Raw genomic sequence first — 230,686 nt, forward strand, 5'->3', positions numbered from 1 at the left:
GCCTGATACATTTGTAAGCTCAGTACATTTACCAGAAGTGAACGCTGACGATCTGGCCATAGATATGGGCGGTTGTACGATGGCTAACATTATCGAGGTTGTGCCTGGTACAGTTGTTTCCAACCATCTGGTTGAAGAGGTCGAACAGCAGAACGGAAAATTTTCAATCAGCACAGAGAAGGATCATTTAAAGATTGCGGTTATTGAGCGGCATAACAATCTGGGTAACATCGCCAGGGGGATAGTTAAAGGATTGCAGCTAAACGACGGTGCAATTGCGACAACTATCGCTCATGATTCTCATAATTTAATCGTCGTCGGCACAAACGATGCTGATATGATTGCTGCTATATCCGAAATGCGAAAAATGCAGGGCGGAATCGTCGTTGTTCGTGCAGGTAAGGTTATATCATCGCTTAAACTTGAAATAGCCGGTCTCATTACTGCACGGCAGGCTGGCGATGTAATGAACGATTTAGAGCAGTTGCAGCAGGCTGTAACGGAAATGGCTCCAAACTGTTTATTCAATCCATTCCTGGCACTCTCGTTTATGTCGCTGGTAGTAATACCGCATCTGAAAATTTGTGATTCAGGTCTTTTTGATGTGTCGTCCTTTAGCTTTATAGATGTTCCGGTGAGTGATGTTAATGATTAATTTCCTTTGATATCATTACAGAGTATGTGGTCTGATTGCCCGGGTATCCTTAACCGGGTGATTTGGCTTGAACCGTTGCGGTAAACTTCTCATGGGCGTGATCATAGCCCTTTCTAGCAGCAGGTGACCATCGTATTTTTTGAAGAGAATAGCTATTTGACATTGCCTGTAATTGATGGATAATCAGATATGTAACTCCCCAAAAGTTCTTTCTCTCTATATTTAAATAGCGAGTGATGACTTTTATTACTGTTATAGAATCATGACTATCCCGAATGATTATCTCCAGCCGCGATTCAGTGCATTTTTATTCAGGCCAATGCAGATATAGGGAGCAGGCTTTCACCCTCCTTGAGCTGATGATTGTCATTGCAATTATTGGTGTACTTGCTGCCATCGCTTTTCCACAATATACGAAATATCAGGAAAGAACAGACTATCAAGTGGCTATTGAAAACCTGAGACATATTGAAAGGGAAATTAGTGTCTTCAGTCTTGATAATAATGCGTTGCCCTCAAGTCTCACAGATATGGGTATTGGGGGGATTGAAGACCCGTGGGGAAACCCATATCAGTTTCTGAATTTTGAAGGTTTAAAAGGTAAGAGTAAGGTGAGAAAAGACCATAGTCTTGTTCCTGTTAATACCGACTATGACCTGTACAGCATGGGGCCTGATGGGAAATCTCAAGGGCCGTTTACAGCAAAAGAAAGTCGTGATGACGTTGTACGGGCAAATGATGGGGCCTTTATTGGCCGAGTATCCGATTACTAGGGAAAACAGATGAGACCCGGATTTTCATTTCTGAAAAGTAAAATAGCCAGGCGTTTTTGTACGCTTTTTATTCTATGTGCTTTCGTTCCTACAATTGCGTTGGTTGTTGTTTCTTACACACGAGTAGTGTCCCAGATTGAGGAGCAGAGTTATGTACGACTCAAACGGGAGGCTAAGGCGTATGGGTTAGGGCTGTTTGATCGACTTCTTCGATTGGAGAATGAACTGTATACCCGGGGCAAACAGATTCAATTTGCCGGAACTCAGGAAACTGTACCTGAGGATGCTACCAAGGATCTGCATGGTGAACTTTTTAGTGGCATAACTATGTATTCAACGGGAGGTGCCTCACCTGTTTCAGGTAACTTCTTTAAAGATGAACTTCAGCGGGTAGTAGGTATTGAACATCTACACTCTGATCGTCCTTTTCTTCTAACACTTTTTCAAGAAAATGCGATTGCCCGGGTTTTTATGGGAGTGAACTTTCATAACGAAGGGAAACTGTCCTTTTCTCTTATTGGAGAGATAAGTACATCCTATTTATGGGGTGTAGGTGTAAATCCTCTCTTGCCGCCGATGATTGAACTTTCTGTGTTTGACAGTGAGGGACGGAATATAATGGCTACCGCTGATGCACCGAAAGGGGATTATAGGGATCTGGAAAAAAAATACCTTACCAAGGATCTACGCATTTTTGAGTATCGACATGAGGGTGAAGAGTATTTTGCCAGTTTTTCCAATCTGTTTATTGAATCCCGATTTCAACGTACTGGCTGGATCATTATGGTGAGTCAGGCGAGAAGTGATATCATGTCTGCACTTGATGGCTTTAAGGCATCTTTCCCACTGATTATTCTCCTGTTTCTTTTGCTTATTCTTTACCTTTCATTTTCATTTATCAGAAAAGGACTGGAACCACTGGAAGAGCTTAAACGTGGAACTCGAAGAATTGCTGAGAAAGACTTTTCTGTAGAAGTAGATATTACCAGTAAGGATGAGTTTGAAGAACTAGGTAATGCATTTAATGACATGAGCTCTAAGCTGTCTAAGCAGTTTACAACTCTAGAAGTGCTAGGTGAGATTGAAAGAGCAATCCTCTCTTCCTTTGACCGGGTTGAAATACTTAAGACAACATTGCATCGTTTAAAACAATTTTTTGCATGTGATGCGTGCCTATATCTTAAAAAATCGAAGGTGTCTGAAGCGCATCTGAAATTTTATAAGATGACTGGGCAACGCATAAGTGATCCACAGGTTGAATATTGTGGAATGAGTGAAGAGATAAAATCTACATTTTTTCCTGAAAATACAAAGATTTCTACAATTGATATAAAAGGTAAGGGACCATTATTGCATGAGTTGACTGGAGACAGCTATGCCCAGTGTGTATGTCTACCGATTAGCATTGATGGACAGGTTAACAGAGCACTATTACTCGTATGGAAAGAAGAGAGAGTCCTGGGACAGGATCAACTGGACCAGGCGCGTCAGATCGCCAACCAGCTTGCAGTAGCTCTTAAGAATTCAATGCTATTGGAAGATATGGAAAGCCTGGCAACGGGCACGATCGAGGCATTGGCTCGAACTGTTGATGCAAAATCACGGTGGACCGCTGGCCATTCTGAGAGGGTAGCAGGTCTGAGTGCATTGATAGCGCGGGCGATGGGATATGATGATGCAGGAATTGAAACAATTACACGAGCAGGTCTATTGCATGATATTGGCAAGATAGGTATTCCGCTTGCGATTCTGGATAAGCCCGAACGGTTGAGTGAGTCGGAATACGAAGAGGTGAAGAAACACTCTGAAATTGGAGCTAAAATACTTGAACCAATAGAGGCATATAAGAATATTCTTCCACTGGTTGCTCAACATCATGAAAAATATGACGGTACTGGTTATCCCGACGGTCTCAAGGGGGAGGATATTGATCTGGGGGCACGTATACTTTCTGTAGCAGATGTGTGGGATGCTGTAGCGTCTGATAGACCTTATCGAGCAGGTTGGGTACATGAACGGGCTGAAAAACTGATAGTTGAGGGGGCAGGAACCCACTTTGACCCTGATGTTGTCGATGCTTTTCTGGTTGTAATATCAAAAGATTAAGTGTGTTAAATTGCCCTAGGAGTAAGGGGGCGTGTTTTTTCCTATAATACCATAATCTCTGGTTGTCTTCTGATATTCAATCTCATCCATTGCCGGTAGGGGCAAGGTGATCATTTCTCCAACAACTGTTAGTAATATAGATAGTGTGCTCTTAATATTGTCACTGGGTAATAATGCATATTGAGAGGGAGGAACTGCAGTGAAGCATTGCCTTGCTATGCTCTTTTCACTGCGCATGGTTCATCTTCTTTCTTCCTGCTGGATTAACAATTGTATGTGCGGAAGGAGCATTTACCAGTGGATTTTATCCGCAGTCCAGGCAGTCCATTTATGGCAAGTGGTTGTGTAATCATGCTTTGCGGAAAAATATTGAATAAACGTTCCGGCTATGTTAACTGGTGTTAACATGACTACTACTAAAGACACAATTCTCTCAGCCGCCTGCGATATTTATTTGCTTGAAGGATATAAAGGTATGAGCATGCGTAAGGTTGCTGCCAGGGTAAATCTTTCGCCAACGGCGATATATCGACATTTTGAGAATAAGGAGTCTTTGCATCACCAGGTTCTGCGCGAAGGTTTTAAAACCTTTGATTCCTATCTGCAAAAATCCCTGAAGGGTGCAACTCCGATAGAGCGTCTGCACCTGGCTGCTAAACAGTTCTTTGCTTTTGCAACAGAGCAAAACAAATATTACGAAATACTATTTCTTACCCTGGACCATACAGTCGAACACTCGGTGAAAGGTGCACTGGTAAAGGATGCTACGGTGAGTCAGCAGTTTATGGAGGATAGAGTAAGAGAGTGTATGCAGGACGGTTCTTTACACGATGATGATCCGGAAGAGGTCGCAATGTTATTACTTGCTACCTGTAATGGCTTTTTTGGTCTTTACGTCTCTAAGAAAAAGAAAGATTCCCTTGAGGAAATGCGTGCAAAGTATGCAAGAACATTCAGCCGCATCCTTAATGGGTTGAAGCGTTGATAGATTGTGAGTTGCATTTTTTTTGCCCTGCAAGTTAACACACGTTAACGTGTGTTGTTGGTTTACTTCCAATGAATGAAGAACAGAGGAATATAACGTATATCTTGATTCAACAACGATACAGGAGGATGTTATTATGATGTTTCTAAACCGCGACGACAAGGCCGTTGACACTCCAATGTCTCAGGAGCAGGTCATTAAAGCAACCAGGAATCTACTGCTTAATCCCAAAACTGAAACGTATCAACATCTCGATGCCGGTTCACGTGAACTGGTTAAAAAAACAATCGGTTTTTTTGAGAATAAAGGTAAAGAGCGGTTGCTGGAAGATGATCATGATCGTGTCTGGTATGCTGATTTTCTGGAATTCTCAAAAGAAGAAAAACTCTTTGCCACATTTTTAACTCCGGCCCAATATGGTACTGGCAATGATCGATGGGACACGAGCAGGAATTGTGCAATAAATGAAGTTCTTGGTTTTTACGGTCTGAGCTACTGGTACACTTGGCAGGTGACGATTTTAGGGCTCGGCCCGATCTGGATGAGTACGAATGAAGAGATAAAGATAAAGACGGCAAAGCTGCTCAAAGACGGTGAAATATTTGCTTTTGGATTATCAGAAAAAGAGCACGGAGCAGATATTTACGCAAGCGATATGGATCTGACACCGCAGGAGGATGGCAGCTATACAGCAAGCGGCAGCAAGTATTACATCGGAAATGCCAATGAAGCGGCGCTGGTCTCAACGTTTGGTAAATTCTCAGATTCTGGTGAATATGTATTTTTTGCGGTGAATTCCCAGCATGAAAATTACGAGCTGGTGAAAAACGTCATCAACTCCCAAAACTATGTAGCGGAATATACGCTCAACGAATATCCGATTACTAAAAAGGATATTCTTGCCGAAGGTCGTGATGCCTGGGACATGGCTCTCAATACGGTCAATGTAGGAAAATTTAATCTCGGTTGGGCTTCAATTGGAATCAGTACGCATGCTTACTACGAAGCACTTAATCATGCTGCAAACCGCCGGCTATTTGATCACTATGTTACTGATTTTATACATGTGCAGCAGCTCTTTGTTGATGCTTATGCCCGCCTTGCGGCAATGAAGCTTTTTGCGCTACGGGCCATTGATTATGTGCGCTCGGCTGGACCTGATGATAGACGCTATCTGCTATTTACCCCGATGGTGAAAATGAAGGTTACCACTCAGGGGGAAGATGTAATTAATGCACTCTGGGACGTGATAGCAGCCAAAGGATTTGAAAAAGATATGTATTTTGAGATGGCAGCACGTGATATCCGTGCGCTTCCAAAACTGGAAGGGACTGTGCATGTGAATATGGCGCTGATCATCAAGTTTATGGCAAATTACTTTTTTAAGCCTGGAAAGTACGAAGAGACTGGCAGAAGAATCGCAGCTGAAAACGATGATTTTCTCTTTAATCAGGGCGCTACCAAAGGGCTTGGGAAAACGCGATTTCATGATTATCAGAAAATATACAACTCCGTCAATCTGCCTAATGTCAATATCTTCAAGAAGCAGATACGATTGCTGAAAATATTTCTGGTGGCCGGCAAACCGAATAAAGAGCAGATCAAGGATTTTGATTTTCTTTTAAATCTCGGTGAGCTTTTTACGCTGGTTGTCTATGGTCAGCTTATTCTGGAGAATGCAAAATTACTTGGTATTGATGATTGCGTAATTGACCAGATTTTTGATGTTATGATTCGGGATTTTTCAAAATATGCGCTGCAACTTTATACAAAAGGCAGTGCTACATTTATTCAACAAAAAATCTGTAATAGGATGGTCAAACGTCCGGTAGTTGACAAATCTCGCTTTAATGCTGTTTGGGAAACATATGTCTACTCGATGAATGGCCAGTATGAAATGAATTCATAGCCTGCACATAATCTGCAAGACCGGACTACCAGCTCACGTACAATATTGTGTGAGCTGGTAGTCCAGATTGTATAGCTGGTTTAGCAGGAAATTGCCTGTACTGAATTTACTGATCGCAGACATGGCTGTTCGAGTAATCTTCCTGTCCTGCTATCTGTGGCATGTTCGGTAGAGCGTCTTTTGCCATCTCGCCACACTTACGCATTTGTTTCATTGCTGGATTTTTGCTCATTTTCTTACTGAAAGAAAGTGCCTTTTTCTGGGCTTCAGACCGGTCTCCCTGAGCACAGAGATCGTCAATTTCTGCCTTAAACTCTTCTGATTGATTCTGTAAGCTTTGTAATTGCTGCTGATCTATACTTTCCATACATTGCTGAACCTTCTGCATCTGTTGCATCATTTCCTGCATGTCTGCTGAGTTCATATTCTGATAATCAAGACCAAATGAGAGAGAAGGTAAGAATAGGAGCATAGAGATGATAACGAGTCGCATAAGGTACTCCTTGTTGAGGGGTAGTTGTGTGTTTTGCAGCATATACAATCAAACGGTGTTTACCATCTAACTCTCAGAATCTTCGCTGACCTCGTTGTTCTCATAATTGTATCCTCTCTGGTAAACGTATATTCCGAGGTCCTATTTCTGGTTCTGGTAAAGTTTAAAGAGCGTCTCTATTTAGGTTAAAATCCCGCTTTGCGATTTGACAAACCCATTTGCCTTAAAAGGAGGCTGTCATGTTGAGGACGTTATTGTACTTGCCCGGTTCTTATGCATACGTATACTTAAATATAAGCATAAATATACTTCCCTTCGCAAGTTGATCTCAGTAGCTGGCCTTGGCCGGTTTTTTCACACACTGTGATTGAGCTAGCCGGCGTTGATGTGAGAGTATTGTGAACGCAACCTGAATCGTAATTGTATTCCCTGAGTGAAAAAAGAGATATTACATGGGATTGTTTTTGAATTTGTCCACGATATTTGTACTTATCCTGATCGGTACTGGTGCAATCCTGATGATTGTAAGTTTGGCAATGTACAGGCGGATTATCAAGGATCAGGATTTTAGCGGTTCCCATGCTTCAGGCAATTTAAACATTTTGAACATTTCTCATCTTTTTTTGATGGGTTTTTTTATTGTCGGCTATGTGGTTGTTTTTACAACGCTGATTGCGGGTGTGAAAATTGTCAGTGAACTCTTTGTCGGTTTAATCTTCTTTTTCGGGGCTGTTTTTGTGCTGTTTGGCGTTGTGATCCAGCAGAAGATGTTGTCGTGTCTGCAGTCTACCTATACAGATTCTGTCAAAATGTTGGTCAGTGCAGTAGAGATCCGCGACCCGTATACAATAGGACACTCTGAGCATGTAGCTAATCTTCTGATTCTTTTATGGAATTATCTGCCAGTGGACATTCGTGAAAAGATTCCGAAGGGTATACTGGAGCACGCTGGTCTGCTTCATGACATCGGAAAAATCGGTGTCCCGGAGGATGTGTTGAATAAAGTAGGGCGGTTGAGTGAAGAAGAATGGGCACTTATTCGTCAACACCCGATGATTGGCAGTACGCTGATTGCAAAGCGTGATGATCTGAAGGGGATCATCGATTGGATAAAATACCATCATGAACGGATCGATGGAAATGGATATCAAGGCCTTCCGGGGGAAGCCATTCCATTTGTTTCAAAAATGATCGCGGTGGCAGATACCTATTCTGCTCTTGTTACAGACCGACCATATCGAAAAGGCAAGTCGCATCAGGATGCTTTGGCAATAATGTATGACATCAGTAATACTCAGCTGGATGAGGAGCTTACCAGTAGATTTGCCTCGATCCCGGACCACTATATAGAAGCATGCCGACCAGACACTTTAGTACGCAATTACATCGAGGAGTTACAAAAAATAGAGACATTTTTTGAAGTACCTAAGCAGGCGGAGAAAATTGATATTGTATTCTCCTCTCAACCGGGTGTCCTTGTTTTACAAAAATTACTCGATTACGCTGTGCAAGGTAGGCTCCACCTGAGCGTGGCGATATTAGAACTCGATAACATCGCAGCAGTTGACAGAGATCATGGCTATCATGCGGTGGATGAGTTGACAGCGTCTTTCGGAGAAGTACTTTTGCAAAACGTAAGGGGGACGGATCTGGTTATCAACAGGGGCCATAATAGTTTTTTCCTTGCTTTCAGTGAATGTCAGTTAAGTATCGCCATGGGCCTGGTTCAGCGGATTCAGATGGAAATCGAAGCGGCTGAGTTTTATAACCAGTATGCGGATGTTCTTTCCATAAGTAAAACTTTCAGTGAGTACGATCCTAACGAGAGTGAGACGATTCACGAAGTACGAGATTTCATACTTGGAAGTGATACAGATTCAGTAAATTAACATTTCGGAAATACCTTACAACACGTGTCTCTGTCTTTTGTTTTGGCCATTTCTTTTGCAGAAGAGTCTTTTAAATCCCTATGATTGGACCTGTTATGCCTGTCTCTATTGTGATCATTGATGACCATCCTGTTATTTGTCATGGCTTAAATAGAATTCTTGATAAGGAACATTCATTTGTAATTTCAGGAGAAGCAAATGAATGGAAATCAGCATTGAAACTCGTTGAGAAAACTCAGCCGGATGTCGCGATTCTGGATATAACTCTGCAGGGTTATGATGGTATCAGTCTCATCAGTCGTATGCGTGAAGTGTCTAAAAAGACACGGGTAATCATGTACACAATGCATAACAGCAGAGAGTATATAGTTCGTTCATTTCATGCAGGTGCTCTTGGGTATGTTCTTAAAAACGATAAAACAGAAGAGCTTGTCGCAGCAGTTAAGGATGTGATGAATAGACGAATTTTTCTGAGCAGCAGTATTCCCGATACTATTATGGTGGAACTGATACATGGAAAAGGAACAGAGCGTGATGCGGCATCAACGCTTAGTCCTCGAGAGTATGAGGTGGCGTCGCTGATTGCCCAGGGGCTGAACCCGGACCAGATTGCACAGACACTTTTTATAAGTACTAAAACTGTTAGGGTTCATCGGACCAAAATCATGCATAAGCTATCATGTACAGGTGTTCATGAAATGCTGTTGGAGTTACGCCAGCATTTTCCTCAACAATAAAATAACTGTAATGTAGTATTTCTCACTAACCCGCATTTCTCAACAATAACGTTTATTACAGATCCAGGCACAAGCCACGCCGCTGTAGTTATCTTTAACTATAGATATATTACGCGGGACATTTACGTACCCGGTTCGCCTGAAGGGTGAAAGCACTGGAGCAATCTGCAGGTTACTTCCTGTTCTCGGACAGTCTAACTATGCCGTGAGTACGTGTCGCCAGAAGCATGTCGGAGGTAGTGACTGTAATTAATCGTTGTGGTAAAATCTGTGGAAGCGTGTTTTTTGAGTTCCGCTTGGTTCTGGCTGAAGGACATATATGTCGTTACCTTCTCCCTTCCAGGCTACAACCCAATGGTATCGTGTGTAAATCATTCCGATTCGGTGGCTGTCTGCTGCGAGTATATCAATACCTCTGTAGTCTACTTTGACATATTCAATGTCATCAAATTCACCGTCTATCCTCCGGAATTCAGAGATCCACTCCTGAAGTTGCTTATTGCTCTCAATCTCGTGCCAGAACTGTGATTTGAGTATATATTTTCGATCTAATGCTAACAGGGCTCTTGGTACACTTTCCGGGCCATTGAAGTAGTATTTGAATTGAGGTAACATTTCGCCAGTCCGAAACATCCGCTCAACCTCAAGGTTGCTTTTTAATCCCGCATACTGTCTGCCAGGTGTAGGCGTACAACTGGTTATCATAATAGTAACTATGCCAATAAGAAGTATTGATATACGTTTGTTCATGTCAGCCCTCTGTACGATTTATTGTCATTCTATTAGATTACAACGTCTCTGCTATTTAACCGTTGGCAGTCAGGTTCTAACAATCCGGTTATAGGCGGGAAGTTTTCCTGACATGTAAATATTGTACGTGTTTTATGATGCGTTGAGAACCGCAATTTATCCTGTGAAATTATTTACGGATAATCAGTGCACGTGATATGCGCTTAAGGCCTGTCCTGTTACAGTCAGCCGTTGTCATACGTATGAATAAAAAACACAAGCTGGTGGGATTGCACTCCGGAGTGAAACGAAATTACGGGAGTAGGCAGGATGTGGCTGGGAAATAAACAGATTCTATAGGAAATTTGCCAGGATATTTAGAAATTTAGCAGGTTGCTGGCTATGCAGCCAATGGCCTGCATTATCTATCCCTATGACTCTTGAATCAGGGAAAAAATGTTGTCTATCCGATTCATGTTCTTCCGTATAGTAGGTAGAGTCGTTGCCTTTAACAAAAAGTGTCTGGACGGAGCAGGGAGCATAGAGGTCAAGATCTTCAAGACCAGTATGCAGGTGTTGAATGAATTTATACAATACCGGTAGATTGCATTTCCATTTGAAAGTGTTTTTCTGGTTATCTCTGGTGATGTTTTTTGTAAGAAACATAGCCAGGTCGTTGTCACCTGTCTGCACTTCAAGTGCTTTTCTGATCTCTGAACGCCTGGTGTAGGCACTGAGGTCCATTTGCAGCAGGGTGCTGATAAGTCTGGCGTGGAAAGTGTTTTCAGGTTTGCGATAATCAGAAGGAGCTATATCGACAACAACGAGCTTTTCTACTCTTTCGGGATGCAGCAAGCTCATTATCATAGCAAGTTTACCTCCCATGGAGTGACCGATGATCCGTGATGACTCTAACTGTTCATTGTTGAGATAATATATTAAATCTTCACACATGTCCGGATATCTGTGAGTGTCGGCATGGGGCGAATTCCCGTGGTTGCGAAGATCAGGAAGATGCACACAAAAACCACGCTCAGCAATACTTTTTGCTGCACTGATCCAGTTGTCCGACATCCCCAAAAGGCCATGGAGAATGATAACAGGTGGGCCAGAGCCGTATTTTCGGGAGTGGAGTTGCATGCGCTTGTGAGTATGGCTGTTTATACTAATAAATGGGTTACGTTGATTGGCTTTGAACACATATATTCACAACTATTAGGGTGAATAGCAAGTGTGAACGATCAGATAACTTGAGTGTGTAATATTTGCACTGTTGTTGAAGATGGTGAGATCTTGATTACGGAGACATCTGCTTCGAGGAGATTGCTTGAGTTGGTTTCAGGGAGGATCAATCGCCACCTCATATTACGAGGAGGCGATTATTGAAAAACAATTATGAAACACCTTTATGGGCAAAGAATGCTTTATATTGCATATCTTCATTAAGGATATGACCTACGAGCCAGGATTTCAGATATTCGAGCAGGGCTTTTGAAAGTATATTGGGCCCAATTTCTGTTGATGACATGAAATCCATTGTTCTGGCGATGAACTCTTCATGAGATTTAACCTGACGGGCTTGGTTCTCGTATCCGTATTCAGACATGAGATACTCTTCGGCACGAAAATGTTCCAGGGCATAGTCTGTCATGCCTGTAAGGAGTTCAGCAATAGTTTCAGGCTCGGTAAGGGTATGCTGCTCTTCAATTAATCGGTTGATCATAGCGATTAGTTTCTTATGCTGATCATCCATTTCCTTAACGCCAACACTAAACGATTTTGTCCACGTAATTATTTCCATACCTATCACTTGATTAAGTTATCGATTTACTCTGAAGTTTACCTGCACATTGATCGCCAAAACTATACCACATATGAGCGGAGTGGCAAGCCGTATTTGGTTGATATGTCGTCTAAAAGTATAGGAAATATTGATGATTCAGAATCATGTTAATGAATATGTACTCGATCTGGAGGTCATGTCGCTGAGTCAAAGATGATATGAAAACTCTATATGATGTGAAAAAATACCTATTAACTCCCTCTAAAAGGACAAACTAAAACGGGCCTTGTTAAATTGCATAACCAGGCCCGCTTGTAAATATCGATTGAGAATATCTATCATGTAGTAATTTTATCTACTCACTAAAAAATGTACATTAGCGTTGCCATGAAAAGACTGTAATTATTGTCGGAACCAGCTACATCACCACCAATGACATAGGACGAGCCGTCTGTGAGATCTGTGATTGTGGTAGAGCCTTTAACTTCCTCATAATTTACATAATTAAAGCTGCCCATGAGGTGAAGCCTGTCGGAGAAACTGTAAGCCACAGCGAGATCAATCCCGAACATTGTTCCTGTTTCGAAATCGTCCTCAAATTCGAGATTCCTGAGATGATGTATGTCGGTTGCCTCAAAATTGACAAGGACGGAGCCAATGACACTTCCTGAGAATGTGAAAGGTGCATAATTGGCATTGAAGCCAAGCCCGATGTACGGTGTTGTCATAATCTGTTCATAGGATATACCAAGTACTCCACTGGCGAAGCTGCCGGTAAGGTCCCGTACACCTGATTGAGATGAGTATATATAATCTCCACCACTGGCAGTGAGTTCCAGATTATCTCTTTTCACACCCAGGATGCCGTAAAATGTGGATGTAGGTTGTTTATAAAATGGCATTTCCGCATTAATGTCAAACAACCAGTAGCTATCAACTTCAGTATCCTCATGATGTGACCAGTCTGTCCAGTCGCCACCAGAACTATTCCAGTCGTAATCATCCATTGAACCGCTTCCGTCCGAAACGTTGAACCACAGGTCCATATTGAGTGTAATCCAGGGCGCCGGCGTTACCGTAAGCCCTGCACCTACCATCATAACATTCTCAAGTTCCCATGTAAGATGACTGATTGTGTTTCCTGTATTCTGGTCAAAAACAAGTTCGTTGGACTCTCCATTAAGTATACCCAGTGACAATCTACCGGAAATTATACCAACAGAATCATTAATGGTTATTGACGTGTTGTTTTCTACAGATTCCATTCCTGGGATTGCTGCTGTAGGTGCAGCCTGAAGGCAGGTGCATGAAATGATTAACAGGGTAGCGACACCTGCTGCAAACGTTGATTTTTTAAGATCGTGTGAGAACATTCTACCTCCTCAAGCAGAGTTAATTATGTGAACCATAGGTTGTGAGATATCTGTTTTTGAGGTGTTGGCTGTAACAATTCAGAAAGATGACCCGGAAAGCTAAAGGATCTATTTACAATAAGAATCATGATGGAGCATTGACGCTGGTAGTTAAGTTGTGTGTGAAATGCTGCCTATTCTAATAATTACACCGCCTAGGTTGAATGTCGCAAGTAATTAATTTTCAAAAATGAACCTTTAAAAGTGTTAGGATTGATTTGCAATTATTGTATAGCATGCATTGAAATGAATAACTGAATGATTTCATGCCGTAATAAAATTCCGCTTGAATATAGAAAAAAGAGGAGTACACTAGCGGAATAGTCAGTGATTATTTGGTAGAGAACATATCTGCATATAGTCACAGTAAATACGTGGTTCTGAATCAGCTTGCTGAGGACGTGAAAAGGGAATCCGGTGTAAAACCGGAACTGTCGCGCAGCGGTAAACAGGAACGAAAATCGCCATAGAGCACTGGGAAAAACCCGGGAAGCGGTGATGAGTAGGTATACGAATCTGCCTGTAAGTCCGAAGACCTGCCACACATTAATGAAGTGTTTCATAATCAACTCGTCACCTCGCGAAAAGGAGAGAGTCATGCCAAATTATTTTTACTTACCATCAATCTGTAAATGTAGTCTTCAAACCATCCGTATTATCAGCTTATCCAGCCGTATACTGTTTTAAAATTGAACCACAAGCCTATCCTGTAGATGTACCATGTTGGCTTTGGGGTGTGATCCAGATCAACATGACGTATTCATACGCTCTATGGTGCAATTGTTACGTCTGTTTTGCTGGTTAGGCAGTGTGGCGGGAGAGAAGCAGTGTTTTTAAACATTGTTGAGCACGCAGGTTTGTAATGTGTGGACCTGCATAATTATTTTTCATGTATTCATTGTTGGAGGAATTCTAATGGCAAAAAGTGAGATAGCATTTATTAAGCAGAGTTTAGTAACAACAAAAGATTGGGATACATTTCAGGCAATATTAATTAAATACAAGCGGATAGCTGAGGAAGCCAGACGTGGATGATAAACCGAACTATTTCAGTATGAAATGTTACAGGTTTTACTGAGAATCTGAAAATCCGTGCCATTTACAATCTGGTGTCAATAGCAAAAAGGAGGCCAGATAGTTTTTGAACACCCTTTTTTTTGATTGAAAATTGAATCGTTGATGAAGCCATTTTCAGTCAAAAAAATATGTAAATTTATATTGAAAAAAAATGGCCGGACTGGTTGTCTTGTGAGTTGGGTCCTTTGCTTTAACGGAGGGCCCAATCTTACTATTGTTATCATGATTTCACATTTCCCCTGGTCTTTTACGAAATTGTTTTCCTACCACATGTTGTAGTTTGTTGTTGAGCATACCATAAATGTAGAGTATAAGCTGGGTTGTGCCTGGGCGGAGACCAGGCGCTGGATGTAATCGAAAAAACGTTCCGACACAGTGGGGGAAAGATGTATTTCTGTGCAAAAGCGGGGACGTTGTTGCGCCTCACCATCACCATTATATTTGCAAAGAGAAGAGAGGAAGTTTATGGCACCTGATTTGACTAAACAGGTATTGACGAGTACCGCTGAAACCGTTCTTGCCCGACGTTATTACATGAAGGATGAGAGTGGCACTCCTGTTGAAACATGGGAGACCCTGTGTCGCAGGGTTGCAAATGCAGTAGCTGATGTTGATAAAGATCTTCCTATATATGAGAAACTGCGGGAAGACTTTTTTACCATGATCTACCATATGGATTTTCTGCCGAATTCACCTTGTCTGATGAATGCAGGAACCGATATCGGTCAGCTGTCTGCCTGTTTTGTATTACCTGTTGAGGATTCAATGGATGGCATATTCACTGCCATTCGAAACGGTGCGCTGGTACACAAGACCGGCGGTGGTACCGGCTATTCCTTCTCACGTCTTCGCTCTAAAAATGCATCTGTTCGCTCCACTCAGGGAGTTGCCTCAGGCCCGCTCTCTTTTGCGGCAGTCTTTGATGCAGCAACTGAGACCATCAAGCAGGGCGGTAAACGCAGGGGCGCAAATATGGGAGTTCTTCGTGTTGATCACCCTGATATTATGGATTTTATCACCGCCAAAGAAGATCAGGAGCGGTTTAATAACTTCAACTTCAGTGTCGGTATTACCGATGTCTTTATGAAAGCTGTTGAAGAGGGAACTGAGTATGATCTTGTAGAACCTTCAAGCGGTATCGTTATAAAGAGCCTTGATGCCCGTGAGGTGTTCGAAAAGATTATTGATCTTGCATGGCATAATGGCGAGCCTGGTGTGCTCTTTATAGATACAGCCAATAAGGCAAATATGACTCCGCAGCTTGGTGACTTCGAAGCTACCAATCCATGCGGTGAGCAGTGGCTGCTTCCGTATGAGAGTTGTAACCTGGGTTCTATTAATCTTGCCAATTTCGTCAAAAATGACGGGGTTGATTATGATCGGTTAAAGAGAACAGTCGAGAATGCGACTGCTTTTCTTGATAATGTTATAGATTGCAATCGATTCCCGATTCCTGAAATTGAGGAAATGACGCTGAAAACGCGTAAGATCGGCATGGGTATCATGGGGCTCCATGACCTGTTGATTCAGCTTGCTATACCATACGGCAGTGAGAAAGGCCGCGAGCTTGCCGGCGAGATAATGAGTTTTATCAGGAATACTGCCGCTGCAAAGTCTGAAGAGCTTGCAGAGCAGAAAGGTGCTTTCCCTGCGTACGACGCTAAGTATAATAATTATCCTCCACGTAGGAATGCTGCACTTACTTCGATCCAGCCTACAGGTACTGTTTCCATGATTGCTGATTGTGGTTCTGGTTGTGAGCCATACTTCTCAATTGTTATGGTTAAACACGTCATGGACGGCGACAGACTTATCATGGTCAACAAGCACTTTGAGCAGATTGCCCGTGAAGAGGGGTTCTACTCTGAAGAATTGATGAGCAAGGTCGCTGATAGCGGCACAGTCATAGGGCATAATGAAATTCCGGTAGAGTGGCAGGAGGTGTTTCGCACCGCTCAGGATATCAAACCTGAAGACCATATCGCTATGCAGGGTGTTTTACAGAATAGCGGTGTTGACAGTTCCATCTCCAAGACTATCAATCTGCCGAATAACGCCACAAGAGATGAAGTGAAACTCTCGTATATTACAGGCTATCATCTCGGTTGTAAGGGCTTGACTGTATATCGCGATGGATCCCGGGATTCTCAGGTGCTCAACACCAAGAGTGCATCAGCTGCTGAAGACATGGCGATGGTCTCTGAAAATGGACCTATAAAGAACAATCTGCCGGATACCCTTGATGCTAAGCGCTATCGTGTAAAAGATCAGGACTCGAAGTCGGTGTACATCATTGTATGTTTTGACGAAAACGAGAAGCCGATGGAGGTTTTTGCAAAATTTCCGTTTGATAACAGGGTTGACCTGAAGGATAAGTCCACCATGTGGACAACTACCTGTCGTCTGGTATCTCTTCTTCTTCGTTTCAATGTTCCGATGGACGAAATTATCAAGCAGCTTGATCGTTCAAGTGGACATATGCTTGACCTTCCTGCTCAGTTGAGTAAATTGTTCAAATCTTTTCTGGCGGGAACACAGCGTGGGTTTGCCTCGACTTGTCCTGAATGTTCAGGAACCCTGATTTTCGAAGAGGGGTGTGAAACCTGCCATGATTGTGGCTACAGTAAATGCTCCTGATATAGATACTGTTTAGCCGTGAGGGCCTGCTACTATGCACGGTCGCTCATGGTTGTATTCTTTCAGGTATTATGGGATGGCGACCAGCGATCCGGTTTCTTGTGAGGTGGAAGTAAATGGCTAAGATCGGCAGAAATGAAAAATGCCCGTGTCGGAGCGGGAAGAAATATAAGCATTGTTGCGCAAATACGGCGGCTGCTGTACGCCCAAAGCCAATGACACCTGAACAGGTGGCTCAAGTCACATTAATGAGTGGTGTTGAGACCATTCAGGAACTTGCAGAAAAACGTGAAAAAGCATCCCGTGAAATCGGTGTATTCTTTTTCTACGCCAATGCTGCCGGTGACGCATGGTTGCTTGAAATGACCGACTGTGATTGTATTCAGGTGGCAAAAGGCGGAGAGCGCATAGCTGCTGAGATTGATGAAACACCTGAAACAATTGAAGTGAACTGGAGCCATACGTTTGAAGTTAAAAACAAAAAGCTTGTGCTTACCGCGTATGCTGATCGTACAGTTACTGTACAGGAAGATGCGCCGGCTCACGAGATAAGCGCAATGTTGCGTCGAATCAGGAAGAAATTCAGTCCTGAGCAGTTACGTCAGGTGCATGTTGAGAATGTCCCGGACAGTGCGGCTTAGCAGGGAACGACTCCTCGGTTATACGATAATAGAATGAGAAGTACGTTTGAGCAGTATAGAATGGTCCCCATGATTGTTGTCATGGGGACCATCTTTTTTCTTTCACACCAGACCGGTGATTCCATTGATCTGCCTAGTTTTCCGGGTATGGATAAGCTGGCACATCTCACCATATATGCAATTCTCGCACTCAGTATCATTGTTGCACACTGTAGGGAATCCAGAGGTAATTCACCCGTCCGCGTAATAGTTACAACCATCACTATTTGTCTTATATTCGGCATTTCAGACGAATATCATCAGTCATTTATTCCTGGTCGTTTTGTAAGCCTGGGGGATCTCATAGCTGATGTTTCCGGGGCTCTTTTGATTTGCTTCGCATGGCTGATGTACAAACGTATTCGCAGTCGGTCATAATCAGTAACCTGTCGCATCTTAATTGAATAACGGTGACAATTCCGATTGCAAAAATTGTCTCGTTGATTTGCAGAAGACGGCTTTGTTGACCTGTTTTATCTATCTGGCCGCAATAATAATCTTAGCGGAAATATGTACTGCACTTCACTCGAAGCGGGCAATGTTAAATGACTTTAGACTTGCCTGACGAACATTCTGGCCTTATACTGTGAAAGTGAGAGAAATTCTCAACAATCTTTAGCCGATTGAGGTATGAGATGATAGAAGAAACAGGCGGGCTCAGTTCGTCAATATTGACTGAACAGCTCTTAAGACAGAGTGGTACAAATCAGACGAGTGAGCGGCAGAGTGAAAGGCCGCAGGAAACAAGTCAGGAGCAGACTCCTCCACCCAGCGATACGGTAACAATTTCTGCTGAAGCCGCAACGTTGGCTACTGCTGCCCAAGCGGTATCTGAGACAAGTGAAGTAAATGAAAACCCGGCAGAAGAGCAGCAGGAACTGCAGCCAAGCGCCGACGAGCAGTCATCAGATAGGCAACGTCCCGGTACTATTGACATTCGTGTATGATACTACTCACTGATAGTGTATATGATAAACAGCCAAGGGAGTGATTCACTCCCTTGGCTGTTTCGTTTGCATGAAATATTACTTGTAACTATTCAGCAGCACCCCACCTGCCCCCGATCGGGACGCTTCGCATAGGCATACTATAGCCAATCGTCCCGCTTGAGGCCATCTGGAGCACTGCTAAACAGTTACGGCCTACAGAAAAGGGTACGTATGAGGTCTTGGCTGAACAGTTACTATTACTTTTGTAATAATCTGGCCATATCCTTGGCAAAATAGGTGATGATTATATCTGCACCTGCACGTTTTATTGAGAGCAGGGTTTCTTCCATCACTTTATCACCATCAATCCATCCTTTTTCAGCTGCAGCTTTTATCATCGCATATTCACCACTTACGTGGTACGCGGCGATGGGCAAGTCAAACTCATCACGCAGTTTGGAGATGATGTCCAGATAGGCAACAGCAGGTTTTACCATCAGAATGTCGGCACCTTCGTCAACATCGAGTGTAGCTTCACGAAGAGCCTCCCTGCTGTTGGCAGGATCCATCTGGTAGCTGCGGCGATCTCCAAACGTTGGGGCGCAGTCGGCTGCATCTCTGAATGGTCCGTAAAATGCAGAAGCATATTTAACAGCATAGGACATGATGGGAATGTTATCGAAATTATTCTCGTCAAGTGTCGCACGAATCTCAGCAACCCTACCGTCCATCATATCAGAAGGCGCTACCATGTCGGCACCGGCATTGGCATGCGAGAGAGCAGTTTTTGCCAGGATCTCAAGTGTTGCGTCATTGTCTACGCTGTTGTTTATCAGGCAACCGCAGTGGCCATGATCTGTATATTCACAGAGGCAGACATCTGTAATCACCATTAATTCTGGTGCTTTATTTTTGAGCTCTCTGATTGCTCTTTGAATAATGCCGTCTTTAATGTGAGCTCCGGTTCCCATTGCATCTTTTTTCTCTGGGAGTCCAAAGAGAATTACTCCATTGATACCGAGCTTAAGGCACTCTTTTGCCTCAGCTGCAAGTTGGTCAACAGATAACCTGAAAACTCCGGGCATGGATGGAATTTCTTCCCGTACCTTTTTCCCTGGCATAACAAAAATGGGATAGATAAACTGGGCAGGGGAAAGATGCGTTTCCCTGATAAGTGATCTGAAAGCACTGTTTTGTCGCATACGGCGTGGACGATATTCTGGAAAAACCATATCAGCTCCTGTAGTAGTCTATTTTTAGCCAGAATTGATCATAAACTGATGTCTGATTCTGGAGTTATTTCTGAACTCAGCCGGGTAATGTTAATCACATTTTTTGCGGCTGATATTTATTGTGCACGTTTTACAAAGAACATGTGAAAAACACGAGTAAAAAGTACGTGTCGGGTTGTTAGTGCGTGAGTGATCTGTGAAATGTCAGATCTATTGTATGATGTCGAGACTCTTCAGCTTTTTATGGAGATGACTGCGCTCAAGTCCGACCTGTTCTGCAGTTTTAGAGATGTTGTGTTCGTTCTGGTCAAGTTTATGTTGCAGGTACGCTCGCTCAAACAATCGCTTGGCCTCTTTAAAGTCTGAGGAGAGAAACGGGGTAATAGACGATCCGCTACTCACCTTCTGTGCCTGTTCTGTCGGGTTGAGAAATAGACGTACCTGATCCCCTGAAATTGTGTCGTCCGGGCACATGATTGCCAGTCGTTCGACAAAATTTCTGAGTTCACGAACATTTCCTGGCCAGCTATGTTCTTTCAAGGCGGTAAAAGCGTTTTCGGAAAAATGCTTCACACCGACACCTTTGCCTGAAATGGTTTTCATGAGGCTCTCAACAAGCTGGGGTACATCTCCAATACGCTCCTGCAATTTCGGAACGTGAATCGGTACAACATTAAGGCGCCAGAACAGGTCAGCACGAAAGTTGCCGTTTTCGATTTCTTCTTCAAGGTTTTTGTTGGTTGCGGCAAGAACTCTGACGTTTACCTTGATGGTCTTCGAACCACCTACCCGCTCAAATTTCTGTTCTTGAAGAATGCGCAATATTTTTGCTTGTGTTTTAAGACTCATATCACCGATTTCATCTAAGAAAAGAATACCGCCATCAGCCTGATCAAATTTACCTTTTTTGCTGGTGTGGGCACCGGTAAAAGAACCTTTTTCATGACCAAAAAGCTCAGATTCTATGAGTTCTTCAGGGATTGCAGCACAGTTAACTTCGATCATCGGTTTATTGCATGACGAAGAAAGCCGATGGATTGACTGAGCAACGAGTTCTTTGCCTGTGCCATGATCTCCACGGATAAGCACCCAGGCATCGGTCGGGGCAACCATTTCGATTTGTTTTTTTATGGCGCTGATCGCCTCGGATGTACCGGTTATCTGGGTGGTTCGCTGAGTGGTCTCGCGCAACAACAGGTTTTCCTGCTCAAGCTGTGCGAAACGCAGCCCATTAGTAATAGCGAGTATGATTTTGTCGTAGGAGAGTGGTTTTTCGATAAAGTCAAAAGCACCATTTCGTGTAGCCTGGACAGCAGTTTCGATTGTACCGTGTCCTGATATCATGATTACCGGCAGATCAAATCGCTCTTTAATTTTGGGAAGAGCTGCCATACCGTCCATGTTTTCCCCAAGCCAGATATCAAGTAGTACCAGATCTATATGCTCTTCATCGAGTATCTCAAGCCCTTCTTCAGCAGATGAGGCGGTGACAGCATCAAATCCTTCATCTTCTAAAATACCTGAAAGGGACTGCTGAATACTTGTTTCATCATCAATAATGAGTATGCGTTTGCTCATAGTATATTACGTGTTTTATTCAGGCTGTTCAGCTTCCTGAGAATCGGTTAGAGAGGGGAATCTCTTCTTTCGGTCATTGGTAACTCAATGGTAAAAACAGATCCAGCAGGTTCGTTGTTGTGAACCCTGATATAGCCGTTGTGGTCTGAAACAATTGTGGAGACAATGGCAAGTCCGAGGCCTGTTCCCGTCTTTTTGGTGGAGAAGTATGGTTCGAAAAGCTTGAGTTTGTTTTCTTTTGAAATTCCCGGCCCGGTATCGCTGACCTTGATAAAAATCGAGTCTGAACCATTATCCGGTGCAAGCTCAACTACTATTTTACCGCCAGCAGGTAAAACTGCAACTGCATTATCCAGCAGGTTTATTATGCACCGCTTGATCTGTTCCGCATCAAAGTTGAAAATCGGTACTGGCGAAGTTTCCTTGAGTGTGAATTCTATATGTTTATGAGCTTCTCTGTAAAGAACGAGTGTATCCTTGGAGAGACTGCTCAGATCAGCCGGCCCTTTTTGTACTTTTGGCATCCTGGCGAATTGACTGAACTCACTCACCAGGCGTTTTAACTCATCAACCTGGCCTATGATGGTGTTGGTACACTGGTCGAAGACGCTATCTTCTTCTGCAAGTATCTCCGGATAACGGCGTCGTAACCTTTGAGCAGAAAGTTGGATGGGTGTAAGAGGGTTTTTGATTTCGTGAGCGATACGTTTAGCTACTTCACGCCATGCAGCCATACGCTGCATCTTCTCAAGTTTGGTCAGGTTATCGAAGACTAGAACATAGCCGAGAGGTGTCTGTTTCTCATCTTCCAGCCTGGTGAAGTGAATCAGCAGTGAGAAGTTCTTCCCCATGATGTTTATTTTGAGATGCTGTTCAATCGAAGTTTTACCTGTGATGGCGAGCTCGTCAATAAACCCCTGAATGATCATCCCCTGACTTTCGTGAAGAACTTCGTTGAATGTCTTGCCTATAAAAAAACTTTTATTGATACTCAGCAGTTTTTCAGCAAATCGGTTGATGGTAGTGATACGATTTCCTTCATCAAGAGAGATAACACCGGCAGAAACGTTTTGCAGAATAATTTCGGTGTAACGACGCCGTTGCTCAGATTCCTGAGAGCTGAGAGTTAAGGCCGTATGTGTTTCTGCAAGCTGTTTGGTGCTGGTATTCAGGTTCATTGTCATCTGGTTAAATGAATTGACGAGATAGCCGATTTCATCATTGGATTCACTTTGCATCTCAAATTCGAGATCGCCATCAGCGACACGACGGGTAGCAATAACAAGTTCACCAAGAGGGCTGGTGATTCCACGGGAAATATACATTCCGAACCAGATGGCAGCAAAGATGATCAGCAGGGTGACAATGAGCAGGATTATAAATATCCAGAATTTGAATGGATCCTTGAAGTGTTTAAGCTGACGATATCCTTCGATTCCCTGGGATATGAGTGTCATGCGCTCAAGTCTTTCGTTTGTAACCAGAACTGAAGTGACAAGTATTGCTCTGTCTTCAGGGTTACCTCCCATCTGAATAGAGGCGATACTTCGTATAAGATCTCCCTGATTGGTTTCCTGGATGATTGTATCTCTGCCTTCCAGGGTCTTAACTTTTACAATCAGATCAATGGGGATTTTAGGGAGGATGAGGTTATGGGTGTTAGGGCCGAGGATCGATACCTGAAGGTTTGTTGCGCCGGTAATGTAGGTGATTGAAGAGGGCCCGTATATGGCGTTATCTATAAGCAGATCACGTAGTACCTGGTTGATTTTTTCAGGTGGAGCTCCGTCGAGATTATGCTTTGCAAGTTTTTCAGAGAGCCCTGAGTTCATCATGTCTGCTTTATCGGAAGCATCATGAAGAATGGATTGTGCAAGTTCGAGTGATTCCTGCAGGGACTCTTCGATATTTGAGTTAAACCAGTATTCCATACTGGTTGAAACGAATTGTAGAGAAACAAAAAACAGCAGTACGGTCGGGATAAGGGTGAGGCAGAGAAAAGACGAAATGAGTTTTGTTTTTAATCTGCTTCCGGGTTTGTTTATCCTCCGTTCAAAGAACAGCTCTGCGAGTGAGCGCAGTACAAGAAAGAGAACAAACAGTACCAACAGTACGTTGATGTTTATCAGGCCGAAAATAAGAATGTTGCTGCTGATCGGGAGCTTTGCTTCCTGCTGGTAGAGCGTGGTCTGCAGGTAGATGAAAACAGGGATCAGGGCCAGGCAGATAACAATGACCAATCGTACCAGTTTCCGTTTTTGCAGGAGCTGTTCACGGCTGTACTGACGTTCTGAGTAATCTTTACCAGATCGTTCCGGGGCAGGTGAGAGCCCGGTTGTGGGTGGAGTGTGGTGTGTCACTGCTAATTAATAGTTAAATTCGAGGGAATGCCACTTTGTTTCCCTGTCCCACCAAGTGAAAGGCAGGATGCGATGCAGGCTCAGTGGCAGAGTTTTTTCGAAGAGGCTCGCCTTAATTTTAAGTAGGTACGTTTTATCGGGAACGAGATTGGTGAGTTCAATAACTTTGACACCGTTGACCTCACTCATAGTTTTCTGTGTATCCTTGAGGTCCTGAAGCAGAACGATCTTGTTGTTGATTTCGCCAAGTTCAACCTTATAACTATCTTTAAGTGTGTCATATGTCATGGTGTGACGAAATTCCATCTCCGTCAGCAGTTGTTCAACATTGTTTTCTTTTTGAAATAGTTCGATAAAAAACGAAAAGTGTACAGGCACACCGCTTTTTACACCAGAGATCATTTCTTCAGTAAAACTGTTGTTGATTACGCCAAACAGAATCAGGTGAGTTTCCGATGTTGTTGCGATGAGATCAGTAAAGGTAACCTTTTTTGAATCATCCTGACCGGAAAAGCATAGCGGGGTGATGATCGCCATTGATACAGCCAGTAAGATGGTTATAAGTATCTTTTTTTGCATAAATTATAAAGCAGTAACCACTCTTGGGGTGTGGCAGCAGATTTAAAAGAACAATCGTGTTCTTAATTTCCAGGCTGCACGTTCTTTAAAGTGACTTGACTGGTGTGGATAGTATATAATGACGTGTTGTTACACGGCATGTTTGTCCCATGTTTTAGTGAATAGTAATCTACTTGATATTACGCTTGATGTCCATTAATGGCTTGTGCAGATAAGGATAGCAGTGTAATGGCTAGAAGGTTGTCCGAAATGCACTTTTACCCCGAATCTTCGTTGTTTCTAAAGAATAATGCTCGTAATATCATTTGTATGACTGCACGTATTTTTTAGAAATGTCTCGATTCGAGATGAAATTCCTATTCTCGGACAGCCTCCTGCATAAGACTGTGTTGCCGTGTAATAATTGCTTGACCATCAGATTGAATGAATGTATTATGTGCATATGAACAATTGCGCTTGACTAATGTACGTATATTTAAACAGTATTGGAGAATAAAGGAAATGAGAATAGCAATTCCAACAGATAATCCCGGTGGACTTGAAGCAAATGTCTCCGGTCATTTTGGCCATTGTGAGGTGTTCACTATAATCAACCTCAGTAGTGATAAAACGGTTGAAGCTGTAGAAGTTATTGCCAATGGCGGCCACGAAGCCGGTGGCTGTATGACTCCTGTAAAGCTTCTCAATGATGCTGATGTGAAGGCAATCGTTGTTGGTGGCATGGGTGCACGACCTATGCAGGGTTTCGCACAGGCTGGAATTGATGTATATTTTTCAGTACAGGGCACAGTACAGAATGTCCAGTCAGTAGTCGATAAATTCACTAATAATCAATTGCCGCTGATGCATGCAGATCAGGTTTGTAAAGGTTCCGGCAACTGTCAGCATTGAGAATTTGCATTTTTGGTCTATCGGCTGTATAAAAGACGGAGTACCACAAATGACCGGTTGATGAATGTATTAGTCAGCCATCCTCTTAGTATTCAAGATTATTATGTCGCCAAGACCCAAAAAAACAAGAAAATGTGAGGCGAGTTTCTGTGGGCATGCTTACAAGCCAACAGGAACTCCATTATCGGAACTTAAGCAAATCGAACTTCATCGTGATGAACTCGAAGCGCTTCGCCTGTGTGATTCCGAAGGACTAACGCAGGAGGAGGCTGGATTGCGTATGGGGGTTTCCAGAGGTACGATACAACGTATCCTGACAGTCGCCAGAAAGAAAACATCAACCTCGCTCGCTAGAGGTTACGCAATTATCTTTGTCGATGACGAAGAATAGCGTGATGAGTTCTCAGCAATAACCAAAGTCATTCCAGTCATCGCAACAGCATTTTTGATGTTGACCTCGGCGATGACTCTCCACCTACGATAACTTCGGGAATAAAAGCTTAATTTGCAGGGGGAATTGCAAGTAAAGCCTGGTGAGTAGCTGCTTGAAGGTTGGTGTCTGCTTTGCAGATCGCAGGGAGTTTGATACCGGGTGGTATCTATTTCCTGCGATCTGAAATCATTGACGCCGGTAGGCGGTGTTTTCCGTCCGGATGAAGAGAAAGTCTTAAACGTTTTCACGTGTTTTCATGAATTCGATCTCCGGCCATTTTTCTTTATGGAAATTGAGCATCCACTCGCTCTGGGCCAGAAAGGTGAGGAAACCTTCAGAATCCCGGGCAAGTGCCTCCTGATTTTTTCGTTCGAATTCCTGCAATTTTTTCTTGTCGTCGCAATGTATCCAGCGTGCTGCTTGGTAGTCAACTGGTTCATAGATTGCATCGACACCATATTCATTCTTCAATCTTGCCATAGTGACTTCGAACTGGAGTACACCGACAGCACCCATCACATAATCAGAACCGATCATTGGCCTGAACACCTGAATGGCGCCTTCTTCAGCAAGCTGCACCAACCCTTTTTGGAGTTGTTTCATTTTTAAGGGGTTCTTGAGCAGTACGCGTCTGAAGTGTTCAGGAGCAAAGTTGGGGATGCCTGTGAATTTTAGTTCTTCTTTGGTGGTAAAGGTGTCGCCTATCTTGATCGTTCCATGGTTGTGCAGACCTATAATGTCACCCGGAAATGCTTCTTCAACATTAGCGCGTTCCTGAGCCATAAATATTGTCGCATTGGAGAGTGAAATATCCTTACCTAGTCGGTGATGCTTTACCTTCATTCCCCTGATGAATTTTCCTGAACAGATTCTGAAAAAAGCGATTCGGTCGCGATGGGCAGGATTCATATTTGCCTGAATCTTGAAAACGAAGCCGGAAAATGCATCTTCTTCAGGGGCTACCGTACGGGTTTGCGCTTCCCGTGGACTTGGCTGGGGTGCCATTTCAACGAAGGCATCAAGTAACTCTTTGACTCCGAAATTATTAATTGCACTACCAAAAAATACAGGAGTCTGGCTTGCTTCGAGATAGTGATCCAATTCAAAAGGGTTAGCCGCCCCTTCGAGCAGTTCAATGTCTTCTCTGAGTTCGTCAGCCTGGATGCCGAGCAACTCATCAAGTTTTGGATCATCAAGGTCCTTAATGGTGACGGTCTTGATATCTCGTGTTTCCTGTCCTGCAGTAAAAAGGTGAAGGCATTTCTGGTAGATGTTGTAGACACCTTTAAAGTTTTTCCCCATTCCGATTGGCCATGAAAGAGGAGTACATTCTACCTGCAACTTTTCTTCTATCTCGGCCATAAGATCAAGCGGATGAAGTCCTTCACGATCAAGCTTATTGATGAAGGTGATGATGGGTGTATTGCGCATTCGGCAGACTTCCATCAGTTTCTGTGTCTGGGCTTCGACGCCTTTTGCACTATCAATGACCATAATAGCTGAGTCAACTGCAGTGAGAACGCGATACGTATCTTCAGAGAAATCCTGATGACCTGGAGTATCCAGGAGGTTTACCTCGTAATCACGATAGGTGAACTTCATGACAGATGTAGTGACGGAGATACCACGTTCCTGCTCAATAGCCATCCAGTCACTGGTCGCATGACGTTCAGTTTTTCGTGACTTAACGGCACCTGCCATGTTGATGGCGCCACCGAAAAGCAGGAGTTTTTCTGTTAAGGTCGTCTTACCTGCATCCGGATGGCTAATGATGCCAAAGGTGCGGCGTCTCTCAATTTCATTCTGGAGTTGTTTACTCATATCTATATAAACCGGAGATTATACTTTCATTTACTGTTCAGTCTTATTATAAGAACAAGCTGAAAAAATGCAGAAGAATAGGCTCTTTTTCCCATATTGCAACTAGAAAATTACTCAATCATGAAAAATAAACGCACCGTTCTTGTAACAGGAGGCTGTGGTTTTATCGGTTCAAACTTTGTCCGGTTACTGCTTGACGATTACCCGGAGTGGCGGGTGATTAATCTCGATAAACTTACCTATGCCGGTAACCTGCGGAACCTTAAAGGGATTACTGAAGGTGAGAATTACCGGATGGTAAAAGCCGATATCTGTGATGCTGAGGCTATTGAAAACCTCTTTATCGAGGAAGAAATAGATACAGTTGTTCATTTTGCAGCTGAATCCCATGTGGATAGATCAATTTCAGGGCCGGCAGAGTTCATCCAGACAAACATTATCGGAACCTTTACATTGCTTGAAGCTGCCAGAAAGAACTGGTTGGCTGAGGGCGTGGACGATAGTCGGGAAAAATGTTTTCTCCACGTCAGCACTGATGAGGTGTACGGCTCTCTGGGGGAAACAGGGTTCTTCACAGAAAGCACAGCCTTTGACCCGCGTTCGCCATACTCGGCCTCTAAAGCATCATCTGATCATCTGGTGAGTGCATATTTCCATACCTACGGTCTGCCTGTCAGAATAACTAACTGCTCAAACAATTACGGCCCGTATCAATTTCCTGAAAAGTTGATCCCACTGGTCTTTAATAACAGTATGCTTGGAAAAGAGCTGCCGGTATATGGCGACGGGAAAAATATTCGTGACTGGCTGTATGTCGAAGACCATTGCGAGGCGATAGTAGAAGTGCTCAAAAAAGGTGAAAACGGTAAGAGCTACAATATCGGCGGCAATAATGAGAAACAGAATATCGAGGTAGTCACACTTATTTGCGATATCCTTGATAGAAAGATCGGGCTGCTGGAGAGCGGTGAGCCGAGAAGTTCACTGATCACCTTTGTTAAAGACCGACTGGGTCATGACAGGCGCTACGCCATAGACCCAACCCGTATACGAGATGAACTGGGTTGGGAGCCGAAGGTTACTTTTGAGTCCGGTATAGAAAAAACGCTGGACTGGTACCTTGAAAATCAGGACTGGGTTAAGGCCATTGTCGATGGCAGCTATCAGAACTATTACCAGGAAATGTACGGGAAATAACCCCTGTAAGATACGCATATGAATATAGTACAGACCAGTATACCGGATGTGTTGATCGTCGAACCTAAGGTCTTCGGTGATGATCGAGGTTTTTTTCTCGAAAGTTTTAACCAACATCTCTGGGAGGAGAAAACCGGCCTGAAAAAAAACTTTGTTCAGGATAATCACTCCCGCTCAAGTAAAGGCGTACTCAGAGGTATTCATTACCAGCTTGGAAAACCTCAGGGCAAATTGGTACGTGTTGTTTCCGGGGCCGTGTTCGATGTGGCTGTAGATTTACGTAGGTCTTCACCTACCTTCGGTAAATGGGTCGGGGAAATTTTAAGCGCTGAGAATAAACGTCAACTCTGGGTGCCTGAAGGATTTGGTCACGGTTTTGTGGTAATCTCAGACAGTGCGGATTTTCTCTATAAAACGACCGATTACTACGCACCGGAATTCGAGCAGTGTATAATCTGGAACGATAAAGATATTAATATAACCTGGCCTTCTGATATTGAGCCGCGACTTTCAGCTAAAGATGAGGCTGGCGTTTCATTTGTTGAGGCGAAGGTGTTTGACTAAACACAGTGAGTGTTTTCACAATCTACCCGCACAATAATTGTGTGGGTAGATAGAGTTATTTATTCATTCTGTTCGATTATTTCGGGTTCCTTCCATCTGCCGGCACCCGGACCCGACAGGGTGCTGAGTCCGCCAGCGCCACGTGTAACTTTTATTTGCGTGGCAATCCTTTCCTGCAATCCTTTCACATGGGATATTACGCCTATCAGCTTACCTTCCTGATGGAGACCGCCTAAGGTATCAAGCGCTGTCTGCAAAGATTCATCATCAAGTGTTCCAAAGCCTTCATCAAGAAATAGCGAGTCTACCTGAACATTGTGGCTTGCCATGTTTGAAAGACCCAGTGCAAGGGCCATGCTAACTATAAAGCTTTCACCACCCGAAAGATTTTTTGTTGATCGCATTTCACCCGCCTGATAGTTGTCAATTACCTGCAACTCCAGCGGCTGTGCCGGGTCTCTGATCAGCAGGTAACGGTCTGTCATCTTTTGCAGACTCATATTTGCGTGGCCGATCATTATCTCGAAAGTGAGTCCCTGAGCAAAATTGCGGAATTTTTTCCCATCATTAGAACCAATAAGTTCATGGAGTCGAGACCAGCGATCCACCTCCTGCTGTTGAGACTTCATCTGCTCAATTTTCTGTTTATGGATCTCTTGCTGCCGTTGGTTATCCAGTAGTTGCTGATTTAAGGCACCTGTTTCCTGCTGCAGGGCGGAGAGCTTTTGCAGATAGTCATTCATCTGGCTGATGAGTTCTTCTTTTCCTACCTCTGTGAGTTTCTGATCATGTATCTCATTGAGCAAGGTCTTGTCTGATTTAAGGATTGCGTTTACTTCCTCCATCCGTTTCTGCTGCTCATTCAAATATTGAACGAGTTGATTCAGAGAATCCTCTTCCATAATTGAAGAAAGAAATTGTTCGCTATTGGCGAAACCAGCTTCAACTAACTTCGTATTGAAATCGTTTAGGGCTTTATGCAAATTCGCTGTACGATCATCAGTTCTTTCTTGAAGTGACGATGCCCGATCTGAACGGATAGCGTGCTGCTGCTGTAGTTCATTAGCTGTAAGACGCAGTTTGGTAACAGTGTGTTCGGTTGCTGAAATTTCTTTTGCGATATTCTGTTCAATAACATCCGGGTCATCGCTACCCATGAGTTGAAAACGTTCTTTCTGAAGTGTTTCAAAGACTGTTTTTATCTTGAGCACGTTGCTGTTGCATGTGGCGGCACGCTCCTCAAGCTGTTTGATGAGGAGTTGTTGACTTGAAAGCGCACTTTTATGTTTGAGAATGTTTTGAGAGACAGATTGCAGTTTTTCTACTGATCGTAACCAGAGGTCTCGTTTTTTGCGGAGAGTATGTAGTATCTCCTGGAGATTGTCGAGTGAGAGAGACAGGTCTGTGAAACCGTTCAGTACTGTTGAGAGGTTTTCAGAAAGCAGGCTCAACTGTCCGATTTCTTTTATACTGCTTTCTTTGAGTTTGTCTTTTTGCTCTGTGCACTTATCGCCTGCATTCACCAATCCCTGCATTTTAAGTTCGGCATCATTTGAGAGGCGGGTTACTTCCTGAAGTTGTCTTACTGTTTCTGCAAGAATTCCATTGTGTTTCTCGGCCTTTGTCCGGATAGCCTGCAATTCTGTTATTGCACGTTGTGCATTCTGCATCCTGGCGGTGATTCTGTTGACCAGATGAGAGTCTACATCTATACCCAGCAGTCTGCACTTTTCACTCAACGCCTGTCTGCATTCATCAGACATACGTTTCTGATTCTGAAGTTCCGTTGCTATATGATGAGATCTCGCATTAAATGCCGCTATTTCAGCCTGGATTGTGCTGAATTCTTCCCTGGCTGCATGAAGTTTTGCTTTATCTTTTTGTAATTGCACTTTTTCATCAGATTCTTGTGGTATCTCTGATAATCTGTAAGGATGTTCGGGTGAACCGCATAAGGGGCAGGGAGTTCCAGGCTTGAGGGCGTTACGTTCTGTTTCCAGACTAGTGATTTTTGCGGCGAGCAAAACTATCTTTTCCTGCTTTTCGACCTGCTCTTCACGAGTAAGAACAGTTTTGTGACTGAGGTCTTTCTTATTCAGAGCAGTTGCTGTTTCAGCCTCGACTTTTTCAACGTCTTTTTGAAGAGCAGCTATTTGAGCTATATGCTGCTGAAGTTGGTTTGCGAGGTTTGATGCCTGTTCAAGAGAATGGAACTGTTTCTGCTCCTCACTCTCTTTGTGAAAGAGTTGGTCAAGAGATATGCCCTGAAGCATTTCTTGCACATTGCTCCTACACTCCTGCTCTTTTTTCAAGAGGCTGTCGTGTCTAACTCGGAGTTCTTGAGTATGTGTTTTTTGCGCATGTATTTTTAGCAAACATTGCTTTTCTGCATTTTGCGCATCGAGTATCTGCTGTGCAGTAGCCTTGTGTTTGTGTGATTGCTCAACGTACAGGTTGATTTGTTGCTGTATGCCGCTGAATTCTTCTACAAGTTTACTGTTACAGGCCGAAGCTTTTTGATACCCTTCTATTTTTTTAAGCGTTAATTCCTCTTCCTGAATCGCTTTTTCACTATTTGTCTGATCAATTTTTAGTTGATTGGTTTTTTTAGCTGTCTGCTCTAGTTCGTTTTCAAGCGTTGTACGTTGCTGTAGTAAATCATTGAGCTGCTGGTCAAGTGTTCGTACTTTTTTTAATATAATGTTACTTGAAATTTGTGATTCTTTGAGGGTCGTTAACTGGTGTTCTGTCGTATTGAGTTGAGTAGTGTTTTTAATAATTTTAGGATCCAGATCCTTTATGAAGAGCCTGCATGCTGTAAGCTCTTTAAGCTCAGAATTCTGGAGTGCCTGCTGTTCCTGTAATCGGGAATATACAGGAACGAGTGGTCTGGACTTTTCGGCGGCATGACGTTGCTCCCGTTTTAGAGATAATTCCAGCCATTGCTGTTCGAGTTGCTGTACATGCTGTAACCCCGTGTTGATTTTATTCTGGAGTTGCTCCTGCCGCTCATACCAGTCCAGAAGTTTGCGATGACCATTTACCTGTTGATCAGCCCCTGCTGACAAGGTTTGCAATTCTTTCAACCGGGTATGTATTGTATCCAGCGCCTCAATCCCCAGCGGGAGGAATCCATCACATTCCAGGCTTAGCAGAGCGAGCTTTGTCTGTTCTTCAGCTCGTCGTTCATGAACTTTTTTTGAAATACGACTGTAAATCTCAGTGCCTGTGATCTGCTCAAGGATGGGTGCCCGGTCATCCGGATTGGCTTTCAGGAAGGTATTGAAGTCGCCCTGCGCAAGAAGAATAGAACGGGTGAACTGGTCATAGTCCATGCCTGTTACTTCAACCACTTTCTTTTCAACCATCTTCAGTTTGGTTTCCAGTGGCGTATTACTGGCACAGTCGACAATTTCGTGCTTCTGGGGTTGCAGATCTCCCGCAGGTGATTTTCTGGCCCTGTGCTGGCTCCAGTGGCAGCGAAAGCGTCCCTTTGCTGTGCTGAACTCAACTTCCGCCCAACATAAACCGGTTTGCCTTGTCATTACCTCGTTGGATGATTTTGTGACCTTCTCTAGTCGCGGGGTACGCCCGTATAATGCGAGGCACATTGCGTCAAGTATCGTTGTCTTACCAGCACCGGTGGTTCCAGTGATAGCGAAAATTCCATCAAGGAGATATTCAGGCGAAGTGAGATCGATAAACCAGGTGCCGGCAAGGGAATTCAGGTTACAGAATCGAATGTTAAGAATTTTCATTTTTCAATAGTGTGTTAAACAAAAGCGGAGGTGCTTTTTATTCTGCCCTGAGGTCTTCATCTTCAATTGCCTGAATGGTTTCTCGAAACAGATGCAGGAGCTCTGGCTGCTGGCTTTCTGCTATATTATGTAATTCAAGGCACTTTTCAAAAACTGTCTCCTGAGTCATTGTTTCCAGAGTATGGTCAGGGGTATTCTGCTGCATGACCGAGCGCATGAGCCGATTATTCAGGATGCGGAGTATCTCGATCAATGAACCGGATATTGCGTCTGCAAGGGTCGCCTGCAGATTGGCTATGATCTCTTCTCCGTCATAAATTACTTCGAGCCATACAGGTGTTTCAGTTGTAATCAGCGTATCAATCTCTTCCAAAATATACTTCAGATCACCACGAATACTCTTGAGTTCCTGAAAACACGGTACTTGTATTTCGGTTACACTGGTTTGTCCGTGTTCAATATCAACTTGTAGGATACATTTTGATTTTTTGGCCTCACTGAAACTCATTGGCAACGGTGATCCGCTATAGCGATGTACTGGGTTTTTGCCGACAAGCTGACTGCTGTGTAGATGACCAAGTGCGAGATAATCGAAGCAGGTTGGAAAAGATGATGAATTTACATAGACGAGCGATCCTACATATAGATCCCGTACACCGTCACCCTCTACTTTGGTGCCACCTGCTGCAAACAGATGACCGGTTGCAACTATAGGGAGCGATGATGATCGTGATTGCTGCTGAATTGCTTCTGCAATGTCTGCCACCTGTTTGTAATGATCTGCTATGCCATTCAGAAGATTTCTGTTTTTATCATCAAGGTCTTCACCAGCGTTTGACGTACGGATATCTCTGTCACGCAGGTATGGAACTGCACAGACAATGAGTTCGTCTTCACCTGTGTTGTTTTTAAGCACAATCACTTCGTCTTCGATATTTTCCTGTGTGCTGCCGATTACATGAACGTCAAAAAAGCGGAGAAGCTCCCGGGGAGCTTCAAGCAGTGTCGGTGAATCGTGATTACCGCCTATAATGATTATGTGCCTGCAACAGGTGGAAGAGACTTCTTTCAAAAACTGATAATACAGACGCTGGGCCTTATTGCTTGGTGTACCGGTATCGAATACGTCACCTGCAACGAGTAGAACTTCAATCTCATTGAGTGAGATTGTCCTGACCAGCCATGTGAGAAATGAGGCGAACTCATCATAGCGTTTTCTTCCATAAAGGTTTCTGCCAATATGCCAGTCGGAAGTGTGGAGTATTTTCATAAAGTTTATCCAGAATCAGTAAGGTGAAAATAACAAGCGAGTAGTATACAGTTTTGTGTTTTGCAATGGAATTAAATTATAAATCTGCTGTCATGTTGACATGATGTAGCCACTGGAATAAAACACGACCATGGCTATTCGGCAGAACCAAATCCTGTGGATGAACATCATAGGAACATAAACACTACGATTAGCAATCTTTTCTAAGACATGTATTGACATACTATTTATGAGGAAGCGGGGCTATGAGTCTGGAGAGCAGTATTACATTTTTTGCGGCACTATTTATTTTTGCGATTACACCCGGTCCGGGAGTGTTTGCAATCCTGGCAAGAGCATTGGTGTCTGGATCCAGATCCTGCTTGAGTTTGTGTTTTGGTATGGCAGTGAGCGATGTGGTCTATCTTATACTGGCCTGTTTCGGGCTCTCGACAATTGCTGAGAATTATGGAACTGTTTTCACCATCATTAGATTTGCAGGTGCAGGCTATCTTATATATCTTGGCTGGAAAATGTGGGTTACTGAGGTAAACGTTACTTTACAACAAGAACATTCACATAGTGGTCTTCTGGCCGGGTTTTGTCAGGGGTTTCTTATCTCGGCATCAAATCCGAAAGTTATTTTGTTTTATATTGCGTTTTTACCGACGTTTATGGATTTAACTGTTTTATCATCAGGTGATATTGTCCTGGCAGCCTGTCTGGCCATCACCGCATTAATGTTGGGATTGATGCTGGTTGCCGTTTCTGCTGCGTCTGCAAAAAAGGTCTTTCGTTCTGAATCTGCTATGAAAGGCCTGAATCGATCTGCAGGAGGGATTATGGCAGGTGCAGGTATCTACCTTGCTTCAAATAGCTGATTGGTTATCAGTCGGATTCCAGGATTCTATTCTAGAATAGACTCTTGAGAATGACCATTATCTGGCGATACAATACGAAAAGATACCTGAGATATTCGGGGTTACCTGTAAAGGATTACGAGTTATGCGCGCAAGTATTGGACCTATTTTACTTATTGTTGTTGGTGTTCTGTTGCTGTTGTCAAATCTGGGCTTTGTTCAGATCGGTCAACTCAAGGTGATTTTTAAAGAGTGGTGGCCGGCATTACTGATAGTTATCGGCCTGTTACAATTACGAAGACGCGGGTAAATGGTGGACGAACTTATCTGGCAATCTGATTACGATGTTGGCATTCCCGACATAGACGATCAGCACCGTATGTTTCTGAGATTAGTAGGGAAAATACGGGCTGAAAAAGGCAGTGGCGCTGATAACGAAAAGATGAGTCTCCTGCTGAGCGAACTGCTTAAGTATGCGGAATATCACTTCTGCAGCGAAGAGAATTTAATGTATGGATGTAACTATCCAGAACGTGCTGAGCACAGTCGAATTCACGAAGAAATCATTGCAGAATTACGTAACCGTGTGTTTGCCGTAAAGTTCGATTTAGACGATTATGATTCTCTTGAGGCGTTTTTGTTCAACTGGATTGTTAACCATATTTTGAAAGATGACAAAGCGTTTGCAGCATATTTTCGAAATGTGTAAATCAATTATTATCAAATCCCGATTGCGCCTGTGAAAGTGACTGAAAAACGTCCAGGGGACTGCGATAACACAGCCCCCTGATAAATGAATATTGAGTGATCTCTTAATCTTTTTTCAGGTTCGTAAGTCATCTTAAACACTACAACGAATGAATTAGCCATAAACGAGTTCGCCACCGGAAAAGCCAAGTCCGCCAGCACACGCCATGCATAAGAGATAAATTATAAGGAGTTTTTTGGAGTCTGCACCCTGGCGTTTGAATATCACTGATACCGCCAAGAGTATGGTGAGCAGTATTCCAAGTATAATTTTTATAATAATGAGGGCTTCCCAGTCACCCCCGAGTTTACCTTGCCAATCCAGTACGCCGGTAATGAGAGTTGGGATAATAAATATCAAGGCAAGTACAGAACAGTGATAGGCAGTCTGGTCAAGGTTCTGATATTTCCATTTTAAGTCAATAAGCGAAAAAATTACTGCTCCTATCACCATTCCCATGGGGATATGCACCATAATTGGGTGTAACGGATGTGTGAAACCTACGGTTTCCAGTAATGCGTATAGTCCTTCAATCATGGAAATCTCCTTTCTTGTGGGAAAATACCTTAAGCTAAAATAGCTGTTTCAGCGTCAATTGTATCTGTAACCTTTTGTCACTTAAAGGAATTGTAATCACTCTTTAAGGCATGGCTTAATAAAATATGTTGGTTCTGAGAAAAAAATCTTCAAATATGGTTTGAATTTTCTTTCATTCTGGCAGGCTTTTGAGCCATGCGTAAATGTCAGCCGCATCATTTTTGGAAAGTTTGCTTTCTGGGAAAGCAGGCATACTCGGTGAATCCGGGTCACGAAGAAACCTTACAAATGATCCAAATCCCATATCGGTTCCGGCAATTGCTGCAGCTCTCCCATCATTGCCAGCCTTGCCGTGACATGCCGAACAGTTGTGCATTGAAAACCACCGTTCACCATTTGCTGCATTGCCGCCTGAACCGTTGCAGGCCGAAAGCAGGAGCAGACTAAATAGTGACAACAGTATCAACAGGCATCTGATTTTCCATTTCCCGATCATTACCACTTCTCCTGGAAAGTTTTCATCCCGAAACGAGGGATTTTCATCTAAATCACGGCACCCGATAAATTTTACCGCAGTCGTACACATGATATCGGTGTCTACGCTTACCTGCGGGATAAAATTTTGAGAGTAACGAAGAGTTAGGTGGAAAGCACCGTTTTCGGATGGAAACTAGAAAGAACGTTGCTGTTAGACCATGTAAAACATCTTGCAAAACTCATCGATTATCTGATGGATTTTGCGAAATTCGTTAAAAAAATGGTATAGAAACGGGGAGGAAAAAGCAAGGGCTATTTTATTCTTAACTAACCGGAACCAAATAACTTACGCATTATGAATGATGGAGCTGTGAATCAGCATATGATGGAGAAATACTGTTGTTCGCGTCACAGATAAAACCAAGATCAATTAAGTATGAATGGGATTTGAGAATGATTGAGTTTATGTAAATTTCAGCTCCCACATTTTCAAGAGTTGTTAATGGTATGAACTTATGAAGAATGCGTAAAGGGTCACTGGTAGAGCTTTCGCAGGAAATTATTTTAACTGCAGGTGTGAGGTGGTACGACTGAAAGCTCTCGACGATAGAAAGATAACTTCCCTCAAGCGTAGCCTTATTGGTTGCAATGAGGTGTTCCAGGGTATCTTGATTAACAAAGTGGAATTTGCCCATTATATATGTCGTCGAAGGTGAAATTTAACGGTTGAGGTTTAGCCGAAGATATAATGTAACTTCAAAGGAATAGCCAGTGATTTTGGGATGCTGTCAAGTTTGACCTAGCAATATGTTATATACGTGTTCACAGCGGCGATATACGCTATTCCAGTTGAAATGATTGATCCCGGCGGTAAGCGGGGCAAGGTCAAGATCAGGCTTGGTCGGCACTCTTAGTAGGCTTGCTCTAATAGACTCTTCAAGCGATCTGATAAAACCTGGTTGTTCAGCGGGTGGAATTCTATCTACCTCCAGGCCTCTGGGCAGCGGGATTAAGGTGATATCTGCTTCCGGTAGGTATGAGTGTATCTCCCGCGTTCCAACAAGATCTGTTGCAATTACTCTACAGCCGCTAGCAACCGCTTCCAGTACTGTAAGCGGTAGACCTTCATACAGAGAGGGGAGAATCATGATGTGATTCTCTCTCATGAGCTGAGCTAGTTGAGTTTGAGGGACTGAACCGTGCAAAGAAATTTTACCAGCTAATTTCCCGGCGAGTAGCATGCACTCTTCATATTCAGGTCCTGTCCCACTACCAACCAGATCGAGGTGGAAGTCCATATCTTCTAATGTGGTCAATGCTTTTAGTAGGTATGGTACTCCCTTGGCATAACTGAGTTTACCTGCATAAATGAGGCGGACAGGAGAGGGCGATGGTTTCTTTTTTTGAAAAAACAGTTCACTGCTATAGCCACCGCCGATTACTGTTATTTTTTCAGGTGCTACGTGGTAAAGGGACTGGATTTCAGATTTTTGAGGTTCACTGAGTGCAAGAATTGCAGGAATATTCCTGCAGCCACTGAGGACTCGTGCACGCAGGTGAGAGCAGGTTCTGAACTGACGAATATCGGATCCATGGCACGTTGTGACCATTGGAATTTGTGGATAAAGCCTCGACGCCAGTGAGCTTAAAAGCCAGAGATGATGGCTGTGGATAATATGCGGCCTAAATTTTCGAATAACTGCCACAAGAGCCCGTGCAAACTCGAATTCATACGTTGCAATATCTGTGTGATCCAAATCCCTGAACCGAATACTGGGGTAGGGCATTTCATCACTCATTCCAACAATATTTGCTGGAAGTTGTCTTTGTCCAAACTCAACACAGGATATATACGCACTATTGATCATTGCCAGATGAGGGATGTCCCCTTTGGCTACACCGCAAACCAGGCGGTTACTATGGCCTGCCATTGCAGATTTCTCAATGAGTTGCTGAATGTAGATTCCGCTTCCGGTGGAGTCAGGCCGCTGACTTATGAGATGAAGGATACGCATGAAAAGTACATCATAGTAATGGATATCAGTTGATGCTCATTTTTCTTCTGATGGTTCTAATGAGCTGGTTTCGGTTATTGGTCGGTTGATTGAGCAAAAGGGAAAATGTTACAAGGCCTCCTGGTGTGTCGAGATAACCTGCATAACAGTATACATCTTCAAGAGTTCCTGATTTGAGATGATAACCATGCTTTATGGGGAGCAGGTCCCGGTGCGGCGTGAACGCATCAACTATGCTCATCATAGCCTTTGGAGTTATATAGGTAGCTCGTGATAATCCAGAGCCTTCCTTAACCAATAATTCATTATCCGGTATACCAATTTGTTGAGTGGCAAAATAGGAGAGTGCTTTTCTGGCTTTTTCCCAGGTTGCCGGATACCCATACTTTTTCCCCCCGGCAGCGAGGGCTAATTGATTTGCTAGAAAGTTATTTGAATAGTGCATACAGAGGCGCACAATATCCTTAACTGTTTTGTCAGAAGTGTATTCAACTATCTTTCTGGCAGTCTTCGGAATCTTACCCTGGCGAAACTCCAGTGTAGATTTTATCCCGGTATTATTGAATATAGAATGCATCAGTTCAGCGGAGTATCTGAGGGAAGTCGAGATATTTCCCTGAATATCATAGGCACCGATATTAATGCGATGTTTGCCGTTTGGGAGTTTGCTGCCTATTTCTTTTGCAAGCACGGTAGTCGGAGTTTGGCTTTCACCTGAGCCTATGGTCCCGTTCTTTTTTTTGACTATAGATACAGAGTTGAAGTTGACTGCAAGTGCTCCATTTGGTGCATCATATGGATTCTCAGAGTTGAGGGATCCTTCCGGCTGAGAGGTTTCAAGCTGAAACAACGAATCATCAAGTATATATGAGCGGATAGTCTCGACACCGCGTTTTTTTAGTTCCACAGCAATCCTGGCTATGCTCTCGGAGGTCAGCAATGGATCTCCCGAACCCTGAACATAGAGGTTCTGATAGTCATCAGTATAAAAGGAGGTCGTGAACCTGTAATCTTCTCCAAGAAACTCAAAAGCGGTCAACGCTGTAAGTAGTTTAATAGTTGATGCAGGGGTGAAACGGTCGTTTGCACGATAACTCTCTATTACTTTTCCGTTTCTGGAGATGATGTATCCGCCATTTTGTACTGTATCGACCGGCAGGATTGCAGCGGTGGAAAACGCAGGCATTAAAGTAACGGTAACAGCGCAAAGGCATAGAACGATCAACATGCTTTTGCGCTGTAAAAACTCGCTAACCCTCTGCCCTAATCTGAGAACAGCGAGATTCGAATCTCTATATTTTTGGCAGATTTGCCATTGATCTGGCAATTTCTTCCTCCGGATAATCGTAATCGTGTAATTCTCCTGCGAAATATTTATCGTAAGAGGCCATATCAATGAGACCGTGTCCGGAAAAATTAAAGAGTATTGTCCTTGGTTCATCCGGATTACGTGTTGCTTCAAGTATTGCCGCGCGGATCGCGTGGCAGGTTTCAGGGGCTGGGATAATCCCTTCAGTTTTGGCAAAGAGAACTCCGGCTTCAAAGCACTCGAGTTGATGAACTTTGAGTGGCTCAATAATATTTTCCCGTACCAAGGCTGAGATTATCGGAGACATTCCGTGATACCGAAGTCCTCCCGCGTGAATACCCGGCGGGATAAAATCATGGCCAAGGGTGTACATATACAATAGAGGAGTTGTCTGGGCGACATCACCAAAATCATATGCCAGCTTACCCATGGTCAGGGTCGGGCAGGATGATGGTTCCACTCCAAGGAATTTTATCTTTTTTCCTTCAAGGTAGTCGGGAATATAGGGTGCAGCAATTCCGGCAAAATTGGATCCACCACCACAGCATCCTATGATGACATCTGGATATTCACCTGCAATTTCCATCTGTTTTTTAGCCTCCAGTCCAATAATTGACTGGTGAATACAGACGTGATTCAATACTGAGCCAAGCGCGTATTTGGTGTCTTCCCTGGAGGAGGCATCCTCAAGTGCTTCAGAAATTGCAATACCCAAAGAACCGGGAGTGTCAGGGAATTCGGCAAGAATTTTTCTGCCGGTTCGCGTGTCTTCACTCGGGCTGGCAACTATCTCGGCTCCAAAGGTCTGCATCATCGATTTACGGTATGGTTTCTGTTTAAAAGAAACCCGTACCATATAGACTTTACAATCAAGACCAAATTTGCTGGTGGCAAAAGAGAGTGCACTTCCCCATTGGCCGGCTCCGGTTTCGGTGGCAAGCCTGCGCACACCTTCTTTCATGTTGTAGTAGGCTTGGGGAACTGCGCTGTTCGCTTTATGAGAACCTACAGGAGAAATACCTTCATTTTTGAAGAATATTTTAGCCTTGGTTCCGAGTGCTTTTTCGAGATTGAATGCTCTTACCAGTGGGGCAGGGCGCCAGATCTTATAGATATCAAGCACTTCTTCGGGGATGTCAATGAAGCTCTCTTGTGACATCTCCTGCTCAAGCAATCCCATGGGGAAAACAGCGCTAAGCTTTTCCGGCCCCATGGGTTCTTTTGTTTCTGGATCAAGTGGAGGCTGGAGACCATTTGGAATATCCGGGACAAGGTTATACCACTGTCTCGGCATCTCGTCGTCACGAAGTATGATTTTCTTCTGCATGTCTTCTCCCCTAAAGTAAATAGCATTTGAGTTATAGCAGCGAACCGCCGTAAATCCGATGTATTAGCCTTAGGTCCTACCATACAAGAGCAGTTAAAGGCAAGAGCGATCAGTTTTCTTTAAGAGGCTCCCATCCTGTTTTAGTAATAAGTGCAGCAAGTGCAGCTTCCTCTGAGATCCCGAGAATATGCTGAAGGGCGTCACTTGGTTTGATGCCTGGCGAACCGCTTCTGTTAATGACTTCCATGCTAATGGTCTCACTATTAATCAGTTCAAGAGTGGTGATGAGAGGTCGGATATTGAATTGCCGTTTTTTCCCCTTACGCACCCTGCTGATAATTAATTCGTCACTATCAACGAACCGTGCGATGAGTTGAACTTCTTCTTCAGTGATAGCCCTGTCCAATTGCACGGTGTATGAGTTGGTAATCACCTGGGGCAGTTTGCCTGAATGCAGTTTGATACTGTCAACCTCAAGCCCTGGTGGTAATTTGGAACTCAGCGTTTTGGCAACGCTGTCCGGACTTTTGAGCACTTCAGGAAGATCCATAATAAAGAATTCAGCCATACTGCGGGTACCAACCGGCAGGGCAGGCCCAAATGAGATCTTCGGGGAAGGATTAAAACCTTTCGAAAAGTTGGTCGTAATGTGTGCTCTGCGAAGTGCGCGGAATACCAATTGCAGGATTTCCAGATGACCTAAATAGCAGATGTTGCCAGTACGACTGTAGTTAACGATATATTTGAAATGCGGCTCATTATCGGAGGCGGGCGGATAGTGCTTACCCTCATGCTCTACAGGTATGACTGTGCCGGGTTCAGTGGACCCAGGTTCAATATCGCTATGGACTATGGGCTGGATCAGCTCAAAATCACACAGCCCACATTGCTGACACCCATGGTAGCGGCAATCTGGGGTATATACTTCTTCGAGTGCATTCTGCCATTCCTGTTTAAGAAAATCGAGATCGACACCTGTTTCCAGATGTTGCCAGGGCAGAACTTCATTCATATCTCTTTCCCGCAGATAATCCTCGAGGTCGAGTTCACATGTGTCTGCAGCCATTCTCCAGCGTACCAGATTGAAATGGTCAGACCAACCATCAAGACGAGCTCCTTCGCTCCATGCCTGATAAATAAGTTTTGCCAGCCTACGATCACCTCTGGAGAAAACACCTTCCAGAAAGCTCTGCTCAGGGCTGTGCCATTTCATGTTGCAGCCCTTACGCGGAAGGTTCTGCTTCAGGTAATTGATGCGCTCGCGACTTTCCTCAATGGTAAGCTGCTTGTTCCATTGAAAAGGAGTATGAGGTTTGGGGACAAAGGTTCCAATACTCACATTGATTTTCTTTTTGCCTTTGGCAACGCTGTCAATCTCGTGGCCTGACTTTATAACAAGCTCGATAATCTCATCGATGTCATCCATCGATTCGGTTGGCAGGCCGATCATGAAATAAAATTTCATTACTTTCCAGCCAAGTGAGAAGGCTGTGCGGCAGGAAGTCAGGAGATCTTCTTCTGTGATACCTTTATTAATAACGCGTCGTAATCGCTCACTGCCTGCTTCCGGAGCCAGGGTGAATCCTGTTTTACGTACTCGTTTGATTTGCTCCATAATCTCAGGGGTGAGCGTGCCGACACGCATTGAAGGCATGGCAACGGAAACATAATTGCCTGCGAACTCGTCCATGAGTTTGGGAAGAACATCACCAAGACAGGAGTAATCTCCGGTTGAAAGCGATAATAATGCTAATTCCTCAAAGCCCGAATTTTCAATACCGTTTTTGGCAAGAGACATTACCTGTTCAGGTGTTCGTTCGCGAACTGGGCGGTATGTTATACCCGCCTGGCAGAAACGACACCCACGGGTGCATCCACGGGCAATTTCAACTCCGAGCCTGTCGTGAACAATCTTAGCATTGGGAACAATTGGATTAAGCAGGTGGTCGGTTTGGGCAAGATCCGGGACAACTCGTCTCATAACTGAATGTTGGAGCGGGTTGCTGTTGTGTATTACGGTTACATGTCCGGCATCATCATATTCGGGAGTAAAGAATGATGGTATATATACGCCGTTGATGAGAGCGAGTTTTTCCAGGAGCTCATTTTTGGGCATATTTGAGGCTTTAGCAAGAGCCACTGCCTCAGCTATTTCGAGAATTGCCTCTTCGCCATCACCTAGTAGAACCGCATCAAAAAAGTCGGCGACAGGTTCAGGGTTCATTGAACAGGCACCACCACCCAGGATGAACGGATAGGTTGCTGTCCGGTCTTTTGCAAGAAGTGGAATTCCTGCAAGATCCAGAACGGTTAGAATGTTGGTGTAACAGAGTTCATATGGCAGGGTAAGCGCAATCAGATCAAAATCACCAAGGGAACGACCAGATTCAAGGGAGGTGAGAGGCTCTTTTCTGCTGCGGAGGAGTCTTTCAACATCTTTATCAGGGCAATAACTCCTTTCGGCAAGGAAATTCTCATTATTGTTTAAAATGTGATAAAGTATCTGTAGTCCCTGATGAGACATTCCTATCTCATAGAGATCAGGGAAAATAAGGGCACAGCGAACATCCGCATCTTCCCAGTTCTTTTGTACAGAGTTATATTCACTTCCCAGGTAGCGACCGGGTTTGGTTACCTGAGAGAAGATTGTAGTATCGGTCATGCGTATCTCTTGATGTAGTGGAAAATTTAACAGAGAGGGAACGGCCAACTGAAAATCTGAAGATTTAGCGACATAAGTTGAAGAAATCTGCGAATTTTTTAATATGGTCGTGTATTATCCTGATTGTTCTCTAATGAACACTCCATTTACTGAAATTTGATTGACATTTCAAGCGGGGATAAGTTATTCAAAAAAGAGAGTACACGATCCCCCGCGAACGTAGTGTCATTTTTATTATATTGAAACAAAAGGTTACTCTCTATGAGGTTAGTGATTGCTATCCTGGTATGCATCGGTACATTTCTGGTAGTGCCTCTGTCTGGTTACAGTCAGCAACAGGGAACTGTTAACACAATCTCATTTGAGTCAATTGATAAAAATTCTGATGTCATCAAGCTTACCTTGAGCAACGAAAATTTGCCTAAAATATTCAAGTTAAGCGGCGAAAAACCACGACTTGTACTTGATTTTCTAGATACGGAATATAAAGGAAGTTCACGAATTGATATCGAAAAAAGTGAACTTGTCCTCGGTATCCGGGTTGGTGTACATAAGAAACCTGAATTGAAAACCAGAGTTGTTGTCGATCTTGTTGAAGATAGAGAAATATTCTGGAGCCAGGATTTCAAGTCAGACGAAAAACTCCTTGTCATATCAATAAAAGGTGGTGGAAGTACCATCGCAAAACCTCTGCCTGTAGTACTGCCGCCATCAACATTAAAAATTAAACCTATTCCGGAACCTCAGCAAATTGACCAAAACGTATTAAGCAAAACGAATGCTGAGCCTGATTTTGCCGAGGCTGTAATTACTCCCTCAGAGCAGATTCAGGAAGTCAAAAGCGGTCCGGTTTTGCTCGATATCTCTTTTGATAATGTCTACGCCAAAAATGGCGAAATGGTACTTTTTAGGCTCAATGATTTTCATCCACCGACAATATCTGCAATAGAGAAAGGCCTCCCACGCATTATCTGTGACTTTATTGATGCAAGCATTCACGAGAATGTACCAAAAGAAATTGAGGCAAACGGAAAACTTGTCGAAAAAATACGGGTTGCTGAACATAAAGAACCCGCAAAGATACGTGTTGTTCTCGATTTAACTCCAGGTAATGACTATGATTTACAACAGGTATTCTTTAAGGAGGATAACCTGTTTGTCCTGATTGTGAATACTCTGGATGCAAAAGATGATACGCCTGAAGCAAAAGATCAATAGAGATTCTCCCATACTGGGATGTGCTGATAGCCTGTAGGTCTTCGTAATTGAAAATCAGCAGTTCTACAGTATTCCAGATCGCTTACATCCGTAAAGTCCAACACCATTTTACTACCGTAGTCGAGTCCTTCTATGGTTATTTTTCCAGGTTGCCATCTGTTTTCAGGACTCCAGTCACTGTAGGTCACTTCCGCCTCAATATCTCCGCTTTCAGTTGTGAATATTCTGCTTAACAGCCGACTGTTATCACTATCTATCAAGAGGTGCTCAGTTGCAGTTTTTTGATGGTTGTCTGTATTCATCTTATTCTGGTCGATAATTGTTACCCAACTGCCACGTTCTTCTGAATCGGAGCGAATTTCGGTGATTAGCTCAGATTCAGGTAACCGTGCTGTGAGCCATTTACCCCAGGAACGATTGTATACAAATGCAGGGGTATCATAAATGCGGGCAAATGCTTGTAGCTCTCCGTCCAGGAATTGCTGTCGTGATGTATCTAGCTGATTAAATTGTGAACCGTCAGTTGTGAAAGCAAACAATGGTTGACCTAAGGGGTTTGATACAATGAATTTCAAATAGGACGGTTGCATAATCTGAACATAGCCACTGACTGCGCGGTTTTTTAGGTGGCTGGTGAAAAAAATATTCAGATCAGCATCAACGCAATTGCTTCGTGAAGTTTCACCTTCGCGAATGTCATTAAGAGCCTTGGTCACAGCGAGCCTTTCGGAATCTTGAAGGGATTCGCGCCAGGGCTTGCGGGCACAACTAGTTAATGAGACTACAATTACCAGTGAGAAAATAACTAAGGGTATAGATGTTTTGGTATACGAATTGTTGGGACAATTACTGGGTAGATAGTTCATTAATCTTTTTTTCCAGAGGGCCTTTTTCGTTTTCATCATCAAACATTTCAAGCCCTCTGCGATACGCATCGCGGGCATCGTCAACTCTGTTGAGCGCCCGGTAAACATCTCCGAGATGGACATAGATATGCGGGTCTTTAGGTTCAAGTTCAAGTGCATGGAGCAAAGCTTCTAAAGCATTATCGAAATTACCGAGTCTGTAATGAACCCATCCCAGGCTGTCTTTAATAAACCCATTATCAGGCTCAAGTTCCGCAGCTCTTAATATATACTGATATGCCAGGTTGAGATTTATGTTCTGATCTGCCCAACTGTAGCCGACAAAATTCAATGCCTCAGGATGGTCCGGACGGAGTTCAAGGACGCGTAACATAGCTGAGAGAGCCTTTTTATGGAGACCTGATCTTTCCAGCAGTAGAGCATGTTCGAAATGCAGTTGGTCATTTTTAGGGAAAGCACGGGTACCTGCAGTGATACTGGCCATTGCTTCTTCTACCCGTTCCTGCTCCTGATAAATGGACGAGAGTAACGCATAGAACACAGGGGTTTGACTCTTAGGATTCTCAGTTGCTTTCTTGAGTAGTTCGACTGCCTCATGATGCATATCCAAGCTTCGCATTATCCGAATTTGTAGATAGACGCCATCGACATATTCTTCTGCTGAAGGATCAATTGCCTGCAGGTAGGCAAGTGCAGTTTCACCTAGCTTTGATTGAAATGCTATAAGGCCAAGCAGATAATTGGCTTCTGATGCAGTGTCGCCTGACCGTATCCCTTCAAGTACTTCAGCAGCTTCAGGGATTTTACCAAGTCGCAGTAATATCTTGGATATAGCCATATCCAATCTGGCTGTATTAGAATTAATACGCTTGAGTCTGCGTAATTCAGCGAGTGCTTCTTCATCTTTTTCAAGAGCCAGAAGGGTTTGGATTTTACCAAGAATTGCTTGTTCATTTTCCGCATCGTTATCAAGGACCGTCTGGTATAGGCGAAGCATGTCTTGATATCTTTCATGGGATTGATAGAACTCTACCATTTCAAATACAAGTTCTGGAGACCAGTTGAGGTCCAATGCTTTTTCGTAGGCTTGCTCTGCGTGTTCGATCTTGCCTTTCATGAGGAATAAACGGGCCAGGTAAATTCGACCAAAATACATCTCGGGATTTTGCTTTATAAGTCGTTTAAACACCTTTTCGGCCTTATCGAGTTCTCCCTGTTGAACTGAAAGAATCCCGAGTCTCAGTAGAACGCCTTCATTTGTCGGGTCACGCTCAAGAACTTCAGAATACAACATGATTGCATCGTTGCGTTTATTCTGCTGAATGCTCAGATGTGCGAGAAGCAGGTATTGTGAAATATCGTCAGGATCTTTTTTAATACCTGCACGAAGAAGTTCAGCTGCTTTTTCTGTTTCACCTAATCTAAAAAGTAGAACTGGTAGTTTTTTCTCAATGTGGTTAGCGGCGGGGTCACAGATCAACGATTTTTGATACGCTTCCAGGGCTTCGTCAAACCGTTGATCATACTCGGCGTGTGCTCCCCATAAATAATAGAAATATGAGCAGGATAAATCCGCCTGGTAGACCTCTTTGCTGTCTCTGTCAGTTGCTCTGCTGCCGCTGGCACAGCCGGCAATAAGTGGAAGTAAAAGAACGAATGCGAGGAGGTGGCGGAGATTTGTCATAGTTGTTCCAGCGGATCGGCTAAGGGGTGAGCGATTACCGTGTCGATGACTGAAAGTAGATTGGCGTGAATCTCATCTATGTTACGTTCAGCATTGATGCGATAAATGAATGGAAGGTCGAGTTCTGAAAAAATCTTTTTCACTTTTTTAAGAGATTCCGCCTGCTCGAAATCGTTTAACAGATCCCCTCGACCCTTGGTGATTCTGTGCAGACTGGTTTCAACAGATACTTCAAATATAAAAGCTATATCGGGTTCTGGAGCGAAATCGTTTAATCGTAATATTTCTATAGGGTCAAAACCATTTGCGCCCTGATACGCAGCGGTAGAGAGGTAATAGCGATCACATAGTACAATTTTTCCAGCTTGAAGAGCGGGCAAAAGTAACGTGTTAACATGCTCACGGCGATCAGCAAGAAATAGTTCAAGTTCTTCGGTTTTACTTGCCAGATCCCTGTTCATGTAAAGTTGTCTGATTTTTTGTCCGTAAGGACCGTCAGTTGGTTCTCTGGTGACAACCACCTCATGGCCGTTCTCCAACAGGTATTCACCTAATAGCTCAATCTGTGTTGATTTTCCGGTCCCGTCAATCCCTTCAAAAACGATGAGTGTGCCTGGCAATGCTTTGGTCATGATTAATTCTATTTAGAGTTATGTGTTATTCTGTTTTTACAGATGTCAGATGCCATGGCCACAGCGCAAGACAGACTGGTCTCATCGGCCAGTCCTTTACCTGCAATATCGTAGGCGGTGCCATGGTCAACTGATGTACGCACGATTGGAAGGCCCAGGGTGACATTTACTCCATCCTTGAAGTGCAGCAACTTAAAAGGGATTAACCCTTGATCATGGTACATACAGACCACTGCATCGTATAATCCAGATGAGGCTTTAAAAAACACGGTGTCTGGCGGATAAGGACCACTAGCATTAACCCCATCGTGTATAGCGCGATGTATTGCAGGTGTGATGACGTTTTCTTCTTCTGTACCGAAGAGGCCATCTTCACTGCTATGCGGGTTAAGCCCGGCAACTGCGATGTTGGGCGAGTTTATACCAAAATCAGTCTTTAGAGCGTTATTAGTAATGTGGATAAGATTATAGATAGCTGATTCAGTGAGCTTAGCTGGTACCTGGCTGAGAGCGCAATGAATGGTGGTCAGGGTGACTTTTAATGAGTCTCCTGCCATCATCATTGTATAGTTTTGAGCTCCGGTGAGTTCTACCAGCATTTCAGTATGCCCAGGGAATTTGTGACCTGCAAGCTGTAACGCGCTTTTAGATATTGGGCAGGTAGTGATGCCGTCGATAATGTTGTTTTTGGCTAACTTTACAGCGGTAAGAATGTAGTCAGCCATACATTTTGATGACTTTTGGGTAAAATGTCCCCATGAATGGTCTGCCAGGTCCAGAGATGAAACGCTGAGAACAGGTATGCCAGATTCCGGGTAAGACTGTCCTGGCTGCCAGGGGATACAGGGCGCAGGAAGTCCGAGGTCTCTACCGCATTTTTCAAGGATACCTATATCCCCGATTACGACAGACCTGACTTCAGGAGGTCGGGAGATGTTTGAAAAATATTTCAATATAATTTCAGGGCCGATGCCTCCTGGGCATCCCATTGTAATTCCGATCATCGTCATAATTAAAGTGTAACGCGTATGTGAAATTAGTCAAAGCCGTAACGTAGTATCTAAGACAAACAGTATGTAAAGCGAAAACGGGGTAAATAAACTCTTATCAGTGATAGCTAAGGTCAAAGGCGTTTTTAATGATTTCTATGGTAGGAGAACTGTTATAATCAATCATCACCGAAACTACATCGAAGCGGGCAGAAGAATCCATGAGGTTTTGTCGACATAAATACTCAAGAGCGACACGTGAAATCTGAGTTTGTTTCCGGGGAGTTACTGCAGCGGCTGGAGAACCGAAAACAGAAGATGATCTGGTCTTGACTTCGATAAAAACAGTGGTTGTGTTTTCTTGGGCAATAATATCAATTTCTCCGGTCTTCAAACGATAGTTCCTGTGAAGAATTGAATATCCATTTCGTTGAAGATAAATCGCTGCCAGATCCTCACCTTTTTGTCCAAGAATTGATCGTTTATTTGACAAATTCCTTTACCCCTTTAAATGTTTTTCGATGGATGGGGCACGGACCATGTTCCGCGATTACCTTGCGGTGAGCCTTTGTAGGATAACCTTTATGCTGAGCAAAGTTATATACTGGATATTTTTCGTGGAGATCCACCATGAGTCTATCCCGTGTAACTTTGGCGATTATCGAAGCTGCCGCAATAGAGGCACTTTTTGTTTCACCTTTTATTAGGGCACGCTGGGGTGTGGAGTGGGGTATCTCGAATTTTCCGTCGACCAGGATATAGTCAGGAGCATGCCCATGAGCGGTTAATTCATCAACCGACAAACGCATGGCATAAAGAGAAGCCTGCAGGATATTTATTTGGTCAATTTTTTTTTCTGAAACAATTCCAATTCCGATAGTAGCGTCCAGTTCATGAAGAACAGAAAAGAGTTCTTTCAGCTTTTTATGGGATAATTTTTTTGAATCGAGAAAAATTCGAGGATCACAGTGAGCGGGGAGGATTACACTGGCAGCTACAACCGGGCCGGCAAGAGGTCCTCGACCAACTTCATCTGATCCTGCAATAGCGGAAAAACCTTGGGAAGCAAGATAGTTTTCGTAGTGGAAGTTATCGCCTGCGTTTACGCTGGAATCAAACAATGAAGTTTTCATCTCTTTAAAAGAGTACTGGTGAATACTTTAAACACGAACACCCGAGCCCCTTAGAAGGGTTGCTCGGGTGACAATGCGACACATGTTTCCTAAAGGAAACGTGGTCTTAGCGCTGGTAACCGCGTTCGCGAATACGTGCAGCCTTACCGCGAAGGTTACGCAGGTAGTAGAGACGGGATCTACGAACGCGACCACGGCTTACCACCTCGATTTTCTCAATACGTGGGTTGTGGAGAGAAAAGGTTTTCTCAACACCAACACCATGAGAAATCTTGCGCACGGTGTAGGTTGCACCCATTGTTCCACGCTTACGCTTGATAACTACACCCTGAAAAATCTGGACACGCTCTTTGGTACCCTCGATAATTCGGATATGAACTTTTACAGAGTCACCAGGACGAAAATCCGGGTGATCCTGACGCATCTGTTCTTCATTGATTCTTTCGATGATTGTGCTCATAACGTCTTGTATAGGTTGAAGTATAGGAATATTTCCCGTATTACTTGCATCTGTTAATATTTATCAGCTTCCCAGCAGTCTATCGAGAATAATCGATACTGCAGAGCGAACTGATAGATGATTGTAATCTGTGCAGCCTTTTATTGGAGGCAACACAGCGTCAGCTACATCCATAACCTCTTTCGCCAATCCGTGTGCCGTACCAAAAAGGAGCAGAACTGGCGTGCCGGAGGCAATTTTTTCTTTAACGACCGTGTAGGGCAGAGTGTGGTCATAGGTTTTTGCACTGGTTACAATGATAAGAGGTCTTTTTCCGTATCGTTCAGTAAGTTCTTCAATAGCTTCATCGACTGATGTAGCCAGTTGAACTATAGAAAGAGCTTCTTTTCTTGCCGGGTTGTACCCAGCACCGTAACCATCCTGCCAGTGACCAACTATTTCTCTGACCAGTTGCTGCTGGTCTTCATATGGAGTAGTGACGTAATACTGGTCTACTCCAAAAGTTTTTGCAGCCCTTGCTATATCATGCAGATCAAGATTTGTCACGGCTGAGCCGATTATTTCACCGTTTTTATTTACAACCGGGTGGTGAACCAGGGCTAAACTAACTGCTTTCATTTTTTACCCCGACTTACCTTATCCAAATCTGTCTGTATGTCGAGTATTGTGTCATACAGCTTGTGTTGCTTCAAAAGCTTTTTCTCACTCTTTGAAAAAGTTTCAGTCCTGATCATCTCAGGTCGCCGTTCAAGTGTTCGTTGAACGGATGCGAGAAATCGTATTTTTTCAATCTGTTCGTGGTTACCTGATAGTAATTCTGCAGGAACCTCCAGATCATTCCATACCCTGGGCCGGGTATATTGCGGATGCTTAAGCATATTTCTGCTGAAAGTATCTTTGTCAGCAGAATCTGAGCATCCCAGAACGCCTGGTAACAGCCTGGTCACTGAATCAATGATGACCATTGCTGCAAGCTCACCACCGGTAAGGATGTAATCACCGATAGAGATTTCTTCATCTACATATGTTGCACGAAAGCGTTCATCAACACCTTCGTAGCGACCGCAGACAAGAATGAGATGATTCTCATTTGCGAATTCTTGAGCAATATCCTGTGAAAATTTTCTCCCTTGCGGGCTCATCAGGATGACCTTTCCTGCTCCGTTTACTTCCCTGGCTTTATCGACAGCTGCAGCTAACGGCTCTGCTTTCATAACCATTCCCTCACCGCCCCCAAAGGGTCGATCGTCAGTCATGGAGTGCTTGTCAGTAGCAAAATCTCTAATATTCGTGGTGTGAATATCTATGAAATTACTCTGCCTGGCTCTGCGAAGTATTCCCTCATTTAAAGGGGAGGCCAAAAGGTCTGGAAAAATTGTTAATACATCAAAAATCATTTATTACTGCCAAAGAGATCTTCATCTTCATCGGTGTTTATATCGAGAAGACCGGGAGGTGGATCTATTACCACTGTTGTTTCATCATACGTGTTGAGAATGCCGTCAGTCATTGGCACAAGGTATTCGTCATTATCACCTTGAATAACCATAACATCCTGAGCACCATTTGAAAAAATGGAACTCAGAGTACCGAGGTCGCGCCCATCGACTGTATGCACCTGTAAACCAACAAGTTGATGCCAGTAGAATTCGTCCTTACCTAACTCGGGAAGATCAGATTTGGCAACAAGTACACCCATACCGGTTAATCTCTCGGCATGGGTGCGATCGGAAACCCGATCAAACAATACGACAGCTTTGCCTTTTTGGACTCTAAATCGTTTTATGACAAGTTTGGGAGATATCTCTCCCTTACTGTCAACAAGGTAAAGCGTGTCGTATTCTTTAAAGTTTTCAGGCTGACCGGAAAAGGCATGGATATTCACCTCACCGTGCAATCCTTGCGGTTTTGCAACGGTTCCGATCAGAATGTAACTGTTTTCAGGAAATCTATATTTATGCTGCATAATCCTGAACGACAGTTACTCCACTATTTCAAGCCTCGACCGCTTGTTCTCTCTGGCCGCAGCTGCTGAGAGAACAGAACGCATAGCCCTGGCTGTTCTTCCCTGTTTACCAATTACCTTTCCTAAGTCATCCGGTGCGACTGTAAGTTCAACCGTGAGACAATCTTCTTCTTCGCTCATGGTTACCTTTACTTCATCCGGTTGATCGACCAGGGAACGGGCAATGAAGGCTATAAGTTCTTCCATGCCGTATTATTCGGTGATCGCTGCTTTTTTGAGCAAGCTCTTAACTGTGGTTGTAGGCAATGCGCCCTTACCAACCCAGTTCTGAAGCTTCTCGTTGTCAATGGTAATTGTTGCCGGATCCTGAAGAGGATCGTAGGTGCCAACGATATCGAGGAATTTTCCATCACGTGGACACTGACTGTCTGCAACAACTATACGATAGAAAGGTTTTTTCTTTCTGCCAAGTCTGGTTAAACGAATACGAACTGCCATTTCGGGTTTATCCTCCGATTAGGTTTATATGGGTAAGTAGCACCCGACAGTAAACCGGATTCGTAGATCCGGTATTAAATTTATCTTCTTTTAAGACCTTTGGGTAACTTCCTGCGCTTCTGCCCTGTCATAGCACCGGGCTTGCCGCTCATCTTCTTCATCATTTTCAACATAGCAGAGTAACTTTTGAGTACCCTGTTAACGTCTGTAACTGTTGTACCTGAACCGGTAGCAATTCGCTGACGCCTGCTGTTATTAATGATTTTGTGGTTTTTTCGTTCCTTACGGGTCATGGAACGAATAATCGCCTCTGTCTTTACGAGCTCTCGCTCATCAGGCTTTGGCGCATCTTTTAACTGCTTCAGCTTGTTGATTCCGGGAACCATGCCAAGAATTTGTTCGAGGGAACCCATTTTCTTGATCTGCTGAATCTGATCGAGAAAATCTTCGAGTGTGAATTGGTTCTTCTGAAGTTTTTTGGCAAGCTTATCAGCTTCTTTTCTGTCTACGACAGCTTCAGCTTTTTCGATCAGGGTAAGTACATCACCCATGCCGAGAATTCTGGATGCAACACGATCTGGATGGAATATTTCCAGCGCATCGAGTGCCTCACCGACACCAACAAATTTGATTGGTTTTCCAGTGACATTTTTAATGGAGAGAGCAGCACCACCACGGGCATCACCTTCCATTTTTGTAAGCACTACACCAGAAATTTCAAGCGTCTGATTAAATTTGTCAGCAACTGTTACCGCGTCCTGTCCTGTCATGGAGTCAGCGACGAAGAGAATCTCAGACAGGTGAACCGCTTGCTGAATATCTCTTAGTTCCTGCATGAGGGCGTCATCAACATGGAGACGACCCGCGGTATCTATAATCAGTGTGTCGTAATTTTCTTTACTGGCAATATCTACAGCCTGCAGACAGATATCAACCGGCTTTGTCTCTAGTGTAGATGGATGGACAGGGACATCGATCCTGCTTCCAAGTACCTGGAGTTGCTCAATAGCAGCCGGACGATAAACATCGGCAGGAACAAGATATGGCTTTCTGCCCTTTTCTTTCAACATCCTTGCAAGCTTACCGGATGTTGTTGTTTTACCAGAGCCCTGTAAACCAGCCATCATTATGATAACAGGCTGCTTGCCGTCAAGTCTCAGCTGTTCTGTACCACCGCCAAGCAGAGCAACAAGTTCATCATGTACTATTTTGATGACCTGTTGTCCAGGAGAGAGACTTTTTGAGACTTCCCGCCCTATGGCTTTTTCAGTCACGGTGGCTACAAATTCTTTGGCCACTTTGAAGTTAACATCAGCATCAAGAAGTGCCATTCGCACTTCCCGCATTGCTTCCTGAATGTTCTCTTCAGTAAGTATGCCGTGACCACGGAGTTTCTTGAATACTCCTTCTAGCCGGTCTGTCAGGTTTTCAAACATAGTATATTGTTACTGTTATACATAGGCCCGTAATTACCTGAAAGAGGTGGCGGGCAAAAATAGTTAGTTGTTGCTGAAACACATATGTAAATGTTGTTCGCCTGCCTGAATTTAGTATACACATTTCAGGCTGCTGCTGGTCAGCTCAAAAGAGAGCAAATTACTGTGTATGAGATGATATGTCAAGCAGGTAACGAAAAGCGAGAGAAAAAGTCATACCATCACTATCAGCAAAGGAATGCGAATTATGTTGTGAGATGTTTTTCAGGATCGCTTTCGAAAACCATGGAGCGGAATATATACAAGGATCGCTGGCCAGAAAATTAGTAGGCCTACAGTCCAAAATGTCTTGGCTCCTTTACTCAAAGCGGGACGATAAAAAATATCCCGAAAGATAATGAACATTAAAATGACATTCACAAATAGTCCGACTCCACTTGCAGTAAGAAGGAGGTGCATTTGCCTCATTTCAGGAACTAAAACGAGGAGTGAAATAAGGGCAAAGGCGAAAATAATTGCAAAAATCGAATATGCTTTTTCAATAGTGCTCATGGATATACGAATAAAATAGCTTAAATTTTCAGGGTTAGAAGACAGAATTCTGTGAGGAACCGAAAATACCTTATTTGTTGAAACCGGTCAATACGTCCTCGCTTATCCTCTATCAAAAATAGGCCATTTAGATTGCATTGGTTGCCCATCAACCAGGAATGCCTATTATTCTTATAAAATTGAATATCACTATAGAGGGTGAACATTTGGATACTAAAGAAAAAGGGCTTGAAGAATATTTCATTCGTGATGAACCGTATTACGAATCACAATCTAATGAAATTCTCCTGGCAACTACCGCATATTTAAACAAATTACCATTATTATTAAAGGGGCCAACGGGATGTGGTAAAACGCGATTTATGCAGTGGCTTGCCTGGAAACTGAAGAGACCTCTTATTACTGTCTCATGCCATGATGATTTGTCGACTTCTGATCTGGTTGGTCGCTACCTTATTAAAGGCAACGAAGCCGTATGGGTGGATGGACCCTTAACAATGGCTGTGAAAGCTGGTGCAATCTGCTATCTGGATGAGGTGGTTGAAGCGCGAAAAGATACAACAGTAGTTATTCATCCATTAGCTGATGACAGGCGTGAGCTACCTATAGAAAAGCTTGGCAGGCTTTTTGTCGCTGCTGATAGTTTTATGCTCGCTGTTTCGTATAATCCCGGATACCAGAGTGTACTTAAAGATCTTAAACCTTCAACTCGACAGCGATTTGTTTCTATATCTTTTGATTATCCGTCTCCTGAACTTGAACGGACAATAGTTCAACAAGAAGCGGGTGTTGATGAAATACTTGCAGGTCAGCTGGTGAAACTGGCTACTATGACAAGAGGTCTAAAGGAATCGGGTCTTCCTGAAGGAGCATCGACCCGACTACTTATTCATGCTGCAATACTATTTAATAGCGGAATAGATATTACAATGGCTTGCAGAGCCGGTATTCTTGAAAGCCTAACGGATGATGAGGATATGCTTGCAGCAATGGGTGAAATGGTTGCCTCTGTATTTTGAGTTCAATTATGTCAACTCAACTTAAAAAACATTTCTATCAACAGGTTTCCCCTTCATTACCAAACGACTGGGAGGTTGAAGAAGGTCTTGAGCCGTTGATAGAGCTCGAGAAGTGGCAGCAGGATGCCGTACTTGCACTAGTTCATGTTGTCTGGCCGGTTAGTAATAGCCTCTGTTTCTCATATATTCAGTACGCGGCGACAAATATTGGAAAACTTGGTGCCACGAATCTCAATGAGTGGGTTCGCCAGTTACTTGATCATTATGAGCGTGAAGGGCTTGGTGGAGCCAGAGCCTTCATGTCTGATGTCGATGAAAATTTCTTCAGACGTATTGCCGGTGAAGCTGGAACAGATCTTAGCGAGGTACGCGGAAGATTGTTACCCTTTATCAGAGGAGTATCCTCGCTTTCTCTGGATATCTCTGTTTCAGAAACTGCCTGGACGGACAGTGCTGTAATATACCTTCCTAAGAATATAAACTATTTTTTAAGTCCTTCGCAAAACCAATCATATTATACGTTTCTTGCTTGTTGTCAGTGGGGATACCTTTTGCTCGGGACGTTGACCACTGATGTTGATTCATCGCATTTCCCTGCAGATTCAAAGCAGGCTATTGGGGGGAGTGGTCGCTATCCTGTCGAAGAGTTTTTTGCATTGTTCCCTGATCCTCAATTGGCGATCAATATCTTTCATCTTTATGAATTTTCACGTGTTGTTCGTATGCTCAATCGCGAACTGCCTGGGTTGATGAGAAGAATTACGCCGTTATTGTCTGATCTTCTTGATCGCTTAGCAGGGCAGGGGATGAGTATAAGCGCATTTTACTCACACATGAGTAACCTGGTTAGTGAAACTGAAAGTCTTCATAGTAGACCAGAGGAAGGTGAGGAGGAGAGTCGGGAAGGAGATCGTCATGCTAATCTGGCGCGAGTCGTTGAGATCTATGAGAGCTTTAGTACCAATAGTTCTTCAGAAGACTGGTGCCAGTTCAACCATTTAACCGGAATAGTACAATTCAACAAAGTGAGAGAACAGGCTGAAAGGAGGAGGGCCGAAGAGAAGACCTCCATTATCCAGCAAATTGCCAATTTTCTCGAACACCAACTCGATGCCACAGAGAATACCAAGGAAGAGAACGATGTAGATGTTTCAGCTGAGGCTGCTGATGGGAGTAGGATAGTTATTTCTTTACTCAAGAACACAGAGGAAAACAGGGGTCAAATCAGTCATAAAATACGACTTAATAACGAAGAATTTGAGTTACCCCCTGAAATTTCAGATCTTGTAAATAGAATCACTACCGACCTGGGCAAGGTGCCTGAAGGGTATCTTCAGGCAGCAGCGGGAATAGCGGGCAGAGCGAAACAGACAGGTGGTGGAGGTGGTACAGAAGTATCCACACTCAAGACGCTGAGTGAAGCAACATTATATGATGAATGGGATTATCGGCGACAGGGATATAGAAAAAACTGGTGTGCCCTGATCGAAAAGGAGATCACTCCGGTCAGATCGCAATTTGTAAACAAAACATTGATTCGTTATCGTGGCATGATTCTCAGGCTTCGCCGACAATTTGAAATGCTGAGAACACGGCACAGGTTTATCAGGAGACGACGATATGGTGATGATATTGATTTTGATGCTCTGGTCGAAGCTGTTGGTGACAGGCTGGCAGGGCTTACACCCTCCGATAGGCTCTTTATTAGATTGCAAAGGGATGAGCGTGATATTGCAGTGATGTTTCTTGTTGATATGTCAAATTCAACAGAAGGGTGGGTAGGCAAAGCCATAAAGGAATCCCTTGTTCTGCTTTGCGATGTCTTAGAAGTAGTTGGCGATAAATATGGAATCTATGGGTTTTCTGGTATGCGACGCTCCAGATGTGAGTTGTTTAAGATTAAGGAGATGGAGGAGCGCTATGGCGAGCTAGTGCAGCAGCGAATATGTGCAATTTCTCCGCGAGAGTATACCCGTATGGCCCCGCCGATTCGTCATCTGACTAATATGTTAGTAAAAACAGAAGCGAAGGTGAAGTTGTTGATAACGATATCTGACGGAAAACCTGAAGATTATGATGACTATCGCGGCGAATATGCCATTGAGGATACACGGCAGGCGCTTATTGAGACCAGGGGGAAAGGTGTTATTCCTTTTTGTATAACTGTCGACCAGGAAGCACATTCCTATTTGTCACATATGTTTGGTAAGGGCAATTATATATATGTAGATGGGGTGGATAAGCTTCCTGCACGGATGCCTGAGATATACAGACTACTAACGCATTAACTCACGGAAGAGGATGGGATGAGAAGGAATTCTCGGGAGTGTTCAGAATCTTCTGTATCTACTTATTTTAAGTAGGTGGTTGTGTACGTCGTTCTGCTAAAACGGTAGTTCTGATATACCGTTTTAGCAGACGGAAGTGACTCGTAAGCATCTACTTTGCAGCAAGTTCGCGTGCAAGTTCTTCTTTGCTCATGGTCCAGAACGGCGTACCATCCTTAGTGAGGCGGACTTTAAATTCAAAATGTTCCCCCTGTTTCACTTTTGAAGCCATGAAAATGTCTTTATCATCAATGACAGCCCAGCTACCTTTGATCTTTGTTTTTAGACCTTTGCGTAGCCCGGTATTTTTGATACTGGCATAAGCGCTTGGGCAAAGATGGACAAGAATTTTTTCTCCATCACCTTCATCGAAATAAAACGCGGTTCCTTCAGCCATTCCGGGTAATGGTTTGACTGTAGTAAACTTTGTGATAGTTCCTTTGAGTTTATCCAATTCTTTTGAGTTGTATAGATCATTGTACTCTGAACCAACTTCCCATCCGGAAATTTTAGTAGATTCTGCTGCAGTAACATCGGCTGGTCCGGCAAATATCAGCATGTAGCAGAGAGTAAACAGTGATATTGACATCATGGATAGCGCTTTCATGTTGACTCCTTTCAAACTGGTAATGTGTTACATTCCTCACGGAATTTCTAAATGTCGCTTGATCTCTGATAATAATTCTTTTTACAGTTTATGCAATGAGATCAGCTCGGAAGATGACTGGTATTTTTCTTAGAAAATAAAAAACAGGAAAGTTGGATAAAGTTGAGGCAATAGAAGATCATACGGGTAGATAGCAGCGTGTACTATCTGGGTCCCGCCGAAAACTGTTTATTCGCATGCCTCGATATCGACTGAAAAGCAGATTTTTCGAATTGAAACTACCTGTTGTGATGAAAGAATTCCTCGAGAAAGCTTTTGCGCCATCCTGTTGTCTGCCTGAGTTGTTTGAGTGGCGTAGCTTTGCTGTTGCTGAGAAGTTTTGCAAGTGATTTTAATTCACTCATGTTTCCGACAAGAATGGGGTCTATTCCAAGAAGATCAGATTTGAGCTCTATCAGGTTTTGCAAACGTTCCAGAGTTTCTTTGTCGCGGTTTGACAGTCTGGTGGAGCGCTCTAATGGTGGGTAACTGTCTTCCTCAGATTCTAAAGTACCAAGAGTCAATGACACTATTTTAGAGCCATACCTTTTCTGGGCCTTGGGTGATAAACCTGTCTTGGCTGAGAGCTCTTCGGCATTAAGGGTTTTCTTTTTAGCAATGGCTATGAGGATGTTGTCTTTAATGATGTGTCCTCGTGGCTTATCCTGCTTTTTTGCTTCGGCTTCACGCCATTGGGCGAGTTCGCTCAGAATTGCCAGGGATTGCCTGCTAAGAGATCCTGCTCCCCGTATTTTTCTAAATCTTTCCCCATTACCATTGTCGATATATGTTTGAGGATTATTAAGAAGATTAAGTTCTTCCTGAAGCCAGGATTTAATTTTGGGCCCGATAATTCTACTTAGCAGCAGGACGCGCACAGCGCGAAGATAGCGCACATCGTCTAGTGCATATTCAACCTGCTTGTCATTGAGGGGTCGTCTCAGCCAATTAGTCCTGGTTTCAGTTTTTGGTAATTCTATCTCAAGTAACTCTTTAATAAGGTTACAAAGGGAGAGGGTGGCCGGGAGGTCGCTGAAGCCTGCTGCAAGACGTGTATCAAAAATGTTCTGTGGAGCCGCACCAGTAGCCTGATAGAGGATGGCTAGATCCTGAGGGGCATCATGAAGTATTTTTACAACGCCTCTGTCAGACAGGAGTTCCCCCAAGGGGCTCAGGTCTTCTATAGCAATTGGATCTATCAGCTCACAATCTTCGTCTGATAATGCGATTTGGATAAGTCCGAGTTGGGGGTAATATGTTCGTTCCCAGACAAATTCTGTATCGAGTGCAACTGCGTCGGTTTTCCGTGCTCTGGACACAAGTGCTTTAAGGTCTTCTGTGGTTGTAATCATCGTCTATATGGGTATTTTCTGGATAGGGTTAGGTAGGTCGTTCCTCTTTCTTTAGTCAATCCTCATGACGGCGTCAAACAATTTTGTGCTACAGAAGATGTTTACTGGCAATTATGATAAAAAAAAGCAAGAAACTATTAAACAGTGGTGTCTAGGGATAATTGGCGTATTATTACTGGAGGACTACTTTAGCTGTTTGATTCATTCCCGGACTGCAGATGCTTCTATATATAATTAAAAGAATATTACTCATGATTCCGACACTCGTCGGTGTGATGCTCATCACCTTTGTCGTGACACAGTTTGTTCCAGGTGGTCCGGTAGAGAAACTTGTGGCTGAGATGGAAGGGTTTGGCGCAGCCGGGGGAGAGATCTCATCAGGTGGTAGTTCCATTTATCGCGGCAATGCAGGGCTGGATGCTGAGCGAGTCGAAGCGTTGCGTAAACTCTATGGTTTTGACAAGCCGCCTGTTGAAAGGTTTTTTTCAATGATGGGGGATTATCTCGTTTTTGATTTTGGTGAGTCTTATTATTATAAACAGAGCGTAGTTGAGTTAGTCGTTTCGAGGTTACCAGTGTCGATGTCTCTAGGTCTCTGGAGCTTCTGTATTGTTTATGGGGTCTGCATTCCTCTGGGGATTGCCAAGGCCGTGCGGGATGGGAGTAAATTTGATGTACTGAGTTCCACGGCTATCCTCATTGGTTATGCTATTCCGGGTTTTGTTCTGGGTATTGCACTTATTGTTCTGTTTGGTGGAGGGAGTTTTTGGAATATTTTCCCCCTTCGTGGGCTCGTATCAGATGACTGGGAAAGTATGAGTCTCGGAATGAAGGTTTTGGATTACTTATGGCATATGGTACTTCCGATAATTGCCAGTGCAGTTGGCAGTCTTGCTGTAATGACCTTGCTTACAAAGAACTCATTTCTTGAGGAGATTAGAAAACAATATGTCCTGACAGCCAGAGCAAAAGGTTTAAGTGAGCAGCAGGTATTGTATAAGCATGTGTTCAGGAATGCAATAATACCGATAGTTACTGGGTTTCCCGGGTATTTTATCGCTTCTTTTTTTACTGGCAGCCTGCTTATCGAAACAATTTTCTCCTTACACGGAATGGGATTGCTTGCATATGAGTCGGTTCTGAACCGGGATTATCCTGTTGTTCTGGGTACATTGTATTTTTTCACGTTAATCGGGCTTTTTTCACGTCTTCTATCTGACCTCAGTTATGTGGTGATTGATCCGAGAATCAGTTTTGAGAGTTTCGATGAATAGCGGAACTGCATTATCCAGAAAAGTCATGAAAGCCCAGAGTCCTGGAAGGCGGCGATGGCGACAGTTTAAAAGGAGCAGGAGAGGGTACTATAGTCTGCTTATTTTTCTTACTGTTTTTACCATCAGTCTTTTTGCGGAAGTGTTGAGTAATGACAAACCATTTCTGGTGATGTTTGAAGGTAAGCCATATTTCCCGATACTGGTGAGCTATCCTGAAACGGTATTTGGTGGGGATTTTGAAACAGAAACTGATTACCAGGATCCGTTCTTTCAGGAACTTCTGGACGAGGTTGATGGCAAAGCGTATTTCCCTCCCAATATGCACTATTATGATTCTATAAACCTTTCAATTGACGGTCCTGTTCCTTCTCCTCCGACATGGCAAAATCTTCTTGGCACGGACGATCGCGGCCGGGATGTGCTGGCGAGACTTCTATATGGATTCAGGCTAAGTGTTGTCTTTGGTTTGGTTTTAACGGCAATCGGGACGGTAATCGGGATCCTTGCAGGTGCATTGCAAGGATATTTCGGTGGGAAAACAGATCTGTTTTTTCAACGATTTATCGAAATATGGGGAGCAATGCCGGAGTTATACCTCCTTATTATTTTCTCCTCCATTTTTCAACCGGGAATCTTACTTCTGCTTGTGCTTCTCTCACTTTTTAGCTGGATGGGGCTCTCTGATTACGTGAGGGCTGAGTTTTTGAAAGGTAGGAATATGGAGTATGTGAAAGCTGCAAAAGCTTTGGGTGTAAATGATGTAACTATCATGTACAGGCATCTTCTTCCCAATGGCATGACTCCGGTTATAACTTTTTTACCCTTCAGGGTTTCTGCATCAATTCTTGCTCTTACCAGTCTCGATTTTCTTGGACTTGGTGTTCCTCCGACAACACCAAGTCTTGGTGAGTTGCTGGCACAGGGAAAAGCGAATATTGACGCATGGTGGTTGTCTTTTTCAACATTTTTTGTTCTGGTCGGAACACTTGTTCTTCTGATTTTCATAGGTGAAGCACTGCGACAGGCATTTGATCCCAGGAAAGGGTGATGTGTATCCGCAATTACAGATAAGCAGTATTTTTTTATAATCTTATAGTGACTGTAAGAAGAAAGTCAGCTTGTATCCATATGGTATTCAGGCTGTTGACAGATAGGTATTATATCTTTATTGTACGCAGCAATCCTAAAATTATAGTCGTAAATACAAATATCTGTTAATTGCGATTAAGACAGGGTGCGATTCAAGAGCATAAAAGACGCTTGACCCGTTTACTCCTGAAGTTTCTCTACATATATTATTATGTTAAAAGGCCCAATTCAAAATCTGGGTGACTCCGGAATATATATACTGCAGGATCTTGGCCGGATGGCCATTTATCTTTGCCAGGCTCTGATTGGAAGTGTGAAGCGTCCATTCAGATTTAGAGAATTCCTGCGTCAGATTCATTTCATCGGCACAGGGTCTATTGTTGTCATTTTTTTTACTGCAGCTTCTACAGGCATGGTGCTTGGTCTTCAGGGATACTATTCGTTAAATAAATTTGGCGCTGAAGGGCTTTTGGGATCAGCAGTATCTCTGACGTTGATAATGGAATTGGGGCCTGTGTTGACTGCTTTGATGGTTGCGGGTCGCGCCGGTTCTGCCATGTGTGCAGAGATTGGTATTATGCAGATCTCAGATCAGATTGACGCCCTGGAGTGTATGGCGATTGATCCTTTCCGCTACCTGCTGACTCCTAAATTTCTGGCTGCCCTGGTTTCTGTGCCATTACTAACAGCCATTTTCGATGTTGTTGGTATCGCTGGTGGATACGTTGCCGGTGTCAGCCTTATGGGGGTGAACCCGGGCAGTTATCTGGACGGCATGATTTCAAGCGTTACCAATCATGACATCTGGCTGGGGTTTGTAAAATCGGTTGTTTTTGGACTTCTTGTTGTGTGGATCTGCACAGGCAGGGGGTATTTTGTCAGAGAGATTCGTGGTGCGGGATTTGGTGCAGAGAGTGTCAGTCGCGTAACGACTCAGGCTGTTGTACTTTCTTCTATTTCTGTGCTTGTGTTTGACTACCTTCTTACGGCGGTGTTGCTTTGATACTCCCAGCAATAGAATTTATAGGTGTCGATAAAGTATTCCCCAAGCGTGATGGAGGAGAGCAGAAAGTACTCGACAATGTCAGCTTCACTATACCCAAAGGCAAAACTACAGTTATTGCCGGCAGGTCGGGGCAGGGAAAAAGCGTCACTTTAAAGTTAATACTTGGCTTGATGCGCGCTGATAAAGGGAGCATACGTGTCGACGGTCAGGATGTGACGCATTTACGGGGTGGGCCTCTCGAAAAATACCGTTCTAAGTTCGGAGTTCTTTTTCAGGGAGCGGCATTGTTTGATTCGCTTTCGGTTTTTGAAAATGTTGCCCTTCCTTTGCGTGAAAGAACAAGAAAGCATGAAGATGAAATAGAACAGCTCGTCTCATCGACTCTCGATCAGCTTGAGTTGCTGGGGCACGAGAATAAGTATCCGGCACAGTTAAGTGGCGGGATGCGTAAGCGCGTTGGTTTGGCCAGGGCGCTTCAGCTCAACCCTGAAATCATGTTATTTGATGAACCTACAACAGGGTTGGACCCTGTGATGACTCAGGAAATTTATCAGCTGTTTGACAGAACACAGGAACGTGTCGGATTTACGTCTGTTATTGTTAGTCACGATATTCCAAAGGTGTTTAACCTTGCTGATCAGGTCGTTATTCTGAATCAGGGACAGATGGATGTGTTCTCCAGTCCTGAAGAGATTCAATGGTCTGAGAAGCAACATATACGTGATATTGTAACGACAACAATGGGTGAAATATATCAGAGCCAACTGGTGGAGCAATGAAAAGAGGAACTCTGGAAATATTTGTGGGCTTGTTCATGATAGCAGGATTCAGTGCGCTGGCTTATCTTGCGTTAAATCTTGGAGAGGTCTCAATATTTAGTAGTAGTCGTACATATCTGCTTAATGCAGAATTTGATAACGTCTCAGGAATAAAAAAAGGTGCAGCGGTCCAGGTCGCAGGTGTCGTGGTTGGAAGTATTGAAGGAATACGGTTGGGGGAAGATAGGTATGCCGTACTAACAATGCGACTGGACAAAGAGCTTAAAGTTCCGACTGATTCAATGGCTTCAGTGAAATCTCAGGGGATAATCGGGGATAAGTACATCCAGATTAGCCTTGGTGGAGATGAGGAGTTTTATGCAACCGGAGATGTTCTAACAGATACTGAATCTGCCATAGATATCGAATCACTTATAAGCAAATTTGCCTTTGGCAGTGCAAAATAGGAGTTGATTTTGAACGTATTACGAATGGTGTGTCTATCAGGTATATTTATTATCCTATCTGGTTTTCCGATGGAGACACTCGCAGCGGATAAATATGGTATTGGAGGCGATGACTATATTGTTGAGAATGGTCAGCCAGACTTACTTGGTGATGATTGGGATGACGGTGAGAGCAATCTGGAGATCAGTGATCCGCTTGAGCCTCTAAATCGGTTAGCCTTCGAGTTCAACGATAAACTGTATTTCTGGGTACTGCAGCCTGTTAAAAAAGGATATGTAGCTGTACTTCCAGACGACATACGGCTCTCTATCGGGAATTTCTTCTATAATCTCGCAACACCTGTGAATCTTGTAAATACTCTTTTGCAGGGCCGATTTGAAGATTCCGGCGTGATACTCGGGAGATTTGTGATTAATAGCACCATTGGTGCCTTTGGTTTTGGAGATGTTGCCGCCGTAGAGTTTGATTTATTGCCAGAGCGTGGGGATTTTGGGGAAACACTTGGAGTTTACGGCATTGGTGAGGGCGTTTATATCTGCTGGCCTGTTTTCGGTCCATCAAATGTCCGCGATAGCATAGGAATTTTGGGCGATATGCAACTGCATCCATATTCTTTTGCCGGATTTGATGCTCAGGCTGAAACAGCTGCAAGAGGTGCCGAATTTATCAATAGACTGTCAATTACCCCTGATGTATATGAGGAGATTATAAAGATATCCCTCGATCCCTATGTTGCCACAAGAGAAGCATATGTGGACTATAGGCGAAACCTGATATTATCTCGCGATCAGTAGACATCTGATGATGTATTCTACTGTTTGCTGCATTATAACATTGCGTGTATCCAAATGAAAAAGAATAGCAGTATTCTAGTTTTGGCAGTATGGCTTCTGGTTTGGCTTTCGCCGGTTTATTGTCTTGCTGAGCAGGGGCCAATGGAGCAACTACGGCCAACGTTGTCTAAATTGACGAGTCTGTTGGCTGACCCACAACTTCGAGGTGATGAACATAAGGTCAAACGCCGTGCGCAAATTATGGACTCCATCAGGAGCGGATTTGATTTCGAGGAGATGTGTCAGCGTATTCTGGGGCAAACCTGGAATAAAATTTCCCCCGATGAGCGAGTACTGTTTACAGAATTGATGACAAAGCTGTTGGAAAATGTCTATATCGGCAAGCTTGAGAATTATTCCGGGCAGACTATCGGTTACGTAAATGAGAGAGTTAAAGGTGACCGGGCGCAGGTTTCAACACTCATCGAAGATGACAAATTGCAGATCCCTGTCCATTATATAATGTCTCTTGATAATGGGAAGTGGATGGTCTATGACATCAACATAGAAGGTGTTAGTCTTGTTCGTAATTACATGCAGCAATTCAAATCGATCATCAGGAAGGATGACTTCGAGGGATTGATTAAAGTGTTGCAGGAAAAAAACAGATCTTTTGAAATCGAATCATAGCGAGCTGAAAATGAGTGATTCCCTTCATCCTGTTCTAGGTCAGTTTTTTTCAAACGATTCCGAGGGCCATGTCGATGTGTTGTTACAGAATTTGGCCACTCGGCAACTTTCAGCAGGAAAGGTGCTTTTTAATGCAGGCGACTCTGCTGATTGTGTTTATCTTCTCCTCGAAGGGCGTGTTGCGGTTCAGAGAACAATAGGCATTGGGGACAGGACTCAGGTTATTGCGTTGCTTGATGCGGGAACGGTAGTCGGAGAGGCCGGGATTGTAGCGGGACGTTTCAGAACAACTACAGTGTCAGCTGTTATGGATAGTAAACTTGCAGTTCTTTCTCAACAGGGGCTCGCCGAGTTAGAGCAGAAACTCCCATCCGTCTATATTTCAATGCTCAAGAGAATAGTATCTATCACTTCACTTAGACTTCAAAAAAGTTCAGAACGTCTCGCGCTCGTTTTATAATCCCTTTTTTTATGTCATGGTACTATTATAGTCAGAATAACGACGGTATCACATTGTCAAACTGTCGTTGTTGGGAAGAGATTTAGCTCTTCCCTGTTTTTTTTGTGGCCTTTATTTGTTAAATTGATTATTTTTGCTTCCTTTGTGTGCCCTTCATATAATTAGAAGGGGCTGTGAGGAATTTATGAAAATTGCATTTGGTGAGATTGGTCGGAAAATAACTCGGCTCAGCATCCAGGATACCAGCTGGCTTCCGTCGGAGATTGCTCCTCTGAGTTCGTCAGTGACCGCGGAAATTTCGTGTCGGCAATCGTCTGAAAATATGGTTGTTCTGGAAGGATTGCTTGCCGGTCGTTTTAGATTGGATTGTGCCCGTTGTGGGGATCAGGTAGATGTTAAACTTGAAGAAAATTTTCAATACCTGGTTACAACACAAAAAGAAGAAATTTCTGATCTGCAGGAAAAAGAATGCAGTGATGAAGAATGTGATACACTTTACCTGAAAGAACCGGTCATTGATGTTGTCGATATCCTGCAGGAGCAGTTATATCTCGCCATTCCTGGCAAGGTTCTCTGCGATGAACAGTGTAAAGGGTTGTGTCTGAATTGTGGTAAATCAAAGAACAGGAATGAATGTACCTGTGATGGGGTTTTACCTGATTCGCCTTTTGCTGCTCTAAAGAAGTTGAAGAAGGATTAAGTAACATTTAATTGATTGGAATTTATATACCAATTGGAGGATATTATGGCTCTGCCGAAAAGAAGACATTCCTATTCAAGAACTCGTAAACGCCGTTCACATGATGCACTTAAAGCTCCTGGGATCTCCCTGTGTGCTGATTGCGGTGAACCAAAAGAACCACATCGTCTCTGCGCAAGCTGTGGTAAATACAAAGGAAGAACCGTATTCAGTCTTGACGCTGAAGTAGAGTAGGAGAATAGCCGTGCATATTGCCCTGGACGCCATGGGCGGAGACCATGGGCCGGAAGTATTGATTGCCGGGGCATTACTAGCCGCTAATCAGGCTGATGTTGAAGTCAGCCTGGTAGGCGACAAGGCACTCCTGCAATCATTCGTTGACAAAGCAGCTCCTGACTCGCGTACCGCATCAAAAATCCATATTGTTCATTCATCTCAGGTGGTTGAGATGAAGGATAATCCAGTAGATGCTATCCGAAAGAAAAAAGATTCCTCCGTTATGGTGGCCTTTGACCTAGTCGGTCAGGGGGTTGCAGACGCCGTGGTCAGTGCCGGTAATTCCGGTGCTACTCTGGCTGCGGCTGTACGTAAACTCGGTCGAATTAAGGGAGTATCCCGGCCCGGCATCGCCTCACTTTTCCCCACCCTGAAAAAGCCGGTTGTATTGATGGATATCGGCGCAAATGTCGAATGCCGTCCTCAACATCTTGTTCAGTTTGCCATTATGGCCTCAGCTTTCTCCCGAATTCATGATACAGAAAATCCGCGCGTTGGAATTCTCACTATCGGGGAGGAATCAGGTAAAGGCAATGCTCTCGTTAAAGAAACATATGATTTACTCAACAATACTTCACTCAACTTTATAGGTAACGTCGAAGGACGTGATGTCTATAAAGGTGATGTGGATGTGATTGTCTGTGATGGCTTTGTAGGTAATATCTGTTTGAAAATCAGTGAAGGTCTGGTCGAAGCTACTATGCGCATGTTGCGTGATGAAATAGCTAAGTCGACCCTTGCAAAAATTGGATATTTACTTGCTAAACCGGCTTTCCGTGCTTTTAAGAAGCGGGTGGATTACTCAGAATACGGAGGAGCTCCACTTCTCGGTGTCGACGGGGTCGGAATCGTCTGTCACGGTAAGTCCAATGCTGTTACTATTAAAAATGCTATTTTTGAAGCTGCAAAAATGGTCAAAAACAATGTGAATCAGGAAATTCTCAGTGGGATTACTGCTGAGGCTACTGTTTCGCAATCGGAGGTATAATGGGAACTGTTATTCTTGGCACTGGATCTTGTCTGCCACGAAATGTTGTTACCAACAGTGACCTGGAGAAAATTGTTGATACTACCGATGAGTGGATCACTTCCCGAACTGGTATTCAATCCCGGCATATTGCCAGCGGAGATGAATATACCTACAAGCTTTCTGCCAGAGCTGCTGAAAAAGCGCTGGAGATGGCTGGAGTAGGTGCAGAAGAACTTGATTTAATCGTTGTTGCAACAATAAGCTCACATATGCTCATGCCCTCTAGTGCCTGTTTTGTGCAAAATGAAATCGGTGCAACGAATGCATTTGCGTGGGATCTCAATGCTGCATGTTCCGGATTTCTTTATGGCATTGATCTTGCTGATAAATATGTACGAGCAGATAAAAAATCTAAAATTCTGGTTATAGGTGCTGAGACTCTGTCGACGCGCATTAACTGGGAGGACCGAAACACCTGTATCATCTTTGGTGATGGTGCGGGTGCGGCTGTAGTTGGGTATTCTGAAAGTGAGAGTGGTTATATCGGATCAAATCTTTCTTCAGATGGTTCACTCTGGAAGCTGTTGCATATGCACGCACCAGAAAGTACGAATCCCAATCTCAAAGTTCCGGACAACACAGGCGCGCATATTGTCATGGAAGGCCGTGAGGTTTTCAAGCATGCAGTAAAGGCCATGGAAGATGCTGTTCGGGGACTTCTTGAGAGAGAGCAGCTGACTCTTGATGATATAAACCTTGTTATCCCACATCAGGCAAACATACGAATTCTTAATAAATTGAAAGAACGTCTGCAATTGCCAGAAGATAAGGTGTTTATAAACGTTTCTGACTATGGTAATACGTCTGCTGCGTCTATTCCAATTGCATTGGATGAGGCGAAGCGGTCGAATAGAATATCTAGCGGAGATACAGTGTTATTTTGTTCTTTTGGTGGTGGCTTTACCTGGGGAGCAAGTCTGATTAAGTGGTAGGGAGGAGTTTGAGATGGATTATTTTTTAAATGAAGAGCAGCAGATGATCGTCGACATTGCTCGGCAGATCACTGATGAGCGAATTATACCGAACCGTGCTGAGCTTGATGAGAAGCATGAATTTCCTCGTGCTATCTTAAATGATATGGCACAGGCTGATCTCTTTGGTTTGCTGATACCCGAGGAGTTCGGCGGTTTTGGTGGTGATTGTTTTGATAGCGTTTTAGCACTTGAACAACTCGGACGTGGTTGTATTGGCGTTGGTACTGCTTTTGCCGCGAGTTCACTTGGAATTTATCCAATTCTTATTTCCGGTTCCCAAGAGATTAAAGAGAAATACCTGCCTGCTGTAGCGTCAGGTGAGAAATTTGCTGCGTTCGGTCTAACCGAAGCAAATGCAGGATCTGATGCTTCGGGCATTCAGACGACAGCGGTTCTTGATGGTGATGAGTGGGTTATTAATGGTACAAAGCAGTGGATCACCAATGGCGGTGAAGCACAGATTTATACTGTAATAGCCATTACCGACAGAAGTAAAGGGCCTCGTGGCGCTTCAATGTTCGTCGTCGAAGAGGGTGATCCTGGCTTTACCTGTGGTCCAAAAGAAAAGAAGATGGGTATTCGTGCCTCTTCAACCACAGAGCTTATTTTTAAAGATTGCCGTATCCCGAAAGATCGTCTGATTGGTCGTCAGGGAACAGGTTTTATTACTGTCATGAAGACGCTTGATTCTTCCCGTCCTGGTATTGCCGCACTTGGTGTGGGACTTGCTCAGGGTGCACTTGACGAAGCTGCAAGTTACGCAAAACAGCGTGTTCAGTTCGGTAAACCGATCATTGCATTCCAGGCTGTTCAGCACATGCTCGCCGATATGGCTATTGGTGTAGAATCTGCGCGTGCACTGGTTTATCAAGCAGCTAAGCATATTGTTGCGCATCCGAAGGATATGTCTAAAGTATCTTCTATGTGTAAAATATATGCTACTGATGTTGCAATGAAAGTTGCTACTGATGCCGTTCAGGTTCTCGGTGGTTACGGATTTATGTCTGAGTATCCGGTAGAAAAAATGATGCGTGATGCAAAAATCCTGCAAATTTATGAGGGCACAAACCAGATTCAGCGTAATGTCGTTGGTCAGGAACTGAACAAGGAATACTCTAAATAAACGTATGTTTAGACATTTTGTCAGGTTCGACGGTTTTTAGTTGGTTGTTTGAGGATACCCAAAAAAAGATTCAGGTTGTGTCATGAAAATTATAGTATGTGTTAAGCAGGTGCCGGACGCCAAGGAAGTACGTCTAGACCCCGTAACGAACACTTTGGCCCGTGAAGGTGTTGAGTCGATCATGAATCCTTATGATCAGCATGCACTTGAAGAGGCAGTTCGTTTAAAAGAAGCCCATGGTGGTGAAGTCATAGTAATCACAATGGGCCCCCCCCAGGCCGAAGAAATTCTAAAGTTAGCTATTTCCTGTGGTGCCGACCACGGTGTACTTGTCTCAGACAGAGCGTTTGCAGGAGCTGATACCTGGGCGACAGCCTACACCCTGGAAAAGGCAATTGTTGCGCTTGGTGGTGCAGATCTTGTTCTTTGTGGCAAGCAGGCTATTGATGGTGATACAGCACAAGTCGGCCCTGGCCTGGCCATGCGTATGAATATTCCATTTGTAACATGTGTGCAGAAAGTTCGTGAAGCATCCGATTCTGCAATTATTTTAGAACGAATGATGGATGATGGTTACGATGTCATCGAAGCACCTTTACCTGCGTTATTGACTGTCGTTAAAGATATCAATAATCCTCGTGTACCTTCTCTTAAAGGTAAAATGAAGGCAAAAAAAGCCAAGATTCAGGTTCTCACAGCAGCGGATATTCAGGCTGATGCAACCTGTATCGGTTTACCTGGTTCTCCAACTCAGGTTGCTAAAGTATTTCCTCCCGAGGCTAGGGGTGAAAGATCCATTCTCACCGGTACACTTGATGAGCAGATTGACCAGCTTGTCGAGAAACTGACCCCGTATCTATAAGCCCGTATCAGGAGGATCAGGTAATGCTGAAAATTAATGAAGAAGTGTGTATCGGTTGCGGTATCTGTGAGTCGAGTTGTCCATTCGGTTCAATCGAAATGACAGATGGCTTACCTCTAGTTGGTGATAGTTGTACTCTGTGCGGTGCGTGTGTAGAGAGCTGCGATGTTGAGGCCCTTTCTATCGAGACTGGCGAGAAAGGCGGTAAGGCTGATCTCAATGCGTGGAAAGGTGTTTTTGTATACTGTGAATACAGGCGCGGAGTTCTGGCACCTGTATCTCTTGAGTTGCTTGGTATCGGCAGACGACTTGCTGAAATTCGTGGTGTGCAGTTGTCAGCGGTGCTTATTGGTAACGAAACCGGAGATACTGCGACGCAACTGATCGGCTATGGAGCAGATACGGTCTATCGAGTTGATAAACCTGAACTCGCAAGTTTCTCAGAAGACAGTTATACAGCAGTGCTCACTTCACTTATTCAGGAACATAAGCCTGAAATTGTACTTGCAGGGGCAACAGCAATCGGTAGATCATTTATTCCTGCCGTTGCGACGACTCTCAATGCAGGGCTAACCGCAGATTGTACGAAGCTTGAAATCAGAGAGGATGATGGCGCACTTCTGCAAACCCGTCCGGCTTTCGGTGGTAATATCATGGCAACTATTGTTTGTCCTGATCACCGTCCACAAATGTCAACGGTCAGGCCGAAAGTAATGAAAGCCATGGAATTCGATGGAGATAGACAGGGGGATATTGTAGAGGTTTCCCCTCCATCTTCTGAGCTTAACAGTCGCATCAAAGTTCTTGAATCCGTTGTTTCAACAGAGACAAACGTTAATATCCAGGAATCTGAGATTCTTGTATCTGGCGGACGTGGTCTTGAGAGCGATAAAGGCTTTGAACTGATTAAGCAACTAGCAGACTCTATGGATGCTAATGTTTCTGCATCACGAGCAGTTGTTGATGCAGGATGGATCCCTTATCCGCATCAGGTGGGTCAGACAGGTAAAACAGTGGCACCGAAACTCTATATTGCATGTGGTATTTCAGGTGCGGTACAGCACGTTGCCGGAATGCAGTCTTCAGAGACCATCGTCGCTATCAACCGTGATGAAAATGCACCGATCTTTGATGTGGCTGATTTCGGTCTTGTCGGTGATGTTTTTGAAATCATACCTAAACTGATAAGAAAGATAGAAGATAAACGAGGTTCATGATGCTCGATGGAAAAATAGCTGTGGTAACCGGTGGCAGCCGTGGTATCGGCAGGGCGATTAGTCTGCGTCTTGCTTCACTTGGCGCCTTAGTGTATATCAACTATGTGAGTAGACCTGATACTGCCGAGGAGACTCAGAAATTAATTGAGGATGCCGGTGGTAAAGCTGCAATCATTCAGTTCAATGTTGCTGATGCTGAACAGGTGCAAAGTGCCTTCAAGCAGATTGTGACTGATGCAGGTTCTATCGATATTCTTGTTAATAACGCTGGTATAACCAGAGATGGTTTGATGGCGAGGATGAAGGAAGGTGACTGGGACGATGTTCTGGACACTAATCTGAAAGGAGCTTTTCTGTGTGCGAAAGCTGCTTCTAAACCGATGATGAAAAAGAAATGGGGCCGTATTGTTAATATATCCTCAGTCGTCGGTTCATCCGGAAATGCCGGTCAGGTTAACTATTCTTCGGCTAAAGCAGGATTAAGTGGTTTGACAAAATCTGTCGCGAGAGAGTTTGCATCCAGGAACATCACAGTAAACGCTGTCGCTCCAGGGTATATTGTCACCGAGATGACTGATGCAATGACAGAAGATGCTCAGGCCAAAATAAAGAGCGAAATTCCTATGGCGTCTCTTGGGTCGCCTGAGGATGTGGCTGGTGCGGTTGCATACCTTGTCTCTGAAGACGGGCGATATGTAACTGGTCAGACCTTGCATGTCAATGGTGGTATGTATATGTAGTTATCAAAATCAATTTGTGGTAAAAGTTCTTCGTTGAACTGGGTACCACTTCAAGTTGCACCCACCAATGTTATTGAGAATTTTTGTAAAAAATAAATATTTAGGGAGATAAGTAATGGCTATAGAACAAGAAATGATCGACATCATCGTAGAGCAGCTCAGCGTAGAGAAAGATAAAGTAGTTGCCAACGCATCTTTTGTTGATGATCTCGGTGCAGATTCTTTGGATCTCGTTGAACTGATTATGGCGATGGAAGAAGGTTTCGATATCGAAATTCCTGATGAAGATGCAGAGAAGATCGCTACTGTTCAGGATGCTATCGATTACGTGCAGAAGCTTAAGTAAATAGAGCTTACGTACAGAATTGCTGGACGAATCATCCACATAGCTGGGTAAGAACACAGAGGAGTTTTCACCGTGAGTCGCAGAGTTGTCGTAACCGGCACAGGCCTTGTTACACCATTAGGAACCGGAGTTGATAAAACCTGGAGTAATATTACCTCAGGGGTCAGTGGTATTGATACCATTACCCGCTTTGATGTAAGTGACTCCATTGTTAAAATAGCCGCCGAGGTAAGGGATTTCGATTCTAACGATTTCTTTGAACCAAAGAGAGCAAAACATCTGGATCTTTTTGTTCAGTATGGTTTGGCTGCGGCAATAATGGCTGTCAAAGACAGTGGTTTTGAAGTCTCTGACGAGAACTGTGAACGAATTGGTGTTATTACCGGTTGTGGTATGGGTGGTTTACCGACAATCGAGAAATACCATTCTGTAATGCTTGAACGGGGTGCTAAACGTATCACTCCGTTCTTCATTCCTATGGTAATTCCCAATATGCCGTCCGGACATATTTCAATGGAGATTGGTTCAAAAGGACCAAACCTCACATTGACCACAGCCTGTGCAGCTGGAACCCATGCTGTTGGTGAGGCGTATCGCCACATCAAGTATGGAATGAGTGATGTTATTGTTACTGGTGGAACTGAAGCGGTTATCTGCCCTATTGGAATAGGTGGTTTTTCATCAATGAAAGCACTTTCCACACGTAACGATGATCCTGCAGCATCCTCCAGACCTTTTGATAAAGATCGTGATGGTTTTGTTATGTCTGAAGGTGCAGGTATGCTTGTTCTCGAGGAATATGAGCACGCAGTTGCACGTGGCGCAAAAATCTACGCTGAAGTTATTGGCTATGGTTTAAGCAGTGATGCATATCATATTGCAGCTCCACCAGAAAATGGTGAGGGTGGGCAACGTGCTATGAGAATGGCTCTTAAGGATGCTGGCATAAATCCTGAGGACGTTGATTATATCAATGCCCATGGTACTTCAACACCACTTAACGATAGATGTGAAACGCAGGCCATAAAGTCAGTATTTGGTGAGCATGCATATAAGCTTGCAATCAGTTCCACCAAATCAATGACTGGGCATATGCTTGGTGCAGCGGGCGGAATTGAATCTGTTTTTACCGCACTGGCTATCCATAACCAGGTAGCTCCGCCAACCATTAACCATCTTGAGCCAAGTGAAGAATGTGATCTTGATTACGTTCCTAATACTGCCAGAGATATGGAAATTCGCACCGCTATTTCGAATTCATTTGGTTTTGGCGGTACGAATGCCGTTGTGGCAATGAAGCGGTTTACCAGCTGATACTACTTCAAGGAAAGTAAAAATGAAGATTGCCATAGGGTCAGATCACGGCGGATATGAGTTGAAAGAACTGGTGAAAGAGTTGCTTACGTCTCTCGGATACCAGTTTGAAGATGTTGGGTGTCATTCACTTGATTCCGTAGATTATCCTGATATCGCTAAAAGCTTATCATCGTCTATCACTGAAGGTGATTGTGAGGCCGGAATCCTGATCTGCGGTACCGGAATCGGGATGTCTATCGCTGTGAACAGAGATCAACGAATACGTGCTGCCTTGTGTCATGATGAATATACAGCACGAATGAGTCGCGAACATAATAATGCTAATGTTCTCTGCCTTGGTGCACGAGTCACCGGTCCCGGTGTTGCTGATGCAATTGTGAGGGCGTGGCTGGCAACTGACTTTGCCGGTGGGCGACATCAGATCCGAGTAGACAAATACAGTCGATGACCTGAGCATGTCTGAATCATAATGGTTTGTATTGAAATGACCGCCTGTACATCCTGTACAGGCGGTTTTTTTATTTACCGGGTGGTTTGGGATTGTTCAGAATAGCTGGATTTAGTAAGACGAAGCTAACCATGTTGGTTGTATCAATTACGATGATTAATTGAAGTAGATAGGAGTGACTCACCATGAAATGCCCGTATTGCGGTCACCTTGATAATAAGGTAATTGATTCCCGCCTTAATAAGGATAGTACGATTACCAGGCGGCGGAGGTCGTGCCTTGCATGTGATCAACGGTTTACTACCTATGAACGGCTTGAGGTAATGATGCCGATGCTGGTTAAAAAAGACGGGCGTCGCGAAGGCTGGGACAGACAGAAAATGACATCTGGATTACAAAAAGCCTGCGAAAAGCGACCCATAAGCAGGGATCGTATTGATCAATTTGTTGACGATATCGAACATAGACTACAGGATATGGGCTCTAAAGAGGTTGCCTCGCAGGTTATCGGTGAATGGGTAATGGAGGATTTGTCTCAGCTGGATGAGGTCGCCTATGTTCGTTTTGCTTCAGTCTACAGGCAGTTTAAAGACGTAAATGAATTTATGGACGAACTGAAAACGCTACTTGATTCACGACATGACAATGGTATCTAAAAAAGATGAAGAGTATATGGCTCTTGCGCTAAGCGAGGCCAGGAAAGGATTAGGCAGAACATCTCCCAACCCGTGTGTCGGTGCTGTCATTGTCAAAGATGGTCGGGTTATCGCTAAAGGCTATCACAAAAAAGCCGGCACACCCCATGCCGAAATACATGCTTTACGTGCGGCGGGTGAAGGAGCTGTAGGTGCGACGATGTATGTCACTCTTGAGCCCTGTAATCATACTGGCAAAACTCCACCATGCAGTCACGCTGTTGCAAAAGCTGGTATATCACGAGTTGTTGTCGGAATGGAAGATCCTAATCCCCTCGTTGATGGTACAGGCATTACCTATCTGAGGCAGAAAAATATCGATGTTATTAGCGGTGTTCTTGAAAAACAATGTATTGATATAAACAAACCGTTTATAAAATACATTTCAACAGGTATGCCGTGGATGGTTATGAAAGCTGGTATTTCTCTTGATGGTAAACTCAATTATCAGAAAGGAAAAAGTGGCTGGATTACAGGAAAAGAATCTGGCCATATGGTCCATCGTTTGCGGGATACTCATGATGCCATAATGATTGGAAGTAATACTGCAAAAATCGATAATCCTTCCTTAACGACACGCTTACCAAACAAAGAAGGTAAAGATCCTGTAAGAGTTATTCTTGACCGTACTCTTTCGCTTAATCTTGACTTGAAAGTCTATCATCTTGAGTCTCTTGCGCCGACTTGGGTATTTTGTTCAGACGATGTTGAGTTTGAGAAAATTGCAGCACTGCAAGCGCTTGGGGTACGTGTATTTCAGGTTTCATGTAGTGGCGACAAACTCGACTTGCGAGAGGTATTGAAGACTCTTGGGGATAGTGGTGTATGCTCTGTGTTGGTTGAAGGAGGAGCCGCCATTCATGGTGAGTTGCTGAATAACCGCCTTTATGACTATTGTAATCTATTCGTTGCCCCAGTTTTTGCAGGTGAAGATGGTATTTCATTACTGACAGGATATGCAGCAGACTGCAAGGAGAACGCTGTTAAACTAACTGATGTACAGTATGATCGGCAGGGTGAGGATATTATGATATCGGGAGATGTTATTTATCGGTGACGGAATAACTTATGCGCGGATAATGGGTATTTATATATCCGCGTTCTTTTGAATATTCTTTGTTTGCTAATGGCGTAACGTGTTTATCTGTACCTTTCCCTTTTCTTCGAAAACCTGCTTTGTATTTCCCCTACCTAAACTTTGACGGCTATAATCTTTGGGCCAAGCGCAGCCCAGAATGTTTCAAACTCGGCTTTGTTCTTGAATCTAATATCCATTGTTACAGAGTCATTTTCAAAAGATTGACTATGGTTCAGGCTGCAACTATCAGGGATTTCAATCTGTGATTTCCAGGATTGAAATTGCGCTTCAGCTGCATTCAGGGAGGGAGAATGTTTACCTTGCAGCAACTGTAACAATGACTGTGCTTTTTGAGGTATATTCATCTCCTGATGGTCAAGAATCTGCTGTATATCTTCTGTTTTAAGAAAATCTTTAATAGCCACTCCCTGCCTGCCTGCGATATCCCTGATTAGCATCAGCATGCGCTTTTGTTTGCCAGTACCAACGTTAAGTGATGAAAATAATTGGAATATAGAGTCGCGGTCATCAGTCGGAAACTTTAATAGTTCACGAGCCATATTTTCTGAAAGCAAACCATCTTTTATTGCCAATTGTTGCGCCGGGTTCAATTTCAATAACGCTAATATCCGATTAATAAAGTGGGGTTTTGAATTAAGGTTTAAATTATCGAGTAACTGTTGTTGCTCAATTTCATTAAGGAGTTTTGCACATAACTTATAGAAATATGCCAAAGCTATAGGAGACAAAGGACAGATGGCTGTGTATTCATGAAAAAGAACAGTCAGAATTTCTGAGTTATGTAAATCTTTAGAGAGTATTCGGCATTCAATGCTATCCTGAGAACGTATTGTTTGAAAGACAGATAAACACCTACTACCTGTTATGACTTCATATCTATCTGTTTCGATTTTTTTAACAAGTGGCGGGTGAAGTATGCCTATTGTCTTTATCGAAGAAACCGATTGAAGAATTGGCTGATTTAGTGGCTGAAATGCATGAATATCCCATGGATTGTTGCTAATCAAACAATGGAATGGAACAGTCTCATTATGAAAATATCGAGTCATTATAATAAACAGTAGAAGAGTAGAATATTCGTGTACGCATCAGCTAGGGAAACTCGGGAGGCATAAATGCAATTAACCTGTCAGGTCTACTTGGGATATAGACGACAGGTTAATTGATTTCAGTGCAGTATACAGTGATGAGTAACTGTTCTGATTAGTAATGATTAATTGCTAGAATTAATCTTATCACGCAATATACCTGATGGTTTAAACGTAACTACTCTTCTGGCATCAAGTGTGAGTTCATCACCGGTTTGCGGATTCCGGCCACGGCGTGAATTTTTATCTTTAACATTGAACTTGCCAAACCCGCTGAGCAGGAGATCTGCTCCGTCGATCAGTGCGCTTTTAGAGATCTTTAAAAACGCTTCGACAGAATCGGTTGCCTGCGCCTTGGTTAATCCTTCATGGTTTTTATAAACCTGCTGTACTATGTCTGCTTTGGTGAGAGTCATTTCTTCCTCCTTAGAGATACGGGGATATTGGTACAACCTGTAATAATGATATACTTTCGGTTAATAATGTCAACAATGTCAGGGAAATAATTTCAAAATAAAAGACAAATAATTGCACATTTACGATGAAATATGACAGTTGTTGTCAAACTCTACTATTAATTACAGGCAGCACATCGTGTTGCTGTTGGAAAATGGTTTAATTGTAAATTCTGAGAATGTTGTCTCAGGCTAGTGAGTGTATCCTGAATCCAGTAAATTAATACTGTTAGCCCTGGTGAGTGAGGATATGGGCTAAGGCTATTAGTATATATCCTGATACTATTCAATACAAAAGAGGAGAGTACCCCACCAAAGTCTGTCGGATTAGAAAATAATCAATTGTTGATTGTTAACTAAATTGTATTCTCCTTCGCGAATATTGTGTCGAATTAAACCACACTGGCAATCTTGAAAATGGGAAGGTACATAGCTACAACGAGCCCACCAATCATGCCCCCCAAAAAAACCATCATAAAAGGTTCTATCATTGCTGTTAAGTTTTCAACAGCTTGATCAACTTCTTCATCATAGAAATCAGCAATTTTTTCAAGCATCGCATCAAGAGCACCAACGGATTCACCAACATTGATCATCTGCACAACCATGTTAGGAAAAACGCCGCTCTCATCAAGGGGTTCCGAGATTGGACGACCTTCTGCAATAGCATCACCAACCCTGAATACAGCCAATTCTATCACCTTGTTACCAGCAGTCCTGGCAACAACCTGAAGAGCTTCCAGTATTGGTACGCCACTTTGAAGCATTGTGCTCAAGGTACGAGTAAACTTCGCAACAGCAACTTTACGCAATAACGGACCAACAACAGGCGTGCGAAGGAAAGCTCTGTCAAAAAAGATTTGACCTTTTTCTGTTGCGTAAACCTTTTTAAAGATCATCCAGGCCAAAACTGCTCCAATAACCATGTAGAGTGAGTTTGATTTAAAAAAGTCACTCATATCGACGACTACCTGAGTAGGTCCCGGAAGGGTTGATCCAAAATCTTCGAACATAGATTTAAAAACAGGAACAACAAAAACCAGAATTACACCAAGAATAAGAATAGAGATTGCAAGGCATATGGTTGGATATGTCATTGCGCCTTTAATTTTCTTTTTCAAAGCCATGGATTTTTCCATGAATACTGCAAGCCTTGAAAGGATAGTGTCCAGGATACCACCGGTTTCACCGGCATCAATCATGTTTGTAAACAGCTTATCAAAGACTTTTGGATGTTTCCTCATTGAATCTGCCAGCGTAGAACCAGATTCTACATCTAGTCGGATATCACCAAGGACCTTTTTAAAGGTAGCATTGCTTTGTTGTTTCTCAAGTATCTGAAGACCCTGTACCAGCGGCAGACCTGCATCGATCATTGTAGAGAGCTGCCTGGTGAAAATAACAATGTCCTTACCGGTTACTTTGGGTTGGAAAAAGGCAACATCTGCGAAAAGATCTTTAGGCTTTTCTTTGATAACAGGGTTGGTTATGCGCAGTCTTTTAACCTGTGCAAGCGCGGCTGCCTGATCTGGAGCTTCGATTTCTCCTTTTCGTTTCTCCCCGTAGGAATTTTTCCCTTTCCATATATAGACAGGCATCCGTTTCTCCTGGTGCTGATGAAGTTCTCATTCAATGCGTTTTTGCGCTTCTAACCTAATAAAATCGAAGTGATACAAACTACGTGGTATTATATATCAAGTGATTAGAGAATACAAGCAAAGTAGTGTGAACAGAATTCTAATTCAAACCTTATGGTTACAACGAACCTCGAGTGCTAATTTAAAAGAGGGCTTGGACGAAATCGTCAACAGGTATTATACGTTTCTTAGAATGAGTCCTAAAGAAGAAAATTGGATATGGATCGGATTTGTGTTGTTAGAAAATTCAAACTTTGATAATATACCATGTTCAAAACTTTAGTTGACTAAATTTGCCAGGGCTGGCGGATACGCCTGCCTGTATTGCCTCTGCTTTACGTAGCAGGTAGGTGTTGGTTTGTATATCGAATTGGAGGATTATTACCATGCAGAAGGAAGCTGCAGTGAGCTATAAAGAGAGAAATTTCAAGCCTGTTGTCGAAAAATGTGACGGCTGTGAAAGAATTGTTGAAGAAGCAGAAAATAAATTTTGCCAGAGCTACTTGAATCCTGGTGCTAAATGGCGTCTCGGTATATGTAACTTTGCAACACATGCTAAGCCTGAGATCACAATTACCAAGATCAGGGTTAACCCTCTGAAGGCTGCAAAAAGAGCTTCAAAGGGCAAGTAATTCTTATTTGAATTGCTTTGTGCTTTACGTTGTATAAGAAAAAGGCTGTACCGAATATTCGGTACAGCCTTTTTTTTTACCTTTTTAAAGGTGATTACTTGAGCATGTAGTTCAGCTGCCTGCTAACTGTTGACTTCTATAGTAAGCAATCGAGTTAGCATGTGCCCACGTTTGCAATATTACGTATTTACTGAGGTAGCAATTGATGTAGACTCTCCTGGAGTCTTCGAGTTGGAGTCTTCGAGTAATTGTCTTGTGGGTGAGATTGAAAATACCCCTTCGGATCAATAAAACTTTCCGCAGTTGCAGTCCTGCAAGCTCTGCGAAAAGCTTTATTGAAGGGAAAACCGAGCTAGCAGGTTCCGACTCCAGTGTAGTCAAAACCGGCTTCCTGCATCTCTTTTGGTGTGTAGACATTTCGCAAATCAATAAAGACGTTGCCTTTCATTATTTCTTTCAATCTGTCGAAATCCAGGGCTCTGTACTGATTCCATTCAGTCATAAGGATGACGGCATCTGCATCTCTGCAGGCTTCGTAAGCATCTTCAACATAGGAAATGGTTTGCGGCAGGACATGCTTTGCTTCGCTGACGCCCTGTGGGTCGTGAGCGGTGATGTTTGCACCCTTTTCAAGAAGTGCTGGCAGGATGGTTATAGCTGGCGCATCACGCATATCATCTGTTTCCGGTTTGAACGTCAAGCCTAAAACAGCGAGTTTTTTACCTGCTTCATCGCCACCAAGAGCATCGCGGATTTTTTTGACCATCATCGCTTTTTGCGCTGCGTTGACTTCAACAGTGGCTTCGATAATCCTGAGGCTCTGACCATGTTCCTGGGCGATTCGTAAGAGAGCAAGGGTGTCTTTAGGGAAACAGGAACCACCATAACCTGGTCCGGGATGAAGAAATTTACTGCCGATTCGACCATCCATACCGATACCTTTCGCAAGATCGGTAACATTTGCACCAATTGAATCACAGAGTAGGGCAATTTCGTTGATAAAGCTGATTTTTGTGGCCAGAAAGGCATTGGCGGCGTATTTGGTGAGTTCTGCGGTTTTTACATCTGTACGTACAATTGGGGTTTCACGAAGGAAGAGTGGTTTGTAAATATCTCGAAGAACGTTTTCTGCTCTGTCAGATTCAACCCCGATAACAACACGATCGGGTCTCATGAAGTCATTAATGGCTGCGCCTTCCCGCAAAAACTCAGGATTTGAGGCAACATCAAATTCTGCATCAGGATTGGTTTCACGTATTATTCTAGCAACTTGGTCAGCTGTGCCAACAGGTACGGTGCTTTTGTCAACGATAACCGTGTACCCTTTGAGTTCGGCAGCGATTTCCTTGGTAGCTTCGTAAATATACGTTAAGTCGGCGTAACCATCACCACGCCTGCTGCTGGGAGTTCCAACCGCAAGAAAGACTGCTTCAGCACTGGATACAGCTTCAGCCAGCGTCGTTGTGAAGCTTAAACGTCCTTCTTTGCAATTTTTTTCAACGAGTAAATCAAGGCCGGGCTCATAGATCGGCATTATACCTTCGAGCAAATTGCTGATTTTATTCTGATCTTTGTCAACGCAGGTGACATGGTGACCGAATTCAGCAAAGCACGTTCCTGTGACAAGGCCGACGTAACCTGTGCCTATAATAGTAATTTTCATTTCTTAGATCCCAAATGCAGTTAGTAGTTGATTTGGTAATTATAACCTGTGACCAAATATTGCGGTTCCAACACGGATAATAGTAGCCCCCTCCTGAATCGCAATGTGATAATCGTTTGACATGCCCATCGACAGCTCAACCTTATTGGTTTGAGGAAAGAGATCTTTTTGATTGAGTTGATCTGCCAGAAGGCGTAATTCCCTGAAGTGTGGTCTTGCCAATTCAGGGTCGTCCGTAAACGGTGGCATGGTCATAAGGCCAATAACCCTGATGTTGGAAAGCAAATTGAGTTCTCGAAGAATTTCTTCTGCTGCTTCAGGATTTACACCTGACTTGGCATCATCGTGCCCGATATTTACCTGCAGGAGGATATCTATTGTACGATTTAACGGCTCTAGATGCCGGTTAAGTGCCTTAGCCAGCTTGAGGCTGTCAACCGTTTCAATTACGTCGAAAATCCGCGCAGCAATTTTTGCTTTGTTACTTTGCAGGTGTCCGATAAAGTGGAGGTGGCATTTCCCTCCGACTGTCTTATACTTTTCCTCAGCTTCCTGAATATAATTCTCTCCAAAGACCTTGTGACCACAGGTTATTGCTTCTTCTATTGCTGAGACGGGAAAGCGTTTTGAAACCGCAACAAGCTGAATATCTTCTGGATCACGTCCACATTCTTTTGCTGCTGTGATGATGTTACTTTTAATAGTTTCAATATTTTCTGCAATACTCATTATTATATCCTGATCAGTTGGAGGGTAGCTGAAAGAGTTTTTTTGCATTTCTGGTGGTTTGGATGGCGAGTTCATCCAAACTAATTCCACGAAGTTGTGCTATGTATTCTGCAGTATACAGGACGTTTGTCGGCTCATTGCGTTTGCCACGAAGTGGATCTGGGCTTAAAAATGGTCCGTCAGTTTCGATAAGCATTGCATCAAGAGGAATGGTACGGGCAACCTCCTGCAGATCTGAGGCGTTTTTGAAAGTCACAACGCCTGGAATGGAGACGTAGAAGCCGAGGTCGATCACCTGTTTTGCAAGCAGGCTATCGCCTGAGAAGCAGTGCATCACGCCGCCAATATCTTTGGCACCTGAAGATTTAAGTATGCTGAGAGTATCTTCATGTGCATCCCTGTCGTGAATAATTACCGGAAGTTGGAGGTCTTTGGCAAGTGAAAGTTGATTCTTAAAATGTTGGCGTTGATTATCTGCTGCTGAATATTCTTTAAAGTAATCCAGGCCGATTTCTCCGTAGCCTACAATATGCTTACGAAAAGTGTCTGCCAGTTCACCAAGTGTGTCATAAGTGCTGGTGGTAATGTTGTCGACATCGTGCGGATGTATACCGATAGTTGCAGAAATATAACTGTACTGCTTTGCCAGGTTAATCGCATTTTTTGAGCTTGCTATATCTATGCCTATGGAGATGATATGCTCAATGCGAGAATCGCAGGCTCTTTGGAGTACAGCTTCCAGATCTTCACTGTAGGCATCCATATCAAGATGACAATGTGTGTCTATCAGTGATGCTTCTTGTGACAATATTGGTAATTTTTTCTTTTTCTTCGACACTGCCTTTATACCTCTTTATTTAATCAAATCCTATTGATTGAGTGGTCGGGTTGAATGTGAAATTATGGGCGCAACTATATGACGTACTGTTAAGAAAAGAAAGGCAAGAGGCATAATAAATCTCGACATAAACCCAAATGGTTTTCACCTGAAAAATACATTGAGGATGTATCTCACTATTACAGATTAAATATTTATCCTTGCTATATCGATTATATGTGAACGGTAAGGCATGATGCGCATTCAGGTATAAAAACTGACCTTTCAGATTTGGACTACATTGTTACGTTGGCGAAAATCTAATCGAGGAAAGTCTGGTTGCGTATTGTCTATATAGTTCTAAAAAAAGATGTTCATGATCGCAGGTATATATCCATTCATTTCTGTGGTATTATTGATGGAGTTAAACGTAAAAATAAAGTTCTCTTACAGAATCTTTAGGCAAGTTGTCAATATTAACAAAACTATGCTTGGTACAGTTTCTTATGAAAAAAGCCTAACAAAGGTCGTAGATTACTGTAATGATTTTAAAAGAAAAGTAAAAAAAATCTTCATATACAGATCAAACTATCGTATAGTGATTACAGCGTATTTCAGTCAGCATAGAGATGTTGACATGCTGATTCATCGGATGAATTAACTACAATGTGATTTTTGTTCGGAATTAACTCATGTGCCCGCAAAAGCACATGTTTTTTTTAACGCCTAATATGTCGAGAGCAACAGTCCTGTTTCCGAGATTGTCGTAGCTGGAGTGTAGCTAAATGATACTTTCGATGACAAGGATTACAGTACCCCGGTACCATATGCCCAATACTATGAAGAGGACAGCAGCATGAATTATGGGATTGTCAGTCAGGAACAATTAGAACAGATTGATGCACTTTTGACAGATAAGCTGATCAGCCTTGGCGTTGATTGTGTCATTATCATCGATATGGCGGGGAACATTATCACAGCCAAAGATGCTGGCGAGAGTAAATATGATGTCTACTCCTTTGCTGCGTTAGCGGCAGGCAACTTTGCTACCGTGGATGCGATGGCGAAGCTAGTCGGCGAACAGGAGTTTTCACTGCTTTTTCATAAAGGACAGGATTCAAATATCCATTTCAGCAAAATAGATGATGAACTCCTGTTGATATCAATGTTTGGCAAAGAGATATCCCTCGGATTTTTGAGGTTAAACGTTGTTGATGTCATAGAGAAAATTCGTAAGATTTGGGAAAAACAATAGAACTCATCCCCTGATGGATGCGCAGATAGTTGCTGATATCTATTTCTGGTGCGCATAATACAACGGAGAATGTGGAGGGCGGATCGTTGAGTTTTATAAATTTGAAGGAAAAAGTCGTACAGGTCAAAATTGTATATTATGGCCCGGGACGCTGCGGTAAAACAACTAATCTTGAATATATAAACAAGACCTACCGAAAACAAATTGTATCCGAAATGGTTAGTCTGAAAACACACGGTGACCGGACGCTGTTTTTTGACTTTCTGCCTTTTGATATGGGGCAGATTAAAGGATACGATATCAAAATTCAGTTATATACTGTTCCCGGACAGGTAAAGTATAACGCTACAAGAAAACTCGTTTTACGCGGAGTTGATGGTATCGTATTTGTTGCTGATGCTATGGAAAAACAGCGCGAAAAAAATATACGATCACTCAATCAACTGCACGAAAATCTACAATCATATAAAGAGTCTATTTTCAATTTACCCCTTGTTATGCAATACAATAAGGTAGATTTGCAAGAGCACGGTATTCCTATTTTGCCGACAGAAGTTTTGCAGAATGACCTTAATAGCAGGCTGAAGGTTCCTTATTATGAAGCTAGTGCCATTACGGGGTATAATGTTGCGGAGACCTTGAAGAAAATTATCTCTTCAACTGTTGTATCGATTCAGAAAAAACTACTCTAGAGAGAAAGTGCAGTGGACCAGTACACAGAAAACGGCAAGTATGATGACGATCTGACAATAGGTTCAGAAGAAGAGTTTGATGACTCTTTTCAGACGGGTAATATAGATTTATTCGAATTCGGTGGCGAGGAGGAATCCCCCATTGATCGTTTGAAGACACTCGTTTTATCTATTGATTGGGAGATCACTGACGAAGTGCTATCGCAATTCAATGACGAACTTATTGACCTCAAGGACATCTGGGCTGATGATAAGGTCAATATGGTCTATTTGCAGGCACTCGAGAAGATAGGGAAATACATCTCCCGTGAAAAGGCAGATTCTCATCCTAACTCAATTAAGCTGCTTCTGAGTATGTATTATAATCTGGAACGGATTGTTCAATCGGACGGATTGTCACAGGCTGAAAAAAAGCAGATTCTTCTCGATGACGTTCGTCGTTTTGAAAAGCTTAAGAAGCTAATAAGCCGGGGAGGAAGATCTTCCTCCTTGTCTGCTCCAGCGCCTGTTGAGGTTCCTGCAGAATCCTTTGAGACGACAGCCCAGGATAGCGAACTTATTCAACTGAAAGCCATTGTCCTTGGTATTGACTGGGAAATTACTGAAAAAGACCTTCTGGAACTCAGAGAAGAAGTGAAACGGCTTGAGGGTGTATATTCAGGAAGTCGACCTAAGCTGGTTTTCCTGCAAGGAATAGGTACACTTGGTGCATATATTCGCAAAAAACAGAGTAACTCTCATGCTGATGCATTCAATCTGCTGCATTCTTTCTATGAAGGGCTCGAAAGACTTGTTCTGACACCACATTTGACTCTCGATCAGGAAAAGGCAATTCTGTTGCCTGAGGTTGAAAAGTTTAATGCGTTTAAGGCTCTTATTGCGAAGACTTTGGTTGAGCATGAGGATGAGGCCGAGGCTAAAATTGCACCTCCAGAGCCTGAAGTCAGGTCTACTCCTGCAATGGCTGGAGGTATAGCTCCAGCTTTTGCTGATCTGCCTGAAGAAGGTACACGTGGCTTCCAGGAAGATGTTGAGGCTGCGGCTCTTGGTATTGGTACACCTGATAATGTTGACGATCATATTAGTCGTTTTTTCGGTGGAGAAGATGAAACTCCTGTACCTGAAGATAAGGCGAAGATTGATTTTGCATCGGATGATAATGCTGAGAAAGAGGCTGAAGCATTAAGCGCTGCATTTTTTGGTACTGATGATACACAGGGAGCTCCAGATCTTTCAGCAGTTGATCGTGACCTTGCATTGCAGGGTGTTGATGTTGAAACTGAGGCTGATGATGATTCCGACGAAGAAGCATTGCCAATGCTTGGTGAAGGAAAAGTGGCACCGGCTCTCGCCGACAATAGTCATGGTGTAAGTGCTTTCAGTGAAGTCTCGCTTGGCGATGTCAGTCAGGATCAACCAAGTGATGACGAGATTGACGGACGTCTCGACGACTTTTTTGGGACGCAGGAATCTCCGGCCGTGCCACTGAAAGAGACCGCCTTTGATGTTTCACCTGATATAGCATTGCAGGGTGTTGATGTTGAAGCTGAAGGGGATGAAGATGAACTTCAGGAAGTAGAAGATACACTTGATTTTGAAGAATTGGCTCCTGCATTTGCAGATCTTGATGATGATTTGGCTGTACCTGATGATGTTCTGAGTGATTCTGAGCTTCCTATGGAACCTGCCGAAATGGCGGAACCCGATTATTTGAAATTTGATGACGACTCTGTAAAAGCAGACCTGGATTCTGATTTGTCTGATCTTGAGTCTGAAGTTGAAGCTGCAGCAGAACCTGCTGAAGATACGATCGATCAAATTGCAGTTAAACCAGATCAGGAGATAATCGAAGAATTAGAGGCAGCATTTCTTGAAGAAGATCTCTCACAGTTTGAGGCAACAGCAGATGAGGCTGAGTCTGATACGGAGCAGGATCTTACCGAGATAGAGCAGGAAATTGTAGCTACAGCCGTAAATGAAGAACTCAAAGATTCTGCAGGAGTTCTGGAGGATTCAGAGGTTGAAGATCAGATAGAAGATTTCTTTGCCTTGGAAGAGTCCGATATTGAAGAGCCTGAAAAAAGTATATTTGAGGCACAGGTTGAAGAACCCGAAGAGCTGGTTTTTGAGGAATCGATTGAAGAGCCCGAAGAAACTGTAATTGAAGAACCTGTCCTTGAGGCCGAAGAACTGGTAATTGAAGAACAGGCTGAAGAGGCTGATGAGTTAGCTTTTGAAGAACCGCCTGAAGACATTGGCGAACAGGTTGTGGAGGCTGAGGAAGATGTTGTATTTGAGCTTGCTGAGGAAGAACCTGATTCAATATCTGTCGTAGAGCCTGAGGTAGAGGATTCTTCCACCGTCGCAGGTCTAGGTGCTGGTCTAGCGGCTGCCGCCGCAGTATCAGTTACTGTAGCGGATGATGAAGACGCTCGCCAGGATGATCTGTTCTCTCTCGAAGCGGAAGGAGAAGCGGTTGATGTAGCTGACGACTCTGCTGATATATTCTTTGATACCGGTGACACTGAAGATACAGATATTACGGACGCATTTGACGAAGAAAGTGAAATCGCAGAAAATGTTATCGAGCAAGAGCTTGCTGTGGAAATGGAAGCAAGTGATGACATCTACCTGGAAGAAGCAGAAGAGTTAGATGACACTGTGGGTGTATTGGTCGATGCTGGCTCGGAATACTCTGAATTACGAGGAGCTGTTCAGTCGCTCAGTCTTGATCTTGAGGATGCTATTATTCAGGGGCTGTTTGTTGAAATAAACAACTTGAGGCAAAAATTCGTTGCCCAACCTACTGAAAAAACATATCTGCAACTCTTGTCAACGGTTGCACAACATATTGATCAGTATAGATTCAATTCTGATGATCAGGCTATTGAACTGCTCGCATACATTCTGGAAAACCTCGAAAATATTTCTGCAAAAGATGACGCAAAGGTGCAGGAAGCACTTCTATCATGTACGTGTAAAGTTTTGCAATGGCAACAGAATATGCTCAACAGTGTGGCTGTCAGGGATAATAATGGCTTCCTTGCATTATCTGAAGCTGAGGCTCTTGAGGATGAGTTCTCTTCAGATGGTTCTGAAGAGACCGAAGAACTCTATGAGTCTGCGACAGATGCTGTTTCTGTCGCAGATGATAGTCAATTTACCAATGTCGTTCGAAGTGAAATCAATGCTCTTCGCGACACCTTGAAAAAGGAAATTGAGGAATTGAAACAAGCAATAAAGAAGTAAGCATATATTTATTTCGTTTTCATCCTGAAATTCATCATTCTGTTCAAGATCGAGGCGGGGGGCAGATTTTTACCGCAAGCATATAGCTGATATTCTGAGGATAAAAATTCGGGCCGTAACGCTGATATTGAGCAGAAGGGTCGTTTCAGGACGGAAACTAGTTCGTTTTTCTACCTGTATTTATATCGATTGCATGTAGATTGTATATAAAAAGGGCCGCTCATTAAGTATGAGTGGCCCTTTTTATTTTATGATTACAACTAATCTTCAGCTTTCAAGGGTGAGGGGAGAGGCGTGAGATGTAAAAAAGCTACCCCGTGATTTTCGTTTGAATTAAAAATAACCCTAAGGGTTAATAGCTTTTTGCGTATTGACAGTCTTGCAAGTCAGTTGCGATAGGTATTCTGCTACACGAGCTTAGCTTAGCCTCGACATGCAAAAAATGACTTACCTAAGCCATGCAATGGTTGTGAGTATGAGGTATAGAGCAAGCCAAGTATAGATAAAATACAGTATTATATGAAAGTATTTCTCACCTTTTCTCATGCGCACTAAGGCAAAGACAAATGCTATTGGTACGATCACACCTGCAAAAAGCGGGTGAAAATATCTGAGTAATTCCTGCAAACCAAGAAAGAACCATGGTCCTGAGATGTATGTTACGCCAAGTTTTTCTGGATCAATTGGAGCTGGAATAATAAGACAAAAACCGAATGTAAGACATATAAGAGGAATATGGTTGGAGACTTTTATCCTGTACCTTCGCAGATGATCCCAGACAAGAATAAGCCAGAGAACGTCAAGGGTGATAACATGGTGCACATAAACGCGTTGCATGCCTCTGTCTGATATCGCGAAGAAGAGATGGTTTAAACTATCTCCTACCAGAGGTATGTTTTCTAATATTGCTTCCGCAATCATCCCGGCAGAGAATCCTGTACTGTCTCCACGCAGTACGTATCCAGTGAACAATAAAAAAATTGCTGTAGGTAGGGAAATGATGAGAATCGCCCAGTTATAAAACGTATATTCGTCCGTTTTCTCAAATATAGCTATGAGATGTATGCAGGAAAATAGAAAGAAGAACTGGCTTGAGTAGAAATGTACAGATCTGGCAAATTCGCCATACGGTACAAGAAGATCAAGTGCTGTGCTTGAATAAAATGGCGAAGATAAGTCATATTGCAGGGCAACGACTATACCTGAACCAATTGAAATATATAGACTGACAAGACTCCAGGCTCCCCACTGATATTTCGAAAGTGATTTGGCTGCAGATGCAAGGCCTTGGAGTGACATTGTGTTAAAGGAAATCATCAGGTCGAGATGGTGTAAAAAGGTTCACTGTCTTTCTTCTCTACCGGGTAAACAGTCAAACTGTCTTTAGCAGGGCCTTTGATTACATTCCCTTCAACAGTGAAACGACTCTGATGGCACGGACATTCCAGGTAATCTTCCTGCTCATGGAAATTGATTTTGCATCCAAGGTGGGTGCATCTTCTGGAAAGAGCCCAACTGCTGTTGCCGCGGTCAAACAGTATGTAATCGTTGTTAACCAGAACACCGTTTAAGGGCAACGGTTTATTTACGTAGAGCTTTTTAGGCTTGCGTGGAACAGTGTAGCCAATAAACGTAAAAAACGGATATAGAAGGGCAAGGAGCCCGGCAAACAGTAGTGAACGTCGACTGAATTTCCTGGATTTACAGGGAGCGGAATTTTGCATCTTTACTTTGGGTATTTCAGTTTTTGAACTTGTCTTTAAGCATTTTTGCTACATGCGGCGCAACCATATCGTCAACATTTCCGCCATGTCTGGCAGCATCCCTGATTATTGAAGAGCTGATAAAAATCCATCGTAGACCCGGCATCAGAAAAATGGAATCCACTTCCCTCTCAAGTTTTCTGTTCATGAGAGCTAGCTGAAATTCATAGTCGAAGTCAGATACGGCCCGCAAGCCTCTGATGATTGCAGTTGCGTTACGTTGTACGGCGTATTCAACTAAAAGGCCGGATGCAGAATCTACCTCTACCCTGTCTCCTTCGCAAACAAATGATTGCCTGATCATCTCCATTCGTTCTTCGAGAGAGAAAAGCGGGCTTTTGGAAGGATTGATAGCGACCGTCACGATAACTTTGTCAAAAAGACTAAGCCCACGCTGAATGATATCAATATGGCCATACGTGATTGGATCGAATGTGCCGGGATAAATAGCAATTGTTGGTCGTTTTGGTGCTGGAGTTGTCATGAGTAGTCCTCAACTGAAAATATTTAAAGCTGTATTGGTGAATACAACCAGAAACCTGTGTCACCATAGGTTCTTTGGTCAGTTAGGGTGAGTTGCCCGCATTGGTCAGGCAATGATTCAGAAGAACGTTCTTCTACTACGATAAGCGTGTGGTCACTATATAATTTGCTATTGCTGATTGATTCCAGAATCTTAACAGATAACCCTTTGGAATAGGGCGGGTCAAGGAAAATCAGGTCAAATTTCTTTATTACTGAACCATTGGTCAAAGAAGGTGGCAGCCCTTTTCGGAGATCATGGCGAATAATATGTACCGCAGCACCTTCCGGGTGGGGTTTGCATGCTTCGATATTTCTTTTAGCGAGATCAAGAGCCTGGCGATGGAAGTCAACTAATACCACTTCGTTGGCTCCACGACTTAACGCTTCGAGACCAAGAGCACCTGTGCCTGTAAAAAGATCGAGAACAGTGCTGTTTTCGCAACGTGATCCAAGAATGTTGAAAAGTGCTTCACGGGCACGGTCAGAAGTTGGCCTGATTGTCTGGGTGCGGCCAGGTGGTGTAAAAAGACGTCGGCCTTTGGCCCATCCGCTGATTATTCTCACGTTTAGATTAGTGTGTTTAAGTATTAACGTTATGGTAACAGGCGTGCAGTTAGTCTGTTAACTTTGACGAAGTGAGAATCTGATTACAGAAAGATACGATAGCTCATACTTCGATATGTTCTTTTTTGCTATTAAAGTATTTGAAATATGATTACCACCGAAACTCAGCTTAAAAAAGTGAGGTGTTAGGAGTGAGGTGTAAGGCGTTAAAAGCACCACTCACTGGATACTCCATAAACATCCGTATATACGTCATAATTGAATGGCTGAATTTTGAAAGATTCTATACTCCTCACTGCTTACACCTAACGCCTTACAAGGATAGTTGAGGATTAGTAGTAATCAGAATTTGAAATCTTCGGCTAGGAGGCTGTCAAAAGACAAAAGCTCAGTGAAAATACTCACTGAGCTTTATGTATTGCCTCTACCGAATAATCAACAAAAAGCGTACCTATTCAGTCAAGACCTCATACGTACCCTTTTCTGATGGCAGTAACTGTTTAGCAGTGCTCCAGATGGCCTCAAGCGGGACGATTGGCTATGGTATGCCTATGCAAAGCGTCCTGATTGGGGCAGGTGGGGTACATCTGAATAGTACCAAAAAGTAATCGTTATTATTCTGGCGTCGTAATCCTACTTAAGGTTTGCGATAACGGTTTCACCAGCGCGAACCTTCTGACCAACCTGTACAAGAATTTCGGTATCCAGTGGAAGATACAGGTCAACACGCGAACCAAACCTGATAAGGCCGAATCTGCGTCCTTTGAGTATCGAATCTCCTGGCTCAAGCCAGCAGATGATCCTGCGTGCAATAAGTCCGGCAATTTGTACAAAGGCGATCTTTTTTCCTGAAGCAGTTTGCAGCACAGTACCGCAATACTCATTTTGCAGAGCGCCACGGGCACTGTCAGCTGCGTAAAATTTACCAGGTCGGTACACTATCTTTTCAACTGTGCCAGCCATTGGAGCACGGTTTACATGAACATTGAAGACGTTCATAAAGATAGATACTTTAAAAGCTTCACCTTCAGTGAAGGTGTCGTCTTGAACTTTTTCAGCAATAATTACTTTGCCGTCAGCAGGAGATACCATGGCATCTTCTTCTGGTGGCACAAACCGTTCAGGGTCTCTGAAAAAACATAACACAAATACAGTAAGAACAAGGCATGGCCATACAAGCAAGTCGTACGAAAGAATCGCGAAGACCAGAGTGATAAAGACCATGAAGCCAATAAATGGAAACCCTTCTTTGGCGACAGGGATTTGTGGTTTCAACATTACACATCCTTCAAATACAGTGACACCCGTAAGAGCCTCTGGTAATGAAAAGCTTATTTTCGTTTATCGGCCCTGGCCATGGCGATTGTCCCTGTTCGGATAATCTCTTTAATGCCAATTGGTCGCAGGATGTCAACGACTGCCTGAATTTTTGATGCAGATCCAGTTACCTCTACTGCGTAGCTTTTGGCACTGACATCAACCACCTTCCCGCGAAAAATATCGATAACCCTCAGCACTTCGGCCCGGGTATGGGCCTCAGCTTTAACTCTGATGAGTACCATTTCGCGTTCAACATACTCTTTTTCACTGATATCAGTAACCTTTATAACATCAATGAGTTTGTGGAGCTGTTTGGTTATCTGTTCTATAATCTGGTCGTCACCTTTTGAGACGAGAGTGAGGCAGGATATGCCTGCGTCAAGTGTCTCTGCAACACAAAGGCTTTCAATATTATAGCCACGTCCGCTGAATAGACCTGTGACACGCGAAAGTACACCAGGCTTATTTTGCAGGAGGACTGAAATTGTATGGTTTCTCATCAGGGTATCCTGTGCAATTCAAATGTTAGCAAACAAAATTTCTACAACCAACTCATCTGCGACCTCAGGCAGCAAATTATACCAGCAGCATTTCAGTATTGGACTTGCCTGCAGGGACCATTGGGTAAACACCTTCTTCCCGATTGATATTAAAGTCCATCACAACGATGTTGTCAGTTGCAAGTGCTTCTTCAATAACCGGCACTACTTCGTCTTTAGTCTTAGCTCTCAGGCCAACTGCGCCATATGCTTTAGCGAGCTCGACAAAATCAGGCGCTACTTCCATTACTGTTGAGGCGTAACGTTTATTGTAGAAAAGTTCCTGCCACTGACGTACCATTCCAAGATAATTATTATTGAGAATCGCAATTTTAATGGGAAGGCCCTGTTGCTTGGCCGTTGCCAGTTCCTGGATATTCATCTGAATGGAACCATCACCTGCAATATCGATTACAGTCTTATTCGGAAAAGCCATCTGCGCACCGATTGCAGCTGGAAGACCAAAACCCATAGTACCAAGGCCACCGGAGGTTACAAAATGACGCGGTTTGTTAAATCTATAGAACTGAGCAGCCCACATCTGGTTCTGGCCAACCTCAGTGGTGATTATTGCATCACCTTTTGTTAATTTGTCAAGCATTTCGACAACATATTGCGGTTTGATGATTGTGTCATCATCGTTGTAACACATTGGGTGTTGGGTGTTCCATTCCTGAATAGTATCAAACCACGGTTTATGCCGTGCAGCTTCTTCTTCAAGATTGAGATTCGCTTCGGAGTTAAACCATTTGTTCATTGCCCGCAGTGCATATTTGCAATCGGCAACAATGGGTACGTCAACGCGAACATTTTTACTAATTGAGGTTGGGTCAATATCTATATGGATGATCTTGGCGTTGGAAGCAAATTCATCAAGCTTACCTGTAACACGGTCATCGAATCGGGCACCTACAGCAATTAATAAATCTGATTGGGCAACCGCCATATTTGCACTGTAAGAGCCGTGCATACCCAGCATGCCAAGGGAGAGTTCGTGTGTCCCCGGGAAAGCACCAAGCCCCATAAGGGTCATGGTAACTGGAATATTCAGCTTCTTGGCGAGTTCAGTTAATTCAGGGCTTGCATCGGATAAAATAACACCGCCACCAACATACATAACTGGTTTACGCGCCTGCATGATAAGTTTGCATGCTTTAGCAACCTGGCCTATATGCGGTTCATAGGTTGGCTGATAATTCTGCATGCGGATAGGTCGCTTCTCCGGATAGTTTATGAGGCTTGCCACGAGATCTTTAGGCAAATCAACGAGAACAGGTCCGGGTCTGCCGGTGCGGGCAATATAAAATGCCTCGCGAATAACAGAAACGATGTCGTCTTTATCACCTACCAGGTAGTTGTGCTTGGTACATGGCCGGGTAATACCGACAATATCAACTTCCTGAAAGGCGTCATTTCCAATAAGATGTCTGGGTACCTGGCCTGTCAGTACCACAAGTGGTATTGAATCCATATAGGCGGTAGCAATTCCTGTAACACCGTTTGTAGCACCCGGGCCTGATGTTAACAGGGCAACTCCAACTTCGCCGGTAGTTCTACTGAATGCATCTGCGGCGTGTACAGCACCTTGCTCGTGACGTACAAGAACGTTAGTGATATCTGCGTCCATAAGCGCGTCATATAAATCGATAACAGCGCCACCTGGATAACCGAATATAGTTTTAACTCCTTCTTCCTGGAGACATTTGACAATTGCTTGAGCGCCGGTAATTTTTCCCATTAATTCTTCCTTTTGTATAGATTCGTTAGACAGACCGATTGAGAAAAGCTGGAAAACCGGTGGAATACCGTCGAGAGTGCGAAATATATATGTCTAAAACTCGTATGTCAACCATCAACGTAAATGTAGGGATACCAATTTAGTACGATTATTGTTGAATATAAGCTGTACTGAATGGTAATGGCAGGCCTTTCATACGGTGCTACCCGGTGGTGAAATGTATCGTAAAAATTGCAAGTCCCAATGTTTTCGTAAAAATCCAACTTGACAAGAAGGTGAGTAGGCGTTTAGTTTAACAGGATAGTCGTTTTAAAACTTAAGAACTTTTTATTTTTTCAATTATATCTAGCGAAATGAAAAATCTACTCCTGGCTCTACTACTAGAACTATTTGTGAGCACCGCGGTCAAAGCGGGGGAGTTGTAGTACGACTACTAAACTAAATACCCCAAAAGGCCGCGGTTCTCAGAACCGCGGCCTTTTTTTTTGCCTGAAATGTCAACACTTGCGTTTAAACTAGGAGAACTCGAATGAATCCGGAAGCAGTGAAAAAATATCGTCCATTTCCAAAGATAGATTTGCCACAGCGAACATGGCCAAGCAAAGCCATTACCACAGCTCCAACCTGGTGTAGTGTAGATTTGCGTGATGGTAATCAGGCGCTTATTCAGCCAATGAGCCTGCAGAAAAAACTGGAAATGTTCAAGTTACTCACTGATATCGGTTTTAAAGAAATTGAGGTGGGGTTTCCTTCTGCCTCTCAGGTGGAGTTTGAGTTTACACGTACACTCATCGAAAATGATCTTATTCCTGAAGGTGTAGTTATTCAGGTGCTCACCCAAGCAAGAGAGCATCTTATCCGCCGCACTTACGAATCTGTAAAGGGTGCTAAAGAAGCTATTGTCCATATCTACAATTCAACTTCAACATTGCAGCGTCGGACTGTCTTTAACATGAACAGGCAGGAGATAATCTCACTTGCGGTCGAAGGTGCAAAACTCTTGAAGGAAGAAGAACAAAAATATCCTGAGACAAAATTCAGGTATGAGTATTCTCCAGAGAGTTTCACAGGCACCGAACTTGAGTTTGCTCTTGAGATCTGCGAAGCGGTTATGGGTGTGCTGAAACCTACCAAAGAGAATAGACTCATTATCAACCTTCCTGCGACCGTTGAGTTGTCGGGTCCTAATGTTTACGCTGATCAGATTGAGTGGTTTTGCAATAATATGTCTAACCGCGAGGCTGCAATAATAAGCTTACATGCACACAATGATCGTGGTTGTGCAGTAGCGGCAACTGAGCTTGCAATGATGGCTGGCGGTGACAGGGTTGAGGGAACACTCTTTGGTAATGGAGAGAGAACCGGTAATGTCGATATAGTAACTCTTGCACTCAACATGTTCACACATGGCGTTGATCCTGAACTTGATTTCAGTGATATGAATAGACTTGTTGATGTCTATGAGCGGGTTTGTAGGTTGCCTATTCATCCACGACATCCATATGCAGGTGAACTGGTTTATACTGCCTTTTCAGGTTCTCATCAGGATGCGATTAATAAAGGGATGACCGCCTACGACCTTACAGATTCTGTACTTTGGGAAGTTCCATACCTGCCGATTGATCCATCAGATGTCGGTCGCACCTACGAGTCGATAATCCGGATTAACAGTCAGTCCGGTAAAGGTGGTGTCGCATATATTATGGACAAAGAGTACGGCTATAAGATGCCAAAAGCAATGCATCCAGAGTTTGGGAATATTGTTCAGAGTGTCACAGACCGGGAAGGACGGGAGTTACAGCATAAAGAAATTATGGCGGCCTTTGAAGAAGCGTACCTTGCAGCTACTGCACCATATTCCTTAAAGAGTTTCAATGTTGTTAAACGCCATTTCGATGATGCCGAAAAACTCTCATCTGCAGAAATTCAAGCCATAGTACGTGTTAATGGTGAAGAAAAGTCTATAGAGGCTACCGGTAACGGCCCGCTTGATGCTTTCTGCTCTGCCCTTAAAGCACATATTACCGGCGACTTTACTCTTTGCAGTTATCATGAGCATGCTCTTAATGGCGGTTCAAGCGCAAGCGCTGCAGCCTATATCGAGATTGAAAAACCTGAAGGTACCAAAACCTGGGGTGTTGGTGTTGATACCGATATTATTGTTGCTTCTATTAAAGCCGTGTTGAGTTGTTTAAATCGTAAAATGACGAAATAGGCCTAAGGGGTAAGGGCTGAGGACTAAGGGGTTAGGACTGAGGACTAAGAGTGTTATTGGGTTACTTAGTCCTATCCTCTGAGTCCTTAGTCCTTCAAAAAAACTATGGAACAGCAAAAAACTCATAGCATTCAAGAGGTATCCGCGAAACTGCTGCCTCTCTTTAATGGATCAGCGGATGTGGTGTTTACGTTTCTTTTTGGCTCTCTAGCTAGTGGTCATTATTCACACCTCAGTGATGTCGATATTGCTGTCTATGTAAAGGATCCCCATAACTTTTCATTTAACGATAAGTTAACTCTTCAGGCAGATTGCTGTCGTGCTTTAAAACGGAACGATGTTGACCTAGTGGTTGTTAACCAAATGAATAACCTCATTTTGTTAGAAAATATTATACGAGAAGGTGAGGTTATTTATGTTCAAGATCAGATGATACTGGATGAATTTGTGGTAACTAAATTGCACCAGGTAATTGATTTCAAATGTCAGAGAGAAAGGGCTATGGGGGATGAGAGAACGAATCAACCAAAAGATATTTAGGGCTAAAGAGTATTTAGCTAATATTGAACAGTTGGCACCTGCATGCTCAGAGAAATTTCATACAGACTTTGTCTATCGTGGAGCGTTGCTTCATTATCTGTACCTGATGGCAGATTCGTGCATCAGTCTGGCTGAAATGGTGATAAAACAACACGGATTGCGGCCACCTCAATCATATACTGAGGCATTCGATATTTTGGGTGAAGCAAATGTTTTAGATCCGGAATTTGCCAGATCATTTTCAAAGATTGCTGGATTTCGAAATTTCCTTGCCCATGACTATGAAACGGTTGATGCGGAAGTGATATGTGGAAACATTTTGACAGATCTCTCAGATGTTTATGTATTTATCCAAAAGATTGAAAGTTTATAGCATAAAGTGGTTTGCTTTTCACATCCAGACTTGCCACCTCAAGCCATCCCCTGTTTTTTTGTTGAGCATCTTTGTGTTAGGTAGTAGGCTTGCAGTCTGGAAGAGTTTTTGTGGTTATAACAGATTGAGATCTTAATAAATATCAGGGAAACCAGGACTGTATTTCATGACAAAAATAGCTTTGATAACAGGCGTTACAGGTCAGGATGGGGCATATCTCGCAGAGTTTTTACTAAAAAAAGGGTATGAAGTTCACGGCATAAAACGAAGAACTTCCCTATTTAATACAGACAGGATAGATCACCTCTATCAAGATCCTCACGTTGAGAATAGAAAATTCATTCTCCATCACGGCGATTTGACCGACTCCTCAAGCCTGATTCGGATAATGGAAAAAGTACGTCCGGATGAGGTGTATAACCTTGCAGCCCAATCGCACGTAGCGGTTTCTTTTGAAGAACCTGAATACACCGCCAACTCTGATGCTCTAGGTACTCTACGACTTTTAGAAGCCATTCGCATGCTCGGCCTTACAGATAAAACCAAATTTTATCAGGCTTCGACCTCAGAGTTGTACGGGTTAGTACAAGAAACACCTCAAACCGAAACAACACCATTTTATCCACGCTCACCATATGCTGTTGCGAAGCTCTATGCTTACTGGATAGTTGTAAACTATCGCGAAGCGTATGGAATTTACGCCTGTAATGGAATTCTTTTCAATCATGAATCCCCGCAACGTGGTGAGACCTTTGTAACCAGAAAAATTACCCGTGCGATCAGCCGTATTCTTCTCGGATTGCAGGATTGTCTGTACCTCGGCAACATGGATGCAAAACGTGACTGGGGACATGCAAAAGATTATATCGAAATGCAATGGCTTATGCTCCAGCAGGAAACACCTGATGATTTTGTTATCGCCACCGGTCAACAACAGTCAGTACGTGATTTCGTAAATATTGCTGCACGTGAGCTTGGCATACACCTCCGTTGGGAAGGTGAGGGCCTAGAAGAAATAGGTATTGTAGAATCAGTAGATAAGACTGATGATTCAATAAAAGTTCAGCCAGGACAAACTGTCGTCCGCGTAGATCCTCGTTACTTCCGTCCCACCGAAGTTGAAACCCTCCTTGGTAATCCAGCAAAAGCTAAAGAAAAACTCGGCTGGACACCACGCATCACCTTCGAACAACTCGTAGAAGAGATGGTCCGCTACGATCTCGAAGAAGCGAAAAAAGACGCTCTTTGCCAGAGTCAGGGATTTCAGACGTTTAATTATAACGAATAAAACGTGAGGGGTTAGGCGTTAGGTGTGAGGTGTAAAAGAAACTTTGGGGGAGCATGGCGGTATTAGGAGAATCTGTAATGGATGGTAAGTCAGATAGTTCGGTCAGGCGGCATCATAATTTGTTGGTTTGGCAGGAAGGTATTAATCTGGTCACCACTATTTACCGTCTTACATCTGCATTTCCTCCTGAGGAAAAGTATGGTCTCGTGAGCCAAATGCGTCGGGCTGCTGTTTCAATTCCAAGCAATATTGCTGAGGGCGCAGCCCGCACGACCCAAAAAGAATTTTCACACTTCCTCTCTATCGCAAGAGGTTCTCTGAGTGAATTGGAAACTCAGCTAATCATTTGCAGAAAACTTGAATATGTTTCGGATGTTGACGAGACCTTCAAACTCATGAATAAAATTTTCGCTCTGTTGGGTGGTTTGATTAAATCACTAAATGGCAACAACACCAAATGAACCTGAGCCTTTTGATTAAACCCACTATTCAATTGTTCTCGTAGAAATAACCAAAACCCTTCCCTCAAAATAACTAAAAGACCCAAGCGGCATTATAAACATGGATATTGGCAACAACACCCCTCACTCCTCACCCCTCACTCCTCACTCATCGATTTTCGTGGCCGGACATCGCGGCATGGTAGGTGCAGCAATAGTCCGAAAATTGCAATCTGAAGGTTACAACGACATTATTACCCGAACTCACTCAGAGCTCGATTTAACAGATCAGGCTGCGGTACGGGATTTTTTCAAAACACACAAAATCGATTACGTCGTTCTCGCCGCAGCAAAAGTAGGTGGAATCCACGCCAACAACACCTACCCGGCTGAATTCATCTACCAAAACCTCATGATTCAATCCAACGTGATCCATGAGGCCTATAAAGCTGGTGTACAACACCTTCTATTCTTAGGCAGTTCGTGCATCTACCCAAAGATGTGCCCACAACCAATGAAAGAAGAATACCTCCTTTCAGGTTACCTCGAACCTACCAACGAACCATACGCCATTGCAAAGATAGCCGGCATTAAAATGTGCGAGTCTTACAACCGCCAATACGGAACCAAATACCGCTCCGTAATGCCAACTAACCTTTATGGCCCGGGCGACAACTACCATCTCGAAAACAGCCACGTAATCCCAGCCATCATCCGCAAATACCACCTCGCCAAATTGGCTATGGAAGGCAACCTTGAGGCAATCCAGAAAGACGAACAAACCTACGGCCCAATCCCCCAAGACATAAAACAAGCCATTGGCCTAGCTGAAGATTCTTCAGCCTTAAACAGCTTTGGCAGTTGCAGTCCTAATCCCTCAGTCCTTGGCCCTGGCAGTTCCCTCAGTCCTAAAGTAGTATTATGGGGTTCCGGCAAAGCAAAAAGAGAATTTCTCCACGTAGACGATATGGCAGCCGCCTGCTACGATGTAATGCAGCTACTTCCCCAGTCTCTTAACACCTGCAGTTGTAGTAAAAGTCCTAAGTCCTCTAACCTAAGTCCTAGTAGTTCCAGTCCTAGTTTCTATAACGTTGGTACAGGTAAAGACATAACAATCAAAGAAGTTGCACAGGTAATCTGTGAAATTGTGGGTTTCAAAGGTGAAACAATCTACGACTCTGATAAACCTGACGGTACCCCGCAAAAGCTACTTGACACCACCATGATAAACAATATTGGTTGGGAACCAGCTTTCAGTTTAAAAGTAGGTCTTCGGGATGCATATAACTGGTACTTGAAGAGTGGCCTGGTCAAGTAAAAAAGAGACATTTTTATTAGGCTGCTTTTTTCTATTCAATCCCTTTTCTACATTCAGCTGAGATGCCCCAACTAAGAATGACTTCTTTTGCTGTTGTAAAACATTTTGATATAGTTAATGACAGTCCGCTTGGCATCTTATCTGGTGAGTTGAGTCAAATGCCCCCCCCCCAGAAGTCTCTTTCGCGACTCATGTTGCTTTTAATCTGTTTCTTTTTGAGCAAGCCGTGGAAGTCGTCTCTGCATTATTATGCACTGCATGGATATTAGGGAGGTCTTCTTCTTAACATCAATAAATTGATACCTCACTCCTGTCCCTTGGCGAAGAAGGCCATTGTCCTTTTTAATATTTCCGGCTACATCTTCAGCTGTGTACTCACTTTACGAAGACGCTTGAGCTCAGCTTGTATTGCCGTCAAATCATCAGGTTATAAAGATTCGTTTGCTGGTCTCTCCGATTCTTGCTTCTATCGGTAGAGCAGGTTTGCATTTAACCTGAGATTCCTGCCTGCTTCATTAATAGTATAACCCTATTCCGAAATCAGTCTGACAGTCTCTTTTTTGAATCCTTCTGTGTATTTTCGTTTGATTCGTTTACTTATGGATAACTTCCCTTGAAAATTGATATTTCATTCGAAAGAAAGTGTTAGGTAAATTCTTACCATATCATTGAAGTTCAGGTTTGCGTAGGAAGACATCAACAGCATGAATATCATGATTTCTGATGCTTAGAATCCATTTGACTACTTTTCTTAGCTGAATAAATTCCACGGTAGAGTTAAAACCGTCCAAATCTTCGATGAGCCTAATGATAGAATCTTTCATTGGGGCAATACGATGATAGTGACTGTGAAGAATGCTATCTATGGAACATACTATTCTGCACGATTAAAGTACTTAATACAATACTTGTCAGTATTGTATTATTTTAGGTTAAATAATAGCCAATAGTTAAAAATTTGCTGCATTTACCCAACCTCGACCCGAGCAAATTTTGTGCTTAGTTGAGGAAGAGACGCTAAGAATACAAGATGAACTTGGTCGTCTGAAGAGAAACTATGTGTAAACGATGTAATGACATAGTTGTAAACGATGAAGTGAACAGTACATTGAATATACTCGGATCGGTCGTGTAATATGTTAGGTCGATTTGTACTAGAAATACTTACTTTTTATTTGTGCGTTTTTGTGTTACTAATTAGAAATGTTGCAATTTAAAGTAATTACTATTATTAAAAAAAACTTGTTGCTACTAGAACTTGAAGTGTAATAGATTGGATAGGTATTTGCTTTGATTTGATTTTGAAATAATTAAAGACAATCGATAGCAGTTAATATTTAATTAGGGGGGGAATTATGAATAAGAAATGGAAAAAACCTGAACTGATTGTGATAACACGAACATCACCTGATGAATCAGTATTAAAAGCATGCTCAGGTGTGAGGGTAAACGCAGCAAATATTAAGGATAGTGGTTGCAATATTGGTGTCTGTGATCCGTGTGAAAGCGTAGGGGTTTGTTGAAAATGTTAGGGAGCGCAAATGGCTTGATGTATTTTTTGGGGGGGATGTTGATATGTCAAAGTCTATAATTATACTCCTGAGAATGGCATAATGCTTGGCAGTTTGAAAGATGCATCCTGTTAACTGTAGTTGAAACTAAACTGATTTTTCATTCTACCTTTTTTTTGTCATCTCGCATAAAATAACCTGATTACCACTGATCTTCAGCTACTGTTGTTAGCTGTTAGCTGTTAGCTGTTAGGTGTATAGAATCTTACATAACACAGTCATCCAAAGATGACCTAGATATGAGTGGTTATGGAGTGTTCTTTGAGTAGTGTAGTTAACGTCTCACCTCTGACACCTCACTTTTTCAAGCTGAGTTTCGGTGGTAATTAGATAAAATAAGAGCTTTGTAAGCCCTTCATAATTTGCACCTTTAGTAAGAAAGGCTTCTCAATATTTAAATTGCGGCTTCATATGGTCTTCTTGTTATCCTAAACGTCCCTATCATACAGTGGTTATTTCGATAATCACCTTTTACCTAAACATATAGATAATTGTTATTGAGATGGAGAAAAAGCTTTGATTAAAATTGATTTTACCGATTTGTTCATTCCTTCAAAAGATATTGTCGCACGAGAAATAGGAGGGGAACTCCTCATTGTTCCAATTGTAGCAGGGATTGGCGATCTTGAAGATGATTTATATACTCTTGAGGACACTGGTAAAGATATTTGGTCCAGATTGACAGGAAAGGATGATCTGCACCAAATTATTAATGACCTCGTGGACGAGTATGATGCGAGTTATGAGGAAATTTCTGCAGACGTTTTAGGTCTTATTGGTGAACTTTTGAGAAGAAAAATCATTACAAAATTAAATTAATCCAAGTGTTCTTTTCATAATGAATCGATGTCAAATTTCTTATCAAGTCGATCCGGTTTTAGACAATTTATGTCTATAATGCTATGTGACAATTTGTCGGTTAGGTTCAAAGCTCAAGGCAAAAGCATGTCACCATTTATTAAATGTGATGACATCGTTACCGTAAGCCCACTCGAAAATGGTGTGCCCTCTATAGGCGAAGTAATAGTGTTTTTGTCTCAAAACTCAGATTCAATCGTAATTCATCGTTTTGTGAAAAGTAGTGGCCGGTTCTATGTGACTAAGGGGGATAATCTTTTAACATTTGATAGAAGTGTTCCTTTGTCGCGAATTTTAGGGAAAATTGTCGCAATTGAAAGAGAAGGAAAGTTAATCACCTTTGGTCTTGGATGTGAAAGGATAATTATTGCATATTGTTCACGATTAAAGATCCTTAGGTTCTGTATTTCTGCTTACCTTTTCATCATCCGACTATTTATTGGTAACAAACATAATGATAGAACAAGTATCTAAAGCTATAGAGATTCAGGATATCGCATTTTGGAACGATGTCATTCAAGCTAATCCGTTATTATCTTTTTCTCTTGAGCTAACAGCACGATGTAATAACAACTGTAGACATTGTTATGTAAATTTACCTACGAATGATATTTCTTCGATAAACAGCGAACTTTCACTGGTCGAGATTAAGAGAATAGTTGATCAAGTTGTACAGCGTGGTGCATTATGGGTGCTATTGACTGGTGGGGAGCCGTTATTGAGAGATGATTTTCAAGAAATATATCTATATTTAAAAAGGAAGGGGCTTTTAGTTTCTGTCTTCACAAACGGGACGCTGTTGAATGAAGAGTATGTGAAATTGTTTCGGGATTATCCTCCTCGAGATTTGGAGTTAACTGTTTATGGTGTTAGTCCGGAAATCTATGGAAATGTTACAGGTAAGAAGAATCACTTTGATTTATTTATAAATGGCCTTGACCTTCTGGATAAATACAATGTTAGTTACAGGCTCAAAGCTATTGCTATGAAATCGACTTTGGACGAATTTGACAAGATCAAATCATTTTGTCAGGGGAGGACAAAAGATTATTTCTATTTTGATTACAAGTTACACCTCAGAACTGATCGCAACCAATTACGAAATCAACTTATCATAGAAGAGCGGCTCAGCACCAAAGAAATACTTAAGTTGGAAGCTGACGATCCAGCAAGGTCTAAAGCACTCGCTAAAAATTGTGACAACTTGATTGGTAATAAAACATATAAAAAGGAAGATGGACAGTCTCTTTTCCGATGTGCTATTGGCAATGGGAGTATGTACATCTCGTCCGATGGAAGCTTGCGGTTATGCCAATCATTGACTCATGATAAATTTGTGTATGATCTAAAGCAAGGCACACTAGAGAGTGCTTTAAAAACGTTGGTTCCTAAAATAACAGAAAGCAGATCTGATTCTCCAGAGTATTCTCAGCGTTGTGGTACATGTAATTACCTGAATCTTTGCATGTGGTGCCCTGCTCATGCATATCTGGAATGTGGAAGGCTGGATGAAATGGTTGATTATTTTTGTGAACTGGCACATGAACACGCAGGTCAGTTGCTGGAAAATACCAGAGATAGAAATTCTTTAATTGAATGAAAAATATTTCGTGCTGTCGGGAAGGGGATATTTGCTGGTGATCCTGTAGTTGATTGGAGCAACGTGGTTTAGTTGTTTAAATCAAATATGGTAAACTAAAACAATTAGATGGGTTATTTTAGCTTTTTAAAAAATATATTATGACGAATTATGTCAAAAAACAAGTGCGTGATTATGCTTCACACTTGATCCCCAGAGGAAGTCTCGATCTTACATACAGATGCAATAATAATTGCTTACATTGTTGGCTCCGGTTGCCTGTAGATGCTGTTGAAAAGTATGATGAGCTATCTACAGAAGAAATAATTGCAGTTATTGATAAAGGCAGGATGGAAGGATGTAGGCATTGGGCCCTATCTGGGGGTGAACCAATGCTACGAAATGATTTTGCGGATATCCTCCAATATATTCTTGATTATAATTACACATACTCTGTTAATACCAATGGCACCCTAATTACGAGCCAGATTGCTGATCTTCTTAAAGCGAAAGGGGCCAAAATGGTTTCAATGTATGGTCCTGATGCACATATCCACGATCAAATCACTCAGAATCCGGGATCATTTGATCAATTTATCCGTGGGTGTCGATACCTGAAAGAGGCTGGTGCAAATTTCATAGTTCAGTTAGTTCCTATGCAATCAAATAAGCATGTGTTCAAGGAAATGAACGACCTCGCTTATAAACTGAGCAATAGGGTTAGAATAGGGGCGACATGGCTTAATCTGACTGCAGATGGTGATATAGCTAAAAATAAGATAATCTGTGCACAGAGATTAGATGCAGAAGAAATCGTGGGTTACGTCAAGCCTGATGTTGCAGGAAAGAGAAGTGCTGGTATTGACAAAATCTCAGATTGTGTGAGAGATCAAGAAACGCTGTTTGGCCATTGTATCGAGAAAAGGAATAAATTCCATATTGATGCTTATGGCAAAGTATCGTTCTGTGGTTTCATTAAAGATCCTTCTTTACGATACGATATTAAAAATGGAACTTTCAACGAGTATTGGAACTCATTTTTACCTCTCGTGGGCCACTCATTACCTGTGATCGAGGAATACCTTAATGGGTGCGGTAAATGTACCAAGAGAGAACTTTGTCGTTGGTGTCCTGCATATGCATATTTGGAACATCGAAATGTACATCGCAAAATTGATTACCTATGTGAATTAACGGAAAAATTTGAAAGTGTCAGATTGAATTTGCAGGTGGGGAAGGAAAAAACGTTTCAGGTTGCTGGCATTGGAGTTTTGGTCAAATCCGATTCGCCCTTCCACGATATGATATTCTCTCCCAAATTGGAAAATTTTCTGTCTGAAGATGCCGGGGTAGATACCGTCCTGCTAGCCCATCATGTAATAAACAGTCATTGCGACAATGATATTATTCTTCAATCTGGTAAAAAACTTTATTCCCACCCTGGACTGGAAGTGCGCAAGGTTAGGGATAAAATAGTTTATGTTAAGAAAAATTCAGAGGATGGTGAGTCTAACCTGGATGAATATGCTGTCTTTAATGAAGACTACAGCAAAGGGGATGTCTACCACAACAGCGATAAGATTCGTAGTACAGAAATTTTGGAATCATTGACAGGGATACTCAAAGATGAAATCCTTTTTGGCCAGTTGCTGGCTGCCCGTAATGGGTGTGTATTTCATTCTAGTGGCTTGAATTGTAATGGAAAAGGATACTTGTTTATAGGTCACTCTGGAGCCGGAAAAAGTACGATTTTAAAATTATTTAAAAATCGTTATACAGATATTCTTTCTGAAGACAGGGTAATCGTAAAAAAATCTTATGGCGGCTATCGTCTTTATGGTACTTGGTTTCATGAATTCACTCAAAATCCTTTTCCTGGCCCTGTGGAGTTGAGCGGGGTGTTTTTCCTTAATCAGGCAGACAGCAATTATCTTTCCCGCATTCAGAAAAACTCTCTTATTATAAGGAGTCTACTTCCATGTGTCATTCGTCCGTTGGAGAGTGCTGTGTGGTGGGAGAACATCCTTTTGTTGTTATCTGATATTGCGCAAACTGTCCCCTGCTACGATCTCTATTTTGATAAGAGCGGTAGTATCGTTTCTCATGTTGAAGGTCTGAAAAACCCTTAATTCACTTACAATAAATTGAATATAGTTGCTATTTATGTGAATGAGTTGGACGAATAAAATCCTCTTTGATATGTTTCTATTCATAATTATTTTAAGGTGTAGGGCACGAAAATGAGTATAGACAAATATTATTCTCAGACAAGTATGGGGGAAATTTATTCCTCACGAATGAAAAATGTAGATTTGCCCAGCCTTAAAATTGAACTAACTCAACGGTGCAACAACCGATGTATTCATTGCTACAATAATTTAGCTGCTGAAAATAAGGAGCTTGAGAATAAAGAGTTACCTACTTCTGAATTTCGAAATATTATTTTTGAGGCCGTTGAGTTGGGTTGCATGTCGATACTCTTTACCGGGGGGGAGCCTTTACTCAGATCAGATTTCCTGGACCTCTATATTTTTTCGAGACGATTAGGATTGTCGGTTACGATTTTCACAAATGCTACTCTTATAACTCAAGATCACATATCACTTTTCTCTAAAGTACCTCCCCTAAATCCAATCGAGGTTACCTTGTATGGAATGACAAAGGGTACATATGAAGAGGTCAGCCGGATACCAGGATCTTACGATGCTGCAATAAAAGGTATTAAGTTGCTGGCAGAGGCATGTATTCCATTCATAATCAAAGGTGCTTTTGTTGGGAATAATAGAAATGAAATTCCTGAATTTGATTCTTGGGTATCCTCATTGGGACATATGAACGGTGCTCTACCTACTTTTTCCATATTTTTCGACTTGCGAGTTAGAAGAGATAGTGAGTCCAAAAATAGTCGAATAGAAAGCTTAAGACCTGCCGCTAAGCAGGCTTTAGAATTCCTTACGCGCAATGAAGATGAATTTTTAGCGGAAATAAAAAGCTTTTGTTCGCAATTTGCCACACCTCCAGGGCTGAAGCTTTTAGGTTGTGAGGCTGGTTCAAAGAGCATTTCAGTCGATCCTTATGGGATGGGTTATCCCTGTCTTCTTCTGCGTCATCCCGATTTTTCATATGATCTTTTGAAGGGGTCGCTAAAATGTGCACTTGACCAGTTTAAATTTAAGGCTGCTGAAATGAGTGCTCAACCAGGGAGTGAATATGATCAGCGATGTGCAAAGTGTTTTCTTAAAAGTCTCTGTCAGCAGTGCCCTGCACGTTCGTGGATAGAGCATGGCACACTGGACAGTCCGGTTGAATATCATTGCCAGATAACTCATGCTCAAGCTGTATACCTGGGGTTAATAACTGAGGGAGAAAAATTATGGGAGGTACCTGACTGGAAGACAAGGTTATCTACCTTTATTGAGAAGAGTTAGTCAACAGGGGTTAAAAAGTAAATCGAGGGTTCTTCTCATCGTCAATATAACTTAGGGTTGTCTCTAAGAGGGAGTCCGGGAATGGACCTTTCACCTCCAACAAATCATGACCTGGTCAAGTAAAAATGGACACTTTTCTTAGGCTGCCATCTTCAACTCCATCATCTTCTCAAAATCATTTGGGCTGAGATAGCCAAGATGCGAATGGTGTCTCCTGCAGTTGTAAAACATCTCAATGTAATAAACGTTATCCATTCTGGCTGTTTCCCTGGTGTGATAGAGTGAATCAAGTACTCTTTCTGTTCTCAAACTCCTAAAGAAACTTTCGGCATAACTATTATCCCAACAATGGCCCTCTCGGAGTTTTCGCTTACCGGGCCCATGCTGCTTGTCAGTCGGTTGTAGGAAGTCTTTACTTTGCAGTACTGGCTGCCACGATCTGAATGAAAAATAAGGCCTGCTGAAGGCCTACGACGCCATATTGCCATTTGCAATGCATTAATAACAATGTCTTTTGTCATGCGACTTTTCAGGGGCCAACCCACAACCTGACGGGAATATAAGTCTATAACGACTGCAAGATACAGCCAGTCCTCTGTAGCCCAAATATATGTGATATCAGAAGTGGTCCCGCTTTTAGGGCCACCACTTGACTTTTTCAAGCCGCTTTCCTTAGTTGCTCGTAGTAAATCTCATTAGGCGTCGCATATGATAAACTCTCATGTGGTCTCACTGCATTATATTTTTGAATCTAACCGGAAATCCCTTTGCCTAATACTCTTGGGTTCTCATATGATTTCAAATAGATGTCTTCGTACTTGATAGTTCTCCAGAAGCGCTCGATCATTACATTATCAATCCATCTGCCCTTTCCATCCATACTGATGGTTACCCCATACTCTTTGAGCTGCGAAATCCATTTTTTAGAGGTGAACTGGCCCCCTTGATCTGTGTTGAATATCTCAGGTTTATCATGTCTACTTACAGCACGATTCAGGCAGTGTAGGCAGAATTCCGTATCAAGCGTTGTGGATATTTCCCAGTCTACGATTTTTATTGAATACCAATCAATAATGGCAAAGAGATAGACAAAGCCCTTTCTCATCGGAACATAAGTGATATCAGCTGCCCATACCTGGTTTGGTCTAACAATTGGTAAATTTCGCAACAGATATGGATATATTTGTGACGAGATCCCTCGAATCGTTGTCTGTTTTGGTGGATAAATTGCCTTAATACTCATGAGGCGCATAAGACGCTGTACTCGTTTTCGGCCAATCCTCATCCCCGTTGCTCGGCAAAGATACTTACTCATTCGACAAGTGCCAGCTGACGGGTCTTTCAAGTGGTACTTGTCGATTAAGCCCATGAGATGAAGATTATTGGTAGACTCTGATTTGGGATAGTAATAGAGCCTTGATCAATGTATATGGAGCAACTCACATAGCCGTCTAATGCTCAGTTGGGAATTCCAATCTACTTGTTTAGCCCTTTCAGCGGAATCCCCAACTGCTTGCACATTTTTTCGAGAAAATCCATCTCCATTGTAAGCTGACCTACTTTGCGTTCCAATTGATCTTTTTCTTTATCACTGTAATGATCAGCATTATCGGACTTGCTGGCAAAAAGATCAGGCATACGCTCAAGTAGTTCAGTCTTCCATTTGCCGACCATTATAAGGTGAGTTTCAAATTCCTTTACTATTTCACTCTGGCCATAAACTCTGCAGTATGTTTGCGTCTTTTCCTTTTCATAGTTTCTCAATTTAGCATGATTAAGGAACTGCTGGAAACTAAACTTAAGGGATGGTCCGAAATATTGGGACCGTCTCTGTATGACATGGGTCGGTACTCATCTAGTGACTACCACCCTAAGAAAAATTGCCAAGCGGAGCTTTAGTGGTAATCAGAAAAAGAATTGATTGATAAGTTTTGATATGGCATTTTCACAAGCTTATGTAGAAGTAATTACTATTTCAAAAAAGCATCAATAAAATTAGAGTAATATTTTACCTAAAAAACAAATAAAAAAACATGTGGGTTGTAAATGTTAGGTGTTCTTGGAGCGGGTTTGAGATTCTTTAAAACCCTCAAGTACTTATATTAGGAAGGAGGGCATTGTTGCTAGAATTTATAAAAATATATCAAGGTTAATCTTGAGCGAAAATTGGTAGATATACCTATTTACTTTCAAGTGTCTTTGCTGTCTAGTGTTGACAAATCGTGGTATTTAAAAGGTGTGTAAGCATGGCATTTGGTGGGGTCCTCTAGGCGTTATCCTGTCGTTTTCACCTACAAAATATTTAAAAAAAAGAAGCCATTTACTTTTCTTTTCGGCTAATATCTTTTGGTGCCTCGATCTGATGGCCTATGATTTGTAGCAGCATTCACCTGAACGTATACCTGAAAACTCTTGGGTAGTGTAGGACAATGACAACAACATACGATCATATAAAAAAGCATCTTTCCAATACTCCCGGAACATGGCTTGTCACCGGAGTTGCTGGTTTTATTGGTTCAAATCTGCTTGAGACGTTGTTAAAGCTCGATCAAAAGGTTGTTGGTCTCGATAATTTTTCTACCGGTCATCAACACAATCTTGATGAAGTTGAATCGTTGGTGAATGAAGAGCAGTGGAAGCAGTTTGCATTTATCAACGGTGATATACGTAATATTGATACATGCAGACAAGCTTGTCAGGATGTCGATTACGTTCTCCATCAGGCTGCTTTGGGGTCGGTACCCCGGTCTATTGAAGATCCTATAACTACCAATGAAAATAATATATCCGGCTTTTTGAATATGCTGGTGGCCGCAAAAGATGCCGAAGTGAAGAGGTTTGTCTATGCTGCCTCAAGCTCAACCTATGGCGATCATCCGGATCTTCCTAAGATAGAAGGGAATATAGGCAACCCGCTCTCACCATATGCTGTAACCAAGCTGGTAAATGAACTCTATACCGAAGTTTTCTCTAAGACATATGGTTTTCGGGCTATCGGCCTCAGATATTTCAATATCTTCGGACAACGGCAAGACCCGAATGGCGCTTATGCCGCGGTAATTCCTAAATGGTTTGCAGGTCTGATCAAAAACGAACCTGTTTTTATCAACGGTGATGGCGAAACAAGCAGAGATTTTTGTTTCATCGAAAACTGCGTCCAGGCAAATATTATGGCCGCAACAGTCACAGATGAGGCCGCAACAAACCAGGTCTATAATGTTGCCTTCGGTGAAAGAACAAGTTTGAACGAACTTTATACCTTGATTCAGGAGCGCGTCGTAGGCACAAACCCTGCTGCCAAAGACGCGGCACCACAGTACCGTGATTTCAGAGCAGGTGATGTCCGCCATTCACTCGCAGATATTTCCAAAGCCACAAACCTCATCGGATATAAACCAGAGTACTCAGTAAAAAGTGGTTTAGACAAAGCCGCTGAATGGTATCTGGCGAATTTGAAGTAATATTGATTTGTTAAGTAGACAGTTAGTGTGATGAATTGAATAATAGGTTTGGTAGGCAGATTATTACTACCTGAAAATATAAATAACATAAATTGCCCGAGAGATTATAGAGCCTCCAAGTAGAGTAAAGTTGAAGTCGAGTTAGAGCAGTTGTAGTTTACCTCTCCCCCTAACGCCTCACTCCTCACTCTGTTGCTCCCGTTTTATTCAAATATACGAGTTAGTCTTCAATACTAAATGACCCAATGGCAATGAACACAAACAATCCTCAAGGGAGCAACATCTTCCCCCACCATATAAAAATCGACCATCTCGGCGGAGCCGATTGTGTCACAGGTTCCTGCCATCTGGTACGATTTTGCCCTGAGACGGATAAAACTGTCAACATCCTGGTGGATTGTGGTTCTACCTATGGTGATGATCCTGAGTTGCCTTTCGATCAATTCCCCGTTTCACCAGATCAAATAGACTATCTCTTTTTAACCCACGCCCATATAGACCATATAGGCAGAGTACCTGATCTGATTGACGCTGGATTTAGTGGTGAGATTATCTGCACCCATGCAACCAAGGCGCTACTTTCTCCTATGCTGCATGATGCTTTATCTTTCTCGAACAGAACAGATAAAGATATTAACCGCATTGAAAAACGTATAGACGATCTGTCTTGGGGGTTTGAACTGTATGAGACCTTTACCCTGAAAAATGGAATCACCTTCAAATTGAAAAATGCCGGGCATATTCTCGGCTCCTGTTTCATTCTATTTACGTTCCCTGATACCGAGGCCAATGTAAGTATCAGAGTGATTTTCTCAGGGGACCTTGGCTCTACAGATACACCAATACTTCCGGACCCGGACATACCAGATTCCTGCGATCTCCTCATTATGGAATCGACCTATGGTGACAGACTCCATCCAGACAGAAAAAGCCGAGTTGAAAATTTACGAAGATTGCTGGATAAAGCTCTTGCCGACAACGGTATTGTTTATATCCCTGCTTTTGCTTTGGGAAGAACACAGGAATTGCTTTACGAGTTAGACCGAATCGGTGTAAAGGTTCCGGTCTTTGTAGATTCTCCTCTCGGACTAAAAATCACCAAAATTTATTCAGAGCTTGATGCTTTCTGGGATAAAGAAGCAAAAGGGCTTAAAGATAGAGGCGACCACCCCTTGGATTTTAGAGGGTTGTATGGGGTAAATAGCTACCGCGATCATAAGCAACTGCTCGATATTAAAGGGCCGGCTATCATTATTGCAGGTAGTGGAATGTGCACCGGTGGCCGAATTGTTGACCATTTAAAACATGGTCTTGAAGCCCCTTTGAACGACATCTTCTTCGTTGGCTACCAAGCCAAAGGGACACCCGGTAGAAAAATGATTGAGAAGAAGGTTCCTGTTAAGGCTGGCATCCATATGCTTACAGCGTATTCAGCTCATGCTGATCAGCAAATGCTGGTTGATTGGTTTAAGTCAATGCCGGTACCACCAAAAGAGTTTCGATTGATCCATGGAGAGGATAAAGCACGAAAAGAGCTGTATATGCTGCTCGAATCACTGAGTCCTAAGTCCTGTAACCTCAGTCCTGGTAGTTAAGCATGGTGATGATAGGGCACGAAAGGCTCTTGATGAGGCCTTGAATCAATAAACTCTCAACGTATCTTCCCCTCTTTCTAATATTTTGTATATAAACAAAACAATAAAATTTTAATATGAAAATTCTACTCACCGGTGGCGCCGGATTCATAGGATCAGCTGTTATACGTTTTATCATACAAAGTACATCTGATTCTGTTCTTAATATCGATAAATTAACATACGCAGGCAACCTGGAGTCTCTTGCAGATGTATCAGGTAGCAGTCGTTACGAATTTACACATATTGATATCTGTGATCGTCATGAACTTGAAAATGCTTTTGCAGAGTATCAGCCAGATGCCGTGATGCATCTGGCCGCAGAGAGTCATGTAGATCGCTCTATAGATGGCCCCGCAGAATTTATTGCTACCAATATTGTAGGCACTTACACCTTACTTGAAGTGGCACGCAATTATTGGAATGGCTTGAGTACAGATAAAAAAGAGACGTTTCGGTTTCATCATATTTCAACAGATGAAGTGTATGGCGACCTTGAGGGGCCTGATGATCTGTTTACTGAAGAAACATCATACGCCCCAAGCTCACCATACTCAGCCAGTAAAGCCAGCTCTGACCATTTGGTTCGAGCGTGGCAACGAACATATGGTTTTCCAACGTTAATTACCAATTGTTCCAATAATTACGGGCCGCATCATTTTCCAGAGAAATTAATTCCACTTATGATTCTCAATGCTCTCGAAGGTAAACCTTTACCTGTGTACGGCAAAGGGGAGCAAGTACGTGATTGGCTCTATGTAGATGATCATGCCAGAGCCCTATATAAGGTTGTCACTGAAGGGATGGTGGGGCAAACCTATAATATAGGTGGAAATAACGAAAAGCAGAATATCGAGGTAGTTCATACCATCTGCGAACTACTTGAAGAACTTGCTGATCACAATTCGCATTCCAGGTCTTCAGAGAATCCAGAAGGTTTTAAAAAACTCATTACCTATGTGCAGGATCGCCCTGGCCACGACCTGCGTTATGCAATAGATGCTGGTAAGATCCACAAAGAACTCGGCTGGCAACCTGCAGAAACCTTCGAGTCTGGCATCCGCAAGACTGTTCAATGGTATCTGAACAATCTGGACTGGTGTAATCGAGTCCAGGATGGCAGCTACCAGCGAGAACGGCTCGGAGACAAGAGTTGAAAATTCTACTGTTTGGTAAAAACGGACAGTTAGGCTGGGAGTTACAACGCTCACTTGCACCATTGGGAGAATTGATTGCACTCGACCGCAAAGGTACTGTTGGCTTAACCGGTGATCTTAGCGATGCAGATGGGTTGCGAGTAACGATACAAACTGTCAAGCCGGATATGATTGTTAATGCAGCAGCGTATACTGCTGTGGATAAGGCAGAAGAAGACACCGGTCTTGCTGACTCAATTAACAGGTTCGCTACTGAAGTTATTGCTCAAGAAGCCGAAACTTTAGGCTGTTGCTTTGTGCATTATTCCACCGATTATGTATTCGATGGCACAGGTGAAACACCTTGGTGTGAAACTGATGTGATAAACCCGATCAATCAATATGGGTTGTCAAAGGCAAAGGGAGAGCAGGCAATACTGGAAAGTGGCTGTCGGCATTTAATCTTCAGAGCCAGCTGGGTTTACGGTGCCCATGGTAATAATTTTATTAAAACCATGCTTCATTTGATGTCCAACCGTGAAGAACTCAGTGTCGTAGGTGATCAGGTAGGGGCACCAATCGGTGCTGAACTTTTGGCAGATGTATCAGCACATGCCATTCGACAAGTTACTCATGCCCCAGAACTCTCTGGCGTGTACCACGTTGCACCAGACGGAGAAACGAATTGGTATCAATACGCTGTTTTTATAGCAGCCCAGGCGAGAAAATGTGGAATGTCATTAAAGGTGAAGGATATTCATTCAATTCTGACCAGTGAGTATCCGACACCAGCGAAGAGACCTTTGAACTCTCGACTGAACACCCATAAACTGCGTCGTGTATTTGGCCTCTATTTGCCAGATTGGCAACAGGGCGTGTCACGTGCAATTCATCAAATAATGGCTGATCTACGATGAAACAATGTAAAGGTATTATTTTAGCTGGCGGGACAGGAAGCCGCTTGCATCCCATCACTATGGGTGTTTCGAAACAACTTTTGCCTGTTTACGATAAACCCATGATTTATTATCCGCTATCTGTATTAATGCTGGCGGGTATTAGGGAAGTTTTGATTATTACTACCCCGGAAGATCAACAAGGTTTTCTGCGTTTACTTGGGGATGGCAGTCAGTTCGGTATACAGATCAGCTATGCTGAGCAACCTAGTCCAGACGGTTTAGCTCAGGCATTCATTATAGGCGAGCACTTTATTGGTGAAGATAATGTCTGTTTGGTTTTAGGTGACAATATTTTTTATGGCCAGGGGTTTAGCAAGTTGGTGCAAGCGTCCAGTGTTCGTGAAAGTGGTGCGACTGTATTTGGTTATCAGGTGACTGATCCCGAGCGCTTTGGTGTTGTTGAATTTGATGATCACAAGCGAGCCATTTCTATTGAGGAAAAACCTGCAAAACCTAAATCCAACTACGCAGTGACTGGCCTGTATTTCTACGATAATGATGTCATCGATATTGCTAAAACGATACAACCCTCTTCCCGAGGTGAGCTGGAAATTACTTCGGTAAATCAGGTTTACCTGGAGAGGGGGGATCTTAATGTCGAGCTGCTCAGTCGGGGCTTCGCCTGGCTTGATACCGGCACATATGATTCCCTTCATGAGGCATCCGGGTTTATTGAGACGTTAGAAAAACGCCAGGGCCTAAAGGTGGGTTGTCTCGAAGAGATTGCATATCGCATGGACTTTATAGGTCGAGAGCAACTGCTGGGTAGAGCAGAAGAGTTTAAAAAGAACAGCTACGGAAGGTATCTGGTGCGACTTGCAGGAGAGGATATTTGAAATGAACGTAATTACAACTGCTATACCGGATGTTAAAATCATAGAGCCAAAGGTGTTTGGCGATGAACGCGGCTTCTTCATGGAGAGCTGGAACGCCAAAACGTATAAGGAAGCAGGCATCGATAAGGAATTTGTCCAGGACAACCATAGCCGCTCTGTAAAGAACACTCTGAGGGGGTTGCACTACCAGTTACAGCAGCCCCAGGGGAAACTGGTCCGGGCCGTGAGTGGTGAGGTGTTTGATGTGGCCGTTGATCTTCGCAAAGATTCGAAAACATTTGGCAACTGGGTGGGTGAAATTCTCTCAGCTGAGAATAAACGGCAGCTTTGGGTGCCTGAAGGCTTTGCTCATGGATTCTTGGTGCTAAGCGATACAGCGGATTTTCTCTATAAGACGACGAGTTATTATGCACCAGAGCATGAACGTTGCATCCTCTGGAATGATTCTGATCTTGATATTGCTTGGCCGCTGAGAGGTGAACCTCTGATGTCTGGAAAAGATCAAGTTGGATTATTCTTTAATGCTGCAGAGGTTTTCTGATTGTGACAGTTTTAAGCTCTCATTTTGCTCAACCATGGATGCCTCAGCTGAGGGTAACGGAGAGAAGAGTTGGGGGCTGTTTCCAATTAATGCTGAATTTTAGATTTTCAACTTAGAGAGGGGGCGAAAGTCTATATTGCTGATTCTGGATGGAAAAACTACGATATAGGGGTATGTAATACCTGCTCCTTTGTGTGAAAGGACGATAGTACGGCATGTTAGTGTGGTGCGACCCCAAAGGTCATAGCTGCGTGAAAGCAAAATAAGTATTTTAAGGGAAGTTATTTTACTATGAAAAATACAATCTTCGTCACCGAGCCCAGTCTGCCGCCACTTGCTGAGTTCATTCCCTATTTGGAGGAGATCTGGGAGAATAAGTGGCTGACCAATAATGGCCAATTTCATCAACAGTTTGAGCAAGCCTTGGCCGAGTATCTCGGGGTGCGCTATGTCAGTCTTTTCACTAATGGCATGATCGCACTGCAGATCGGGTTGCAGGCCTTGCGCATCACCGGCGAGGTGATCACTACGCCTTTTACCTTCGTGGCCACTACTCACGCCATTCATTGGAATAGCTGTACTCCTGTTTTTTGCGATATTGATCCGGTCACCTATAACCTCGACGCCGATAAGCTTGAATCGCTGATCACTCCCAAAACCACCGCCATCATGCCCGTGCATGTCTATGGCAATCCCTGTAATGTTGAGAAATTGCAGCGCATCGCCGATACCTACGGGCTTAAGCTTTTCTACGACGCAGCTCATGCCTTCGGGGTGCGCACGCATGGTGAATCCGTACTGAACTTCGGCGATCTCTCCATGCTCAGTTTTCACGCTACCAAGGTCTTCAATACTTTTGAGGGCGGGGCGCTGATTACAAACGAGCCCAAGCTCAAGCAACGCATCGACTTTCTCAAAAATTTCGGCTTTGCAGGTGAGACGACCGTGGTCGCACCCGGTGCCAACGGCAAGATGGACGAATTCCGTGCCGCCTTCGGGTTACTGCAACTCAAGCATATCGACGAAGAAATTGCCAAAACTCGGCGCGTCGCCGAACGCTATCGTGCGGCCCTGGCAGAGGTGCCCGGCATTACCCTGATGGAGGACCTGCCCAACGTCGTGCACAATTACGGATATTTCCCGATCCTGGTGGACGAAGTGCGGTACGGCTTAAGTCGCGATGCTCTCTACGACAAACTCAAAGCCAATGGTTATTACGGTCGGCGTTACTTCTATCCTCTGTCCAGCCAGTTTCCCAGCTATCGTCATTTGCCCTCTGCAGAGCCTGGCCGGATGCCCGTGGCCGAAGCTATTACTGAGCGGGTCATTTGCCTGCCCATTTTTGCGAACCTTGCCGATGAGTGCGTCGACCGCATCGCTATGTTAATCAAAGACGTGGAAGGTGAAATATCGGAAGGAAACTGCGCTTAGTTGGAGTGATGCCAAAGGATCAGGACGACTTACAGGTGTTATTTTTTCAGCGGCCTGGATAATGTCCGCTATATCGGAACTAATGGGAAGATGACTGAAATTTGCGCGGCAATGGGCTTGATTAATATGAATCACCTCGATGAAATTCTGGTCGTAAATGAACGGAGCTATACGGCAAATAAGGACGGTTTGGCCGGGGTTGGGGGCTTACGCTTATTGAGTTTGATGATTCCGAAAAATGTAATCGTCAATATGTGGTTGTAGGGGGTGGGACTGCCTATCCGTTAAGCCGCGATGAACTGATTGAGAAATTGCATGGTTCGAATGTATTTACACGAAAGTATTTCTGGTCGGGGTGTCATGAAATGGAGCCTTACACGTCATTGTAGCCCAATCCAGGCATGATGCTACCCGTAAATAAAGAGCTTGTGGAGCCGATTGTTGTGTTGCCGACAGGTACCGCGGTTGATGAATTTTCAATTAAGCATTTTGTGCAATTGATGAGCTATGAAGAGGGTATTTAAATGAGCACTTCGTATTATTCGAAAGATGAGTTGCAGGAGTTAGGGCTAGGATCATTTGGCGAAAATGTTTTGATTAGTCGTTTTGCGCGGATTTATAAGCCTGAGTCTATCGATATCGGAAACAATGTGCGGATAGACGATTTTTGTATTATTTCCGGTGGTAGTGGAATCAGAATTGGAAGTTACATTCATATTGCTCCACATGTTTCTTTATATGGTGAAGCAGGAATTATCTTAGAGGATTTCTCAGGAATCTCCTCAAGAAGTGTTTTATATACAGCAACTGATGATTATTCGGGGAGATCTTTGACAAACCCGATGGTGCCAATTGAATTTAAACCACGGTATGTGGCTAACCCTATTGTGTTACGTAAACATTCTATAGTTGGGACCAACTCGACTATTTTACCCGGGGTTGAGTTGGGCGAGGGAGCTGCCGTAGGAGCACATTCCTTAATTACTAAAAGCTGTGAGCCTTGGAGTATCTTTTTTGGTGCTCCAGCAAAACGAATTAAAGCACGTAGTAAAAATTTACTTGAACTTGAGGCACAGTTTAAAGCGACTCTGAATGAGCAATAATTTAAAAAATAAAACAATCAGAGCCGCGTTCTGGCGCATGGCAGAGATGTTGTGTCAGCGTGCGGGAAGCCTGATCGTTAGCATTATTTTGGCGCGTCTGTTGATGCCCGAAGAGTTCGGGACGGTTGCGCTATTAACGATTTTTGTGTCGTTGGCGAATGTCGTGATCAATGCTGGATTTGGGCAGGCATTGGTTCAGCGCCAACATACAACCCCCTTGGAGGAATCGTCGGTCTATTTCTGTAATATTGGAATGGCCATCTTATTATATGGCGTATTGTACCTGACCGCGCCATTTGTTCCGTTGTTTTATAATAAACCGGAGCTGACCGTGCTGTGCCCTCTATTACGGTTATCTGCACTTTCATTAATCATTGGATCTTTTGGGCAGGTACAAACTACTCTGCTGACGAAACAGCTACATTTTAAACCCCTATTTGTGGTGAGTTTAATTGTATTGCTAGCACATGCCATTGTTGGAATTGCGTTGGCCTATCGGGGTGCAGGCGTCTGGGCGCTCGCATGGTCTATGCTTATTGCCGGGATGGTTCGTGTGGGATTGATTAGTTGGTTATCCAATTGGCGCCCCACTTTTCAGTTCAGCTTTTCGGCATTGGCTCCTTTGTTTGGCTTTGGTTGGAAATTATTAGTATCGGGTTTGTTGGATACTTTTTTTGTTCAAATATACGGGTTGCTGATCGGTCGATTTTATGCGCCAGCTGATTTGGGTTTTTTCAACCGGGGCAAACAGATTCCAGATGTCGTATCAATGAGTTTAACTGCCACAATTTCATCGGTGCTGTTCCCGGCGATGGCGCAAGTTCAATCTGACGAGCAACGTATGCAACGCATGCTTGAGAAGTGTTTGCAGATTGTTGCCTTTTTGTTGTGGCCTTGTTTGGTGGGGTTGGCATTCACCGCTGATCCGCTGATCCGAGTGCTTTTGACTGATAAATGGCTGCCGGCAGTGCCCTATATGCAAGTGGTTTCAGTCACGATGTGCCTTTATCCGGTGCATGCCATCAATTTACAGGTATTGACTGCAACAGGGCGCTCTGATCTTTTTTTAAAGCTGGAAATAATCAAGAAGATGCTTTTGGTTCTCATGTTAATCATCACGGTTCCATTTGGTGTGATGGCAATGCTGTATGGGGAATTGTTGTTAAGCTTTGTGGCCATAGTGATTAATACATATTTTACTCAGCGCTTGATTGGCTATCCCCTCTACAGACAGATCGTAGCCGTGCGAGGGACCATTGGAGCCGTTTTAATGATGGGAATTGTGGTTGGGTTGATGCGCCGACTAACGTGGCAAGATGATTTGGTTCAGCTGGGAGCGCAGGCATTTGCTGGAGCGACGGTTTATCTAGCGGTGGTGCATTTGAGTCGGAATCCAGCGTATCTGGAGTTGCAGAATCTTGTCATCGAGCGTTGGAATAAACTTAAAGGGAACAGAATCGTATATGAGTAACTACTTTAAATTCTTACCCTCACCTGAGAGGGATTGGGATAGTCGAACAGATGCCCCCCTGGTTAGTGTCTGTGTCATTACGTATAATCAGCAGGATTATATTCGGCAATGTCTAGATGGAATCTTGATGCAGCAAACAGATTTCCTATTTGAAATTTGTTTGGGTGAGGATGAATCAACCGATGAAACCCGTGTGATTTGTCAAGAATATGCGGATAAATATCCAGGGCAAATCAATTTAATATTACGTTCCCAATCAGATCCCGCTCGTGCTGAATATACATCTCCGGCGCTGTTTAATTGGAATGAAACGCTTAAGGCCTGTAAGGGGAAATATATCGCCATTTGCGAAGGGGATGATTATTGGACCGATCCAAAGAAGCTGCAAAAACAGGTCGATTTTTTGGAGGAGAATGACGCGTATTCATTGGTTTTTCATAGTGTAGATGTGCAGTTTGAGGGGGATACTGTCGAAGAAAATTGTTTTTTACATTTGCGCAATGGGGATTATTCAGTCCGTGACATCTTGTTGCGGTGGAGTGTCCCTACTTGTTCGACCTTATTTCGGTCAGCTGTTCTGGGGCAGATGCCTTACTCTAAAGAGTTTGTGATGGGAGATATAGTTTTATTCCTTATCTGTGCCGAGCGTGGCAAGCTATTTTGCATGAACTATAATATGGCTACTTATCGGCGTCATGTTAGAGGGATGGCCAGTTCTTTGCCAATAAATCTGTTGATTCAGCATAGTCGGGAAATGAGACGTTATTTCCCTCAAGTGTCTTGTGCGATATTTGATGAATTGGAGTCAGGGATTCTTATCGCAAGACTAAGTAATTTGTTTCACAAGTCTGTTTTTGAATTCATTAAGTATTTTTGTTTTTTGCTGAGACGCTATAAGTGGGTTTTTTTTAAAGTGTTTGCGTTTTGGTTTTTTAAGAGTGTTTGGCGAAAAATCGAAAGGATGGTTCGATGAGAGTTCTATGGTTTTCGCCTACCAAGTCTTTATTTGAAAGTCGGATCAGTGGCCATAATGGAGGGGGATGGATTTCGTCGTTGGAGGAGCAGATCCGTGCTCAATCCTCTGTTGAGTTGGGCGTTGTCTTCGAATATGACTCTTCTGTTGATTCAAGTGTGGTTGAGGGGGTGACTTATTATCCTCTTCATATTACTCAGAAAAATCGGAAGAAACGGTTGGCGGTTGCGATAGATCAATCGCTCAAGATCATTGATGATTTCCAACCGGATTTGATTCAGTTTTTCGGTTCAGAATGGTGGTACGGTTTGCTGGCCGGACATACCGATATCCCTTGTTTAGTGCATATGCAGGGGAGTCTGCCTTCTTGCTATAATGCGCGCTATCCTGCGGGCTTTTCTGTGTGGAATAAATTGTTATCCCGGCATACAAGCTTCAGGCAGAAATTGATGGCTTTCCGGGTTGATTCTACATTCTGGAAAAATGCAGAGCAGGAAGTGCGTATTTTGAAAGTGAATCGATATTTTATGGGGCGTACACATTGGGATCAGTCCATTGTGCGTTTCTATAATCCCGAGGCGACCTATTTTACCTGTCAGGAGATGTTGCGGAGTTCGTTTATAAAGTCGGAGCAAAGTTGGACCTATCAAGCCGGGGCGTTGAAGGTAATCTCTACCATATCAGGACCCTTGTATAAGGGAATGGATCTGATATTGAAGACGGCGCGTTTGCTGAAGGAGCATACGGATCTTGTGTTTGAGTGGTCGGTGTGTGGGGTGCATGAGGCCCGGTTGATGGAGTCGTTGTATGGTATCGAGGCGAATTCAGTAGGGGTAAATCTGTTGGGTGTCGTATCGCAAGAGGAACTGGTTGATCGTTTGCTCGATAGTACGATTTATGTCCATCCATCTTATATCGATAACAGTCCGAACAGTATTTGTGAGGCGCAGGTTTTAGGCGTGCCTGTGATCACCACTGATGTGGGCGGGACATCCTCTTTGGTAGAAGATGGACACTCGGGATATTTAGTTCCTGCGAACGATCCACTTAAGTTAGCTGACCTGGTTATGCAGCTTCAGGCAGATTCTGAAAAATTAAGTGAGCTTAGTGTAAACTGCAGAGCAACCGCCTTACAACGGCATAACCCGCAAGAAATTATTGAAACATTGCTAGAGATTTATCAGCAGGTCAGACGCTCTTTCTTAGAAAGATCAAATTTCGGAGGTCTTGATGAGTGATGATTTGTCGGTATACGAAGAGGCTCAGAATATGTATGCACCAATTATAATCATCACTTTGTGCCGTTATGAGCACTTTAAAGAATGTGTCGAGTCTCTTGTTTTGAATCAGGGAGCTTGTGAGAGTGAGCTATATATCGCAATCGACTATCCGTCCAAAGACGAACATTGGGATGGATACGAGAAGATTTGCCGGTATTGTTCTAGTATTCAGGGTTTTAAATCTGTCCATGTTATTAAGAGGCAATGTAATTTTGGGGCCGCTAAAAACTTCTTAGCCCTAAGGCGATATATATGGAGGAAGTATGACAGGTTTATATTTACTGAGGATGATAATGTTTTTTCTCCAAATTTTTTGCTCTACATGAATAAGGGATTTGAAAAATTCAAGCAGGATGATTCTGTTTTTGCGGTTTCCGGGTATTCTTATTCTGATCAGATTAAATATTCGAGCAATACATTTTGGAGACAATCGATGGGAATGCCCGCGTGGGGATATGGAGAGTGGCGAAGTAAATCTACGGCATACGAAAACACGATGACGCGCTCATACTGTTTAAAAAAAGTGTTAAATCCGGTGATGTTTTTAAAGGCTGCGACGCATTCTTGGAGTACTTTGTTGTTTTTGGTGATGAAAGTTATTAAACCAAGCTTGTACACCGATAATACGATGTCGGTTTACCTTTTTTTTGAAAAAAAAGAGGTGATTTTGCCTGTTGTTTCTAAGGTTCGGAATATGGGGCACGATGGTAGTGGAGAGCATTGCGGAGTTGACCCTAGCTATGGAACCAGAAAGATTGATCAAGATCTTGAGTTTGAATATGTGGGTAGTGGATTAGAGTTTCATGCAGAAAACTCTTCCCTTTTATTGAAGGGAAAACGAGAGTATATGACTTTTTTAGCAATGCTTAAGCATATATGGTCTATGACCGTTTTGTTTTTCGGAAGGAAGTAGTGTGGGGGGGGGGGATATTGGTTTCTGATTGTCTGGTTGTTGTGCGTTTCTTTGGTAGGGTCGCTGGGCTCCTTTGGGGACCTAAGTTTAATTATTTGTGGGCTCGATGTTGTCGTGAATGGATCACCGCGGTGCGACGAAGTGAATTTAAAAGCTTCGGTGTTAATTCCCTGCTCGGACGTCATAACCTTATTCTAAACGCGCAGTATATATCCATCGGGCATCGTTCAAGTTTGGGCAATGGTGTAACGTTGACTTGTTATGAAGCTCTTCTCAACCAAGCGCCTAATATTTCCATCGGCGATGGCGTGTCTATTGGCGAAGATGCGCATATTACGGCGATAAATGAAATTGTGATCGGGAATGACGTTTTGACCGGAAAAAAGGTGTTGATCACAGATAATGCGCACGGGCGATCGAATCGTGATGATTTGGAGATTCCTCCGATGCAACGCGCACTGGTCTCAAAAGGAAAAGTGATCATCAGCGACAATGTTTGGATTGGTGAAAAGGCGAGTATTATGCCTGGGGTTACCATTGGTGAAGGGGCGATTGTCGCGGCCAATGCGGTCGTAACCAAAGACGTCCCTGCTTATAGCGTTGTGGCGGGCATTCCTGCCAAAGTATTGAGGCAGGTATGAGTTTATGTGTGGTTGTGATTGTTGTTTCGAGGTGAACGGTGAGAATTAAGTATTTGGATGGTGTTCGGGGAGTAGCGATTTTATTGGTGATCGGATACCACAGTTTTGCTCGCTACACGGAGTTGTCAGCGTATGACGAATGCTTGGGTACATTCCCAGTTTTTGAATAGGTTGGTTGGGCGTGAACTTATTCTTTTTGCTCTCCGGGTTTGTGATTTATATGTCGCTTGAGAACAGCCGTTCATTCAGGCAGTTTTTCTACAAGCGGTGGTTACGACTTTTCCCTGCGATGCTTATCGCAACTGTTTTAATATATAGCACGACGGCACTGTTTCCGGATAGGCCCATAGGGGATCCTACTTTGTTGAGTCTTTTGCCAGGACTTTCTTTTATAGAACCACGGTGGTGGGAAATACTTTTGCAATCACCTGTGGTTCCACTGGAAGGAGCATTCTGGTCACTTTTTGTCGAGATGAAGTTTTATTTAATTGCAGGGCTTGCGTTCTTCAAATTAGGACGAAGGAGAGTCATCCCTTTTTTGATTTTACTGTTTAGTGGATCGGTAGTGATCTCATATCTTGCGACGTCAACGGATATTCCCTTATTTGATTTTGCAAATAGTGTAAGTCATCATTTGAGCTTGAAATATTTCGGGTGGTTTGCCGCCGGCGCACTTTTGTATCGTTATCATGCGACAGGTCAGGACTACACGTTTTTCGCAGGTCTGACCGTGAGTATTTTTAGCTCAATTTTTGTAAAAAGCGGATTTGAAATTACTCCTATTGTTGGTGCGTTAGTAATTTTATTATTCTTTGCGGGGGCTATTAGGTGGGAGTGCTTGCAGCGAGTATTCGATAACAAAATTTTTATCTTTTTTGGATTTATAAGTTATCCGCTATATCTCATTCACGAAAATGCAATGATCTCTATGATTACGGGGGTACATGGGTCGTTCCCGAGTGTGCCTCGTTTATGCTTACCCCTTTTACCTTTCATTCTGGTTGCTGCTGTATCGTATGGAATCGTTAAGATGTTACAGCCTAAATGTAGAGGATTTATAAATAGGACGATCCAGTTCATTTGGTTGGCTATTGGCCGTTATGGCTGCACCTCTGCAGCGAAAAACGTTTCAAGATGACAAGAGGACCTGGGCTGCCGCCCGAAAGATAGTTATGAAAATTATACCATTGTATTTACCGCAGTTTCATCAGATTCCAGAGAACGATGAATGGTGGGGCGAGGGGTTCACGGAGTGGACTAATGTTAAGGGCGCGAAGCCGTTATTTGAAGGGCATTATCAGCCGCGTGTGCCACTGAATAAAAATTATTATGATCTGACCAATATAGAGGTAATACGCTGGCAGGCGGACTTAGCCAAAGAGTATGGGATCTATGGGTTTTGTTTCTATCATTACAGCTTCAATAATAAGCGGCTGTTGGAAGAGCCCATGGAGTTGCTGTTGGCGAATCCGGATATCGATTTGAAATACTGCATCTCTTGGGCCAATCATAACTGGGAAGATACCTGGCGAGCCTCGGCAGGGCAGGAAACGACTTTAATTGCGCACGATTTTGACAACGAGGCCGATTGGGTCGAGCATTTTAATTATCTGCTCCCGTTCTTTCAGGACGAACGGTATATGAAAGAGGAGAATAAACCCCTGCTGACCATCTATATTCCCAACATCATCAGGAAATTAAACAAAATGCTGGATCTGTGGAATCAGATGGCGATTGAGGCGGGGTTTTCCGGCATTAAGTTTATGTATCAGAGCGCGATGTCGTATCACTCGAAGGGTTGGGATCGTTCCAGTTTCGACTATGGTATTGAGTTTCATCCGGGCTTTGTGAATGCACATCAGGGTCTATGGACCAAGTTGAATTTGATGAAGTATACAAGTCGCATTAAAAAGATTTTGGGGATTAAGCGTCGTATGGCATTAAGGCCAAAGGGAGTTCAGCGGTCTGATTATGATGAGACGTGGGAAAAAATTTTGGCGCTAAAACCGTCGGCTTCTAATGCAATTCCATCAGCTTTTGTTGATTGGGATAATACGCCGCGCAAGAAGGAAAATGGCAGCGTTTATACCGAGGCGACTCCGGAAAAATTCAGGGGTTATTTAACTCGCTTAATCCGGAAAGCGAAGAACGAGTATAAAACCGACAAGATCTTTGTTTTTGCATGGAATGAGTGGGCTGAGGGTGGGTATTTGGAACCGGATGAAAAGTTCGGGTATGGATATCTTGAGGCCATCCAGCAGGTACTGAATGAAAATCGGGAGCATAACGATTGAAGTTGAAATTAAGATTTAATCGCCAAACTTTAGCGATTCTTTATTTGGTGGTGCTCTGTGTGCAGTATGTGCCGGTGGAAGGATGGGGCGTCAGCCCGATAAAAGCAGGTTTTATGATGATCGCACCGGTTGTGAGCTTAGCTTATTTTCGAAAGGTGCCCTTAGCGCTGTTCGCGGGGTTGCTTTATCTGGTGATGGCGTTTTATACGGCTTATTTTGTCAATGGATACTCCTTTCGCAGTTCTACTTTTTTGTACCATCTGCTTTTCGTCTCCAATTTTGCGGTGTTTGTTGGTTTGCTTGAATCACGTGCTTTTTCACTGGGGCGTTATATTCAGGTGTTGGAGAGGCTTGTATTTGCTTTTGCTATCTGTTTGGTGGCTCAGCAACTTCTGATTGTTGCAGGAATCAGAACGTTTCCTCCCTTAAATCTAATGCAGTTTTTAGACCGAGGCCTGGGAGCACAGTCGTTAGCGTTGGAACCTTCGCATTGTGCGCGTTTGATTACGGTGTTGTTTCTCTCATTGTTACGCCTCTATACCTTAGCGAGTAATTCTAAAGTGATGAAACTTCGGTTTCTTTGGCAAGAGAAGCGGTGGGTGTTCGTGGCCTTTTTATGGAGTATGACCACGATGGGCAGTGGCACCGCATTTATTGGGTTGGGGATTGTTGGGCTCTACTTCTTGAAGCGCCAATATCTGCTGATAGCGATCCCTGTGGTGGTTGCACTGTTTTATGTAATACCTCATATTGAAAATGAATCCTTCCAACGAGCGCATAAAGCGATTATCGCGACGAGTACGGTGGATACCGAACTGATTATTCAAGAGGATGGAAGTGCGGCCACGCGCATTGTTCCGATATTGAATACCTTGCATCTGGATCTGTCGGATCCAGAGGTTTGGTTTGGATCTGGTATTGATGCTGGAATTAAGTCCGGTTTATTCGGCGAAAAACAAACACTGGGTTGTATTGGCGATTATGGTTTGCTGGCGTATATCTGTTTTTTAGGGTTGATGGGTGTGACTGTTTTTGCGCGTGCAGGGCTGCTTGAGTGGCTGGTTTTTATCTTCTTGTTGGGCGGCGGCGCTGGAAATATTGCGTACGTTTGGGGGGCACTGATGGTAATGGCCGGAGTGAACTACTTTAGGCGACAGGCGGCACGCCGGCGTTTGCATCGCTCTTCCAGAATCTATCTCAGGGTGCCGCATAGGCTGGCCGAGCGAGGTGGGGCATGAGTCAAGCAGTAGAGGTAACAGTTGTCATTTGTGTCTATAACGCCGAGGGATATATTGAAGAGACGTTGCAGTCGCTCGCTGACCAGACCTTTCAGTCATTTAAGATTTTGCTGATTGATGATTGTTCGACGGATTCTTCATTTGAGGTGGCGGAATCGTTTCTAAACGCTAAGGGAAGATTATTCAAGAGTGTGCGGTTAAATGAGAATCGGGGTACGGCCTATGTTCGGAATTTAGCGCTGCACGAGGTCGATACGCCACTTATGATGTTTTTCGATGCGGATGACGTGGCATTGCCAACGTTGGTTCAACGTTTATATGAACGGATTCAAGAAGATGCTGATTTAATTGCTGTTGGATCTCACTGCTCCTATATGGATGAATATTCTAAGCCTCTATCAGGTGGAATATTTCTAGGTCCTAAAACTCGGACTGAGTTTGAGGAACGATCTAAAAATGGAAAAATGCTGTTCATGTTACCTCCTTCCTTATTTCGAAGAGAATATGCAATAGCTGCAGGCGGGTATGTACAAGAGGGCTTTCCTGAAGGAGGGCGTCGGTATCAGGATCTGTCCGAGGATGTGGATCTTTGGACTCGGATGACTGATTGCTACCAAGAGAATCTGTATATGGTTGTAGTTCCAGAGCCTCTCTTTAGATATCGGAAGAATTGTTCTAGTCTTTCGGGGTCTAAAGAGAGCCTTTTTGCGATGCAGTACAAGCTGAAGTATATAAAAAATAACTTATTACGCAGAAGGTCTGGGCGTGCTCAGTTGACGTTCATTGAGTTTATAAACTCATTGAGGCGGGGGGAGCGGATAAAAATGTGGTTTAAAAATTATTCCGCATATTTTTATCGGATGGCGGGATTTGCGTATGTTCGTAAGAATTATGTTCTGTTTTTTTGGGGGCTATTTCTTTCGGTGCTTTTGAACCCCTTTTATCTGATTGATAAGTTTAAACATAATATTTTGCGGAAATGAGTATGAGTCACAGCTTGCAGCAACTGGTTAAATCTTTTTTTATCATTTTAAACGAGGGTTTTACTTATGCGGTTTTAAGGGGCTATGAAGAATTGCCCAATCAATTTAGTAGTCACGATATTGATATTTTAATGACGCGAGAAGAATTCGAGAGGTTTAAGGAGCCATTGCTCGCGTTGATTCGCGAGGCCGGTTTTAAAATATTAATGCTGAATTCAGACGAGGAGGATAAGGTCATGGTCCTACTTGCTCGAGCAGAAAAGTCCTCCCTGGAACATGTTTGTTTGGATATTTTCTTTGATTTTAGTTTGTTTGGAAACCGTTACCTGGATGCAAGCGGGGTATTGGGACGGAGAACGTTCAATGGACAGGTTTTTCATGTTGTATTGGAAGATGAGTTTCTGGCGAAATATCTTTATATGAGGCTGCTTGGATGTGAGTACCCTCAGAAATACTGTACTGTACTGCAGCGGGTGCAGGCACAGTGTGCGGATTCTGTAGACGTTCATCTTAGCTATATTTTTGGAGAAAACTTAACCATTGATATTGTTGATGCCCGCTCCGGTTTGGAACTGCGCAGGTTGTTATCTCGCTGCAATGCAAAGAGGCATCTCCTGCGACACTTGATTTGTAGAATTAAGTTTATGTTCTCTGCAGTGGTCGGGCTTATTAATCATAAAGGGTTCTCGATTGGTTTTTCAGGGCCTGATGGAGTTGGAAAAACAACTGTTCTTGAGAGGCTTATTTCTCAACTAAAAGAGCCGGTTGGGCGTGTGGAGTTATTTCACTTCCGACCTACCCTTGTGCCTCGCTTAGCCGAGGTCGGAAGAAAGTGCGGCGTCAAGAAAGAGGTGGATTGCGATTATGACAATCCGCACCGCGGTGCGAAAACGGGGGTGGTCAGTTCTCTGGTACGGCTGGCCTACTATATTTTTGATTATAATCTGGGCTATTTGAAGCTCGTGAAACCGACACTTTTTAGACGCGGTGTAGTTATCTTTGATCGTTATTACACTGATGTGGCTACGGACAGTAAGCGTTCAAGAATTCATCTTAACTATAAATGGGTGTTCTTCCTGCGCCGCTTGGTTCCGCGACTGGACTATAACTTTTTAGTGGTGGCAGACTCTGGGGCTATACGGAAACGTAAGCAGGAGTTAACGATCGCTCAGATCGAGGAGATCCTGGGAAAGATCCAGTATCTTTCCTTTGCCAAGGAATATTGCTTGATTGAAAACAACGGAACGGCGGAAGAGGCTGTATCTAAAATTTTAAATCATATTTTAGAACGGCAGCATGAAAAGAATATACGCTTTTTCGATAACCTAAATAGTGCAGAGGTATGATGACCGATAGTAGGCAAAAGGTCTTTATATCCGCCTATGCATGTGACCCGGTTTGGGATCAGAAATCGGCGTGGGCTGGCACTGGGTGCTGGAAATGTCGAAGTATTTCGACCTGTGGGTGCTCACCCGAAAGAGTAATCAGCAGAACATTCAAAATTGGCTGAAAGAAAATCCGTTGGAGAATCCTCCGACGTTCCTTTACTTTGATTTGCCTCCTGCGCTGCGCTTCTGGAAGAAGGGGCTGCGCGGAGTTCGGACCTATTATGTGCTGTGGCAGCATTTGACGAATTGGATGGTTAAACGCTGTATGCAGCAGAATCAGATTAAGGTGTTTCACCTGCTGACCTATGGCAATGCTCCAGAGCAGAATGCCATTTGACTCAACACTTTTAGCGATCTTTTATTAAAGCGGGAATAGCTGCTACTGAGGTAAACTATGGCTCAAGAACAGAATTTCAACAAGAGTTTCAACGCATTGCGTTTTTTTGCAATGATGCTTGTCTTCTTTGCACATTGTCAATCGTTTTTTGGACAAACTTCCATTGCCGGAAATTTTATTTGGAAATCACTGGGAAATGCGGGTGTTGGTGTTAGTTTTTTCGTCTTGCTCTCCGGCTTTATGATTGCCATGAAGTACATTGATTTTTTTCAGAATTTTTCACGAGAGGAATATTTCGGATATATAAAGAAAAGGCTTAAATCTTTTTATATTGTTTATCTTATATCAATTTTGATAAATGTTCCATTTATGTGGCAATACATCCTTGAACAGCCGCTGATCAATTTAACCAAATTGATTCTCCAGCTTTCCCTTGTGCAAGCGGTCTTACCAATGTCGGTTGCCTGGGCATACAACAGTTGTGCTTGGACTCTTTCTTCGTTATTTTTGATTTATCTTGTTTCACCATGGGTAATCCAATTAGTTGCAACAATTGAAGAAAAATGGCAAGTCCGTGGGATTCTGATTTCGCTGGCAATGTTATGGGGAGTATTTTCTGCATTTTCGTTTCTGCCGGTTTATGGCAACCTTGCACAATATTTATTTTATTATTCTCCCTTCTACCGCATCCTGGAATTTTCCTCAGGAGCACTTTTATATCTTTTTCTCATGAAAACTCAAATGTCATCTCGATTGCTAGGAAAAATGGAAATTCCTATTTGCATTGCCGTGCTAATATTCATAAGCTATGGCCCTTCCTTTTTACCGACACACTTGAAAATGGGATGGGGATATGTTCCGATTCTACTTTGTCTTATTGCGGTTTTTTACAACCAGCAGGGAATAATTTCCAAATTTTTGTCCAACCCATTCCTGCAAAAAATGGGTTCCCTCAGTCTTGGATTTTACCTCATGCATTATGCCTTTACTAAATGTTGCTACGAAATTCTGGAGAATTTTGACCTGAAGGGAAATACTTGGATTGCTTTAACGGCATTGGTAATTGTCTGGGTTCTTTCTGTTGCATCAGCAGCAATCGTCCAGAAAATAAATCGGATGTTTTTTCAATTGAAAAGGGAGAATCCCCGAGAGGAACTATGCGATTCATGACCACAGATGGCAATGTCACTGCTACTGTTTTTATAGAGTTTTTGAAACGCTTGCTTTATAAAGCGAACCAGCCTGTATCTTTGATTTTGGACAACCATTCAGTTCGCAGATCCACTGAAGTACGAGAGTTTGTTAAGAGTACAGGAGGAAGGCTTCTTCTGTTCTTTTTGCCGCCTTACTCCTGATGAACATGTTTTGAACTACCTCAAAAATCACAAAATTAGTCGACAATGCACAAAGAACGGTTTTTTTTGTTCAGATGAGTTGAGAGTATCATGCGATCTCTACCAAGACTCCCTGAAAAGGTTAAATCATTCTTTAGGAACCTATGGGCAAAGTACATTTTAATTTCGGGTAATCAACGACCGGCTTAATAACATTAATCAGTGTTTAGGTACAATGAATTACAGTAGACAAAAGATTTTTATATCCGCCTATGCCTGCGAGCCCAACCTCGGTTCTGAGATCGGCGTGGGTTGGCACTGGGTGCTGGAGCTGTCGAAGTATTTCGAGCTGTGGGTGCTCACCCGGAAGAGTAATCAGCAGAACATTGAACATTGGCTGAAAGAAAATCCGTTGGAGAATCCTCCGACGTTTCTCTATTTTGATCTGCCTCCTGCGCTGCGCTTCTGGAAGAAAGGGCTGCGCGGAGTTCGGACTTATTATGTGCTGTGGCAGCATTTGACGAATGGGATGGTTAAACGCTGCATGCAGCAGAATCAGATTAAGGTGTTTCACCTGCTGACCTATGGCAATGCATTGTGGCCGGTGAGTCGATATGGGCGCAGTCAGTTTTTTGTCTGGGGACCGACGAGCGTGGGGGACACGATTCCGCTGGAATATTCGAGGTTTTATGATCGGCGAAGCCGTGTGATTGAGGCGGTGCGGCGCCTGGCAAAATATGCGTTGCCTTTCAATGTAGGATTTCGGCAACGGTGCCGTCAGGCCGATCTGATTTTGTGCAAAACGGAGCGCACGTTGCGGAGTTTGCCGGTTCGGGATCAGGCGAAGGCAACGGTCTGCACGGATGTGGCGGTGGAACGACTGGATGTTGCCCAGCATGCTCAAAAGGGGCAGGGTGATTCGCGCAAGGTCCGTTATCTGGCGGTGGGCCGCTTGGATGCGTGGCGCGGGTTTGATCTGCTTATTGATGCGCTTGCAAAGGCGCTGAAACACCAACCTGATTTGCAGGTGGATCTTTTGGGCAAAGGGCCTGACCAGGCGCGTTTGGAGCGATTGATCGCGGAGCATGGTCTGCAGGAAAAGTTTTTTCTGCGCGGGCAGGTGAGTATGCAGGAATATTATGAATATATGCATGCGTGCGATGTCGTGGTGAACCCGGCTCTCAAAGAGGGGGCGGTGACGACTGCTTTTGATAGCTTGAGTTTCGCGAAACCGTTGATCTGCATCGATACGGGTGGATATACCCGCTATTTCTCCAATGAGTATGGTGTTGTCATTCCACTGGGGCGGCGTGATGCCGTGGTTCAGCAATTGTCGGAATCGATGTTGGCGTTAACGGATAAGGCGTTGCGTGATAAAAAGGGTGCATTGGCCGCTGAGCGCGGCGGGCAGTTTACCTGGGAAGAAAAGGGCCGGCAGATTACTGAACTGATTCATCAGGCCTTGGCGGAGCGCGGGCAGTCGTGACAAAACAATTTTTTATGCTCCACGGCCGCAATGGGGCAACCTATGTCTTTAATGCGGGAAGTCTGAGTGGTATCCGGGAGTCGCTGAAGTTTTATAAGGCGCTTACCCTTAAAGGCAAGGTGATGAAGTCGGCGCTCTTTGTGGTGCTGTTGCTTTTGGGGAAGCTGCGGCTGACCCCTTTGTGGACGGGCAAAGATGTTTCGAACTATTTAGGGGCGTTGCCGGACGAACAGATTGCGTTTGAGCTGGATGGGCATTGTTCGGTTCATGTTGCGCCGACGCGCGATAAGGTCATTATTCATCGGCACGGTCGCTGCTTCGAAAAGGTGGCTTTTGGTGGAAGTTATGCCGGCGTTAGCAACGAGGCTCTTGTTTATCGCGGATTCGCCGGGCAACCGCGCCTGTTTTCCATTTCGAGGCTGGAGAGCTTTGAGGATCATGGATCCTATTGTCATTTTGCGATGAGTCATGATTCGCTGCCACCTGCCCCGGTCGGCGATTCCATTGATTGGTCTGCTGTTCTGGCTGAGTTTTTTGTCAGCCAGGGAGGGAGCAAGGATGTCCTGTTCGGTGCGTATGTGTCAGCATTGCGCGAGGCTTGTGAACGGGGTGGGTGGGCATCACATGCCGTGTTGGACGCTTTATTTGATCATTTTTCCTCTACGTATGGGGATGAGCGTCTGCCGCTCGGTTTGGTCCATCGGGATTTTAAACCATGGAATGTGTTACCGTTTTCGAAACCGTTGATTTTTGATTTTGAGGAAACCATCAATGATGGTCTGCCGTGTGAGGACCTGTTGAATTATTTCATTGATCCGATCATTAATTATCAATCGACTGAAGCGGTGCAGGCCATTTTGTTTGGCGAGCCTGTTCAGCAGGCATTGGTGCGGTATTCCAAAGCCCTTGGCCTGTCGGTGCCGGTTGAATTTTTTATCTTTGCTTATCTGATCAATCGCGTGCTGTTTTGGCGGGCACGGGGCGATGATCAGACGGCTGATAGGTATGCTGCCCTTTTTGATGCCTGTTGTTCGTCTCGGACTTGGCCCTAAGCTATTTGATTTATCTTTAGGGGCATAGACGGGCGGGTTCGCTTGGGATGGTTTTATGGAGATGATGGATGGATAGGCCAATTTCTATTTTTGTAGATGCTCATGTGTTTGATGAATTGCCACAGGGAACCGTTACTTATTTAGTTGGTCTGTATCGGGAAATAGCTAAAGATGACCGTTTTGAAATTATGCTCGCTGCAGCAAGTCGTACGCGGACTGAGGAGCTTATGGGAGATGTCCCGTTTTCTTTTTATAAATATGAAAAGAAAAATAAGTTTTTGCGGTTGTTATATGAAATTCCACGTGTTGTTAAAGATAATGCCATAGATTATGTTCATTTTCAGTATATCTGCTCGCCATTTGTTTCCTGTAAAGTGATCAATACGATTCATGATTTGCTGTTTGTTGATCATCCCAAACTGTTTCCTTGGAAGTATCGGGTGAAAAACAGGATTTTGTTTTATTTGTCAGCTCTCCGGTCTGACATCATTTGCACTGTCTCTGGATATTCTGCTGATGCGATAGAAAAGCATTTTAGGATCCCCCGAAAGGATATTGTGATCACCCCTAATGCTGTGAATATGGTGAGAAATGCTGATGGGAATTGTGTGAGCGAGCTTAAGTCTAAAAAATTCATTTTATTAGTAAGCAGAATTGAGCCTCGAAAAAGACAGTTGGATTTATTGCGAACTTGGCGGGAGCTAGGCTTGGCAGATCAGGGGTATTACCTGGTTATCGTTGGTAAGCTTTATGTGGAATATCCGGAGTTCGTTGATGAGGTCGAGTCTTTGTCGGCGGATGAGCGTCGCTATTTTAAAATGTATGATAGGGTTGCGAGCAATGAGACTGTCGCTTGGTTGTATTCAAATTGCTCATTATTCGTGTACCCTTCTGAGGCGGAAGGGTTTGGGATTCCTCCGCTGGAGGCGGCTGTGTGCGGTGCAAAAGTGATCTGTTCAAATCAAACAGCAATGTCCGATTTTTCTTTTTTCTCAGACTATTTATTTGATCCTACTGTCCAGGGGGAGATGAAACGTTTAATCCTCCTCACGTTGGAGTGTGATTATCCTCATCGTGAGATTGAGCGTCAGATAACGAGCCGGTTCTCATGGCATCGTTCCGCTGAATTGTTAATAAACAGACTGCTGACCAATGATGAAAAATAATGTGGCAATTATCGGCACGGCTGGAGTGCCGGCGAATTACGGTGGCTTTGAAACACTGACTGAATATGTCACCAAGCATCTTGGCGAATCTTTAGATCTGACTGTGTTTTGTAGTTCTAAAAACTATAATAGCAAAATATGGTGTTATTGAGGGAGCTATGAAACAATGATTAATAGGATATTTGGATTGCTGAAAATGCTGGTCATATTCTATGAGATTATTGATGTGGTAGGTAAGAAGCATATGAGGAACTTGAGTTTAGCATGAAAGAAGACAAAAAAATTGCGATTATCGGTACCGTAGGTATCCCTGCAAAATATGGTGGGTTTGAAACACTGACCGAATACCTGACAAAACATTTAGGAAGTTCTTTGGATCTGACTGTATTCTGCAGTTCAAAAAGCTATAATGAAAAACATCATAACCATAATAATGCCAAATTAATCTATATAGACTTCGATGCCAATGGAGTTCAAAGCATAGTTTACGACATTGTTTCAATGTTTAAAGCCCTACGGTTTGCTGATACACTTTTGATTTTAGGTGTATCAGGCTGTATCGCTTTGCCAGTAATCAGGTGCATCAGTAAAAAAAAAATCGTCGTCAATATTGATGGCTTGGAATGGAAACGAGCAAAGTGGAACAGGCTGGCTAAATGGTTTCTCAAGTTTTCAGAAAAGTTAGCTGTTCAATATTCTGACCAAGTAATCATAGATAACAAGGCAATTCAAGATTATGTGAACCAGGAATATGGTGTAGAGAGTACTTTGATAGAGTACGGTGGAGACCATGTTGGAAAGTTGCCTCTAGGTCAGGAGATGAAGGAAGCCTATCCCTTATCTCAGCAGCCTTACGCCTTCACTGTCTGTAGGATAGAGCCGGAAAACAATATTCATACTATTCTTGAGGCATTTTCCCAAGTGTCGTTTCCTCTGCTCATGGTTGGGAACTTTGGTAACAGTGTATATGGTAAATCCTTAGTTAAGAAATTTTCGGGGATTCAGAATATCCAGCTTTGTGATCCGATTTATGATCAAGGCAAACTCGATCAGCTTCGCGGAAACGCAGCTCTTTATGTCCATGGGCACAGCGCTGGAGGTACAAATCCATCTCTGGTTGAGGCTATGTGTCTTGGTCTCCCTATTGCAGCTTTTGATGTAGGTTACAATCGAGAAACCACTGTAAATCAGGCAGTATATTTTACTACACCAGGTGATTTGATCGATATTGTAAATAATGGGCAGGAACAATTTGATGAAATACGAGTGGCAATGAAAAAAATAGCAATGTCCAGATATAGCTGGCGAAAAATCACACAACAATATGCAGATATTCTGACAGGTTCTTAATGACTCAAGATGAAGTAAGTATCGAAGCGAAGTTGCTACTGCATATTCTTCGTCAACCGATTAGTGGTTTTGAAGATTCCCCATCAAAGCATAATTTTTTACAGTTAAAAGAGGTCGATTATGAAAAATTTGTCGACCTGGTAGACAGGAATGGGCTTGCAGGTTTGGTCTACCTGCGGATTCATAAATCTACTTTTTTACCTGCTGAGACAGCAGAAATCCTAAGGAGCAGATATCGGCAGACTGCATTGAGTAACTTAGCTCAACTTGCAGAATTGCTTGAGGTGCTAGATGCTTTTAATGCGCACGAAATTGATGTAATCCCATTAAAAGGTGTAGTAGATGCAGAAAAGTTGTTTGGTGACTTAGGTTCATACCCTTCCAGTGATATCGATTTACTCGTTCCAGAAGAACAGTTATCTACCATATGTTCGATGCTTAATGGATATGGATATAATGCTATTGAAGAGATTGAAGAAGCCGATCTTCTCTTTTCACACTACCATTTGATCTACCGAAAAAAAGCGGCTTGTCTTGAGCTGCATTGGACTTTGGTGAAGAGATATTTTAATTCCCCTAAAGACTTTTGGTGGGAAGGAGTGACTAAGAGGACGTATGAGGGGCGAGAGATAATAGAGCTTGCTCCAGAGAAGTATCTTCTCTATCTCATTTTTCGACTTTTTGATCATCAATTTTCACCCCTAAAATTCTGGATGCATCTATCTGCGTTTATAACGCAATCGACGCATCTGGATTGGGATAAATTGTTCTGGTATGCAGACTTGTTTGGTATGAAACGATTGGTTGTGTTTTCGCTTCAATTTGCACATGAACAGTTTGGTACACCGGTGCCAGCCCAGCTTGGTAATACAAAAGTGTGGGGATACTCGATTCTGCGTAACTTGATATTAGAACAAAACTTTTCTGAGAGCAGTAAGCCGCACTTTGCTATGCTATGTTTCACTTGTTTGTCATTACCTCCCAAAATTCTCATCAGATGCATTCTTCCTAGGGTATTTGCATCAAAGTCTGAAATTCGACTCCGATATGGCTTGAATTCGAAATCAAAAACTGTGTACATCTATATGATATTCAATCCATTATTGATGTTACTTAGGCGTAAGTAGGTAGGGCTTTACTTTGAGTGTCTTGGGGCAAACCCGACAATACATCGTGATATTAAAAAGGATTACCCGAAAATATCTGCGCATTTTTATTCGTAAGCGCCTAAAAAACCTCATCTTTTCATCCATCAGTTAACATGTTTTAGCACAGCAACGTCCAATTGATTTTTTGTGAACTTACCAGCCTTGTTATATTAAACCTTCTAACGAATAAATCAAAAATAGAATATAGAAAATTAATTTTTCAATGGAGTGAGAGAGGTAGGAGGATCGGTGTGCTGGAGATTGAAGTACAAGGATTAGAATTTATTAAATATGTTGATGTGTCATAATGACAATAAAAAATAGAAATTGCTTGTATGGTGATGGTTAGGTTTCCGGAATTTAAAAGTTTTTTTTGGTTGTTTTAGGTATAAATACCCATATTAAAATTTGTACTTCTGTGGTAATTAATCCCTGCAAATAAATGTTAATGTTCATAGTCAGGGGCTATCAGAATGATTTCTTTTGAATTACGTATAATCCTAGTATTTCTTGTAGCATTTTTCAGCGCTATATTTTTGTTACCAAAGCTGTCACGTATTGCTGAGCGAGTTGGGTTGCTCGATCATCCAAATCACCGCAAAGTGCATAGTCTGCCGAGACCTCTTGTTGGTGGGATTGGGATGGTGACTGCTACTATTTTTACCAGTCTATTGTTTATTCCTATCATGGGATTACGTGGGTATTTCCTTGGTCTGGCTGTTTTGCTTCTTGTTGGCTTTCTTGATGATTTTAAAGAGATTGGGCATCGGCAAAAGTTCCTGGCACAAGTTGTTGCTGTGATAGTTCTGATTCATTTCAGTCAAATTTCCTTAAACTCTTTTGGTGATATTTTTGGTTTTGGTGTAATCAACATTCCCGGTGGTGATATTGTAATCTGGCTCGTTACTGTCTTCTGCGTAGTTGGAGTTATTAATGCTGTCAATTTGATTGACGGACTTGACGGGTTAGCTGGCGGAATTTCTTTTATTGCGTTTATTTTCTTCGCCATTCACGCATCGTTTGCTGGAGAGAGCAACCTCATGTTGCTTAATTTGGCTCTTGCTGGTTCTATTTTAGGGTTTCTGTGGTTTAATTGGTATCCATCAGTGCTGTTTATGGGTGATGCCGGCAGTCTTTGTCTGGGGTTTTCGTTGTCATTTATGGCGCTCAGTCTCACTCAGGGAGAATCAAGCGCGGTGAGTCCTATTACAGTCCTGTTAGTACTGGCCCTTCCAATTACTGATACTATCATTGTGATGCTGAAACGCATTCTTCATGGAAAGAGCCCTTTTGTAGCTGACAAATATCATGTTCATCATATTTTCCTACGTTATGGGATGGGTAGGGATGGTGCAGTTAGGGTTATTTTGGGGCTCAGTGTGCTGATGGGTTGTCTTAGCTTACTTGGCCCTGTACTCAATGTCTCAGACGCCTGGTTGTTCAGCGCGTTTTGCGTGTGTTTTCTTGTCTACCTGGCTTCTTCATTCTATATAATGGGCGTTTTTAGATATAGCTTGAAAGTCAGGAAAAAACGACGAGACAAGATCTCTACAAGTTTTGTGTTGCGATTGATTTTTGGTTCATTTGATATTTTTGGCATATTCAGGAAGGCACGACGACATAACGTGAATTTGAAAATGGCTTACCAAACCGATTATCTTGAAACGGCAGTAAATGGCCAGGTGTTAAATATCTCATTAACCGGATGTATGGCAAGGATTGACGCAATTGACTGCCTGGGAGCGGATGATGCCAACTTGTTCATTACACTTCCTGCGGATGAAACTGCCAGGCAACTGCCGGTTGATGTAGAGCATCTCTGGTGTTCCGAACATGAAGGATCATACTATCATGGATTTCGGTTCAGAACGTTAGGACCAGAATCTGAGGCCATACTGTACGAATTTCTCAAAAAATACGGAGAGAGAGGTGGTGTGAGGGTTCAGGAAGCGCATGCCTGAAGATGTAAAAAAACAGTAAGTCTCGTTTTATGTCTTGCGAATTGTGATTGTTAGAGGATATAGAGTGTGTTTGTGTTCTAGTAGTGTGTTGCTGTTTAATAAGGACGACAGATTGACTATATGAAGTCTTTTTCTCTAAATCAGATCGAATTAAACGAAGATATATTATTTGAAATATGGCGTTTGTTTATACGTTACCATTAGAGTTGTTGTGAATAACATAAGGGGGATTTAATGAAACGGATTGTTACTTTATTAGTTGTTATAGGGCTTACAGCTGGCGTAGCTTTTGCTGCGACCCTTGAAAAATTTGAAGAAGATGTAAAGGCAAAAGGTATAGAGGCCACTGTTGATGAGGCAGTAAAGGCAGAGATACCGACTGCAGAAATTATGGATACTGGTTTAAACCTGGAAGGGCTCAATCCTCAAAACCTCATCAAAGCTTTATATTGTGCGGGGATCAAAGGCGAAGAAGTACGGTCTGTTGCAGCTGAATATAATGTGTCTGAAATGATTGTAGAAGCTGGATATGAAAAGAGTGTTGCTGAGTGTTTAGATAAGTTGGAAGATCCTCAACCGTATACTGAAGCGCAACAAAAGGGACCATCCTTTTCTAAAAGAAGAAGAAACGGGAACCCCAATGCCAGCCCATACACTCCGGGTTCATAAGACGGCGTAAGAGAGCTGGAAATCATTTTCCTAAGGCTGATAATAACTGGATAAACATTATTTTAAAGCTGCAATATTACTTTTTTAGATGAGATAAAGATGAACTATACAATATTAAGTGCCGGGATGGTTTTGCTTGTGAGTTTTCCCGCTCAGGTTTTTGCGCAAAAAACAACAACTATACGAATGGATGAAATGATAGTGGTCGCTTCAAACAGTGCCGGAAGCACCACTGCGCAAAAAGATGTACCAATGGGACAAAGTGGAAACGGAAATGTCTCTTTGCTGCCTGAAGAATCCGGTACTACTGATGCTGACCAGCTTTTTGGAACGCAAGGCGGCTATGCTCATCCCTATTTGTCAGTCGAGGGTGCATATACCGACAACCTTTTCAATGTTAATAGCAATGAGATCAGCAGTTCTCTTTATCGAATATCTACTGGTGTATGGGCTTCACTTCCTCGTAAAAAGGATATCCCTGTAACTATCAGCCCCAATAATTCATCTTCCGGTGGCCTGGCTCAGCAGATAGAAGACTACGGCGGCACAGATCGTTACCAGGTCGTTGCACATGCTGGACTCGATATTAATCGTTACTCAGAAGACTCTGATCTTGATTCTGAGGACTATTTCTTCGAAGGGTTAGCTCGTTATAATATGGCGAGTGGATTGTCTTTGCAGATACTTGATCGTTATGAGACCGGTCACGATGGATTTGGAGCTGGCGGTGCCACGGAAGACGACCTGAGGGAGTACAATACTAACCTCTTTATGGCGACAGCCGATTGGGACTTGACCGAAAAGATCACCTTCAAGGCCGACTATTCAAACTTCCTGCTGAATTATGACCAGGATCTGAATAGTTTTCTTGAACGTACTGACAACGCATTCGATATTTACGGGTATTATAATTTGACCAGTAAAACATCCCTGTTTCTGCAGTACAGTCATATCGACGTAGAATATGATTCTGCAAGTGCTAATGATAATAGCCAGGATTACGTTTATGGTGGTGTTACCTGGAATACAACCGAAAAACTGTCATTCATGCTGAAAGCCGGTCTGCAGAGTAAGGAATTTGACGTTACAGGTGGTGGATACTCAGATTCTGAGGCATTTGCCCTTGATTTGCAGACAATATATCGAATAACAGAAAAAACAGATCTCAGTCTTGACGTATACCGAAAGATAGAAGAATCAGACAGTATTGACGCATCAGAGAAAGTTGTGCTTGGTGCACAGCTCGGCTACAGCCAGGAGATCAATGAAAAGATTGGTTTTACCTGTGACTTTGTATATGAAAATGCTGATTATACCCAGTTAGCTGGTTTAGCGAGAGACGAGGACATGTATTTTGTTAGACCAGCCGTTCAGTATCTTTTCAAAGAGTGGCTTATGGCAGAATTGGCATACTCGTTTGATAAGCGTGATTCTTCGGATGACGATTACGATTTTCAGACAAACACATTCTACCTGAGCCTTAATATGGCAATGTAGTATGTAACTATTACAATGTTTTATTGCGGTATCCTCTCCGTGTTTTTTTGGCATGGAGAGGTTTTTTTTTGCGGATATATGTTCCAGGGGGGGACCAAGTGAAAACAATTATTACTCATTTATGCATAGTGCTTTTTGGTCTCTGTGCTTCAGTTTCCTACGCTAACGATTATCATGTTGGTGCCGGAGATGTTTTGTCTATTACTGTCTATGATAATAGTGATCTCGGAACAAAAGTACGTGTTTCGACAGCCGGTACAGTAGTTATGCCACTTCTCGGGCAAGTGAAAGTTGATGGATTAACAGTAAATAAAATCACTGATAAAATAACAGGCCTGTTGGCGGATGGATATCTGGTTAATCCCCAGGTTAATGTGTTTGTTGAAGAGTTTAGGAGCAAAAAAGCGGTTGTACTAGGAAATGTTCGTTCACCGGGATTGATTGAGCTAAGTGGACCAACAAACTTTTTAGAACTCGTTTCCAAGGCCGGTGGGTTGGAGAAAGATGCCGGTGATACAGCAACAATCCAGCGACAAGCTGAGCAGGGCAAAAAGAACATTGTTGTGGTCGATCTGGTTGCACTCATCGAACAGGGTGATTTGTCACAGAATGTTCAGGTGATGGACGGTGACACTGTTTTTATCTCAAAAGCTGGAATGTGTTTTATAACCGGTGAGGTTGAACAACCCGGTACCTATGCCTGCGGTGATGATTTGACAGTACTGAAACTGGTAGCCTTAGCTGGTGGTTTTACAGGGAAAGCTTCTAAATCAGGTCTTTCTATTGTTCGAATCATTGAGAACGAAAAAAAGGTTTTTAAGAATATAGATCTGTATACACGACTGCTTGACAATGATGTTGTTGTGGTGCCTGAAAGCTTCTTTTAACAGGCTGAGTTGTCGCTATGTCACTATGTATATGTGAATTATGAGATGCTCGACTGCAACTCAGTTTCGCCTCTGCTGGTAGCTGTTACTAATCCCTGAACTAATATACTCTCAAAATCAGTTATGTATAAAGACTACGATCCTCAAGAATTCGAAGAGCAGGAAATAGACCTGCGTGCTTATCTCCGCATTGTTACAAAACGAAAATATATCGTACTTACGATCATGTGTATTGTTTTCATAGCTGTAGTTTTGAAGACATACACGACTGTGCCGATTTATACCGCATCGTCTCAGGTGTTAGTTGAAAAAAATTATGGGAGTAAAGGGCTGGAAAATCAATTCAGCAGATGGGATCCCGGCTTTATTGATACGCAAATTGAGATCATCAAAAGCGCAAATGTTGCTTTAAAAGTAGTAGAAAATTTGCAGCTTGCCACGCATTATCGCCATTATTTTTTCAGTGAAAGAACTGAAACATCATTCTTTGCAGGCTTCAAATCTTCCGTAAAAGCAACTTTAAAACCAGTACTTGAAAAATTTTCAAGTGAACCGGAAAATGAGTCGAGTATATCTGTTGATTCCAAAGTTCCTGAATTAGCCCCTAAAAATGATAAAGAGATCATTGCTGGCATTATTCAGGGGGGACTGAGTGTTGCCACGAAAAAGAATACTACAATTGTCGTTATTTCTTATAGTAACAAAGATCCGGCCATTGCCAGATTGATTGCGGATGCTGTTGTTAAAGCATATATGGATGAGATACTTGAGATAAAACTTAGCACAAGTAGCTACTCTGTAAAGTGGATGACTGAGAAAGCTAATGAAGAGCGTGCAAAGTTAGAACACGCTGAGAAGAATCTTCAGCAGTTCATGCGTGAAAATGATCTTGTAACAGTTGAGGATAGACTCACTGTTCTTCCTCAAAGACTTTCAGAGTTTGGTGGGCAGATATCTAAAGCCGAAGCACAGAAGAAGGAATTGCAGGAACTGCTGAGTCAGATTACTGCTGCCGGAGGTAATCTCGAACGTCTTGAAAATATACCGACGCTTGCGACCAATGAAGTCTTAAAATCAATTCGTGAGAGAATTTATAAAGCCGAACAAACGATACAGGAACTCTCAAAAAAATATGGTCATAAGCATCCACGGATGATAAAGGCCAAAGATGAAATACGCATCCTTAATAAAGAGAAAAAATATGAGATAGAACGTGTTATCTCATCAATCACCAATTCTTACGAGCTTGCAGTTTCCAAGGAAAGTAACCTGAATGAATTGTTGTCTTCAACCAAGTCTGAGATGCTGGACTCAAATGAAAAGTTCATGCAGTATCAGATAATGAAGCGTGAGGTTGATAGTAACAGGGTTATGTATGACACCCTGCAAAACAACATCAATAAAGAGAGTGTCACAAAAGATTCATCGAGTGTTAAAATATGGGTAATCAAAAAGGCTGAGATGCCTGGATCTCCGTCTAAGCCAAATAAGCGGAGAAGTTTGCTCATGGGCGCAATATTGGGGATTTTTAGCGGTATTGGTTTTGCGTTCTTTATCGAATATCTGGATAACACCGTCAAAGATGCACGTTATCTTGAAGATAAGTATGGTGTTTCCGTTCTAGGTACAATTCAGGAAATTTCAGGCAAGATTGATAAGATAGAATCGTATATCACACAACATCCTCTGTCACCTCTAGCTGAGAGTTATCGTCTTATACGATCCGGCCTTCTTCTCTCTTCCGCTGAGCACCCGCCGAAGACGATGCTGATAACCAGTATGGGTGCAAAAGAAGGTAAGACTTCAACCTCCGCTAATATTGGTCGTATGTTGGTACAGGGTGGCAATAGTGTTCTTATCATTGATTGCGATCTCAGGCGTCCACGACTGAATAAAGTCTTTGGTATTACGAGTGAGATAGGTCTGAGTTCATTTCTCTCAGGTACTACTGAGGACAATATTACCCTAAGAATTCCAGGGGAGGAGATGTCAATTATTCCTTCCGGCCCGATTCCGCCAGCTCCAGCTGAACTTCTTAGTTCGAGAAGAATGAAGATGCTTATTGAGCAAATGTCTGAGAAGTTTGATTTTGTTTTGCTTGACTCCCCGCCTGTTGAAAGTGTTACAGACAGCCTCGCTCTTAGCCAATTCGTTGATGGCACGATAGTGGTGGTTCGTGCGGGAAGAACCACCAACGAAGTTCTTGAGAGCGGCATGAAAAAATTACACGATGTTAAAGCCAATTTTCTCGGGTTCGTCTTGAACGGTATGAAGAGTCATGATGCAAGTAATTATTATTATGGGTATTCCACTTATTATTCTAAAGAGGATTAAAGGCTAGGACTAAGGTTTTAGGGCTGAGGACTGAGGACTGAGGTTTTAGGGCTGAGGGTTGAGGACTGAGGGGTGAGGGGGGGAGGGCTTTGGGCTTGGGTTTTAGGACTGAGGTATTGGGTTCGGAGTGATGGATAGGCGATAGTATCTGCATGATATAGTATGGTACACTTTGGAAAGTAACTATAATCCTTGCAACTTACCTTCTATGCTGGGGTTTGATATTAAGCATAGAATAGTATTTAGATAATATGAATGTTTGGGCCGACTACTATTAAATCGCTATAGTGGTCGGCCCTTTTTTGTTGGGGACATAATTTGGTATGAAAACCTGCTCGTATTGGCTTTATCTTTTTGTTCTGCTTTTTGCTCCCTTAGCCTTTGGGACAACAGAGTTATGGTCTATCTCGATAGTTGAGGTGGCTACTGCTGTTTGTGGCGTGTTCTTTTTTCTCTCTATGTGGTTTTTCAAGGAGAATATACGTCAGATGCCGGGGATTTTACCTCTTGTACTACTCATATTGTACATGATGTTTCAACTCATCCCGCTGCCGCAGGAGATTGTTAAGTTCCTCTCACCTGAGATGTATACGGCATATTTGCCGGGAATTACCTCTCCCGACCAATGGATTCCTCTAACAGTCTATCAGAAAGCGACTGTGCAGGAGCTGTTGCGTATTTCATGCTATGCTCTTTTTTATGTTGTTACCGTTCAGCTATTAAGCAGTCCCCGGCAATTGAGAAAAGTTGTAAATTTTGTGATTTTTCTCGCGACTGCTATTGCTGTGCTGGCAATCATTCAACGAGTTGGTTCGCCTGATCTAATATATTGGTTTAGATCAGTTCCCTTAAATGCATCGCCGTTTGGGCCATGGGTTAATCCCAATCAGTATGCCGGCTTTATGGAATTGGTGATACCTTTAGCTTTAGCCGTTTTTATTTATTACAAGCCTAGAGTAAAGCGCGATGCAACTGTCAGAACGAAAATTTTAGACTTTTTCACCATGCCTGGGGCTAATCTGCATCTCTTGGTGGGACTTGCCGCTGTCACAATGTCACTTTCAGTGTTTATAAGCCTCTGCCGTGGTGGAATATTAACACTGATATGTTCCATATTTGTCTTTATTGTGTTGCACCATAGTCGTCGTTCTCATCCTGGGAAAATTGGCGTCTGGGTGGTAATTGGCTGTGTAGTGGTTGCTGTTTCGTGGTTTGGCTGGGATACTGTGTTTGCTGAATTTAACAAAACAGTTAATACAACCGGGCAACTTTCGGATACCAGATTGGATATCTGGGCAGATTCCTACACGGTTATTAAGGCATATTTGCCATTTGGAAGTGGGTTCGGAACCTTTGTAGACGTTTTTCCTTCATTCAAATCATTCTATAGTAATTTCCTCTTTGATCACGCCCATAATGACTATATAGAGTTGCTGACAGACGGCGGTATTGTCGGCTTTAGTCTGGCTGCCTGGTTTGTCCTGGCAGTGTTCAAGCATGGGTTCATGATGATTAGAGCTAGAAGGAACCTGTATGCAGTATTACTTGGAATTGGTGCTTTAACAGGTTTAATCGCTGTCCTTATGCATAGTGTGACGGATTTCAACATGCATAATGGTGCTATTGGTCTCTATTTCTTTTTTGTTTGTGGCTTTTTAGTCTCAGTTGTTAACCTGAAAATTGATTATAGCGGTGAAGGAACGCTGCTTAAGAAGAAGCCTCTGTCGCTTAATAAGTATGCCTTCGTTGCTGTTTTTATCTTCGGCTGCATAGCGACAATAAACCAGTTTGGAGTAATGAAAGCTGGTACAATATATTCCACGATGAGTCGGCTAAGTAGTAATGATGAACGTAATGAGGATGAGACTAAGGCTCTTCGGGAATCAATTGTAACTGCTCAAAAATTCGATCCCCTTGAGGTTCTCTATGCTCATGAGTTAGGAACTCTCGCGTGGGATAACGGAAATCTCAATGAGGCAAGAGACCATTTTACAGAAGCGATACGGAAAAACCCAATGGAAGGAACCTCACTTCAGTGGCTTGGGTTTCTTACGTATAATGAAGAATCAGATTGGCTTATCGAAGAAGGATATAAGCGAGCTCTCAATAAAGATGATCTTGCACTCCGGTACATAAAACACTTGTTTTGGAAAGGAGAACGCCAAAAAGCACTGAAGGTAATAAACGAGAGATTACAGTTATCGTCGGGACTGCTTATGGAGTGGTCTTCCCTGTTCGAGAAACATCCTCTCACTCAACAGGAAATTGCTTCAGTCTTGCCTGAGACGGTTTCTGCTTGGATAAATTACGGTGCTTATCTTGAGAAGTCAGGTGATGTTGATGGTTCTGAGTACTATCGCAAAACAGCTCTTGAGTTTATTCCTAACGAAACGACAATTAATCCCGGTTGGTTCAGTCAGTTAATCCAGTATTACGATAAAAGAGGCCAGTCTGCCAAAGCCCTTGTCATTTTACGTCAGGGAATAGAAGCACTACCTGACTATGCACCATTTCATTTACTCCTCGGCGATTATTACCAAAAAGAGGGCATCAGCTACCGTGCAAAAGAAGAGTATCAACAAGCTCTGATTCTTGATCCACGTTATAAGGCTGCCAGGAATCGGTTGCGTAGGATGGGGGAACTTGATTCGTATTAAAAGATAGGACTAAGTGAAAAACAGGACTAACGACTAGGACTGAGGACTGAGGTTAGAGGACTAAGTTAGAACGACACTTAGTCCTAAGTCCTATTACCTTAGTCCTAGTCTGTAATATGCTTTTCGGTAAACTGGGCCATAAGTTCGTGGATATTATATGGTGGTCGCACCTTAAAGTAATGATCAACTATTGCATGGCCGATTTCATGGGCTATGACCCGAAGTTTGGTATCAGCAACAGAAATGTAGATGGTGTCTTCAGTGAGTGAGTAATAGGCGATGTGGTCTGCCTTCTTTCCATATCTTTGGGTATAGACTGTTGACACATCTTTGCGTGACTCCAACAGCACCACTGTTATATGGAGGTTGGAAGGGAACATGTCGAGGACGACCTCTGCTTTTTCAATCAGAATGTCGAGTTTGGCCAGAACCTCATCTTCTATAGTAGTAATTTCTTTTTTCTTGAGGTAGTAGCGAAGGTTACGAGATAATATAAGTTGACTGTTAAATTGACGTAAGACACTTTTGTCGCTGTATTTAAGCGTTACATATCTGCTCTTTCCCTGCGCCAGTAAGTCAATCGGAAAAGTGAAAAGCAGCGATAACAGCAGTGTTATGGTTATGCACCATTTATTCATTAATCAGTTGGAAGCTGCTGCAAACTCTGCGCACCTTCCTGTTTTGCTCCTGCATCGACCAGCAAAGGCTGGCGAGCTGTTCCTGTTCTTTCTTTGATAGATTAAGCGTAGAGGTTTGTTCTATAAGTGCTTCAAGTGCTTCAGAACTTCTGTCTATAATCCGTAAATTTTGCGATAATTGCAGGTTGAAATGGTTGATCTTGGTGGCCAGTTCTTTCCCCTCATCTTTACCGCGTAATCGTATTGTATCATCAAGCAGCCCTGCATTCATACTGTCTAATGCTTTTTCAAATCGAAATAATGGCCCTGCGATCCGATGTGATAGCATCATTGACGCGATAACCAGGAAGGTGCCGCCGATGACAATCAGAATCCAGTTTGCCGTCAGGATCTGTTTGAGCAACATTATAGGGGTCTGCCCGAATTCAAGGCCGTTCTTTGAATATGAGATAGTCAATGTGTCAGCGGAAAAATAACTGAGCAGCACAATAAACAGAAAACATCCGCCGGATACAAAAAGAAAGGTGCTGAGAATAAGCTTGCCCTGAAAATCTTTTTTAATCAGAAAATTGCGTTTTCTACGTGTATATCCCTTTCCCATAAGTAGAATTACTCGCTATGAATAGTTATTGATGCGTTGTCTCTTAGTTCATTCAGCCAAGCTGTTATCTGTTGTTGACGTTTGTATTCTTCCAGAATTTTCTGTATATGATCGCGTTGCGGAACCTGGTTGGTAGTAACGTCTGTAATACCGGTAATATCCTTGATCTCGTCAAGCCTGATGGCATATCTCTCGCTGCCTGTATCAAACTTTATGGTGTGTGAGCCTGGTGTCAATCCGGCAAGAATCGGCTGTAGTGATTCTGCTAAATCGTCAAATACTACTTCATTCTGCAATCCCTCTTCCGAGGTGAGGCTATACGGTGGCTCGGAAGAGACGGTAAGGCGGGTAAACGTAACTTTTTTGCCAAATAATGATAGGTAATGGTCAATCTCTGCTTCATTGATGGACAGGCCGATTTCGTTGTATTTACGATCCATCAACGTCTTAATAAGAGATTGTTCATAAAAATCTTTCAGTGAGGTTCTAAAACTTTGCTCCTGATCGATTTTTAATCGCTGTGCCTCCTGAATAAGGAGCTCCCGTGTTATCACCGAGTTGAGCTTCGCTGATAGGTCTTCGCTATGGTAGCCGTGCTTTTCTCCCTCTTCATCGATGGATTTTTTGCTTAATGCATGTCCATTGACTGTAACTGCAATTGTAGAGGCTGGTTGTTGTTTTTCAGGCCAAAGAAAATAGACGGTGATAATAGTCAGAGCACAGGCTATTGCGGCTATAGTGAGTAAGTACTTCATTTACTCATGTGGCTGGCTTGAAGTTTAATCATTGGCTGAGATTGCCTGTTCTGAGCCGATTGTTCAAATACGTTTACCATATTACACTCTTAGAATATCGCGAAACACTGTAGTAATGCAAGGGAGATGGGTTTTGCGTCCCTCAGCCTGCAACAAAAGATCAATGCGTTAATAGGTATGTGGCTACACCCGCTGCGGCAAGCCAGATATTAGTAATGTTTGAGACGGTGATATTTAAAATCGCTGCCAGATGTTTCCTTCGGGAAAGCAGTGCGATACACGATTTAAATTCAGGCCAGCTGGTGAGGGTTGCAAGCACAAGGAATCCGATAACACCTTTGGGAGCCTGTGAGTGGACCGCAGCAAAGCTTACTACGCTATCAAGAAAATATCCGGTCACGGTGAGTATGACCACAGCAGGTAACAACCAGATTCTCGGATTAATCGTGTGTTCTTCCAGCGAATAGCCATCCGCTTCGTGAGGGCGTTTAACGAACATGAGCAGGCTGAATCCCATGGCACCTAAAATCCAGTAAAAGTAGTGACTGGAGTCCAATGTAAAAAAGCTTGCGGCAAGTATTGCGGTACCGGTGACAGTGGTGATTGTATAGCGTGGATTTGTACGAATTGTTTGAGCCACCTGTCTGCAGTAGAGGGTAGCTGCAAAGAGAAGAATAGGGTTCATGAAGTTTGATCCAAGCGGCGTTGATGCGGCAAAGATAATATCGCCCACCAGAAGCCCGACAATAAGGCAGAGTGCTTCTGGGCCATTGGTGATAAACCCGGTGATTGTGCCTATGCCTTTGGTGTTTTTCAAACATTCTATGATTAGCTCAATGGCCATACCGATCAGAAGCATTTCGATAATTACACCGGCAGCACCGATAAACGAATACTGCAGATTGCCGCCAAATATCAGGCTGCTTCCGCAGAAGAAGAGAATTACAAGAATCCAGACCAGCAGGTCGAGAAGTCCGATAGAGTCGATGAGTATCTGTTTCACAATTAGTATTTTAGTCGTAGAGTATGGGGTAAAGTGCTCGTTAGTTCAAAATCGTGTGTTTTGATTATAGACAAATGTTTACAATATACACGATTGCTGAATGTCTTAACCGCGAGCGGCATCTTCAAGGAAGATGGCAATGTCATTTTTATTAAGATACACACCGCTCAGCTTCTTATCGCCAGCTTTAATGGCTGGAATAAGTTTAACACCGTCACGCAGGGTGCGTGCGGGAGATGTCAGGATGTCAACTACTTCCAACTCGATATCATCTCTGTCGGCTAGAAGTTCATTAAGCGATTTACGGGCAAAATGACAGCGGGGGCAGAGAGCGGATTTATAAAGTGTGATTTTCATACAGCACATTGGTCTTTTCGGGTTATTGATAGTGGCAGGTAGAGTTTGAAAGAAAATGTTTTTTGCTTACCCTTAAATCTCAGCTTCGAAATGTGAGGCGTGAGGTGTAAGGTGTGAGGCGGAAACGACACTAATAATCGATTCCATCTCAATTCGGGGTAAATCGTCATTATAACTAAATATTACACTCATATTATCACATGATATCAGATCAGGATAGTATCAAGTCCATCCTCACTGTCTACCTCTAGACTGGACTTACTGAGTTTCAGAAAATATCAGAAAATTATTAATGCAGGGTAAACCATTCAACCTGCTACTTCAACTGTAGACTGGCTTCTTTGCTATAGGTGGTGTTTACCGATGATTTTGAATAATAATTAGGAGTACGATAATTCAATAATGGTTGAAAAAGTGTAACTATTCAGTCAAGACTTCATACGTGTCCTTTTTTTGTAGGCCGTAACTGTTTAGCAGTGCTCAAGATGGCCTCAAGCGGGACGATTGGCTATAGTATGCCTATGCGAAGCGTCCTTGATCGGGGGCAGGTGGGGGCCTGCTGAATAGTTACGAAAAGGTTACTATAACTATATTTGAAACAGGCAACAGCAGAAATAATAAACATAGGCTCAAGGAAAAAAATGTATACATGTAGAAACTGGATGAAAAAGGTTTGCCAAGTAGGAGCAGTATTTGCCATTTGTGGATTGTTACTCCCTGTATTTGCAGTACATGCTGAAGAAATAGGAGAAGTACGGACGAAATTCAAAATGCTCGGAGCTAATGATAAGATTGTTATAGAAGCATTTGATGACCCGGATATCGATGGTGCAACATGCTATCTCAGTCGTGCAAAAACAGGTGGGATTAGTGGAACAATAGGTCTTGCTGAAGATAAATCAGATGCATCCCTGGCATGTAGACAAACGGGAAAGATAGTACTGCCTGAAAGTGTACGCTCAGGAAAGGACGATGGTACGCAGGTTTTCAGGAAATCTACATCCATCCTGTTTAAGACGATGCAAGTGGTAAGGTTTTATGATAAGAAGCGCAATTGCCTCGTCTATCTCACTTATTCGAATAAAATTATCGAAGGATCGCCTAAAAACAGTATCTCGGCAATTCCGATTTTGGATTGGAAATAAGGGGTAGGGGCGTGAGGTATGAGGGGCAGATAGCTCGAACTGTCTGCCCATTAATCTGTTTGAAGTACTGCATAAAGTAATAAAGAATTCATAGCGGTTTGATGGTGCTGGGAGCCTGTCAGGCCGAATCTTTTCCTCTCAACTTGGCGGTATTGTCAAGAAATTACTGTTTGCGAATACGCGAAGATTCCGATGTTAGCTGTATAGCTATCTTTATTTTTCAAGCAATAGTTCGATTTGCTTGATTTGAGCTGAAAATACTCAGTCCGACTGGCTCCTGCCCCGGATTTCTCATTAATAGTTTTTTGATTTCAAATGAAAAACACTCTGTTATTTGAGATTTTCATTTTTTCAATATGAAATCAAATGGTTGAGTTTGTGACCAGCAATGCCGGCTAGAGGTTGTAATGCCTGCGAAATGAGGAATCGATGAGTGTTAAACAAGATAGCTGCAGGCGTTGTGGTAAATGTTGTAACGAAGGTGGTCCTGCCCTGCATGGTCCTGATTTGGAATTGATCACTTCAGGACGGATTCCTTTAAGTGCATTAATCACTCTCCGTAAAGGTGAGCTGGCCCATAATCCGGTTTTCGGGAAAGTTTCTGCAATAGATAATGAACTGGTAAAGCTGAAGGGCACAGGTCGGGAATGGAACTGCTGCTATTATGATTCCCAGGAAAACAGTTGCACTATTTACGATTTTCGACCACAGGCATGCGGTGTTTTGAAATGCTGGGATCCTGAAGACCTCCTCGATATGATCGGAAAAGATAACCTGGCTCGATTAGATATACTCACAGAAGAAGACCCGCTACGATCAATTATTAGTGAGCATGATCGCTTATATCCATGTCCAGAGCTGGAAGAGATTTCATCTCTTGCAGCTGATATGTCAGATAAAATGAAGCGCAATTTGCAAAAGCTTGCAAACGAGGATCTTCGCTTTAGAACACGCGTGGTGAAGGAGTTTGATCTCAAACTGAGCCATGAACTGTTCTACTTCGGCCGCCCGGTTTTTCAGCTTTTACAGCCGTTGGGGGCTAAGGTTCGTGAGTCTGCTTTAGGGATAGAATTACTTTGGGTTAAAAGCAAGGACTGAAAAAAACAGGACTGAGGGGAAAGGACTTGGGACTGAAGAAAAGGCAGGACTTAGGGGATAGGACTGAGGACTAAGATTAAAAGTGAGGTGTAAGGCGTGAGGAGAGAGGTGTCAACTGCACTGATCTCAATGCTCTTGGAAACTTAATCTCCCTGGTATAAACTAAAGGACTAAGAACGACACTCAGTCCTTAGTCCTTTAACCCTAGTCCTTGCAGTTAACTACCAAGATTTGCGAGCAACTTCCTCACCCTTTACAGAGAGGGTGATCTGCTCAACTGCGATGCTGACGCCTGATTTGTCGATCGCCCTTTTAACGATGACATTCATGGCGGAACAGCATGGTACTTCCATAATGAGTACGGTGATTGATTGCAGGTTACAGTTCTTCAGGATATCTGCAAATCTGTCTACGTACATCTCTGCATCGTCAAATTTCGGGCAACCCATCATTACCGCTTTACCATCAAGATATTTTTCCTGAAAATTACGGGCTGCTACTGCGGAACAGTCAGCTGCAATTAACAGGTCTGCATTCTGCAGGAATGGTGCAGTCGGTGGAACGAGACGAATCTGTACAGGCCAGTGGCTGAGACCTGTTCCTGCAGCGCCGGCTGAAGGCAGTCCCTGTGGCATATTGGCAGACTGGCATGGGCTTACCGGTTTGAACGACTGGATATGGGTTGAAGCACAACCGCAGTCCATGGTCTTTGGAGCACGTGCAGATTCTGCTTTTTTCTTTTCTTCTGCAAGATATTCTTCTACCGCTTCTTCATCAAACTCATCAGCTTCGCGCTCAATTACCTGTAAAGCACCCTGAGGGCAGGCACCAAGGCAGGCTCCGAGACCATCACAGAGGTTATCTGCAACAAGCTTTGCTTTGCCATCGATGATTTTCAATGAGCCTTCGGCACAATCTGGTACGCACTGTCCACAACCGTCACAAAGTTCTTCGTCAATTTTTATTATTTTACGTACACTTTTCATATCAAACCTCCCAGGTCAAAATGCTATATGAGATACTATTTCATTGTATCAATTGTTTCTTAAGTTGGACCGACTAAATTGTTCTGTTCAGTCCTTTATGATCATGATTCAATACTAACAGATACTAGCAATAAAACTTTGATCTGGGTCAAGTCCTGATACTATTTATCACTTTTCATCTATTTTTTTTGAAAAGGCTCTGAAAGAACTGCCTTTTTAAACCTATCCACACCAAATGATTCTAAAAAACGGGCAGAGCGAACTTTAGCTCCTGCGTTATCCTGATAGACGATAAGGCACCTGTGGATCAGTTCAACAACCTGGTCATCAGTTAAACCTTCAGCAATGACATCGCCGATCCTGGCTCTGCCACCCGCATTGCCACCAAAGATAAGTTTCCAGCCTTTACGTTCGGCGAGAATCCCAAGATCTCGTACATAGGGTTCAGTGCAGCACATCTGGCAGCCCGCAATACCGATTTTCATTTTTGCGCGTAATGGGCCGGAGAGTTCAATCTTTTCTATCTGTGCTGCGAGTGCCTCGCCATCTCGTACGCCGAATTTGCATGAGTCCATCCCTGGGCACGCCTGGATATAGGTAAACCATTCTTTGTGTGTTTTCTTTTTCGGAAAGAGGGGAATGAGTTCAGCGGCGAGCTGAGTACATGTCTCTTTTGATAAACCCAATACACTAAGGCGACCCGTGGAGGTAAACTTCATTTCCTCTACATCATATGCTTTTAGCACAATGAGTAACTGCTCAAGCTGCTGAGGGGTAAAAGAGGTGGTCTGGAAACCTGGAACAGTAGAAAACGATCGAGTGGGCATGGTGAATTCTGGTAACGAGTAGAAAGAGAACCGTAATTATATAGACAAAAAAAGGCAGGAGCCGTAACGGCTCCTGCCTTAAAACAGCGAGATGTACTATAGCGGATTATCCGAGAATTGTCTTCAGGTCTTCTGCAGCAGTAGCTGCGATCGGCTTGATTTCAAAATTCTGTACAAGGACGTCCAGTACATTCGGGGTGATGAATGCAGGGAGGGAGGGTCCGAGGCGGATATCTTTAATTCCAAGACTCAGCAAGGTAAGGAGAATAACGCATGCTTTCTGCTCGTACCAGGAAAGAATCATGGAGAGTGGGAGATCATTTACATCGCACTCAAATGCTCCTGCAAGAGCAACAGCGATCTGGATTGCAGAGTAAGCATCGTTGCACTGACCAACATCAAGAAGACGAGGAATGCCACCGATGTCACCGAGCTTTTTATCGAAGAAACGGAATTTGCCACATGCAAGGGTGAGAATCATGCAATCTTCAGGTACTTGCTCAACAAATTCTGTGTAGTAGTTACGACCAGGCTTTGCGCCATCACAGCCACCAACAAGGAAGAAGTGGCGAATCGCTTTTGCTTTTACTGCGTCAATTACTTTGTCAGCAACTCCAAGAACGGTGTTTCTACCAAAACCGACAAGAACAGAGTCTTTATCAGTATCTTCAGTGTAACCTTCGAGAGCAAGAGCACGCTCAATTACCGGGGTGAAATCTTTGTCGTCACCGATGTGTGCGACATCAGGCCAGCCAACAAGGCCGGTGGTGAACACATTAGCCTTATAGCTGTCAGCAGGTTTCTGAATGCAGTTTGTGGTAAAGAGAATCGCACCCGGGAATTGAGGGAACTCTTTAGCCTGGTTCTGCCATGCGGTTCCATAGTGTCCATAGAAATGCTCATACTTCTTCAACTCAGGATAACCGTGGCATGGAAGCATCTCACCGTGGGTGTAGATGTTAATGCCTTTTCCTTCAGTCTGCTTGAGCAGCAGTTCGAGGTCGCGAAGATCATGGCCGGTTACGAGAATGGCTTTACCGGTTTTCTGGCCAAGAGGAACCTTAGTAGGAACAGGGTGCCCGTAGGTTCCGGTGTTACCTGCATCAAGAAGTTCCATTGCTTTCAGGTTTACTTCGCCACACTTAAGTGCGAGTGCAACGTGAGCCTCAAGGCTTTGTCCCTGTCGGGAGAGTTCTGCCATTGCTTCGTGGATGTACGTAAATACGGACTCATCTTCCTGACCGAGAATCGCTGCGTGGTCGGCATATGCAGCAAGACCGCGAATACCGTAGACCGCGATCTGCTTTAAAGAACGAAGGTCTTCGTTGCTGTCGAGGTTATTGATGAAGTCAAGTTTTAAGCCCTGCTCTTCAAGCCCTTCAAGAGTAGCAGCAGGTGCGTAGGTTGCAGGTGCTTCTGCAATATCAACATTGCCGCCAGCAGCTTTGACTTTTGTTTTCAATTCATCACGGAGTTTTACCGTGGTATTGATCCAGTCTTGAAATCGTGCAGGATCAAAATCAACATTAGTCAGGCAGGCAAAAATTGCTTCGGCTGCAAAGCGATCAACAGCATTATCTACTACACCAACTTTTCGACCTTCAACGGCAACAAGGGAGAGGCCCTGAACTGCGTAGGTGAGTAAATCCTGAAGGCTGGCAACGTCTTCCGATTTTCCGCAAACACCGATTTTGGTACAACCAGTTCCCTTTGCAGTTTGTTCGCATTGATTACAAAACATATTGTCCTCCTGAAACGATTATGGATCCGAATATGGATCGTTGAATTCTACTTCTTTGAAGATAACGTTTAACCGATGTGGGAAATGGAAAAGTGTAAATCCGCATCAGTTAAGAAGAGAGTACTTAAAAAGTGTCTCAGAATCCTTGATCTAGGTCAAGAGATTGGAATTTTATTAATGTTTTGTGATTATCATTCATTCTCAGCTATGAGGGTAAGGGGCTAAGGACTAAGGACTAAGGACTAAGGACTGAGGACTAAGGGCTGAGGACTAAGGACTTAGTAAAAACGTGAGGGGTGAGGAGTGAGGAGTGAGGAGTGGGGGCAGGGGTGCAATAGAGGTGGATAGCGAGAAGAATTTTGATGCCATTATACTCTGTTGTCACGTGATGATAAGTTGCCAAGTATCCGTCATTAAATGGTTTGTGTCAAATCGCAATGGGGCAGTTGTTGGTGTCGTTTCCGCCTAACGCCTAACGCCTCACACCTCACACCTGACACCTCACATTTAGAAGCAGAGATTTAGGAGTGATCAGAAAATGTTTTGTGAAATTTTCCTTAGCTAGAAGGCTGTGCTTTAATCAGTAGGAGGCCGGTGTCTGAAGCAATTGAATTATCAAGGTTAAAGCTTGAGTAACAGTTTTCGACGGTAAATTTACAGGATTCAATTATATGTAGCCAACGCTCTTTATCGCTGCCATTAAGGTAAAGCGTATGGCTATAGTTAACATTGGGATCAGTGCCGTTCATGGGCCGGACTTTATAGCGTTCTGTCATTTCCAGGCGGTTGGTTGTGTAGTTCATGGTGCGTAAAATCTCTTTGACAATCCTGCCGCCTTGAGGACGATCGAACATTTGAAATTGAAATGACTTTGTCGTCTTTTCGGTCTGATCGTTTGCCGGTGGAATATAGAGCTGAAGTAGTAAGGCTCCACCGGGCTTGAGGTACTTCCTGCAACCACTAAGACAACTGATGATGTCATCAGTATCTGATAACAGGTTCAGTGTATTATATGGGATGACCACAGCGTCGAATAGACAATTGAATGCCAGCTGACGCATATCCATTTGTATATAGTGTTCGTTACCTGTGGATTTGGTGCGGGCGATATGTATCATCTCGCGGGACAGGTCTATACCGGTTAGTGAGTGGCCCAGATTTGAGAGTAGTCGTGTCAATCTGCCGCTTCCGCAGCCAACTTCAAGCACTGTGGATTGATGTGAAAGTGCTGATGAATAGAAGAACAGGTCCTTATCAAAACTCCCCATCTCCAGTTCGTACATTTCCGAATACATCAATTGCGGTAGAGGCAGGTAGATGTCTTCCGGTTCTTCGTCGTAGCTTGAATATATTTGCACGGATGGCCTGGATGAGAATGAGAATAGTAGAGCAGTATCTGTATCTGAATCGCCAAAATTTTCCGAGCGTTTCATTTAAGATACTGTAGTAGCGAGAAAGTTTACTGCTCGCCATGATAGTGGTGCCGCTAGCAAAAACACCTCGTAAAGTTATATTGCAATTCTATATACAAAGAGAAAAAAGATGTTGCAAAGTTAATTCGAACTCTGTATGTTGTTTAGCAATTGAGCAGTAATGATTATCAATATTACTTAATAAATATTCAGGAGGATTTCCAATGCAAAAATATGTATGTACAGTTTGTGGTTATGTTAATGATGGTGCAGCACCAGACCAGTGTCCACAGTGTGGAGCAAGTGCAGCTAAGTTCAAACTTCAGGCTGAAGGTGATATGGCTTGGGCTGATGAGCATGTAATTGGTGTTGCAGAAGGTGTAGACGCTGAAATCGTTGAAGGTCTGCAGATGAACTTCACTGGAGAATGTACCGAAGTTGGTATGTATCTTGCCATGGCACGTCAGGCTGACCGCGAAGGTTATCCTGAGGTTGCAGAAGCATACAAGCGCATCGCCTGGGAAGAGGCTGAGCATGCTGCAAAATTTGCAGAGCTTCTCGGTGAGTGTGTTGTTGCTGACACCAAAGCAAATCTTGAAGCACGCGTTGCTGCAGAGCACGGTGCCTGTGCTGGTAAGAAAGCACTTGCTACCCGTGCCAAAGAACTCAACCTTGATGCAATCCACGACACCGTACACGAGATGTGTAAAGATGAGGCTCGTCACGGACAGGCCTTCGCAGGTCTCCTCAACAGATATTTCAAGTAATCTCTATGCTTACATAGGGGTAGAGGGGGGGATTGTTATACACGAACGGGGGGGACTGTATTTTTCAGTTCGCCCCCTCTTTGTTGTTGTACTTCAGACCTACTGAGTGCTAACTTCCCTCACACCTCACACCTCACACCTCACGTTTTTACTTAGTCCTCAGTCCTTTCCCCTCAGCCCTGTCTTTTATCCTTTTTCCGCAGCATACGCCGAAGCAGCACATTCATTCTTACCTAAATCCAGTTCATCCGCCTTATCATCGTCAACCTGTTCAAGGTTTGCATTGATTTTTCGTATCGTCGCATATTCCTTTGGTTGTTCGCGCATATTAGATTTGATGAAGGTGAGGAAGTCTGCTTCATTATCGATGTCGTGAATGGCTTTGTTGTAATCGATGGCTTCGCCGAGGGAGGTGATGATTGCAAGATTTTCATTGGCTTCACTCCAGTCTATATAATGACCTGGGAGGAGCTGAATGCTATGGTCCATTTTTCTGATAGCTTGCAGGGTGGTGAAGAGAATATCAGACCATGCATCTACTTGACCACCGAGATCAGGCCTGCCAACGGATTTGATAAAGATTGTATCGCCGGTGATGAGGTATCGGTTATCAATAAGATACGAGGTTGATCCAGGAGTATGTCCGGGGGTGAACAGAACCTTGACTTCAGGTCCATCATAAGAAAACTTTAATAACTGTTTATCTTCGAGGGGTGTGTATGTGAAATTTGCTCCGCTAAAGTCGTGGCTGTTGGCTACTACTTCTATTCCGGTTGCTTCCATGAGTGAGCGGCTACCGGCGATATAGTCAGCCTGGAGGTGAGTTTCGCAGGTTCGAATAAGTGTACAGCCTTTTTCTTTGGCAAATTCCTGATAGAAAGCAATATTGCGGGATGGGTCGAAGAGCATCATTTCTCCGCCACTGGCAACACCATAACTGCAGGACGCTTTTCCTGGACGGTTAAACTGGTATAGCTCAAAATCTTCACCCGGGTTGAGCAGGCTAGGAACCAAGAGGTTTCCCCATGATTTTATACCACCTTCAAGATACCCTATATCGTCAAAACCATTTTTCTCGAGAATTTCGGCAACAAATTTTGCAGAACCCTCACTGGCACAAACAACCCTTACCGGTTTATCTCTGGGTATCTGTTTTACACACTCATCCTCTATTTCCATGAAATCGAAATAGCTGATGTTGAGTATGTCAAAATCATAGGGTGATTCGACCTGGAATCGTTTGAAGTCCTCAGAATTACGAACATCGAGCAGCAGCATATCCTGTTTACTTGTCAGCCAGGTGTACAGATCTTGAGCAGTATACAAAAAGATGCTCATAATTATCTCCTTATCGTGGAAGGTAGTGAGCTACATATATACAATATATAGTTATTTTTATATAGTGAAACAAGTGCACTAAAACGTCAGGCTGTGTCTATGCTAAACGCTTACTCAGTTCTTTGCCAAGGCGTTCCAGATGGTTTTTCTCTTCCTGAGCCATGTTCAGATAAAAGCTCTTTAACGCTGAATCGTCAGCTTTATGAGCCAGCCGGGAGTATAAATCGTAGGCCTGTGATTCGAACATCATTCCGACCTGGATCACTGAACTGATATTTGTAAGATGTCCCTCAAATGTTTTGAGAAAATCATCGACAGTAACGCCTCCTTCAGCTATAGCATCAGAGCTCTTTTCTTTTTCTAATGCTACTTCAGAATATTGACCGCTGAGTTTTGCCATGTGGCCATCTTCAAGCTTTGCCATATAATTAAGAAGTTCTTTGTTTTCAGGAGAGTCTGTTTTTTCAGCCAGCAGGAGATAGAATTTCTTTAATCCTTTTTCCATTGCGTAGGCCATAGATACAGCAGATGTGAAATTGCCTTCGATAAAATACTCAAGGCCGACTGTTTCAAGCCCTGTTGCTTTTCCACCTTCCCATCCGATTATACCACCGCTCATGTTCAGTACCTTACTGAACTTGGCATTTGAAAGAACCTGGCAGCCGGCCCGGCTGCGCACTCCGCTACGTCAGTAAACTATGGTTTCTTTCGTGCTGTCGAGCTCATCGAGTCTGTCTGGTAATTCGCTGATAGGGATAAGTATAGCGCCGGGGATATGAGATTGTTCATATTCCTTTGGTTGGCGAACATCAAGTATTTGAAAAGTGCCGGGTGGGCGAGAGTCGATTAACTCCCGGGTCTTCTCAGCACTGATATTTTCATTTTTTTTGAATAAAGATAACCAGTTCATGACTCTTCATCCTTTGTAATAGTAGATTATGACAGTTTTTCCAAAAACGAATTGAGGTTGTGGTCGGCAAGCGATGGCCAGCCTATTTAAAATTATGCGTGCAGCAAACCCGCCTCTGCAGGGCTGGCTGAGAAGCAGTCTATGTGGATGAGCCAGTAATTCGCAGGGTTTTCCTGTATTGACTTGCTATCTTCTTCACTTAGCCAGTGGCTATCTGCACCTAAATTATAAAAGTATGAATCTATTCCGATGAAACCATCAAGCATATGACTGAGCACATGCAGTATTTTGCTGGGATAACCGTGCTCAAGGTGTTTGAGGTCGAGTATCGTCTCTGCTCCGGTTTGCCGGAGTTCTTCGACGAGTGAGTTAACCGTTTCATGATTCTTTTTCACAGCCAGTGTTAGTTCGTTTAGAAAAACAGCGTCACTGCCTGATAAACATTGTTCTTCATTGACCTGAACGCAGTCGTAGATAACCAGAGAAGTGAGGTCGAAAAACTTGCTTACCTGATCGCAGGAATGCTCGAAGGAATCCCCGGTGACAAGGATTTTATGTTGGGCTATCCTTTCCATTAATTACCCTGAATGTTCCAACGTGTTTTGGTTTCCATCCCAAACCAGCTTTCCCGAACATGCGTTATCGGAATGCAAAATTAAGGATGGAAACACGTGAGCTAAAGCGCTTTAGTCGATGCAGCTTTAATGGTCTCACCAATACGGTGTCCCATGGTATTGCATTCCTGCAGCACCTCGGCGTTCGGTACATACTTATGTTTCATACCTTCTTCGACGAGTTCGATTTTCATTTCTTCGAGTGCGGTATTTAACAGTTTAACAGATTCGCCGCTCCAGCCAAAGGAACCAAATGAAGCACCTATCTTATTGAGTGGTTTTAATCCACGCATATACATGAGAAAACCGGCCATCTCGGGAAGCAGACCATTGTTGAGGGTTGGGCTGCCGACAATAACTGCCTTTGCATTCAACACTTTGGTCAATATATCACTACGATGATGAAATTTCAGATTAATCAACTCAGTCGATATACCTTCTTCTTCAAGTCCGGCAGCGATGGCTTTTGCCATCTTCGCGGTTGATTGCCACATGGTTTCGTAGATTACCAGTGCCTTGTCGGATGATTCACCTGCACTCCATTTCTCATACGCCTCGAAAATTTCCTTGTGGTGTGTTCTCCAGATAACACCATGATCAGGTGCGATCATCTTAATATCCAGATTCATCTCGCTGACTGATTTAAGCAGCTTTTTTACAAGTGGTGAGAAGAGATAGAGGATATTTGCGTAGTATTTTGCGCTCTCCTGCATAACCTCAGGCAATGGCACTTCGTCATCAAATCGTTCACTTGTGGCGTAGTGTTGTCCGAAAGCATCACTGGAGAAGAGAATGCCGTCTTCTTTTATGTAAGAGAACATGGAGTCCGGCCAGTGCAGCATCCGTGTCTCAAGGAACTGGATGGTGCGTTTACCAAGGCTTATTTCAGTCCCTGATTTGACAATCTCAAATGGCCAGTCTTCACGATGGAAATGGTCAAGAATTGCTTTATGGCCCATCGGGGAGCAGATAAGTTTCTCAGGTTGGATAAGTTCCATGATTTCAGGTAACGATCCTGAATGATCCATCTCTACGTGGTTTACAACGAGATAATCAATTTTTTTAGGATCAATAATGGCACTCACATGGCGGATCAGGTCGTCAAGATGACTACGTTTTACTGTGTCAAACAGGGTGACTTTTTCATCAACAATGAGAAATGCATTATATGTCGTACCCCTGAGAGTTGAATAGCCATGAAAATCTCGTACATCCCAATCTACAGCTCCAACCCAGTGGATACCTTTTGCCAGTTCAGTATTGTTCATGATAACTCCATAATATATTTATAAATATGTATATAATAAGGCGAGCACATATATGAAACAGTAATCCGTCCACCCGGGAAAATAGACCCAATTCAATGGTGGCGAGCGAACTCGGTGGTATGTGACTAGCCTATATTCTTACAAATTCTCTTTATAGTAATTGAGACAATGAACGATTACAAGAAGAGATGATTTGTAAGTGGTTCGTGTTGACAAGGTTTATTAAGTAGTAATAATTATCAAATAAGTCAATACTATTGTTGCAGTCTAGCTGTTGTATGTATTCGAAAATAGACTGTCAGTAAAAGGTGTTACGTTGATGCTGCCAAGATTATGGGCAGATTGATAAAAATACAAGATAATTCACGTTTTTTCGTTAGGAATAGTTTTACAATGAAACGTATACTCATCATTGATATTGGTCGTTGCAGCGACTGCTATGGCTGCATTGAAATTGCCCCGAATGTTTTTAGGGTAAACGAGGCCACTGGGCGCATGGAAGTTGTTGATATGAATACGTATCCTGAAGATATTATTCAGGAAGCGATCAAGAATTGCCCAAAAGATTGTATTTATTGGGAAGAAAGTGATTAGTTCATGTCTCTTATATGCAATCGCGATGAAAAGTATAATTCAGCGATTCAAGAGGGAGTTGAAAAGATTGTACAAAGCTCAGCTGAGTGAAGTGAGGGGTGAGGAGAGAAGGGTTAGGAGTAACAGCTCAAAGCGATTGATTTCTTCTCAACTAAATGAAATTGCTGGAATCTAAAAAAGACTCAACTTGGCAATCTGCGACGCCTCACACCTCACGCCTCTCTCCTCACCTTTGCAAGCTGAAGATTAGTGGTAATCATAATTTTATTTTTAAGGAAAAACGCGTGGGAAAAAATATAGCACAAAAAATATCAATAGCTCTGATTGCGACACTCATCGGTGTAGCGTTTATGTATTTCGATATTGGAAGATTTCTGACGCTTGATTATATAAAATCGTCACAGCTCCAGTTTCAGGAATTATATCAGGCTAACCGGTTGGCTGTTATCGGGGGATTTACAGCATTATACATTACAGTAACTGCTTTATCCCTGCCTGGTGCTGCTGTGTTGACACTTGCCAGTGGTGCATTTTTCGGTCTGACAATAGGAACATTGGTCGCTTCTGTCGCCTCAACAATAGGGGCAACTCTTGCCTGTTTTGTGGCGCGGACTCTGCTGCGTGACTGGGTGCAGGGCAAATTTGGAGAAAAACTGAAGACGATAAATGAGGGTGTAGACAGAGAGGGTGGATTTTACCTGTTTACTGTAAGGCTGATTCCAGTTTTCCCATTTTTCGTTATTAATCTGGTTATGGGACTCACCTCAATGCGTCTCTCTACATTTTTCTGGGTTTCTCAAATTGGAATGCTTCCAGCCACATTTGTCTTTGTAAACGCAGGCAAAGAGCTTGCAAAGATTGATTCTCTCTCAGGAATTCTCTCTCCGACACTCATTATTTCATTCGTTATATTAGGTATATTCCCTATCACTGTGAAAAAGATTATGCAGTATGTTCGGCCACGGTTTGCTCCTGAAAAAGCAGGTGAAAAATGATCGGTCTAATATGGCAAAAAAGAGAAGAATATCATGTTGAAACGGATACTAATTAGCCAACTGTGCAGTATTATATTGATGACATCTATTGCTCTTGCAGGAACAGAGCAACTGCATAATGAGTGGTCCGGTTTGCTGGCTACCTATGTTAAAGAGGGCAAGGTTGATTACCAGGGTTTTAAGCAGGATGAAGCACAACTGGATAGCTATCTTGCGCGTCTTAACGCGACAGATCCTGAGGCTCTCAACGAACAGGATCGTCTCGCGTTGTATATAAATGCGTACAATGCCTACACTATAAAACTGATCCTGAAGAACTTCAGTAAGGGGCAGCCTGTAAAATCCATTAAAAAAATTGGTGGATTGTTTTCATCTCCCTGGTCAATCCGTTTTGCAGATATCGGTGGGAAAACCCTTACGCTCGATGAAATTGAGCATGATATTATTCGTCCCTTATTCAACGATCCACGTGTTCATTTTGCTGTAAATTGTGCTTCAAAAAGTTGCCCGCCGCTGATAAGTGAGGCGTATACCGGTGCCATGCTTAATGAGCAGCTTGAGGCAAATACTATCGATTTTTTACATAACCGTGAGTTTAACAATATCTCAGGGGATACACTTTACGTTTCAAAAATATTCAAATGGTTTGGTGAAGATTTTTCTGGAGATATTACAGGATTTGTAAAAAAATATGCACAGGGCGAGTTACGTGCAGGGATAGATGCTGCAGGGGATAAGCTGAAGGTGAGCTATCTTGATTATGACTGGTCAATTAACAGTCAGTAATCCGATTTTGCTGGTGTTTTTTTCTGTCAACTTTGCCTGTCAGGTAACTCAATCATTCAACATTTTCATCTGCAGCAATCTCCCGGGCAACCCTATTATCTGTTTTAACTTGGTCTGGAATAGGGTAGGTAATAGCAGTTGGCGTAGAATGAGCGGAATCGATGATTGAGTACACAATCTTTTTGGCTCAGTTCACGATAATTGAGAAGAAGCGTGTTGGAAAAGATTGAGAATGTCAGAATTACTCCCCGAAATTACCATTTACACAGATGGTTCCTGTAGCCCGAATCCCGGAGAGGGTGGGTGGGCTGTTGCCTTTATTGCGCCTGATAATACAAGCGAGACACTTCATGGCGGCGAGAAGCAGACAACCAATAATCGTATGGAACTCACTGCTGCGCTTAAAGCACTGCAGCATCTCACCACTTCCCATGATATCACCCTGCATACAGATTCCCGTTACCTCAAAGATGGTATAACTGAGTGGCTGGAAAACTGGCGAAAACGCGATTGGACCACCATTACAGGTGAAGATGTAGCTAACCGCGATCTGTGGCAGCAACTCTCTGAAGAGATCAAGCGACACAAGATTTCATGGCAATGGGTAAAGGGGCACGCTGATAACGAGTGGAATATTCTGGTCGATAAACTTGCAGGTTCTGTACGACAACGTCCGAATCTGCCCTTGAACGACAGGGAAGCTGTTCATATATTTCTCTCTATTACCTGGCGTCAGAAATTTCTAGCAGGTGCCTGGGCCGGAGTCATGCAGTACCGCGATACCTATAAGGTGGTCGGGGGATTCAGGGCGGAAGGAAGCGGGAATAGTTTGCATATTTTTTCTGCAATTGAGGCACTCCGGAATTTGAAACGACCTCTGGCAATTCATCTCTACACGACTTCCGGCTACTTAAAAGATGGCGCCACTAACTGGATGCCGCAATGGCGTCGGCGTGACTGGCTTACCCGTGAGGGGCTTGAAGTCAGCAATCGTCAGGACTGGCAGGATCTGGCCGATCTGCTCCACTATATTCCGGTAAAATTTCACCAGATTGATAAGGAAAACCCGCCATGCCATATTCTGGAAGCTAAAGAAATTGCCAAAGACCTTTTTGAAAGTGAGCATGAAAAAGAAAATGCATGAATGTGATAATCTGTGTGAAGTGCAGGCGGCCGGAATAGTATGAGTTACTCCCTCCCCCCAAAAAAGAAAAAAGAAAAGCAAAAATATGGATATTCCTTTCGAGCTTGTCTCTCCTTTTGAACCTTCGGGCGATCAGCCCCATGCTATAGAAGTCCTTACAAAGGGTGTAGAAGAGGGCGCGAAAAATCAGGTGCTTCTTGGTGTTACAGGATCAGGCAAGACCTTTACTATGGCAAGTATTGTGGCCAGGGTTCAACGTCCTACCCTGGTAATTGCACCGAATAAAACCCTCGCAGCACAGCTGTTTGCCGAGTTTAAAGAACTGTTTCCCAATAATGCGGTTGAATATTTCGTCTCATATTATGACTACTACCAGCCGGAAGCGTATATCCCCCAGTCGGATACCTATATTGAGAAAGATTCTGCAATTAATGATGCCATAGATAAGTTGCGCCACTCTGCAACCCGATCCCTGCTCACCAGACGTGATGTGCTGATTGTTGCTTCTGTGAGCTGTATTTACGGTCTGGGTTCACCCGAAGAATATCGCAATATGCATCTGTTTTTGCAGCGTGATAAAGAACACCCCATGGATGAGGTGACACGACGTCTGGTATATATGCTCTTTGAGCGAAATGATATATCCTTTCATCGTGGAACCTTCAGAGTTCGTGGCGATGTTATCGATATTTTTCCGGTCCATGAAGAAGAACGTGCAATACGACTCGAATTTTTTGGAGACACAATAGAATCCATCACTGTCATCGATCCGCTTCGTGGTGTGGTGCTCGAAGAACTGGACGAATATACTGTGTTTCCGGGAAGCCACTTTGTAACGTCAAAAGATCGGTTGCAGATTGCCCAGCGAACAATCAAAGAAGAACTGGTAGAGACGCTCGATCAGTTTTACAAAGAAAACCGACTGGTTGAAGCGCAACGTCTCGATCAGCGCACTATGTTTGATCTCGAGATGATACAGGAACTCGGCTATTGTAACGGTATTGAAAATTACAGTCGCCATCTTACAGGTAAACAGGTTGGATCGCCGCCACCAACCTTGTTGGACTATTTTCCTGAAGATTTTCTCCTCTTTATCGATGAGAGCCATATTGGTATCGGTCAGCTCAACGGAATGTACAATGGTGACCGGTCGCGCAAGAAGACACTGGTAAACTTCGGTTTTCGTCTGCCTTCAGCCCTGGATAATCGTCCGTTGCGTTTTGATGAATTCAAGGATCGCATCCATCAGGCAATATATGTTTCGGCAACTCCCGGAAATTATGAAATGGATAATGCGGAAGGGCGGATTGTTGAACAGGTTATCCGGCCTACAGGGTTGCTTGATCCTGTTATTGAAATACGGCCTGCAAAGGATCAGGTTGATGATCTGCTGGAGGAGATACGTATACGCAGTGATCGAAATGAAGCTGTTCTTGTCACCACGCTGACCAAGCGGATGGCTGAAGATTTGACGGATTATTATGAAAAGCTGGGTATTCGCGTTCGGTATCTCCACTCGGATATTAAAACCCTGGAACGTGTCGAGTTGATACGTGATCTGCGAAATGGCGAATATAATGTTCTGGTCGGCATCAACCTTTTACGGGAGGGGCTTGATATCCCGGAAGTTTCTTTGGTGGCGATACTCGATGCGGATAAAGAAGGATTTTTGCGTTCTGAGCGATCACTCGTACAGACCTGCGGACGTGCTGCCAGAAACTCTGAGGGACTTGTTATTATGTATGCTGATGATATCACCGGTTCAATGCAGTATACCATCGACGAGACTGAGCGCAGAAGAAAGTTGCAGCAGGAATTTAACGAAGAGCATAATATCATCCCGACAACAATTATCTCTAATGTTAAAAATTCCATGCAGCAACATTTGCAGAATTCCGGGTATGTTATTGACGATCACCAGCAGGCTTTGCTGGAGGCAGCGGAAGAACTGCCAATCTACAGTTCGATCAGTGAATTGGAAAAAGAGATTAAAAAACTTGAAAAACAGATGCATGAGGCAGCCCAGGATTTAGCATTTGAAGAGGCGGCACGATTGCGGGATAGAATTAAAACCATAAGAAAATTGGAAATTGAGCTCGGATGAAAGACGGTCTCTTGATGAAAATATCGCTACGTGTTGTTCCTTTCCTTGTTGGTTGGCTGAGCCGTTTATGGTTTGCCACGTGCAAGGTGCGGGTGCATGGAAGTGAGCATCGGTTAAACACGTTAGATAATAACAAACAGGTTATCGTAACCTTCTGGCACTACTCCCTGCTGGGAGCATTTCAGTTGCTCAAGAACTATAATGGCGTGACTTTGGTAAGCTCAAGCAAAGATGGTGATTATATTGCCAGGCTTGTCGAAAATTTTGGTTTTTCCACCATACGTGGTTCTAGAAATAATAACGGTGTCCAGGCCCTAAAGGATTTGATACGGGTGGCCCGCAGAGGTGAAAATACTGCCTTAGTTGCTGATGGTTCTCAGGGGCCGGCCAGAGTGTTGCAACCGGGTTCGATTTTGCTCTCTTCCCGTACAGGGGTTCCTATATTACCTGTAGCCTGGGGAGCATCAAAATATGTGACAATTCCTTCCTGGGACAGGACCGCATTCCCAAAACCATTTTCGACAGTGGATTTTGTCTATGGTGAACCGTTGCTGGTGCCGTCCGGGATCAAAGGGGAAGCACTGGAAGAATATCGGTTACTCCTTGAAACTCGACTCAACACGCTCTATGAAGAGATGTGGGGAAAGCACAATATACACGAGCATTGATAGCTGCGAGGCTGCTCTTGATATCTTTCAAATGATATACGAATACACTAATATATTTACAATCTATAAACGTTAATTAGATAGTTACCAGATATGCAGACTAAAGGACTAGTTGTTGCGGGGCTTGCAGGCGGCTCCGGTAAAAGTGTTGTGTCAGTAGGCCTCACCGCCGCCCTTGCAGCCAGAGGGAATACTGTTGTGCCGTTTAAAAAGGGGCCGGACTATATTGATGCCGGCTGGCTACAGCTGGCGGCCAATCGAAAATGCTATAATCTCGATCCTTATCTGGTTGAGCAGGAGGAGCTGAAAAGATCTTTCTATACGCATTCAGTCGGGGCGGACATTGCTTTACTCGAGGGAAACCGTGGTCTCTATGACGGTGTTAATCCCGAGGGTGGGTATTCTACAGCAGAGCTTGCTATCACTTTAAAGATGCCGGTCCTGTTGGTTGTAAACTGCACGAAGACTACCCGCACTGTAGCGGCAATGGTACTGGGGTGCATGCATCTTGATGAGCGCATTGATATACGTGGAGTTGTACTTAATCAGATTGCCACTGAACGGCAGCGACGACTCGTTACTGAAGCGGTTGAGCGGTATACAGGTGTTCCTGTGCTTGGTGTAATTCCACGGATGGGGCGGGATATTTTCCCAATGCGTCACCTCGGCATGGTCCCTTATCAGGAATATACGGATAGCGGCGATGCCTTATCATTTCTTATCGAAACGGTTACCGCTAATGTTGATATCGACCGTGTAGAGTCGATAATGGCACCACTGGAAGATGTTGAGTACTCTTCGAATGTAGTTCACGATCTGCACTCTGTAAAAACTGATATACGCATAGGGGTACTTCAGGATGCAGCATTTCAGTTTTACTATTCTGAGAATTTAGAAGCTCTTGAGCAGGGCGGGGCTGAACTGGTTCCGCTTAATGCCCTTTCAGATAAAAAACTCCCTGAGCTTGATGGCTTGTATATCGGTGGCGGTTTTCCTGAGACCAGTGCTAGCTCACTTGCAGCAAATGAGAGTTTTCGTCAGTCTATAAAAGCTGCGGCAGATAGCGGATTACCTATTTATGCCGAGTGTGGCGGGCTCATCTATCTTGGACAGTCGATTTTGATTGATGATGAAGAATATCCGCTTGCTGGAGTATTTCCGGCCCGTTTCGGCATGTCTGAAAAGCCTCAGGCCCATGGGTATTCAACATTTACCGTTAAAAAAGAAAACCCATTTTATCCTCTGGGGACTACAGCCAAAGGGCATGAGTTCCGCTACTCAACAGTTTTGGAATGGGGCGGTAGTGAGCAGGATATGACCGTTGTGATGCAACGTGGTAAAGGGTTTGTCGACAAACAGGATGGGTTGATCTATAAAAATGTCCTGGCCATGTATACCCATGTTCATGCTGATGGTACTCCCGAATGGGCACCCGGTTTTCTCAAACGCTGCAGGGAATTTAAAGCAGGAAGCTGAGACGATCTTCAGGTCGAAGAAAAAGGCGGGATAAAAAAACAAAAGACATTATCCCGCCCATAAGTGAAGTAAGATCAGTTTACAGGGGCAGAACCGAGAACTTTTACACTGATATCTCGTTGTTGTTCTGCTGATGGAGCCGGTTCTACCCAGTGGATAAATGATTCGGTAACACGCATAAATGCTCCGTTATCCTCTTTGCATTGGGCGCAGATCGACTCAGCTTCATCTCTGTACATAATGATTTTTGATGCTGGCTCACCGTCTTTATCCAGAGACGCCATTTTTCGACAGCCACAGTTAAGGCGGACGACGACTACCCCTATTCCATCAGGGCTGCCTTCCAGGATTCCTTCAATCATTGCCAGTTCACGTTTTTCAGGAGTAGTTCGCTGTTTTATAGTGTTTTCAGATTCTTTCTTTGCCATGATAGCTCTTTTCGGTGGAAAATTATTGAGTTAAAGTGCCAGGACTCATAGGGAAAAGCCAATCGAACGAAATATCTGCATGCAGGAAAGTTCACCATGATCGAACGTATCTGAAATTTCGGTGGTAAGCCTCAGCCATGATGCAGAAGTCAGGTCTATTGACGGGTTTTTCCGGTAGTCTTTAGTGGTATTATCATCCTTTGTGAGGATATGATTCATGATTATGTAAAGCCGGGATGAACCCGAAGTCTGAGCAACATAATTTGAAATCCGTTACATGGTCAATATATATTAATCTGATTCCCCCTAAATCTCAGCTTCGAAATGTGAGGCGTAAGGTGTGAGGCGTAAGGCGGAAATGACACTTGCAAATGATTTTCTTACGATTTTGTATAAGTGAATTGATAAAGATATCTGATAGATATGTCATCGCGTTATAACGGGTTATAACAGCATGAAATGCTTCTCGCAGTCCTTCTCTATACGAGGCGTGCTGAGTTTCATGAGTAATTGGATATATTAATACGACCCTAATCCTCAGCTTGTATTGTGAGGCGTTGGAGGTTAGGAGTGAGCAGTATAAACCCTTTCGATATGCAGATACAGTACGTTGCCAAATCTTTCTGGACTAATGTAGTTGTCACCTTACGCCTCACCCCTCTCTCCTCACCTTTGCAAGCGCATTGGTGATGTGTTTGTTTGAATGTCATGTACAAGGTATCTATTTTTCTACACTGAAAATTTGAGCTCACCGAAATACTCGGGTCCTCTCAGTTCCTTACATTACTATGGTGCATAACTATGAGGATATCGGCTAACCTGCTGTTGTTATGTGTGTGTGCTGGTTTGGTTGAGCGAAGTGTGCAAAATGACGCATCTCGCTGCATGTTACGAAAGGAGTAAAATGTCATATTATCGGGGTGATACTGTGTGAGAACTCTCAGTAGTGTTCCGCGAAAAGTGCTATTTAATATATTGAAAAAACGTCATTTTTTACACTTCTGTGAGGGTTTTTATTTTTTCTTGACAAAAAACTGGCCGTACATTAATTGGAGTAGTACACGAAATAACTCATTCGTGAAGGTATTTGGATTACATAAAAAATGTTTGAAGAATACTTCTCTAAATTATCCAAATAATGGAGGTGTATTATGTTTGAAGTAGTTGTAGATAAAGATAAATGTACTGGCGATGAAGAGTGTGTATCCGCATGTCCTGCGCAGGTTTTCGAGATGGCAGACGGTAAAGCAGAAGTAGTAGAGCCAGATGAGTGCCTTGGTTGTGAGACTTGTGTTGAAGTTTGTCCTGAAGGTGCTATCACTGTTACAGAAATGTAATAGCCCGTACATTCAGTGTCACAAGGCAAGCCCATCTCCTATCAGGGGATGGGCTTGTCTTATTTGTAAGGAAAGAAGTATCAGATGTCATTTGATTTGTCACAGTATAAGCCGGGTGTTCAACGTAAAACCCACCTCTTGCTAGCAGCCAGTCTCTGGACTGTTATCGGTTGCTTCCTTATGGGGCGCGGTTTCAATTGGGTTTACTCTGCAGATCTAGCTTTTTTGGTGCTGCCGGCGATCCTGCTGGGGTTTCTGAAATCTCATTTTATCCTTGATAGAACCGCTGTGAAAAGCATACATCGAATCCTGCTATTGAAAGACGGGACCTGTATGGGGGCAGTCTATTCGAAAAAAACCTGGTTGCTGGTGCTGGCAATGATGGCAACGGGTTACTATTTGAGACAGTCTTCAGTTCCAAAGCCTTTGTTGGGAGTTCTCTATATTACTGTTGGTTGGGCGTTGTTTTGGTCCAGTCGAAATGGCTGGAAAGCATGGCGCAATAAATAAGACTATTTTCTTTTCACTTTGAAATACCGATGACCGAAATTCCAAATTCCTCAAATATCATTACTATCGATTGTGCTGCTCTTACCCATAATTACCGAACACTTCGTTCCCGGATTCCTGATGGTGTTGAACTGTTAGCTATGGTCAAAGGGGATGGATATGGTCACGGCATGGTTGAGGCGGCAAGAGCCTTTGCGGCAGGTGGTTGCCATATCTTTGGTGTGGCTGAGTTATGTGAGGGAGTTAAACTGAGAAATTCAGGTATTACAGGTGAAATATTCATAATGGTCGGTTTTTTAGAAAATCAGGCCGACTATTTTTTTACTCACAGTTTAACGCCTGTCGTCTTTACAAAAAATTCCATTGCTCTTTTGTCTGAACGTGCGGTCAAACGTAATTGTACAATAGATCTGCACCTGAAGATAGACAGCGGTATGAGCCGACTTGGAGTTATGCCGGATCAAATTGAAGAGTATGCAGAATATATAGATGAATTGCCAGGTGTGACGCTTGCCGGAGTGGTGAGTCACTTTTATGAAGCTGATAATCCTAAATCTTCAGGCACAAATTCGGCATTTACTGTATATTCGGATGCCTGTCATCGAATTGAAAATACGTTTTCCGGGATCAGGCATATTGCTAATTCCGGCGCAGTGCTTAACTTTCCCGAAACTTTGTGTGAGATGGGCAGGGCTGGTATTGCCCTGTACGGCTATTCCCCGGATGGCAATAGAGATAATGCCCGAGTGGGAGAAGAGCGTCTCAGGCCTGCAATGAAGTTCTCAACGCGTATTGCGATGGTCAAGGAAGTACCTGCAGGTACAGGCGTCAGTTACGGGCATACATATACCACTACCAGAGCCACCAGGCTTGCTGTTATGCCGGTAGGGTATGAGGATGGATACCCGCGCTGTTTGTCAAATCAAGCGGAAGTGTTAATACAGGGTACAAAAGTGCCTGTCTTGGGCAGGATATGTATGAATCTCTGTATGGCAGATATTACAGAAATCGATGGAGTGCAGATCGGCGACGAAGCTGTTTTCCTGGGAGAGCAAGGCTCAGAAGTGATTACCGCAGATGATATTGCCCAAAAGGCCGGTACCATCAGTTATGAAATCCTCTGCATGCTGGGCAACAACAATCAACGAGTTCATATAGAGTAGGTTCATGATCCGAGCACGATTAAAAGATGTTCTTGATAATATTTTCGAGCAGGGCGTAGCTGATGAAAGCTGGTCTGCACAAGGCGCTGGCAAATACACGGTAGAGTTGCCTAAGCATGAAGGGCAGGGAGATTTTGCAACGAATTTCGCTCTTGTTCTGGCTGGTGTTGAGAAACGTAATCCGCGTGAGATAGCAGCCATTATTGCCGAGAAACTTTCTGCAGTAACTGAGCTGGTGCAAAAAGTTGAGATTGCCGGTCCCGGCTTTGTTAATGTCTTCATCCAGCCGGATGTCTGGCGTCAGGTTATTGCGGTTATCGATAGTGCCGGTAAAGACTTTGGCCTGAGTTCTGTTGGTGGCGGTCGTAAAGTAATGGTAGAGTTCGTCAGTGCAAATCCTACCGGACCTTTGAGCATCGGACATGGTCGTCAGGCTATTCTCGGTGATTCTATTGCGCGTCTTTTAGAAGCTACCGGGCATGATGTTTATCGAGAGTACTACTATAACGATGCCGGAAGGCAGATGCGTGTGCTTGGTGAGTCTACACGGTCAAGATATCTTGAGAAGCTCGGTTTGCCCTTTGAATTCCCTGAAGACGGATATCAGGGTGAGTACATCATGGATATCAGCCAGCAGCTGATTGATGAAAAAGGTGACAGCTTAAAAGATGAGCCTGATGTTACACCCTTCAAGGAAAAGGCAGAGCAGCATATTTTCAAGGATATTTCATCCACACTGTCCCTTCTCGATATAAAATTCGACAACTTTTTCAATGAGCGTTCGCTCTATGACGATGGCCACATAGATGATGTAGTGAAGCAACTGCGTGATATGGGCTATGTGTACGAAAAAGAGGGTGCGACCTGGTTTAAAACCAGTGAGTTAGGGCAGGAGCAGGATCGGGTAATCATTAAAAGCACTGGTGAGCCAACATACCGTTTGCCGGATATTGCCTATCATCGTGAGAAATATCGTCGTAATTTCGATTGGATGATTGATATATTCGGCTCTGATCATATTGCTACAGTTCCGGATGTTCTTTCTGGAGTAAAGGCTCTGGGATACGACGAATCCAAGGTGACTGTTGTATTGCATCAGTTTGTGACCCTGACCAGGGACGGCAAACAGGTGAAGATGTCGACCCGTAAGGCGAATTTTGTTACTGTCGATGAGCTTGTTGAAATGGTTGGTGTAGATGTCGTGCGCTTCTTTTTCATGATGAGAAAAGCGGACAGTCAACTGGAATTTGATCTCGATCTTGCGACAAAAGAGAGCCAGGAGAATCCAGTCTATTATGTTCAGTATGGACATGCACGGATGTGTTCTATCATCGATCAGGCACCTGAAAAAGGTGTTAAGCAGATTCCTTTTAGCGAAGTAAACAGCGAACTGCTCAAAGAACCAGAGGAACTGCAGTTATTGAAAACAATGTCAACGTTCCCGGCAATGCTTGAGGGTGCTGCTCTCGATCTGGCACCGCACAAGGTGATTTTCTATTTGCTTGAGTTGGCGAGCCAGTTCCATAGCTACTACAACAAGCATAAAGTCATCACCGATGATGTTGCTCTGAGCCAGGCGCGTCTTTGCCTTATCATCGCACTGCGTCAGGTTTTCAGAAATTGCCTCGCTATTGTGGGTTTGACAGCACCTGAGAAAATGTAGCGGAGAAGTATTATGGCGGTAAGGCGCAAGCCCCAGGTAAAAAAGATCAAATTTGAGTTAACCCGCAGCAGTATTGCCGGGATCGGTGTGGTCTGTTTTTGTATTTTTATCTGGATGTTTCTGCTCGGGGTCTGGACCGGGCAGTCACTTCTGCTGCCAAAAGCTGAAGTTGAAAACAGGGTAGCTCAAAGTAACGGTGTTGTGGCTTCGCCAGAGCAGGAAAAATTATTTATCGGGATAGGAAGCAGGAAAAAAATCATAAAAGATTAATAGTTGTGGTGAGGCAGGATAGCAGCATTACTCCATCTATTAGCCATCATTGTTAGATTGTGGTTTCCTTGTAGCTTTTCTTTGATATTTACGACGTTATATGTAATTGTACATAACTTTTATGTCCGGTTCTGACAGCGCAAGCCGACTATGAAAATTGCGGCGTTGTGCTCTTTTTGTTACTTTTCGTTGCCTGGAAAAATCAGGGTAATCAGTGAGCGGCCGGCTAATGAGACAGCCCACTTCAAAGACTATCTATCATCCAAAGAGTGACCATAGATTATGATTGGAACAATACTTACCAAGGTCTTCGGCAGTAAAAATGACAGGGTTCTTAAGCAGATAAAGCCTCTGGTCAACAGAATCAACGAGCTTGAACCTTCGGTGCAACCACTGGATGATGCTGCTCTTGCCGCAAAGACTATCGAGTTTAAGGAGCGTGTGGCTAAAGGGGAATCTCTTGATGACCTTTTGCCGGAGGCGTTTGCTGTTGTTCGGGAAGGTGCACGCAGAGTTCTTGGTGAACGTCACTATGATGTTCAGTTGATCGGTGGTGTGATTCTGCATCAGGGAAAGATTGCTGAGATGAAGACTGGTGAGGGGAAGACACTTACCTCTACACTGGCCGTTTATCTGAACGCTCTCAACGGTAAAGGTACGCACGTTGTAACTGTGAACGATTATCTTGCTGCACGTGATGCCGAATGGATGGGTAAGGTATACAACTTTCTCGGCATGTCTACTGGCAGGATTGTTCATGGCATGGATGACGCTGAGCGAAAAGCGGCATACGCTGCTGATGTTACGTATGCAACCAACAATGAGCTCGGTTTTGATTATCTCCGTGACAATATGAAGTTTGAGCTGGCTGATTTCTGTCAGCGAGGCTTTAATTTTGCCATCGTCGATGAGGTTGACTCCATTCTTATTGATGAAGCACGTACTCCGCTTATCATTTCCGGTCCGGCAGATATCTCCACAGAGCTGTATTTCAAAGTAAACGGAATTATATCTAAATTTCAGCCTGACGAACACTACCTCATTGACGAGAAAGCACGTCAGGTGACACTCACCGACGAGGGGATAGGGCTTGGTGAAGAATTACTCAAGATTGAGAATCTCTACGACCCGAACAATATCGAGCAGCTTCATCATCTGAATCAGGCGCTCAAGGCACATACTCTCTTTAAGCGTGACGTCGATTATATCGTCAATAACGAGCAGGTTGTAATTGTTGATGAGTTTACGGGTCGTACCATGGAAGGCCGTCGCTACAGCGATGGACTGCATCAGGCGCTGGAAGCAAAAGAAGGGGTGAAAATCGAGCGTGAGAATCAGACGCTTGCCTCTATTACCTTCCAGAACTATTTCAGAATGTATGACAAGCTCGCTGGTATGACCGGTACAGCTGATACTGAAGCTCCGGAATTCAAGAAAATCTATGATCTCGATGTTGTTGTTATGCCAACCAATATGCCAATGGTTCGTGACGATTATGCTGATGTCATCTACAAGAACGAGGATGCGAAGTACCGTGCTGTAGTTAATGAGATTAAAGATATGCATGAAGCCGGCAGGCCGGTTCTGGTCGGCACAATCTCAATTGATGTCTCAGAGAAAATTGCCAGAATGCTCAAGAAAGAGAAAATTGAGCATGAAGTCTTAAACGCGAAACACCATGAGCGTGAAGCCGAAATCATCGCAGAAGCCGGCCAGAAAGGTAAGGTAACCATCGCCACCAATATGGCAGGTCGTGGTACTGATATCAAACTGGGTGAAGGTGTCGTTGAAGTCGGTGGATTGCACATTCTCGGTACTTCCCGTCATGAATCCCGACGTATTGATAATCAGCTTCGTGGTCGAGCAGGCCGTCAGGGTGATCCAGGTTCATCACGTTTCTTTCTCTCTTTAGAAGATGATCTCCTGCGCATATTTGGATCTGACCGTATTACCGGAATCATGGATAAGCTTGGCATGGAAGAAGATGAGCCTATTGAGCACCGTATGATCAGCAAGGCTATCGAAAATGCTCAGCGCAAAGTAGAGGGGCATAACTTTGATATTCGTAAGCATCTTCTGGAATACGATGATGTAATGAATAAGCAGCGTGAGATCATTTACCAGCAGCGTCGTGAAGTGCTGGAGGGTGATGACATTGCAAATATTATTCAGGATATGATAGCGGATGTCGCTGATGGAGTTATCACAGAGTTTTATCAGGACCGGGTCGATTCACATGAATGGGACTGGGATGCGTATCATGACCGTATGCTTGAACTGTTCAATATCGGATATAAATGGCCTGAAGAAGATCGGGTTGATCTCACTGAAGAAACTTTCCGTGAAAAGACGATGGAGCTTATCGGTAAGGCATATGCAGCACAGGAAGAGGCCAACACTCCTGAGAATATGCGACAGCTCGAAAAAATCCTTCTCCTGCAGATAGTCGATGCAAGCTGGAAAGACCACCTGCTTTCAATGGATCATCTGAAAGAAGGTATTGGACTTCGGGGATATGGTCAGAAAAACCCGCTTAACGAGTATAAGCGTGAAGGTTTCGAGCTCTTTAATAACGTTATGGATGCTGTGCGGACCCAGATTGTATCAAGTTTGATGCGTGTGCGGGTCATGCAGCAGGACGATGTTGAACGCCTTGAGGAAGAACGTCGCCGTAAGCAGGAAATTGAAATGAAGATGAGTAAAATTGCATCCGGTGGCAGTGATGCTGAAGGTTCTGACGCGACATTCAAGCGTGATGGAGATAAGCCCGGCAGAAACTCTCCATGTTCGTGCGGCTCAGGCAAGAAATATAAAAAATGTTGTGGCAAAACGAATTAACAGTCAGGAATAAAGACTAAGGACTAAAGACAAAGGACAAAGGACTAAGGACTAAGTAAACAACATTACTCAGTCCTCAGTCCTTTAACCTCAGTCCATAGTCTTTAAGCGTGATGGAGATAAGCCCGGCAGAAACTCACCATGTTCTTGTGGCTCCGGCAAGAAAAATAAAAAATGTTGTGGCAAAACGAATTAACAATCAGGAATAAAGACAAAGGACTGAGTATACAACATTACTCAGTCCTCAGTCCTTTAACCTCAGTCCTATTTTTCACCCATGCAGTTTATTCGGTGTCATCAGCATCTCTTCCATATGTCGTAGTTCATCAATACCCGATACTACAACGTCAGGGTTTGCAATAAGTTCTTCATCAGGAAGTTTGTCCTCATAGTTCATTGATGAAAGGATGTGTTTCATGCAATGTATACGGGCATTTTTCTTGTTATCAGAGCGGATGATTGTCCACGGTGCGATGGTGCGGTTCGTTTCTGTGAGCATCTGGAATTTTCGTACAGAATACTGATCCCAGTATTTCTGGGCGAGATTGTCGACTGGTGAGAGTTTATAATGCTTCAATGGATCAGTTTTACGGGAATCAAAACGTTCTTTCTGAACAACCTTTGACACAGAAAAATAGAATTTAAACAGTTTAATGCCGTCTTTAACAAGCATTTCTTCAAGCATGGGGACATCTTTTAAGAACCGCTTGTTTTGCTCGTCAGTACAAAATCCCATGACTGGTTCAACCATTGCGCGATTGTACCAGCTTCTATCAAATATCACAAATTCACCGGCATAAGGCAGGTGTGATATATATCGTTGAAAATACCACTGGGTGACTTCAGTTTCGTTAGGTTGGGTGAGGGCAACAACCCGGGTATTTCTTGGGTTGAGATGAGCGATAATACGCTTAATCGTACCACCCTTGCCGGCAGCATCCCTGCCTTCAAAAATGGCCAGAACCCGTTCTCCCTTCTTTTTCATGGAAATCTGCAGCTTCATGAGTTCTATCTGCAGTTTTTTCAGTTCCAGCTCATATTCAAGGTGTTTGTTTTTTATCCAGATTGCCGTCCTGTTGTTTCCTTCACGTGTTGTAAGATTTTTAGACGCGGTACCCTCCAGCAGCCTGGGAGTTTCAGGTTTTTCTTTGACTTTCGACTTTTTTGCCATGATGAGTACCCTTTTCTGAAATGGAAATGAATCTGAATCACATCAGCGAAGCGCCGAACCAAACTGTTTTTTCTCCTGAGCCATTCGTTTAAGCTCAACATTTCCTGGAATTACTGTTTCAGGATCCAGTTTGAAATTCAGGGTTCTGCTTCTGCCTCTGTACTTTATAGAGTTAAGAATAAGTTTCATGGTCTCACGTCTGGCAAGATGTTTATTGTCCGAACGGATAACCCACCATTTCGAACTGCTGGTATGTGTCTTCTGTAGCAGAACCCGTTTTTTTTCAGTGAACTCATCCCACAGGTCCTGTGCCTGAAGGTCAACTTCGCTCAGTTTCCACTGGCGAAGCGGGTCATTTCTGCGGCGTTCAAACCGTTTAGCCTGCTCGTCCTTTGATACCGAAAAATAGAGCTTAAGCAGGACTGTTTTTCCTGCATCAAGAATGAAATTTTCTTCGTAACTGTTAACTTTCTTCAAGAACCGTTTGTATTGATCAGAGCTGCAAAAGCCCATAACAGGTTCAACCATGGCCCTGTTGTACCAACTTCGATCAAACAGTACGATCTCACCGGCATGCGGGAACTGTTCGATGTACCGCTTGATATGCAATTCAGTACGTTGAATCTCGTTAGGCTTTCCCAAAGCTACAACACGATAACGCTTTTCATTCATATAGCGGGTGACACGCCGGATTGTCCCCCCTTTACCAGAAGCATCACGCCCATCGAAAAGTATAATCATCTTTTTCCCGGTACTTTCAAGATGCATCTGCATTTTAATGAGTTCTGCCTGATACGGTTTAAGCTCCTCTGCGTAATAATATTTCAGCAGGGCTGCCTCAACGATTTCCTCTTTATGACGATCCGAGAGAACACTGGTGATTGCACGGCTGATATCAGAAGGCCGCCTGGTACTGGGAGTGCGGTCGAGGTCCTTGACGAGGTCACGGATTATTGCGGTCGTTCCACGGGAAGGATCGAATAGATTACCCGATTGATTACTGCTCTTTTTGGGCATGGAAAAAACTCCAGTGTTAGAAAACATTGGGGGGAATGTTACGGTTTGATTAAGGCTATTATCTGAATATTATAGCAAAATATGTGCGATCTATGCAAACGTCAATTAAGTTTTTTTCCAAGACTGTACATCATTTGGTAGATAGGCGGTAAGTGGTGATGGTTCAGTGCCTCAATAACTGCGTTGACGTTGTACTCAATTCTGTAATGCGTAACATTGATTGTATTTCTGTTAAAAGACAATACTGCACAGCTTACTCGTGGGTCTCCGTCAAACATTCGCCCTGCAGAACCCGGGTTAATAAAATGGCTGGATAGCGCTTGAAAATGATATGGAGTGTGGGAGTGGCCTGTCACTACTATTCTGTAGGGGAACTCAGAAGCCAGTTCCTTGAAACGATTCTCAGGGCTTATGTCAAAGAGGAACTCATGAGGTGCTGCGGGGCTTCCGTGAAAAACACCTAGAAGGTCACTTTTACCTGCAGGTGGTGCTGTGGTTGTGAACAGGGGTACTTCACGAGAAATCGGCAGGTTCATCAGGTAGTGACTGCAATCCTTGTCAAGAATGTCTGCAGTGTGTGAATACATGATACGTTTATCTGGTTTTGACGGCTTCTTGAATGTCTTCCCTTTAAGCAGCTTGATAACCTTTTTGTCAGTATTCCCAAGGATTGACAGTGCTTTTTTATCCATTAACCAATGTATAACTTCATTTGGAAATGGCGCATAGACAACAGAGTCACCGCAATTGATGATGTAATCAAAGTGAGTTCCTTTAAAGGTGTGCTCAATTGCTTCAAGTGCTGGAAAGTTCCCATGTATGTCTGCAAGTAGAAGTATTTTCATTGTATTTATATAACTGATTCGCGATCAATTTGTCGATCAATGTATTGTAGTGTACTGCAATTTGCGTGGTAGCTATAAATACTTTTGCCGGTATCGAAGATTTACATGCTATTAGTGATAGGTTGATGATGAAGGTGAACATGCGTAATGTGAACCTGGTGGTTCTCTTTTAGTCCGTATTTTTCATTATATTATCCGATTACCACTAAAGCTCAGCTGCATCACGTGAGGGGTGAGGAGAGAGGGGTGAGGAGTAACTGCACAAAGCGCAGATGCATAAATCAACTATTTGAAAACACTATTTATACAGAAAATCAATTGTCGACTATCTACTCCTCACGCCTAGCGCCCCATCTTAGTAAACTGAGGATTAGTGGAAATCATATTATATTATTTCCAGATATTTTTTAATGGTTCGATATTATAGCTTTAATATGATGATCTCCAATGTCAGAGTGTAATTATGTTTGAAATCGAAATACTATTGATGAGTATTTCTGGTTAAGGACTGAGTTGATGAAATGTTGTATCAATTCGTTCAGATTGAGCTATTTTAGAGTAGCAAATACAGACGAGTAAATGATAGGTTGATAGAGATAGACATTAGAATAGCAGGGCAATGGCACGGTTGGATGGTGTTAAATCCTAAGAGGATGACGGACAGGAATCGAGCCTTAAAGGATATACAGTGAACCCGGTGTCGGCCCAATGGCAGCATGAACAACGATATTAAACAGATTTAATAGGACATAAGAAATATTATGAGTGTTAAGGGATTTATGACATCAGCCGTGGCTGCTGGAGTTAAATATCAGGACAGACTTGATCTTGGCCTTATTTATAGTGAGACACCAGCAGTAACAGCAGGGGTTTTCACTACGAGCCAGGTGAAAGCTGCTCCGGTAATTATAGATATTGAGCGACTCAAGCAGGAAGGACGGTCGCAGGCGATTCTGGTTAATAGTGGTTGCGCCAATGCCTGTACCGGAAAGCAGGGTATGGAATCTGCTCTGCGTATTAGTGAAATGTTGTCAACCGCTCTAAAGATCCCTGATAACATGGTGCAACTCTCGTCCACCGGGGTTATTGGTGACCAGTTGAAAATGAGTGCATTCGAAAACAGCATGCAAACATTGGTTGATGGACTTAGTGCTGATAATTTCGACGCAGTTGCCAAGGCGATCATGACCACTGACACTGTACCCAAAACTGCCAGCAGAACAGTAATGATTGGTGGAAAAGAGGTCACGCTCATGGGGATGGCGAAAGGTGCCGGCATGATTATGCCGAATATGGCGACGATGCTGGCCTTTGTAATTACTGATGCCCAGATCGGTTTCCCGCAACTTCATTCAGCATTGTCAGGGAGCGTTGAACGTACTTTTAACCGCATAACTGTTGATGGTGATACCAGTACCAATGATATGGTTCTGGTAATGGCTAACGGTAAGGCTGATAATCCATGGATTGATGAAGAATCTACAGAGAATCTTGAATTGTTTCAGGATAGTCTTGAATCCCTTTTGAAAGACCTGGCGCTGATGATTGTTACTGACGGCGAAGGGGCAAGTAAATGCATTACTATCAGGGTTTGTGGTGCCAGAGAAGATAGTGACGCTGAAAAGGTGGCACGAACAGTTGCTAACTCAAATCTGGTTAAAACTGCTTTTTTTGGGGAGGATGCAAACTGGGGTAGGATTATCGCAGCCATGGGGCGATCCGGAGTTAAATTTAACCCCGATCGGGTAGATATTGCCTTTAATGATGTTGTGATAGTGCGGGATGGACTGGCAGTAGGAAAAGATGCTGAGGAGCAGGCATCAAAAGTACTTAAAGAGAAGAAATTTAACGTTTGCATTGACCTTAAAGAAGGTAACGGATGTGAAGAGGTTTACACCTGTGACTTTTCAATAGATTATGTGAAAATCAACGCAGATTACCGCTCGTAAAGGGAGAGCTTTAATGAGTGAACCGCTGATATTCGTATTACCTGAAACGTTCGACTTTGATAGCCTGCTTCATAGGTTTGAAGATTCCTACAGTATTGATGATCTCGGCAGTAAACGAGATGAAAAGCTCTATCTCGATACGTGGGAATGGCACCTTTTTCGTAACGGGATGGTAATGAATCGGCAGGGTATCAATTACACTCTGCAGAGTAATAAAGCGGATTCGATTTTCTGTAAACATGGTTCACGTAAGAAATACCCGTTCTGGTGGGATTTTAGTAACGAAGAATTCCGCCAGATACTTAAGCCGGTAACTGACATCCGGGCATTAATCCCTCTATTTACTGTTTCGAGCAATGCCAGAACTTTTGCTCTTAGAAACAGAGATGAAAAAGTAGTTCTGAGATTACGTAAGGTTGATAGCTCTGTAAGCTGGATGGAAGAGGAAACACAGGTACTGGCAACAGTGCTTATTGTCGAGCCGATGCGGGGCTACAAGAAACCGTTTAAACATGTCCGCAAGCGTCTGGCTGATCTTAGTGTTGAGGAGTCTCCGGGCGATTATGACCTGCTGACTCAGGCTCATGAGGCCTTTGGAATAAATCCGAATGCAAGTGATGCAAAATTTTCAGTGCAGCTTGATGCCAACGAAACGATCGGCCAGGCGATATGTGATATCTCTATGGTGCTTCATGCGGCTATGCTTCGTAATTTACCAGGTACGCTCAATGATATCGATTCCGAGTTTCTCCATGATTTCCGAGTAAGTGTGAGAAGGACTCGTTCCTTGCTTTCACTGATGAAAAAGTATCTTCCCGAAGAGGAACGAGCTCATTTTCAACGAGAGTTTAAATGGTTGGGGACGGTAACCGGTCCGGTGAGAGATCTCGATGTGTATTTGCTCAGAACCGATGAATTCCGAGCCATGTTACCAGAAGAATTGCACCCAGGTCTTGAATGTTTTTTCCAGGCACTTGAACGACAGAGGAAAAGACAATTACAGAAGCTTCGCGAAAATCTTAAATCTGACCAGTTTCAGAACGTGGTCAATAGCTGGCAACACTTTCTGTTAGAGCTTCCTGAAAGGGAAGATTCCTCCAGAGGGCAGCGTGTTTGTCGGAAAGTTGTCGGGAACATAATTAAGAAACGCTTTAAACGATTATTGAAACATGGTTGTGGCATTACACAGGAGTCTCCCGACGAGAGTCTGCATAATCTACGAATTGAAGGGAAAAAGTTCAGATACCTTCTGGAGTTTTACAGATCGCTCTTTAATGGGGAAGCTGTTGATGCGTACCTGAAGCAGATGAAAAAGCTGCAGAATAATCTTGGTGACTTCAATGATTTGTCGGTCCAGAAAGATATGCTCGTCCAGCGACTGAGTACTATACAACCTGGAAGTAAAAACGCTATTGAGATTGCTGCTGCACTCGGCGGCTTGATCGTCCTTCTTGGCGATAGCCAGAAACAGGTCAGGATGAAGTTTGAACAAACGTTTCAGGCTTTTGCTACTGTTGAAAATATCGCCCTGATGGAAAACATCTTTGAACTACCACCAAACAGCAGGAATGCTGGAGGTATTGAATGAAAATCTTTGCTGTCTACAGCAGTAAAGGTGGTGTCGGGAAAACCGCGGCAGCTGTGAACCTTGCCTATAGCGCATCAACCAGCGGCCAGAGAGTGTTGCTGTGTGACCTTGATGCGCAGGGAGCTGCGTCCTTCTATTTTCGTGTACGGCCTGGGAAAAACTTTAATGGAAAAAAACTGTTGAGCGGCAATTTTAGTAAATTTATCCGGGCTTCCGACTATATTAACCTGGATCTGCTGCCGGCACATTTTTCCTTTCGAAACCTCGATCTTGCCTTAGCTAAACTTGAGCGAGACACACGACGGCAGGCTCTGAGGAAATTGTTTACGAGATTAGAGGGCGAATACGACGTTCTGGTTATGGATTGCCCGCCCAATATGACACTGCTTTCAGAAAATATTATCCTTGCTGCGGATTCAGTGATAACTCCTGTGATTCCGACAACTCTGTCATTGGTATCCCTCAAACAGTTACTTAAAATGTTTAAAAAGGTTGGGGCTGACGATAATAGAATAAACGGCTTCTTTTCTATGGTTGAACAACGAAAGTCCATGCACAAGAAAGTTATTGGAAAGTATTCAAAGTATGCAATATTCAGAAAAACGCAGATCCCGTATCTGGCAGAAGTCGAAAAAATGGGTTTGACCAGACAGCCGGTTGGTGCTACTTCAAGCGGTTCTGTTGCTGCACAGCAGTACAGTAAACTCTGGTTGGAACTCTGGGAGAGGAGTGAAAGGAGATGAAAAGGTTATTTCTGATACGACATGCAAAGTCAAGTTGGGATCACCCTGGGCTTGATGATATCGAGCGCCCTTTGAATAAGCGCGGCAAGCGCGATGCACCGTTTATGGGATCACGTTTAAAGAAGTTCAATATCAATCCTGATATGATATATACAAGCCCTGCAAAACGTGCCAGAAAAACAGCTAAACAGATTGCCTTAAATATCGGTTACCCTGTCGAGAAAATAGAACAACATGCTGGAATATATACCTCAGATATGAATCGCCTGTTGTTATTGGTGCAGGAAACTGAGAATAGTATAGATACACTTTTTTTGGTGGGGCATAACTACGTACTCACTGATTTTGCGGAATATCTCACGGGTGAGGTGTTTGGGAATATCCCGACATGTGGAATTGTCGGAGTTGCCTTTCCCATCGAGTCATGGAGGGAAGTGCATCAGGAGAAGGGGGAAATGCTCTTTTTCGATTATCCGAAGAAGCATCGACATGAAGGAGATGTATGACATCCACGTCTGAGCAGTCTGAGGACGTGATACCCTCGTCTTTTCGGGCGGCATTACCCGCCTTGTTTTTTCTGTCATTTTTATTTCTACTCAATTTCACATCACGGGTAATCTTTGCGCCGCTGTTGCCGTTAATCAGTGGTGAACTTGGTTTAACACATGCAGATTCGGGATCATTTTTTCTCTGTATCTCATCAGGATATTTTGTTTCAATTCTTCTTTCAGGTCATGTTTCTGCCCGTATAGATCATAAACACACAATTGCTTTTTCTTCAGTTGCTTCAGGAGTGATGCTGTTTGTCATTTCAACCTGTTCATCACTGTTATCATTACGCTTCGGATTGTTCGGACTTGGCGCTGCTGCGGGGCTTTATTTGCCTTCCGGCCTGGCAACAATTATTCATTTGGTACCTCCTGCATATATGGCTAGGGGTATGGCTGTGCATGAACTGGCTCCCAATGCCGCTTTTGTCCTTACACCACTTTTGTGTGCTGTAAGCCTTTCTTTTGTAAGTTGGCGGACCGGGCTTGAAATATTTGCCGTCATGCTCGTCTGCATGGGTGTGCTGTTTCATATTTACGGCAGGGCCAGTACCGGAAAAGGTACAATTCCGAAGTTTACGACCCTAAAGCAGGTATTGAAATTACCACGTTTTTGGTTAGTAACGATTATGTTCTCGATGGCGATCTGTTCAACGCTTGGAATATATGCGATGCTGCCGCTCTTTCTTGTGAGTGAGCATGGGATGGATGTTGAACACGCCAACACGCTTGTCGCATTTTCCCGCATTGGTTCAGTGGGCATGCCACTTCTGGGGGGCTGGATTGGCGACAAATTGGGCAATCAGCGGGTAATGGGGGTTGTATTGCTCAGCACCGGAGTGTTAACAATACCTATTGGTTTGAGTGATGGCTGGTTGATGATCGGCCTGGTGGTGGTTCAACCAATGGTGGCAGTCTGCTTTTTCCCATCTGCCTTTGCGGTATTATCAAAAATTGGTGCGACAAAGGATAAAAATGTGGCTGTTTCCTTATGCATTCCACTAGCGTTTTTATGTGGTGGTGGTATTCTGCCTACCATAATTGGTACAGTTGGTGATTATTCCAGTCTTGGCGCGGGTATAACAACAGCTGGCGGGTTGATGGTACTTGCTTCGATCTGTTCTCCAGTGTTGCTCAAAAGTAAAAACTGCTAACTTGTCCGGTGTACGGGAATGTCGACAAATCTTCCTAACTGCTACAAATGTACGCATTACTTTATAACCTATGAACCTGCAAAACCTTATGGTTGCAGGGCTATGCGCTTTAAGAGCAATCGTAACCCCGCACGGGTGGTCTACGAATCTTCCGGGATTATCTGCCAGCTTTTTACTCCCAAAAAGAAAATCAAACCTGATGGAAGCGGGGGCGGAGGATTCTCAAGGACAGCCTGAGTTTGGCATCCAGATACGTTGAATATGCAGAAATTGACATTGCAAAATATACGGAATTCATTGCCGGTTCTTGGCAAAGAGACGTGGCTCACAAGTTGGGAGCTGATCCGGATTACTGTTCCGGTGATCATTGTTACCAAGATTCTGGAAGAGATGGGGCTTATTACCACACTTAGCATGATGCTGGAGCCGGTAATGAACCTGATCGGTCTTCCGGGGGAACTTGGTTTAGTCTGGGCAACGTCAATATTTACGACCCTGTATGGTGGAATGGCTGTTTTTGCAGCGCTGGCACCGGGGTTGGATTTAACTGTTGCGCAAATAACTGTTCTCTGCTCAGCAATGCTTATTGCCCACTCATTACCTATTGAGTTGAGCATAAGTAAAAGGGCCGGTGCTCCGCTTGTACCCATTGCTCTGCTCAGAGTCTTCGGGGCTATCATTTATTGTTTCACACTCGATTCATTGTGTAAGAGTTTGAATATCTGGCAGCAGAAAGCGGAACTGCTTTTTTCAGCTGTAGCCGGAAACCCGACACTTGTTCAATGGGGTGTGCAGCAGTGCCGGAATATACTGCTTATAATTGCAGTTATTTTTGCGATTCTACTCATAATGCGATTGCTTCGTTCAGCAGGAGTGCTTGGATTTATTGAGCGATTACTGGCGCCGGTGCTTCCTCATTTTGGTATGGGGAGCGAGGCGGCACCCATTACTGTGGTCGGCATGATTATGGGGATTGGCTACGGTGGCGCGCTTATTATCAGGGAAACCGCTAACGGCAAAATGGCTAAAAATGAAATTTTCAATTCAATGGCCATGATGGGACTTTGTCACGGTCTTGTAGAAGATACGCTTTTAATGGTGGCACTTGGCGGTAAACTGGGTGGTATTCTCTGGGGCAGAATTCTTTTTTCTCTTATAGTGATATTTATTCTGGTCCGCTTAATTAAGGCGCTGCCTCGCAAGATTAGTTATTCGTCCTAATAACGTTTAACATTTGATGGACTCGTGAAAAGCCCGATCTACTTCGTTGCAGGTTTTCCACAGCAATTCGCCGTACTATATGTACTGCCGAATTGCTGTGGAAGACTCTACGCCTCGTATATCGAATTTTTCCCAAGGCCATCCGTACGACAAGACTAATATTTTTACAAAATCATCTACTTTTAAAACATAACATTTTTTTTAATATATGAAATTTTCACTATTTGGCGACCAGCTGACCTGTAATGCAGGGATTCTTTCGTTGATGGATGATCTTGGCAGTGCCAAGGCGGCCGGTGGCGAGAACATGATAATGATGGGGGGAGGAAATCCCGGAGTTGTGCCTGAGTTTCAGGATATAATGCGGGATCGCTTGCGCAATATCTGTGATGACAGATCCGAGTTTCACAGGTTAATTGGGGCATATGATCCACCTCAGGGAGAGGCTGGCTTTGTCAGTAGCCTGGCAAAGCTGTTGAAAAACGAGTTTGGCTGGCAGATTGGTCCTGAAAATATCTGTCTGACAAATGGCAGCCAGACAGCATTCTTTATGCTTTTCAACCTTTTTGGTGGCAGGTTTGAGGATGGAACAGTCAAAAAAATCTGCTTACCACTGGCCCCTGAATATATCGGCTATGCTGATCTTGGTTTAGAAAATGACTTTTTTGTGTCTACCCGGCCACGGATAGAATATCTTGAGGATAACCAGTTCAAGTACCATATCGATTTTGATGAGTTGGAGATTGGTCCGGATATCGGGGCAATTTGTGTCTCAAGGCCGACAAATCCTACAGGTAATGTGGTTACCGATGATGAGCTGGAACAATTGAACTGTCTGGCAAAAAAGCATAATATCCCGTTAATTGTAGATAACGCCTATGGGGTACCGTTTCCCGCGATGGTGTATGAAGATGCAAACCCTTCCTGGAATGAGAATATGGTTGTCTGTTTCTCTCTCTCCAAACTGGGGTTACCTGCTGTCCGGACGGGTATCATTGTTGCCAGGCCTGAAATTACACGGGCTCTTGCCTCGATCAATGCCATTGTTTCATTGTCTCCAGGGAGTTTTGGTGCCGTTCTCAGCCAGGAGATGGTTGAGAGTGGAGAAATTATCGAAATCAGTAAAAAGGTGATAAAACCGTTTTATAAAGAAAAAATGGAACGGGCATGTGAGATTGTAAAGAGGGAATTTGCTGGGGTTCCGTGCAGAATTCATAAACCGGAAGGTGCAATGTTCTTATGGTTTTGGTTTGAGGGGATGCCGATCAGCAGTCTTGAATTATACCAGCGACTGAAGAAACGCGGGGTGCTTGTTGTTTCAGGGCATTATTTCTTTCCTGGACTCCCGGCAGGATGGCGTCATCAGGATGAGTGTATCAGGGTAACCTATTCCCAAAACGATGATGATGTTGCCCGGGGGCTGGCTATTATAGCTGAGGAAGTGAAAAAGGCTTATCAGGATATTGATGTTGAGGCCTGATCGAATATTCCTATTATCAGACAAGCTCCTGGGAGACTATTGGACTGGACCTTTTTCCCTCAACTCGGCGTTATTGTCGAAAAATTAATGATCGCAGGTAAGTGACGACTACGATTATAACTCTATGGTGTTCCTTGATTCTTTGACAATGTTTTGATTTAAAGTGAAAAATAATCAATCCGACAGACTTATGGTTAAGCAAATAGATTTTGCAGGGAGAATGAGAGTGAGCGTGAGACGTGCAGTGCAAATTGGGGTAACCGGCGTGATCCTGTTTGGATGGTCGTGGACTGTTTCAGCGGGGTGCATAGAAGGCAATTGCATTAGCGGAGTCGGTGTGCTGGAACATTCCGATGGCAGAAAGTATCAGGGTGATTTTAAAAATGGAATGAGTAACGGAAGTGGTACTCTCCAATATCCTGATGGAACTGTCTATAAGGGGAATTTTCGAAATGGAAGATTTCATGGCAATGGTCTGCTGACAGGAAAAGATGGCAAGCGCTATGAGGGTGAATTTCGTGAAAATGTTATCGACGGCAAAGGCGATTTGGTGACCCCTGATGGTTTGCACTACGTTGGTGAATTCAGTCTTGGAAAGTATCATGGCGAAGGAACGCTCAATTTCCCTGATGGTCGCAGTTATGTAGGCGAATTCAGAAATAATATCATCCATGGAAAAGGTCGGTTGCAATATCCGGACTCAACCTGGTATGAAGGGAAATTTGCCCACGGAAAACCTCATGGAAAAGGGACACGACTGTATCCGGACGGTGGCAAATATACCGGTTTCTTTAAGAATGGTAATTGGCATGGGCTCGGGTTGTTGACTTTGCCGGATGGCAGCAGTTATGAGGGAATGTTCTATTCTGGTCTTTATGATGGTCGCGGTGAACTGAAGAATGCTGATGGCAGCAGTTATGCAGGTGAGTTTTCCGGCAATAAGCGTCATGGAACAGGTGTCTTGAAGGGTACTGACGGTAACATCTATAAAGGTGAATTTGTCAATGATGTGCCGACTGGCGAGGGTGTTATTGAATACGCTGACGGTGGTCGTTATGTTGGGCCGGTTGTAGCCGGGGTAAGTATTGGAGAAGGAAAATACATCTACCCGGATGGCAGCGTATATACAGGAGAGTTTGTTAACGGAGAGATGGAAGGAGTGGGGACGCTCACCCGGGCGGACGGCACAGTTTTTACAGGAGCATTTCTGGCCGGAAAGCCAGTCTTGGACACATTTGGAACTGAAAACACCTCCATACTGTCGACCGATACAGTTGAACCCGTCCGCGAGGATGTGCCAGTCAAAAAAGCAGAGGTAAAGGCTGCAGCCGCAAGCAATGTACCGACACCGGGCAAATATTCAAACTACATTCTGCATGATGGAAAGATCTGTTTTGACAACAGTAGAAAGGATAAGGTCACGGGGCAGGTGCAGATGTTACTTCCTGATGGCAGTATCTATTCGGGCAATGTATATGAAGGTTTGATGCAGGGACAGGGGACGCTAAAATTCACTAACGGCGACAGTTACACAGGTAACTTTGAAAATGGTACTATTCATGGCAAGGGGCATTATGTCTATGCTGATCAGCGTGAGTATACAGGGACTTTTCTTAAAGGGATAAAAGAAGGTGAAGGCCTCCTTACCTATCCTGATGATACGAGCTATTCAGGCGGGTTTGAACAGGATGAGTTTTCTGGTATAGGTACATATCATTTTGCCGACGGTAGTGTATATACAGGCGAGTTTGCGAAAGGACGTTTTAATGGAAACGGTACACTGACCTATAGCGATACGTCAGTATATGAAGGTGACTTTGTCAATGATCTCCCGCATGGTAAAGGCTTACTTGTATCGTCTGACGGCACCAGGTTTAAAGGTGAGTTCAAGGACGGTCAGCGCAATGGTAAGGGGACATTACACTTAAGTGACGGCAGAGTTTTTTCAGGCAGGTTTAAAGATGATCGGCTTATTGAAAAAGAATAGGCTATGACTGGCTAAGAGATAATCTGACAAAACGTAGGTGGTGAGGTACCCTTTGTGGTACAGGATGTTTAATTGTAGAAGAGGGTCATCGTGCGTTGGAGTTATAAAACTGTTCATTATGAGTTTAGGAAAGAGGGGCTGCTTGGTAACGCATTTCTCGATGAGTCAGAAATTGAGGAGTCGTTAAATCAGTTTGGCCGGGCGGGCTGGGAATTAATTTCCCTGATGAATATGCGAGACGGCGTCATTGCTGTTTTTAAACAGCCGCTCAGTGGATCTGTTTCTAAGGATTATGAGGAAACTTCGGAAGATTTTGAAGAAGTAATCGCTGAACCTGAACACCGTTCGTTGAGTTATTTGCCTGCGCGCGAAATAGGCCGGCAAAATGAACCTGAACCTGAACCTGAAGAGATGTTTGCAGCGGAAGTACACGAAACAGAAAAAGTTGAAGAGGCGTATAAGGAGGAGGACGACACCGAGGAGTCTGAATCTGAAATTGGCGCTATACGAATTGAGTAAGAATACGGAACTACCTTGAAAATATTAGCACTACCCAAAGGGGCGGAGTCTACTGTATCCGAAGAACTGTTTGACTGGATGTTAACGATTCGACGCTACCTTCATCGGCATCCTGAAGTCAGTTTTAAAGAAGATAAATCGGCACGATACATTCAGGACCGGTTGTCCGAGCTTGGAATACCATTCAGGGCGGGCATTGCAGGTACCGGAATTGTTGCCACCCTTGGTGAAAAAACGGCTGCCACCCGACATGTCGCGCTTCGGGCTGATATGGATGCTCTGCCGATAACTGAAAAGACAGGTTTACCATTTTCTTCAGTTTATAAGGGGCGCATGCATGCCTGCGGGCATGACGGTCATTCCGCCATGCTGCTTGGTGCTGCCTCACTGTTACAGAAAATGAAGTTTGATGGTCGCATCGATTTTCTTTTCCAACCAGCCGAAGAATCCGGCTGCGGTGCTGCGGCAATGATAGATGCGGGTGTCCTGGATGGGGTTGATGCTGTATTTGGCGGTCATATTGACACCCACTTTCCAACGGGGATTATAACTGTCGATCAGGGAGTTATCTGTGCCTGGGCCGAACCATTTACTATATCTATTCAGGGGCGCAGTGGACATGCTGCACGACCCCATGAAGCTGCTGATGCGGTGGTTGCATCGGCGAGTCTCATTTCAGCTTTACAGACTCTTGTCTCCCGTGAAACAAACCCAAATCACTCAGCAGTTGTCTCAATAGGCCGGGTTCAGGCCGGAGTTGCCCACAACGTTATTGCAGATGAAGCTGTGCTTGAGGGGACGCTCAGAGCGACAGACTCGGAGAGCCGTGCCCGGACGATTACGGGTATTCAGCGAATTGTCGCTGGCATTGCAGCTCTGCATGATGTTGAGGTGAACGTGGTCTTTACTCACAGTCTTCCAGCGGTTGTGAATACCGGTGTTGCTACAGTAACTGCAAAAGAGGCGGCGTTATCTGTTGTTGGTGAACATGGCCTTGGTTCCCAGGGGCACCCGAGCCTGGGGGGAGAAGACTTTGCATTTTATCAGCAGGTGACCGAAGGGTGCCTGGTTCGATTCGGTGCACAACATCCTGATGGTGCCGGACCGGCACATAGTGCAACATATGATTTCGACGAGAATGTATTGCCTGTTGGTGCATCATGGCTTGCAGCTGTGGCGTTACGCTGGCTGGGGGATGTATAAGAGCCTGTCCGAGAATGCACTTTTCCCCAAATTCTTCGGAATTGCCATAAAATAATGCTCGCAGATAAGCGAACGAAGTGAGACTTCGATATCGATTATATGGCTGTGCTTATTTTCTGGAAATTTCTCGATTTTGACCAAAATTCCTATTCTCGGCCAGGCTCCTGGAGGAGATTGATATGCAGCCAGAGGTGAACCGGGAGCAAAGAGAAAAACTGGAATTCAACTCCAGCGCCCGGTACACACTCGGGGTAGAAATTGAATTTCAAACACTTGATCAGTCTTCTTTAAATCTCGCTCCACATGCTCCGCAGTTACTTGCAAATGCCCCGCCACTTCTCCGTCCCCGATTGGCGGAAGAGTTTATTCAGTCGATTCTCGAAATCAAAACCGGTATTTGTTTTTCTCTTGCCGATGTTGAGTACGATCTTCAACAAACCTGCTCACTTGCAGAAGAGTTGGCTGCAGATAACAGCGCGATGCTTTACTGCGCAAGTTTACATCCCTTTGCTTCCATATCAGACCAGCGGTTAGCTGACAATCCGAGATACCTGAAAATAATTAATGAACTTCAACTGGTAGGGCGGCAGTTTATTTCTCAGGGTTTTCATCTGCATGTCGGTATACCTGACCGTACCACGGCAATCAAGGTACTCAACGGACTTCAACCATATTTACCACTTCTGCTTGCCGCATCAGCATCCTCACCATTCTATCAAGGCCTGGATACCGGCTTCATGTCATATCGGACAAAGTTGTTTGAACTTCTGCCTCTGTCTGGAAGCTACTCGTATTTCAAAGGTTGGCAACAGTACGAAGAAACTGTCAACAGCTTAATATCTTACGGTGTTATTGAGTCTGTCTATGATCTCTGGTGGGACGCCCGGATAAATCCTGAATATGGGACTGTGGAAATTCGGATTTGTGATCTGCCCGGACGTTTCAACGCTATTCTGGGGTTGGTCGCTTTGATGCAATGTCTTGTAGCAACTCTTGCAGAAACGGCCGGCGATTTTGGTCCATGCGATGTCTATTTTATGAGGGCAAACAAATGGCAGGCTGCGAGGCATGGTCTGCAGGGCAGGTTCATTGATCCGTTAGAACTGTTACCTGAAAAGGTAACGGATATGAAAACCGCGATACTGCACCTTATTCATCGTGTTCAGCCAATGAGCATTCGTCTGGGCTGTGAAAACTATCTGGAAAAAATACGAAGAATTCTCGTTGATGACACAACGGCGGTACATCAGCGGCAACTGTATCAGCAGAGCCGCGATTTTCAGGAGATGATTCGAAAACTCAACAGGGAGTTCTGGCTGTGAGTAGTAGAAAATATACAAAATCTATCGTTGCTGCCGGACATCCCGAGGTGTGCAGGGCTGCATCCATACTTCTTGAGGCTGGCGGAAATGCCTTTGATGCGGTTGTGGCGGCAGGTTTTGCTTCAACAGTTGTTGAACCAGCCCTCACAAGTCTTGGTGGTGGAGGCTTTATGCTTGGGTTTAATGCCCGGAGCAATCAGGATATATGTGTTGATTTCTTTGTTGATACTCCCGGGAAAGGGCATCTGGATGATGAGCTTGAGCCGCATTTTTTTCCTGTAACGGTCAATTTTTCAGGTGCTGCGCAGGTGTTCAATATCGGTATGGGATCCGTTGCAGTTCCGGGTACATTGCGGGGACTCCTGCATATCCATAAAAAACACGGTGTAGTTGGGCTTAGGGATGTTGTTGAGCCTGCCCGCAGATTGGCAATGGGTCATGAACTAAACGGTCATCAGGGTCACTTTTTAGATTTGTTGCGACCAATAATGACGTTTCACAAAGTAGGGCGTACACTTTATATGCCAGAGGGCAATTACATTTGTGCAGGAGACAGTCTGGTGAATGAAAAACTTGCAGACTATCTTGAGCAGGTCGTCCTTGAAGGAGATGCAAATTTTTATAGGGGAGATATTGCAGAGGCGATTGCCCGGGAGATGAGGCAGAACGACGGTCTGCTCACGCTTCACGATCTTGCCGGATATACTGTGCATGAACGAAAACCATTAGGGGTGAAATATCGTAATTCAGTCCTGCTTACAGCACCTGAACCATCAATGGGTGGGACGCTTATAGGTTTATCGCTGGCCCTGGCAGATAGCGTGGACCCCACAGAATATGAATGGGGTTCATCTGCTTATCTGCTTCAGACGGTACACAGGATGAAAACTGTTGAAAAACTCCGCTGCCAGGGGATAACAAACCCCAGGGCGCTGGAAGCATATCTTGCTACAAGGCAGGTTAGCGATAGCGATGACTCAGGCCGACTATTCTCACGGGGAACAACCCATATTAGCATTGCCGACAGTGATGGTAACTGTGCCTCAATGACCTGCTCAAATGGTGAAGGTTCAGGATATTATGCTCCTTCAACCGGAATTATGCTCAACAACATGATGGGGGAAGACGACCTGCATCCTGAAGGGTTTCATTCAAGCCCTCCTGGAGAGCGGGTACATTCGATGATGTCACCTTCGTTGTTAAAAAAAGGTGACGAGATTGAACTGGTGATAGGCAGCGGTGGCTCTAAGCGTATACGAACAGCAATAAGCCAGGTTCTGGGGCAGGTTGTTGACTATGGTCGCGGGATTGATGAAGCGGTTGAAGCACCGCGTCTCTATTGGGATGAAAACTGTGTGCAGATAGAACCTGGTTTTTCTACTGAGGCAGTTAAGGCGATTGAGGCTGGTGAGCAGGTTCATGTGTGGCAGGGGAAAGATGTCTATTTCGGTGGCGTTCATTGTGTTGTGCCAGGGCAGATAGGCGCTGCGGATTCACGCAGGGGAGGAGCTGTTTCCGAAATTCAGGCAGATTGAGAATAGAATGGAATAGTTTTTACCCCTTCAGGCTCTTAAAACTAGAAACCGTGTGCGTCTGAAGACAATTACAGCGATATGAAGTGGGAAGTGCTGTTAGATAGTGAAGTTTTTTGGTAACTATTCAGCAGCACCCAGTCTGCTCCCGATCAGGACGCTTCGCATAGGCATACTATAGCCAATCGTCCCGCTTGAGGCCATCTGGAGCACTGCTAAACAGTTACGGCCTACAGAAAAGGGTACGTATGAGGTCTTGACTGAATAGTTACGTTATTTGTTTGAAAGGTGGGAGATCCGGATGGGATTTTTACAGCGAGTTGATCGTAAGAAATTTAAAGAGCTTACATATCCACACCTGGAATTTATGTACAACATGGCTCTCAAGTATACAGGCAAAAAATATGATGCCGAGGATCTGGTGCAGGAAACAATGTACACAGCGTATCGCAAGTTTCATCAATTGCGGGATCGCAGCAAATGCAGGGCCTGGTTGTTTTCAATACTTCGCAGTCATTTTCTGCGTGAGCGCCGACAGTTCCTTCGCCGGCCGTTGTTAGATGATGGTTCGGGGTATCTCCGGAACATTGTCGATACCGGTGCTGATGACTTTGCCGGAGTCCTGGAAAAAAAACTCGATAAGGTCAAAGTGAATAAGGCACTGGAAACCCTGTCCGAGAAGTTTAAGACGGTTGTAATGCTCTATTATATGGAAGATATGACGTATCAGGAAATCTCAGAATTTCTTGATGTACCGATTGGAACGGTAATGTCCAGACTTGCCAGAGGAAAAAAGCAGTTGAAAAGCACTCTGTTGAAATCGGCAAATGCAAGTAGAAAAGGTGGCAAGATTGTTCATCTGGCCAGTATGCTGCTATAAGGAGGACCAACCATGAAATGTGAAAGTTTTGCCGCATGGCTGGAAAACAGAGATATGCACGATGTCTCTGAAGCCGACAAGGCATACAGGCATGCTGAAGAATGTGCACCATGCTGTGACATGTTAAAAAAAGATGAGATGCTTGACCGTTTGATAGTTGACTCTCTGTGTTGTGAGCCTATACCAGCCAGTTTGAAAAACAGTGTTGATCTGAGTATTGAACGATCAGATCCGAGGACTTCCCGTAAAGGACTGATTGCTGCTGTTTCTGCGATGTGTCTAGCTGTTGTGATCATTTTTGGGTTCACAACAGGAGAGAATACCGGGTTCTCATCAATGGATGAGTTCGGGGATTTCCTTCAGGCGGATTACCGGGATCATGGTCAGGCATCAGCGATTTTTGATCCGGTGAATGATCCTGCTCTCTGGTTTGCAGCTAATGCAGAAGGTGTTGCTTTACCGCCTGAACAACTTGTAGGCGGATATACAGTCAAAGGTGCAAGGTTTTGTCACCTGGGTCATTGCAAGGCTGTCCATATGTTATATGAGAAGGGTGGTGTTCTGGTGTCAGTCTTTGTGGTGGAAGAAAATGAAATCGATTTTCGCCTGGAAGAAGGAAGAGTCTATTCCTTCAATATCGATGGGGACAGTATCAAATTGTATAAGAGTAATGATCAGGTGTACGCGCTTGTTACCTGATCGGTTGTCAATAGTGTGCAAAAGTGTGCAAAATTTGCCCATTATTGATTTGAAGTGGGAAAAAAATGGTTATTTCCGCTTTGGGTTGTAAATCACTTATGACGCATACAATAAGTAACGTGCTGTTGTTCTGAGGTTTAGTCTTTTGGGATCAAACTGGCATTAGTCTTGTAATAAAGGAAAGTGAGAGAATTAATTTTCTCCTTTCCCCCCCTATGAAAGCGCCAGACTCATTGTGAGTCAGGCGCTTTTCATTTTTGTATCTGCCAATATCCTGTCATTTCTGAAAAAAACAACATTCAACTCGTCATAATGATTTGTAAAAACAGAGTATTAGCTTTGTCCTGTTTGGGGCAGTCATGTTGTCCTAATCCAGCATAGAGATGTGATACAATTGCTATCCTAGATGTAACATTGTTCCCACCTGAAAGACGATAACTGCCATGGTAAAAGCAAAGACAGTGTTAAAGACCATTGAAAAAGTGGCCCATTTCCATGACGATTCTTTGGCAATACATACAACAGTGACAAAGCACGGCGCATAAAACATGATAAACACGAGGGCAGCAACGGCGACCACTTTGTTCCAGCCTGAGTCACGCTGTAACCTCTCTCCTAATGATGTAGACTCTTCAACATCCACTTCGCCCATAGAGTAGGCAGTACCAAGGGTCGATACGATAACTTCCTTTGCTGCAAACCCGCCTACGAGTGCAATATTTGTTCTCCAGTCGAAACCGGCTATCGATGAAACAGACTCAAGAGAGGTGCCTATTCTGCCAGCAAATGAATTTTTCAGTGTCGCTTCAGCTTCAAGATTGTCAATTTCGAGAAGTTTATTCTGAAGTTTCTGGGCTGCTTCAGATAGTTCTGTTTCACTCTGCTCTAGTTCGGCTGCAACTTCTGCAGGGTATGCAGCCACTATGTTTTCTCTTGTGTTTTCAAAGGAGGCAAGATCGTGTTGATCCATTCCTGGAAAGGTCATTAATGCCCAGAGCAGGATGGATATACCAAGAATCACAGTTCCCGCTTTTTTGATATATTGCCAGGTTCGTTCCCAGGTATGAATAAGCAGACCGCGCAAAGTCGGGAAACGATACGGTGGTAACTCCATGACAAACGGAGTCGGAGCACCACGCAGAACTGTAGATCTGAGCAATTTCGCAGCAAGTAAAGCGACAACCCAGGCAAGCATCGTAAAAAGAAACATGTATTGCGCTTGATTATCACTGAAAAAAGCACCGATTAATAATGCAAGAACCGGCAGTTTTGCTCCGCAGTTCATGAAGGGAACGGTAAGGAGTGTCGCCATACGCTCTTTAGGAGAACGTAAGGTTCTGGTAGCCATAACACCTGGAACAGCACAACCTCCTGCGATGCCGCCTGAAACGATAAAAGGCATGACAGAAGAGCCGTGAAGACCAAAAATACGGAAGATACGATCCATCATAAAAGCTACTCGTGCCAGGTAGCCTGAATCTTCAAGAATGGCTATTCCAAAAAACATAAACATAATGAGCGGCACAAAACCAAGCACGCCACCGACGCCATCAATGACACCGGAAATAATCATCGACTTGAGTAACCCTTCCGGTAATGTTGATTCAACAACACCGCCAAGCCATCCAAACCCTTCTTCAAGCCATGAAACAGGGAGTTCACTCCAGGAAAATGTGAACTGATATAGCCCGAAAATCACTGCGAACATAAAGAGCGGTCCCAGTAACCGGTTAGTGAGGACCTTATCAATTTTATCAGATGTGTATAGACGGTCACTATCAAATTTGTGGGTTACTACACCTTGGCGGACAATGGATTTAATATAACCATAGCGATGATCTGCTATAATTGCTTCAGGATAGACATCCAGGGTCTTCTGGGTGTGTTCACTTACCCGCTCGACAAGTTGCTCGATATCCATAGCGACAGTGCGGCTTGCTTCTCTGCCTATTTGTATAAATTGCTCATCATTTTCGAGGTACTTGATGGCAGTGTATCGCGCCGGATAGGTATGGGTGAGGAATTGTGCTTCTTCGATCTTCTGGATAATTGCAGTAATTGTCTCGTCGATGTCATCTCCGTAAGGGATGTCGCGGGAGCTGAAAACACGCCTTTCGTCGGCAACTTGCAGAGCGGCACTCATAAGCTCGTCTACACCTTTGCCGGAACGGGCGACGATAGGGACGACAGGAATATCCAGAAGCTGTGCGAGCTTTTCTGCTTTTATCTCCATGCCCCTGTCATTAGCCACATCCATCATGTTCAGTGCGATAACAATAGGTACACCAAGCTCAAGAAACTGGCAGGTAAGATATAAATTACGTTCAAGGTTTGAAGCGTCTACAATATTAACAACAACCTGTGGCTTTTCATTTACAAGATAATCGCGGGCTACAAGTTCTTCGGCAGAGTAGGCGGTCATCGAGTAGGTTCCGGGCAGGTCTGTGATAGCTATTTTTCTTCCCTTATGCTCGAGCCGTCCTTCTTTATGATCTACGGTGATTCCGGGATAGTTGCCGACATGCTGTCTGGCTCCTGTGAGCTGGTTGAATAAGGTTGTCTTGCCCGCATTAGGATTTCCTGCAAGGGCCATTGTAATTTGGCTAGTCATGGTATTCTAGTAAGGTGAAATTGGAATTAAAATACATTAAAATTCGGTCGATACTCCTGGGAGGCTGTCCGACAATAGGGATTTTGGTCAAAATCGAGAAATGTTCAAAAAATAAGCACAGACATATATTCAATATTTCGAGCATTATTTTTTGAACATTCCAAAGAGTTTGGGCAAAAGGCCATTGTCGGACACCCTCCCGGCATCCGGTGAACGAACGGATCATGTCAGTTCGGCGCAGGTAACTGGTTCAATTTCTCAAACTTCGATTATGAATAACCAGTTGTTGGCAGCTAAATTATGCTTCTTTCGGTTGGGAGTACGTCTGATTTTTCAATTTTACGGAGGGATCTGTCAGTTGATTTCCACCTGAATGAAATCCGCTTCGTTATTTCTTAACGTCAATGTGGTATTGAGGACACGAATGGCTACCGGGTCCTGGAGAGGCGCTTTTCCGCAAATAGTGACTTTTGCCCCAGGGATAAGGCCCATCTCACGAATTCGTCTACCAAGTTCACCGTTTGCTTTTACAGCGGTAATTGAGCCGCTTTCACCTTTCTTCATTTGGCGTAATGCGATTGTCTGCATTCTCTTCTCCTGTTAGTGGATAAAGTGATACTTCTAAAATTATTTCCTGTCATTACAGTTGGATGTTCCGCAACCGGAACAACTGCAATCACAGGTAGCATTTGCTTTGGGATCTAAGGCAGTCCGCATTTGTCGAAAGAATCTTCGACCTACGAAAAATGCGCAACAACCTAATATTGACCAGAGGATGATGTTTTCCCACATAGTTTTACCTGTCTCGTAATGTATTAGCGTGCCCTAACTCGAAGGGCAAAATAATAGTCCGACATTGTCGGACTTAATTCGGGCGGATTAGCGTCCTGCTACAAGAATGTTCTCAGAAATTGTACGATCAAGACAAACTTTCCCGCCATGTATCTTCAGGATGCACTGGCTACCATTTTCCGGGCAAATGAGTTCAGCTTCAGTTCCAGGGTAAAGCCCCATCGCTGCCATTCTGGCACAGAGTTGACGATCTCCATTAACTTTGCATATTCGTACTTTTCCTGCTCTGTCGAGTTGCGACAATGGTCGAACCATGTTGCCACATTGATTCCGACAGAAACAGTCTTTAAGTTTTTCAGCAATGCAATTGTATGTCTGTACCATTTTAGTCAAAGTGTATGTGCCTCCAAATAATTTCCTCTTTTAGGTACTACAAACAATCACTGGCGTCAATATAAATATACAAGACATGAAAGATATTTAGGAATGACTAAAAGTGTGGCTGTGAAGCAGAACTTACATGTAAAAGTGGATAGTAGTTGTCTGGCTGAAGATACTATTTAATCAGCATAAAACTATCAAAAGATTACATGAAAACTGATAGCTTAAAAGCAGCAATGATATGTGGTTTGGCAGTGCTTCAGATGTAATAGGGGATGTCAGATTACGACTATATTTCGACCAGTATATGGTCAGCCTCGTTGTTGCGAAGAGTAAGGGTGGAACCCATTACGCGCAGGGCAACCGGATCATTTAAGGGGGCACGACCCTGTATGATTATATCTGTACCGGGGACCAGACCCATTTCACGAATTCTACGTCCCAGTTCCCCTCCAACCTTAACGGCTTTAATGGTTCCTGCCTGTTGTTTTTTCATCTGACGCATATTGATTACAGACATTTTAGATGCTCCTTAATGCTTTAGAGGGATGGTACATGTTTTGCTATGAGTAATCTGTATACCTTCGAAGATGAATAGTGTCAATCAACAAAAAAAAGCCCCCTGAGTAAATAGTAACTCAGGGGGCTTTGGGAATAATGCCAACAGGCTGACAGATGTACAGATCGGCTTATTTCTGCTGTTTAGCCCAGGAATCACGCAAGGTGACAATACGATTAAATGCAGGTCTTCCTGGTTTTGAATCAATTGGATCTATGCAGAAATATCCTGTTCTTTCGAACTGAACACGACTACCGGGCTCAAATTCTCCAAGGGCAGGTTCTGCTACAGCATTGGTGATAACCACTTTCGACTCGGGATTAAGGTATTCTTTGAAATCTACCTCTTTGTCCGCATCAGGGTTTTCGTGGTTAAACAGGCGGTCATAGAGTCGAACATCACACTCAATACCTTTGTCGGCGGATACCCAGTGAATGGTTCCTTTGACTTTACGTCCATCAGGAGCAGAACCACCTTTAGTTTCGGGATCATACGTACAATGGATAGCAGTGACTTCTCCGGTTTCTTCATCTTTATCGTATGAGACACAGGTGACGAGGTATCCATAACGGAGTCTCACTTCACGCCCCGGTCCGAGCCGATGAAATTTTCCTGGAGGATTCTCCATGAAATCATGCTTCTCGATATAGAGTTCTTTGGTGAAAGGGATTTCCCGTGTACCCATTTCAGGATCTTTAGGATGATTTTTACCGCTAACCATTTCCGTCAAATCTTCGGGGTAGTTATCAATAATCACTTTAAGCGGATCCAGAACACACATAACGCGTGGAGCTTTAGGATCAAGATCATCTCGAATAGATTTCTCGAGAACACCCATGTCTATCCAGCTTGATTTTTTCCCGACACCGATGGTATTGCAAAAATTACGGATTGATTCAGGAGTGTACCCTCTGCGACGAAGCCCGGATATGGTGAGCATTCGTGGATCGTCCCAGCCATCTACATGATGCTCATTTACCAGTTGCAGGATTTTACGCTTGCTCATGACTGTGTAGGTGAGGTTGAGACGGGCAAACTCAATCTGACGTGGATGACACGGTGTTTCAAGTGTATCGAGGACCCAGTCGTAGAGTGGACGATGGTCTTCAAACTCAAGAGTACAGAGCGAATGTGTGATCTCTTCAAGCATATCAGAGAGGCAGTGAGTGAAATCGTACATCGGATAGATGCACCAGGTGTCACCTGTTCTGTGATGATGGGCCTTGAGGATTCTATAAATTACAGGATCACGCATTTTCAGGTTTGGTGAACCCATGTCAATTTTTGCACGGAGCACATGCGAACCCTCATCAAATTCACCCGCTTTCATCTTCTCAAAAAGCTGGAGGTTTTCTTCTGGTGAGCGGTCGCGATACGGACTGTTTTTACCCGGCTCAGTAAGCGTTCCACGATACTGGCGCATTTCATCAGCGTTAAGGTCGCAGATATATGCATTGCCGCCTTTAATAAGTTGGACGGCAAAGTCGTAAAGATTATCAAAATAGTCAGAGGCAAAATGAAGATTTTCTCCCCAATCGTACCCAAGCCAATGTACGTCAGTTTTGATAGACTCTACGTATTTGGTTTCTTCTTTACTCGGATTTGTATCATCAAATCGAAGATGACACTTGGTGTTGTTCTCAAGAGCAATACCAAAGTTCAGGCAGATTGATTTGGCATGGCCAATATGTAAAAAGCCATTAGGCTCAGGTGGAAAGCGGGTTACCGTAGTTTTGTGCTTTCCTGTAGCCAGGTCGTCAGCAATGATCTGTCGGATAAAATCCAGAGGCTTTTTTTCAAGGGTTTCTTTAGATTCCATTTTTTCAATTCAGATTATGGTTGCCTGTATATGTGGCTGGGTAGAAAATGTACTATTCAACGCAGCGGCACATTAGTATTATTCGGCCGGGTAGAGTTTCTCTATGTTGCGAAGTCGTTGGACAACTTTTTCCTTACCGATTGCCATGAGTATATCAAACATTGAAGGGCCTGCCAGCTGTCCGGTAACAACCGTTCGCATACCGTTAATGATAATTCCAGGCTTGATATCAAGTTCTGTTGCAAGTTCACGGGCTACACGCTCAGCCTCTTCGAGGCTAAAATCGCTGAGTTGCTCATAGCGATCGGCAAGAATTGGGAACCACTCTTTCAGGCCTTCATGTTTAAGAATGTTTTTCTTTAACGGCTTTTCTTCAACCGAAAAGTCATCACCAAAATAGGCCCGGCCAAGGCTGGTAAAATCCTTGAGAGTATGAAAACGATCACGAATCATATCAAGAGTGTTATGGTACCAGTCGGCTTTGTCACCTTCATATGCATCGTCCCAGAGACCTTCAGCCTGCAACTCGGATTTCACGAGAGTGCCTAATTCACGAATATCCATTGAGCGAAGATAATGCTCGTTTATGGAGATGGCTTTGGGGTCAGTAAAGAACTTTGGATCGTCTTTCTTAAAATTAAAAATAGAGCTGGATTTATTGATACGTTCAAGGGTGAACGCTTCAATAAGTTCTTCTTTTGAGTAGATCTCCCGGTCATTGCCTTCAGACCAGCCCAAGAGAACAAGAAAGTTGTTAAAAGCCCAGGGCAGAAAGCCGTGATCGCGATAGAATTGTACTGCGACTATCTCACCGTGACTTCGCTTGGAAATTTTTGCTTTCTTGGTGTCGAGTGTAAGCGGCATATGAGCAAAAACAGGTACCGGTGCTCCAAGTGCTTCGTAAAGGAGTATTTGCCGAATGGTATTTGTCATATGGTCCTGCCCACGGATTATATGACTGATGCGATCCCGGATATCATCGACAACGTTGCAGAGCAGATAGAGTGGTAAACCGTTTGATCTAACAATGACAAAGTCGTCTATTTCCTTAATATTGCACTGGATACGACCGAGAATTTTGTCGTCATATCCAATCATACGATCCCCGTCAGGAACCTTGAAACGAATAACGTAAGGGATACCTTCAGCTTCTTTTTGCGCAACTTCTTCAGTGCTTAGGTTGGTACATGTACGATCGTAGCCTAAAGCCTGTTTGGCAGCGAGAGCAGCTTCCCGTTTCGCGTCGAGTGTCTCTTTGGTACAAAAACATTTGTACGCTTTGCCTTCTTTCAGGAGTTTCTCGGCTGCAGCTTTATGGTCACTGCTGAAATCAGTTTGAAAGTATGGTCCTTCATCAAAGTCTATACCAAGCCATTCAAGCCCATCAACGATTCCCTGAATGGATTCCTTGGTTGAACGTTCAGTATCAGTATCTTCTATTCGCAGGATAAGCTTTCCACCATTCTTTTTGGCGTATAACCAGTTGTACAAGGCGGTTCTGGCTCCACCAATATGCAGGTAACCGGTTGGGCTGGGTGGAAATCGTAATCGTGTCTCTGTCATGGGAGGCTGCTCCTGTTCGTTAATTCTGTAACTCAATTATCTATGTGTGTATCAGTAAATTTACGAGATAGTGGTAAGCACTATTTAACTGCGGTGCATCTTTTCTGCTGCGAAATTTCAGGGCAGGAAAAGAATTGCAAGGGATGGCCTTAAAGCATCGGATGATTCAATGTGCTCATCCCGAACAACGTGCATGCTATATATACTTAATAAGATCAATGTTCAATAGCATTGAGCTGTTTTGGATTGCTGTATTTATACGACAGATGGTACAGGCCATGGAGTTAGCGTATAAGTGTTCCTGCCTTTTTTGTTGTTCTCAAAGGGGGAACCCAGTATATTTTTAAGATTTATCGATAAGTACAGCTGTTTTTCAGAGAGGTCGCGACAGGCACTAGTGGTCGCGTAAATTTTAATGGTTGCGGAGAATCTCAGGTTCTATCGTGATTGTATTTACGTGCAGGCGAGAGCAAAGGAGTCGAGATGAGAGTACTGGTCAGTGATAATTTATCCCCGGTTGGTGTGAAAGTCCTTGAAGAAGCAGGTCTTGTAGTTGACGTTAATACCGGTCTGGAACCGGCAGAATTAAAGAAGATTATCGGTGCATACGATGGTCTTGTAATACGAAGTGCAACAAAAGTTACAGCTGATCTCCTTGAAGCTGCTGATAAACTGAAAGTTATAGGCCGAGCAGGAATCGGTCTTGATAATGTTGATATTCCTGCAGCCAGTGAGCGTGGAATTGTGGTGATGAACGCTCCCGACGGCAACGCTGTGACTACCGCTGAACATGCAATTTCAATGATGCTGGCGTTGTCGAGGAACATCCCGCAGGCTACGGCTTCGATGAAAGCTGGAAAGTGGGAAAAGAAAAAATTCATGGGCCGGGAGGTGACAGGTAAGACTCTTGGCATTATTGGTATAGGACGTATCGGCTCTATCGCTGCGAGTCGGGCACAGGGACTCAGGATGAAAACCATCGCCTATGATCCGCACATGCCTGTAGAGATGGCTGAGAAGATAGGGATTGAACTGGTCAGTCTTGAGGACCTTGCGAAAAGATCAGACTACATTACTGTGCATGTCCCGAAAACCAAGGAGACTGCTAACCTGATCTCGCATGAATTCTTTGCCAATATGAAGAACGATGCGATGTTCATTGATTGTGCCCGTGGTGGTGTGTGTGATGAAAAGGCACTGTTTCATGCACTTACAGACCAGGTAATTGGCGGCGCAGCCCTTGATGTTTTTGCCACTGAACCGACAAGCCACGAAAATTGCCCACTGCTGAATCTGGATAATTTTATTTGTACACCTCATCTGGGTGCTTCAACCAGTGAAGCGCAGGAAGGTGTGGCGCTTATTATTGCAGAACAGGTCAGCGATTATCTCTTACGTGGTTCAGTGACCAATGCTGTAAATGTTCCTTCTGTAAGTAGTGAGGTTCTCGCTCAGGTAGGACCTTTTATAACTCTTGGAGAAATGCTTGGCTCAATGCACATGCAAATATCTAAAGGGGGGATCAAGGAAATCAACGTGGAATTCAGTGGTGAACTTGCGGATATGAACACCAGTCCGGTCACCGTTGCTTTCCTTAGAGGGTTGTTTACCCCGATCTTAAAAGATGCAGTAAATTATGTGAATGCTCCTGTCATTGCAAGAGACAGGGGGATTCGGGTAGTTGAGTCGAAAACAGATCAGGCAGGTGATTTTACCAATGCACTTTCAGTAAAGGTTACAACCAGCGAAGGTGAAAATACTCTTGTCGGTACGGTCTTTGGCAAAAAGGAACCGAGGTTGGTGAGGTTGAATTCCTTCCGGCTTGAAGCACAGCCAACCGGTCCTATGTTGCTTGTATTTAACAAAGATGTTCCGGGGGTTATCGGTGCTTTAGGTACAGTACTCGGTGAATCAGGAGTAAATATCTCAAGAATGACAGTTGGCAGGGAAGAGGAGAGTAATCAGAATATAATTCTCCTCAGCACCGACCAGCTTATATCGAAAGAACTTCTAACTACTGTGCAATCTTTAAAGCATATTAGTGCCGCTCAGGGGTTGGATTTGAATGGTTTTTAACTCTGCGGTAGCAGGGGCAATGATAGCGATTTAAATAAAAAGGGATAGAACATGGAAGATAAGGCTACAAAGAAAGTTGAATGCACAGAAGACGGTTGCGCGTGTGGTGAAGGAAAGGTGCCGGATAAAGATGGAAAGTGCGTAATGCCTGAAGTCACATTTTCCGCGTTCGTTATGTCGCTGAATACTTCAGTTTTATATCATCTTGGTGAAATAAAAGATCCGGCTACAGGTAAGACAGAAATAAATTTTGATCTTGCCCGTCATGCGATTGACACCCTGGTTATGCTTGAGCAGAAAACCAAAGGTAATTTGTCGCATGATGAAGAGGAGATGCTAAAAAACATCGTTTATGATGTGAAGTTACGTTTCGTCAAAGCCAGGAAATAGTGAAGTGAGTCAAGAGTTGTTACACCTTCTGGCTCCCTGCAAGGTTAATTTGATATTGAGGGTTGTAGGGAAGAGGTCGGATGGGTATCATGAATTGATAACCTGGATGCAGAAGCTCGATCTCTATGACGAGATCGATTTAGGTGTAGTGTCGAAGCCGGGTATTTCCTTTTTTTGTGATGACCCCAGGCTGCCGACAGATAAATCGAATCTTGCATTTAAGGCTGCAGCAGCATTTTTTGCTGCAAGCAGGCGAGCAGTTGGTAAAGGTGTTGAGATTCGATTGTCAAAAAAAATCCCAGCTGCGGCAGGACTTGGCGGAGGAAGCAGTGATGCCGGTACGGTACTCCTGGGATTAAACCGGATATTTGATAATGAGTTCAGCGAGAATCAGTTGGTAAAGCTCGCGACACCGCTCGGAGCGGATGTTCCTTTTTTTGCTGTAGAGCACAGTGGAGTTTTAGCTACGGGAATCGGCGAAAAAATGCAACCAGTGAAACCCGTGGACAATTGCACATTTATTCTGATTAACCCTGGTTTTGATGTCTCTACAAAGTGGGTATTCGAAACTTTTGCGTTGACAAGCAGTATCGAAGGTTCTATGATGTCTCGTTTTCGAAAACACGAAGTCAACACCTTGTCACTTGATGACATGGCTAATGACTTGGAGCTGGTTACCAGCAAGAAATTTTCGGAAATTGAGCAAATGAAAAAACAGTTGCTCGAAGCCGGTGCATCTCAGGCGATGATGTCAGGGAGTGGGCCGACAGTGTTCGGGATTTTTCCAGATACTAAATCTGAACAGGTAGCTGTACAAGACGTGGCTGAAGAGCTTCGTCAGCAATATAAAGATAACGTTTTTGTTGCTCGATCATGCATTGGGGCGTAGCCAAGCGGTTAAGGCACCGGGTTTTGATCCCGGCATTCGGAGGTTCGATCCCTCCCGCCCCAGCCATTTTCCCTGCAACTGACTTTGTCGCAATATCTATATAGTTGAGTCATGCCAAAAGCACTGAAGGTTGTCACCGGTAACGCCCATCCAACACTGGCTCAGGAAATTTGTGAGCACCTGGGTACCTCTATCACCGAATCTGATGTACGAAAGTTTAGTGATGGAGAGATTTTTGTTGAGATTAAAGAGAACGTCCGTGGAGCGGATGTTTTTGTTGTTCAGCCGACATGCAGTCCGGTTAATGACAATCTGATGGAGTTAGTGATAATGGTTGATGCACTTCGTCGTGCATCTGCTAGAAGAATCACTGCTGTTGTTCCGTATTACGGATATGCCCGCCAGGACAGAAAGAATGCTCCTCGAGTGCCAATCACTGCAAAAGTTGTTGCAGAGATGTTTATGGCAGTTGGTGTGCGTCGAGTTCTCTGTATGGACCTTCATGCAGGTCAGATTCAGGGGTTTTTCAATATACCCGTAGATCATCTGTATGCGGCGCCTGTTGTGCTTGATTACATCAAAGATCAGTTTGAAGACGTGATTATGGTCTCACCTGATGCTGGTGGAGTTGAGCGGACCCGGGCTTTTGCCAAGCGTATGAACTGTGGACTCGCTATTATTGATAAGCGAAGAGACCGTCCTAATGAATGTGAGGCAATGCATGTTATTGGTGATGTGAAGGGGAAGACCGCGATCCTGATGGATGATATGGTTGACACTGCCGGCACATTATGTAACGGAGCAGCTACGCTGTTGGCTAACGGTGCAAGAGAAGTACATGCCTGTTGCAGTCACCCGGTTCTTTCCGGCCCTGCAGTAGAAAGGATTACTAAGTCAGATCTGAAATCACTTGTTGTAACAAATTCTATCCCGTTGCGTCCAGAGGCGCAGGCTTGCGACAAGATTAAAGTGCTTTCTGTTTCAGCATTACTGGCTGATGCTATCCGAAGAATACATAACGAAGATTCTGTCAGCTCGCTTTTCATATAGCTGTCGAGAATGTACTGATAGATTAATACGATATATTATTATACACACGCTCGGGCGCTCGTTAAACCTATGCAGTGGTTGACGTAAAGCGAACGAAGGAGGAATTATGCTTCAGGTAGAAATATCCGCTTCTGTGAGAGAGACATCCGGAAAAGGGGCTATGAGACGTCTTCGCAGCGAGGGGATAACTCCTGCTGTTGTTTACGGTGCTGGTGCTGATGCTCTTGCTCTTCAGATGGAGACCAAGACCCTGACAGCCACGCTTCTTAAGATTGTACGACGCAACGCAGTTGTTAGTCTGAAGATTGATGAGAATACTGAGAAAAGCGTTGTTGTTAAAGAAATTCAGACCGATCCAATTACCGATGCTCTGGTTCACGCTGACTTCTGTGAGATTGATCTTGAGAAAGCAAAGCTCTTTAATGTGCCGATAAAATTGACAGGTACATCCAAAGGTGTTGACCTTGGTGGTTTTCTTGAATTTGCAAAGAAAGAAGTAGAGCTCAAAGGTAAGCCTCTCGATATCCCTAATGAGGTAACTCTTGACATCACCGCACTTAATATTGGTGATTCACTTACGTTTTCCGCTATTGCTGTACCTGCTGGTGTAGAGGTTATGGACAAGGCTGATAAGACCTGTGTTGCGGTGAACAAGTAAAAGAGCTGATTAGCATATAGCAGGTCGTCGTTGATATCTTAAAATATCGACGGCTCCCTGAGTAGAACCTTACGAACAATGAATCCGGAAAGAGCAATCTTTCCGGATTTTTTGTATTGATTGTCATACTAACGTTGTCCGACAGGCCTATGTCACTACCGGAATATCTTATCGTCGGTCTGGGTAATCCCGGGTCAAAATATACAGATACGCGTCATAATGTGGGGTTCATTGCTGTTGATGAACTTGCCAGGCGTTGGAAAGAGAGTCTGAGTACAGAAAAATGGAACGCTCTGTCGTGCCGGATGGTGCAGTGGGATTGCCGGTTGACACTCATTAAACCTGTTACCTTCATGAATTTGAGTGGCAGGGCAGTGGCCGAATACGCAAAATTTTACAAGATCCCTGTGCAGAATATCATTGTTGTTCATGATGACCTTGACATGCACCCCGGCAGGTTAAAACTTGTAAGAGGTGGTGGTGCTGGCGGACATAATGGTATTAAGTCTATTACACAGTCGCTGGGCAGCAATGAGTTCTTTCGCCTGAAGATCGGTATAGGTCGTCCAGGAAAAGGCGATGTCCACGCAGATTTTCCGGTTGAAAAATACGTACTCTCAGTTATGTCGGCTGAGGAAGCTTCTCTCCTGGAAGATCGTATTGCGAGTATTGAAGAAGGAATCCGGATGTTTATAAATGATGGACCTGCCAAGGCCATGAGCATTATAAATAGTATTAAGTAATAGTGGAATACTCAGGATAGTTCTGGGGTTACACCATCTGTATGGCTTTTTGCGTAAAAATAAGGGCATGATTGTGCTAGATATGGTATAGTACAGATCGTTTTGAATAATTGCAACCGGTATTAAGGCGTAGTTGCCGGTGTCAAAATATACCTGGTTCGTTATCAGTTGAGGATTTGAAACCAGGTTCTCATCTGATTGTCACGTAGAAATTAATCCGCGTGCAGGAGTTAAAACTCCTTTCTTGTGTTTAATGTGGTTTTCCCATGAAGGAGACAGTAGTGTTTGCTGAAGGTGATATGGCGGTTTATCCGGCCCATGGCGTTGGTGTTATTAAATCTATTGAAACTCAATCTGTTGCTGGTGTCGATCACAGCTTTTACGTGTTGGAGATACTTGAGAACGGGATGACAATAATGATTCCGACAGCAAGCAGCGAGAATGTTGGACTTAGAGCTATTGTCAACACCAAGCAGGTTGACGAAGTGATTGGAATCCTTGAAGACAGGACAACCGAGCTCGGTACTCAGACCTGGAACAGGCGGTATCGTGATTATATGGAGAAAATCAAGACAGGCTCTGTTCATGAGGTTGCTGAGGTTCTTCGTGACTTGTTCCTGCTTAGTGTCGATAAAGATCTCTCCTACGGTGAGAAGAAAATGCTCGATACTGCCAAAAGTCTTCTCGTGAAAGAGTTGTCACTTGCTCAGAAGATCGAAGAGGATTCAGTTTCAAAACGTATCGATACCATTTTCGCCTGAATATAATACCCCACAGGGTTCTCTCCTGATTTTTCATTTTTTTGTCGTTTAGCTAATTGGATATGGATAATTCAGTAATTGAGGATCAGATGGAACAGCCCTGTGGAGATATGATTCAAATCCGAATCGATATTGCACAGGCTGGGGTTAGACTGGATCATTTGCTTGTCCAGCACCTCCCTGATACTTCCCGATCACGTATAACATCATCAATTAAAGACGGACTGATATTGGTTGATGGTGCCCAGAAAAAGGCAAGTTATAAACTGAAAGTCGGTGAGTCGGTTGCCGGATCGCTATTTGAACTTCCTCCGCTCGAAGTTTTACCTGAAGAAATCAGGTTTCCAATTCTGTTTGAGGATTCTTCTCTCATTATTCTTTCTAAGCCGCCTGGGTTGGTTGTTCATCCCGGTAGTGGCAACAGTAGCGGGACATTGGTCAACGGCCTGGTACATTATTGCGAGTCAATCGCTGGAGTTGGTGATGTAATCCGTCCCGGAATTGTTCATCGACTCGACAAAGATACTTCTGGTCTGATGGTTGTCGCCAAAAATGATTCAGTTCATAGTAAACTCGTTGATATTTTTAAAGCCAGAGAAATAACTAAAGAATATCTTGCTATTGTGCATGGTGTAATGAATAGACCATCCGGCAGAATTGTTGCACCCATTGGCCGTCACACAGTGAATAGGCAGAAGATGGCAGTGAGAGAGGGGACTGGAAGGTACGCTGCAAGCAATTGGCGTGTTATTGAGGAATATGGTGAGTCTTTTAGTAAAATCGGGGTAAAGATAGAGACTGGAAGAACACACCAGATCCGGGTCCACATGGCTCACTTGAAACATCCGGTTGCCGGTGATACTCTTTATGGCCCTGGACGCAATAATAAACGCTTTCCTCGTCAGATGCTCCATGCCTGGAAACTTACTTTCAATCATCCTGTAACTTCTGAAAAGCTTTCGTTTACTGCTCCTGTCTGGGATGACATGGGTGAGATATTAAACCAGCTTGAAACCGATTTTTCCTGAATCACACACTATTAATTCGATGAATATAGCTATTACCGGTAACGTTGGTTCAGGGAAAAGTGGAGTAGCAGCTATCCTTGCCGGCATCATGCAAATTGAGGCAATAGATACTGATGCTATTTGCAGAGATCTTTTACTGCAATCTCAGCCGGGGTGGATTAAGGTCAGGCAGTGCTGGCCTCAATTTTTCCTGGATGAGGTGCTTGACAGAACTCTGTTGCGTGAGGCTGTTTTCTCTGATCCGGCTATTAGGCAAGGGCTTGAAGATATATTGCATCCGCTTGTTCGTGATATAGTTTTGAAATGCATACAGGAAGCAAAGAAGAAAAAACATTCCCTTCTTGTGGAGGTGCCATTACTGTTTGAGGTTGGCTGGAGTGGAGATTTTGACCACGTTATAGCCGTGTACACGGATAGAGATATCTGTATTGACCGGACAGTTTTAAGAGACAACGTTCCCCGCAAACAGGCGGAGTCAATACTTGGTCTCCAAATGTCAGCTGAAGAGAAGGCAGATTATGCCGATAGTGTTATAAATAATTCAGGAATTTGGGCCGCCACTGTTTTTCAGGCAGCTCATTTAGGCTGTCGTCTACAAGAGGTTGGTTTAGATTAAAAAAGGCTTCCTGTTTCTCCTTTAAAAAGCTTGACAGTAAAGGGGAGAGCACGTATAAGAAAAGGAGTGGTTAGAGAGATAAATCCTGCCTCTTGATGAGTCTTTTGTTTATTCAGGCACACATTCCAGCTTATCAGAACACCCTCTCTCAGGTAGGTGTATTTCAACGTTACATAATCCTCGTAATTAAAACTGATTCTTAGTGAATCATGTCAAATATTCCACTCTATTGCTGATCTTAAAAACAATTTTAACAATAACTATTTTTTTTGAATAATTTGCCCACAAGGCCTAGCTGATATCAACTTGCCTCAGCCAGTAGTTTGATTGTTCCATACACATGATTGTATATGTCAATGGGACTCTACTACCTGCTTATGCTGGATGGTCTGCTAAGCAAGCGAATTGAAAAATGATCCTGCCAATAGTTCCCAAAGGAGATACCAATTAATGAATCTGGCGGAATTGAAACTGATGAAAATTGGCGAGCTTGTAAAGCTTGCACGTGAATACAAAGTAGACGGCTTTAGCTCCATGCGGAAGCAGGAGCTGATATTTGCCTTGCTTCAGGCTCAGGCCGACAAAGATGGAAAGATGCGAGGCTCCGGCGTACTTGAGATTTTACCTGACGGTTTTGGTTTCTTAAGGGCTCCTGACTATAACTACTTGCCGGGTCCGGATGACATCTATGTCTCTCCATCGCAAATACGTCGACTGAACCTACGTACCGGTGATGTTGTTGACGGGCTTGTACGCGCTCCGAAAGAGGGTGAGAGATATTTCGCTTTACTCAAAGTGGAAAGTGTTAACTTTGATCCTCCTGAGGCAGCCAAACAGAAAACCCTGTTCGGTAACCTTACACCTCTTCATCCCAATGAAAAGTTCCTGATAGAATGGCAGCCTGACAACTATTCTACCCGTGTAATGGACATGTTTGCTCCAATTGGCAAAGGGCAACGTGGCCTTATTGTGGCACCGCCACGAACAGGTAAAACTGTCCTGATGCAGAAAATTGCAAACTCGATTGTAAGGAACCACAAAGAGGTCTATCTTATCGTTCTTCTTATCGATGAACGACCTGAAGAGGTTACAGAGATGTCGCGTTCAGTAAAAGCGGCAGAGGTTGTAAGTTCAACGTTTGATGAGCCACCTCAACGACATATTCAGGTTGCCGAGATGGTTATCGAAAAGGCAAAGCGTCTGGTTGAGCATAAAAAGGATGTTGTTATTCTGCTTGATAGTATTACTCGACTTGCCCGCGCCTATAACACGGTGACACCTGCAAGTGGAAAAATACTTTCCGGTGGTGTGGAGGCAAATGCGCTTCACAGGCCGAAGAGATTTTTCGGTGCAGCACGAAATATCGAAGAAGGCGGCAGTCTGACAATTCTTGCCACTGCGTTGATTGAAACCGGTAGCCGGATGGATGAGGTTATCTTTGAGGAATTCAAAGGTACTGGTAACATGGAGCTTATTCTTGACCGCAAGATGGCTGATAAGCGCATTTTCCCTGCTATCGATATTAAGCGTTCAGGAACCAGGAAGGAAGATCTTCTGTTAAAACCTGAGACTTTGAATCGTATCTGGATTCTACGAAAATTGCTTAATTCAATGAATCCTGCAGACTGTATGGATTTCCTGGTTGATAAACTCAAGCATCAGAAAAGCAACAAAGATTTTCTTGAGTCCATGAACGGCTGATACCTGCCTGTATTGGGTAAAAAGAATAGTTGACGTAGATGTAGAGCCTGAATAATGTGATTTAGGTTGTAAAAAAGAATTGCCTCGTTATAATGCACACCTTGTGTCTTTAATTTGACGGCTTATACTGTAATTTGAACACCACATTCGTAGATGTGTTGGAGGAATAGGAAATCATGAGAAACGATATACATCCGGATTATAAAAATATAAAAGCTAGTTGTGCTTGTGGCGCAGAATTCGAGATTGGATCTGTTAATGAAGAGATCAAAGTAGAGATCTGTTCTGCATGCCATCCGTTTTTTACCGGAAAACAAAAGCTTATTGATACCGCTGGTAGAATTGAGAAATACAAACAGCGTTATGCAAAACACTTTGAAGAGAAGAAGGAAGCATAAGTTTCATTCTTCTTTCTGATCGTTCAACAGATCGATCGATATCAACAGTGTTGTTTAGTAGGTCCACAGTGATGTAAAATCATGGCTGTGGACTTTTTTCTTTCACCTTAAGTCTCTCAGATAGATACTCATGTTTGGCAAGTTTGAAGAACTGCAGGAAAAGTTGTCCGAGCTCGAAGGCCGGATGTCAGATCCCGAACTGGTTAGCAACCAGAAAGAGTATCAGGCAGTCGTCAGGGAGCACTCTCATCTTAGTAAGCTGAATGCACTCTATGAAGAGTACAAACAGGTTAGGGAAGACATCGTCGAAAATAAGGCGTTGGTTAAAGATGAGGATGAAGATCCTGAATTGAAAGATCTTGCACGTGCTGAGTTGGAAGAACTCGCTGAGCGGGAAATACAACTTGATAGCGCCATAAAAGTTTTGTTACTGCCCAAAGATCCCAACGATGATAAAAACACGTTCCTTGAAATCAGAGCTGGTACTGGCGGTGACGAAGCTGCACTGTTTGTAGCAGATCTATTCAGGATGTATTGTCGGTACGCTGAGTCCCAAAGCTGGAAAGTTGAGGTAATGTCATCCAACCCGCTCGGTATTGGTGGTTTCAAAGAAATGATCGCCCTGATCAGTGGAGAGCAGGTTTATTCGAAACTGAAATATGAAAGTGGTGTTCATCGAGTTCAGAGAGTACCGGAGACTGAGACCCAGGGCAGGATTCATACATCTGCAGTAACTGTCGCAATATTACCTGAAGCCGAAGAGGTTGAATTTGAAATCGATATGAACGAATTAAAATTCGACGTATATCGATCTTCAGGACCGGGTGGTCAGAGTGTAAATACCACCGATTCAGCTGTGCGCATTACTCATCTTCCAACCGGTTTGGTTGTTACCTGTCAGGACGAAAAGTCCCAGCACAAGAACAAGGCGAAAGCTCTTACTGTACTGCGTGCCAGGTTGTTTGATCAGAAGCAGCAGGAACAGCATGATAAAATATCTCAGGATAGGAAAAATCAGATTGGTTCAGGTGATAGATCTGAGCGAATTCGTACCTATAACTTCCCTCAGGGGCGTCTGACAGACCACCGTATTAACCTTACTTTATACAAGCTTGAATCAATAATGAATGGAAAACTTGAAGAAGTTATCTATCCGCTTGTTGCTGAAGATCAGGCTAAGAAGTTAAAGAAACTCCAGTAATCTCTTCACAGGAATTCATCCTGAATTACTTCTATTTCCGGAATGCAAATAGCTGAACTTGTACAACTCGGGATATCTGAGCTAACTGCTGCAGGTATCCCCGACTGCGCAAGCGATGTATATCTTCTTCTCGGCCACAGTTTTGGCATGAGTAGGACCCAACTACTGCTTGGTCATGCAGAAGACGTTTCCTGTGATCAGAAGAAAGCTTTTCTGACATTGCTTGAAAGGCGTAAAAAGCGTGAGCCTGTCGCCTACATCCTCGGTGAGCAGGAATTCTGGTCAAAGTCTTTTCTCGTTAACAGGTCGGTATTAATCCCGCGACCTGAAACGGAATTTATGCTTGAGACTGTCTTTAAGGACCTTAAGCGAACACCTCTCCCTGAAAATAGCACTATTGTAGATCTCTGTTGCGGCAGCGGTGTTATTGCCATTATACTTGCCCTTGAATTGAAACGGAAAGTGATAGGTATTGATCTGTCTGCCGATGCCCTTGAAGTGGCGCGGAAGAACTGTACGCGAAATGAAACAGGTACTAATGTGGTTCTTGTACAATCAGATCTGTTTGAAAATGTATCGCTTGAAGCAGGCACCTCGCTGGTTGTGTCAAATCCTCCATATGTGAGCACGCATTCTGTATTGAATGAGGTAGAGCCTGAGGTTGGGTTGTATGAACCGAAAATGGCACTGGATGGTGGAGAAAAGGGGCTTGATATTATTGAGAGGATTAGACTACAGCTCCCACATGTTCTGATGCCGGGTGGCAGAATTTTCATGGAGATCGGTTATGATCAGGGGGAAAACGTGGCGGAGCTGTTCCGAAAGCCTGTTTACGGGCTAAGAGATTTTAGAAATGTCGAAATCCACAAGGACTATGCAGGGCGGGACCGGGTGCTGCAAGCCGTGATTTCTTAGATTTTAAAGGGTAACAGGACAATGGAAAAACTCATAATCGAAGGTGGAAAGTCGCTTAACGGCGAAGTGCGGATAAGTGGAGCCAAGAATGCCGCTTTACCACTCATATGCGCAACTCTTCTTACCCCAGGAAAACATATACTAAGAAATGTCCCGGATTTGCGGGATACCAGAACTATGCTTCGGTTGCTGGAGAACCTCGGAGTCCGGCACGCACGTAAGGATGATGTGTTAACCATTGACTCTTCAGATCTGAATGGCTCCGAAGCATCATATGACCTGGTTAAGACAATGCGGGCATCAGTGCTCGTTCTCGGTCCGTTGGTAGCCCGACTGGGTAAGGCGAGGGTATCATTGCCGGGAGGATGTGCAATTGGAGCACGGCCAATAAACTTTCATATAACAGGGCTCGAATTACTCGGTGTAAAATGTCACCTTGAAGGCGGCTATGTGGATGCAGCCATCGATGGCAGAATGCAGGGTAATGTCATTTACTTTGATATGCCTTCAGTGACCGGAACAGAAAATCTTTTGATGGCGGCAGTTCAGGCAGAAGGTACGACAGTGCTGAAAAATGCAGCACGTGAACCTGAAGTTGGCAATCTGGTTGATATGCTCAATGGTATGGGGGCACGTATTGAAGGTAAAGGAACTGATCGTTTGACGATAGAAGGGGTCGAGAGTCTTCAACCTGCAGATTGTGCAATTATTCCGGATCGAATAGAAGCAGGTACGTATCTTATTGCTATAGCAGCTACAGGCGGTGAGGGGACTGTCACTCATTGTAATCCTTCTCATTTACCTGCGCTTCTCGAAAAATTACGGGCTACCGGTCTTAAAATTGAAGAAACTGACAGCACTGTTACTGTACGTCAGCCAAATGGAAATGGGCAAAGTGGACCATTAAAGGGAACGGATATAAAAACCTTACCGTACCCTGGATATCCGACAGATTTGCAGGCGCAGTTTATGGCGCTTATGACACTTAGTTCTGGTGTCAGTGTGATCAATGAGACCATTTTTGAGAATCGCTTTATGCATGTTGCTGAATTACAGCGACTTGGAGCGGAAATACAGGTTGACGGTCACACAGCTGTTGTTAAAGGTGCTGCAATGGATGGATTGAGTGGTGCAAGAGTTATGGCCACCGATTTACGCGCCAGTTCCTCATTGGTTATTGCAGGCCTTGCAGCAAGCGGACGGACCGAAATATCCAGGATATACCATCTTGAGCGAGGATACGAAAATCTTGTAGACAAGCTAACAGCGCTTGGAGCTACAGTCTGGAAAGAGCAGGATTAGTTTTTTATTAGATCCACCTGTCAGGTAATTCGTAAAGCCGGTTGCAAATAGTGAGTATTTGTAATCGGCTTTTTTTGTTTTGGCTGCAGTCAGCTATATCTTGGAATTGTATTCACCCCCCCGAAAGGTCTAACTCAAAAGACCCGTTAAGTACAATGCCTGCAAGTGCAGTTTTTTGAAGTTTTATTGCAATACAAAATACTCTATCAACAGGAAAAACGTTTCGGAACCTTGGATGTTTTCACTGTTTTTGCCATAATGACAGTAGCATGCTTCAAACAGGCCCAAGCAATTTTCTCATCCCCCCTAACCATAGAGAAAAAACATGCGAATACTTGTCCTGGAAGATTCGAAATTACTCAAGGAACTCTTCAAGGCGCGTCTGGAGCGGGAAGGGCACGAAGTAACCGTTGTCGATAATGGACATCAGGGGTTTATCCTGGCTACATCCTATCCATATGATGTGGTCGTCAGTGATGTTCAGATGCCGCATTGGGATGGATTTAAGTTCATTGATGCAATGCAGGTTGTTTGTCCAAGAATTCCGATAATCATTGTCACATCACTGAGTGTTGATCCTGAGATCATGGCTAAAGTGGCCCGTTTCACTAATGTCATTGAATTGCTGGCAAAGCCTCTGGATTTTAAAAAATTCTTTTCATTGCTAGAAAATCTCACAGTTCAGACTCATGATAATGTAAATAAAAAGGCTCGTATAGTCTGTACACTTGGGCCGGCAAGTAACAATCGTGAAGTTATAGGAAAAATGGTTCTTGCAGGTATGGATGTTGCTCGTCTGAATTTTTCTCATGGGACCTATAAAGAACACGAAGCAACATTGAATGCTGTAAGAGATGCAGAGAGGGAGTGGGGGAAACCTATTGCAGTATTACAGGATCTATGTGGTCCGAAAATACGCACCGGAACGATGAAAGACGGAGAGGTCGAACTTGAAGAGGGAAGACAGATAATTATTCAGGCAGAACCAATTGAAGGGAATTTTGAGAGGATTTCCTGCGCAATTCCTCAAATATTACAAGATCTACGAAAAGGGGATCCTGTACTTCTCGATGACGGCCTGCTTGAATTACGCGTGGCAGAGGAAGGCGAATGTGATGTTGTATGTGATGTTATTGTTGGTGGAATTCTCAAATCGAATAAAGGCATGAATCTTCCTGCCACAACATTATCGCTTCCATCTGTGACAGAAAAAGATTGGAGAGATCTCGACTGGGCGCTTGACCATTCTGTCGATTATGTTGCTTTATCTTTTGTGCGCAGTGCCGAAGAAGTTATCGCGGTAAAGAAGTATATCAGCAATGCCGGGAAGCAGGATTTGCGTCTGGTTGCAAAAATTGAAAAGCCTGAAGCGGTAAAGAATATACACGAAATTATAGAAGTGTCAGATGCTATCATGATAGCTCGCGGTGACATGGGTGTTGAATTACCCGCAGCACGAGTGCCTCGGATTCAGCAGGAAATCATCCGACTCTGCTGGCGAATGAATACACCTGTAATTACGGCAACGCAAATGCTCGATTCAATGACTACACACTCAAGGCCAACTCGGGCTGAAGTTACAGATGTGAGTATGGCAATACGTGAAGGAACTGATGCGGTTATGCTCTCTCAGGAGACTGCAACAGGTGTGGACCCGGTAAATGTAATCCGAACCATGGCCTCAATAATTTGGGAGGAAGAACAATATACTGATCTTAGTGGTGAACAGTACAAACAACTCAAAGATGACGCGGCTGAAAACCCGGTTATTACCGCTGTTGCGGGTCTGTCTGATACGGCAGCTGTTATATTGCTTGATCTCGAAGGAAATCTTTTTCCTTTAGTTTCAAAATGGAACAGGAAAATCCCATCACTATTGGTAACTGGTTCAGAGTTGATCGCAAGACGAGCAAGTCTTTACTACAATATAGTTCCCTTGATAATCAGAGAGGACTATTGTCACGAAGAAATCATCCAGAAAGCGATGAGCATTGCTCTGGAGTGGGGATATATTAAGGAAGGAGATGCAATTGCTGTGGTGGAAGGAATGCGTGAGACACGCAACAACCTTCTACAGATCAGCGCTTTGCAGATTCTTAAAGTTCCTTTGTCATGATTGTATGATTTTCGTGTAACTATTCAGTCAAGACCTCATACGAACCCTTTTCTGTAGGCCGTAAATGTTTAGCAGTGCTTCAGATGGCCTCAAGCGGGACGATTGGCTATAGTATGCCTATGCGAAGCGTCCCGATCGGGGGCAGGTTGGGTGCTGCTGAATAGTTACATTTTCGATTGAGTAACATGAGAGCGTAATGAAACTAAAGAAACAGATTATATATTGGCTAGATGAAAAACGTGACATGATAGTTGTCAGTTTGATTATATTTGTCGTGTTGATCTCTGTTGTATTAGGGATGAGAATGCAGCAAAATTACACCGTCCAGCAACGATTGGAGGAAGAGGCAAAAAAACCGAAAAAGGTTAAATTGGCAAAAGACAACGCTGAAAAAAAGGCTGGGCAGGGCTCTGCTAAGCCTGCACCTTCTGCGTCATTTTTTCTTAAACCTTCACCTGATGAAGTACTTTCGTTAATTCAGGAAATGGGAGAAGGAGAACTGCCTCCTGATAATCAAAAATATACCGGTTTACGCGTGATGTGGCCGGCATATTTTTTTCAGATTGTGAGTCAGCAGGCAGGCAATGCTACTATATTACTTGATGTTTCTGTAGATGGATTTGGAGTAATGATTCAGACTGATGTGGATCTGGCCAAATTTCCAGATATACTCTCAATAGAGCGCGGTAAGAAAATATGGGTAGCTGGTGAACTACTTGGCGTTGATGGAAAAGGTACCGGCACTATCATTATGACTGCCGAGGAGGTTCGGTTTGCAGAAAATCTGGAAGATGCTATTAAAACACACGTTGGACCGCGAGATAACTCCACACAAGTAAAATCTCCTGATGGTCAGACTACGAAGGAAGAGGCAGAGAAACAATAAAACGCGCTCCTCCACTGGTACTTGAATCAATAGTAATGGAACCTCCATGTTCCTCTATGATCTGCAGCACGATTGCAAGTCCCAGCCCCGTGCCGTCCGCACGTGAGGTAAAGAATGGTTCGAATATTTTCTCTTTATTTTCCTCGGTCACTCCAGGGCCGTTATCGCTGACGGAAATTTTGATGGTGTCACCGGCTTCACCCCCCTTTACTTCTTCGGCTTCCACCTCAATTATCTCACGTCCCGGCGGGCAGAAAGCCATGCCGTTCTGGATGAGATGATTGAGCACTGTGTGGATTTGTTTGGGATCAGCCCATATGTCTATTGCATCATCAAATAATATTTCAAGCCTCGTTGAGAGTGGCCACGTCGGGTCAGCCCTGCATACCTGAATGACCTCATCGAGGATACTTTTGAGCGAGAACCATTCCCTGTTTGCAGCTTCCGGACGTGAGAACTTTAAAAAATCCGCTATGGTATCAATCATCCTGTTAGATTCGCGAAGAATAATGTCTGCCAATTCATAATTGAACAAATTCTCACTGCCTTCCTGGGAAAACTCATTAACCAGCACCTGTGCTGAACCGGATATTGCCGTTAAGGGGTTCCTGAAATCATGGGCTATTCCTGCGCTCATCATGCCGATAGCTGCAAGCTTTTCGGCCTGGCGCATTTGTCTTTCGAGTTGTTCTATTTCACTAATATCACGAAGTGTGATTATTTTATGTTGATCAAGAGAGTCTGGCTCAGTCTCCCCTAATTGCTGGAGATCAACATGGGAATATCCGAGCCGGATAGTCTTCCCATCATACCGCGTGAAATCAGCGGACTGTCGCATCCTGGGAGCTGAGAGGTTGAGGTTGGGGAAATAATCAATCAGGGTTGTGCCAACAAGAGAGGCGGCTGGAAACCCGGTAATATCACCTGTTGCATTGTTTGCTGAGGTAATGGCCCCTGACTGATCTATGGTGATTATGCCTGTCGCAATGTTATCAAAGATCTGTTTATACAGAACTGCAAGCCTGTCGTAATTACGAATGGAGTCAGACAGTGCATCTTCAGTGGTCTGAACACGCAGACTGAATAGGGCACTCAACAGGGCGGCCAGGAAAAATGTGAGCCCCTGGACTGCAAAATGGTTCAGATTAACCATTGGATCGTCTGCACCCTGGTAGCCCATAACTAGCAGATATTCAGGAAAGGAACCAAACACCTCCAGAAGAAGGATTCCTCCATACAAGAGTGTCGACGATGCTGCTGCAACCAAACCGCCTTTTCGTGGCAGGATAAGTCCACCTGCGATAATCGGGAAAAAGTAAATTGAAGTAAATATCGAGTGCGAAATTCCGGTGTAGTAGACCAGCAGGGTAGCAAAAAACGTATCAATGAGGTTCTGGATAAAACCGAACTTTCGCAGATTCGCTTTCGATACAAACGCGTAAAATGCTGAAGCGATAGTTGTGAAATAGATTGCAACAAGCAGCAGGGTCATCAACTCGCTTGGCATGAGTATAACGTCAAGACTGGCCCCGCCAAACACAACACTTAACACAAACAGCAGGGTGTAGAGGACGATCCGAAGCAGCATCATCCAGAGTATTTGAGTTTTCAGTATCTGGTTGACGGTAGGTGTTCTGTTGCGTTTAAAAAATGATTTTAAGTTCATGGGTTATTATTGAATTCCGTATTTTTTTACCTTGTAACGGAATGAGCGAAAGCTGATTCTAAGCAGGTCAGCAGCTCGCATTTTTGAATTATCTGTCTTCTCAAGTGCGTGTCGGATAAGTTGCTTCTCAAGATTGGTGATAACTTTTTCAAGCCCCAGTTCATAGAGTTCCTTCTCACTGGTGACTGCCTGGAACGTTCCGGTGCTTTTTATAGAATGTGATTCTTCCTCTTTATCATTATTTGACTGAGAGGAGGGCAGGGTCAGGTTTTCTGGGAGAATGATGTTGGAACTTTCAAGTGCAACTCCACGTTCAATAATGTTTTCTAGTTCTCTGACATTACCGGGAAAGTTGTAATTCATGAGAACCTGAAGAGCATAACTGGAAATCTCGCGAACCTCTTTATCGAGTAGCCGGGAGTATTTTTTCAGGAAGTGGCGAACAAGCAGGGGCACATCGCTTTTTCTTTCGCGAAGCGGGGGCACGCGTAAAGGGACAACAGCAAGCCTGTAAAAAAGATCTTCACGAAAACGTCCCGCCTTAATTTCATCTTCAAGAATACGATTGGTTGCTGCAATAATACGTACATTGATCTGTTGAATCTGATTGCCGCCAACGGGTTTGATTTCGCGTTCCTGAAGAACGCGAAGAAGTTTTGTCTGAATGATTGGTGTGAGTTCACCTATTTCATCCAGGAATGCTGTGCCGTTATCTGCGACTTGAAATAGCCCTTGCTTATCGCTTATTGCCCCGGTGAAAGAGCCTTTTACATGACCGAAAAGTTCACTCTCCATGAGTTCTTCAGGGATAGCGCTACAGGTGATCGGGATGAAAGGATTGTCGGCAACGTGGCTGTGTTTGTGAATAGCCTGGGCTACGAGTTCTTTCCCGGTTCCTGATTCACCATAGATCAGCACGTTTGCAGGAGTAGGGGCAACACGCCTGATCATGTCAAAAATTTTGATCATTTCACGACTCTGACCGATAATTCCCGGGAATGTATCGGTTTTGCGAGTGTGGTCAGATTCACCGCCGCCTTTTCGTATTGCGGATTTTATAACCGATTTTATTTCATCAACATTGAATGGTTTAGATATATAATCAAATGCACCATGCTTCATTGCCTGCACCGCATCATTTGGTGAGGCAAAAGCGGTGATCATAATTACCGGTAAATCAGGTGAATGTTCTTTAATTGATTCAAGAAGTTCAAGTCCATCCATACCCGGCATCCGGATATCAGTGATCACCAGATCACATTTGGAATTTTGCAGGTAATCAAGTCCCTCTTCTCCATTGGGGGCAGTAGTTACCTGATGTCCCTCTTTGGTGAGAAGTATCTTGAGAAAATCCCGCATACTTCGTTCATCATCGACAACAAGAATCTGAAACATAGCGTTCGTAGAGTAATATTGAACTCCTGTCTGGTGATTATCTGCCATGGAGGAGTTAGTGTATGAATGTGGAAATTATTATGGGGTGAGAGCACTACACCCATTTAACTGTATAATACGATTTGGGAATAGACAAGGAGATAAGCGGTAAACTAGAAGACACCGAGTTGGTTTTCTGCTGAGTTTATGAGGGCTTCCTTGGTCTTTTTAGTAAGGTGTTTTACCTGGTATTCCCGGCGACACGCTGTGCTGCGGTTAGCACAGAACTCGATATATACAAGGGATACAGGCTGCCGGGATCGGGTATAGCGGGCACCTTCTTTACGGGAGTTATGCTCAAGAAGACGGCGCTTGAAATCAGTGGTTACGCCGGTATAGAGTGATGTATCAGCGCATCTGACCATGTATACGTACCATATGTTCGTCTTGATGATTATCTTCTGACTTTGTGTCTCTGGTGTAGCTGGTATATCCATATTATCAATTCGTTGTGAAAACGGATATGATTGCAAATTCCGCCTCCAGATGGTATGCAGTGTGAAGTTTTTTTAACACCTTTTTTTAAAGGTCTGGCATTATCCGTACAAAGGACAACATGGATCAGCACAATACAACAGAAAATTTCGAAAGTCAGGCACTGACTGATCACCTCAGAGAGCTGCGTTCCTGCCTGATTGTTACGTTTATAGCGGTATTTGCCGGTTTCGGCCTCTCCTATGCGTATATACGGCCTATCGGCAGCTGGTTCTTTAAGCCGCTTGTTGATGTTCTCCCTGAAGGAACCTCTCTTATCTTTACCTCTTACCAGGAAGGGTTTTTTTTTACCTAAAGCTCGCCTTAGTTTGCGGTATTCTGCTTGCCAGTCCTGTAATTTTTTCTCAAATATGGCGATTTATCGCACCCGGTTTATATAAACACGAAAGAAA

215 protein-coding genes, 1 tRNA gene, 3 pseudogenes and 1 riboswitch (2 of these 220 cut by a window edge) are annotated in these 230,686 nt (G+C 43.6%); of the genes and pseudogenes, 142 read left to right on the top strand and 77 right to left on the bottom strand.

From position 1 onward, the window contains the following. The 5 genes from ade to FCL46_RS04745 form a co-directional block, all read left to right on the top strand. On the top strand, positions 1–655 hold the 3' portion of the coding sequence (gene ade, locus FCL46_RS04725; protein ID WP_136805228.1) for an adenine deaminase. 1,091 nt of this gene lie to the left of the window's left edge; the window shows 655 of its 1,746 coding nt (coding positions 1,092–1,746); its start codon lies off the left edge, out of view; its stop codon occupies positions 653–655. A 275-nt stretch (positions 656–930) separates the two neighbouring features. Then, positions 931–1,428 (top strand): prepilin-type N-terminal cleavage/methylation domain-containing protein, encoded by a 498-nt coding sequence (locus FCL46_RS28540; RefSeq protein ID WP_136805229.1) that lies wholly within the window; start codon positions 931–933, stop codon positions 1,426–1,428. Positions 1,429–1,437: 9 nt separating this feature from the next. Further along, the gene (locus FCL46_RS04735; protein WP_136805230.1) at positions 1,438–3,534 is read left to right on the top strand and encodes an HD domain-containing phosphohydrolase; all 2,097 of its coding nucleotides are present in this window, start codon (positions 1,438–1,440) and stop codon (positions 3,532–3,534) included. A 406-nt stretch (positions 3,535–3,940) separates the two neighbouring features. Beyond that, a complete protein-coding gene (locus FCL46_RS04740) occupies positions 3,941–4,519 on the top strand; it encodes a TetR/AcrR family transcriptional regulator (RefSeq protein ID WP_167505728.1) in 579 nt (192 codons plus the stop codon). A 178-nt stretch (positions 4,520–4,697) separates the two neighbouring features. Beyond that, positions 4,698–6,428 (top strand): acyl-CoA dehydrogenase family protein, encoded by a 1,731-nt coding sequence (locus FCL46_RS04745; protein WP_136805622.1) that lies wholly within the window; start codon positions 4,698–4,700, stop codon positions 6,426–6,428. A 106-nt stretch (positions 6,429–6,534) separates the two neighbouring features. On the opposite strand, the gene FCL46_RS04750 is transcribed toward FCL46_RS04745, so the two are convergent. Further along, entirely contained in the window at positions 6,535–6,921 is a 387-nt protein-coding gene (locus FCL46_RS04750) for a hypothetical protein (protein ID WP_136805232.1), read from the bottom strand. A gap of 452 nt (positions 6,922–7,373) precedes the next feature. On the opposite strand from FCL46_RS04750, the gene FCL46_RS04755 reads away from it, so the two are divergent. Next, positions 7,374–8,810, top strand: coding sequence for a bifunctional diguanylate cyclase/phosphohydrolase (locus FCL46_RS04755; RefSeq protein ID WP_136805233.1), 1,437 nt, complete (start codon positions 7,374–7,376; stop codon positions 8,808–8,810). An 80-nt stretch (positions 8,811–8,890) separates the two neighbouring features. Next, a complete protein-coding gene (locus tag FCL46_RS04760; protein ID WP_136805234.1) occupies positions 8,891–9,547 on the top strand; it encodes a response regulator in 657 nt (218 codons plus the stop codon). 249 nt (positions 9,548–9,796) lie between these two features. Here FCL46_RS04760 and FCL46_RS04765 read toward each other — a convergent pair whose 3' ends face one another. The 4 genes from FCL46_RS04765 to FCL46_RS04780 all read right to left on the bottom strand — a co-directional run bounded on the left by FCL46_RS04765 (position 9,797) and on the right by FCL46_RS04780 (position 13,432). Continuing rightward, the gene (locus FCL46_RS04765; protein WP_136805235.1) at positions 9,797–10,297 is read right to left on the bottom strand and encodes a hypothetical protein; all 501 of its coding nucleotides are present in this window, start codon (positions 10,295–10,297) and stop codon (positions 9,797–9,799) included. 333 nt (positions 10,298–10,630) lie between these two features. Next, positions 10,631–11,476, bottom strand: a complete 846-nt coding sequence (locus FCL46_RS04770; RefSeq protein WP_136805236.1) for an alpha/beta fold hydrolase — start codon at positions 11,474–11,476, stop codon at positions 10,631–10,633. 193 nt (positions 11,477–11,669) lie between these two features. After that, positions 11,670–12,077 (bottom strand): bacteriohemerythrin, encoded by a 408-nt coding sequence (locus FCL46_RS04775; RefSeq protein ID WP_136805237.1) that lies wholly within the window; start codon positions 12,075–12,077, stop codon positions 11,670–11,672. A 344-nt stretch (positions 12,078–12,421) separates the two neighbouring features. After that, the gene (locus tag FCL46_RS04780; RefSeq protein ID WP_136805238.1) at positions 12,422–13,432 is read right to left on the bottom strand and encodes an omptin family outer membrane protease; all 1,011 of its coding nucleotides are present in this window, start codon (positions 13,430–13,432) and stop codon (positions 12,422–12,424) included. Positions 13,433–13,829: 397 nt separating this feature from the next. Next, positions 13,830–14,029: riboswitch (cobalamin riboswitch) on the top strand. 984 nt (positions 14,030–15,013) lie between these two features. Here FCL46_RS04780 and FCL46_RS04785 point away from each other — a divergent pair. The 4 genes from FCL46_RS04785 to FCL46_RS04800 all read left to right on the top strand — a co-directional run bounded on the left by FCL46_RS04785 (position 15,014) and on the right by FCL46_RS04800 (position 18,812). Then, entirely contained in the window at positions 15,014–17,185 is a 2,172-nt protein-coding gene (locus FCL46_RS04785; protein WP_136805239.1) for an adenosylcobalamin-dependent ribonucleoside-diphosphate reductase, read from the top strand. A 116-nt stretch (positions 17,186–17,301) separates the two neighbouring features. After that, positions 17,302–17,826 carry an SEC-C metal-binding domain-containing protein gene (locus FCL46_RS04790; protein ID WP_136805240.1) on the top strand — a complete coding sequence of 175 codons (525 nt, stop codon included), beginning with the start codon at positions 17,302–17,304 and terminating at the stop codon, positions 17,824–17,826. 33 nt (positions 17,827–17,859) lie between these two features. Continuing rightward, the gene (locus FCL46_RS04795; protein WP_136805241.1) at positions 17,860–18,243 is read left to right on the top strand and encodes a VanZ family protein; all 384 of its coding nucleotides are present in this window, start codon (positions 17,860–17,862) and stop codon (positions 18,241–18,243) included. Between the two features lie 257 nt (positions 18,244–18,500). Continuing rightward, positions 18,501–18,812, top strand: coding sequence for a hypothetical protein (locus tag FCL46_RS04800; protein ID WP_136805242.1), 312 nt, complete (start codon positions 18,501–18,503; stop codon positions 18,810–18,812). A gap of 239 nt (positions 18,813–19,051) precedes the next feature. Here the strand turns inward: FCL46_RS04800 and hemB are convergent, their stop codons facing one another. The 4 genes from hemB to FCL46_RS04820 all read right to left on the bottom strand — a co-directional run bounded on the left by hemB (position 19,052) and on the right by FCL46_RS04820 (position 24,543). Continuing rightward, entirely contained in the window at positions 19,052–20,026 is a 975-nt protein-coding gene (hemB, locus tag FCL46_RS04805) for a porphobilinogen synthase (RefSeq protein WP_136805243.1), read from the bottom strand. Positions 20,027–20,236: 210 nt separating this feature from the next. Beyond that, positions 20,237–21,604 carry a sigma-54-dependent transcriptional regulator gene (locus tag FCL46_RS04810; RefSeq protein ID WP_136805244.1) on the bottom strand — a complete coding sequence of 456 codons (1,368 nt, stop codon included), beginning with the start codon at positions 21,602–21,604 and terminating at the stop codon, positions 20,237–20,239. Positions 21,605–21,651: 47 nt separating this feature from the next. After that, positions 21,652–23,964: a sensor histidine kinase gene (locus FCL46_RS04815; RefSeq protein ID WP_136805245.1), complete on the bottom strand. Its 2,313-nt coding sequence runs from the start codon at positions 23,962–23,964 to the stop codon at positions 21,652–21,654. Positions 23,965–23,970: 6 nt separating this feature from the next. Then, positions 23,971–24,543: a DUF4390 domain-containing protein gene (locus tag FCL46_RS04820; protein ID WP_136805246.1), complete on the bottom strand. Its 573-nt coding sequence runs from the start codon at positions 24,541–24,543 to the stop codon at positions 23,971–23,973. A gap of 501 nt (positions 24,544–25,044) precedes the next feature. Here FCL46_RS04820 and FCL46_RS04825 point away from each other — a divergent pair. Together FCL46_RS04825 and FCL46_RS04830 are read left to right on the top strand one after the other, a co-directional pair. After that, a complete protein-coding gene (locus FCL46_RS04825) occupies positions 25,045–25,434 on the top strand; it encodes a NifB/NifX family molybdenum-iron cluster-binding protein (RefSeq protein WP_136805247.1) in 390 nt (129 codons plus the stop codon). A gap of 103 nt (positions 25,435–25,537) precedes the next feature. After that, positions 25,538–25,825: a DUF134 domain-containing protein gene (locus FCL46_RS04830; RefSeq protein ID WP_136805248.1), complete on the top strand. Its 288-nt coding sequence runs from the start codon at positions 25,538–25,540 to the stop codon at positions 25,823–25,825. 276 nt (positions 25,826–26,101) lie between these two features. Here the strand turns inward: FCL46_RS04830 and FCL46_RS04835 are convergent, their stop codons facing one another. After that, positions 26,102–27,688 (bottom strand): peptide chain release factor 3, encoded by a 1,587-nt coding sequence (locus FCL46_RS04835; protein ID WP_136805249.1) that lies wholly within the window; start codon positions 27,686–27,688, stop codon positions 26,102–26,104. Between the two features lie 120 nt (positions 27,689–27,808). On the opposite strand from FCL46_RS04835, the gene rfbB (FCL46_RS04840) reads away from it, so the two are divergent. Together rfbB (FCL46_RS04840) and rfbC (FCL46_RS04845) are read left to right on the top strand one after the other, a co-directional pair. Beyond that, positions 27,809–28,885 carry a dTDP-glucose 4,6-dehydratase gene (gene rfbB / locus FCL46_RS04840; RefSeq protein ID WP_136805250.1) on the top strand — a complete coding sequence of 359 codons (1,077 nt, stop codon included), beginning with the start codon at positions 27,809–27,811 and terminating at the stop codon, positions 28,883–28,885. An 18-nt stretch (positions 28,886–28,903) separates the two neighbouring features. Continuing rightward, positions 28,904–29,449: a dTDP-4-dehydrorhamnose 3,5-epimerase gene (rfbC, locus tag FCL46_RS04845; RefSeq protein WP_136805251.1), complete on the top strand. Its 546-nt coding sequence runs from the start codon at positions 28,904–28,906 to the stop codon at positions 29,447–29,449. A 59-nt stretch (positions 29,450–29,508) separates the two neighbouring features. Here the strand turns inward: rfbC (FCL46_RS04845) and FCL46_RS04850 are convergent, their stop codons facing one another. Both FCL46_RS04850 and FCL46_RS04855 read right to left on the bottom strand, forming a co-directional pair. Then, entirely contained in the window at positions 29,509–33,207 is a 3,699-nt protein-coding gene (locus FCL46_RS04850; protein ID WP_136805252.1) for an SbcC/MukB-like Walker B domain-containing protein, read from the bottom strand. Positions 33,208–33,244: 37 nt separating this feature from the next. After that, a complete protein-coding gene (locus FCL46_RS04855) occupies positions 33,245–34,477 on the bottom strand; it encodes an exonuclease SbcCD subunit D C-terminal domain-containing protein (protein WP_136805253.1) in 1,233 nt (410 codons plus the stop codon). 245 nt (positions 34,478–34,722) lie between these two features. Between FCL46_RS04855 and FCL46_RS04860 the strand changes: the two genes are divergently transcribed. The 3 genes from FCL46_RS04860 to FCL46_RS04870 all read left to right on the top strand — a co-directional run bounded on the left by FCL46_RS04860 (position 34,723) and on the right by FCL46_RS04870 (position 36,025). Then, positions 34,723–35,337 (top strand): LysE family translocator, encoded by a 615-nt coding sequence (locus tag FCL46_RS04860; RefSeq protein WP_136805254.1) that lies wholly within the window; start codon positions 34,723–34,725, stop codon positions 35,335–35,337. 124 nt (positions 35,338–35,461) lie between these two features. Then, a complete protein-coding gene (locus FCL46_RS04865) occupies positions 35,462–35,626 on the top strand; it encodes a LiaI-LiaF-like domain-containing protein (RefSeq protein WP_167505730.1) in 165 nt (54 codons plus the stop codon). Then, complete coding sequence (locus tag FCL46_RS04870; protein WP_136805255.1) at positions 35,627–36,025, top strand: bacteriohemerythrin; 399 nt, start codon at positions 35,627–35,629, stop codon at positions 36,023–36,025. 153 nt (positions 36,026–36,178) lie between these two features. Here FCL46_RS04870 and FCL46_RS04875 read toward each other — a convergent pair whose 3' ends face one another. The 7 genes from FCL46_RS04875 to FCL46_RS04905 all read right to left on the bottom strand — a co-directional run bounded on the left by FCL46_RS04875 (position 36,179) and on the right by FCL46_RS04905 (position 44,391). Then, positions 36,179–36,601, bottom strand: coding sequence for a DUF2231 domain-containing protein (locus FCL46_RS04875; RefSeq protein WP_136805256.1), 423 nt, complete (start codon positions 36,599–36,601; stop codon positions 36,179–36,181). A 172-nt stretch (positions 36,602–36,773) separates the two neighbouring features. Next, a complete protein-coding gene (locus FCL46_RS04880) occupies positions 36,774–37,097 on the bottom strand; it encodes a c-type cytochrome (protein ID WP_167505731.1) in 324 nt (107 codons plus the stop codon). Positions 37,098–37,431: 334 nt separating this feature from the next. Further along, positions 37,432–37,773, bottom strand: coding sequence for a hypothetical protein (locus FCL46_RS04885; RefSeq protein ID WP_136805258.1), 342 nt, complete (start codon positions 37,771–37,773; stop codon positions 37,432–37,434). 93 nt (positions 37,774–37,866) lie between these two features. Then, positions 37,867–39,093 (bottom strand): glycosyltransferase family 4 protein, encoded by a 1,227-nt coding sequence (locus FCL46_RS04890; RefSeq protein WP_136805259.1) that lies wholly within the window; start codon positions 39,091–39,093, stop codon positions 37,867–37,869. Positions 39,094–39,118: 25 nt separating this feature from the next. Then, positions 39,119–40,321: a D-alanyl-D-alanine carboxypeptidase/D-alanyl-D-alanine-endopeptidase gene (locus FCL46_RS04895; RefSeq protein ID WP_136805260.1), complete on the bottom strand. Its 1,203-nt coding sequence runs from the start codon at positions 40,319–40,321 to the stop codon at positions 39,119–39,121. Positions 40,322–40,385: 64 nt separating this feature from the next. Beyond that, the gene (locus FCL46_RS04900) at positions 40,386–41,729 is read right to left on the bottom strand and encodes a TrpB-like pyridoxal phosphate-dependent enzyme (RefSeq protein WP_136805261.1); all 1,344 of its coding nucleotides are present in this window, start codon (positions 41,727–41,729) and stop codon (positions 40,386–40,388) included. Positions 41,730–41,838: 109 nt separating this feature from the next. After that, positions 41,839–44,391, bottom strand: coding sequence for a TIGR03960 family B12-binding radical SAM protein (locus FCL46_RS04905; RefSeq protein ID WP_136805262.1), 2,553 nt, complete (start codon positions 44,389–44,391; stop codon positions 41,839–41,841). Between the two features lie 261 nt (positions 44,392–44,652). On the opposite strand from FCL46_RS04905, the gene FCL46_RS04910 reads away from it, so the two are divergent. Continuing rightward, positions 44,653–45,609, top strand: coding sequence for an AMIN domain-containing protein (locus FCL46_RS04910; RefSeq protein WP_136805263.1), 957 nt, complete (start codon positions 44,653–44,655; stop codon positions 45,607–45,609). Here the strand turns inward: FCL46_RS04910 and FCL46_RS04915 are convergent. The 13 genes from FCL46_RS04915 to ffh all read right to left on the bottom strand — a co-directional run bounded on the left by FCL46_RS04915 (position 45,603) and on the right by ffh (position 55,273). Further along, positions 45,603–46,475 (bottom strand): hypothetical protein, encoded by an 873-nt coding sequence (locus tag FCL46_RS04915; protein ID WP_136805264.1) that lies wholly within the window; start codon positions 46,473–46,475, stop codon positions 45,603–45,605. The genes FCL46_RS04910 and FCL46_RS04915 overlap by 7 nt on opposite strands. Further along, entirely contained in the window at positions 46,456–48,159 is a 1,704-nt protein-coding gene (locus FCL46_RS04920) for a tetratricopeptide repeat protein (protein ID WP_136805265.1), read from the bottom strand. The genes FCL46_RS04915 and FCL46_RS04920 overlap by 20 nt, the downstream gene beginning before the upstream one ends. Then, positions 48,156–48,791 (bottom strand): dTMP kinase, encoded by a 636-nt coding sequence (gene tmk, locus FCL46_RS04925; RefSeq protein ID WP_136805266.1) that lies wholly within the window; start codon positions 48,789–48,791, stop codon positions 48,156–48,158. The genes FCL46_RS04920 and tmk overlap by 4 nt, the downstream gene beginning before the upstream one ends. 8 nt (positions 48,792–48,799) lie before the next feature. Next, on the bottom strand, positions 48,800–49,780 hold the full coding sequence (gene pdxA / locus FCL46_RS04930) for a 4-hydroxythreonine-4-phosphate dehydrogenase PdxA (RefSeq protein ID WP_136805267.1): 981 nt from the start codon (positions 49,778–49,780) through the stop codon (positions 48,800–48,802). A gap of 118 nt (positions 49,781–49,898) precedes the next feature. Further along, entirely contained in the window at positions 49,899–50,273 is a 375-nt protein-coding gene (locus FCL46_RS04935; protein WP_136805268.1) for a YraN family protein, read from the bottom strand. Next, on the bottom strand, positions 50,263–50,913 hold the full coding sequence (locus FCL46_RS04940; protein ID WP_136805269.1) for a ribonuclease HII: 651 nt from the start codon (positions 50,911–50,913) through the stop codon (positions 50,263–50,265). Before FCL46_RS04940 ends, FCL46_RS04935 begins: the two co-directional genes overlap by 11 nt. A 106-nt stretch (positions 50,914–51,019) precedes the next feature. Beyond that, a complete protein-coding gene (gene rplS, locus FCL46_RS04945; RefSeq protein WP_136805270.1) occupies positions 51,020–51,373 on the bottom strand; it encodes a 50S ribosomal protein L19 in 354 nt (117 codons plus the stop codon). Positions 51,374–51,436: 63 nt separating this feature from the next. After that, entirely contained in the window at positions 51,437–51,991 is a 555-nt protein-coding gene (locus tag FCL46_RS04950) for an RNA methyltransferase (RefSeq protein WP_136805271.1), read from the bottom strand. Then, entirely contained in the window at positions 51,988–52,770 is a 783-nt protein-coding gene (gene trmD, locus FCL46_RS04955) for a tRNA (guanosine(37)-N1)-methyltransferase TrmD (protein ID WP_136805272.1), read from the bottom strand. Before trmD ends, FCL46_RS04950 begins: the two co-directional genes overlap by 4 nt. Beyond that, complete coding sequence (gene rimM / locus FCL46_RS04960; RefSeq protein ID WP_136805273.1) at positions 52,767–53,339, bottom strand: ribosome maturation factor RimM; 573 nt, start codon at positions 53,337–53,339, stop codon at positions 52,767–52,769. The genes trmD and rimM overlap by 4 nt, the downstream gene beginning before the upstream one ends. Before the next feature lie 15 nt (positions 53,340–53,354). Continuing rightward, on the bottom strand, positions 53,355–53,585 hold the full coding sequence (locus tag FCL46_RS04965; RefSeq protein WP_136805274.1) for a KH domain-containing protein: 231 nt from the start codon (positions 53,583–53,585) through the stop codon (positions 53,355–53,357). 6 nt (positions 53,586–53,591) lie between these two features. Then, positions 53,592–53,837, bottom strand: coding sequence for a 30S ribosomal protein S16 (gene rpsP, locus FCL46_RS04970; RefSeq protein WP_136805275.1), 246 nt, complete (start codon positions 53,835–53,837; stop codon positions 53,592–53,594). Positions 53,838–53,917: 80 nt separating this feature from the next. Further along, positions 53,918–55,273, bottom strand: a complete 1,356-nt coding sequence (gene ffh / locus FCL46_RS04975; RefSeq protein WP_136805276.1) for a signal recognition particle protein — start codon at positions 55,271–55,273, stop codon at positions 53,918–53,920. Between the two features lie 758 nt (positions 55,274–56,031). Here ffh and FCL46_RS04980 point away from each other — a divergent pair. After that, positions 56,032–56,844 carry a CbbQ/NirQ/NorQ/GpvN family protein gene (locus FCL46_RS04980; RefSeq protein WP_217909563.1) on the top strand — a complete coding sequence of 271 codons (813 nt, stop codon included), beginning with the start codon at positions 56,032–56,034 and terminating at the stop codon, positions 56,842–56,844. Between the two features lie 8 nt (positions 56,845–56,852). Next, positions 56,853–59,132: a nitric oxide reductase activation protein NorD gene (locus FCL46_RS04985; RefSeq protein WP_136805278.1), complete on the top strand. Its 2,280-nt coding sequence runs from the start codon at positions 56,853–56,855 to the stop codon at positions 59,130–59,132. Positions 59,133–59,283: 151 nt separating this feature from the next. On the opposite strand, the gene FCL46_RS04990 is transcribed toward FCL46_RS04985, so the two are convergent. Both FCL46_RS04990 and FCL46_RS04995 read right to left on the bottom strand, forming a co-directional pair. Continuing rightward, positions 59,284–59,778: a MamS/MamX family magnetosome protein gene (locus tag FCL46_RS04990; RefSeq protein WP_136805279.1), complete on the bottom strand. Its 495-nt coding sequence runs from the start codon at positions 59,776–59,778 to the stop codon at positions 59,284–59,286. 278 nt (positions 59,779–60,056) lie between these two features. Next, positions 60,057–61,169, bottom strand: coding sequence for a ribonuclease D (locus tag FCL46_RS04995; protein ID WP_136805280.1), 1,113 nt, complete (start codon positions 61,167–61,169; stop codon positions 60,057–60,059). 218 nt (positions 61,170–61,387) lie between these two features. On the opposite strand from FCL46_RS04995, the gene FCL46_RS05000 reads away from it, so the two are divergent. From FCL46_RS05000 to ribD, 21 genes are all read left to right on the top strand, one after another. Further along, entirely contained in the window at positions 61,388–62,443 is a 1,056-nt protein-coding gene (locus FCL46_RS05000; RefSeq protein WP_176371590.1) for a microcin C ABC transporter permease YejB, read from the top strand. Continuing rightward, the gene (locus FCL46_RS05005) at positions 62,436–63,491 is read left to right on the top strand and encodes an ABC transporter permease (protein ID WP_136805282.1); all 1,056 of its coding nucleotides are present in this window, start codon (positions 62,436–62,438) and stop codon (positions 63,489–63,491) included. The genes FCL46_RS05000 and FCL46_RS05005 overlap by 8 nt, the downstream gene beginning before the upstream one ends. Positions 63,492–63,743: 252 nt before the next feature. Beyond that, positions 63,744–64,535: an MlaE family ABC transporter permease gene (locus tag FCL46_RS05010; protein ID WP_136805283.1), complete on the top strand. Its 792-nt coding sequence runs from the start codon at positions 63,744–63,746 to the stop codon at positions 64,533–64,535. Next, a complete protein-coding gene (locus FCL46_RS05015; protein ID WP_136805284.1) occupies positions 64,532–65,317 on the top strand; it encodes an ABC transporter ATP-binding protein in 786 nt (261 codons plus the stop codon). The genes FCL46_RS05010 and FCL46_RS05015 overlap by 4 nt, the downstream gene beginning before the upstream one ends. Further along, positions 65,314–65,763 carry an outer membrane lipid asymmetry maintenance protein MlaD gene (gene mlaD, locus FCL46_RS05020; protein WP_136805285.1) on the top strand — a complete coding sequence of 150 codons (450 nt, stop codon included), beginning with the start codon at positions 65,314–65,316 and terminating at the stop codon, positions 65,761–65,763. The genes FCL46_RS05015 and mlaD overlap by 4 nt, the downstream gene beginning before the upstream one ends. Positions 65,764–65,772: 9 nt before the next feature. Next, complete coding sequence (locus FCL46_RS05025) at positions 65,773–66,558, top strand: MlaA family lipoprotein (protein WP_136805286.1); 786 nt, start codon at positions 65,773–65,775, stop codon at positions 66,556–66,558. Between the two features lie 54 nt (positions 66,559–66,612). Next, on the top strand, positions 66,613–67,227 hold the full coding sequence (locus FCL46_RS05030) for an MlaC/ttg2D family ABC transporter substrate-binding protein (protein WP_136805287.1): 615 nt from the start codon (positions 66,613–66,615) through the stop codon (positions 67,225–67,227). Between the two features lie 10 nt (positions 67,228–67,237). Beyond that, positions 67,238–67,687 carry a Crp/Fnr family transcriptional regulator gene (locus tag FCL46_RS05035; RefSeq protein WP_136805288.1) on the top strand — a complete coding sequence of 150 codons (450 nt, stop codon included), beginning with the start codon at positions 67,238–67,240 and terminating at the stop codon, positions 67,685–67,687. A gap of 184 nt (positions 67,688–67,871) precedes the next feature. Beyond that, on the top strand, positions 67,872–68,387 hold the full coding sequence (locus FCL46_RS05040; RefSeq protein WP_136805289.1) for a YceD family protein: 516 nt from the start codon (positions 67,872–67,874) through the stop codon (positions 68,385–68,387). 45 nt (positions 68,388–68,432) lie between these two features. Then, the gene (gene rpmF / locus FCL46_RS05045; protein WP_136805290.1) at positions 68,433–68,621 is read left to right on the top strand and encodes a 50S ribosomal protein L32; all 189 of its coding nucleotides are present in this window, start codon (positions 68,433–68,435) and stop codon (positions 68,619–68,621) included. Positions 68,622–68,631: 10 nt separating this feature from the next. After that, complete coding sequence (gene plsX / locus FCL46_RS05050) at positions 68,632–69,651, top strand: phosphate acyltransferase PlsX (RefSeq protein ID WP_136805291.1); 1,020 nt, start codon at positions 68,632–68,634, stop codon at positions 69,649–69,651. After that, positions 69,651–70,625, top strand: a complete 975-nt coding sequence (locus FCL46_RS05055) for a beta-ketoacyl-ACP synthase III (protein WP_136805292.1) — start codon at positions 69,651–69,653, stop codon at positions 70,623–70,625. The genes plsX and FCL46_RS05055 overlap by 1 nt, the downstream gene beginning before the upstream one ends. A gap of 13 nt (positions 70,626–70,638) precedes the next feature. Next, the gene (locus tag FCL46_RS05060) at positions 70,639–71,790 is read left to right on the top strand and encodes an acyl-CoA dehydrogenase family protein (RefSeq protein ID WP_136805293.1); all 1,152 of its coding nucleotides are present in this window, start codon (positions 70,639–70,641) and stop codon (positions 71,788–71,790) included. Between the two features lie 82 nt (positions 71,791–71,872). Next, complete coding sequence (locus FCL46_RS05065; RefSeq protein ID WP_136805294.1) at positions 71,873–72,652, top strand: electron transfer flavoprotein subunit beta/FixA family protein; 780 nt, start codon at positions 71,873–71,875, stop codon at positions 72,650–72,652. A gap of 23 nt (positions 72,653–72,675) precedes the next feature. After that, complete coding sequence (locus FCL46_RS05070; RefSeq protein WP_136805295.1) at positions 72,676–73,869, top strand: electron transfer flavoprotein subunit alpha; 1,194 nt, start codon at positions 72,676–72,678, stop codon at positions 73,867–73,869. Continuing rightward, positions 73,866–74,609 (top strand): 3-oxoacyl-[acyl-carrier-protein] reductase, encoded by a 744-nt coding sequence (gene fabG, locus FCL46_RS05075; RefSeq protein WP_176371591.1) that lies wholly within the window; start codon positions 73,866–73,868, stop codon positions 74,607–74,609. Before FCL46_RS05070 ends, fabG begins: the two co-directional genes overlap by 4 nt. 115 nt (positions 74,610–74,724) lie before the next feature. Continuing rightward, positions 74,725–74,955 carry an acyl carrier protein gene (gene acpP, locus FCL46_RS05080; RefSeq protein ID WP_136805296.1) on the top strand — a complete coding sequence of 77 codons (231 nt, stop codon included), beginning with the start codon at positions 74,725–74,727 and terminating at the stop codon, positions 74,953–74,955. Positions 74,956–75,027: 72 nt separating this feature from the next. Further along, positions 75,028–76,269, top strand: a complete 1,242-nt coding sequence (gene fabF, locus FCL46_RS05085) for a beta-ketoacyl-ACP synthase II (protein ID WP_136805297.1) — start codon at positions 75,028–75,030, stop codon at positions 76,267–76,269. A gap of 22 nt (positions 76,270–76,291) precedes the next feature. After that, entirely contained in the window at positions 76,292–76,720 is a 429-nt protein-coding gene (gene rpiB, locus FCL46_RS05090; protein ID WP_136805298.1) for a ribose 5-phosphate isomerase B, read from the top strand. A 185-nt stretch (positions 76,721–76,905) separates the two neighbouring features. Continuing rightward, positions 76,906–77,376 carry a transcriptional regulator NrdR gene (gene nrdR / locus FCL46_RS05095; RefSeq protein ID WP_136805299.1) on the top strand — a complete coding sequence of 157 codons (471 nt, stop codon included), beginning with the start codon at positions 76,906–76,908 and terminating at the stop codon, positions 77,374–77,376. Beyond that, a complete protein-coding gene (gene ribD, locus FCL46_RS05100) occupies positions 77,366–78,472 on the top strand; it encodes a bifunctional diaminohydroxyphosphoribosylaminopyrimidine deaminase/5-amino-6-(5-phosphoribosylamino)uracil reductase RibD (RefSeq protein WP_136805300.1) in 1,107 nt (368 codons plus the stop codon). Before nrdR ends, ribD begins: the two co-directional genes overlap by 11 nt. Before the next feature lie 134 nt (positions 78,473–78,606). Here ribD and FCL46_RS05105 read toward each other — a convergent pair whose 3' ends face one another. The 3 genes from FCL46_RS05105 to FCL46_RS05115 all read right to left on the bottom strand — a co-directional run bounded on the left by FCL46_RS05105 (position 78,607) and on the right by FCL46_RS05115 (position 81,655). Beyond that, entirely contained in the window at positions 78,607–79,563 is a 957-nt protein-coding gene (locus tag FCL46_RS05105; RefSeq protein WP_136805301.1) for a ParB/RepB/Spo0J family partition protein, read from the bottom strand. Between the two features lie 164 nt (positions 79,564–79,727). Beyond that, positions 79,728–80,018 (bottom strand): integration host factor subunit alpha, encoded by a 291-nt coding sequence (locus tag FCL46_RS05110; protein WP_136805302.1) that lies wholly within the window; start codon positions 80,016–80,018, stop codon positions 79,728–79,730. A 431-nt stretch (positions 80,019–80,449) separates the two neighbouring features. Then, positions 80,450–81,655: a type II secretion system F family protein gene (locus FCL46_RS05115; protein WP_136805303.1), complete on the bottom strand. Its 1,206-nt coding sequence runs from the start codon at positions 81,653–81,655 to the stop codon at positions 80,450–80,452. Between the two features lie 425 nt (positions 81,656–82,080). Between FCL46_RS05115 and FCL46_RS05120 the strand changes: the two genes are divergently transcribed. After that, a complete protein-coding gene (locus FCL46_RS05120) occupies positions 82,081–82,326 on the top strand; it encodes a PxxKW family cysteine-rich protein (protein ID WP_136805304.1) in 246 nt (81 codons plus the stop codon). Between the two features lie 352 nt (positions 82,327–82,678). Here FCL46_RS05120 and FCL46_RS05125 read toward each other — a convergent pair whose 3' ends face one another. The 3 genes from FCL46_RS05125 to FCL46_RS05135 are packed head-to-tail and all read right to left on the bottom strand — an operon-like array spanning position 82,679 to position 85,556. Further along, positions 82,679–83,989, bottom strand: coding sequence for a UDP-glucose dehydrogenase family protein (locus FCL46_RS05125; RefSeq protein ID WP_136805305.1), 1,311 nt, complete (start codon positions 83,987–83,989; stop codon positions 82,679–82,681). 39 nt (positions 83,990–84,028) lie between these two features. Then, entirely contained in the window at positions 84,029–84,718 is a 690-nt protein-coding gene (locus FCL46_RS05130; RefSeq protein ID WP_136805306.1) for a YggS family pyridoxal phosphate-dependent enzyme, read from the bottom strand. Between the two features lie 13 nt (positions 84,719–84,731). After that, a complete protein-coding gene (locus FCL46_RS05135; protein ID WP_136805307.1) occupies positions 84,732–85,556 on the bottom strand; it encodes a TatD family hydrolase in 825 nt (274 codons plus the stop codon). An 835-nt stretch (positions 85,557–86,391) separates the two neighbouring features. On the opposite strand from FCL46_RS05135, the gene FCL46_RS05140 reads away from it, so the two are divergent. The 3 genes from FCL46_RS05140 to FCL46_RS05150 all read left to right on the top strand — a co-directional run bounded on the left by FCL46_RS05140 (position 86,392) and on the right by FCL46_RS05150 (position 90,731). Beyond that, a complete protein-coding gene (locus FCL46_RS05140; RefSeq protein WP_136805308.1) occupies positions 86,392–86,790 on the top strand; it encodes a roadblock/LC7 domain-containing protein in 399 nt (132 codons plus the stop codon). An 86-nt stretch (positions 86,791–86,876) separates the two neighbouring features. Next, on the top strand, positions 86,877–87,482 hold the full coding sequence (locus FCL46_RS05145; protein WP_136805309.1) for a GTP-binding protein: 606 nt from the start codon (positions 86,877–86,879) through the stop codon (positions 87,480–87,482). Between the two features lie 12 nt (positions 87,483–87,494). Next, positions 87,495–90,731, top strand: a complete 3,237-nt coding sequence (locus FCL46_RS05150) for a midas domain-containing protein (protein WP_136805310.1) — start codon at positions 87,495–87,497, stop codon at positions 90,729–90,731. A 447-nt stretch (positions 90,732–91,178) separates the two neighbouring features. Here the strand turns inward: FCL46_RS05150 and FCL46_RS05155 are convergent, their stop codons facing one another. From FCL46_RS05155 to ilvB, 7 genes are all read right to left on the bottom strand, one after another. Beyond that, positions 91,179–92,030, bottom strand: coding sequence for a cytochrome b N-terminal domain-containing protein (locus tag FCL46_RS05155; protein ID WP_167505732.1), 852 nt, complete (start codon positions 92,028–92,030; stop codon positions 91,179–91,181). Positions 92,031–92,047: 17 nt separating this feature from the next. Further along, a complete protein-coding gene (locus tag FCL46_RS05160; RefSeq protein WP_136805312.1) occupies positions 92,048–92,455 on the bottom strand; it encodes a QcrA and Rieske domain-containing protein in 408 nt (135 codons plus the stop codon). Between the two features lie 16 nt (positions 92,456–92,471). Beyond that, positions 92,472–92,978 carry a pantetheine-phosphate adenylyltransferase gene (coaD, locus tag FCL46_RS05165; RefSeq protein ID WP_136805313.1) on the bottom strand — a complete coding sequence of 169 codons (507 nt, stop codon included), beginning with the start codon at positions 92,976–92,978 and terminating at the stop codon, positions 92,472–92,474. Between the two features lie 23 nt (positions 92,979–93,001). Then, positions 93,002–93,583 carry a 16S rRNA (guanine(966)-N(2))-methyltransferase RsmD gene (gene rsmD, locus FCL46_RS05170; RefSeq protein ID WP_167505733.1) on the bottom strand — a complete coding sequence of 194 codons (582 nt, stop codon included), beginning with the start codon at positions 93,581–93,583 and terminating at the stop codon, positions 93,002–93,004. 633 nt (positions 93,584–94,216) lie between these two features. Beyond that, positions 94,217–94,861, bottom strand: a complete 645-nt coding sequence (locus FCL46_RS05175) for a phosphatidylserine decarboxylase family protein (RefSeq protein ID WP_136805315.1) — start codon at positions 94,859–94,861, stop codon at positions 94,217–94,219. A 53-nt stretch (positions 94,862–94,914) separates the two neighbouring features. Further along, positions 94,915–95,403, bottom strand: a complete 489-nt coding sequence (gene ilvN, locus FCL46_RS05180) for an acetolactate synthase small subunit (RefSeq protein WP_136805316.1) — start codon at positions 95,401–95,403, stop codon at positions 94,915–94,917. 76 nt (positions 95,404–95,479) lie between these two features. Then, positions 95,480–97,180, bottom strand: a complete 1,701-nt coding sequence (ilvB, locus tag FCL46_RS05185; RefSeq protein WP_136805317.1) for a biosynthetic-type acetolactate synthase large subunit — start codon at positions 97,178–97,180, stop codon at positions 95,480–95,482. Between the two features lie 529 nt (positions 97,181–97,709). Here ilvB and leuA point away from each other — a divergent pair. The 11 genes from leuA (at position 97,710) to FCL46_RS05245 (ending at position 110,790) form a co-directional block, all read left to right on the top strand. Continuing rightward, the gene (gene leuA / locus FCL46_RS05190; protein ID WP_136805318.1) at positions 97,710–99,395 is read left to right on the top strand and encodes a 2-isopropylmalate synthase; all 1,686 of its coding nucleotides are present in this window, start codon (positions 97,710–97,712) and stop codon (positions 99,393–99,395) included. A 105-nt stretch (positions 99,396–99,500) separates the two neighbouring features. Then, positions 99,501–99,935, top strand: a complete 435-nt coding sequence (gene mntA / locus FCL46_RS05195) for a type VII toxin-antitoxin system MntA family adenylyltransferase antitoxin (RefSeq protein ID WP_136805319.1) — start codon at positions 99,501–99,503, stop codon at positions 99,933–99,935. Then, positions 99,904–100,308 carry a type VII toxin-antitoxin system HepT family RNase toxin gene (hepT, locus tag FCL46_RS05200; RefSeq protein WP_136805320.1) on the top strand — a complete coding sequence of 135 codons (405 nt, stop codon included), beginning with the start codon at positions 99,904–99,906 and terminating at the stop codon, positions 100,306–100,308. Before mntA ends, hepT begins: the two co-directional genes overlap by 32 nt. 166 nt (positions 100,309–100,474) lie before the next feature. Beyond that, the gene (gmd, locus tag FCL46_RS05205) at positions 100,475–101,596 is read left to right on the top strand and encodes a GDP-mannose 4,6-dehydratase (protein WP_136805321.1); all 1,122 of its coding nucleotides are present in this window, start codon (positions 100,475–100,477) and stop codon (positions 101,594–101,596) included. 77 nt (positions 101,597–101,673) lie between these two features. Continuing rightward, a complete protein-coding gene (locus FCL46_RS05210; protein WP_136805322.1) occupies positions 101,674–102,057 on the top strand; it encodes a four helix bundle protein in 384 nt (127 codons plus the stop codon). Between the two features lie 100 nt (positions 102,058–102,157). Then, entirely contained in the window at positions 102,158–103,354 is a 1,197-nt protein-coding gene (locus FCL46_RS05215; RefSeq protein ID WP_136805323.1) for a GDP-L-fucose synthase family protein, read from the top strand. 1,355 nt (positions 103,355–104,709) lie between these two features. Continuing rightward, positions 104,710–104,877 carry a hypothetical protein gene (locus tag FCL46_RS05220; protein WP_153307101.1) on the top strand — a complete coding sequence of 56 codons (168 nt, stop codon included), beginning with the start codon at positions 104,710–104,712 and terminating at the stop codon, positions 104,875–104,877. 564 nt (positions 104,878–105,441) lie between these two features. Continuing rightward, positions 105,442–105,744, top strand: coding sequence for a PqqD family protein (locus FCL46_RS05225; RefSeq protein ID WP_136805324.1), 303 nt, complete (start codon positions 105,442–105,444; stop codon positions 105,742–105,744). Positions 105,745–106,237: 493 nt separating this feature from the next. Beyond that, positions 106,238–107,383 carry a radical SAM/SPASM domain-containing protein gene (locus FCL46_RS05235; protein ID WP_136805326.1) on the top strand — a complete coding sequence of 382 codons (1,146 nt, stop codon included), beginning with the start codon at positions 106,238–106,240 and terminating at the stop codon, positions 107,381–107,383. 254 nt (positions 107,384–107,637) lie between these two features. Next, on the top strand, positions 107,638–109,491 hold the full coding sequence (locus FCL46_RS05240) for a radical SAM protein (protein ID WP_267313697.1): 1,854 nt from the start codon (positions 107,638–107,640) through the stop codon (positions 109,489–109,491). Between the two features lie 168 nt (positions 109,492–109,659). Continuing rightward, the gene (locus FCL46_RS05245; RefSeq protein WP_167505735.1) at positions 109,660–110,790 is read left to right on the top strand and encodes a radical SAM/SPASM domain-containing protein; all 1,131 of its coding nucleotides are present in this window, start codon (positions 109,660–109,662) and stop codon (positions 110,788–110,790) included. 138 nt (positions 110,791–110,928) lie between these two features. On the opposite strand, the pseudogene FCL46_RS28705 reads toward FCL46_RS05245, so the two are convergent. From FCL46_RS28705 to FCL46_RS05265, 3 genes and pseudogenes are all read right to left on the bottom strand, one after another. After that, positions 110,929–111,413: pseudogene (locus tag FCL46_RS28705) on the bottom strand (IS3 family transposase); the annotation flags it as partial. Positions 111,414–111,541: 128 nt separating this feature from the next. Continuing rightward, positions 111,542–112,159, bottom strand: a complete 618-nt coding sequence (locus FCL46_RS05260) for an IS3 family transposase (RefSeq protein ID WP_136805331.1) — start codon at positions 112,157–112,159, stop codon at positions 111,542–111,544. Positions 112,160–112,266: 107 nt separating this feature from the next. Next, positions 112,267–112,554 (bottom strand): hypothetical protein, encoded by a 288-nt coding sequence (locus FCL46_RS05265; RefSeq protein ID WP_136805332.1) that lies wholly within the window; start codon positions 112,552–112,554, stop codon positions 112,267–112,269. Between the two features lie 665 nt (positions 112,555–113,219). Between FCL46_RS05265 and FCL46_RS05270 the strand changes: the two genes are divergently transcribed. From FCL46_RS05270 to FCL46_RS05435, 34 genes are all read left to right on the top strand, one after another. Then, positions 113,220–114,251, top strand: coding sequence for an NAD-dependent epimerase/dehydratase family protein (locus tag FCL46_RS05270; protein ID WP_136805333.1), 1,032 nt, complete (start codon positions 113,220–113,222; stop codon positions 114,249–114,251). 251 nt (positions 114,252–114,502) lie between these two features. Then, positions 114,503–115,846: an MBL fold metallo-hydrolase gene (locus tag FCL46_RS05275; protein WP_228723331.1), complete on the top strand. Its 1,344-nt coding sequence runs from the start codon at positions 114,503–114,505 to the stop codon at positions 115,844–115,846. A 116-nt stretch (positions 115,847–115,962) separates the two neighbouring features. Further along, positions 115,963–117,042: a dTDP-glucose 4,6-dehydratase gene (gene rfbB, locus FCL46_RS05280; RefSeq protein WP_136805334.1), complete on the top strand. Its 1,080-nt coding sequence runs from the start codon at positions 115,963–115,965 to the stop codon at positions 117,040–117,042. After that, positions 117,039–117,938 (top strand): dTDP-4-dehydrorhamnose reductase, encoded by a 900-nt coding sequence (rfbD, locus tag FCL46_RS05285; RefSeq protein WP_136805335.1) that lies wholly within the window; start codon positions 117,039–117,041, stop codon positions 117,936–117,938. Before rfbB (FCL46_RS05280) ends, rfbD begins: the two co-directional genes overlap by 4 nt. Further along, on the top strand, positions 117,935–118,816 hold the full coding sequence (gene rfbA / locus FCL46_RS05290; RefSeq protein ID WP_136805336.1) for a glucose-1-phosphate thymidylyltransferase RfbA: 882 nt from the start codon (positions 117,935–117,937) through the stop codon (positions 118,814–118,816). The genes rfbD and rfbA overlap by 4 nt, the downstream gene beginning before the upstream one ends. A 1-nt stretch (position 118,817) precedes the next feature. Further along, complete coding sequence (gene rfbC / locus FCL46_RS05295; protein WP_136805337.1) at positions 118,818–119,357, top strand: dTDP-4-dehydrorhamnose 3,5-epimerase; 540 nt, start codon at positions 118,818–118,820, stop codon at positions 119,355–119,357. Between the two features lie 291 nt (positions 119,358–119,648). After that, a complete protein-coding gene (locus tag FCL46_RS05300; protein ID WP_136805338.1) occupies positions 119,649–120,788 on the top strand; it encodes a DegT/DnrJ/EryC1/StrS family aminotransferase in 1,140 nt (379 codons plus the stop codon). A gap of 72 nt (positions 120,789–120,860) precedes the next feature. Next, positions 120,861–121,052, top strand: a complete 192-nt coding sequence (locus tag FCL46_RS05305; RefSeq protein WP_228723406.1) for a DegT/DnrJ/EryC1/StrS family aminotransferase — start codon at positions 120,861–120,863, stop codon at positions 121,050–121,052. Positions 121,053–121,312: 260 nt separating this feature from the next. Then, entirely contained in the window at positions 121,313–121,891 is a 579-nt protein-coding gene (locus FCL46_RS28545; protein ID WP_136805340.1) for an acyltransferase, read from the top strand. Then, positions 121,881–123,362, top strand: coding sequence for a lipopolysaccharide biosynthesis protein (locus FCL46_RS05315; protein WP_136805341.1), 1,482 nt, complete (start codon positions 121,881–121,883; stop codon positions 123,360–123,362). Before FCL46_RS28545 ends, FCL46_RS05315 begins: the two co-directional genes overlap by 11 nt. After that, positions 123,355–124,335: a glycosyltransferase family 2 protein gene (locus FCL46_RS05320; RefSeq protein WP_136805342.1), complete on the top strand. Its 981-nt coding sequence runs from the start codon at positions 123,355–123,357 to the stop codon at positions 124,333–124,335. The genes FCL46_RS05315 and FCL46_RS05320 overlap by 8 nt, the downstream gene beginning before the upstream one ends. After that, positions 124,332–125,573 carry a glycosyltransferase family 4 protein gene (locus tag FCL46_RS05325; RefSeq protein ID WP_136805343.1) on the top strand — a complete coding sequence of 414 codons (1,242 nt, stop codon included), beginning with the start codon at positions 124,332–124,334 and terminating at the stop codon, positions 125,571–125,573. The genes FCL46_RS05320 and FCL46_RS05325 overlap by 4 nt, the downstream gene beginning before the upstream one ends. Beyond that, a complete protein-coding gene (locus FCL46_RS05330) occupies positions 125,566–126,528 on the top strand; it encodes a glycosyltransferase family A protein (RefSeq protein WP_136805344.1) in 963 nt (320 codons plus the stop codon). The genes FCL46_RS05325 and FCL46_RS05330 overlap by 8 nt, the downstream gene beginning before the upstream one ends. Before the next feature lie 131 nt (positions 126,529–126,659). Continuing rightward, on the top strand, positions 126,660–127,169 hold the full coding sequence (locus FCL46_RS05335) for an acyltransferase (RefSeq protein WP_217909564.1): 510 nt from the start codon (positions 126,660–126,662) through the stop codon (positions 127,167–127,169). 220 nt (positions 127,170–127,389) lie between these two features. Then, a complete protein-coding gene (locus FCL46_RS05340) occupies positions 127,390–128,307 on the top strand; it encodes an acyltransferase family protein (RefSeq protein WP_136805346.1) in 918 nt (305 codons plus the stop codon). Positions 128,308–128,341: 34 nt separating this feature from the next. Next, a complete protein-coding gene (locus FCL46_RS05345) occupies positions 128,342–129,463 on the top strand; it encodes a glycosyltransferase WbsX family protein (RefSeq protein WP_136805347.1) in 1,122 nt (373 codons plus the stop codon). After that, positions 129,460–130,701, top strand: coding sequence for a hypothetical protein (locus tag FCL46_RS05350; RefSeq protein WP_136805348.1), 1,242 nt, complete (start codon positions 129,460–129,462; stop codon positions 130,699–130,701). The genes FCL46_RS05345 and FCL46_RS05350 overlap by 4 nt, the downstream gene beginning before the upstream one ends. Continuing rightward, entirely contained in the window at positions 130,698–131,684 is a 987-nt protein-coding gene (locus FCL46_RS05355; RefSeq protein WP_136805349.1) for a glycosyltransferase family 2 protein, read from the top strand. The genes FCL46_RS05350 and FCL46_RS05355 overlap by 4 nt, the downstream gene beginning before the upstream one ends. Before the next feature lie 2 nt (positions 131,685–131,686). Next, positions 131,687–133,030, top strand: a complete 1,344-nt coding sequence (locus tag FCL46_RS05360) for a nucleoside/nucleotide kinase family protein (RefSeq protein WP_136805350.1) — start codon at positions 131,687–131,689, stop codon at positions 133,028–133,030. Positions 133,031–133,082: 52 nt separating this feature from the next. Then, positions 133,083–133,409 (top strand): hypothetical protein, encoded by a 327-nt coding sequence (locus FCL46_RS05365; RefSeq protein WP_136805351.1) that lies wholly within the window; start codon positions 133,083–133,085, stop codon positions 133,407–133,409. Positions 133,410–133,466: 57 nt separating this feature from the next. Continuing rightward, positions 133,467–134,579, top strand: coding sequence for an acyltransferase family protein (locus tag FCL46_RS05370; RefSeq protein ID WP_136805352.1), 1,113 nt, complete (start codon positions 133,467–133,469; stop codon positions 134,577–134,579). Next, the gene (locus FCL46_RS28710) at positions 134,576–134,764 is read left to right on the top strand and encodes a transposase (protein ID WP_420811262.1); all 189 of its coding nucleotides are present in this window, start codon (positions 134,576–134,578) and stop codon (positions 134,762–134,764) included. The genes FCL46_RS05370 and FCL46_RS28710 overlap by 4 nt, the downstream gene beginning before the upstream one ends. 214 nt (positions 134,765–134,978) lie before the next feature. Then, on the top strand, positions 134,979–136,229 hold the full coding sequence (locus FCL46_RS05380) for a glycosyltransferase family 4 protein (protein WP_136805354.1): 1,251 nt from the start codon (positions 134,979–134,981) through the stop codon (positions 136,227–136,229). Beyond that, positions 136,226–137,281 (top strand): hypothetical protein, encoded by a 1,056-nt coding sequence (locus tag FCL46_RS05385; RefSeq protein WP_136805355.1) that lies wholly within the window; start codon positions 136,226–136,228, stop codon positions 137,279–137,281. The genes FCL46_RS05380 and FCL46_RS05385 overlap by 4 nt, the downstream gene beginning before the upstream one ends. 68 nt (positions 137,282–137,349) lie before the next feature. Beyond that, positions 137,350–138,447, top strand: coding sequence for a glycosyltransferase family 4 protein (locus FCL46_RS05390; protein WP_136805356.1), 1,098 nt, complete (start codon positions 137,350–137,352; stop codon positions 138,445–138,447). Then, positions 138,437–138,598, top strand: a complete 162-nt coding sequence (locus tag FCL46_RS28715; RefSeq protein WP_420811263.1) for a DUF1972 domain-containing protein — start codon at positions 138,437–138,439, stop codon at positions 138,596–138,598. The genes FCL46_RS05390 and FCL46_RS28715 overlap by 11 nt, the downstream gene beginning before the upstream one ends. Before the next feature lie 113 nt (positions 138,599–138,711). Next, complete coding sequence (locus FCL46_RS05400; protein ID WP_136805358.1) at positions 138,712–139,797, top strand: DUF1972 domain-containing protein; 1,086 nt, start codon at positions 138,712–138,714, stop codon at positions 139,795–139,797. Next, complete coding sequence (locus tag FCL46_RS05405; protein WP_136805359.1) at positions 139,797–140,924, top strand: nucleotidyltransferase domain-containing protein; 1,128 nt, start codon at positions 139,797–139,799, stop codon at positions 140,922–140,924. Before FCL46_RS05400 ends, FCL46_RS05405 begins: the two co-directional genes overlap by 1 nt. A 494-nt stretch (positions 140,925–141,418) precedes the next feature. Next, complete coding sequence (locus FCL46_RS05410; protein ID WP_136805360.1) at positions 141,419–142,906, top strand: PilZ domain-containing protein; 1,488 nt, start codon at positions 141,419–141,421, stop codon at positions 142,904–142,906. A gap of 234 nt (positions 142,907–143,140) precedes the next feature. Beyond that, positions 143,141–143,575, top strand: coding sequence for a hypothetical protein (locus FCL46_RS05415; protein ID WP_136805361.1), 435 nt, complete (start codon positions 143,141–143,143; stop codon positions 143,573–143,575). A 99-nt stretch (positions 143,576–143,674) separates the two neighbouring features. Beyond that, positions 143,675–145,072 carry an outer membrane beta-barrel protein gene (locus FCL46_RS05420; RefSeq protein ID WP_136805362.1) on the top strand — a complete coding sequence of 466 codons (1,398 nt, stop codon included), beginning with the start codon at positions 143,675–143,677 and terminating at the stop codon, positions 145,070–145,072. Positions 145,073–145,170: 98 nt separating this feature from the next. Continuing rightward, complete coding sequence (locus FCL46_RS05425) at positions 145,171–145,959, top strand: polysaccharide biosynthesis/export family protein (protein WP_228723332.1); 789 nt, start codon at positions 145,171–145,173, stop codon at positions 145,957–145,959. Positions 145,960–146,082: 123 nt separating this feature from the next. Beyond that, the gene (locus tag FCL46_RS05430; protein ID WP_136805363.1) at positions 146,083–148,293 is read left to right on the top strand and encodes a GumC family protein; all 2,211 of its coding nucleotides are present in this window, start codon (positions 146,083–146,085) and stop codon (positions 148,291–148,293) included. Positions 148,294–148,616: 323 nt separating this feature from the next. Then, positions 148,617–150,950 carry an O-antigen ligase family protein gene (locus tag FCL46_RS05435; protein ID WP_136805364.1) on the top strand — a complete coding sequence of 778 codons (2,334 nt, stop codon included), beginning with the start codon at positions 148,617–148,619 and terminating at the stop codon, positions 150,948–150,950. 104 nt (positions 150,951–151,054) lie between these two features. On the opposite strand, the gene FCL46_RS05440 is transcribed toward FCL46_RS05435, so the two are convergent. The 5 genes from FCL46_RS05440 to FCL46_RS05460 all read right to left on the bottom strand — a co-directional run bounded on the left by FCL46_RS05440 (position 151,055) and on the right by FCL46_RS05460 (position 154,304). Continuing rightward, positions 151,055–151,588: a hypothetical protein gene (locus FCL46_RS05440; RefSeq protein ID WP_136805365.1), complete on the bottom strand. Its 534-nt coding sequence runs from the start codon at positions 151,586–151,588 to the stop codon at positions 151,055–151,057. Next, positions 151,581–152,189 (bottom strand): methyl-accepting chemotaxis protein, encoded by a 609-nt coding sequence (locus FCL46_RS05445; RefSeq protein WP_136805366.1) that lies wholly within the window; start codon positions 152,187–152,189, stop codon positions 151,581–151,583. The genes FCL46_RS05440 and FCL46_RS05445 overlap by 8 nt, the downstream gene beginning before the upstream one ends. 8 nt (positions 152,190–152,197) lie before the next feature. Next, positions 152,198–152,944, bottom strand: coding sequence for a hypothetical protein (locus FCL46_RS05450; protein ID WP_136805367.1), 747 nt, complete (start codon positions 152,942–152,944; stop codon positions 152,198–152,200). A gap of 160 nt (positions 152,945–153,104) precedes the next feature. Beyond that, positions 153,105–153,947, bottom strand: a complete 843-nt coding sequence (locus FCL46_RS05455) for a sodium:proton exchanger (protein WP_136805368.1) — start codon at positions 153,945–153,947, stop codon at positions 153,105–153,107. A gap of 105 nt (positions 153,948–154,052) precedes the next feature. Beyond that, complete coding sequence (locus FCL46_RS05460) at positions 154,053–154,304, bottom strand: glutaredoxin family protein (RefSeq protein WP_167505737.1); 252 nt, start codon at positions 154,302–154,304, stop codon at positions 154,053–154,055. 662 nt (positions 154,305–154,966) lie between these two features. On the opposite strand from FCL46_RS05460, the gene FCL46_RS05465 reads away from it, so the two are divergent. Beyond that, a complete protein-coding gene (locus FCL46_RS05465; protein WP_136805370.1) occupies positions 154,967–155,449 on the top strand; it encodes a CreA family protein in 483 nt (160 codons plus the stop codon). Positions 155,450–155,878: 429 nt separating this feature from the next. Continuing rightward, complete coding sequence (locus FCL46_RS05470; protein ID WP_136805371.1) at positions 155,879–156,547, top strand: YkgJ family cysteine cluster protein; 669 nt, start codon at positions 155,879–155,881, stop codon at positions 156,545–156,547. A gap of 221 nt (positions 156,548–156,768) precedes the next feature. On the opposite strand, the gene FCL46_RS05475 is transcribed toward FCL46_RS05470, so the two are convergent. The 4 genes from FCL46_RS05475 to FCL46_RS05490 all read right to left on the bottom strand — a co-directional run bounded on the left by FCL46_RS05475 (position 156,769) and on the right by FCL46_RS05490 (position 161,534). Continuing rightward, a complete protein-coding gene (locus FCL46_RS05475) occupies positions 156,769–157,533 on the bottom strand; it encodes an ATP-binding protein (protein WP_136805372.1) in 765 nt (254 codons plus the stop codon). A gap of 179 nt (positions 157,534–157,712) precedes the next feature. After that, positions 157,713–158,360 (bottom strand): nitrite/sulfite reductase domain-containing protein, encoded by a 648-nt coding sequence (locus FCL46_RS05480; RefSeq protein ID WP_136805373.1) that lies wholly within the window; start codon positions 158,358–158,360, stop codon positions 157,713–157,715. A gap of 106 nt (positions 158,361–158,466) precedes the next feature. Next, positions 158,467–160,101, bottom strand: a complete 1,635-nt coding sequence (hcp, locus tag FCL46_RS05485) for a hydroxylamine reductase (protein ID WP_136805374.1) — start codon at positions 160,099–160,101, stop codon at positions 158,467–158,469. 557 nt (positions 160,102–160,658) lie between these two features. Continuing rightward, entirely contained in the window at positions 160,659–161,534 is an 876-nt protein-coding gene (locus FCL46_RS05490) for a class I SAM-dependent methyltransferase (RefSeq protein WP_136805375.1), read from the bottom strand. 203 nt (positions 161,535–161,737) lie between these two features. On the opposite strand from FCL46_RS05490, the gene FCL46_RS05495 reads away from it, so the two are divergent. Further along, positions 161,738–162,280 carry a ferritin family protein gene (locus FCL46_RS05495; RefSeq protein WP_136805376.1) on the top strand — a complete coding sequence of 181 codons (543 nt, stop codon included), beginning with the start codon at positions 161,738–161,740 and terminating at the stop codon, positions 162,278–162,280. Positions 162,281–162,466: 186 nt separating this feature from the next. Here the strand turns inward: FCL46_RS05495 and FCL46_RS05500 are convergent, their stop codons facing one another. The 5 genes from FCL46_RS05500 to FCL46_RS05520 all read right to left on the bottom strand — a co-directional run bounded on the left by FCL46_RS05500 (position 162,467) and on the right by FCL46_RS05520 (position 166,410). Beyond that, complete coding sequence (locus FCL46_RS05500) at positions 162,467–163,618, bottom strand: MBL fold metallo-hydrolase (protein ID WP_136805377.1); 1,152 nt, start codon at positions 163,616–163,618, stop codon at positions 162,467–162,469. A gap of 97 nt (positions 163,619–163,715) precedes the next feature. Continuing rightward, positions 163,716–164,237, bottom strand: a complete 522-nt coding sequence (locus FCL46_RS05505) for a ferritin-like domain-containing protein (RefSeq protein WP_136805378.1) — start codon at positions 164,235–164,237, stop codon at positions 163,716–163,718. Between the two features lie 69 nt (positions 164,238–164,306). Beyond that, positions 164,307–164,528: a rhodanese-like domain-containing protein gene (locus FCL46_RS05510; protein WP_136805379.1), complete on the bottom strand. Its 222-nt coding sequence runs from the start codon at positions 164,526–164,528 to the stop codon at positions 164,307–164,309. Positions 164,529–164,620: 92 nt separating this feature from the next. Then, positions 164,621–165,103, bottom strand: coding sequence for a hypothetical protein (locus FCL46_RS05515; protein WP_136805380.1), 483 nt, complete (start codon positions 165,101–165,103; stop codon positions 164,621–164,623). 101 nt (positions 165,104–165,204) lie between these two features. Continuing rightward, positions 165,205–166,410 (bottom strand): FprA family A-type flavoprotein, encoded by a 1,206-nt coding sequence (locus FCL46_RS05520; protein WP_136805381.1) that lies wholly within the window; start codon positions 166,408–166,410, stop codon positions 165,205–165,207. 393 nt (positions 166,411–166,803) lie between these two features. Between FCL46_RS05520 and FCL46_RS05525 the strand changes: the two genes are divergently transcribed. The 8 genes and pseudogenes from FCL46_RS05525 to FCL46_RS05555 all read left to right on the top strand — a co-directional run bounded on the left by FCL46_RS05525 (position 166,804) and on the right by FCL46_RS05555 (position 174,177). After that, positions 166,804–167,004, top strand: a complete 201-nt coding sequence (locus FCL46_RS05525; RefSeq protein WP_136805382.1) for a ferredoxin — start codon at positions 166,804–166,806, stop codon at positions 167,002–167,004. A gap of 284 nt (positions 167,005–167,288) precedes the next feature. Further along, positions 167,289–167,999 carry a TVP38/TMEM64 family protein gene (locus FCL46_RS05530; protein ID WP_228723333.1) on the top strand — a complete coding sequence of 237 codons (711 nt, stop codon included), beginning with the start codon at positions 167,289–167,291 and terminating at the stop codon, positions 167,997–167,999. 78 nt (positions 168,000–168,077) lie between these two features. After that, entirely contained in the window at positions 168,078–168,785 is a 708-nt protein-coding gene (locus FCL46_RS05535) for a DUF547 domain-containing protein (protein ID WP_167505738.1), read from the top strand. 232 nt (positions 168,786–169,017) lie between these two features. After that, a pseudogene (gene rnhA / locus FCL46_RS28720) lies at positions 169,018–169,455 on the top strand (ribonuclease HI); the annotation flags it as partial. A gap of 96 nt (positions 169,456–169,551) precedes the next feature. Next, positions 169,552–169,929 (top strand): RNase H family protein, encoded by a 378-nt coding sequence (locus FCL46_RS28725; RefSeq protein ID WP_420811264.1) that lies wholly within the window; start codon positions 169,552–169,554, stop codon positions 169,927–169,929. A gap of 85 nt (positions 169,930–170,014) precedes the next feature. Further along, the gene (uvrB, locus tag FCL46_RS05545; RefSeq protein WP_136805385.1) at positions 170,015–172,033 is read left to right on the top strand and encodes an excinuclease ABC subunit UvrB; all 2,019 of its coding nucleotides are present in this window, start codon (positions 170,015–170,017) and stop codon (positions 172,031–172,033) included. Next, positions 172,030–172,701, top strand: coding sequence for a lysophospholipid acyltransferase family protein (locus FCL46_RS05550; RefSeq protein ID WP_136805386.1), 672 nt, complete (start codon positions 172,030–172,032; stop codon positions 172,699–172,701). Before uvrB ends, FCL46_RS05550 begins: the two co-directional genes overlap by 4 nt. Positions 172,702–172,794: 93 nt before the next feature. Further along, positions 172,795–174,177: a cobyrinic acid a,c-diamide synthase CobB gene (locus FCL46_RS05555; protein WP_136805387.1), complete on the top strand. Its 1,383-nt coding sequence runs from the start codon at positions 172,795–172,797 to the stop codon at positions 174,175–174,177. Positions 174,178–174,251: 74 nt separating this feature from the next. Here FCL46_RS05555 and FCL46_RS05560 read toward each other — a convergent pair whose 3' ends face one another. Beyond that, positions 174,252–174,605, bottom strand: a complete 354-nt coding sequence (locus tag FCL46_RS05560) for a hypothetical protein (protein ID WP_136805388.1) — start codon at positions 174,603–174,605, stop codon at positions 174,252–174,254. Between the two features lie 1,151 nt (positions 174,606–175,756). Between FCL46_RS05560 and FCL46_RS05565 the strand changes: the two genes are divergently transcribed. The 7 genes from FCL46_RS05565 to FCL46_RS28730 all read left to right on the top strand — a co-directional run bounded on the left by FCL46_RS05565 (position 175,757) and on the right by FCL46_RS28730 (position 182,582). Beyond that, positions 175,757–175,942: an ATP-binding protein gene (locus FCL46_RS05565; RefSeq protein WP_136797680.1), complete on the top strand. Its 186-nt coding sequence runs from the start codon at positions 175,757–175,759 to the stop codon at positions 175,940–175,942. Between the two features lie 84 nt (positions 175,943–176,026). Then, positions 176,027–176,452: a hypothetical protein gene (locus FCL46_RS05570; RefSeq protein WP_136805389.1), complete on the top strand. Its 426-nt coding sequence runs from the start codon at positions 176,027–176,029 to the stop codon at positions 176,450–176,452. Between the two features lie 29 nt (positions 176,453–176,481). Continuing rightward, entirely contained in the window at positions 176,482–177,615 is a 1,134-nt protein-coding gene (gene alr, locus FCL46_RS05575; RefSeq protein WP_136805390.1) for an alanine racemase, read from the top strand. A 4-nt stretch (positions 177,616–177,619) separates the two neighbouring features. After that, positions 177,620–179,278 (top strand): arginine--tRNA ligase, encoded by a 1,659-nt coding sequence (gene argS, locus FCL46_RS05580; RefSeq protein ID WP_136805391.1) that lies wholly within the window; start codon positions 177,620–177,622, stop codon positions 179,276–179,278. Positions 179,279–179,290: 12 nt separating this feature from the next. Continuing rightward, on the top strand, positions 179,291–179,548 hold the full coding sequence (locus tag FCL46_RS05585; RefSeq protein WP_136805392.1) for a hypothetical protein: 258 nt from the start codon (positions 179,291–179,293) through the stop codon (positions 179,546–179,548). A gap of 282 nt (positions 179,549–179,830) precedes the next feature. Then, on the top strand, positions 179,831–182,386 hold the full coding sequence (gene secA, locus FCL46_RS05590) for a preprotein translocase subunit SecA (protein WP_136805393.1): 2,556 nt from the start codon (positions 179,831–179,833) through the stop codon (positions 182,384–182,386). Positions 182,387–182,483: 97 nt separating this feature from the next. Then, the gene (locus FCL46_RS28730; RefSeq protein ID WP_136805627.1) at positions 182,484–182,582 is read left to right on the top strand and encodes an SEC-C metal-binding domain-containing protein; all 99 of its coding nucleotides are present in this window, start codon (positions 182,484–182,486) and stop codon (positions 182,580–182,582) included. 75 nt (positions 182,583–182,657) lie between these two features. Here FCL46_RS28730 and ppk2 read toward each other — a convergent pair whose 3' ends face one another. The 3 genes from ppk2 to FCL46_RS05610 all read right to left on the bottom strand — a co-directional run bounded on the left by ppk2 (position 182,658) and on the right by FCL46_RS05610 (position 185,419). Beyond that, positions 182,658–183,557, bottom strand: a complete 900-nt coding sequence (gene ppk2, locus FCL46_RS05600) for a polyphosphate kinase 2 (protein ID WP_136805394.1) — start codon at positions 183,555–183,557, stop codon at positions 182,658–182,660. A gap of 42 nt (positions 183,558–183,599) precedes the next feature. Further along, positions 183,600–184,574: a polyphosphate kinase 2 family protein gene (locus FCL46_RS05605; RefSeq protein WP_136805395.1), complete on the bottom strand. Its 975-nt coding sequence runs from the start codon at positions 184,572–184,574 to the stop codon at positions 183,600–183,602. A 101-nt stretch (positions 184,575–184,675) separates the two neighbouring features. Continuing rightward, positions 184,676–185,419, bottom strand: coding sequence for a metallophosphoesterase family protein (locus tag FCL46_RS05610; protein ID WP_136805396.1), 744 nt, complete (start codon positions 185,417–185,419; stop codon positions 184,676–184,678). A gap of 761 nt (positions 185,420–186,180) precedes the next feature. Here FCL46_RS05610 and argJ point away from each other — a divergent pair. From argJ to FCL46_RS05685, 15 genes are all read left to right on the top strand, one after another. After that, the gene (gene argJ / locus FCL46_RS05615; RefSeq protein WP_136805397.1) at positions 186,181–187,368 is read left to right on the top strand and encodes a bifunctional glutamate N-acetyltransferase/amino-acid acetyltransferase ArgJ; all 1,188 of its coding nucleotides are present in this window, start codon (positions 186,181–186,183) and stop codon (positions 187,366–187,368) included. 13 nt (positions 187,369–187,381) lie between these two features. After that, positions 187,382–188,956 (top strand): CHAD domain-containing protein, encoded by a 1,575-nt coding sequence (locus FCL46_RS05620; RefSeq protein ID WP_136805398.1) that lies wholly within the window; start codon positions 187,382–187,384, stop codon positions 188,954–188,956. Beyond that, positions 188,953–189,699, top strand: coding sequence for a ParA family protein (locus FCL46_RS05625; protein WP_136805399.1), 747 nt, complete (start codon positions 188,953–188,955; stop codon positions 189,697–189,699). Before FCL46_RS05620 ends, FCL46_RS05625 begins: the two co-directional genes overlap by 4 nt. Next, a complete protein-coding gene (locus tag FCL46_RS05630) occupies positions 189,696–190,205 on the top strand; it encodes a SixA phosphatase family protein (RefSeq protein WP_136805400.1) in 510 nt (169 codons plus the stop codon). The genes FCL46_RS05625 and FCL46_RS05630 overlap by 4 nt, the downstream gene beginning before the upstream one ends. Next, the gene (locus FCL46_RS05635) at positions 190,202–191,401 is read left to right on the top strand and encodes an MFS transporter (protein WP_136805401.1); all 1,200 of its coding nucleotides are present in this window, start codon (positions 190,202–190,204) and stop codon (positions 191,399–191,401) included. The genes FCL46_RS05630 and FCL46_RS05635 overlap by 4 nt, the downstream gene beginning before the upstream one ends. 18 nt (positions 191,402–191,419) lie before the next feature. Further along, positions 191,420–191,638, top strand: coding sequence for a uracil-DNA glycosylase (locus FCL46_RS05640; protein WP_136805402.1), 219 nt, complete (start codon positions 191,420–191,422; stop codon positions 191,636–191,638). A gap of 24 nt (positions 191,639–191,662) precedes the next feature. Beyond that, positions 191,663–192,622 carry a hypothetical protein gene (locus FCL46_RS05645; RefSeq protein WP_136805403.1) on the top strand — a complete coding sequence of 320 codons (960 nt, stop codon included), beginning with the start codon at positions 191,663–191,665 and terminating at the stop codon, positions 192,620–192,622. Positions 192,623–192,830: 208 nt separating this feature from the next. Beyond that, positions 192,831–194,102 (top strand): valine--pyruvate transaminase, encoded by a 1,272-nt coding sequence (locus FCL46_RS05650; RefSeq protein ID WP_136805404.1) that lies wholly within the window; start codon positions 192,831–192,833, stop codon positions 194,100–194,102. A gap of 232 nt (positions 194,103–194,334) precedes the next feature. Beyond that, complete coding sequence (locus FCL46_RS05655; RefSeq protein ID WP_176371592.1) at positions 194,335–196,089, top strand: MORN repeat-containing protein; 1,755 nt, start codon at positions 194,335–194,337, stop codon at positions 196,087–196,089. 90 nt (positions 196,090–196,179) lie between these two features. Further along, complete coding sequence (locus FCL46_RS05660) at positions 196,180–196,608, top strand: DUF4177 domain-containing protein (protein WP_167505740.1); 429 nt, start codon at positions 196,180–196,182, stop codon at positions 196,606–196,608. A 15-nt stretch (positions 196,609–196,623) separates the two neighbouring features. Beyond that, complete coding sequence (locus tag FCL46_RS05665) at positions 196,624–197,811, top strand: M20 metallopeptidase family protein (RefSeq protein WP_228723334.1); 1,188 nt, start codon at positions 196,624–196,626, stop codon at positions 197,809–197,811. Positions 197,812–197,990: 179 nt separating this feature from the next. Further along, positions 197,991–199,133: a carboxylate-amine ligase gene (locus FCL46_RS05670; RefSeq protein WP_136805407.1), complete on the top strand. Its 1,143-nt coding sequence runs from the start codon at positions 197,991–197,993 to the stop codon at positions 199,131–199,133. Continuing rightward, positions 199,130–200,668, top strand: a complete 1,539-nt coding sequence (locus FCL46_RS05675) for a gamma-glutamyltransferase (protein ID WP_167505741.1) — start codon at positions 199,130–199,132, stop codon at positions 200,666–200,668. Before FCL46_RS05670 ends, FCL46_RS05675 begins: the two co-directional genes overlap by 4 nt. Positions 200,669–200,966: 298 nt before the next feature. Continuing rightward, positions 200,967–201,545: a sigma-70 family RNA polymerase sigma factor gene (locus FCL46_RS05680; protein ID WP_136805409.1), complete on the top strand. Its 579-nt coding sequence runs from the start codon at positions 200,967–200,969 to the stop codon at positions 201,543–201,545. 12 nt (positions 201,546–201,557) lie between these two features. After that, entirely contained in the window at positions 201,558–202,244 is a 687-nt protein-coding gene (locus FCL46_RS05685) for a hypothetical protein (protein WP_136805410.1), read from the top strand. 397 nt (positions 202,245–202,641) lie between these two features. Here FCL46_RS05685 and feoB read toward each other — a convergent pair whose 3' ends face one another. From feoB to gltX, 6 genes are all read right to left on the bottom strand, one after another. Further along, a complete protein-coding gene (feoB, locus tag FCL46_RS05690; RefSeq protein WP_136805411.1) occupies positions 202,642–204,855 on the bottom strand; it encodes a ferrous iron transport protein B in 2,214 nt (737 codons plus the stop codon). 354 nt (positions 204,856–205,209) lie between these two features. Next, positions 205,210–205,443 carry a FeoA family protein gene (locus FCL46_RS05695; protein WP_136805412.1) on the bottom strand — a complete coding sequence of 78 codons (234 nt, stop codon included), beginning with the start codon at positions 205,441–205,443 and terminating at the stop codon, positions 205,210–205,212. Positions 205,444–205,734: 291 nt separating this feature from the next. After that, positions 205,735–205,962 carry a FeoA family protein gene (locus FCL46_RS05705; RefSeq protein ID WP_217909565.1) on the bottom strand — a complete coding sequence of 76 codons (228 nt, stop codon included), beginning with the start codon at positions 205,960–205,962 and terminating at the stop codon, positions 205,735–205,737. Between the two features lie 355 nt (positions 205,963–206,317). Beyond that, positions 206,318–206,548 carry a FeoA family protein gene (locus tag FCL46_RS05710; protein WP_136805415.1) on the bottom strand — a complete coding sequence of 77 codons (231 nt, stop codon included), beginning with the start codon at positions 206,546–206,548 and terminating at the stop codon, positions 206,318–206,320. Between the two features lie 169 nt (positions 206,549–206,717). After that, on the bottom strand, positions 206,718–208,406 hold the full coding sequence (locus FCL46_RS05715; protein ID WP_136805416.1) for a glutamine--tRNA ligase/YqeY domain fusion protein: 1,689 nt from the start codon (positions 208,404–208,406) through the stop codon (positions 206,718–206,720). 78 nt (positions 208,407–208,484) lie between these two features. Continuing rightward, positions 208,485–209,969 carry a glutamate--tRNA ligase gene (gltX, locus tag FCL46_RS05720; protein ID WP_136805417.1) on the bottom strand — a complete coding sequence of 495 codons (1,485 nt, stop codon included), beginning with the start codon at positions 209,967–209,969 and terminating at the stop codon, positions 208,485–208,487. A gap of 483 nt (positions 209,970–210,452) precedes the next feature. Here gltX and serA point away from each other — a divergent pair, with 483 nt between their 5' ends. From serA to FCL46_RS05805, 17 genes are all read left to right on the top strand, one after another. Continuing rightward, a complete protein-coding gene (gene serA / locus FCL46_RS05725; protein WP_136805418.1) occupies positions 210,453–212,045 on the top strand; it encodes a phosphoglycerate dehydrogenase in 1,593 nt (530 codons plus the stop codon). A gap of 51 nt (positions 212,046–212,096) precedes the next feature. Next, positions 212,097–212,435 carry a DUF1844 domain-containing protein gene (locus FCL46_RS05730; protein WP_136805419.1) on the top strand — a complete coding sequence of 113 codons (339 nt, stop codon included), beginning with the start codon at positions 212,097–212,099 and terminating at the stop codon, positions 212,433–212,435. Positions 212,436–212,439: 4 nt separating this feature from the next. Further along, complete coding sequence (gene ispE, locus FCL46_RS05735; RefSeq protein WP_136805420.1) at positions 212,440–213,324, top strand: 4-(cytidine 5'-diphospho)-2-C-methyl-D-erythritol kinase; 885 nt, start codon at positions 212,440–212,442, stop codon at positions 213,322–213,324. Continuing rightward, positions 213,315–213,390, top strand: a tRNA-Gln gene (locus tag FCL46_RS05740). The genes ispE and FCL46_RS05740 overlap by 10 nt, the downstream gene beginning before the upstream one ends. 45 nt (positions 213,391–213,435) lie before the next feature. After that, on the top strand, positions 213,436–214,374 hold the full coding sequence (locus FCL46_RS05745) for a ribose-phosphate pyrophosphokinase (RefSeq protein WP_136805421.1): 939 nt from the start codon (positions 213,436–213,438) through the stop codon (positions 214,372–214,374). A gap of 106 nt (positions 214,375–214,480) precedes the next feature. Then, entirely contained in the window at positions 214,481–215,032 is a 552-nt protein-coding gene (locus FCL46_RS05750; RefSeq protein WP_136805422.1) for a 50S ribosomal protein L25, read from the top strand. A gap of 149 nt (positions 215,033–215,181) precedes the next feature. Next, positions 215,182–215,775, top strand: a complete 594-nt coding sequence (pth, locus tag FCL46_RS05755) for an aminoacyl-tRNA hydrolase (protein WP_136805423.1) — start codon at positions 215,182–215,184, stop codon at positions 215,773–215,775. A gap of 266 nt (positions 215,776–216,041) precedes the next feature. Beyond that, on the top strand, positions 216,042–216,536 hold the full coding sequence (locus tag FCL46_RS05760) for a CarD family transcriptional regulator (RefSeq protein ID WP_136805424.1): 495 nt from the start codon (positions 216,042–216,044) through the stop codon (positions 216,534–216,536). A gap of 62 nt (positions 216,537–216,598) precedes the next feature. Then, positions 216,599–217,564, top strand: coding sequence for an RluA family pseudouridine synthase (locus FCL46_RS05765; RefSeq protein ID WP_136805425.1), 966 nt, complete (start codon positions 216,599–216,601; stop codon positions 217,562–217,564). Continuing rightward, positions 217,545–218,180 (top strand): dephospho-CoA kinase, encoded by a 636-nt coding sequence (gene coaE / locus FCL46_RS05770; RefSeq protein WP_136805426.1) that lies wholly within the window; start codon positions 217,545–217,547, stop codon positions 218,178–218,180. The genes FCL46_RS05765 and coaE overlap by 20 nt, the downstream gene beginning before the upstream one ends. 450 nt (positions 218,181–218,630) lie before the next feature. Continuing rightward, a complete protein-coding gene (gene rho, locus FCL46_RS05775; protein WP_136805427.1) occupies positions 218,631–219,881 on the top strand; it encodes a transcription termination factor Rho in 1,251 nt (416 codons plus the stop codon). A 176-nt stretch (positions 219,882–220,057) separates the two neighbouring features. After that, positions 220,058–220,279, top strand: a complete 222-nt coding sequence (gene rpmE / locus FCL46_RS05780) for a 50S ribosomal protein L31 (RefSeq protein WP_136805428.1) — start codon at positions 220,058–220,060, stop codon at positions 220,277–220,279. A gap of 130 nt (positions 220,280–220,409) precedes the next feature. Then, positions 220,410–221,480, top strand: coding sequence for a peptide chain release factor 1 (prfA, locus tag FCL46_RS05785; protein WP_136805429.1), 1,071 nt, complete (start codon positions 220,410–220,412; stop codon positions 221,478–221,480). 42 nt (positions 221,481–221,522) lie between these two features. Continuing rightward, positions 221,523–222,395: a peptide chain release factor N(5)-glutamine methyltransferase gene (prmC, locus tag FCL46_RS05790; protein WP_136805430.1), complete on the top strand. Its 873-nt coding sequence runs from the start codon at positions 221,523–221,525 to the stop codon at positions 222,393–222,395. Positions 222,396–222,416: 21 nt separating this feature from the next. Then, positions 222,417–223,697 carry a UDP-N-acetylglucosamine 1-carboxyvinyltransferase gene (murA, locus tag FCL46_RS05795; RefSeq protein WP_136805431.1) on the top strand — a complete coding sequence of 427 codons (1,281 nt, stop codon included), beginning with the start codon at positions 222,417–222,419 and terminating at the stop codon, positions 223,695–223,697. A gap of 325 nt (positions 223,698–224,022) precedes the next feature. Continuing rightward, positions 224,023–225,813 carry a pyruvate kinase gene (gene pyk, locus FCL46_RS05800; protein WP_136805432.1) on the top strand — a complete coding sequence of 597 codons (1,791 nt, stop codon included), beginning with the start codon at positions 224,023–224,025 and terminating at the stop codon, positions 225,811–225,813. A 196-nt stretch (positions 225,814–226,009) separates the two neighbouring features. Next, positions 226,010–226,699 carry a hypothetical protein gene (locus FCL46_RS05805; protein WP_136805433.1) on the top strand — a complete coding sequence of 230 codons (690 nt, stop codon included), beginning with the start codon at positions 226,010–226,012 and terminating at the stop codon, positions 226,697–226,699. Here FCL46_RS05805 and FCL46_RS05810 read toward each other — a convergent pair. The 3 genes from FCL46_RS05810 to FCL46_RS05820 all read right to left on the bottom strand — a co-directional run bounded on the left by FCL46_RS05810 (position 226,671) and on the right by FCL46_RS05820 (position 230,236). Further along, positions 226,671–228,365 carry a two-component system sensor histidine kinase NtrB gene (locus tag FCL46_RS05810; RefSeq protein WP_136805434.1) on the bottom strand — a complete coding sequence of 565 codons (1,695 nt, stop codon included), beginning with the start codon at positions 228,363–228,365 and terminating at the stop codon, positions 226,671–226,673. The genes FCL46_RS05805 and FCL46_RS05810 overlap by 29 nt on opposite strands. A gap of 6 nt (positions 228,366–228,371) precedes the next feature. Next, positions 228,372–229,760, bottom strand: a complete 1,389-nt coding sequence (locus FCL46_RS05815; protein WP_136805435.1) for a sigma-54-dependent transcriptional regulator — start codon at positions 229,758–229,760, stop codon at positions 228,372–228,374. Between the two features lie 152 nt (positions 229,761–229,912). Further along, the gene (locus FCL46_RS05820; RefSeq protein ID WP_136805629.1) at positions 229,913–230,236 is read right to left on the bottom strand and encodes a GIY-YIG nuclease family protein; all 324 of its coding nucleotides are present in this window, start codon (positions 230,234–230,236) and stop codon (positions 229,913–229,915) included. A 119-nt stretch (positions 230,237–230,355) separates the two neighbouring features. Here FCL46_RS05820 and tatC point away from each other — a divergent pair. Beyond that, a pseudogene (gene tatC / locus FCL46_RS05830) lies at positions 230,356–230,686 on the top strand (twin-arginine translocase subunit TatC) (it continues 448 nt past the right edge of the window).

The sequence above is a fragment of the Desulfosediminicola flagellatus genome (assembly GCF_005116655.2).
In the GTDB taxonomy this organism is placed as follows: Bacteria; Desulfobacterota; Desulfobulbia; order Desulfobulbales; family Desulfocapsaceae; genus Desulfopila; species Desulfopila flagellata.

Excerpts from the sequence above, each read along its gene's own strand:
- FCL46_RS05475 (WP_136805372.1), bottom strand. The coding sequence starts at position 157,533 with ATGAAAAGTGTACGTAAAATAATAAAAATTGACGAAGAACTTTGTGAC.
- rpmE (WP_136805428.1), top strand. The coding sequence starts at position 220,058 with ATGAGAAACGATATACATCCGGATTATAAAAATATAAAAGCTAGTTGT.
- FCL46_RS04860 (WP_136805254.1), top strand. The coding sequence starts at position 34,723 with ATGAGTCTGGAGAGCAGTATTACATTTTTTGCGGCACTATTTATTTTT.
- FCL46_RS05410 (WP_136805360.1), top strand. The coding sequence starts at position 141,419 with ATGATTTCTTTTGAATTACGTATAATCCTAGTATTTCTTGTAGCATTT.
- FCL46_RS04865 (WP_167505730.1), top strand. The coding sequence starts at position 35,462 with ATGCGCGCAAGTATTGGACCTATTTTACTTATTGTTGTTGGTGTTCTG.
- FCL46_RS05390 (WP_136805356.1), top strand. The coding sequence starts at position 137,350 with ATGGATAGGCCAATTTCTATTTTTGTAGATGCTCATGTGTTTGATGAA.
- FCL46_RS05000 (WP_176371590.1), top strand. The coding sequence starts at position 61,388 with ATGCTTCTATATATAATTAAAAGAATATTACTCATGATTCCGACACTC.
- FCL46_RS05340 (WP_136805346.1), top strand. The coding sequence starts at position 127,390 with ATGTCGCTTGAGAACAGCCGTTCATTCAGGCAGTTTTTCTACAAGCGG.
- FCL46_RS05505 (WP_136805378.1), bottom strand. The coding sequence starts at position 164,237 with ATGAGCGGTGGTATAATCGGATGGGAAGGTGGAAAAGCAACAGGGCTT.
- FCL46_RS04735 (WP_136805230.1), top strand. The coding sequence starts at position 1,438 with ATGAGACCCGGATTTTCATTTCTGAAAAGTAAAATAGCCAGGCGTTTT.
- FCL46_RS05465 (WP_136805370.1), top strand. The coding sequence starts at position 154,967 with ATGAAAAAGGTTTGCCAAGTAGGAGCAGTATTTGCCATTTGTGGATTG.
- FCL46_RS05620 (WP_136805398.1), top strand. The coding sequence starts at position 187,382 with ATGAGTGAACCGCTGATATTCGTATTACCTGAAACGTTCGACTTTGAT.
- FCL46_RS04790 (WP_136805240.1), top strand. The coding sequence starts at position 17,302 with ATGGCTAAGATCGGCAGAAATGAAAAATGCCCGTGTCGGAGCGGGAAG.
- FCL46_RS04910 (WP_136805263.1), top strand. The coding sequence starts at position 44,653 with ATGAGGTTAGTGATTGCTATCCTGGTATGCATCGGTACATTTCTGGTA.
- FCL46_RS05140 (WP_136805308.1), top strand. The coding sequence starts at position 86,392 with ATGAATTATGGGATTGTCAGTCAGGAACAATTAGAACAGATTGATGCA.
- FCL46_RS28725 (WP_420811264.1), top strand. The coding sequence starts at position 169,552 with ATGCAGTACCGCGATACCTATAAGGTGGTCGGGGGATTCAGGGCGGAA.
- FCL46_RS05685 (WP_136805410.1), top strand. The coding sequence starts at position 201,558 with ATGAAATGTGAAAGTTTTGCCGCATGGCTGGAAAACAGAGATATGCAC.
- FCL46_RS05715 (WP_136805416.1), bottom strand. The coding sequence starts at position 208,406 with ATGGAATCTAAAGAAACCCTTGAAAAAAAGCCTCTGGATTTTATCCGA.
- FCL46_RS05495 (WP_136805376.1), top strand. The coding sequence starts at position 161,738 with ATGCAAAAATATGTATGTACAGTTTGTGGTTATGTTAATGATGGTGCA.
- FCL46_RS05360 (WP_136805350.1), top strand. The coding sequence starts at position 131,687 with ATGAGTCACAGCTTGCAGCAACTGGTTAAATCTTTTTTTATCATTTTA.
- gmd (WP_136805321.1), top strand. The coding sequence starts at position 100,475 with ATGACAAAAATAGCTTTGATAACAGGCGTTACAGGTCAGGATGGGGCA.
- FCL46_RS05115 (WP_136805303.1), bottom strand. The coding sequence starts at position 81,655 with ATGCCTGTCTATATATGGAAAGGGAAAAATTCCTACGGGGAGAAACGA.
- rpmF (WP_136805290.1), top strand. The coding sequence starts at position 68,433 with ATGGCTCTGCCGAAAAGAAGACATTCCTATTCAAGAACTCGTAAACGC.
- FCL46_RS04850 (WP_136805252.1), bottom strand. The coding sequence starts at position 33,207 with ATGAAAATTCTTAACATTCGATTCTGTAACCTGAATTCCCTTGCCGGC.
- FCL46_RS05760 (WP_136805424.1), top strand. The coding sequence starts at position 216,042 with ATGAAGGAGACAGTAGTGTTTGCTGAAGGTGATATGGCGGTTTATCCG.
- FCL46_RS05440 (WP_136805365.1), bottom strand. The coding sequence starts at position 151,588 with ATGAATAAATGGTGCATAACCATAACACTGCTGTTATCGCTGCTTTTC.
- FCL46_RS04990 (WP_136805279.1), bottom strand. The coding sequence starts at position 59,778 with ATGAAAGCGCTATCCATGATGTCAATATCACTGTTTACTCTCTGCTAC.
- pyk (WP_136805432.1), top strand. The coding sequence starts at position 224,023 with ATGCGAATACTTGTCCTGGAAGATTCGAAATTACTCAAGGAACTCTTC.
- prfA (WP_136805429.1), top strand. The coding sequence starts at position 220,410 with ATGTTTGGCAAGTTTGAAGAACTGCAGGAAAAGTTGTCCGAGCTCGAA.
- FCL46_RS28715 (WP_420811263.1), top strand. The coding sequence starts at position 138,437 with ATGAAAAATAATGTGGCAATTATCGGCACGGCTGGAGTGCCGGCGAAT.
- FCL46_RS05695 (WP_136805412.1), bottom strand. The coding sequence starts at position 205,443 with ATGCAGACAATCGCATTACGCCAAATGAAGAAAGGTGAAAGCGGCTCA.
- acpP (WP_136805296.1), top strand. The coding sequence starts at position 74,725 with ATGGCTATAGAACAAGAAATGATCGACATCATCGTAGAGCAGCTCAGC.
- FCL46_RS05030 (WP_136805287.1), top strand. The coding sequence starts at position 66,613 with ATGAAAAAGAATAGCAGTATTCTAGTTTTGGCAGTATGGCTTCTGGTT.
- FCL46_RS05345 (WP_136805347.1), top strand. The coding sequence starts at position 128,342 with ATGAAAATTATACCATTGTATTTACCGCAGTTTCATCAGATTCCAGAG.
- FCL46_RS05710 (WP_136805415.1), bottom strand. The coding sequence starts at position 206,548 with ATGTCTGTAATCAATATGCGTCAGATGAAAAAACAACAGGCAGGAACC.
- FCL46_RS05680 (WP_136805409.1), top strand. The coding sequence starts at position 200,967 with ATGGGATTTTTACAGCGAGTTGATCGTAAGAAATTTAAAGAGCTTACA.
- rfbC (WP_136805251.1), top strand. The coding sequence starts at position 28,904 with ATGAATATAGTACAGACCAGTATACCGGATGTGTTGATCGTCGAACCT.
- serA (WP_136805418.1), top strand. The coding sequence starts at position 210,453 with ATGAGAGTACTGGTCAGTGATAATTTATCCCCGGTTGGTGTGAAAGTC.
- FCL46_RS04780 (WP_136805238.1), bottom strand. The coding sequence starts at position 13,432 with ATGTTCTCACACGATCTTAAAAAATCAACGTTTGCAGCAGGTGTCGCT.
- FCL46_RS05065 (WP_136805294.1), top strand. The coding sequence starts at position 71,873 with ATGAAAATTATAGTATGTGTTAAGCAGGTGCCGGACGCCAAGGAAGTA.
- ribD (WP_136805300.1), top strand. The coding sequence starts at position 77,366 with ATGGTATCTAAAAAAGATGAAGAGTATATGGCTCTTGCGCTAAGCGAG.
- FCL46_RS05435 (WP_136805364.1), top strand. The coding sequence starts at position 148,617 with ATGAAAACCTGCTCGTATTGGCTTTATCTTTTTGTTCTGCTTTTTGCT.
- FCL46_RS05380 (WP_136805354.1), top strand. The coding sequence starts at position 134,979 with ATGAATTACAGTAGACAAAAGATTTTTATATCCGCCTATGCCTGCGAG.
- FCL46_RS05565 (WP_136797680.1), top strand. The coding sequence starts at position 175,757 with ATGTTTGAAGTAGTTGTAGATAAAGATAAATGTACTGGCGATGAAGAG.
- FCL46_RS05470 (WP_136805371.1), top strand. The coding sequence starts at position 155,879 with ATGAGTGTTAAACAAGATAGCTGCAGGCGTTGTGGTAAATGTTGTAAC.
- coaD (WP_136805313.1), bottom strand. The coding sequence starts at position 92,978 with ATGACAACTCCAGCACCAAAACGACCAACAATTGCTATTTATCCCGGC.
- FCL46_RS04885 (WP_136805258.1), bottom strand. The coding sequence starts at position 37,773 with ATGGGCAAATTCCACTTTGTTAATCAAGATACCCTGGAACACCTCATT.
- FCL46_RS04950 (WP_136805271.1), bottom strand. The coding sequence starts at position 51,991 with ATGAAAGCAGTTAGTTTAGCCCTGGTTCACCACCCGGTTGTAAATAAA.
- FCL46_RS05270 (WP_136805333.1), top strand. The coding sequence starts at position 113,220 with ATGACAACAACATACGATCATATAAAAAAGCATCTTTCCAATACTCCC.
- FCL46_RS05110 (WP_136805302.1), bottom strand. The coding sequence starts at position 80,018 with ATGACTCTCACCAAAGCAGACATAGTACAGCAGGTTTATAAAAACCAT.
- FCL46_RS05515 (WP_136805380.1), bottom strand. The coding sequence starts at position 165,103 with ATGGAAAGGATAGCCCAACATAAAATCCTTGTCACCGGGGATTCCTTC.
- FCL46_RS04965 (WP_136805274.1), bottom strand. The coding sequence starts at position 53,585 with ATGGAAGAACTTATAGCCTTCATTGCCCGTTCCCTGGTCGATCAACCG.
- hcp (WP_136805374.1), bottom strand. The coding sequence starts at position 160,101 with ATGTTTTGTAATCAATGCGAACAAACTGCAAAGGGAACTGGTTGTACC.
- rimM (WP_136805273.1), bottom strand. The coding sequence starts at position 53,339 with ATGCAGCATAAATATAGATTTCCTGAAAACAGTTACATTCTGATCGGA.
- FCL46_RS05670 (WP_136805407.1), top strand. The coding sequence starts at position 197,991 with ATGCAGCCAGAGGTGAACCGGGAGCAAAGAGAAAAACTGGAATTCAAC.
- mlaD (WP_136805285.1), top strand. The coding sequence starts at position 65,314 with ATGAAAAGAGGAACTCTGGAAATATTTGTGGGCTTGTTCATGATAGCA.
- FCL46_RS05630 (WP_136805400.1), top strand. The coding sequence starts at position 189,696 with ATGAAAAGGTTATTTCTGATACGACATGCAAAGTCAAGTTGGGATCAC.
- rpiB (WP_136805298.1), top strand. The coding sequence starts at position 76,292 with ATGAAGATTGCCATAGGGTCAGATCACGGCGGATATGAGTTGAAAGAA.
- FCL46_RS05260 (WP_136805331.1), bottom strand. The coding sequence starts at position 112,159 with ATGGGCTTAATCGACAAGTACCACTTGAAAGACCCGTCAGCTGGCACT.
- FCL46_RS05155 (WP_167505732.1), bottom strand. The coding sequence starts at position 92,030 with ATGTCACTCCAAGGCCTTGCATCTGCAGCCAAATCACTTTCGAAATAT.
- FCL46_RS04985 (WP_136805278.1), top strand. The coding sequence starts at position 56,853 with ATGTCAACTCAACTTAAAAAACATTTCTATCAACAGGTTTCCCCTTCA.
- FCL46_RS04855 (WP_136805253.1), bottom strand. The coding sequence starts at position 34,477 with ATGAAAATACTCCACACTTCCGACTGGCATATTGGCAGAAACCTTTAT.
- FCL46_RS05215 (WP_136805323.1), top strand. The coding sequence starts at position 102,158 with ATGGATATTGGCAACAACACCCCTCACTCCTCACCCCTCACTCCTCAC.
- FCL46_RS05220 (WP_153307101.1), top strand. The coding sequence starts at position 104,710 with ATGAATAAGAAATGGAAAAAACCTGAACTGATTGTGATAACACGAACA.
- FCL46_RS05450 (WP_136805367.1), bottom strand. The coding sequence starts at position 152,944 with ATGAAGTACTTACTCACTATAGCCGCAATAGCCTGTGCTCTGACTATT.
- FCL46_RS04890 (WP_136805259.1), bottom strand. The coding sequence starts at position 39,093 with ATGCGTATCCTTCATCTCATAAGTCAGCGGCCTGACTCCACCGGAAGC.
- FCL46_RS05325 (WP_136805343.1), top strand. The coding sequence starts at position 124,332 with ATGAGAGTTCTATGGTTTTCGCCTACCAAGTCTTTATTTGAAAGTCGG.
- argS (WP_136805391.1), top strand. The coding sequence starts at position 177,620 with ATGATCCGAGCACGATTAAAAGATGTTCTTGATAATATTTTCGAGCAG.
- FCL46_RS05640 (WP_136805402.1), top strand. The coding sequence starts at position 191,420 with ATGTCGACAAATCTTCCTAACTGCTACAAATGTACGCATTACTTTATA.
- FCL46_RS04900 (WP_136805261.1), bottom strand. The coding sequence starts at position 41,729 with ATGCAGAAGAAAATCATACTTCGTGACGACGAGATGCCGAGACAGTGG.
- FCL46_RS05560 (WP_136805388.1), bottom strand. The coding sequence starts at position 174,605 with ATGGCAAAGAAAGAATCTGAAAACACTATAAAACAGCGAACTACTCCT.
- FCL46_RS04870 (WP_136805255.1), top strand. The coding sequence starts at position 35,627 with ATGGTGGACGAACTTATCTGGCAATCTGATTACGATGTTGGCATTCCC.
- ilvN (WP_136805316.1), bottom strand. The coding sequence starts at position 95,403 with ATGAGAAACCATACAATTTCAGTCCTCCTGCAAAATAAGCCTGGTGTA.
- FCL46_RS05355 (WP_136805349.1), top strand. The coding sequence starts at position 130,698 with ATGAGTCAAGCAGTAGAGGTAACAGTTGTCATTTGTGTCTATAACGCC.
- mntA (WP_136805319.1), top strand. The coding sequence starts at position 99,501 with ATGGAACAGCAAAAAACTCATAGCATTCAAGAGGTATCCGCGAAACTG.
- rplS (WP_136805270.1), bottom strand. The coding sequence starts at position 51,373 with ATGAGCACAATCATCGAAAGAATCAATGAAGAACAGATGCGTCAGGAT.
- argJ (WP_136805397.1), top strand. The coding sequence starts at position 186,181 with ATGAGTGTTAAGGGATTTATGACATCAGCCGTGGCTGCTGGAGTTAAA.
- FCL46_RS05175 (WP_136805315.1), bottom strand. The coding sequence starts at position 94,861 with ATGTTGAAACCACAAATCCCTGTCGCCAAAGAAGGGTTTCCATTTATT.
- FCL46_RS05125 (WP_136805305.1), bottom strand. The coding sequence starts at position 83,989 with ATGAAAATTACTATTATAGGCACAGGTTACGTCGGCCTTGTCACAGGA.
- FCL46_RS05480 (WP_136805373.1), bottom strand. The coding sequence starts at position 158,360 with ATGCCCACTCGATCGTTTTCTACTGTTCCAGGTTTCCAGACCACCTCT.
- FCL46_RS05820 (WP_136805629.1), bottom strand. The coding sequence starts at position 230,236 with ATGGATATACCAGCTACACCAGAGACACAAAGTCAGAAGATAATCATC.
- rfbB (WP_136805250.1), top strand. The coding sequence starts at position 27,809 with ATGAAAAATAAACGCACCGTTCTTGTAACAGGAGGCTGTGGTTTTATC.
- fabG (WP_176371591.1), top strand. The coding sequence starts at position 73,866 with ATGATGCTCGATGGAAAAATAGCTGTGGTAACCGGTGGCAGCCGTGGT.
- FCL46_RS04760 (WP_136805234.1), top strand. The coding sequence starts at position 8,891 with ATGATTGGACCTGTTATGCCTGTCTCTATTGTGATCATTGATGACCAT.
- FCL46_RS05535 (WP_167505738.1), top strand. The coding sequence starts at position 168,078 with ATGACATCTATTGCTCTTGCAGGAACAGAGCAACTGCATAATGAGTGG.
- tmk (WP_136805266.1), bottom strand. The coding sequence starts at position 48,791 with ATGACCAAAGCATTGCCAGGCACACTCATCGTTTTTGAAGGGATTGAC.
- rfbB (WP_136805334.1), top strand. The coding sequence starts at position 115,963 with ATGAAAATTCTACTCACCGGTGGCGCCGGATTCATAGGATCAGCTGTT.
- FCL46_RS05815 (WP_136805435.1), bottom strand. The coding sequence starts at position 229,760 with ATGTTTCAGATTCTTGTTGTCGATGATGAACGAAGTATGCGGGATTTT.
- FCL46_RS05555 (WP_136805387.1), top strand. The coding sequence starts at position 172,795 with ATGCAGACTAAAGGACTAGTTGTTGCGGGGCTTGCAGGCGGCTCCGGT.
- FCL46_RS05040 (WP_136805289.1), top strand. The coding sequence starts at position 67,872 with ATGAAAATTGCATTTGGTGAGATTGGTCGGAAAATAACTCGGCTCAGC.
- FCL46_RS28710 (WP_420811262.1), top strand. The coding sequence starts at position 134,576 with ATGACCACAGATGGCAATGTCACTGCTACTGTTTTTATAGAGTTTTTG.
- FCL46_RS05705 (WP_217909565.1), bottom strand. The coding sequence starts at position 205,962 with ATGGTTCGACCATTGTCGCAACTCGACAGAGCAGGAAAAGTACGAATA.
- rfbA (WP_136805336.1), top strand. The coding sequence starts at position 117,935 with ATGAAACAATGTAAAGGTATTATTTTAGCTGGCGGGACAGGAAGCCGC.
- FCL46_RS05415 (WP_136805361.1), top strand. The coding sequence starts at position 143,141 with ATGAAACGGATTGTTACTTTATTAGTTGTTATAGGGCTTACAGCTGGC.
- FCL46_RS05370 (WP_136805352.1), top strand. The coding sequence starts at position 133,467 with ATGGCTCAAGAACAGAATTTCAACAAGAGTTTCAACGCATTGCGTTTT.
- FCL46_RS05520 (WP_136805381.1), bottom strand. The coding sequence starts at position 166,410 with ATGAACAATACTGAACTGGCAAAAGGTATCCACTGGGTTGGAGCTGTA.
- FCL46_RS05105 (WP_136805301.1), bottom strand. The coding sequence starts at position 79,563 with ATGACTCGATATTTTCATAATGAGACTGTTCCATTCCATTGTTTGATT.
- rpsP (WP_136805275.1), bottom strand. The coding sequence starts at position 53,837 with ATGGCAGTTCGTATTCGTTTAACCAGACTTGGCAGAAAGAAAAAACCT.
- FCL46_RS04905 (WP_136805262.1), bottom strand. The coding sequence starts at position 44,391 with ATGACCGATACTACAATCTTCTCTCAGGTAACCAAACCCGGTCGCTAC.
- FCL46_RS05605 (WP_136805395.1), bottom strand. The coding sequence starts at position 184,574 with ATGCCCAAAAAGAGCAGTAATCAATCGGGTAATCTATTCGATCCTTCC.
- FCL46_RS05585 (WP_136805392.1), top strand. The coding sequence starts at position 179,291 with ATGGCGGTAAGGCGCAAGCCCCAGGTAAAAAAGATCAAATTTGAGTTA.
- FCL46_RS05460 (WP_167505737.1), bottom strand. The coding sequence starts at position 154,304 with ATGAAAATCACACTTTATAAATCCGCTCTCTGCCCCCGCTGTCATTTT.
- FCL46_RS05765 (WP_136805425.1), top strand. The coding sequence starts at position 216,599 with ATGGATAATTCAGTAATTGAGGATCAGATGGAACAGCCCTGTGGAGAT.
- FCL46_RS04745 (WP_136805622.1), top strand. The coding sequence starts at position 4,698 with ATGTCTCAGGAGCAGGTCATTAAAGCAACCAGGAATCTACTGCTTAAT.
- FCL46_RS28540 (WP_136805229.1), top strand. The coding sequence starts at position 931 with ATGATTATCTCCAGCCGCGATTCAGTGCATTTTTATTCAGGCCAATGC.
- FCL46_RS05645 (WP_136805403.1), top strand. The coding sequence starts at position 191,663 with ATGCAGAAATTGACATTGCAAAATATACGGAATTCATTGCCGGTTCTT.
- FCL46_RS05445 (WP_136805366.1), bottom strand. The coding sequence starts at position 152,189 with ATGGGAAAGGGATATACACGTAGAAAACGCAATTTTCTGATTAAAAAA.
- FCL46_RS05300 (WP_136805338.1), top strand. The coding sequence starts at position 119,649 with ATGAAAAATACAATCTTCGTCACCGAGCCCAGTCTGCCGCCACTTGCT.
- FCL46_RS05490 (WP_136805375.1), bottom strand. The coding sequence starts at position 161,534 with ATGAAACGCTCGGAAAATTTTGGCGATTCAGATACAGATACTGCTCTA.
- FCL46_RS04810 (WP_136805244.1), bottom strand. The coding sequence starts at position 21,604 with ATGAGCAAACGCATACTCATTATTGATGATGAAACAAGTATTCAGCAG.
- FCL46_RS04875 (WP_136805256.1), bottom strand. The coding sequence starts at position 36,601 with ATGATTGAAGGACTATACGCATTACTGGAAACCGTAGGTTTCACACAT.
- FCL46_RS04785 (WP_136805239.1), top strand. The coding sequence starts at position 15,014 with ATGGCACCTGATTTGACTAAACAGGTATTGACGAGTACCGCTGAAACC.
- FCL46_RS05130 (WP_136805306.1), bottom strand. The coding sequence starts at position 84,718 with ATGAGTATTGCAGAAAATATTGAAACTATTAAAAGTAACATCATCACA.
- ffh (WP_136805276.1), bottom strand. The coding sequence starts at position 55,273 with ATGTTTGAAAACCTGACAGACCGGCTAGAAGGAGTATTCAAGAAACTC.
- FCL46_RS05610 (WP_136805396.1), bottom strand. The coding sequence starts at position 185,419 with ATGAAAATACTTCTACTTGCAGACATACATGGGAACTTTCCAGCACTT.
- FCL46_RS05275 (WP_228723331.1), top strand. The coding sequence starts at position 114,503 with ATGAACACAAACAATCCTCAAGGGAGCAACATCTTCCCCCACCATATA.
- FCL46_RS05210 (WP_136805322.1), top strand. The coding sequence starts at position 101,674 with ATGGATGGTAAGTCAGATAGTTCGGTCAGGCGGCATCATAATTTGTTG.
- FCL46_RS05400 (WP_136805358.1), top strand. The coding sequence starts at position 138,712 with ATGAAAGAAGACAAAAAAATTGCGATTATCGGTACCGTAGGTATCCCT.
- FCL46_RS05070 (WP_136805295.1), top strand. The coding sequence starts at position 72,676 with ATGCTGAAAATTAATGAAGAAGTGTGTATCGGTTGCGGTATCTGTGAG.
- FCL46_RS05525 (WP_136805382.1), top strand. The coding sequence starts at position 166,804 with ATGAAACGTATACTCATCATTGATATTGGTCGTTGCAGCGACTGCTAT.
- FCL46_RS05805 (WP_136805433.1), top strand. The coding sequence starts at position 226,010 with ATGAAACTAAAGAAACAGATTATATATTGGCTAGATGAAAAACGTGAC.
- FCL46_RS04940 (WP_136805269.1), bottom strand. The coding sequence starts at position 50,913 with ATGAAAACTTCATTGTTTGATTCCAGCGTAAACGCAGGCGATAACTTC.
- FCL46_RS05245 (WP_167505735.1), top strand. The coding sequence starts at position 109,660 with ATGAAAAATGTAGATTTGCCCAGCCTTAAAATTGAACTAACTCAACGG.
- FCL46_RS04740 (WP_167505728.1), top strand. The coding sequence starts at position 3,941 with ATGACTACTACTAAAGACACAATTCTCTCAGCCGCCTGCGATATTTAT.
- rho (WP_136805427.1), top strand. The coding sequence starts at position 218,631 with ATGAATCTGGCGGAATTGAAACTGATGAAAATTGGCGAGCTTGTAAAG.
- FCL46_RS04830 (WP_136805248.1), top strand. The coding sequence starts at position 25,538 with ATGTCGCCAAGACCCAAAAAAACAAGAAAATGTGAGGCGAGTTTCTGT.
- FCL46_RS05330 (WP_136805344.1), top strand. The coding sequence starts at position 125,566 with ATGAGTGATGATTTGTCGGTATACGAAGAGGCTCAGAATATGTATGCA.
- hemB (WP_136805243.1), bottom strand. The coding sequence starts at position 20,026 with ATGGTTTTTCCAGAATATCGTCCACGCCGTATGCGACAAAACAGTGCT.
- FCL46_RS05650 (WP_136805404.1), top strand. The coding sequence starts at position 192,831 with ATGAAATTTTCACTATTTGGCGACCAGCTGACCTGTAATGCAGGGATT.
- FCL46_RS04895 (WP_136805260.1), bottom strand. The coding sequence starts at position 40,321 with ATGTTGATCGTTCTATGCCTTTGCGCTGTTACCGTTACTTTAATGCCT.
- FCL46_RS04800 (WP_136805242.1), top strand. The coding sequence starts at position 18,501 with ATGATAGAAGAAACAGGCGGGCTCAGTTCGTCAATATTGACTGAACAG.
- FCL46_RS05405 (WP_136805359.1), top strand. The coding sequence starts at position 139,797 with ATGACTCAAGATGAAGTAAGTATCGAAGCGAAGTTGCTACTGCATATT.
- FCL46_RS05810 (WP_136805434.1), bottom strand. The coding sequence starts at position 228,365 with ATGAACTTAAAATCATTTTTTAAACGCAACAGAACACCTACCGTCAAC.
- FCL46_RS05120 (WP_136805304.1), top strand. The coding sequence starts at position 82,081 with ATGCAGAAGGAAGCTGCAGTGAGCTATAAAGAGAGAAATTTCAAGCCT.
- FCL46_RS05060 (WP_136805293.1), top strand. The coding sequence starts at position 70,639 with ATGGATTATTTTTTAAATGAAGAGCAGCAGATGATCGTCGACATTGCT.
- FCL46_RS05430 (WP_136805363.1), top strand. The coding sequence starts at position 146,083 with ATGTATAAAGACTACGATCCTCAAGAATTCGAAGAGCAGGAAATAGAC.
- nrdR (WP_136805299.1), top strand. The coding sequence starts at position 76,906 with ATGAAATGCCCGTATTGCGGTCACCTTGATAATAAGGTAATTGATTCC.
- FCL46_RS04755 (WP_136805233.1), top strand. The coding sequence starts at position 7,374 with ATGGGATTGTTTTTGAATTTGTCCACGATATTTGTACTTATCCTGATC.
- gltX (WP_136805417.1), bottom strand. The coding sequence starts at position 209,969 with ATGACAGAGACACGATTACGATTTCCACCCAGCCCAACCGGTTACCTG.
- FCL46_RS05750 (WP_136805422.1), top strand. The coding sequence starts at position 214,481 with ATGCTTCAGGTAGAAATATCCGCTTCTGTGAGAGAGACATCCGGAAAA.
- secA (WP_136805393.1), top strand. The coding sequence starts at position 179,831 with ATGATTGGAACAATACTTACCAAGGTCTTCGGCAGTAAAAATGACAGG.
- FCL46_RS05010 (WP_136805283.1), top strand. The coding sequence starts at position 63,744 with ATGTTAAAAGGCCCAATTCAAAATCTGGGTGACTCCGGAATATATATA.
- FCL46_RS05005 (WP_136805282.1), top strand. The coding sequence starts at position 62,436 with ATGAATAGCGGAACTGCATTATCCAGAAAAGTCATGAAAGCCCAGAGT.
- FCL46_RS04775 (WP_136805237.1), bottom strand. The coding sequence starts at position 12,077 with ATGGAAATAATTACGTGGACAAAATCGTTTAGTGTTGGCGTTAAGGAA.
- ppk2 (WP_136805394.1), bottom strand. The coding sequence starts at position 183,557 with ATGGCAAAAAAGTCGAAAGTCAAAGAAAAACCTGAAACTCCCAGGCTG.
- FCL46_RS05510 (WP_136805379.1), bottom strand. The coding sequence starts at position 164,528 with ATGAACTGGTTATCTTTATTCAAAAAAAATGAAAATATCAGTGCTGAG.
- FCL46_RS05035 (WP_136805288.1), top strand. The coding sequence starts at position 67,238 with ATGAGTGATTCCCTTCATCCTGTTCTAGGTCAGTTTTTTTCAAACGAT.
- FCL46_RS05160 (WP_136805312.1), bottom strand. The coding sequence starts at position 92,455 with ATGCAAAATTCCGCTCCCTGTAAATCCAGGAAATTCAGTCGACGTTCA.
- uvrB (WP_136805385.1), top strand. The coding sequence starts at position 170,015 with ATGGATATTCCTTTCGAGCTTGTCTCTCCTTTTGAACCTTCGGGCGAT.
- FCL46_RS04820 (WP_136805246.1), bottom strand. The coding sequence starts at position 24,543 with ATGCAAAAAAAGATACTTATAACCATCTTACTGGCTGTATCAATGGCG.
- FCL46_RS04750 (WP_136805232.1), bottom strand. The coding sequence starts at position 6,921 with ATGCGACTCGTTATCATCTCTATGCTCCTATTCTTACCTTCTCTCTCA.
- pth (WP_136805423.1), top strand. The coding sequence starts at position 215,182 with ATGTCACTACCGGAATATCTTATCGTCGGTCTGGGTAATCCCGGGTCA.
- FCL46_RS04765 (WP_136805235.1), bottom strand. The coding sequence starts at position 10,297 with ATGAACAAACGTATATCAATACTTCTTATTGGCATAGTTACTATTATG.
- trmD (WP_136805272.1), bottom strand. The coding sequence starts at position 52,770 with ATGATTTTTGATGTATTAACAATTTTTCCAGACCTTTTGGCCTCCCCT.
- FCL46_RS05055 (WP_136805292.1), top strand. The coding sequence starts at position 69,651 with ATGGGAACTGTTATTCTTGGCACTGGATCTTGTCTGCCACGAAATGTT.
- FCL46_RS05745 (WP_136805421.1), top strand. The coding sequence starts at position 213,436 with ATGCCAAAAGCACTGAAGGTTGTCACCGGTAACGCCCATCCAACACTG.
- feoB (WP_136805411.1), bottom strand. The coding sequence starts at position 204,855 with ATGACTAGCCAAATTACAATGGCCCTTGCAGGAAATCCTAATGCGGGC.
- FCL46_RS05635 (WP_136805401.1), top strand. The coding sequence starts at position 190,202 with ATGACATCCACGTCTGAGCAGTCTGAGGACGTGATACCCTCGTCTTTT.
- prmC (WP_136805430.1), top strand. The coding sequence starts at position 221,523 with ATGCAAATAGCTGAACTTGTACAACTCGGGATATCTGAGCTAACTGCT.
- FCL46_RS04825 (WP_136805247.1), top strand. The coding sequence starts at position 25,045 with ATGAGAATAGCAATTCCAACAGATAATCCCGGTGGACTTGAAGCAAAT.
- FCL46_RS05730 (WP_136805419.1), top strand. The coding sequence starts at position 212,097 with ATGGAAGATAAGGCTACAAAGAAAGTTGAATGCACAGAAGACGGTTGC.
- murA (WP_136805431.1), top strand. The coding sequence starts at position 222,417 with ATGGAAAAACTCATAATCGAAGGTGGAAAGTCGCTTAACGGCGAAGTG.
- rfbC (WP_136805337.1), top strand. The coding sequence starts at position 118,818 with ATGAACGTAATTACAACTGCTATACCGGATGTTAAAATCATAGAGCCA.
- ilvB (WP_136805317.1), bottom strand. The coding sequence starts at position 97,180 with ATGGGAAAAATTACCGGCGCTCAAGCAATTGTCAAATGTCTCCAGGAA.
- leuA (WP_136805318.1), top strand. The coding sequence starts at position 97,710 with ATGAATCCGGAAGCAGTGAAAAAATATCGTCCATTTCCAAAGATAGAT.
- FCL46_RS05625 (WP_136805399.1), top strand. The coding sequence starts at position 188,953 with ATGAAAATCTTTGCTGTCTACAGCAGTAAAGGTGGTGTCGGGAAAACC.
- FCL46_RS04880 (WP_167505731.1), bottom strand. The coding sequence starts at position 37,097 with ATGATCGGGAAATGGAAAATCAGATGCCTGTTGATACTGTTGTCACTA.
- FCL46_RS05235 (WP_136805326.1), top strand. The coding sequence starts at position 106,238 with ATGATAGAACAAGTATCTAAAGCTATAGAGATTCAGGATATCGCATTT.
- FCL46_RS04915 (WP_136805264.1), bottom strand. The coding sequence starts at position 46,475 with ATGAACTATCTACCCAGTAATTGTCCCAACAATTCGTATACCAAAACA.
- pdxA (WP_136805267.1), bottom strand. The coding sequence starts at position 49,780 with ATGGGATGCCCAGGAGGCATCGGCCCTGAAATTATATTGAAATATTTT.
- FCL46_RS05320 (WP_136805342.1), top strand. The coding sequence starts at position 123,355 with ATGAGTAACTACTTTAAATTCTTACCCTCACCTGAGAGGGATTGGGAT.
- FCL46_RS05550 (WP_136805386.1), top strand. The coding sequence starts at position 172,030 with ATGAAAGACGGTCTCTTGATGAAAATATCGCTACGTGTTGTTCCTTTC.
- FCL46_RS05570 (WP_136805389.1), top strand. The coding sequence starts at position 176,027 with ATGTCATTTGATTTGTCACAGTATAAGCCGGGTGTTCAACGTAAAACC.
- FCL46_RS04835 (WP_136805249.1), bottom strand. The coding sequence starts at position 27,688 with ATGAGTAAACAACTCCAGAATGAAATTGAGAGACGCCGCACCTTTGGC.
- alr (WP_136805390.1), top strand. The coding sequence starts at position 176,482 with ATGACCGAAATTCCAAATTCCTCAAATATCATTACTATCGATTGTGCT.
- FCL46_RS05315 (WP_136805341.1), top strand. The coding sequence starts at position 121,881 with ATGAGCAATAATTTAAAAAATAAAACAATCAGAGCCGCGTTCTGGCGC.
- FCL46_RS04795 (WP_136805241.1), top strand. The coding sequence starts at position 17,860 with ATGAGAAGTACGTTTGAGCAGTATAGAATGGTCCCCATGATTGTTGTC.
- FCL46_RS04995 (WP_136805280.1), bottom strand. The coding sequence starts at position 61,169 with ATGATTACAACCACAGAAGACCTTAAAGCACTTGTGTCCAGAGCACGG.
- hepT (WP_136805320.1), top strand. The coding sequence starts at position 99,904 with ATGAGAGAACGAATCAACCAAAAGATATTTAGGGCTAAAGAGTATTTA.
- FCL46_RS05500 (WP_136805377.1), bottom strand. The coding sequence starts at position 163,618 with ATGAGCATCTTTTTGTATACTGCTCAAGATCTGTACACCTGGCTGACA.
- FCL46_RS04920 (WP_136805265.1), bottom strand. The coding sequence starts at position 48,159 with ATGACAAATCTCCGCCACCTCCTCGCATTCGTTCTTTTACTTCCACTT.
- FCL46_RS28545 (WP_136805340.1), top strand. The coding sequence starts at position 121,313 with ATGAGCACTTCGTATTATTCGAAAGATGAGTTGCAGGAGTTAGGGCTA.
- FCL46_RS05420 (WP_136805362.1), top strand. The coding sequence starts at position 143,675 with ATGAACTATACAATATTAAGTGCCGGGATGGTTTTGCTTGTGAGTTTT.